This is a genomic window from Streptomyces sp. NPDC039424, from assembly GCF_055639495.1.
In genome coordinates, this window is the sequence record NZ_JBVKAI010000002.1 from 435,091 (window position 1) to 658,675 (window position 223,585).

207 protein-coding genes, 3 pseudogenes and 1 riboswitch (2 of these 211 running past the window's edge) are annotated in these 223,585 nt (G+C 71.6%); of the genes and pseudogenes, 68 read left to right on the top strand and 142 right to left on the bottom strand.

What is annotated here, in order from left to right; all coding sequences use genetic code 11:
* From ACZ7L0_RS06835 to ACZ7L0_RS06875, 9 genes and pseudogenes are all read right to left on the bottom strand, one after another.
* Positions 1-455, bottom strand: a pseudogene (locus ACZ7L0_RS06835) (Uma2 family endonuclease) (it extends 129 nt beyond the left edge of the window).
* A 95-nt stretch (positions 456-550) separates the two neighbouring features.
* Positions 551-1,834 (bottom strand): thymidine phosphorylase, encoded by a 1,284-nt coding sequence (locus ACZ7L0_RS06840; protein ID WP_471241354.1) that lies wholly within the window; start codon positions 1,832-1,834, stop codon positions 551-553.
* A gap of 64 nt (positions 1,835-1,898) precedes the next feature.
* Positions 1,899-2,300, bottom strand: a complete 402-nt coding sequence (locus ACZ7L0_RS06845) for a cytidine deaminase (protein WP_471241355.1) — start codon at positions 2,298-2,300, stop codon at positions 1,899-1,901.
* Entirely contained in the window at positions 2,297-3,559 is a 1,263-nt protein-coding gene (locus tag ACZ7L0_RS06850; protein WP_471241356.1) for an ABC transporter permease, read from the bottom strand. The genes ACZ7L0_RS06845 and ACZ7L0_RS06850 overlap by 4 nt, the downstream gene beginning before the upstream one ends.
* Complete coding sequence (locus ACZ7L0_RS06855; protein ID WP_471241357.1) at positions 3,559-4,677, bottom strand: ABC transporter permease; 1,119 nt, start codon at positions 4,675-4,677, stop codon at positions 3,559-3,561. The genes ACZ7L0_RS06850 and ACZ7L0_RS06855 overlap by 1 nt, the downstream gene beginning before the upstream one ends.
* Entirely contained in the window at positions 4,674-6,338 is a 1,665-nt protein-coding gene (locus tag ACZ7L0_RS06860) for an ABC transporter ATP-binding protein (RefSeq protein ID WP_471241605.1), read from the bottom strand. The genes ACZ7L0_RS06855 and ACZ7L0_RS06860 overlap by 4 nt, the downstream gene beginning before the upstream one ends.
* Before the next feature lie 235 nt (positions 6,339-6,573).
* Positions 6,574-7,623 (bottom strand): BMP family lipoprotein, encoded by a 1,050-nt coding sequence (locus ACZ7L0_RS06865; RefSeq protein WP_471241358.1) that lies wholly within the window; start codon positions 7,621-7,623, stop codon positions 6,574-6,576.
* Positions 7,624-7,913: 290 nt separating this feature from the next.
* Positions 7,914-8,942 (bottom strand): BMP family lipoprotein, encoded by a 1,029-nt coding sequence (locus tag ACZ7L0_RS06870; protein WP_471241359.1) that lies wholly within the window; start codon positions 8,940-8,942, stop codon positions 7,914-7,916.
* A gap of 271 nt (positions 8,943-9,213) precedes the next feature.
* On the bottom strand, positions 9,214-10,446 hold the full coding sequence (locus tag ACZ7L0_RS06875) for a M20 family metallopeptidase (protein ID WP_471241360.1): 1,233 nt from the start codon (positions 10,444-10,446) through the stop codon (positions 9,214-9,216).
* A gap of 299 nt (positions 10,447-10,745) precedes the next feature.
* On the opposite strand from ACZ7L0_RS06875, the gene ACZ7L0_RS06880 reads away from it, so the two are divergent.
* Complete coding sequence (locus ACZ7L0_RS06880; RefSeq protein ID WP_471241361.1) at positions 10,746-11,423, top strand: class I SAM-dependent DNA methyltransferase; 678 nt, start codon at positions 10,746-10,748, stop codon at positions 11,421-11,423.
* 10 nt (positions 11,424-11,433) lie between these two features.
* On the opposite strand, the gene ACZ7L0_RS06885 is transcribed toward ACZ7L0_RS06880, so the two are convergent.
* From ACZ7L0_RS06885 to ACZ7L0_RS06900, 4 genes are read right to left on the bottom strand one after another with little or no spacing between them, the layout of a single operon-like run.
* The gene (locus ACZ7L0_RS06885) at positions 11,434-12,597 is read right to left on the bottom strand and encodes a hypothetical protein (protein WP_471241362.1); all 1,164 of its coding nucleotides are present in this window, start codon (positions 12,595-12,597) and stop codon (positions 11,434-11,436) included.
* Between the two features lie 59 nt (positions 12,598-12,656).
* Positions 12,657-13,595, bottom strand: coding sequence for an N-acetylneuraminate synthase family protein (locus ACZ7L0_RS06890; RefSeq protein WP_471241363.1), 939 nt, complete (start codon positions 13,593-13,595; stop codon positions 12,657-12,659).
* A gap of 13 nt (positions 13,596-13,608) precedes the next feature.
* Positions 13,609-14,826: a cytidylyltransferase domain-containing protein gene (locus ACZ7L0_RS06895; protein WP_471241364.1), complete on the bottom strand. Its 1,218-nt coding sequence runs from the start codon at positions 14,824-14,826 to the stop codon at positions 13,609-13,611.
* A 20-nt stretch (positions 14,827-14,846) separates the two neighbouring features.
* Positions 14,847-16,193, bottom strand: a complete 1,347-nt coding sequence (locus tag ACZ7L0_RS06900) for a DUF6716 putative glycosyltransferase (protein WP_471241365.1) — start codon at positions 16,191-16,193, stop codon at positions 14,847-14,849.
* Positions 16,194-16,391: 198 nt separating this feature from the next.
* On the opposite strand from ACZ7L0_RS06900, the gene ACZ7L0_RS06905 reads away from it, so the two are divergent.
* The 5 genes from ACZ7L0_RS06905 (at position 16,392) to ACZ7L0_RS06925 (ending at position 21,586) form a co-directional block, all read left to right on the top strand.
* Positions 16,392-17,378 (top strand): glycosyltransferase family 2 protein, encoded by a 987-nt coding sequence (locus ACZ7L0_RS06905; RefSeq protein ID WP_471241366.1) that lies wholly within the window; start codon positions 16,392-16,394, stop codon positions 17,376-17,378.
* The gene (locus tag ACZ7L0_RS06910; RefSeq protein WP_471241367.1) at positions 17,378-18,712 is read left to right on the top strand and encodes an alpha-2,8-polysialyltransferase family protein; all 1,335 of its coding nucleotides are present in this window, start codon (positions 17,378-17,380) and stop codon (positions 18,710-18,712) included. The genes ACZ7L0_RS06905 and ACZ7L0_RS06910 overlap by 1 nt, the downstream gene beginning before the upstream one ends.
* A 159-nt stretch (positions 18,713-18,871) precedes the next feature.
* Complete coding sequence (locus ACZ7L0_RS06915) at positions 18,872-19,912, top strand: glycosyltransferase family 2 protein (RefSeq protein WP_471241368.1); 1,041 nt, start codon at positions 18,872-18,874, stop codon at positions 19,910-19,912.
* A complete protein-coding gene (locus ACZ7L0_RS06920; RefSeq protein ID WP_471241369.1) occupies positions 19,899-20,321 on the top strand; it encodes a GtrA family protein in 423 nt (140 codons plus the stop codon). Before ACZ7L0_RS06915 ends, ACZ7L0_RS06920 begins: the two co-directional genes overlap by 14 nt.
* Positions 20,318-21,586 carry an NAD(P)/FAD-dependent oxidoreductase gene (locus ACZ7L0_RS06925; protein WP_471241370.1) on the top strand — a complete coding sequence of 423 codons (1,269 nt, stop codon included), beginning with the start codon at positions 20,318-20,320 and terminating at the stop codon, positions 21,584-21,586. The genes ACZ7L0_RS06920 and ACZ7L0_RS06925 overlap by 4 nt, the downstream gene beginning before the upstream one ends.
* Positions 21,587-21,649: 63 nt before the next feature.
* Here the strand turns inward: ACZ7L0_RS06925 and ACZ7L0_RS06930 are convergent, their stop codons facing one another.
* From ACZ7L0_RS06930 to ACZ7L0_RS06940, 3 genes are read right to left on the bottom strand one after another with little or no spacing between them, the layout of a single operon-like run.
* Positions 21,650-23,371: a hypothetical protein gene (locus ACZ7L0_RS06930; protein WP_471241371.1), complete on the bottom strand. Its 1,722-nt coding sequence runs from the start codon at positions 23,369-23,371 to the stop codon at positions 21,650-21,652.
* Positions 23,372-23,374: 3 nt separating this feature from the next.
* Entirely contained in the window at positions 23,375-25,705 is a 2,331-nt protein-coding gene (locus ACZ7L0_RS06935; protein WP_471241372.1) for a glycosyltransferase, read from the bottom strand.
* Positions 25,702-27,165 (bottom strand): glycosyltransferase family 29 protein, encoded by a 1,464-nt coding sequence (locus tag ACZ7L0_RS06940; protein ID WP_471241373.1) that lies wholly within the window; start codon positions 27,163-27,165, stop codon positions 25,702-25,704. The genes ACZ7L0_RS06935 and ACZ7L0_RS06940 overlap by 4 nt, the downstream gene beginning before the upstream one ends.
* A gap of 221 nt (positions 27,166-27,386) precedes the next feature.
* On the opposite strand from ACZ7L0_RS06940, the gene ACZ7L0_RS06945 reads away from it, so the two are divergent.
* Both ACZ7L0_RS06945 and ACZ7L0_RS06950 read left to right on the top strand, forming a co-directional pair.
* Positions 27,387-28,505, top strand: coding sequence for an acyltransferase family protein (locus ACZ7L0_RS06945; protein WP_471241606.1), 1,119 nt, complete (start codon positions 27,387-27,389; stop codon positions 28,503-28,505).
* Positions 28,506-28,613: 108 nt separating this feature from the next.
* Entirely contained in the window at positions 28,614-29,525 is a 912-nt protein-coding gene (locus tag ACZ7L0_RS06950) for a class I SAM-dependent methyltransferase (RefSeq protein ID WP_471241374.1), read from the top strand.
* Positions 29,526-29,536: 11 nt separating this feature from the next.
* On the opposite strand, the gene ACZ7L0_RS06955 is transcribed toward ACZ7L0_RS06950, so the two are convergent.
* On the bottom strand, positions 29,537-30,187 hold the full coding sequence (locus tag ACZ7L0_RS06955; RefSeq protein WP_471241375.1) for a TetR/AcrR family transcriptional regulator C-terminal domain-containing protein: 651 nt from the start codon (positions 30,185-30,187) through the stop codon (positions 29,537-29,539).
* Between the two features lie 65 nt (positions 30,188-30,252).
* Between ACZ7L0_RS06955 and ACZ7L0_RS06960 the strand changes: the two genes are divergently transcribed.
* Positions 30,253-31,629, top strand: coding sequence for an FAD-dependent oxidoreductase (locus ACZ7L0_RS06960; RefSeq protein WP_471241607.1), 1,377 nt, complete (start codon positions 30,253-30,255; stop codon positions 31,627-31,629).
* A gap of 7 nt (positions 31,630-31,636) precedes the next feature.
* Here the strand turns inward: ACZ7L0_RS06960 and leuE are convergent, their stop codons facing one another.
* Both leuE and ACZ7L0_RS06970 read right to left on the bottom strand, forming a co-directional pair.
* Positions 31,637-32,284, bottom strand: a complete 648-nt coding sequence (gene leuE, locus ACZ7L0_RS06965; protein ID WP_471241376.1) for a leucine efflux protein LeuE — start codon at positions 32,282-32,284, stop codon at positions 31,637-31,639.
* A 34-nt stretch (positions 32,285-32,318) separates the two neighbouring features.
* Positions 32,319-33,899 carry an acyl-CoA mutase large subunit family protein gene (locus ACZ7L0_RS06970; RefSeq protein WP_471241377.1) on the bottom strand — a complete coding sequence of 527 codons (1,581 nt, stop codon included), beginning with the start codon at positions 33,897-33,899 and terminating at the stop codon, positions 32,319-32,321.
* 91 nt (positions 33,900-33,990) lie between these two features.
* Between ACZ7L0_RS06970 and ACZ7L0_RS06975 the strand changes: the two genes are divergently transcribed.
* The gene (locus ACZ7L0_RS06975) at positions 33,991-34,818 is read left to right on the top strand and encodes a L,D-transpeptidase family protein (protein ID WP_471241378.1); all 828 of its coding nucleotides are present in this window, start codon (positions 33,991-33,993) and stop codon (positions 34,816-34,818) included.
* A 194-nt stretch (positions 34,819-35,012) separates the two neighbouring features.
* On the opposite strand, the gene ACZ7L0_RS06980 is transcribed toward ACZ7L0_RS06975, so the two are convergent.
* The 5 genes from ACZ7L0_RS06980 to ACZ7L0_RS07000 all read right to left on the bottom strand — a co-directional run bounded on the left by ACZ7L0_RS06980 (position 35,013) and on the right by ACZ7L0_RS07000 (position 38,796).
* Positions 35,013-36,014 carry a coiled-coil domain-containing protein gene (locus ACZ7L0_RS06980; protein ID WP_471241379.1) on the bottom strand — a complete coding sequence of 334 codons (1,002 nt, stop codon included), beginning with the start codon at positions 36,012-36,014 and terminating at the stop codon, positions 35,013-35,015.
* Positions 36,014-36,676: an RNA polymerase sigma factor gene (locus ACZ7L0_RS06985; RefSeq protein WP_471241380.1), complete on the bottom strand. Its 663-nt coding sequence runs from the start codon at positions 36,674-36,676 to the stop codon at positions 36,014-36,016. The genes ACZ7L0_RS06980 and ACZ7L0_RS06985 overlap by 1 nt, the downstream gene beginning before the upstream one ends.
* Before the next feature lie 298 nt (positions 36,677-36,974).
* Positions 36,975-37,664: a hypothetical protein gene (locus ACZ7L0_RS06990; protein ID WP_471241381.1), complete on the bottom strand. Its 690-nt coding sequence runs from the start codon at positions 37,662-37,664 to the stop codon at positions 36,975-36,977.
* A 41-nt stretch (positions 37,665-37,705) separates the two neighbouring features.
* A complete protein-coding gene (locus ACZ7L0_RS06995; RefSeq protein WP_471241382.1) occupies positions 37,706-38,308 on the bottom strand; it encodes an RNA polymerase sigma factor in 603 nt (200 codons plus the stop codon).
* An 89-nt stretch (positions 38,309-38,397) separates the two neighbouring features.
* Positions 38,398-38,796: a hypothetical protein gene (locus ACZ7L0_RS07000; RefSeq protein ID WP_471241383.1), complete on the bottom strand. Its 399-nt coding sequence runs from the start codon at positions 38,794-38,796 to the stop codon at positions 38,398-38,400.
* A 184-nt stretch (positions 38,797-38,980) separates the two neighbouring features.
* On the opposite strand from ACZ7L0_RS07000, the gene ACZ7L0_RS07005 reads away from it, so the two are divergent.
* A complete protein-coding gene (locus tag ACZ7L0_RS07005) occupies positions 38,981-39,475 on the top strand; it encodes a DUF1877 family protein (protein WP_471241384.1) in 495 nt (164 codons plus the stop codon).
* Between the two features lie 13 nt (positions 39,476-39,488).
* On the opposite strand, the gene ACZ7L0_RS07010 is transcribed toward ACZ7L0_RS07005, so the two are convergent.
* The 3 genes from ACZ7L0_RS07010 to ACZ7L0_RS07020 all read right to left on the bottom strand — a co-directional run bounded on the left by ACZ7L0_RS07010 (position 39,489) and on the right by ACZ7L0_RS07020 (position 42,734).
* Entirely contained in the window at positions 39,489-40,034 is a 546-nt protein-coding gene (locus tag ACZ7L0_RS07010; RefSeq protein ID WP_471241385.1) for a hypothetical protein, read from the bottom strand.
* A gap of 155 nt (positions 40,035-40,189) precedes the next feature.
* Entirely contained in the window at positions 40,190-40,954 is a 765-nt protein-coding gene (locus ACZ7L0_RS07015) for a DUF4328 domain-containing protein (protein ID WP_471241386.1), read from the bottom strand.
* A 130-nt stretch (positions 40,955-41,084) separates the two neighbouring features.
* Complete coding sequence (locus ACZ7L0_RS07020; RefSeq protein ID WP_471241387.1) at positions 41,085-42,734, bottom strand: beta-N-acetylhexosaminidase; 1,650 nt, start codon at positions 42,732-42,734, stop codon at positions 41,085-41,087.
* A gap of 153 nt (positions 42,735-42,887) precedes the next feature.
* Between ACZ7L0_RS07020 and ACZ7L0_RS07025 the strand changes: the two genes are divergently transcribed.
* From ACZ7L0_RS07025 to ACZ7L0_RS07070, 10 genes are all read left to right on the top strand, one after another.
* Positions 42,888-43,448 (top strand): 2-oxo-4-hydroxy-4-carboxy-5-ureidoimidazoline decarboxylase, encoded by a 561-nt coding sequence (locus ACZ7L0_RS07025; RefSeq protein ID WP_471241388.1) that lies wholly within the window; start codon positions 42,888-42,890, stop codon positions 43,446-43,448.
* A gap of 262 nt (positions 43,449-43,710) precedes the next feature.
* Positions 43,711-44,091 (top strand): succinate dehydrogenase, cytochrome b556 subunit, encoded by a 381-nt coding sequence (gene sdhC, locus ACZ7L0_RS07030; RefSeq protein WP_471241389.1) that lies wholly within the window; start codon positions 43,711-43,713, stop codon positions 44,089-44,091.
* 5 nt (positions 44,092-44,096) lie between these two features.
* On the top strand, positions 44,097-44,579 hold the full coding sequence (locus ACZ7L0_RS07035; protein WP_471241390.1) for a succinate dehydrogenase hydrophobic membrane anchor subunit: 483 nt from the start codon (positions 44,097-44,099) through the stop codon (positions 44,577-44,579).
* 19 nt (positions 44,580-44,598) lie between these two features.
* Positions 44,599-46,353 (top strand): succinate dehydrogenase flavoprotein subunit, encoded by a 1,755-nt coding sequence (gene sdhA, locus ACZ7L0_RS07040; RefSeq protein WP_471241391.1) that lies wholly within the window; start codon positions 44,599-44,601, stop codon positions 46,351-46,353.
* A complete protein-coding gene (locus tag ACZ7L0_RS07045; protein ID WP_471241392.1) occupies positions 46,353-47,114 on the top strand; it encodes a succinate dehydrogenase iron-sulfur subunit in 762 nt (253 codons plus the stop codon). Before sdhA ends, ACZ7L0_RS07045 begins: the two co-directional genes overlap by 1 nt.
* 165 nt (positions 47,115-47,279) lie before the next feature.
* Positions 47,280-47,690 (top strand): VOC family protein, encoded by a 411-nt coding sequence (locus tag ACZ7L0_RS07050; protein ID WP_471241393.1) that lies wholly within the window; start codon positions 47,280-47,282, stop codon positions 47,688-47,690.
* 110 nt (positions 47,691-47,800) lie between these two features.
* Positions 47,801-48,208: a hypothetical protein gene (locus tag ACZ7L0_RS07055; RefSeq protein WP_471241394.1), complete on the top strand. Its 408-nt coding sequence runs from the start codon at positions 47,801-47,803 to the stop codon at positions 48,206-48,208.
* The gene (locus ACZ7L0_RS07060; protein ID WP_471241395.1) at positions 48,205-48,699 is read left to right on the top strand and encodes a thiol-disulfide oxidoreductase DCC family protein; all 495 of its coding nucleotides are present in this window, start codon (positions 48,205-48,207) and stop codon (positions 48,697-48,699) included. Before ACZ7L0_RS07055 ends, ACZ7L0_RS07060 begins: the two co-directional genes overlap by 4 nt.
* Positions 48,700-48,710: 11 nt before the next feature.
* Positions 48,711-49,433, top strand: a complete 723-nt coding sequence (locus ACZ7L0_RS07065; protein WP_471241396.1) for a TetR/AcrR family transcriptional regulator — start codon at positions 48,711-48,713, stop codon at positions 49,431-49,433.
* Between the two features lie 90 nt (positions 49,434-49,523).
* On the top strand, positions 49,524-50,132 hold the full coding sequence (locus ACZ7L0_RS07070) for a Uma2 family endonuclease (RefSeq protein WP_471241397.1): 609 nt from the start codon (positions 49,524-49,526) through the stop codon (positions 50,130-50,132).
* Here the strand turns inward: ACZ7L0_RS07070 and ACZ7L0_RS07075 are convergent.
* Entirely contained in the window at positions 50,125-52,542 is a 2,418-nt protein-coding gene (locus tag ACZ7L0_RS07075; RefSeq protein ID WP_471241398.1) for an MMPL family transporter, read from the bottom strand. The two genes, ACZ7L0_RS07070 and ACZ7L0_RS07075, sit on opposite strands and share 8 nt — an antisense overlap.
* 154 nt (positions 52,543-52,696) lie before the next feature.
* On the opposite strand from ACZ7L0_RS07075, the gene ACZ7L0_RS07080 reads away from it, so the two are divergent.
* Together ACZ7L0_RS07080 and ACZ7L0_RS07085 are read left to right on the top strand one after the other, a co-directional pair.
* Entirely contained in the window at positions 52,697-53,383 is a 687-nt protein-coding gene (locus ACZ7L0_RS07080) for a response regulator transcription factor (protein WP_471241399.1), read from the top strand.
* On the top strand, positions 53,380-54,825 hold the full coding sequence (locus ACZ7L0_RS07085; protein WP_471241400.1) for a sensor histidine kinase: 1,446 nt from the start codon (positions 53,380-53,382) through the stop codon (positions 54,823-54,825). The genes ACZ7L0_RS07080 and ACZ7L0_RS07085 overlap by 4 nt, the downstream gene beginning before the upstream one ends.
* A 26-nt stretch (positions 54,826-54,851) precedes the next feature.
* Here the strand turns inward: ACZ7L0_RS07085 and ACZ7L0_RS07090 are convergent, their stop codons facing one another.
* From ACZ7L0_RS07090 to ACZ7L0_RS07100, 3 genes are all read right to left on the bottom strand, one after another.
* Positions 54,852-56,396 carry an ABC transporter substrate-binding protein gene (locus ACZ7L0_RS07090; RefSeq protein WP_471241401.1) on the bottom strand — a complete coding sequence of 515 codons (1,545 nt, stop codon included), beginning with the start codon at positions 56,394-56,396 and terminating at the stop codon, positions 54,852-54,854.
* A 197-nt stretch (positions 56,397-56,593) separates the two neighbouring features.
* Positions 56,594-57,994 carry a metallophosphoesterase gene (locus ACZ7L0_RS07095; protein WP_471241402.1) on the bottom strand — a complete coding sequence of 467 codons (1,401 nt, stop codon included), beginning with the start codon at positions 57,992-57,994 and terminating at the stop codon, positions 56,594-56,596.
* 97 nt (positions 57,995-58,091) lie between these two features.
* On the bottom strand, positions 58,092-58,331 hold the full coding sequence (locus tag ACZ7L0_RS07100; protein WP_471241403.1) for an SCO4848 family membrane protein: 240 nt from the start codon (positions 58,329-58,331) through the stop codon (positions 58,092-58,094).
* A gap of 67 nt (positions 58,332-58,398) precedes the next feature.
* On the opposite strand from ACZ7L0_RS07100, the gene ACZ7L0_RS07105 reads away from it, so the two are divergent.
* Positions 58,399-59,646 carry a D-alanyl-D-alanine carboxypeptidase family protein gene (locus ACZ7L0_RS07105; RefSeq protein WP_471241404.1) on the top strand — a complete coding sequence of 416 codons (1,248 nt, stop codon included), beginning with the start codon at positions 58,399-58,401 and terminating at the stop codon, positions 59,644-59,646.
* Here ACZ7L0_RS07105 and ACZ7L0_RS07110 read toward each other — a convergent pair.
* The 4 genes from ACZ7L0_RS07110 to ACZ7L0_RS07125 are packed head-to-tail and all read right to left on the bottom strand — an operon-like array spanning position 59,594 to position 62,397.
* A complete protein-coding gene (locus ACZ7L0_RS07110; protein WP_471241405.1) occupies positions 59,594-60,502 on the bottom strand; it encodes a YihY/virulence factor BrkB family protein in 909 nt (302 codons plus the stop codon). The genes ACZ7L0_RS07105 and ACZ7L0_RS07110 overlap by 53 nt on opposite strands.
* Positions 60,490-60,945, bottom strand: coding sequence for a GtrA family protein (locus tag ACZ7L0_RS07115; protein WP_471241406.1), 456 nt, complete (start codon positions 60,943-60,945; stop codon positions 60,490-60,492). The genes ACZ7L0_RS07110 and ACZ7L0_RS07115 overlap by 13 nt, the downstream gene beginning before the upstream one ends.
* Positions 60,942-61,886, bottom strand: coding sequence for a decaprenyl-phosphate phosphoribosyltransferase (locus ACZ7L0_RS07120; RefSeq protein WP_471241407.1), 945 nt, complete (start codon positions 61,884-61,886; stop codon positions 60,942-60,944). The genes ACZ7L0_RS07115 and ACZ7L0_RS07120 overlap by 4 nt, the downstream gene beginning before the upstream one ends.
* Positions 61,879-62,397, bottom strand: a complete 519-nt coding sequence (locus tag ACZ7L0_RS07125) for a phosphatase PAP2 family protein (RefSeq protein ID WP_471241408.1) — start codon at positions 62,395-62,397, stop codon at positions 61,879-61,881. The genes ACZ7L0_RS07120 and ACZ7L0_RS07125 overlap by 8 nt, the downstream gene beginning before the upstream one ends.
* 133 nt (positions 62,398-62,530) lie before the next feature.
* On the opposite strand from ACZ7L0_RS07125, the gene ACZ7L0_RS07130 reads away from it, so the two are divergent.
* Both ACZ7L0_RS07130 and ACZ7L0_RS07135 read left to right on the top strand, forming a co-directional pair.
* A complete protein-coding gene (locus ACZ7L0_RS07130; RefSeq protein WP_471241409.1) occupies positions 62,531-63,886 on the top strand; it encodes an FAD-binding oxidoreductase in 1,356 nt (451 codons plus the stop codon).
* Between the two features lie 8 nt (positions 63,887-63,894).
* Positions 63,895-64,650: a decaprenylphospho-beta-D-erythro-pentofuranosid-2-ulose 2-reductase gene (locus tag ACZ7L0_RS07135; protein WP_471241410.1), complete on the top strand. Its 756-nt coding sequence runs from the start codon at positions 63,895-63,897 to the stop codon at positions 64,648-64,650.
* A gap of 18 nt (positions 64,651-64,668) precedes the next feature.
* Here ACZ7L0_RS07135 and ACZ7L0_RS07140 read toward each other — a convergent pair whose 3' ends face one another.
* The 3 genes from ACZ7L0_RS07140 to ACZ7L0_RS07150 all read right to left on the bottom strand — a co-directional run bounded on the left by ACZ7L0_RS07140 (position 64,669) and on the right by ACZ7L0_RS07150 (position 68,059).
* On the bottom strand, positions 64,669-65,250 hold the full coding sequence (locus ACZ7L0_RS07140; protein WP_471241411.1) for a 2'-5' RNA ligase family protein: 582 nt from the start codon (positions 65,248-65,250) through the stop codon (positions 64,669-64,671).
* 231 nt (positions 65,251-65,481) lie between these two features.
* The gene (trpS, locus tag ACZ7L0_RS07145) at positions 65,482-66,495 is read right to left on the bottom strand and encodes a tryptophan--tRNA ligase (RefSeq protein WP_471241412.1); all 1,014 of its coding nucleotides are present in this window, start codon (positions 66,493-66,495) and stop codon (positions 65,482-65,484) included.
* A gap of 118 nt (positions 66,496-66,613) precedes the next feature.
* Complete coding sequence (locus ACZ7L0_RS07150) at positions 66,614-68,059, bottom strand: glycine hydroxymethyltransferase (RefSeq protein WP_471241413.1); 1,446 nt, start codon at positions 68,057-68,059, stop codon at positions 66,614-66,616.
* Positions 68,060-68,092: 33 nt separating this feature from the next.
* A riboswitch (ZMP/ZTP riboswitch) is annotated at positions 68,093-68,182 on the bottom strand.
* Between the two features lie 113 nt (positions 68,183-68,295).
* Here ACZ7L0_RS07150 and rocD point away from each other — a divergent pair.
* Complete coding sequence (gene rocD / locus ACZ7L0_RS07155) at positions 68,296-69,501, top strand: ornithine--oxo-acid transaminase (RefSeq protein ID WP_471241414.1); 1,206 nt, start codon at positions 68,296-68,298, stop codon at positions 69,499-69,501.
* A gap of 14 nt (positions 69,502-69,515) precedes the next feature.
* Here the strand turns inward: rocD and ACZ7L0_RS07160 are convergent, their stop codons facing one another.
* Together ACZ7L0_RS07160 and ACZ7L0_RS07165 are read right to left on the bottom strand one after the other, a co-directional pair.
* Positions 69,516-70,697: a glutathionylspermidine synthase family protein gene (locus ACZ7L0_RS07160; protein WP_471241415.1), complete on the bottom strand. Its 1,182-nt coding sequence runs from the start codon at positions 70,695-70,697 to the stop codon at positions 69,516-69,518.
* A 26-nt stretch (positions 70,698-70,723) separates the two neighbouring features.
* Positions 70,724-71,080: a hypothetical protein gene (locus ACZ7L0_RS07165; RefSeq protein ID WP_471241416.1), complete on the bottom strand. Its 357-nt coding sequence runs from the start codon at positions 71,078-71,080 to the stop codon at positions 70,724-70,726.
* A gap of 125 nt (positions 71,081-71,205) precedes the next feature.
* On the opposite strand from ACZ7L0_RS07165, the gene ACZ7L0_RS07170 reads away from it, so the two are divergent.
* A complete protein-coding gene (locus ACZ7L0_RS07170) occupies positions 71,206-72,033 on the top strand; it encodes a DMT family transporter (protein WP_471241608.1) in 828 nt (275 codons plus the stop codon).
* Positions 72,034-72,122: 89 nt separating this feature from the next.
* On the opposite strand, the gene ACZ7L0_RS07175 is transcribed toward ACZ7L0_RS07170, so the two are convergent.
* On the bottom strand, positions 72,123-72,902 hold the full coding sequence (locus ACZ7L0_RS07175; RefSeq protein WP_471241417.1) for a DUF3050 domain-containing protein: 780 nt from the start codon (positions 72,900-72,902) through the stop codon (positions 72,123-72,125).
* A 208-nt stretch (positions 72,903-73,110) separates the two neighbouring features.
* Here ACZ7L0_RS07175 and ACZ7L0_RS07180 point away from each other — a divergent pair, with 208 nt between their 5' ends.
* The 6 genes from ACZ7L0_RS07180 to ACZ7L0_RS07205 are packed head-to-tail and all read left to right on the top strand — an operon-like array spanning position 73,111 to position 81,025.
* Positions 73,111-73,698: a hypothetical protein gene (locus ACZ7L0_RS07180; protein ID WP_471241418.1), complete on the top strand. Its 588-nt coding sequence runs from the start codon at positions 73,111-73,113 to the stop codon at positions 73,696-73,698.
* 30 nt (positions 73,699-73,728) lie between these two features.
* Complete coding sequence (gene pabB, locus ACZ7L0_RS07185; protein ID WP_471241419.1) at positions 73,729-75,882, top strand: aminodeoxychorismate synthase component I; 2,154 nt, start codon at positions 73,729-73,731, stop codon at positions 75,880-75,882.
* Positions 75,879-77,438 (top strand): benzoate-CoA ligase family protein, encoded by a 1,560-nt coding sequence (locus ACZ7L0_RS07190; RefSeq protein ID WP_471241420.1) that lies wholly within the window; start codon positions 75,879-75,881, stop codon positions 77,436-77,438. Before pabB ends, ACZ7L0_RS07190 begins: the two co-directional genes overlap by 4 nt.
* A gap of 41 nt (positions 77,439-77,479) precedes the next feature.
* A complete protein-coding gene (locus tag ACZ7L0_RS07195) occupies positions 77,480-79,045 on the top strand; it encodes a class I adenylate-forming enzyme family protein (protein WP_471241421.1) in 1,566 nt (521 codons plus the stop codon).
* On the top strand, positions 79,042-80,220 hold the full coding sequence (locus ACZ7L0_RS07200) for an FAD-dependent monooxygenase (RefSeq protein WP_471241422.1): 1,179 nt from the start codon (positions 79,042-79,044) through the stop codon (positions 80,218-80,220). The genes ACZ7L0_RS07195 and ACZ7L0_RS07200 overlap by 4 nt, the downstream gene beginning before the upstream one ends.
* 13 nt (positions 80,221-80,233) lie before the next feature.
* Positions 80,234-81,025, top strand: coding sequence for an aminotransferase class IV (locus ACZ7L0_RS07205; protein ID WP_471241423.1), 792 nt, complete (start codon positions 80,234-80,236; stop codon positions 81,023-81,025).
* A gap of 76 nt (positions 81,026-81,101) precedes the next feature.
* On the opposite strand, the gene ACZ7L0_RS07210 is transcribed toward ACZ7L0_RS07205, so the two are convergent.
* A complete protein-coding gene (locus ACZ7L0_RS07210; protein WP_471241424.1) occupies positions 81,102-81,590 on the bottom strand; it encodes a carboxymuconolactone decarboxylase family protein in 489 nt (162 codons plus the stop codon).
* Positions 81,591-81,649: 59 nt separating this feature from the next.
* Positions 81,650-83,041, bottom strand: a complete 1,392-nt coding sequence (gene pdxR / locus ACZ7L0_RS07215) for a MocR-like pyridoxine biosynthesis transcription factor PdxR (protein WP_471241425.1) — start codon at positions 83,039-83,041, stop codon at positions 81,650-81,652.
* A gap of 47 nt (positions 83,042-83,088) precedes the next feature.
* Between pdxR and ACZ7L0_RS07220 the strand changes: the two genes are divergently transcribed.
* Positions 83,089-83,586: a carboxymuconolactone decarboxylase family protein gene (locus ACZ7L0_RS07220; RefSeq protein ID WP_471241426.1), complete on the top strand. Its 498-nt coding sequence runs from the start codon at positions 83,089-83,091 to the stop codon at positions 83,584-83,586.
* An 88-nt stretch (positions 83,587-83,674) separates the two neighbouring features.
* The gene (locus ACZ7L0_RS07225; protein WP_471241427.1) at positions 83,675-84,394 is read left to right on the top strand and encodes an isocitrate lyase/PEP mutase family protein; all 720 of its coding nucleotides are present in this window, start codon (positions 83,675-83,677) and stop codon (positions 84,392-84,394) included.
* Between the two features lie 3 nt (positions 84,395-84,397).
* Here the strand turns inward: ACZ7L0_RS07225 and ACZ7L0_RS07230 are convergent, their stop codons facing one another.
* From ACZ7L0_RS07230 to ACZ7L0_RS07275, 10 genes are all read right to left on the bottom strand, one after another.
* Entirely contained in the window at positions 84,398-85,360 is a 963-nt protein-coding gene (locus ACZ7L0_RS07230) for an ABC transporter substrate-binding protein (RefSeq protein ID WP_471241428.1), read from the bottom strand.
* A 1-nt stretch (position 85,361) separates the two neighbouring features.
* Positions 85,362-87,299: an ABC transporter permease gene (locus ACZ7L0_RS07235; RefSeq protein WP_471241429.1), complete on the bottom strand. Its 1,938-nt coding sequence runs from the start codon at positions 87,297-87,299 to the stop codon at positions 85,362-85,364.
* Positions 87,299-88,471, bottom strand: coding sequence for a quaternary amine ABC transporter ATP-binding protein (locus ACZ7L0_RS07240; RefSeq protein ID WP_471241430.1), 1,173 nt, complete (start codon positions 88,469-88,471; stop codon positions 87,299-87,301). The genes ACZ7L0_RS07235 and ACZ7L0_RS07240 overlap by 1 nt, the downstream gene beginning before the upstream one ends.
* Complete coding sequence (locus ACZ7L0_RS07245; protein WP_471241431.1) at positions 88,468-90,000, bottom strand: GMC family oxidoreductase; 1,533 nt, start codon at positions 89,998-90,000, stop codon at positions 88,468-88,470. The genes ACZ7L0_RS07240 and ACZ7L0_RS07245 overlap by 4 nt, the downstream gene beginning before the upstream one ends.
* Before the next feature lie 84 nt (positions 90,001-90,084).
* The gene (locus tag ACZ7L0_RS07250) at positions 90,085-91,605 is read right to left on the bottom strand and encodes an aldehyde dehydrogenase family protein (protein WP_471241432.1); all 1,521 of its coding nucleotides are present in this window, start codon (positions 91,603-91,605) and stop codon (positions 90,085-90,087) included.
* A gap of 204 nt (positions 91,606-91,809) precedes the next feature.
* Positions 91,810-92,793 carry a hypothetical protein gene (locus ACZ7L0_RS07255; RefSeq protein WP_471241433.1) on the bottom strand — a complete coding sequence of 328 codons (984 nt, stop codon included), beginning with the start codon at positions 92,791-92,793 and terminating at the stop codon, positions 91,810-91,812.
* Positions 92,794-92,909: 116 nt separating this feature from the next.
* Positions 92,910-93,899 carry a malate dehydrogenase gene (locus ACZ7L0_RS07260; protein WP_471241434.1) on the bottom strand — a complete coding sequence of 330 codons (990 nt, stop codon included), beginning with the start codon at positions 93,897-93,899 and terminating at the stop codon, positions 92,910-92,912.
* 324 nt (positions 93,900-94,223) lie between these two features.
* Positions 94,224-95,399, bottom strand: a complete 1,176-nt coding sequence (locus ACZ7L0_RS07265) for a helix-turn-helix domain-containing protein (RefSeq protein WP_471241435.1) — start codon at positions 95,397-95,399, stop codon at positions 94,224-94,226.
* A 337-nt stretch (positions 95,400-95,736) separates the two neighbouring features.
* The gene (locus tag ACZ7L0_RS07270; RefSeq protein ID WP_471241436.1) at positions 95,737-96,234 is read right to left on the bottom strand and encodes a DUF3017 domain-containing protein; all 498 of its coding nucleotides are present in this window, start codon (positions 96,232-96,234) and stop codon (positions 95,737-95,739) included.
* Positions 96,224-97,078 carry a bifunctional methylenetetrahydrofolate dehydrogenase/methenyltetrahydrofolate cyclohydrolase gene (locus ACZ7L0_RS07275; RefSeq protein ID WP_471241437.1) on the bottom strand — a complete coding sequence of 285 codons (855 nt, stop codon included), beginning with the start codon at positions 97,076-97,078 and terminating at the stop codon, positions 96,224-96,226. The genes ACZ7L0_RS07270 and ACZ7L0_RS07275 overlap by 11 nt, the downstream gene beginning before the upstream one ends.
* A gap of 270 nt (positions 97,079-97,348) precedes the next feature.
* On the opposite strand from ACZ7L0_RS07275, the gene ACZ7L0_RS07280 reads away from it, so the two are divergent.
* The gene (locus ACZ7L0_RS07280) at positions 97,349-97,960 is read left to right on the top strand and encodes a hypothetical protein (protein ID WP_471241438.1); all 612 of its coding nucleotides are present in this window, start codon (positions 97,349-97,351) and stop codon (positions 97,958-97,960) included.
* Positions 97,961-98,050: 90 nt separating this feature from the next.
* Here ACZ7L0_RS07280 and purH read toward each other — a convergent pair whose 3' ends face one another.
* Together purH and purN are read right to left on the bottom strand one after the other, a co-directional pair.
* Positions 98,051-99,616 (bottom strand): bifunctional phosphoribosylaminoimidazolecarboxamide formyltransferase/IMP cyclohydrolase, encoded by a 1,566-nt coding sequence (purH, locus tag ACZ7L0_RS07285; protein ID WP_471241439.1) that lies wholly within the window; start codon positions 99,614-99,616, stop codon positions 98,051-98,053.
* The gene (purN, locus tag ACZ7L0_RS07290; RefSeq protein ID WP_471241440.1) at positions 99,613-100,242 is read right to left on the bottom strand and encodes a phosphoribosylglycinamide formyltransferase; all 630 of its coding nucleotides are present in this window, start codon (positions 100,240-100,242) and stop codon (positions 99,613-99,615) included. The genes purH and purN overlap by 4 nt, the downstream gene beginning before the upstream one ends.
* Positions 100,243-100,509: 267 nt before the next feature.
* Here purN and ACZ7L0_RS07295 point away from each other — a divergent pair, with 267 nt between their 5' ends.
* On the top strand, positions 100,510-101,295 hold the full coding sequence (locus ACZ7L0_RS07295) for a hypothetical protein (protein WP_471241441.1): 786 nt from the start codon (positions 100,510-100,512) through the stop codon (positions 101,293-101,295).
* 21 nt (positions 101,296-101,316) lie between these two features.
* On the opposite strand, the gene ACZ7L0_RS07300 is transcribed toward ACZ7L0_RS07295, so the two are convergent.
* Complete coding sequence (locus tag ACZ7L0_RS07300) at positions 101,317-102,795, bottom strand: cell division protein PerM (RefSeq protein ID WP_471241609.1); 1,479 nt, start codon at positions 102,793-102,795, stop codon at positions 101,317-101,319.
* A gap of 140 nt (positions 102,796-102,935) precedes the next feature.
* On the opposite strand from ACZ7L0_RS07300, the pseudogene ACZ7L0_RS07305 reads away from it, so the two are divergent.
* Positions 102,936-103,730, top strand: a pseudogene (locus ACZ7L0_RS07305) (RNA polymerase sigma factor); the annotation flags it as partial.
* 59 nt (positions 103,731-103,789) lie between these two features.
* On the opposite strand, the gene sucD reads toward ACZ7L0_RS07305, so the two are convergent.
* The 7 genes from sucD to ACZ7L0_RS07340 all read right to left on the bottom strand — a co-directional run bounded on the left by sucD (position 103,790) and on the right by ACZ7L0_RS07340 (position 113,378).
* The gene (sucD, locus tag ACZ7L0_RS07310; RefSeq protein WP_471241442.1) at positions 103,790-104,674 is read right to left on the bottom strand and encodes a succinate--CoA ligase subunit alpha; all 885 of its coding nucleotides are present in this window, start codon (positions 104,672-104,674) and stop codon (positions 103,790-103,792) included.
* 26 nt (positions 104,675-104,700) lie between these two features.
* Positions 104,701-105,879 carry an ADP-forming succinate--CoA ligase subunit beta gene (gene sucC / locus ACZ7L0_RS07315; protein ID WP_471241443.1) on the bottom strand — a complete coding sequence of 393 codons (1,179 nt, stop codon included), beginning with the start codon at positions 105,877-105,879 and terminating at the stop codon, positions 104,701-104,703.
* Positions 105,880-106,296: 417 nt separating this feature from the next.
* On the bottom strand, positions 106,297-107,589 hold the full coding sequence (locus tag ACZ7L0_RS07320; RefSeq protein ID WP_471241444.1) for a hypothetical protein: 1,293 nt from the start codon (positions 107,587-107,589) through the stop codon (positions 106,297-106,299).
* A gap of 153 nt (positions 107,590-107,742) precedes the next feature.
* A complete protein-coding gene (locus tag ACZ7L0_RS07325) occupies positions 107,743-108,543 on the bottom strand; it encodes a hypothetical protein (RefSeq protein WP_471241445.1) in 801 nt (266 codons plus the stop codon).
* Between the two features lie 139 nt (positions 108,544-108,682).
* Positions 108,683-109,855 (bottom strand): VWA domain-containing protein, encoded by a 1,173-nt coding sequence (locus ACZ7L0_RS07330; protein WP_471241446.1) that lies wholly within the window; start codon positions 109,853-109,855, stop codon positions 108,683-108,685.
* Complete coding sequence (locus tag ACZ7L0_RS07335) at positions 109,852-112,251, bottom strand: DUF5682 family protein (protein WP_471241447.1); 2,400 nt, start codon at positions 112,249-112,251, stop codon at positions 109,852-109,854. Before ACZ7L0_RS07335 ends, ACZ7L0_RS07330 begins: the two co-directional genes overlap by 4 nt.
* Complete coding sequence (locus tag ACZ7L0_RS07340; protein WP_471241448.1) at positions 112,248-113,378, bottom strand: ATP-binding protein; 1,131 nt, start codon at positions 113,376-113,378, stop codon at positions 112,248-112,250. The genes ACZ7L0_RS07335 and ACZ7L0_RS07340 overlap by 4 nt, the downstream gene beginning before the upstream one ends.
* Before the next feature lie 132 nt (positions 113,379-113,510).
* On the opposite strand from ACZ7L0_RS07340, the gene ACZ7L0_RS07345 reads away from it, so the two are divergent.
* Both ACZ7L0_RS07345 and ACZ7L0_RS07350 read left to right on the top strand, forming a co-directional pair.
* On the top strand, positions 113,511-114,866 hold the full coding sequence (locus ACZ7L0_RS07345) for an SWIM zinc finger family protein (protein ID WP_471241449.1): 1,356 nt from the start codon (positions 113,511-113,513) through the stop codon (positions 114,864-114,866).
* 139 nt (positions 114,867-115,005) lie between these two features.
* Complete coding sequence (locus tag ACZ7L0_RS07350; protein ID WP_471241450.1) at positions 115,006-116,649, top strand: DUF5691 domain-containing protein; 1,644 nt, start codon at positions 115,006-115,008, stop codon at positions 116,647-116,649.
* Here the strand turns inward: ACZ7L0_RS07350 and ACZ7L0_RS07355 are convergent.
* Positions 116,631-117,047, bottom strand: coding sequence for a cobalamin B12-binding domain-containing protein (locus tag ACZ7L0_RS07355; RefSeq protein WP_471241451.1), 417 nt, complete (start codon positions 117,045-117,047; stop codon positions 116,631-116,633). The two genes, ACZ7L0_RS07350 and ACZ7L0_RS07355, sit on opposite strands and share 19 nt — an antisense overlap.
* A gap of 296 nt (positions 117,048-117,343) precedes the next feature.
* Here ACZ7L0_RS07355 and ACZ7L0_RS07360 point away from each other — a divergent pair, with 296 nt between their 5' ends.
* Both ACZ7L0_RS07360 and ACZ7L0_RS07365 read left to right on the top strand, forming a co-directional pair.
* Entirely contained in the window at positions 117,344-118,213 is an 870-nt protein-coding gene (locus ACZ7L0_RS07360; protein ID WP_471241452.1) for an esterase/lipase family protein, read from the top strand.
* Positions 118,214-118,468: 255 nt separating this feature from the next.
* Positions 118,469-119,974, top strand: coding sequence for a M23 family metallopeptidase (locus ACZ7L0_RS07365; RefSeq protein WP_471241453.1), 1,506 nt, complete (start codon positions 118,469-118,471; stop codon positions 119,972-119,974).
* Positions 119,975-119,977: 3 nt separating this feature from the next.
* On the opposite strand, the gene pcrA is transcribed toward ACZ7L0_RS07365, so the two are convergent.
* Complete coding sequence (gene pcrA, locus ACZ7L0_RS07370) at positions 119,978-122,458, bottom strand: DNA helicase PcrA (RefSeq protein ID WP_471241454.1); 2,481 nt, start codon at positions 122,456-122,458, stop codon at positions 119,978-119,980.
* Positions 122,459-122,820: 362 nt separating this feature from the next.
* On the opposite strand from pcrA, the gene ACZ7L0_RS07375 reads away from it, so the two are divergent.
* Both ACZ7L0_RS07375 and ACZ7L0_RS07380 read left to right on the top strand, forming a co-directional pair.
* A complete protein-coding gene (locus ACZ7L0_RS07375; protein ID WP_471241455.1) occupies positions 122,821-123,843 on the top strand; it encodes a C40 family peptidase in 1,023 nt (340 codons plus the stop codon).
* A gap of 26 nt (positions 123,844-123,869) precedes the next feature.
* Entirely contained in the window at positions 123,870-124,826 is a 957-nt protein-coding gene (locus ACZ7L0_RS07380) for a tellurite resistance/C4-dicarboxylate transporter family protein (protein WP_471241456.1), read from the top strand.
* On the opposite strand, the gene ACZ7L0_RS07385 is transcribed toward ACZ7L0_RS07380, so the two are convergent.
* Entirely contained in the window at positions 124,804-125,157 is a 354-nt protein-coding gene (locus ACZ7L0_RS07385; RefSeq protein ID WP_471241457.1) for a hypothetical protein, read from the bottom strand. The genes ACZ7L0_RS07380 and ACZ7L0_RS07385 overlap by 23 nt on opposite strands.
* Before the next feature lie 406 nt (positions 125,158-125,563).
* On the opposite strand from ACZ7L0_RS07385, the gene ACZ7L0_RS07390 reads away from it, so the two are divergent.
* Positions 125,564-126,631 (top strand): C40 family peptidase, encoded by a 1,068-nt coding sequence (locus ACZ7L0_RS07390; RefSeq protein WP_471241458.1) that lies wholly within the window; start codon positions 125,564-125,566, stop codon positions 126,629-126,631.
* Positions 126,632-126,648: 17 nt separating this feature from the next.
* Here the strand turns inward: ACZ7L0_RS07390 and ACZ7L0_RS07395 are convergent.
* Both ACZ7L0_RS07395 and ACZ7L0_RS07400 read right to left on the bottom strand, forming a co-directional pair.
* Positions 126,649-126,876: pseudogene (locus ACZ7L0_RS07395) on the bottom strand (DUF397 domain-containing protein); the annotation flags it as partial.
* Positions 126,873-127,685: a helix-turn-helix domain-containing protein gene (locus ACZ7L0_RS07400; RefSeq protein ID WP_471241459.1), complete on the bottom strand. Its 813-nt coding sequence runs from the start codon at positions 127,683-127,685 to the stop codon at positions 126,873-126,875. The gene ACZ7L0_RS07400 and the pseudogene ACZ7L0_RS07395, both read right to left, overlap by 4 nt.
* Positions 127,686-127,816: 131 nt before the next feature.
* On the opposite strand from ACZ7L0_RS07400, the gene ACZ7L0_RS07405 reads away from it, so the two are divergent.
* Positions 127,817-128,257, top strand: a complete 441-nt coding sequence (locus tag ACZ7L0_RS07405; protein ID WP_471241460.1) for an ATP-binding protein — start codon at positions 127,817-127,819, stop codon at positions 128,255-128,257.
* Positions 128,258-128,264: 7 nt separating this feature from the next.
* On the opposite strand, the gene ACZ7L0_RS07410 is transcribed toward ACZ7L0_RS07405, so the two are convergent.
* Together ACZ7L0_RS07410 and ACZ7L0_RS07415 are read right to left on the bottom strand one after the other, a co-directional pair.
* A complete protein-coding gene (locus tag ACZ7L0_RS07410; protein WP_471241461.1) occupies positions 128,265-128,972 on the bottom strand; it encodes a LuxR C-terminal-related transcriptional regulator in 708 nt (235 codons plus the stop codon).
* On the bottom strand, positions 128,969-130,261 hold the full coding sequence (locus ACZ7L0_RS07415; protein WP_471241462.1) for a PspC domain-containing protein: 1,293 nt from the start codon (positions 130,259-130,261) through the stop codon (positions 128,969-128,971). The genes ACZ7L0_RS07410 and ACZ7L0_RS07415 overlap by 4 nt, the downstream gene beginning before the upstream one ends.
* 178 nt (positions 130,262-130,439) lie before the next feature.
* On the opposite strand from ACZ7L0_RS07415, the gene ACZ7L0_RS07420 reads away from it, so the two are divergent.
* A complete protein-coding gene (locus ACZ7L0_RS07420) occupies positions 130,440-131,816 on the top strand; it encodes a PspC domain-containing protein (RefSeq protein WP_471241463.1) in 1,377 nt (458 codons plus the stop codon).
* Positions 131,803-132,051: a hypothetical protein gene (locus ACZ7L0_RS07425; RefSeq protein ID WP_471241464.1), complete on the top strand. Its 249-nt coding sequence runs from the start codon at positions 131,803-131,805 to the stop codon at positions 132,049-132,051. Before ACZ7L0_RS07420 ends, ACZ7L0_RS07425 begins: the two co-directional genes overlap by 14 nt.
* 12 nt (positions 132,052-132,063) lie before the next feature.
* On the opposite strand, the gene ACZ7L0_RS07430 is transcribed toward ACZ7L0_RS07425, so the two are convergent.
* The 3 genes from ACZ7L0_RS07430 to ACZ7L0_RS07440 all read right to left on the bottom strand — a co-directional run bounded on the left by ACZ7L0_RS07430 (position 132,064) and on the right by ACZ7L0_RS07440 (position 134,521).
* Positions 132,064-132,618, bottom strand: coding sequence for a DoxX family membrane protein (locus ACZ7L0_RS07430; RefSeq protein WP_471241465.1), 555 nt, complete (start codon positions 132,616-132,618; stop codon positions 132,064-132,066).
* A 120-nt stretch (positions 132,619-132,738) separates the two neighbouring features.
* The gene (locus ACZ7L0_RS07435) at positions 132,739-133,203 is read right to left on the bottom strand and encodes a hypothetical protein (protein WP_471241466.1); all 465 of its coding nucleotides are present in this window, start codon (positions 133,201-133,203) and stop codon (positions 132,739-132,741) included.
* A gap of 40 nt (positions 133,204-133,243) precedes the next feature.
* Complete coding sequence (locus tag ACZ7L0_RS07440; RefSeq protein WP_471241467.1) at positions 133,244-134,521, bottom strand: hypothetical protein; 1,278 nt, start codon at positions 134,519-134,521, stop codon at positions 133,244-133,246.
* 187 nt (positions 134,522-134,708) lie between these two features.
* Here ACZ7L0_RS07440 and ACZ7L0_RS07445 point away from each other — a divergent pair, with 187 nt between their 5' ends.
* The gene (locus tag ACZ7L0_RS07445; RefSeq protein ID WP_471241468.1) at positions 134,709-135,599 is read left to right on the top strand and encodes a DUF4429 domain-containing protein; all 891 of its coding nucleotides are present in this window, start codon (positions 134,709-134,711) and stop codon (positions 135,597-135,599) included.
* Positions 135,600-135,610: 11 nt separating this feature from the next.
* On the opposite strand, the gene ACZ7L0_RS07450 is transcribed toward ACZ7L0_RS07445, so the two are convergent.
* Positions 135,611-136,405: a class II aldolase/adducin family protein gene (locus ACZ7L0_RS07450; protein ID WP_471241469.1), complete on the bottom strand. Its 795-nt coding sequence runs from the start codon at positions 136,403-136,405 to the stop codon at positions 135,611-135,613.
* 152 nt (positions 136,406-136,557) lie between these two features.
* On the opposite strand from ACZ7L0_RS07450, the gene ACZ7L0_RS07455 reads away from it, so the two are divergent.
* The gene (locus tag ACZ7L0_RS07455) at positions 136,558-137,025 is read left to right on the top strand and encodes a pyridoxamine 5'-phosphate oxidase family protein (protein ID WP_471241610.1); all 468 of its coding nucleotides are present in this window, start codon (positions 136,558-136,560) and stop codon (positions 137,023-137,025) included.
* Between the two features lie 18 nt (positions 137,026-137,043).
* Here ACZ7L0_RS07455 and guaA read toward each other — a convergent pair whose 3' ends face one another.
* Entirely contained in the window at positions 137,044-138,624 is a 1,581-nt protein-coding gene (guaA, locus tag ACZ7L0_RS07460) for a glutamine-hydrolyzing GMP synthase (RefSeq protein ID WP_471241470.1), read from the bottom strand.
* A 335-nt stretch (positions 138,625-138,959) separates the two neighbouring features.
* Here guaA and ACZ7L0_RS07465 point away from each other — a divergent pair, with 335 nt between their 5' ends.
* Positions 138,960-139,247, top strand: a complete 288-nt coding sequence (locus ACZ7L0_RS07465; protein ID WP_471241471.1) for a chorismate mutase — start codon at positions 138,960-138,962, stop codon at positions 139,245-139,247.
* Positions 139,248-139,817: 570 nt separating this feature from the next.
* Complete coding sequence (locus tag ACZ7L0_RS07470) at positions 139,818-140,783, top strand: LAETG motif-containing sortase-dependent surface protein (RefSeq protein WP_471241472.1); 966 nt, start codon at positions 139,818-139,820, stop codon at positions 140,781-140,783.
* A gap of 121 nt (positions 140,784-140,904) precedes the next feature.
* Here ACZ7L0_RS07470 and ACZ7L0_RS07475 read toward each other — a convergent pair whose 3' ends face one another.
* The 4 genes from ACZ7L0_RS07475 to ACZ7L0_RS07490 all read right to left on the bottom strand — a co-directional run bounded on the left by ACZ7L0_RS07475 (position 140,905) and on the right by ACZ7L0_RS07490 (position 146,260).
* Positions 140,905-142,719: a GMC family oxidoreductase N-terminal domain-containing protein gene (locus tag ACZ7L0_RS07475; RefSeq protein ID WP_471241473.1), complete on the bottom strand. Its 1,815-nt coding sequence runs from the start codon at positions 142,717-142,719 to the stop codon at positions 140,905-140,907.
* A 29-nt stretch (positions 142,720-142,748) separates the two neighbouring features.
* Positions 142,749-144,365, bottom strand: a complete 1,617-nt coding sequence (locus tag ACZ7L0_RS07480) for a succinic semialdehyde dehydrogenase (protein WP_471241474.1) — start codon at positions 144,363-144,365, stop codon at positions 142,749-142,751.
* Positions 144,366-144,469: 104 nt separating this feature from the next.
* Positions 144,470-145,309 (bottom strand): serine/threonine-protein kinase, encoded by an 840-nt coding sequence (locus ACZ7L0_RS07485; protein ID WP_471241475.1) that lies wholly within the window; start codon positions 145,307-145,309, stop codon positions 144,470-144,472.
* Positions 145,310-145,357: 48 nt separating this feature from the next.
* Positions 145,358-146,260: an MBL fold metallo-hydrolase gene (locus tag ACZ7L0_RS07490; RefSeq protein WP_471241476.1), complete on the bottom strand. Its 903-nt coding sequence runs from the start codon at positions 146,258-146,260 to the stop codon at positions 145,358-145,360.
* A gap of 88 nt (positions 146,261-146,348) precedes the next feature.
* Between ACZ7L0_RS07490 and ACZ7L0_RS07495 the strand changes: the two genes are divergently transcribed.
* Complete coding sequence (locus ACZ7L0_RS07495) at positions 146,349-147,266, top strand: AraC family transcriptional regulator (protein ID WP_471241477.1); 918 nt, start codon at positions 146,349-146,351, stop codon at positions 147,264-147,266.
* On the opposite strand, the gene ACZ7L0_RS07500 is transcribed toward ACZ7L0_RS07495, so the two are convergent.
* The 6 genes from ACZ7L0_RS07500 to ACZ7L0_RS07525 all read right to left on the bottom strand — a co-directional run bounded on the left by ACZ7L0_RS07500 (position 147,253) and on the right by ACZ7L0_RS07525 (position 159,036).
* Positions 147,253-148,818: a serine/threonine-protein kinase gene (locus ACZ7L0_RS07500; protein WP_471241478.1), complete on the bottom strand. Its 1,566-nt coding sequence runs from the start codon at positions 148,816-148,818 to the stop codon at positions 147,253-147,255. The genes ACZ7L0_RS07495 and ACZ7L0_RS07500 overlap by 14 nt on opposite strands.
* Positions 148,819-148,908: 90 nt before the next feature.
* Entirely contained in the window at positions 148,909-150,495 is a 1,587-nt protein-coding gene (locus ACZ7L0_RS07505) for a serine/threonine-protein kinase (RefSeq protein WP_471241479.1), read from the bottom strand.
* Between the two features lie 92 nt (positions 150,496-150,587).
* On the bottom strand, positions 150,588-152,288 hold the full coding sequence (locus ACZ7L0_RS07510; protein WP_471241480.1) for a serine/threonine-protein kinase: 1,701 nt from the start codon (positions 152,286-152,288) through the stop codon (positions 150,588-150,590).
* Positions 152,289-152,412: 124 nt separating this feature from the next.
* Positions 152,413-154,920 (bottom strand): protein kinase domain-containing protein, encoded by a 2,508-nt coding sequence (locus ACZ7L0_RS07515; RefSeq protein WP_471241481.1) that lies wholly within the window; start codon positions 154,918-154,920, stop codon positions 152,413-152,415.
* Between the two features lie 134 nt (positions 154,921-155,054).
* Positions 155,055-157,121, bottom strand: coding sequence for a serine/threonine-protein kinase (locus ACZ7L0_RS07520; RefSeq protein WP_471241611.1), 2,067 nt, complete (start codon positions 157,119-157,121; stop codon positions 155,055-155,057).
* Between the two features lie 208 nt (positions 157,122-157,329).
* A complete protein-coding gene (locus tag ACZ7L0_RS07525; protein WP_471241482.1) occupies positions 157,330-159,036 on the bottom strand; it encodes a glycerol-3-phosphate dehydrogenase/oxidase in 1,707 nt (568 codons plus the stop codon).
* Between the two features lie 292 nt (positions 159,037-159,328).
* Between ACZ7L0_RS07525 and ACZ7L0_RS07530 the strand changes: the two genes are divergently transcribed.
* Positions 159,329-160,537, top strand: coding sequence for a nucleotide sugar dehydrogenase (locus tag ACZ7L0_RS07530; protein WP_471241483.1), 1,209 nt, complete (start codon positions 159,329-159,331; stop codon positions 160,535-160,537).
* 123 nt (positions 160,538-160,660) lie between these two features.
* Positions 160,661-161,224, top strand: coding sequence for a hypothetical protein (locus ACZ7L0_RS07535; RefSeq protein WP_471241484.1), 564 nt, complete (start codon positions 160,661-160,663; stop codon positions 161,222-161,224).
* A 60-nt stretch (positions 161,225-161,284) separates the two neighbouring features.
* On the opposite strand, the gene ACZ7L0_RS07540 is transcribed toward ACZ7L0_RS07535, so the two are convergent.
* Positions 161,285-162,409, bottom strand: a complete 1,125-nt coding sequence (locus ACZ7L0_RS07540) for a GuaB3 family IMP dehydrogenase-related protein (protein WP_471241485.1) — start codon at positions 162,407-162,409, stop codon at positions 161,285-161,287.
* Between the two features lie 112 nt (positions 162,410-162,521).
* Between ACZ7L0_RS07540 and ACZ7L0_RS07545 the strand changes: the two genes are divergently transcribed.
* Positions 162,522-163,178: a hypothetical protein gene (locus ACZ7L0_RS07545; RefSeq protein ID WP_471241486.1), complete on the top strand. Its 657-nt coding sequence runs from the start codon at positions 162,522-162,524 to the stop codon at positions 163,176-163,178.
* A gap of 56 nt (positions 163,179-163,234) precedes the next feature.
* Here the strand turns inward: ACZ7L0_RS07545 and guaB are convergent, their stop codons facing one another.
* From guaB to ACZ7L0_RS07560, 3 genes are all read right to left on the bottom strand, one after another.
* Positions 163,235-164,743 (bottom strand): IMP dehydrogenase, encoded by a 1,509-nt coding sequence (gene guaB, locus ACZ7L0_RS07550; protein ID WP_471241487.1) that lies wholly within the window; start codon positions 164,741-164,743, stop codon positions 163,235-163,237.
* A 163-nt stretch (positions 164,744-164,906) separates the two neighbouring features.
* Entirely contained in the window at positions 164,907-165,494 is a 588-nt protein-coding gene (locus tag ACZ7L0_RS07555) for a sigma-70 family RNA polymerase sigma factor (RefSeq protein WP_030641278.1), read from the bottom strand.
* Between the two features lie 287 nt (positions 165,495-165,781).
* The gene (locus ACZ7L0_RS07560; RefSeq protein ID WP_003948568.1) at positions 165,782-166,393 is read right to left on the bottom strand and encodes a response regulator transcription factor; all 612 of its coding nucleotides are present in this window, start codon (positions 166,391-166,393) and stop codon (positions 165,782-165,784) included.
* A 381-nt stretch (positions 166,394-166,774) separates the two neighbouring features.
* On the opposite strand from ACZ7L0_RS07560, the gene ACZ7L0_RS07565 reads away from it, so the two are divergent.
* Positions 166,775-167,104 carry a WhiB family transcriptional regulator gene (locus tag ACZ7L0_RS07565; RefSeq protein ID WP_471241488.1) on the top strand — a complete coding sequence of 110 codons (330 nt, stop codon included), beginning with the start codon at positions 166,775-166,777 and terminating at the stop codon, positions 167,102-167,104.
* A 25-nt stretch (positions 167,105-167,129) separates the two neighbouring features.
* Here ACZ7L0_RS07565 and ACZ7L0_RS07570 read toward each other — a convergent pair whose 3' ends face one another.
* Positions 167,130-168,026: a LysR family transcriptional regulator gene (locus tag ACZ7L0_RS07570; RefSeq protein ID WP_471241489.1), complete on the bottom strand. Its 897-nt coding sequence runs from the start codon at positions 168,024-168,026 to the stop codon at positions 167,130-167,132.
* A gap of 80 nt (positions 168,027-168,106) precedes the next feature.
* Between ACZ7L0_RS07570 and ACZ7L0_RS07575 the strand changes: the two genes are divergently transcribed.
* The 3 genes from ACZ7L0_RS07575 to ACZ7L0_RS07585 all read left to right on the top strand — a co-directional run bounded on the left by ACZ7L0_RS07575 (position 168,107) and on the right by ACZ7L0_RS07585 (position 170,384).
* Entirely contained in the window at positions 168,107-168,775 is a 669-nt protein-coding gene (locus ACZ7L0_RS07575) for an MOSC domain-containing protein (RefSeq protein ID WP_471241490.1), read from the top strand.
* Between the two features lie 52 nt (positions 168,776-168,827).
* Positions 168,828-169,601, top strand: coding sequence for an SDR family NAD(P)-dependent oxidoreductase (locus tag ACZ7L0_RS07580; protein WP_471241491.1), 774 nt, complete (start codon positions 168,828-168,830; stop codon positions 169,599-169,601).
* 75 nt (positions 169,602-169,676) lie between these two features.
* The gene (locus ACZ7L0_RS07585; protein ID WP_471241492.1) at positions 169,677-170,384 is read left to right on the top strand and encodes an ester cyclase; all 708 of its coding nucleotides are present in this window, start codon (positions 169,677-169,679) and stop codon (positions 170,382-170,384) included.
* Between the two features lie 77 nt (positions 170,385-170,461).
* Here the strand turns inward: ACZ7L0_RS07585 and ACZ7L0_RS07590 are convergent, their stop codons facing one another.
* The 5 genes from ACZ7L0_RS07590 to ACZ7L0_RS07610 form a co-directional block, all read right to left on the bottom strand.
* A complete protein-coding gene (locus ACZ7L0_RS07590) occupies positions 170,462-171,016 on the bottom strand; it encodes a membrane lipoprotein (RefSeq protein ID WP_471241493.1) in 555 nt (184 codons plus the stop codon).
* A 95-nt stretch (positions 171,017-171,111) separates the two neighbouring features.
* Positions 171,112-172,737 carry a chaperonin GroEL gene (groL, locus tag ACZ7L0_RS07595; RefSeq protein WP_471241494.1) on the bottom strand — a complete coding sequence of 542 codons (1,626 nt, stop codon included), beginning with the start codon at positions 172,735-172,737 and terminating at the stop codon, positions 171,112-171,114.
* Between the two features lie 116 nt (positions 172,738-172,853).
* Positions 172,854-173,162 carry a co-chaperone GroES gene (groES, locus tag ACZ7L0_RS07600; protein ID WP_014178834.1) on the bottom strand — a complete coding sequence of 103 codons (309 nt, stop codon included), beginning with the start codon at positions 173,160-173,162 and terminating at the stop codon, positions 172,854-172,856.
* A gap of 272 nt (positions 173,163-173,434) precedes the next feature.
* Positions 173,435-174,277 (bottom strand): polysaccharide deacetylase family protein, encoded by an 843-nt coding sequence (locus ACZ7L0_RS07605; RefSeq protein WP_471241495.1) that lies wholly within the window; start codon positions 174,275-174,277, stop codon positions 173,435-173,437.
* The gene (locus tag ACZ7L0_RS07610; protein WP_471241496.1) at positions 174,274-175,206 is read right to left on the bottom strand and encodes a polysaccharide deacetylase family protein; all 933 of its coding nucleotides are present in this window, start codon (positions 175,204-175,206) and stop codon (positions 174,274-174,276) included. The genes ACZ7L0_RS07605 and ACZ7L0_RS07610 overlap by 4 nt, the downstream gene beginning before the upstream one ends.
* Positions 175,207-175,296: 90 nt before the next feature.
* Between ACZ7L0_RS07610 and ACZ7L0_RS07615 the strand changes: the two genes are divergently transcribed.
* Positions 175,297-176,478 carry a class I SAM-dependent methyltransferase gene (locus tag ACZ7L0_RS07615; protein WP_471241497.1) on the top strand — a complete coding sequence of 394 codons (1,182 nt, stop codon included), beginning with the start codon at positions 175,297-175,299 and terminating at the stop codon, positions 176,476-176,478.
* Positions 176,479-176,482: 4 nt separating this feature from the next.
* On the opposite strand, the gene ACZ7L0_RS07620 is transcribed toward ACZ7L0_RS07615, so the two are convergent.
* The 6 genes from ACZ7L0_RS07620 to ACZ7L0_RS07645 form a co-directional block, all read right to left on the bottom strand.
* Entirely contained in the window at positions 176,483-178,525 is a 2,043-nt protein-coding gene (locus ACZ7L0_RS07620) for a cell wall-binding repeat-containing protein (protein WP_471241498.1), read from the bottom strand.
* Between the two features lie 127 nt (positions 178,526-178,652).
* The gene (locus ACZ7L0_RS07625) at positions 178,653-179,951 is read right to left on the bottom strand and encodes an RNA polymerase sigma factor (RefSeq protein WP_471241499.1); all 1,299 of its coding nucleotides are present in this window, start codon (positions 179,949-179,951) and stop codon (positions 178,653-178,655) included.
* 54 nt (positions 179,952-180,005) lie between these two features.
* The gene (locus ACZ7L0_RS07630) at positions 180,006-180,362 is read right to left on the bottom strand and encodes a YciI family protein (protein ID WP_471241500.1); all 357 of its coding nucleotides are present in this window, start codon (positions 180,360-180,362) and stop codon (positions 180,006-180,008) included.
* A 128-nt stretch (positions 180,363-180,490) separates the two neighbouring features.
* Entirely contained in the window at positions 180,491-181,543 is a 1,053-nt protein-coding gene (locus tag ACZ7L0_RS07635) for an LCP family protein (protein WP_471241501.1), read from the bottom strand.
* A gap of 75 nt (positions 181,544-181,618) precedes the next feature.
* Positions 181,619-182,977 (bottom strand): glycoside hydrolase family 10 protein, encoded by a 1,359-nt coding sequence (locus ACZ7L0_RS07640; protein ID WP_471241502.1) that lies wholly within the window; start codon positions 182,975-182,977, stop codon positions 181,619-181,621.
* 98 nt (positions 182,978-183,075) lie between these two features.
* Positions 183,076-184,107: a LacI family DNA-binding transcriptional regulator gene (locus tag ACZ7L0_RS07645; RefSeq protein WP_471241503.1), complete on the bottom strand. Its 1,032-nt coding sequence runs from the start codon at positions 184,105-184,107 to the stop codon at positions 183,076-183,078.
* A gap of 131 nt (positions 184,108-184,238) precedes the next feature.
* Here ACZ7L0_RS07645 and ACZ7L0_RS07650 point away from each other — a divergent pair, with 131 nt between their 5' ends.
* Positions 184,239-186,545: a beta-xylosidase/alpha-l-arabinosidase gene (locus tag ACZ7L0_RS07650; protein WP_471241504.1), complete on the top strand. Its 2,307-nt coding sequence runs from the start codon at positions 184,239-184,241 to the stop codon at positions 186,543-186,545.
* Between the two features lie 7 nt (positions 186,546-186,552).
* Here the strand turns inward: ACZ7L0_RS07650 and ACZ7L0_RS07655 are convergent, their stop codons facing one another.
* Genes ACZ7L0_RS07655 through tsaB form a run of 4 tightly spaced genes read right to left on the bottom strand, consistent with a single transcriptional unit; the run spans position 186,553 to position 189,080 of the window.
* Positions 186,553-186,810 carry a hypothetical protein gene (locus ACZ7L0_RS07655; protein WP_471241505.1) on the bottom strand — a complete coding sequence of 86 codons (258 nt, stop codon included), beginning with the start codon at positions 186,808-186,810 and terminating at the stop codon, positions 186,553-186,555.
* On the bottom strand, positions 186,807-187,892 hold the full coding sequence (tsaD, locus tag ACZ7L0_RS07660) for a tRNA (adenosine(37)-N6)-threonylcarbamoyltransferase complex transferase subunit TsaD (RefSeq protein ID WP_471241506.1): 1,086 nt from the start codon (positions 187,890-187,892) through the stop codon (positions 186,807-186,809). The genes ACZ7L0_RS07655 and tsaD overlap by 4 nt, the downstream gene beginning before the upstream one ends.
* Entirely contained in the window at positions 187,885-188,427 is a 543-nt protein-coding gene (rimI, locus tag ACZ7L0_RS07665; protein WP_471241507.1) for a ribosomal protein S18-alanine N-acetyltransferase, read from the bottom strand. Before rimI ends, tsaD begins: the two co-directional genes overlap by 8 nt.
* Positions 188,424-189,080: a tRNA (adenosine(37)-N6)-threonylcarbamoyltransferase complex dimerization subunit type 1 TsaB gene (tsaB, locus tag ACZ7L0_RS07670; protein WP_471241508.1), complete on the bottom strand. Its 657-nt coding sequence runs from the start codon at positions 189,078-189,080 to the stop codon at positions 188,424-188,426. The genes rimI and tsaB overlap by 4 nt, the downstream gene beginning before the upstream one ends.
* A 129-nt stretch (positions 189,081-189,209) precedes the next feature.
* Between tsaB and ACZ7L0_RS07675 the strand changes: the two genes are divergently transcribed.
* Positions 189,210-189,758 (top strand): hypothetical protein, encoded by a 549-nt coding sequence (locus tag ACZ7L0_RS07675; protein WP_471241509.1) that lies wholly within the window; start codon positions 189,210-189,212, stop codon positions 189,756-189,758.
* A gap of 15 nt (positions 189,759-189,773) precedes the next feature.
* Here ACZ7L0_RS07675 and ACZ7L0_RS07680 read toward each other — a convergent pair whose 3' ends face one another.
* The 7 genes from ACZ7L0_RS07680 to ACZ7L0_RS07710 form a co-directional block, all read right to left on the bottom strand.
* Positions 189,774-189,947, bottom strand: coding sequence for a hypothetical protein (locus tag ACZ7L0_RS07680; RefSeq protein WP_471241510.1), 174 nt, complete (start codon positions 189,945-189,947; stop codon positions 189,774-189,776).
* A 141-nt stretch (positions 189,948-190,088) separates the two neighbouring features.
* Positions 190,089-190,601 (bottom strand): tRNA (adenosine(37)-N6)-threonylcarbamoyltransferase complex ATPase subunit type 1 TsaE, encoded by a 513-nt coding sequence (tsaE, locus tag ACZ7L0_RS07685; RefSeq protein ID WP_471241511.1) that lies wholly within the window; start codon positions 190,599-190,601, stop codon positions 190,089-190,091.
* Positions 190,567-191,835: an alpha/beta fold hydrolase gene (locus ACZ7L0_RS07690; RefSeq protein WP_471241512.1), complete on the bottom strand. Its 1,269-nt coding sequence runs from the start codon at positions 191,833-191,835 to the stop codon at positions 190,567-190,569. The genes tsaE and ACZ7L0_RS07690 overlap by 35 nt, the downstream gene beginning before the upstream one ends.
* Before the next feature lie 79 nt (positions 191,836-191,914).
* The gene (gene alr / locus ACZ7L0_RS07695) at positions 191,915-193,093 is read right to left on the bottom strand and encodes an alanine racemase (protein ID WP_471241513.1); all 1,179 of its coding nucleotides are present in this window, start codon (positions 193,091-193,093) and stop codon (positions 191,915-191,917) included.
* Between the two features lie 59 nt (positions 193,094-193,152).
* Positions 193,153-194,055, bottom strand: a complete 903-nt coding sequence (locus ACZ7L0_RS07700; RefSeq protein WP_471241514.1) for a L,D-transpeptidase family protein — start codon at positions 194,053-194,055, stop codon at positions 193,153-193,155.
* Between the two features lie 62 nt (positions 194,056-194,117).
* Positions 194,118-195,551, bottom strand: coding sequence for an NAD(P)H-hydrate dehydratase (locus ACZ7L0_RS07705; protein WP_471241515.1), 1,434 nt, complete (start codon positions 195,549-195,551; stop codon positions 194,118-194,120).
* Between the two features lie 31 nt (positions 195,552-195,582).
* The gene (locus ACZ7L0_RS07710) at positions 195,583-196,323 is read right to left on the bottom strand and encodes a helix-turn-helix domain-containing protein (RefSeq protein WP_471241516.1); all 741 of its coding nucleotides are present in this window, start codon (positions 196,321-196,323) and stop codon (positions 195,583-195,585) included.
* Between the two features lie 88 nt (positions 196,324-196,411).
* On the opposite strand from ACZ7L0_RS07710, the gene ACZ7L0_RS07715 reads away from it, so the two are divergent.
* Positions 196,412-197,368, top strand: coding sequence for an LLM class flavin-dependent oxidoreductase (locus ACZ7L0_RS07715; RefSeq protein ID WP_471241517.1), 957 nt, complete (start codon positions 196,412-196,414; stop codon positions 197,366-197,368).
* Positions 197,369-197,374: 6 nt separating this feature from the next.
* Here the strand turns inward: ACZ7L0_RS07715 and ACZ7L0_RS07720 are convergent, their stop codons facing one another.
* Together ACZ7L0_RS07720 and glmS are read right to left on the bottom strand one after the other, a co-directional pair.
* A complete protein-coding gene (locus ACZ7L0_RS07720; RefSeq protein WP_471241518.1) occupies positions 197,375-197,746 on the bottom strand; it encodes a holo-ACP synthase in 372 nt (123 codons plus the stop codon).
* 40 nt (positions 197,747-197,786) lie between these two features.
* Positions 197,787-199,634: a glutamine--fructose-6-phosphate transaminase (isomerizing) gene (gene glmS, locus ACZ7L0_RS07725; RefSeq protein ID WP_471241519.1), complete on the bottom strand. Its 1,848-nt coding sequence runs from the start codon at positions 199,632-199,634 to the stop codon at positions 197,787-197,789.
* A gap of 210 nt (positions 199,635-199,844) precedes the next feature.
* On the opposite strand from glmS, the gene coaA reads away from it, so the two are divergent.
* Positions 199,845-200,813 (top strand): type I pantothenate kinase, encoded by a 969-nt coding sequence (gene coaA / locus ACZ7L0_RS07730; RefSeq protein WP_471241612.1) that lies wholly within the window; start codon positions 199,845-199,847, stop codon positions 200,811-200,813.
* A gap of 70 nt (positions 200,814-200,883) precedes the next feature.
* Positions 200,884-201,825 (top strand): DUF389 domain-containing protein, encoded by a 942-nt coding sequence (locus ACZ7L0_RS07735; protein ID WP_471241520.1) that lies wholly within the window; start codon positions 200,884-200,886, stop codon positions 201,823-201,825.
* Here ACZ7L0_RS07735 and glmM read toward each other — a convergent pair.
* The 3 genes from glmM to rplM all read right to left on the bottom strand — a co-directional run bounded on the left by glmM (position 201,822) and on the right by rplM (position 204,347).
* Positions 201,822-203,180, bottom strand: a complete 1,359-nt coding sequence (glmM, locus tag ACZ7L0_RS07740) for a phosphoglucosamine mutase (protein WP_471241521.1) — start codon at positions 203,178-203,180, stop codon at positions 201,822-201,824. The two genes, ACZ7L0_RS07735 and glmM, sit on opposite strands and share 4 nt — an antisense overlap.
* Positions 203,181-203,348: 168 nt before the next feature.
* Positions 203,349-203,861 carry a 30S ribosomal protein S9 gene (rpsI, locus tag ACZ7L0_RS07745; RefSeq protein WP_103812805.1) on the bottom strand — a complete coding sequence of 171 codons (513 nt, stop codon included), beginning with the start codon at positions 203,859-203,861 and terminating at the stop codon, positions 203,349-203,351.
* A 42-nt stretch (positions 203,862-203,903) separates the two neighbouring features.
* Positions 203,904-204,347, bottom strand: a complete 444-nt coding sequence (gene rplM / locus ACZ7L0_RS07750; RefSeq protein ID WP_014674395.1) for a 50S ribosomal protein L13 — start codon at positions 204,345-204,347, stop codon at positions 203,904-203,906.
* Between the two features lie 758 nt (positions 204,348-205,105).
* Between rplM and ACZ7L0_RS07755 the strand changes: the two genes are divergently transcribed.
* A complete protein-coding gene (locus tag ACZ7L0_RS07755) occupies positions 205,106-205,993 on the top strand; it encodes a hypothetical protein (RefSeq protein WP_471241522.1) in 888 nt (295 codons plus the stop codon).
* On the opposite strand, the gene ACZ7L0_RS07760 is transcribed toward ACZ7L0_RS07755, so the two are convergent.
* From ACZ7L0_RS07760 to rpsQ, 25 genes are all read right to left on the bottom strand, one after another.
* Entirely contained in the window at positions 205,994-206,737 is a 744-nt protein-coding gene (locus ACZ7L0_RS07760; RefSeq protein WP_471241523.1) for a polyprenol monophosphomannose synthase, read from the bottom strand.
* A gap of 110 nt (positions 206,738-206,847) precedes the next feature.
* Positions 206,848-208,695, bottom strand: coding sequence for an ArnT family glycosyltransferase (locus tag ACZ7L0_RS07765; RefSeq protein ID WP_471241524.1), 1,848 nt, complete (start codon positions 208,693-208,695; stop codon positions 206,848-206,850).
* Positions 208,692-209,750, bottom strand: a complete 1,059-nt coding sequence (locus ACZ7L0_RS07770) for a glycoside hydrolase family 26 protein (protein ID WP_471241525.1) — start codon at positions 209,748-209,750, stop codon at positions 208,692-208,694. The genes ACZ7L0_RS07765 and ACZ7L0_RS07770 overlap by 4 nt, the downstream gene beginning before the upstream one ends.
* Positions 209,750-211,165, bottom strand: coding sequence for a glycosyltransferase family 2 protein (locus ACZ7L0_RS07775; protein WP_471241613.1), 1,416 nt, complete (start codon positions 211,163-211,165; stop codon positions 209,750-209,752). The genes ACZ7L0_RS07770 and ACZ7L0_RS07775 overlap by 1 nt, the downstream gene beginning before the upstream one ends.
* 384 nt (positions 211,166-211,549) lie before the next feature.
* A complete protein-coding gene (gene truA, locus ACZ7L0_RS07780) occupies positions 211,550-212,413 on the bottom strand; it encodes a tRNA pseudouridine(38-40) synthase TruA (RefSeq protein ID WP_471241526.1) in 864 nt (287 codons plus the stop codon).
* Positions 212,414-212,505: 92 nt separating this feature from the next.
* Positions 212,506-212,997, bottom strand: coding sequence for a 50S ribosomal protein L17 (rplQ, locus tag ACZ7L0_RS07785; RefSeq protein ID WP_471241527.1), 492 nt, complete (start codon positions 212,995-212,997; stop codon positions 212,506-212,508).
* A 123-nt stretch (positions 212,998-213,120) separates the two neighbouring features.
* Positions 213,121-214,143 (bottom strand): DNA-directed RNA polymerase subunit alpha, encoded by a 1,023-nt coding sequence (locus tag ACZ7L0_RS07790; RefSeq protein ID WP_003966937.1) that lies wholly within the window; start codon positions 214,141-214,143, stop codon positions 213,121-213,123.
* Positions 214,144-214,296: 153 nt separating this feature from the next.
* The gene (gene rpsK / locus ACZ7L0_RS07795; RefSeq protein ID WP_003956432.1) at positions 214,297-214,701 is read right to left on the bottom strand and encodes a 30S ribosomal protein S11; all 405 of its coding nucleotides are present in this window, start codon (positions 214,699-214,701) and stop codon (positions 214,297-214,299) included.
* Between the two features lie 64 nt (positions 214,702-214,765).
* Positions 214,766-215,146 carry a 30S ribosomal protein S13 gene (gene rpsM, locus ACZ7L0_RS07800; protein WP_004984507.1) on the bottom strand — a complete coding sequence of 127 codons (381 nt, stop codon included), beginning with the start codon at positions 215,144-215,146 and terminating at the stop codon, positions 214,766-214,768.
* A gap of 196 nt (positions 215,147-215,342) precedes the next feature.
* Positions 215,343-215,456, bottom strand: coding sequence for a 50S ribosomal protein L36 (gene rpmJ / locus ACZ7L0_RS07805; RefSeq protein ID WP_003998809.1), 114 nt, complete (start codon positions 215,454-215,456; stop codon positions 215,343-215,345).
* A 58-nt stretch (positions 215,457-215,514) separates the two neighbouring features.
* The gene (gene infA, locus ACZ7L0_RS07810) at positions 215,515-215,736 is read right to left on the bottom strand and encodes a translation initiation factor IF-1 (protein ID WP_003948620.1); all 222 of its coding nucleotides are present in this window, start codon (positions 215,734-215,736) and stop codon (positions 215,515-215,517) included.
* 165 nt (positions 215,737-215,901) lie between these two features.
* Positions 215,902-216,738 carry a type I methionyl aminopeptidase gene (gene map, locus ACZ7L0_RS07815; protein WP_471241528.1) on the bottom strand — a complete coding sequence of 279 codons (837 nt, stop codon included), beginning with the start codon at positions 216,736-216,738 and terminating at the stop codon, positions 215,902-215,904.
* A 124-nt stretch (positions 216,739-216,862) separates the two neighbouring features.
* A complete protein-coding gene (locus ACZ7L0_RS07820) occupies positions 216,863-217,525 on the bottom strand; it encodes an adenylate kinase (RefSeq protein WP_471241529.1) in 663 nt (220 codons plus the stop codon).
* Complete coding sequence (gene secY, locus ACZ7L0_RS07825; RefSeq protein ID WP_471241530.1) at positions 217,525-218,838, bottom strand: preprotein translocase subunit SecY; 1,314 nt, start codon at positions 218,836-218,838, stop codon at positions 217,525-217,527. The genes ACZ7L0_RS07820 and secY overlap by 1 nt, the downstream gene beginning before the upstream one ends.
* A 233-nt stretch (positions 218,839-219,071) precedes the next feature.
* A complete protein-coding gene (gene rplO, locus ACZ7L0_RS07830) occupies positions 219,072-219,527 on the bottom strand; it encodes a 50S ribosomal protein L15 (RefSeq protein ID WP_190189399.1) in 456 nt (151 codons plus the stop codon).
* Between the two features lie 2 nt (positions 219,528-219,529).
* Positions 219,530-219,712: a 50S ribosomal protein L30 gene (gene rpmD, locus ACZ7L0_RS07835; RefSeq protein WP_003974250.1), complete on the bottom strand. Its 183-nt coding sequence runs from the start codon at positions 219,710-219,712 to the stop codon at positions 219,530-219,532.
* 2 nt (positions 219,713-219,714) lie between these two features.
* Positions 219,715-220,320 carry a 30S ribosomal protein S5 gene (gene rpsE / locus ACZ7L0_RS07840; RefSeq protein ID WP_009190144.1) on the bottom strand — a complete coding sequence of 202 codons (606 nt, stop codon included), beginning with the start codon at positions 220,318-220,320 and terminating at the stop codon, positions 219,715-219,717.
* Positions 220,321-220,363: 43 nt separating this feature from the next.
* Positions 220,364-220,747 carry a 50S ribosomal protein L18 gene (gene rplR, locus ACZ7L0_RS07845; protein WP_019980869.1) on the bottom strand — a complete coding sequence of 128 codons (384 nt, stop codon included), beginning with the start codon at positions 220,745-220,747 and terminating at the stop codon, positions 220,364-220,366.
* A 3-nt stretch (positions 220,748-220,750) separates the two neighbouring features.
* Positions 220,751-221,290: a 50S ribosomal protein L6 gene (rplF, locus tag ACZ7L0_RS07850; protein WP_471241531.1), complete on the bottom strand. Its 540-nt coding sequence runs from the start codon at positions 221,288-221,290 to the stop codon at positions 220,751-220,753.
* Positions 221,291-221,314: 24 nt separating this feature from the next.
* Positions 221,315-221,713 carry a 30S ribosomal protein S8 gene (gene rpsH, locus ACZ7L0_RS07855; RefSeq protein WP_007494756.1) on the bottom strand — a complete coding sequence of 133 codons (399 nt, stop codon included), beginning with the start codon at positions 221,711-221,713 and terminating at the stop codon, positions 221,315-221,317.
* Between the two features lie 210 nt (positions 221,714-221,923).
* Entirely contained in the window at positions 221,924-222,109 is a 186-nt protein-coding gene (locus ACZ7L0_RS07860) for a type Z 30S ribosomal protein S14 (protein ID WP_003948630.1), read from the bottom strand.
* A 5-nt stretch (positions 222,110-222,114) separates the two neighbouring features.
* Entirely contained in the window at positions 222,115-222,672 is a 558-nt protein-coding gene (gene rplE / locus ACZ7L0_RS07865; RefSeq protein WP_007494758.1) for a 50S ribosomal protein L5, read from the bottom strand.
* Positions 222,672-222,995: a 50S ribosomal protein L24 gene (gene rplX / locus ACZ7L0_RS07870; protein ID WP_158923770.1), complete on the bottom strand. Its 324-nt coding sequence runs from the start codon at positions 222,993-222,995 to the stop codon at positions 222,672-222,674. Before rplX ends, rplE begins: the two co-directional genes overlap by 1 nt.
* A gap of 2 nt (positions 222,996-222,997) precedes the next feature.
* Positions 222,998-223,366, bottom strand: coding sequence for a 50S ribosomal protein L14 (gene rplN, locus ACZ7L0_RS07875; RefSeq protein ID WP_003998823.1), 369 nt, complete (start codon positions 223,364-223,366; stop codon positions 222,998-223,000).
* Positions 223,367-223,491: 125 nt separating this feature from the next.
* Positions 223,492-223,585, bottom strand: partial view of a 30S ribosomal protein S17 gene (gene rpsQ / locus ACZ7L0_RS07880; protein ID WP_471241532.1) — the final stretch only. 191 nt of this gene lie beyond the right edge of the window; the window shows 94 of its 285 coding nt (coding positions 192-285); the start codon falls outside the window, past its right edge; the stop codon is at positions 223,492-223,494.

Here is a 223,585-nt window from a genome sequence, read left to right on the forward strand (position 1 = left end):
GCTGAGGCCTTCGGGAGCCCAACGGTCGACGAGGAGGTACAGCGGAATGCCCGTGGTGGCGTAGGCGGCGGGCTTGCTGATGCGGTCGTGGCGGGCGTTGGACTTGGAGGTGACCTCGACGACGAGTTCGGCCAGGGCCGCCGGAATGCGGGGGTCCGCCTCAGTGTGCTCCCGCACCGGGGCCACCACGATGTCCGGGATGAGCATGCCCATGCGGGACGGCACGGCGATGGCCAGTGTCTGGAAGACCCCCCACTCTCGGGAATCACGGAGTAGAGGCGACGCTGGATGCGTTCCGCGATCACGTTGTGGCGGTACGCGGGAGCAGGTGACACGGTGATGATCCCCTCGATGATCTCCACCTTGCTGCCCTCGGGCCATTCCATCTCCTCCCAGAACCGGACGAGGTCGTCCCAGCTCTGCTCGGGGTCCTGGCTGACGGTGAGTGCGCTCATGGCGGTCTCCTATCGGGGCGTCACCGATCCCAGCATGCCGAACGGGATCGGCGCAGGTCCACCGATCCCGTTCACCCGAAGGGGAAATCGCCTGGTCAGGCGATACGTTCCAGCACCACCGGCGACGGCGTGAACTCCGTGCCCTCGGCCGCGATGTCGAACGAGCCGTCCACCGCCTGCAGCGCGTACTCGAAGCGCTCGGGGGTGTCCGTGTGGAGGGTGAGGAGGGGCTGGCCCTCGGTCACCGGCTCGCCGGGCTTGGCGTGGATCTCGACGCCCGCGCCCGCCTGCACCGGGTCCTCCTTGCGGGCGCGGCCCGCGCCGAGGCGCCAGGCGGCGATACCGATGCCGTAGGCGTCGAGGCGGCTGAGGACGCCGGAGGCCGGGGCCTTGACCACGTGCTGTTCCCTCGACGTGGGGAGCGGGGCGTCGGGGTCGCCGCCCTGGGCCGCGATCATGCGGCGCCAGACGTCCATCGCCGAGCCGTCGGCCAGGGCCTTCGCCGGGTCGGCGTCCTTCACGCCGGCCGCGTCGAGCATCTCGCGGGCCAGGGCGATGGTCAGCTCGACCACGTCCGCGGGGCCGCCGCCGGCGAGGACCTCGACCGACTCGCGGACCTCGAGGGCGTTGCCGGCCGTCAGGCCGAGGGGGGTCGACATGTCGGTCAGGAGCGCGACCGTCTTCACGCCGTGGTCCGTGCCCAGGCCCACCATCGTCGAGGCCAGCTCACGGGCGTCCTCGATGGTCTTCATGAACGCGCCGGTGCCGACCTTCACGTCCAGGACCAGCGAGCCCGTGCCCTCGGCGATCTTCTTCGACATGATCGAGGAGGCGATCAACGGGATCGCCTCGACCGTGCCGGTCACGTCGCGCAGCGCGTACAGCTTCTTGTCCGCCGGGGCCAGGCCGTCGCCCGCCGCGCAGATCACCGCGCCGGTGGTGTCGAGGACGTGCAGCATCTCCTCGTTGGAGAGCAGGGCGCGCCAGCCGGGGACCGACTCCAGCTTGTCCAGGGTGCCGCCGGTGTGGCCGAGGCCGCGGCCGGAGAGCTGGGGGACCGCCGCGCCGCAGGCCGCGACGAGGGGGGCCAGGGGCAGGGTGATCTTGTCGCCGACGCCGCCCGTGGAGTGCTTGTCGGCCGTCGGGCGGGACAGGGACGAGAAGTCCATGCGCTCGCCGGAGGCGATCATCGCGGCGGTCCAGCGGGCGATCTCGCGGCGGTTCATGCCGTTGAGCAGGATGGCCATCGCGAGTGCGGACATCTGCTCGTCGGCGACCTCGCCGCGTGTGTACGCGTCGATGACCCAGTCGATCTGCTCGTCGCTGAGCTCACCGCGGTCCCGCTTGGTGCGGATGACGGAGATGGCGTCCATGGCCATGGCGTTCCTTCCGGGATTGCGAAGACCGCGGCCCCTCGAACCTGGTCGGAGGGGCCGCGGGGAGTTACTTGGTGAGATGGTCCGGGCCGAAGGCCTGGGGCAGCATCTCCGACAGCGTCAGGACGCCCGCCGGGGTGTCGAGGAGCAGGTCCGGCCCGCCGAACTCGTACAGCAGCTGGCGGCACCGGCCGCACGGCACCAGCAGTCCGCCGGTGCCGTCCACGCACGTGAAGTGCGTCAGACGGCCGCCCCCGGTGCGCTGGAGCTGTGAGACCAGCCCGCACTCGGCGCACAGGCCGAGCCCGTAGGAGGCGTTCTCGACGTTGCAGCCGGTGACCGTGCGCCCGTCGTCGACCAGGGCCGCGACACCGACCGGGTAGCCCGAGTAGGGGGCGTAGGCGTGGGACATGGCCTCCCGCGCCTCGGCCCGCAGCGGCTCCCAGTCGAAGTCGGCGGGCGTGGTCACTTGCCCTGCCCCTTCCGGTACGGCAGGCCGTCCGCCTTCGGCATCCGCAGGGACTGCGCGGACAGCGAGAGGACGAGCAGCGTGACGATGTACGGGGTCGCCGTCACCAGCTGACGCGGGACCTCGTTCGTGGAGGTGTACCAGACGAACATCAGGGCCGCGGTCACGACCGTGGTGAGGGCGGGGACGTACTTCTTCTTCCAGGCGAGGTACGCCGCGCCGAACAGCAGCAGGATCGCCAGCAGCAGGATCAGCGCGTGGACGTTCACCGTGCCGCCGCGCAGGTTGAGGCTGTCGGTGTAGCCGAACAGGCCCGCGCCGAGGGCCAGGCCGCCCGGCATCCAGTTGCCGAAGATCATCGCCGCGAGGCCGATGTAGCCGCGGCCGGCGGTCTGGCCGTCCAGGTAGACGTTAGAGGCGACGATCGAAAGGAAGGCGCCGCCGAGTCCGGCGAAGCCACCGCTGATGATCACGGCGATGTACTTGTACTTGTACACGTTCACGCCGAGGGACTCCGCGGCCACCGGGTTCTCACCGCAGGAGCGCAGACGCAGACCGAAGGCGGTGCGCCACAGCACCCACCAGGTGAGCGGGACCAGGGCCACCGCGATCACGGTGAGCGGCGAGAGGTCGGTGACCAGGCCGCCGAGCAGGCCGCCGATGTCCGACACCAGGAACCAGTGCTTGCTGTTGAGGGTGTCCAGCCAGTCGGCCAGACCGGGGACGCTGAAGCTGCCCAGCGAGTCGATCGGCGGGGACTGCTTGGAGGAGCCCTGCGGGGCGTTCTCGAAGGTGAACTTCGACAGGTAGCGGGTGGTACCGAGGGCCAGGATGTTCAGGGCCACACCGGAGACGATGTGGTTGACGTTGAAGGTCACGGTGGCGATGGCGTGCAGCACGGCGCCGAGGGCACCGCCGACGATGCCGAAGACCACACCGGTCCACGGGCCCCACTGGTAACCCGCCCAGGCGCCGAACCAGGTGCCGAGAATCATCATGCCCTCGAGGCCGATGTTGACGACGCCCGCGCGCTCGGCCCACAGGCCGCCGAGACCGGCGAGGCCGATCGGCACCGCGAGCTCCAGCGCGGTGGACATCTGGCCGGTCGAGGTGATGCCGTCCGCGCCGGTGATCAGGCGGACGATCGAGGTCAGCACCAGCACACCCGCGATGACGAGCAGGAGTACCGGGAGCGACATACGGCGGCTGCGCTTGCCGGGCTGCTGCGCCTCAGGCTTCGCTACGGTCGCGGTGCTCATCAGGCCGCCACCTCCTTCTTGGTGTTCTGAGCGGCGGCGGCCAGCTCGGCGCCGACCTGGCGCTGCTGGCGGCGCAGACCCCACTGGCGTACGGCCTCGTACGAGATGACGACCGCGAAGACGATCAGGCCCTGCATGATCGTGGCGATCTCCTTCTCGTACGCCACCGGGGTCGCGTAGTCGAGGGCGGGCGAGGCCTTGTCGAGGAAGGCCCACAGCAGGGCGGCGAGGGCGATGCCGCCGGGGTTGTTGCGGCCGAGGAGGGCGATGCCGATGGCGGTGAAGCCGAGGCCCGCCGGGAAGCTCAGGCTGTAGGTGTGGGCGTCGCCGAGCAGCAGCGGCAGGCCGGACAGGCCCGCGATGGCGCCGGAGATCAGCATGGAGATCAGCACCATGCGCTTGGCGTCGACACCGGAGGCCGCGGCGGCGGTCTCGGAGGCGCCGGTGGCGCGCAGGTCGAAGCCGAAGCGGGTGCGGTTGAGGACGAGCCAGTAGCCGACGCCGAGCAGGACGGCGAGGAAGACCAGGCCGTAGATCTCGCCGACGTCCGAGCCCAGGTTGATGCCGGGGAACCAGCCGGACTTCTTCATGATGCCGGTCGTCGCGTTGTTGCCGACCTGCACGCCCCACACGTTGGTGAGGGTGACGTAGCCGATCACGCTGGTGGCGATGGCGTTCAGCATGATCGTCGCGACGACCTCGCTGACGCCCCGGGTGACCTTGAGGACGCCCGCGATGCCGGCCCAGAAGGCGCCGGTGCACATGGCGACCAGAAGCAGCAGCGGGATCTGCAGGAAGCTCGGGAGGGCCACGTTGGCGCCGACCACGGCGGTCATCACCGCGGCGAGGCGGTACTGGCCGTCGACGCCGATGTTGAACAGGTTCATACGGAAGCCGAGGGCGACCGCGATGGCGGCGATGTAGTACAGCGACGCCTGGTTGATGATCAGGACCTGGATGTCCGAGTACGGCAGCTGCTCCAGCATCAGCGCGTACGGCTCGATCGGGTTCTTGCCCGAGGCGAGCAGGACGATCGAGGTCAGCGCGATCGCCAGGACGAGCGCGATGACCGGGCCGGCCACCGCGAGGAGCACGCGCTCCTTGTCGAACTTCTTCATCGGGCCTCGTCCTCCGGACCGGCGTCTTCGTCGGTGGTTTCCACGTGCTCAAGGTGACCGGACGCGGCACCCGTCATGGCCGAGCCCAGCTCCTCCGGCGTGATGGTGGCGGGGTCGGCGTCCGCGACCAGCCTGCCGTTGTAGATCACGCGCAGGGTGTCCGACAGGCCGATCAGCTCGTCCAGGTCGGCGGAGATCAGCAGCACGGCCAGGCCCTCGCGGCGGGCCTCCCGGATGCGGTCCCAGATCTGCGCCTGGGCGCCGACGTCCACACCGCGGGTGGGGTGGGCGGCGATCAGGAACTTGGGGTTGTGGCTCATCTCGCGGCCGACGATCAGCTTCTGCTGGTTGCCGCCGGAGAGGGAGGCCGCGGTCACGTCGATACCCGGGGTGCGGACGTCGTACTCCTCGACGATCCGGCGGGTGTCCTTCTGGGCGCCCTTGGGGTCGAGCCAGAAGCCCTTGGCGTTGGGCTTCTCGGTGACGTGGCCGAGGATGCGGTTCTCCCAGAGCGGGGACTCCAGGAGCAGGCCCTGGCGGTGGCGGTCCTCGGGGATGTAGCCAACGCCCTGCTCGCGGCGCTTGCGGGTGGGCCAGGGGGTGATGTCCTCGCCGAGGAACACGATCCGGCCGGAGTCGGCGTGCTTGGTGCCGATCAGCGCGTCGATGAGCTCGGTCTGGCCGTTGCCCTCGACACCGGCGATGCCCATGACCTCGCCGGCGCGGATGCTGAAGCTGACGTCGTCGAGGACGCGCTTGGCCTCGCCGCCGCTCGCGAACTCGGTGAGGCCCTCGCCCGTGGGTTCGGCCTCCAGGCCGAGGGAGGCTCCGCCGCTGGCGTAGACGGTGAGGTCCTCGACCTCCAGGACGACCTTGTCGGTGACGGTCGACTCGGCGGTCTCGGGGGTGGGCAGCTCGCTGCCCACCATCATCTCGGCGAGCTGGCGCGGGGTGGTCGCGGAGGGGATCGCCGTGCCCACGGTCGTACCGCGCCGGATGACGGTGATGTCGTCCGCGACGGAGAGCACCTCGCCGAGCTTGTGCGAGATGAAGATGACGGAGAGGCCCTCGGACTTGAGCTCGCGCAGGTTGTCGAAGAGCGCGTCGACCTCCTGCGGGACGAGCACGGCGGTCGGCTCGTCGAGGATCAGGGTCTTGGCGCCGCGGAAGAGGACCTTGAGGATCTCCACGCGCTGGCGGTCGGCGACGCCGAGGTCCTCCACGAGGACGTCGGGGCGGACACCGAGGCCGTAGCGGTCGGAGATCTCCTTGATCTTCTTGCGGGCGCCGCCGCCGATGCCGTACAGCTTCTCGCTGCCGAGCACCACGTTCTCCAGCACGGTCAGGTTGTCGGCCAGCATGAAGTGCTGGTGGACCATGCCGATGCCGCGGGCGATGGCGTCGGCGGGGCTGTGGAAGGCCACCTGCTCGCCGTCGACGGTGATGGTGCCCTCGTCCGGCTTCTGCATGCCGTAGAGGATCTTCATCAGGGTCGACTTGCCGGCGCCGTTCTCGCCGACCAGGGCGTGCACGGTGCCCTTGCGGACGGTGAGGTGGATGTCGTGGTTGGCGACGACACCGGGGAATCGCTTGGTGATGCCCGCGAGCTCTACCGCGACTGTCGACTGAGCGGTGAGCGGAGGGCTGCTGGACGCGTCGATGGCGCACTCTCCTCGGGAAAGGGGCCGCTCTACGCGCGTAGCGCCCCTGCTTTAAATAGTGCCCGGACCTGATCGTTCTTGTTCAAGTACCCGATCCGTTCCGAGCATTCTGCCGCGCGAACGGGGCGCGGGCAGACATCGTGCCCGTGCCCCGTTCCGTGGCCGTAACGCTGCCATTACAGCGTTCTTTTGGCCATGCCCCCGACAGGCATACGACCGTACAGTCGCCGTTCGGTCAGGAGGTCTTCACCTTGATGGTGCCGTTCTTGATGCCCTCTTCGGCCTTCTTGAGGGCGGCCTGGATGTCGGCGTTGTTCTTGAAGGCCGGGTTGGACTGGGCGATGCCCACGCCACCCGACTTGAGGTCGCCGCGGATCTCGCCGGAGAGCGGCTTCTTGTCCTTGATCACGGACTTCGAGAGGTCGTAGACCGCGCCCTCGACGTTCTTCAGAGCCGAGGTCAGGATGTAGTCCTTGTACTTCGCCAGCGCGCTCTGCTTGTACTGGTCGGAGTCCACGCCGATGGCCCACACCTTGTGCGCGGCGGCGGACTTGATCACGCCCTGGCCGGAGAGGCCGGCGGCGGCGTAGATCACGTCGGCACCCGCGTCGATCTGGCCGTTGGCGGCGCTCTCACCCTTGTCGGGGCTGGAGAAGCCACCCTCCTGCGGCGTCTGGGTCAGGTACTGCGACTCGATCTTGATCTTCGGGTTCACCGACTTGGCGCCCTGGACGAAGCCCGCCTGGAACTTGTGGATCAACGGGATGTCCACACCGCCGATGAAGCCGACGTGGTTCTTCTTGGTGGCCTTCGCCGCGGCGACACCGGCCAGGTACGAGGACTGCTCCTCGTGGAAGACCATGTCGGCGACGTTCTTCGCCTTGTCGCTGTTGTCGTCGATGATGCCGAAGGTGACCTTCGGGTACTTCGCCGCCACCGTCTTGACGGCCGGCGCGTACACGAAGCCGACACCGATGATCGGGTTGTAACCCGCCTTGGCGAGCTGCTCCAGCCGCTGCACCTTGTCGGCGTTCGTCTCGTTGTCGTTCGGTTCGACGTCCCGTCCGCCGACCTTGAACTCCTGCTCGGCCTTCTGGAAACCGGCGAACGCGGCGTCGTTGAAGGACTGGTCGCCCTTGCCGCCGATGTCGTAGGCCAGACCGATGCCCTTGCTCTTGCCCTCCTTGGAGGAGGAACTGGTCGAGCTGCTACCACAAGCGGACATGGTGACGGCGAGGGCCGCGGTTGCGGCACCTGCGATCGCGATACGGGACACCCGGCGCATGGAACGAGACTCCTTTGTGCAAGCGCCCAAACCAGGCGCTGGTTCCGCCGCAGCGTAACGCGCGTAGACCTATTCGGAGAACCCCGCCTTACCAGAGTGTTATGCGACCGTTTCGAACTTTCGGTCACCGCTGCGGAACGGTGTCGCATACCAGGCCCTCACCGCACAAAGATACGCCCGGGGAATGATCTTTCCGCTGACGCCCATGTGCGAGGGCGGACGCCATGAGCGAGCCCCGTGCCGTATCGGCACGGGGCTTTCCCGTCAGCGGCCCGAGGCCGCAGGCAGGCTCACTGGGTCTTGACGGTGACCTTGCCGTCGATGATGTCCTGCTTGGCCTTGGCCACGGCGGCGACGACGTCCTTCATCGCCTGGTACTTCGGGTTGGAGTCCGCGAAGCCGACGCCACCGGACTTCAGGTCGCCGCGCACCTCGCCGCTCAGCGGCTTGCCGTTGACGACGGACTTGGCCAGGTCGTACACCGCGCCGCCGACGTTCTTCAGGGCGGAGCCGAGGATGTAGTCCTTGTACTTGGCCAGCGCGCTCTGCTTGTACTGGTCGGAGTCCACGCCGATGGCCCACACCTTGTGCGCGGCGGCGGACTTGATCACGCCCTGGCCGGAGAGGCCGGCGGCGGCGTAGATCACGTCGGCACCCGCGTCGATCTGGCCGTTGGCGGCGCTCTCACCCTTGTCGGGGCTGGAGAAGCCACCCTCCTGCGGCGTCTGGGTCAGGTACTGCGACTCGATCTTGATCTTCGGGTTCACCGACTTGGCGCCCTGGACGAAGCCCGCCTGGAACTTGTGGATCAGCGGGATGTCCACACCGCCGATGAAGCCGACGTGGTTCTTCTTGGTGGCCTTCGCCGCGGCGACACCGGCCAGGTACGAGGACTGCTCCTCGTGGAAGACCATGTCGGCGACGTTCTTCGCCTTGTCGCTGTTGTCGTCGATGATGCCGAAGGTGATCTTCGGGTACTTCGCCGCCACCGTCTTGACGGCCGGCGCGTACACGAAGCCGACACCGATGATCGGGTTGTAACCCGCCTTGGCGAGCTGCTCCAGCCGCTGCACCTTGTCGGCGTTCGTCTCGTTGTCGCTCGGCTCGACGTCCCGCCCGCCGATCTTGAACTCGTCATCCGCCTTCTGGAAACCGGAGAACGCGGCGTCGTTGAAGGACTGGTCGCCCTTGCCGCCGATGTCGTAGGCCAGACCGATGCCCTTGCCGCTGTACTTGCCGGACTCGGAACTCGAGCTGCTGGACTCCGTGCTGGACTTGCCGCACCCGGCGGCCGCGAGGGCGACGACCGCGACGGTCACCGCAGCTTGGGAGAACGTGGTCCTCCGAGAGATCAGACGCACAGCAAGCACCCTTCATCCCCACGGCACCGTCACCGGCCCGCTTCCCCATGTGCCGCCTCAGGTGGCGATTCCGGCGCACAGTAACGCGCGTAGAAGAGGAGGGGAACGGGGTTTTCCCGGGCCGTTATAGATTCGTGCCGCCCCCGGTTACAACGGCCCACCACGGGTTACCCCCGGGTGACACAAAGGGACGAAGGGGCACCGAACCGGCACCCCTCCCCCATCCCGTCTACTGCACGGCGTCCAGCAGCACGGCGGCGGTGAACAGCTCCACGCCCACCGTGATGGCACGCTCGTCCACGTCGAAGTCGCCCTGGTGCAGATCGCGCACGGTCCGCTCGCCCGGCGTCCGCACCCCGAGCCGCGCCATGGCCCCCGGCACCCGTTCGAGGTACCAGGAGAAGTCCTCGCCGCCCAGGCTCTGCTCGGTCCCCTCGACCGACTCGACGCCGCGCCGCGCGACCATGGCCTCCCGCAGGAGCTCGGTCACCTCGGGATCGTTGACGACCGGCGGCACACCGCGGACGTAGTTGATCTCCGACTTGGCCCGGTGCAGGGTGGCGACCTCGTCGATCGCCGCGTGCAGCATGTCGGGCGCCAGCCGCCAGGCGTCGATGTCCAGGCACCGCACGGTTCCGGAGAGCTCGGCGTGCTGCGGAATGACGTTCGGGGCGTGCCCCGACTCGATCCGCCCCCAGGTCACGGCGAGCCCGCTGCGGCTGTCCACCCGCCGCGCGACCAGCGCGGGAACGTCGGTGACGACCCGGGCCACCGCGGTCACCAGGTCGGTGGTCAGATGGGGGCGCGCGGTGTGCCCGCCGGGCCCGTTCAGCGCGATCTCCAGCCGGTCGCAGGCGCTGGTGATCGCCCCCTGGCGCAACCCGATCATCCCGGCGTCGACCCGGGGGTCACAGTGCACGGCGATGATCCGCCCCACCCCGTCCAGCGCCCCGCCCTCGATGGCGTCGGCGGCGCCCCCGGGCAGCACCTCCTCGGCAGGCTGGAAGATCAGCCGCACGGGCCGCGGCAGCAGGCCCCTCTCGTGCAGCTCGGCGAGCACCAGCCCCGCCCCCAGCACCACCGTCGTGTGCACGTCGTGCCCGCACGCATGCGCCCGGTCGGGCACGGTGGACCGGTACGCGCACTCGCTCTTCATGTCCGGAATGGGCAGCCCGTCGATGTCGGCCCGCAGGGCGAGGATGGGCGCCGCGCCGACCTCCTCCCCGGGGGCCACCCCGATGTCGCACACGAGCCCGGTCCCGGCGGTCAGGACCCGGGGCTTGAGCCCGGCCTTCTCCAGCCGCGCCTTGATGGCGGCGGTCGTACGGAACTCCTGGTTGCCCAGCTCGGGGTGCATGTGCAAGTCACGCCGGAACGCCACGAGTTCGGCGAACAGCGGCTCGCTCAGCAGACCGGGGAGCACGGCATCGCCGGGAAGGTCGGCCTCGGACTCTAGGGACATCAATTGGTTCACCCTCTGAAGGGTAGGACGCCGGACCGGTCGACTGACCCGCGATCAACAAAACTTCAACCCGTTAGGGGAAGAAAATCCGACCGCCCGACGCATAGCCATTGTCTGGTCTGGGTAAACTCGCGCGGCTCAGCCGCGTACAGCCACCCATCCCATCTTCTCCTCCTCCACGGATACCACGCAGCGCCAAAGCCACGCTGGAGCAGTCCAAGGACCGGACCACGCGCGCACGTGTCCGGCGTGCGTAAGAGGCGGGCGGCCCCCCGGCGAGCCCAGTAGTCTGCGCCCCCGTGACCCACCCGAACGCGGACTTCATACAGGCAACCAGCTCCTCCTACGACGCCATCGCCAAGGAGTACTCGGCCCGCTTCCCCGACAGCCTGGACACCAACCCCGTGGACCGAGCCCTGCTCACCGCCTTCTCCGAGCTGGTGAGGGGGAACACCCCGGCTCCGGTCGCCGACCTCGGCAGCGGCCCCGGTCACGTCACCGCCCGCCTGCGCGAGCTGGGCGTCCCGGTCTTCGGGGTGGACGTCTCACCCCGGATGGTGGCACTGGCCCGCGAGGCGCACCCGCACCTGAGGTTCCACGTGGGCTCGATGACGTCCCTCGACCTGCCGGACGGGACGCTGGGCGGCATCATGGCGCTCTACTCGGTCATCCACGTCCCGGACGACCACCTGCCGACGGCGTTCGCGGAGTTCCACCGCACCCTCGTCCCCGGCGGGCACGTGCTCCTGGCCTTCCAGTGGGACGACGACAAGGGCCATCTGCGCCTCACGGAACGCTTCGGCCACGAGATCGGCCTGGACTACTACTGGCGCAACCCGGAAGCCGTCTCCGCCGAGCTCACCCGGGCGGGCCTGGAACCGGTGGCCACCACCGTCCGCGCCCCCTTCGAGGACGAGCAGCGCCCCCGGGCCTTCCTCCTCGTACGCAAGCCCGGCAAGGCGAACCAGGCGCACTAGGCGGTCCGAGCTAGGCGAGGCCCACCGCCGCCAGCCGATGCACATCCCGTGCGGTCCCCGTCACCCCGGACAGGAAGCCCTGCGCCCGGGGGGACGCGTGCTCCGTCAGCCAGGCGGGGTCGATGTCGCACACGGCGACCCGCACTCCCGTGCCCACGAGGGCCAGGGGCAGGGTGTGGACGACCGTCGACGGGAAGCTGAGGATCGTCCGCCCGATCGGCCCGCGCCGCGCGATCAGCTCCAGCGGCAGATCGGGGCGGACGATCTCCAGCCCCGTCGCGACCGCGAGCCGGCGCAGCTTCTCGGCGCTCTCGCGGCGGTGGGCGAAGTAGCGGGTGGCCCCGTGGGCCTTGGCCAGGTTGCGGACGGCCTCCAGATACCGGTCCCCGTCGACGACGCCCGTCTCCACCAGTGACGTACCGACCATGTCGGCGCCCTTGGTGATGCGCGGGGGCCCGAAGCGGGCGCGGGTCCAGCGGAAGTCGTTGGCGGTGACGGTCACCCCGGGCGGCGTCTCCTGCATCGGCATGGAGGAGAAGACCTCCACCCGGCGGCCGGCGCTGGGCGTCAGCCGGCGGCGGGCGGACGAGGACACCGGCGGGAACAGCAGGTCCCGGGCTCCGGGGCGGCCCCCCTTGCGGTGCCAGCGCACCAGGCGCTCACCGCGGGCGAGCTGGGCGACGAACTCCATCGTGGCCGTGCCGTCGTCGACGACCACCAGGTCCTTGGCCCGGGTGATCGTCAGCAGCAGCTGTACGTAGCGGGAGAAGGGGTCGCCCATGACGATCCGGTCCGCCCGGCGCAGCTGCCCGGTGAGCCCGCCGATGGTGTGGAAGGGCGCGGCGGGACCGCCCCGCGCCTCCTCCCAGCGCACGCGGTAGCCCTCGTCCCGGGCCAGGTCGGCCATGCGGCGCAGCTGGCCCCGGGTCATGGGGTCGGTCGGGGACAGGACGACGACGGTGAGCTCCGCGCCGGCCGGCGGGGACACGCCGTCCACCGGCCGCCGCACCTGCGTGGGCACGGGGCCCGGTACGGGCAGCGCCGGCTCCGCGCCGGACGCGTCCGCCCTGCGCAGGGCGTGGACATGCGCCCACTCCAGCACGTTCAGCAACTGCACCGGACTCTCCACGAACGCGAGAGTGCGGGGACCGGTGTTCCCGGCGCGGGGGCTCATCGACGTACGACCGTCCCGTCGTAAGGCGCTCGAATCGGCGTGTGAATCGGCGCTCGGTCTCACACCGCGACCGGCTCGCCGGCCGCCGCCGCGATCTCCGCCTCGGCGACGACGCCGTTGACGCGGCGCAGCTTCTTCATCGGGCCGAGCTCGGAGTCGTAGACCTTCTTCACACCGTCGCCCAGCGAGGCCTCGATGGTGCGGATGTCGCGGACGAGGCGCTGCAGGCCCTGCGGCTCGACGGAGGCGGCCTGGTCGGAGCCCCACATGGCGCGGTCGAGGGTGATGTGGCGCTCGACGAAGGTGGCGCCGAGGGCGACCGCCGCGAGGGTGGTCTGCAGGCCGGTCTCGTGGCCGGAGTAGCCGATCGGGACGTTCGGGTACTCCCGCTCCAGGGTGTTGATGACCCGCAGGTTCAGCTCCTCGGCCTTCGCCGGGTAGGTGGAGGTGGCGTGGCAGAGCAGGATGTTGTCGCTGCCCAGGACCTCGACCGCGTGGCGGATCTGCTTCGGGGTGGACATGCCCGTGGACAGGATGACCGTGCGGCCGGTCCCGCGCAGGGCGCGCAGCAGCTCGTCGTCCGTCAGGGAGGCGGAGGCCACCTTGTGGGCGGGCACGTCGAACTTCTCCAGGAAGGCGACCGCCTCGGTGTCCCACGGGGACGCGAACCAGGCGATGCCCTTCTCCTTGCAGTACTCGTCGATCTGCCGGTACTCGTCCTCGCCGAACTCCACCCGGTGGCGGTAGTCGATGTAGGTCATCCGGCCCCAGGGGGTGTCGCGCTCGATGTCCCACTGGTCGCGCGGGGTGCAGATCTCCGGGGTGCGCTTCTGGAACTTCACGGCGTCGCAGCCCGCCTCGGCGGCCACGTCGATCAGCTTGAAGGCGTTCTCCAGCTCACCGTTGTGGTTGATGCCGATCTCGCCGCAGATGTAGACGGGGCGGCCGGGGCCGGCCTGGCGCGAACCGAACGTGCGGATACGGGAGTTGGTGCTCATGGCGGAGATGTCCTTACTTGGTGAGGGAATCGAGAGAGGGGCCGAGGATCCAGCTGGCGATCTCTCGGATCGCGCCGTCGCCACCGGGGACGGTGGTGACCGCGCGTGCGGCGCCGCGCACGACGTCGTGGGCGCTCGCGACCGCCACGGGCCAGCCGACGAGGGCGAAGCACGGGAGGTCATTGACGTCGTTGCCGACGTAGAGCACGCGCTCCGGCGCGATGCCCTGCTCCTCGCACCACTGCTTGAGGGCGAGGTCCTTGCGGTCGATGCCGTGCAGTACCGGGAGCTTCAGCTTCCGGGCGCGGGCGGCGACCACCGGGTTCTGTTCCGTGGACAGGATCAGCATCTGCAGGCCGGTCTTGCGCAGGGCCGCGATGCCGAGGCCGTCGCCGCGGTGCACGGAGACGAACTCCCGTCCTTCGGAGTCGATCAGCACCCGGTCGTCGGTCTGGGTGCCGTCGAAGTCGAGTACGACCGCGTCGATGTCGTCGGCGGTCGGGAGGGCGCCGGGCCGGTCCGCGTCGAAGAGCGGGGCCAGCGCCCGGGCGCGCGCCAGGTCGTGCGGGTCGTCGATCTCCAGCACCCGGGCGGGGTCGGTGCGCACGAGTTCCGTGCGGCCGAAGAAGCGGTGCTGGTGCTTGCGGAAGCCGGCCGCGTCCATCGCGTAGGCGGCGCCGGTCTCCAGGAAGTCCTGGGGGCGGTCCTGGCGGCGCGGGCGGAAGGACTTGTCGTGGTTGACACCGAGGCCGCCCTCGCCCGCCTCGTCGGAGTGGCGCCAGACGAAGCCGTGGAAGGGCGCGACGGTGACGGCGGTGTCCGCGCCCTGCTCGGCGACCGCCCCGGCGACGCCGTCGACGTCCTCGCGGACCAGGAAGGGGCTGGTGCACTGCACGAGCAGGACGACGTCGACGGGGGCGCCGTGCAGGGCCTCGTGGGCGTCCATCGCGTGCAGGACCGCCGCCTCGGATGTGGCGGTGTCCCCGGCGATGGCGGCCGGGCGCAGCACGACCTCGGCGCCCGCCTCGCGCGCCACGGCCGCGATGGCCTGGTCGTCGGTGGAGACGACCACGTCGGTGACGAGTCGGGTGGCCAGGCACTCGCGAACCGCTCGGGCGACGAGCGGAACGCCGCCGATGGGGGCCAGGTTCTTGGCGGGCACTCCCTTGGAGCCGCCTCGCGCGGGGATCACGGCGAGGACGCGGCGCACCCCGGCTGATGTGTCGGACACAGGCTTTTCTCCTTGAGGACTCACAGCTCCCCCATCCGCCGGATGACGGGCGCCACGCGCTGCACTCCGTGCCGGTAGGCGCCGCGCGCCGCCCGGCGGACGATCTGCCGGACCGGTCCGGGCTCCTTGTCGGCGGCGGGCGCGCCGGGCAGCGGGCTGCCGTCCGGGCCGAGGTGGTGGCGGGCGAGGATGCCGGGCAGGTAGCCGGGCGCGGTGGCGGGTGTGTAGTAGGGGGTCAGTGGCGGCAGGCCGCCGGGCTGGGCGAGCAGCTTGGTGATCCGCTGGCGTGCCGCGTCGAAGGCGGTGGCGTACGAGCCGTCCGCGGCGACGCCCTGCCGGGCCACCCACTCCTCGTCGGGGGCCGGGCGGTGGCCGGCGTCCAGCTGGTCCCAGGAGGCGAGGCAGCCGGAGCCGACGAAGTGGTGGTTGCCGAGGGTCTCGCGGACGCCGAGGTCGGTGAGGACGACGGTCGGGATACGGCGGTGCAGGGACTCCAGCGCGGCGGTGGAGCTGATCGTGACCAGCAGGTCGGTGCGGTCGAGGACCTCGCCCATGTTCCCGTACACCAGGCGGAAGTTGGCCGGTGGATCGAGCCGCTGGAGCAGCTTCTGGTAGGGCAGTTCCTCGATGTGGGTGGTGTGTTCGCCCGGCTTGGAGCGCAGCTTGAGCAGTACCTCTCGCTCGGGGTGCGTGCGGGCGTGCCGGACGAGGCGCTCCAGCAGGTAGGTACGGTCCTTGCGGCTGTCCGGGACGGACGGCTGGGCCGCGAACACGACCGTGTAGGGGTCGCGTTCACCTGCGTAGGCCGCTCCGCCGAGGAACGGCAGGGCCACCTCGGTCACCGCCGAGGCGTCGGCGCCCACTCCCTCGTACACGGCACGGAAACGCTCCGCGTCCTGACGGGAGTTGGCGAGGACGAGGTCCGCTCCGTGCCTGAGCAGCAGGCCGTCGGCGAGCTTCTCGTAGACGACGCCGACATAGCCGGTGACGACGACGGGCCGCTTCGTACGGCCTTCCCAGACCCGCTTGAGGCCGTGCAGCACCGCCTGTACGCCGCCGCCGACGAGGGCGAGCACGACGAGGTCGTACGGCTCCTCGGCCATGGCGCGCAGGAACTCCACCGCCGTGACCTCCTTGAGGGAGTCGGCGGTGACGCCCACCTCGGCCAGCTGGCGCGCGGTGGGGGTGGCCCGGCCGCGCAGCAGGAATCCGCTCAGCTCGGGGCCGGCTTGCGCGCCCTCGCGGGCTGCGGCTTCCATGGACGGGCCCGGCGCGATACGGGCCGCGGTCAACGCACCCCATTTCCAGCGGGTGTCGGAGTCCGCGAGTACCGCGATTCGCGTGGGCTTCGGTGTACTTGGTGGCACGACGAAGACGCTAGGAAGCAATTCCTAGGTAAAGCCGACGCGCATCTCAACAAAAAGTTAACAACACATCGCCGCAAGCCCAACTGGCCCGTGGCAGCGCGGGAAGTACATGGGATGCACCGTTCCGACACATCGAGTTCACCCTCCGTACGAATACCCGAAAGTTGCGCAGCCGGGCGGCCTCCTAGGCTTTCGCGAGTGCCAAAGCTTTCCGTGATCGTGCCGTTCTACAACGTTCGGCAATATGCCCCGGACACCCTCCGAAGCCTTCGCTTGAACGCCCGTTCAGATTTCGAGTTCGTACTGGTAGACGACCATTCGAAGGACGAAACACCGGCCATTCTCGAACGCGCGGCCGAAGATCTTTCCGATGTCGCCCTGGTGCGCTACATCCGTCATGAGAAGAACGGGGGACTCGCCACCGCGCGCAACACCGGCCTGGACGCGGCGCGCGGCGAGTACCTCACGTTCCTGGACGGTGACGACTGGCTGGCCCCGGGCTACTACACAAAACTGGTGGCCGCCATCGAGGAGCTGGGCTGTGACTTCGTCCGCACCGACCATGTGCAGGCGACGGCCCGCGCGCGGACGGTGCACCGAGTGCCGCACGGGCGGCGCCGGTACGTCATGAACCCGCGCGACGCGATCCTCCCGGCCGACCGGACGACCTCGGTGGACTACGCCTACGCCTGGGCCGGCGTCTACCACCGCCGGCTGCTGGAGAAGGGCCTGCTGCACTTCACCGACGGGCTGCGCACGGCCGAGGACCGGCCGTGGATCTGGAAGCTGCACCGCGAGGCGGAGTCGTTCGCCGTGGTCAGCCTGCTCGGCGTGTTCTACCGGCGCGGGGTCGCCTCCTCGCTGACCCAGATCGGCGACGTCCGCCAGCTCGACTTCATCCGCGCCTTCGACCAGGTCATCGAGGAGACGGCCGCGGACCCGGACGCCGGCCGGCTGCTGCCGAAGGCGGTGCGCACCTACTGCGCGATCATCGCCCACCACCTCTCGGACGAGAGCAAGTGGGAGCCGGCCGTGGCCAAGCAGCTGCGGTCGATGAGCGCCGCGGCCATCCAGCGCCTGCCGCAGGACGCGCTCGGTGACGTGCTCGACACCATGGACCTGGACCGCTCCTCCAAGCTGCGGCGGCTCAGGCGCCGGATCACCACAGCGAAGGCGGCTGCCTGATGTCCCGTACCACCCGGATCTTCTGCGTCTCCACCCTGTATGGCGCCGCCACCCTGGCCGCAGCCCTGGACTCCGACTGCTTCGAGGAGGAGGACCGCAGACTCCTGCTGGTCTTCAACAACTCCGCGACCCCGGAGACCACCCCGCCCGTCGACGCCATGCCGGGCTTCGAACCGCTGCGCGATCACTTCGACGCCGTGCTGTCCTGGAACGAGGCCATCCGCCCCTTCCACCCCGGCGCCTGGTCGCCGCGCCCGGACGACATCCCCCTCTTCGAGCGCTATCTGCGGCTGCTGTGGGAACTGGGCGACGACGACGTGGAGCTGGTCCTGGAGTCCCTCCAGGTCGCCCCCGCCCTGACCGTGGCCCAGCTGTTCACCGACGCCCCCGTCGACGTCTACGCCGACGGCCTGATGAGCTACGGCCCCACCCGCAATAAGCTCGACCCGCTGGTCGGCACCCGGGTGCGCCGGCTGCTCCACCTGGACCTGGTGCCGGGGCTGACGCCGCTGCTGCTCACCGAGTTCGACGTGCCGGCGGAGGTCGTGCCGACGGCCGCGTTCCTGAAGACCATGGGCGAACTGACCGCCGCGGTGACCGAGTTGCCGGAGCTGCCCGAGAACCCGGCGCTGCTGCTCGGCCAGTACCTGTCCGCGCTGAACATCCTCTCCCCCGAGGAGGAGGAGAACCTGCACGTGCGGATGCTGCGCGGGGCGGTCGAGCGCGGCCACCGGGCGATCGTCTTCAAGCCGCACCCCACCGCGCCGGCCCGCTACAGCCGCGCCCTGGAGTCCGAGGCCGCCGAGCTGGGCGTGGACCTCACCGTCCTGGACGTACCCGTGCTCGCCGAGGTGCTGTTCGAGAAGACCCCGCCCGCGCTGGTGGTCGGCTGCTTCTCGACCGCGCTGTTCACCGCGTCCGCGTTCTACGGGCTGCCCGTCGCCCGCGTCGGCACCGAGCAGCTCCTGGACCGGCTGACGCCCTACCAGAACAGCAACCGGGTCCCCACCGTCCTCGCCGACGCGCTGCTGCCGGACCTGGCGGACCGCAAGGGCGAGGACACCGTCGACGCCGGCACGCTGGGCGACCTGGTCACCGCGGTCGGCTTCACCATGCAGCCGCAGATCCACCCGGGGCTGCGCCCAGCGGCGGAACGCTATCTGTCCCGGCACTTCGGGCCGCGCACCCACCGCTACTTCAAACGCAAGCGGCTCACCTCCCTCGGCCTGCCCGGCGGCATCCCCGAGCGGCTGGCGTTCCTGCCCCGCAACGCCACGGCACGCCGGGTGGTACGACGGGCCAAGGCGCTGCGCAAGGCCGTACGAAGGCGCTGATCCGACCGGGGCGACCGGGGCGAAAGGGGCGAAGAGCAACGGGGAAGACGGCTTCTGGTCGGGGAGCGTTGGGGCGGGGTTAACGGAGCCTCCATAGCTTCCCCCAATGCTGCAGACAGCTTCCCCGTCCATACCGTTCGACTCGGCGGGCGGACCGCGATGACCCAGCAGGACATACGTCCGCCCGCCCAGGCCCCCGCTCCCGTGGTGCTCGCACCCGTGGAGCGGGCCCCGGCCCGGCGGACGCTCATCTCCTATGTGCTGCCCGTCTACAACGAGCGGGACGGCATCGCCGCCTTCCACACCGAACTGGCCGCCGCGCTCGACGGCCGCCCGGAGCTCGACTTCGAGCTGGTCTACGTCAACGACGGCTCCACCGACGGCTCGCTCGCCCTTCTGACGGACCTCGCGAAGAACGACAGCCGTGTCCGGGTGGTCGACCTCGCCCGCAACTTCGGGCACCAGATCGCCATCACCGCCGGCCTCGACCTCGCCCGGGGCGACGCGGTGATCGTCATGGACACCGACCTCCAGGACCCGCCCCGGGTCAGCCTGGAGCTGGTCGACGCCTGGCGCGAGGGCGCCGAGATCGTGCACGCCCGCCGCCGCACCCGGCAGGACACCGCCTTCAAACGGGCCACCGCGCACCTGTACTACCGCGTGCTGCGCTCCTGCGCCGAGGTGGACATCCCGCTGGACACCGGGGACTTCCGGCTGCTGGACCGCAGGGTCGCCGACGAACTGCGCAAGTACCGCGAGCGCAGCCGGTTCGTGCGCGGCATCGTCGCCTCGATGGGCTACCGGCAGGCCGAGGTGGCCTTCGACCGCGACGAGCGGTTCGCCGGTGAGACGAAGTACCCGCTGCGCAAGATGGCCCGGCTCGCCGTCGACGGCGTGACGAGCTTCTCCACGGTCCCGCTGAAGGTGATCACCCGGCTCGGCTTCGCGGTGCTCGCGCTGTCGCTGCTCGGCATCCTCTACGCGCTCGGCATGAAGTTCTTCCGGCCCGACATCACCGTCTCCGGCTGGACGATGCTGATGTGCGTCGTGCTGTTCCTGGGTGGCACGCAGATGCTGTCGCTGGGGGTCATCGGGACGTACATAGGGCGCATCTACAGCGAGGCCCAAGGGCGTCCGCTGTACCTGGTGCGCGAGGTCATCGGCTCGGACCGGGAGGGCGGGTCCGGTGTCGGCGACTGAGACCCCGGCCGCGGTACGGGTCGCCGAGGGCCGGGCCCGCACCGTCCGCCAACTGGTCCGCTACACCCTCATCGGCGGCACCGGCGTCACGCTCGACCTCGTGGTCTTCCTGCTGCTGCACAACGCCGCAGGGATGGGCGAGCAGTTCGCCAACGCCCTGAGCACCACGCTCGCCATCGCCGTCAACTTCGTCCTGAACGCCCGGTTCACCTTCGAGCGCCGGGACCGGATCGTCGTCCGCTTCCTGCGCTTCTACACGGTCGGGCTGACCGGGATCGCCCTGACGAACCTGCTCTTCCTCGCCTTCACCGACGGACTCGGAATCGACGCCGACCTCGTCAAGGCGGGTTCGCTGCCGCTGGTGCTGGCGCTCCAGTTCGTGCTCAACAGAAAGTGGAGCTTCGCATGAACCTCGGCATCATCGGCGCGGGTGCCACCGGCCTGACCGCCGCCTGGGACGCCGTACGCGCCGGCCACCAGGTCACCGTCCTGGAGGCGGCGGACGAACTCGGTGGACTGGCGGCCTCGTTGCGGGTGGGCGGCGTCCCGCTGGAGCGCTACTACCACCACATCTTCCGCAGCGACCGGGACATGATCGCCCTGATCGGGGAGCTGGGGCTCGGGGACGTCCTGCGCTTCCACCGGCCGACGACCGGCATCTACCGGGGCGGGCGGCTGATCGACTTCACCACGCCGTTCGACATGCTGCGCTTCCCGGAGTTCTCGCCCCTCGACGCGGTGCGCTTCGCCGGGTCGTCGGCGGTGCTGAAGGCGGTGCGCGGCGGTGAGCGGTTCAACGACCGTACGGCGCTCGCCTGGTTGCGCCGCTGGGCGGGGAAGAGGGCGACGGCGGCGATCTGGGAGCCGCTGCTGCGGGGCAAGTTCGGCGACCGCGCGGAGCAGGTGTCGATGGCCTGGCTGTGGGCCCGTGTCCACTGCCGGACCTTCGAACTGGGCTATGTGGACGGCGGGTTCGAGCGGGTGTACGCGGCGCTGCGGGACGGGGTCGAGGAGCGCGGCGGCAAGGTGGAGTTCGGCAAGGCCGTCGAGTCCATCCGGCAGGACGGGGACGCCGCGCCCGCCGTGGTGAGGTGCGCGGACGGCTCCACGTACGCGTTCGACCGGCTGATCGTGACGACCCCGCAGTCCGTCTTCGCCAGGGCGGCCGGGCTGCCCGCCGACAGCGCGGTGTGGAGGAACCAGTACCTGGGCGCGACCTGCTTCGTGCTGGAGCTGGACCGCAGCGTGATCCCGTACTACTGGCTCAACATCAACGAGCCGGACTTCCCGTTCCTCGCGGTGGTCGAGCACACCCGGATGATCGACCCGTCGGTGTACGGCGGGCGGCACGTCCTCTACGTGGGCAACTACGTGGAGCGCGACGACTGGCGGTTCACCACCGAGCCGGGTGAGCTGCTGACCAGGTTCGTGCCGTATCTGCGGCGGATCAACCCGGACTTCGACGCCTCCTGGATCAAGGACTGGCACTTCTCCAGGGCCGGGTTCGCCCAGCCGGTGGTGACACCCGGGTACCGCTCGCTGATCCCGGGCCATGAGACACCGATGAGCCGGGTGACGCTGGTGACGATGGCGCAGATCTACCCGCAGGACCGGGGGCAGAGCTACTCGGTGGCGCTGGCCCGCGAGGTCACCGCCTCGCTCGGGCTGCGCTGAGCGGAGGGCGGGAGAGCGGGGAGGCGGGGCCCCGGTGTGCCGGCCGGGGCCCCGGGCACCGGGTCAGCCGTGCTGCCCGGTGCCGCTCTTGCGCACGCACAGCACCATCCTGGTCCCGGCGCCACCGGTCGGGCAGGAGTACACGGCGGTGACACGCCGCCAGAGTTCCGGATCGACCAGTCCGGGCCGGAACCAGCGCCGCTCCAGCACCGCGTACGGGGCCGGGTCGTGGTCGACGCAGTCGGCGTTCTCCCGGTACGACCTCAGCTCGGCGACGTCCGGGAGGAAGCGGGTGCGCTGGAGGAAGGTGGCGATCGGGTAGCGGCACTGGGCGGGGTGGTCGACGTAGTACGTCGTGTCGCCGAAGGCCAGGTACAGCACCCGGGCGCCGTCCGGGATCTGTGCCCGCAGCCGGTCGGCCTCCCGCTCGGTGCGCCGCATCTCGGTCAGGTAGTCGGCGCCGGTCATCGTCACCCTGCCGTGCAGCACCAGGTGCGGGGAGCCGGGCCAGCCGCTCGCGGCCAGGCACACCACGCCGGTCAGGGCGACCAGCACGGCGGGCAGGACCCCGCGCGCGGGACGCCGTCTCGTCGGCAGGGCGTCCACGAGGGCCGCGATCAGCGCGACCAGGGCCGCCGTCCACACCACCCACGGCAGCTGCACGCCGTCGGGCGCCCTGGCGTACAGCACGGGCAGCACGCCGTACAGCAGCGACACCGCCCCGAAGCACCAGGGCGGTGAGCGGCGGGCCCCGCCCACGGCCAGGCCCCAGACCGCGGCGGCCAGGACCGGCAGCTGGGCCGCGTGGTACAGGAACCAGTTGCCCTGCACCACCACCACCGCCTGCGCGGCGAGGCCGGCCAGCAGGGCGACCAGGAGCAGCTCGGCCCGCCGCCCTCGCCCGCGCACCCGGGCCAGGACCAGGAGCAGCGCGCCGGGCAGGAGCAGCAGCACGGGGCTCGCCACGGCCCGGTCGGCCAGGAAGTCGACGCAGCGGTGAAGGATGAAGCCGGGGTGGACGCCGGTGCGGCTGAGCGCCGACTGGTTGATCCGCGGCATGTCCTCGGTCCACTGCCACTCGTGCGACCCGGCGAGGACGCTCAGCCCGAAGAGGGCGAGCGCGGCCGGTACCGCGACCAGGGTGAGGCGTACCGCCCGGCCCCGGTCGACGACGTACACGAGGAGGACGCCGATCGCGGCGGTGGCGGCGGTGGAGTACTTCATCATCACCGCGAGGCCCAGCGGCAGGGCCGCGAGCAGTGCCGCACGCCACGGCCCTTCGGGGCCGGTCGCGGCGGCGACGGCGAACACCGTCAGCACGACCGCCGCCCACTCCGGCTGGAGGAAGTCGTTGCGGGGCGCGAGGGCCAGGGCGAGGCCGGTGGCGCCCGCCGTGAGGGCGGCCTCGCGCCCGGTGAGCCGGCGCAGCAGGGCCGCGTACAGGGCGTACGCGGCGGCGCCGGCGAGCAGGACGCCCGCCGCGCCCATCAGGGCCTCGCGCACCGCCGTGTCCCCGAAGGTGAGCCGGTCGAGGCCGGCCACGAACCAGCGGTAGAAGAACGGCCGGTGGGTGAAGACCTCCGACGGCGCGTAGCCGGCCGCGCGGCCGGTGCGCAGGGCGGCGAGGACGTAGTGCAGGTCCCCGGTGAGCCGCCGGGTGAGCACGGTGTACACCACGGCCACCGCGGCCGGCAGGGCGACCGCCGCCCACCACAGGGGTGAGCGGCGGACGCCCGGACGCGACCGGGCGACGACCGGCGGATCGCCGGCCAGAGCGGTCGCCATGGCTCAGCCGCCCAGGATGATCCGCAGGTCGGCGGCGTTCGCCTCGGTGACCTTCCACAGCTCCTGCTGCCGGCCGTGCACGTCGGCGACCGTCTTCGCGTGGTCGGCGAGCAGGTCCTTGGAGCGCTCGACCAGCCGGGCGGCGAGGTGGCGGTCGTGCACGGAGACGCCCCACTCGGGCCGCTCGATGTCCCGCAGGAAGTACGCCATCTTCGGGTGCGAGATCAGGCTGATGATGGGCGTGCCGCAGCCGAACGGGATCATGCCCGCGTGGCCGCGCATGCCGATCACCAGCTTGGTGCGGGCGTACAGCTCGCGGATCTGGTCGTTCTCGAAGTCGTACATCGGGATGACGGGCAGTGAGATGCCGTGCTCGCGGCGCAGGTCGAAGGCGATCTTCTCGTCGTCCAGCGAGTGCGCCACGCACCGCACCTCGGCGAGCTCGCCCAGGTCCCGGACCGCCTCGGCCATCTGGGCCAGGAAGTAGCCGTAGTCGTGGCCGAAGCGCAGGCCCGCGCGGTCGTAGGCCGCGTTGATCAGGATCGTGTCGTCCCGTCGGGCCGGGTCCTGCCAGCCCGCGACCAGTTGGCGGGTGACCGTGGTGGGGCAGGGCTGGAAGCGCACCTTGTCGTGCAGGTGGGCCGGGAGCATGGCCCGGACCTTCTCGATCGAGCCGTGGTTGCGCAGCCCGAAGAAGGAGGAGCGCTCGACGAGCCCGCGCAGGGAGGAGCGGAAGCGCCCGGCGCGGTAGGACTGCCCGTCGAAGGCGTTGAAGCCGACGGCGTAGACGGCGATCGGCACGTCGATGCGGTTCAGCAGCCCGTCCGGGACGTTCCACTGCCAGGCGCTGTTGCCGTTGGGCATGGTGTCCGGGATGAACAGGCCGCCGCCGCCGATGACCAGGCCGCGGCGGGCGTTGACCCGCGTGAGGGCGGCCTCGTCGAAGAGGCGGTGGGCGTGCACGGGGTGCCAGCGGCGGGAGCCGGTGTCCGGGCCGAAGGCGAGCCGGACGGACTCCGGGAGCAGCTTGTCGCCCGCGTTGCCCTGCCGGTCCATGTAGAAGGCGACGTGCGCGAGCTGGTCCTCGGCGCTGCCCTGCTCCTGGGCCGGTACGGCGGCGGCGCGCTGCGCCCACAGGCGGCTGGAGCGGTGGGTGGGGTCGACGGAGATGCCGGCCGTGGCGTACCGCAGGGCCTGGGTGTTGTCGCCCTGCACCCAGGCCAGCTGGGCGAGGCGGGCGTAGGCGGTGGCGGCCCGGTTGGGGGCGGCGGTGGCCAGCAGCAGCTGGGCCTTGGCCTCGTCGTAGCGGGAGACGCTCATCAGGGCGTGGCCGAGGACCTCGTGCGGCCAGGCCTCGTCGAGCGGGATGCGGACGCCGCTCAGGATGTCCACGGCGTCCTGGTAGTCGCCGGCGCCGATGTGCGCGGCGGCGACCTTGCGGGCGGTCTCGACGTCGCCGGTGCGGGCGACGTGCGGGGTGCCGTAGTGGACGAGCAGGTCGTGGTGGAGGCCGCCGGAGGAGGCGAGGTAGGCGGCCTGGAAGTCGGCGTCGGACAGCTCGAACTCGCGCCAGCGGTCCTCGGCCTGGCTGTAGCCGGCCTCGCCGCCCTGCCAGGGCTTGTGGCGGCCGGTGAAGTGCAGGATCGCGGTGTCCTCGGGGACGGGCAGGTCGCCGGAGAGCCGCCGCTTGACGAAGTTGTAGCGGGCGTCGAGGCGGATGAAGTCGCCGTCCAGGACGGCGTTCAGGATGCCCTGGTCGTGCTTGTCGAGCTCGTAGTCGCCGCTGCGGCCGGTGGCGTCCAGCCTGGCGCAGAACTCGTCGCTGAGGTACTCGCGCTGGATGACCAGCAGGCCGGAGTTGAGCTTGTGCTGCCCGTAGAAGAACTGCGGGACGGCGGCCAGGCCCTCGCGGAGCTGGAGGAGTTCGCCCAGGTCGCCGAGGACGACCATGTCGGTGTCGAGGGTGATGACGGTGTCGTACTCGCGGATCCGGAACACGTCCAGGATGAAGTACGCCTTGCGGACCAGGTAGTTGTCCTGGTCGCCCTTCTTGTACGAGTCGTAGCGGCCGGCGTCGACGCGGCGCAGCACGATGCGCGGGTGCAGGGCGCGGATCTTCGCGATCGAGCCGGGGCGCAGGTCGTCGTAGAGGACGACGAAGTCCTCGCACACGCCCGGGTTGGACAGGGCGAGACTGCGCAGCAGGGCGAGGAAGCCGGGCAGGTAGTTCTCGTCGACGAAGCTGGCGAAGGCGATGCGCCGCTTGCCGGTGAGCGCGTGGGCGTCGGTCACGGGGGCCTGGGTGGCGGCCTTGGCCGGGGAGGTGGTCGTCATCGCAGGGATATCCTCATGTCGGTCGCGCTCTGGGCCCGCTGCATGACCCATTCCTTCTCGCTGGTGTACTCGTGCACGGACGTGATGGGCATCTTCATCGCCTCCTGCACGCGGTAGGCGCCGCTCTCGTAGAAGTCGAAGCCGATCAGGTCGAGCTTCGGGCTGACGTCGAGGAAGTCCAGCAGCCACAGCATGTTGAAGCCGGTGGTGGGGATGCCCGACCAGGCGTCCGCGCCGAGCTTGCCGATGTTGCGCACGGGCCAGCGCAGCGACTCGTCGCCGAGGTGGGTCTGGGCGCCGGGCACCAGGCGGTTGCGCAGCGAGTACTTCCAGTCGCCGGAGACGCCGCCGAAGACCAGCCGGGTGGTGACCTGCTTGTCCCAGTTGAAGCCGTGCTTGTGGATGGTGGCGTGGATGTCGGTGCGGCTGCCGGTGTGCCGGGGGTCGATCCGGTACGAGTTGAAGCGCACCACCAGGTCGTACGCGTCGATCTCGGCGCCCATGGAACTGGTGCCCACGCGGCCGGAGTTGGCGATCAGGCAGATGGACTTGCCGGCGATCTGGTTGCGGAACTCGCCGAGGCTGATCCACTGCACGCCGCCGATCGTCGGGTCGGCGACCGGGCCGCGCATCCGGGCGCGGCGCTGCTCGGCGTAGAGGGCGAGGGCCTCGGTGAGCGCGGCGAGGTCGACGCCCGGGGCGGTGGTGCGCAGGTCCAGGTACTGGCTGAGCAGTTCCTGCCGGTCGGCCACCGGGGCGTCCTCGGTGGCGAGCCGGAGGAGCGCTCCCACGAGCCGCGGCTCGGCCTCGTTCCAGTCGCCGACGGCGCGCGCGGCCAGGCCCTCGGCCCACACGTCGGTGGCGGGGCGGCGGGAGAACTCCTCGGAGCGCGGGGTCTGCCGTCCGAGCAGGCCGAGCAGTTCGCGCTCCTTCTCGCCGGCCACGCGCAGACCGGCGATCCGGGCGCGGACGCCGAAGCCGTCGTCGTCGGTGAGGTCGAGGTACTTCTCGTACGCCTGGAGCGCCTCGGTCTCGTCGCCGAGGGCCTCCAGGAGGCGGGCGCGCAGCCGCCAGCCGGCGCGGGAGTTCTTGCGCTGGGCCAGCACGGTGTCGCTGATCGTCAGGGCGAGGGTGAGCTCGTCGTCGTAGCCGCATTCGAGCGCCTTGTTGGCGACGGCGAGCAGGGCGTCGAGCAGTTCGCCCGCGATGCCGCCGGCCGGTGTCGCCGCTCCCTTGACGGCACGCTTGAGCAGCGCGGTCGCACCGGCCGGCGCGGGCGCGGCGGCGGTCGTGCCGGTCGTCCCCCAGACGACCAGCAGCTTGCGCAGCTGCTCGGCGAGTTCGATGCGGCGCCGGTCGACACTGCCGACCAGCTTGCCGCTGTGTGCCGCGCAGGCGCGCAGGCAGTCGTCCAGCTCCCCTCCACGCGCACGTGCACGCCTGTTCTGGACCGTCGTCATGGCACTCCTGGTTTTTTGCCAAGCCAAAGCTGTGATCAGGTGGGTTTACTGTTCCGTGGGGGGATTCTGGAGAAAGTAGAAAGCCAAAACGACTTTCAGGTGAACTCCCCGGGACGCGGCGGCTAATCGTTGGCCTGTCAACCAAGTCATCCCTGTGAATCGGACTAATGTCCCTTGGTGCACCCATAGGAGCGGCCGTCGAGGGGAATTTCGTGACCAGCATGACCGTCCGACCGGTGACCGAGGTTCCCCACCGGACGGAGCGGGCCGGCCCCCGGCCGGAGCCCCGGCTGCGGGCCCTGGACGGGCTCAGGCTGATCGCCGCGCTGATGGTGGCGGCGTATCACTACGGCGGCCGGGGTGGTGAGGTCACGGGCGCCTGGGGGCGTTCCGCGCAACATCAATTCCCCACCCTGCACACGTATTTCTCGTACGGGTGTCTCGGCGTCCAGATCTTTTTCGTGATCAGCGGCTTCGTGATCTGCATGAGCGGCTGGGGACGGCCCCTGAAGTCGTTCTTCGCCTCCCGCGCGTCACGGCTGCTGCCCGCCTACTGGGTGGCGATCGCGCTCGTCACGGCGGTGTTCGCGCTGCCCGCGGTCACCTTCAAGACGGTCTCGCCGAGCGACACGCTGGTGAACCTGACGATGCTGCAGCAGCCGCTCGGCGTGGACCGGGTGCTCGGTGTGTGCTGGACGCTGTGGGCGGAGGTCCGCTTCTACGCCCTGTTCGCGCTGCTGGTCGTGCTGCCCGGCGCGAGCCGCCGGCGCGTGATCTTCTTCTGCGCGGGCTGGACGCTGGCGGCGGCCCTCGCGCGGGGCGCGCACCAGCCGCTGCTCGACCTCGTGCTGATGCCGGAGTACGCGCCGTTCTTCATCGGCGGCGTCGGCCTCTACCTGGTCCACCGCGACCGGCGGGACGTCTACGCGTGGGGCATCGTGGCCGTGAGCTGGCTGATCGGGCAGCACTACGCGGTGCGCGGCCTGTGGAACGCCTCGGACCCGCACGCCTTCGCGCACCGCACCTCGTTCGGCATCGTCCTGGTGGTGACGCTGGGCTTCCTGGCGGTCGCGGCGATCGCGCTCGGCCTGCTGCAGTGGGCCAACTGGCGCTGGCTGACCGTGGCCGGGGCGCTGACCTATCCCTTCTACCTGGTCCACGAGCATCTGGGCTGGGTGGTCATCAAGGTGCTGCACCGCGACCTGCACATCCCCTCCTACGGCACCTTCCTGCTGACGATCACCGTCATGCTGGTCCTCGCCTGGCTGATGAACCGTTACGTCGAGAAGCCGCTGACCCCGCGGCTGCGGTCCGTGCTGTCGCGTCCTTCGGTCCGGTAACCGCGTCGGCGGCTGGAATTGGCCCGGAATTCATCCGCGGCCGCGAATGGAAATCCCTCTTCGGGCAGGCGCAAGTCAGTTCTCGGCCGAACCAGGGAGTGCCATCTCATGTCCGCCGTATCAGGCCCGATCCGACCGCCGCGTACGCTCGACGACGTCCCCGGCTGGTTCCCCGTTCTCGACCAGGTGCTCTTCGACTGGTTCCTCGGCCGGCAGGAGGATGCCGGGCTGCGGGGCGACCTGCTGGAGGTCGGGGTGTACCTGGGCAAGAGCGCGATCTTCGCCGGTCGCCATCTGCGCGAGGGCGAGCGGTACACCGTCTGCGACCTCTTCGAGGGCGACGCACCCGACGACGCCAACCGGGCGGAGTCGGCGAAGTCGTACGGCAGCCTCACCCGGCGGGCCTTCGAGGAGAACTACCTCGCCTTCCACGACGAGCTGCCGCGCGTCCTGCACGGCCCGAGCTCCCTGGTGCCGGCCGAGGTGGCGCCGGGCTCCTGCCGGTTCGTGCACGTGGACGCCTCGCACCTGTACGAGCACGTGTACGACGACATCGGCACCGCCCGCGACCTGCTGATGAGCGGCGGTCTCGTCGTCCTGGACGACTTCCGCTCCGAGCACACCCCGGGCGTCTCCATAGCCGCCTGGGAGGCCGTGCTCAACAGGGGGCTGCGCCCGATCTGCCTCAGCACCCAGAAGCTGTACGGCACCTGGGGCGACCCCGGCCCGCTGCAGGAGGAGCTGCTGGCCATGGCGCGGGCCCGCACGGACTGCCACCTCAGCGTGCAGGAGGCGGCCGGGCACCGCATCGTCCGGCTCAAGTCCAAGGGCATGCAGGCCCCGCCGTTCCCGCCGTCCCGGCACCACGTCGACGAGTCCGGCGCCGCCGCGATCCCCGCGCAGCCACGCCCCGTCACACCCCCCGCCCCGACCCACAGGCGCCACGCCCGCCGAATCGCTGCGGACCTGCTTCCCCCCGTCCTCACACGCGCACTGCGCGGCGCCCGGGGTGCCCGCTAGGAGCGCTCAGCTCAGCTCATCCCGTACCGCGCCTCGATCCCCGCGATCACCAGTTCCAGACCCTCCTCGAAGTGCTCGTCGTAGTCCTGGAAGATCTCCGCGCCCGCCCGGGCCGACAGCGGGAAGTCGGTCATCAGGCGGGCGCGTTCCTCGACGTCGTAGCCCTCGCGGCGTTCGCCGGGGAGGGGCTGGACGCCCTGTTCCTCGGTGACGAAGCCGAGGGTGTAGAGGTACGTGGTGGTGGTCGCGCGGACCGCCTGGGCGAGGGTGAAGCCGGCGGCCGTGAACAGGCGCAGGTTCTGCTCCATCTGGTCGGCGTGCTCGATGCCGGTGAAGCGTGAGCCGCTGAAGACCTTCGCGCCGTCCCGGTAGGCGAGCAGCGCGGTCCGCAGGGCGCGGTTGGAGGTCCGCAGCCGGTCCTGCCAGGTGTCGCCGGGGTCGAGGGGCGTGCCCGCGATCAGCCGGCGGTACATCTCGGTGGCCATCTCGTCCAGCAGCGCCTGTTTGTCCTTGAAGTGCCAGTACAGGGCGGGCGCCTTGACGTCCAGCTCCTTGGCGATGGCGCGCAGGGTCAGGCCGTCCAGACCCACCTCGTTCAGGAGCTTCAGGGCGGTGTCCGCGACCCGGGTGCGGTCGAGAGGCGCTCGGCGTTCCGTACTCACACTTGACAGCTTAACAGCGTTAAGGGCACGCTCGTCATCGACAGCACTTAACGGCGTTAAGGAGAATCGCGATGGATGTCCTGATCGTGGGGGCAGGGCCCACCGGACTGGCCCTGGGCGTCGACCTCGCCCGTCGTGGGGTGGACGCGCTGGTCGTGGAGCGGGCGGACGGGCTGTTCCCGGGATCGCGCGGCAAGGGGATCCAGCCGCGTACGCAGGAGGTCTTCGACGACCTCGGCGTGCTGGACGCGATCCGCGCGGCGGGCGGCTCCTACCCGCCGCAGATGATCTGGAAGGAAGGCGAACGCGTCGGCGCGCAGCCGATGTTCGATGTCGTGGAGGCGGAGGAGGGTGCGCCGTACACCGAGCCGTTGATGGTGCCGCAGTGGCGGACGCAGGAGATCCTGCACGCGCGGCTGGTGGAGCTGGGCGGACAGGTCGCCTTCGGACGCGAGGTGAGGGGTCTGGAGCAGGACGGCGAGGGCGTGGGCGTCCGGTTCGCCGACGGTACGGCCCTGCGTGCGCGGTATGTCGTCGCGGCCGACGGCGGGCGTTCGGCCGTACGGCGGGCGGTGGGCGTGGGGATGACCGGCGAGACGGTCGACCCGAGCCCGTTCCTGGTGGCGGACCTGCGGGTGAAGGGTCTCGACCGGGAGTACTGGCACGTCTTCCCCGGGTCCGACGGCACCGGCCTCACGCTGTGCCCGCTCGCCGGCACGGACGACTTCCAGCTGTCCGCGAAGCTGCCGGAGGGCACCGAGCCGAAGCTGACCCTGGACGGCGTCCGCGAGCTGGTCGCCGCGTACACGCACCTCGACGCAGAGGACGTCACCGAACTGCGCTGGGCCTCGGACTTCCGGCCCCGCGCGGCGCTGGCGGACCGCTTCCGGGTGGGCCGCGTGTTCCTCGCGGGCGACGCCGCGCACGTGCACTCACCGGCCGGCGGGCAGGGGCTGAACACCAGCGTCCAGGACGCGTACAACCTGGGCTGGAAGCTGGGCGCGGTGCTGCGGGACGGGGCGCCAAAGGAGCTGCTGGACACCTACGAGGAGGAGCGGCGCCCCAACGCCGCGGCCATGCTGGGCCTGTCGACCGGGGTGCACCGCGGAGAGGTGCGGCGCGGGAAGGCGACGGTGCAGCTCGGGCTGGGATACCCGCGGTCGTCCCTGAGCGAGGACCGGCGTGCCGTGCCGTCCGGTGTACGGGCGGGCGACCGGGCGCCGGACGGCACGGTGGACGGCGTGCGGCTCTTCGACGCCTTCCGGGGACCGCACTGGACGCTGCTGGGCGCGACCGCGTCCGTCGCGGGGGTACGGGCGCTCCCGGCCGCCCCGGAGTCGTACGGCCCGGGTGTGTTCCTGGTCCGGCCGGACGGTTACGTCGGCTGGGCGGGCGAGACGGCGACGGGCCTCGGGGAGTACCTCACCCGCGTGGGCCGGTGACGCGGGGCTAGGCGCTCGCCAGCGACAGCTTCACCGCGAACCCCAGGAACAGCGCGCCCGCCGCCGAGGTCGCCGTCGCCGACAGACGCCCGCGGCGGCGGAAGGCGGCGGCCAGCTTGGTGCCGCCGAATATCAGGGCGCTGAGGTAGAGGAAGCTGGCCAGCTGGGCGAAGGCGCCGAGGACGACGAAGGAGAGAGCCGGGTAGGCGTAGCCCGGGTCGACGAACTGCACGAAGAAGGCGACGAAGAACAGGATCGCCTTGGGGTTGAAGAGGCTGACGACGAGGGCCCGGCGATAGGGCCGCTCGTCGCTCGGGGTGGCGGCGGCCTCCGGGGCGGCCTCGGTGCCCCTGCCCCGCCACATGCCCCGCGCGGCCCGCAGCATCCCCACCGCCAGCCAGGTCAGATACCCGGCCCCCGCGTACTTCACGATCCCGAACAGCAGCGCGTTCGCCTGGAGCAGTGAGGCGACCCCGGCCGCCGACAGCGTCATCAGCACGGCGTCCCCGCACCAGACCCCGGCCGCGGCGGTGTATCCCGCGCGGATACCCCGGCGGGCGGCGACCGAGAGGACGTACAGGGAGTTGGGGCCGGGGAGCAGGACGATCAGGACGAGGCCTGCCAGGTAGGTGGGGAGATCGATGACGCCGAACATGGAAAGGAGTGTCGCACGGGGGTACGACAGTCGCTCAGAACGCGTCCGAGGGCACATAGCTCCCCCAGACCTCCCGGAGGGCGTTGCACACCTCCCCCACCGTCGCCCGGGCCCGCAGCGCCTCCTTCATCGGATACAGCACGTTGTCCTCCCCCTCCGCCGCCTTCTTCAGGGCGGCCAGCGCCGAGTCCACCGCGCCCTGATCGCGCTCCGCCCGCAGCCTGGCGAGCCGTCCCGCCTGCTGGGCCTCGATCGCCGGGTCCACGCGGAGCGGCTCGTACGGTTCCTCCTCGTCGTACCGGAAGCGGTTGACGCCGACGACGACCCGCTCCCCCGCGTCCGTCTCCTGGGCGATCCGGTAGGCGTTGCGCTCGATCTCCGCCTTCTGGAAGCCGTGCTCGATCGCCGCGACCGCCCCGCCGAGGTCCTCGACCCTGCGCATCAGGTCCATCGCCGCCGCCTCCACGTCGTCCGTCATCCGCTCGACGGCGTACGAGCCCGCGAAGGGGTCGACGGTCGCGGTCACGTCCGTCTCGTGGGCCAGTACCTGCTGGGTGCGCAGGGCCAGGCGGGCGGACTTGTCCGTGGGGAGCGCGATGGCCTCGTCGAAGGAGTTGGTGTGCAGGGACTGGGTGCCGCCGAGCACGGCCGCCAGGGCCTGCACGGCGACGCGGACGAGATTCACCTCGGGCTGCTGGGCCGTCAGCTGGACGCCCGCCGTCTGGGTGTGGAAGCGGAGCATCAGCGACTTGGGGTCCTTCGCGCCGAACTCCTCCCTCATCACCCGCGCCCAGATCCGGCGCGCGGCGCGGAACTTGGCGACCTCCTCCAGGATCGTCGTACGGGCGACGAAGAAGAAGGACAGCCGGGGTGCGAAGTCGTCGACGTCCATGCCGGCCGCGACCGCCGTACGGACGTACTCGATGCCGTCCGCGAGGGTGAAGGCGATCTCCTGCGCGGGGGAGGCACCCGCCTCGGCCATGTGGTAGCCGGAGATCGAGATGGTGTTCCACCTGGGGATCTCGGCCCCGCAGTACTTGAAGATGTCCGCGATCAGGCGGAGGGAGGGCTTCGGCGGGAAGATGTACGTGCCCCGCGCGATGTACTCCTTCAGGACGTCGTTCTGGATCGTGCCCGTCAGCCGGTCGGCCGGCACGCCCTGCTCCTCCGCGACGAGCTGGTAGAGGAGCAGCAGGAGAGCCGCCGGCGCGTTGATGGTCATCGACGTGGAGACCTTGTCCAGCGGGATCCCGCCGAACAGCACCCGCATGTCGTCGATCGAGTCGATGGCCACGCCGACCTTGCCGACCTCGCCGTGGGCGAGGGGCGCGTCGGAGTCGTGGCCCATCTGGGTGGGCAGGTCGAAGGCGACGGACAGGCCCGTCGTGCCGTGCTCGATCAGTTGCCGGTAGCGGGCGTTGGACTCGGTCGCCGTGCCGAAGCCGGCGTACTGGCGCATCGTCCAGGGGCGGCCGGTGTACATGCTGGGGTACACGCCCCGGGTGAAGGGGTACGCGCCCGGCTCGCCCAGCTTCTCCACAGGGTCCCAGCCGGTCAGGTCCCCCGGCCCGTAGACCGGCTCGATCGGCAGTCCGGACTCCGACTCACGCGCCATGGTGTGTGCCTCCGCAGTACGTGCAGGGACGATCGGTACTCCTCACCATGCCCCGTTGTTCGGCGCCGGTCACGCGGGGAAGCATCTCGGGATGAGCCGCATCGGACGCTCGACCGCCGCACTCCTCTCCGCCGCCGCGCTCGCCGTCCTCAGCGGCTGCACGGTGCGGGCCCCGGACGCGGACGGCAAGCACCGCTCGCCGGTGCGCATCGAGTTCCCCACCGGCCGGGCGTCCGCTCCGGCCGGTCCCGGTCCCGCGCCGAGCTCCGCCCCCGCCCGTGTGGCCGCCCGCGTCCTGTGGTCCCCCGGCGACAGCGGGACGGACGTGCGCGAGCTGCAGGCCCGGCTGCGGCAGGTGGAATGGCTCTACGACGGGCCGACGGGGACGTACGACGATCTGACGGAGAACGCCGTCAGGGGCTTCCAGCGCAAGCGCGGGCTGCCGCAGACCGGTGCGACCGACACCGTCACCTGGCAGCGGCTGCTGGGCATGACCCACGAGCCGGGCAAGTGGGAGCTGTACCTGATGGGCGGTCAGCCCGCCGCCGCGCCCGATCCGCGCTGCCTGACCGGACGGGTGCTGTGCATCAGCAAGACCAGCAGGACGCTGCGCTGGATGGTCGACGGGCGGACGGTGTCCACGATGGCGGTGCGCTTCGGCACGCAGTACACGCCCACGCGGGAGGGGGTCTTCCACGTGTACTGGAAGTCGCGGCACCACGTGTCGACGCTCTACGACTCGCCGATGCCCTACGCGATGTTCTTCAGCGGGGGCCAGGCGGTGCACTTCTCGTACGACTTCGCCGCGCGCGGTTACGCGGGCGGCTCGCACGGCTGTGTGAACGTGCGGGACGAGGCGGCGATCGCGGCTCTGTTCGCGCAGGTGAGGAACGGCGACAAGGTCGTCGTCTCCTGGTGACCACGCACTGCGGGGCGCGGGCGGGACCGGGGGAACGTGTCCCGCCCGCGCCAGGTGCACGAGCCGTGGGTACGGGGGGAACCCCGGCTCAGTGCGACGGCCGATGACCAGTCGGCTCACTCTCTACTGCGTACCGGCGGACGAAAGTGTTACGCGCTGCCGCGAAAAAGTTTCCCGGCCCACGAAAGCGCAGGTCAGAGCGCGGTGTACGTCGGGGTCGGCGACGGCGTCAGGGGGGTGGTCGCCGTATGCCGCGGGACCAGCGGGACGAAGGCCGAGGGGGTGGGTGTGACGAGGCCCCCGTCATGGTGGTGGTCATTGCCGCCCCGCCCTATGGGGCCGTCGTCGTCACCGCTCTGGTGGCCGCCCCTGCCGTTCTCGCCGTCGCCCTTGTGGTCGCCGGGGTGCCCGGACGTCTCCAGGACGCCCTCGCAGTACTTCCACACCCGCGCGGAGCCGCCCGCCAGCCCCTCCAGGGCGCGCTTGCGGCCGGCGCCGAGTTCCTTGCCGGCCCGGATCTCGCGGCAGGCCGAGGGCGCGCCGCTCCACCAGGTGCCGGTGCCGTGGGAGGGGCCGGGCGAGCCGGTGGCACCGCCCTCGGCCGGGCCCTGGGGGTCCGCGCCGGGCGAGGAGCCGTCGCCGGGGGTGCCGCTCGCGCCGCCGCTCGGCTGCCGCGGGCCGGCGGTGCCGCCCAGGGTGCCGTCCGGGGAGGGCGAGGTGAGCGGGCGCTCGGGGGTCACGGCGGCCGAGACCGAGGCGTCCGGCCCGGGGGTCTCGTCGTCGAACGGCGTCGGCAGCACTCCGGTCCCGGCGGCCACGGCGACCCCGCCCAGCGTGCCCATGGCCAGCGCGGCGGCGAGCGCGAGGCGCACCGGGCGGGCCCAGCGGGGGCGGCGCACGGCATGGGACCGGCCGCCGATGCGGACCAGCCCGGCGTCGTCCCCGCCGTTGGCGGTGACCTCGCCGGCCGCACCGGTCTCGCCGGACTCGCGGGCCTTGCGGAAGGCGGCCAGCGCTGCTTCCTCACCACGGAGTTCGGTGTCGGCCGAGGTGGCGTCGACGGACAGGGCGCCGAGGGTCTTGGCGAGCCGTTCGGCCTGATCACGGGCGGAGGCGTCGACGGCTTCGAGCGACTCACCGCGCAGCAGACGTTCCGCCGTTTCGCGGTTCAGCCACCTGTAGTGCTCGTCGGCCATCACATGTCCTTCTGCGTCCGCGCACGCGTATGCGTCACAGTGGCGGACGACACGGCGCGACCGCGGGGTTCTCGCTGGGGCGGCAGCGCGTCGAGGACGCCGGCCGCGTCGGGATCCTCGCCGAGCAGCTCCGCGAGCCGCTTCAGACCGCGGTGCGCGGCGGTGCGTACGGCACCCGCGCGCTTGCCGAGCGTCTCGGCGGCGGTCTTGGCGTCCAGGCCGACGACGACGCGCAGGACGACGGCCTCGGCCTGGTCCTGCGGGAGGCGCGCGATGAGGGAGAGGGTGCTGTCGGTGGCCAGGGCCTCGATGGCCTCGCCCGCGGTGTCGGACTCTGCGGCCCGGCCGGTCAGCTCGGTCTCGTCGCCGCCGATGGCGGGGCGGCGCCCGCGCATCCGTATGTGGTCGAGGGCGCGGTTGCGGGCGATCCGGGCGGCCCAGCCGCGGAAGCGGTCCGCGTCGCCGCTGAACCGCTCCAGGTCACGGGCGATCTGCAGCCAGGCCTCGGATGTGACGTCCTCGGCGTCCGGGTCGCCGACCAGCGTCCGCACGTACCCGAGCAGTCGCGGATGCACCGCGCGGTAGACCGTCCGGAACGCGGTCTCGTCCCCGGCCTGTGCCGCACGTACCGCGGCGGTCAACTCCGCGTCGTCCCCCAGCACCTGGTTCCTCAGTAGATGGTCGCGGCTCCGAGGCCGCCGTTAGTTGCAGCGATCATGCATTCGCGCTCGACGCGAAAGGCACGTTACGACCTGAAACCGCTCCTCGTCCATGTCCGTACAAGTTGCAACTAACTCGTGACGCGGTGGACCGTGGCGGGGTGTGACAGAAAACGCACTCATGGCGCTGTAGGAAGTACGGGCCGCCGCGCGGTCCGTGCCGCGCGACGGCCGGGGCCTCTCCTGTGGGGGGTGGCGGTCCCGGCCGTTGCCCTGGCGGCGATCGACGGGGTGAGCGGACTCACTTGTCCTTCTTGGCCTTTCCGGCCTTCTCCGCCTTGTTCGCGTTGTCCGCCTTGCTCGGGCTCTTGCTCTTGGCCGCCTTGTTCGTCTTCGTGGCCTTGGGCGCCCTGCCCGTCTCCGCCTCCGCCGCGAGCCGCTCGGCGCAGTAGGCGGCGACGTTCGCCTCGCCGCCGGCCGCCGTGACCAGCCGCTGCCAGGCCTTCGCGTCCAGCGCCTTGCCGTGGCCCTCGACCGCCTCGTAGGCCCGGCAGTGCGCCAGGGTGTCCTTGGCGGTCGCCGGGCGGCCGGAGGGCGCCCGGACGGACGACGGGGGCCGCGACGGGGACGGTGTCCGGGCGGTCGTCGCGCCGGCCGGGCCGTCCGAGCGGGTCCGGTCGCCGTGCGCCTCGCCCGAGGCGCCGACCGTGCCGATGGCGGCGACCGCCACCCCGCCCAGGGCCAGGCTCGCCAGCAGCATCACCGCCGTCGCCCGCGCCGAGCGCAGCACGCGCCGCCGCTCGCGGGGCCGCCAGTCGTCCCGGCTCCGGGTCCGCGCCCGCGGCGCCCCGGCGTCCCGCACCGCCAGGAACGCCTCGGCGGCCCGCCGCTCACGGCCGGCGTCGACACCGCCCGGGCGCAGCGCGGCCCCGAGCAGCTCTCCGACGTGCCGTCGGCCGGGTGGGCCGCCGCCGTCGTGGCCTTCACCCATGGGCGCATCCATTCCTGTGCGGCGGGGCGCCGCGTCGTCGGTCACTTCGACTCCCCCAGCGTGCGAGGGCCGTCGTCCGTCACACCGTCCGTCCCGTCCGCCACGCCCAGCATTCCGGCCAGCCGCTTCAGCCCCCGGTAGGCGGCGGTGCGCACCGCGCCGGGGCGTTTGCCGAGGACGCGGGCGGCGGCGGGGCCGTCGAGGCCCACGACCACCCGCAGCAGCACGGCCTCGGCCTGGTCGCGCGGCAGCCGGCGCAGCAGCGCCAGCGCCTCCTCGGTGGAGATGGACTCCAGGGCCTGCTCAGGGGTGCTGTGCCGGCCGGGGAGCTCCAGTACGTCCTGTTCCAGCGCCGTCGCCCGGGGCCGCACCCGCAGCCGGCGCAGATGGTCCAGGGCCCGGTGCCGGGCGATGGTCGCGCTCCAGCCGCGGAAGCCCGCCCCGTCGCCCTTGAACCGTCCGAGGTCCCGGGCGATCTCCAGCCAGGCGTCGGAGGCCACGTCCTCGGCGTCGTCCCCGACCAGGCCGCGCAGATAGCCGAGGAGACCGGGCTGCACCAGCCGGTACAGCACCGCGAAGGCCGCCTCGTCGCCCTCCTGGGCCCGCGCGACGGCCGCGCCCAGTTCCCCGTCGTACGCCTGCACGCGGCGGGTGTCCCCTCCCTGGCCCCGAGAACCGTCCTCGATCCCCCAAGGTCATCAGCGTCGGCGCCCAGCGAAGTGTCACAGCGCCCTCAGTGCCGTGACGTGGTCCCCTCCGTCGCGTCCCGGCACAGCAGCCGCAGGGAGCCGTGCCCGCCGAAGCAGCGCCGGGCCTCGTCGATGGGGTCCCACAGACGCCCGTCGGGCGTGCGGATCCAGTGGTCGCCGCCGGTCGCCCACCACTCGGCGCCGGTCTGCCGGACGATCACCTCACCGGCGTACGCCCCGAAGCCGCGCAGCACGCCCTGCACGGCGTCGTGCGGCGGCTCCTCGCGTCGTATCTCCTCGATCATCCGGTCGACGCGCCACAGGCTCTGCGCCGAGTAGTCGAGCCGGACCCGCGCGCCCTCGCGCATGGTCGCCACCGCGTCCGCCGCCCACCGCGCGGGCTTCGTGGCGGCGTGCGGCCTGGTCTCCTGATGTGGTGTCACGTACTGCGCTGTCACATAGGGAAAAGCGGGTCCGGCGGGCCTTTCGTCACGGCGATCCGGCCCGTTTCCGCAACCGGCGCAACACCGCCCCGGCTCCACCGCAGGACGGTCACAGGACCTGCGCGCCCTTCGGGGTTTGGGGCGGGAGTGATGTTCCGCGCCTCCCGTGCGCTGCTAACTGACGATGACTATGTGCTTCCACCTCCGCGCGGTGCCGCCCGGGGAGTTAACAGACGACGTGCCCTCGCTGGAGCGGCTGTTCCAGGACGACTGGGAGGCCGTCCGGGGACGGATCGGCCTGCGCCGGGAGGAGCTGCTGGACCAGCGCTATCTGGACCACGAGCTGCTGTACGCCGGTGCGCCCCCGCATCCCGCGGAGGACGGTCCGCGCGCCCGGGTCGTCCTCGGCGGCCGGCCGGTGTTCCACTCGGCGCTCGGGCTGCCCCCGTTCCTGCTGCTCACCGCGGCCGAGGCGGTCGCCGTCGCCGCCTTCCTCGCGTCGGCCGACTTCGAGGCGCTGTGGCGGGAGTCCCGCGACGACCTGCTCCCCCGGTACGGCGGACCGGCCGTCGAGCCCCAGACCCGCGGCGTCTTCGCGGCCGCGCACCGCGACCTCACGGAGTTCTACGCCCAGGCCGCGAAGGCCGGGGAGGCGGTGGTGAAGTGGCTGGTGCTGTGAGGCCGCGTACCGCTCACACCCGTCCCCGGGCCCGCCGGGACACCACCGCGCGCAGCACCCGGCGCCCCTCGGTCGACACCTCCAGGGCGCCGCGCAGGCCGGCCGGGCCGTGGCCGGCGAGGAGTTCCAGGACGGCGACCTGGCGGCGCAGCTCGGCGGCGACCAGGGGCGGCATGCCCTCCGTACGGCCCTCGCGGCGAGAGTCGACCGAGGAGGCGTCCTCGGCGGGGTCGAGGAGCCGGTGGATCTGGAGCGAGGCCACGGAGCAGGCGTCGGCCCACACCCGTACCTGGCTACCGGCGCGGGCGGCCGGGGCGGCGCCGAGCATCCGGCGGGCCAGACCCGCCGCCTCGCCCTCGGCCGGCTCGCCCGGGCCGAGCGCGGCGCGCGCCTTCTCCAGGCACTCCGTCCAGTCGCCACCGTCCGCGAGGCTTCCCCACAGCGGTCGCAGGACCTCGTCGTCACCGCCCAGCAGGGGCACGCACCGATCCAAACAAGCCAACCCGCTGGCGGCCAGTCCGCGCTCGTCGGCCTGAGCGATCAGCTCAACCAGGCTCATCCACGCCTCCCACTGGGGTCCACGCCAGGGCGCCGACCTTTACGAAGCCCGCATTTCCCCTTACTGCGTGCGACGGCTCGGGAGTGTCACAGGAGTTCCGCGGCGAGCCGGCCGATGAGGCGGAAGAAAGGGTTTTCGGCCACCGGGGTACCGGGTCAGACCGCGGCGGGCGCCTGCCCCGCGAGCGCCTTGCGGTGCTGCATGCCGGTCAGGCTCAGCACCACGGCGATGGCGAGGGCCGCCGCCGCGATGTCCATGGCGTCGGAGAACAGCATCAGGCGGGCGGCGTCGTGCAGCTCCTGCGCGCCCTCGGCCTTGCGGTACGAGGTGTACGCGGCCCGGTCGGCGACCATCGACACGAGCCACAGCGTCCACCAGGCGTTGACCAGCGCATGCGGCCGGGGCGCGCCCCAGGGAGCGCTGGCGTCCCAGATGTCGAGGGTGACCCGGCGCGGTATCCACAGGTTCGCGATCGGGGTGAACCAGCCGCCGATCGCCCAGCCGCGCTTCCTGCTGTGCCCGAAGGGGCTGAAGACCTCGGCGTTGACCCGGACCCGGTGGAACCAGCACAGGTAGACGATGATGCCGGCCAGCAGCGCGCTGAGCTGGGCGGTGCCGGAGGCCTCGTAGAGGGTGTCTGCGTGGTCGGCGCGGCGGCTGACGTCCGCGGCGTACGAGCCGTTCAGGAGGTCGCCCGAGACGTCGAACTGCAGGACGTCCGCGTAGATCGCGAACAGGTCGGTGGCGATGACGAGCCCGAGCACCGCCGCCGCGGCCCGGCCGAGCCCGACCGGCGAGCGCAGCCAGGCGACCGGCGCACCGGCGAACGGCGGGGCGGGCGGCTCCGGGGCGGCGGAGCACCTGGTGCACAGGGTGCCGCCGGGCGCGGCGGCGAAGTGGTGGCAGCGCGAACAGATCACGGTGGGTCCCCCGAGGTGTGGTCGAGACGCCGGGCGCCCGGCTCTCCCCCGAGGCGCCCGTGCGGCATGCGGAAGATACGGTTCGCGAGCGCCACTCGTCCACCGCGATACGCGGGCCGCCGGACAGGCCCTAGCCCACCCGGTCCGCCAGCTTCCGGAACTCCACCCAGGACAGGGCCGGTTTGCCCGGATCCCACAGCTTCTGCACGGTCGCGCGCAGTGGCATCCTGATCCCGGCGGCGACCTGGGCCTCGGTCTGGGCGTTCGGGAAGTCGCTCCACACGGCGAAGGAGCCGCCGAGGATCTGTCCGTCGTACCGTGCCGGGACGGCGGTGGTGCCGCGCAGTACGCGGGGGGTCCACTGCTCGTAGATCCGCTGTCCGGTCGGGTAGACGAAGGTCTGCGGCTGCCCGAGGACGTAGTACAGGAACTCGTCGTTGTAGTTGACGACCTTCCGCCCCGCGCTCAGGTACTCCACCGGCTGCCGGGCGCCGATCTCCTTACCCGTCCAGTAGGCGACCTCCAGGTCCTTCGCGGGCCGCACGGAGGTGCGGCGGAAGAAGCCGTCGTTCCACGCGCGCATCGAGCGGCCGTGGGCGCGGACGGTGTCGGCGCGGTCGTTCAGCCAGCCGGTGGCCAGGTCGGCGACGGTCCCGCCGGCGCCGTAGGCCTGCCGGGCGGCGGCGGCGAGCTGCGGGTAGGAGGTCTCGGGGCTGGCCACGGTCAGCGCCTGGTACTCGTCGCCGCCGAGGTTCCACCGGCCGCCGGGGAACAGGTCGGCGTACTCGTCGAGCAGGTCGTCCACGATGGCCGCGGCGCTGTCCTTGGAGATGTCGACCGCCCCGCGCGTCGGGACGCCCCGCGCGTTGCGCAGCTGGAGGTCGGGGTGGGCGGCGATGACGGCGCCGAGGTGCCCGGGCGAGTCGATCTCGGGCACGACGGTGATGTGCCGGCTGGCCGCGAGGTTCACGATGTCCTTGACCTGCGCCTTGGTCAGATGGTCCTGCGACACCACCTCGGGGTGGGTCGTGGACTCGATCCGGAAGCCCTGGTCGTCGGAGAAGTGCAGGCCCAGCTCGTTGAACTTCAGGTCCCCCAGCTCGCGCACCCGGTCCTCGATCCAGTTCGCGGTGTAGGGCTTGCGGGCGATGTCCAGCATGAACCCGCGCCGGGGCTTGGCGGGCTGGTCGCGCACGACGCCCTCCGGGGCGGTGCCGCCGCCGTGGACCTCCTGCTTGAGGGTGCGGGTGCCGTAGAAGACGCCCGCGTCGGCGGACCCGCTTATGCTCACCCGGCCGCCGCGCACGGTCATGGTGTACGACTCCGGGTTCGCGCCCTCGTCGTCGTTCAGCGACAGCCGTACGTCCCCGGCGCGCACGTCGTCCTTCTCTCCCGCGTACGACAGCCCCAGCTCACCGGCGACCAGCCGCCCCTCGTCGGCCAGGTCGGCGTCGCTCACCACCACGCGCTGACCGTGCGCCGGGCGCCAGCCGGGGCCGCGGGCGGGGGTGTGGGACCGTACGGCCGGGATCGTGCGGGGCGTTCGGGACAGCGGGTAGGACCGGGTGGGCGTCGGACTCGGTGTGCTCGACGTGGGATCGGCCGGGGTCGCCCTGCCGTCCGCGGACCGCTGGGCCGAGGCCGCCGACCCGCCGCTGTCCGCGGAGGCCCAGACCCCGAGCCCGGCTCCGAGCCCGATCGTGCCGACGAACGCCGCGACGGCGACGGCCCGCCTCCGCCTCACCTGCTGCGCCGACCCCCGGCGCCTGTGCTGGCTCACCTTTCCAACCTACGACTCCCGGCCCCGACCTTCGTCATCCACACATTCCGAAACTCTCCCGTCCGAGTGAAATTGGGGCATCCATCGGACACAGCGTGACCACTCTCGATAACGTGATGACACATCTCTCACACAACATCCCTAACACCACACGTGACGCGAGGACCCACGCTGCCTGCGCACCCGTACCCCTCAGGCCGAGTGGCCATACCGGCGCTCCCCGAGCAGACCCGCACCCCGCCGTCCGCCACCGCGCTGGAGGCGTTCAACGCCGCACCCGCCGACGAGGCCCACACCATCCTCCTGACCTGCCTCCACAGCCCCCGCTGGGCCACCCGCGTCGCCGACCACCGCCCCTACCCCGACCTGGACGCCCTCCTGGCCGCGGCGGACGAGGCGGCGTACGACCTGTCCCCGGCCGAGCTCTCGGAGGCCCTGGCGGGCGAGTCGCTGCCCGCCCTGCCGGAGGGCACGTACTCGGCGGCCCACACGGCCCTCAGCGCCGCGCACGCCGCTTACGAGGCCCGCTTCGGACACGCGTTCGTCATCAGCCTGGACGGCGTGGCCCCGGGCGAGGCCCTGGACCACATCCTGGAAGCCATCCGGTCACGATTGGCAAACGATCCGGACGACGAACGGGTGGTGACGGCAGAACAACTCCGCCGCCTGGCGAGAGGGCGTCTGGTCGACTCCGTGAGGGGCGCGGAACTGTGACGGTGCGCGGCTCCGCCGTGTGGCGCGACCGGCCCGAACGGCGCCGCACCCGGCGTTCAGGAGCACGTCCCGCCCCGTAAGCCGCCCGTTAATAGCCCGTCCGAGCACCTTTAGGTGCCATTTTGATCACACCGGCAGGCCCCCCGCTCAGCCCCGCCGCAGCACCTGGCTACGATGCTGGGGGCCGGTGGACCGTACCCGGCCGGGCCCGACCGACACCGAAGCCGGCAGGCCCTAGTCCCCGCTCCCGGAGGGTTCTTCCGTGCCGGCTGGAACGCTGTACCGCGGCCGGGAAGGAATGTGGTCCTGGGTGGCTCATCGAGTCACCGGCGTCCTCATCTTCTTCTTCCTGTTCGTTCACGTGCTGGACACCGCACTCGTCCGTGTCAGCCCCGAGGACTACGACAAGGTCGTAGCCACCTACAAGACGCCTGTCGTCGCGCTGCTGGAGTACGGCCTCGTCGCCGCCATCCTCTTCCACGCGCTCAACGGCCTGCGCGTCATCGCCGTCGACTTCTGGTCGAAGGGCCCGCGCTACCAGAAGCAGATGCTGTGGACCGTCGTCGGCGTCTGGGTCGTCCTGATGGCCGGCGCGATCTACCCCGTCCTGGGCCACGCCGCTCGTGTCCTCTGGGGGAGCTGACGCCGATGTCCACCACTGAAACCACCGCGTCCGGGATCGGCCCCGTCGAGGGCGGCTCGCTCTACAGCGTCGACAACCCGGCCCCCTTCATCGAGGCCCCGCGCAAGCGCACCCGCAAGACCCCCAAGTCCACCCGGGGCAACTTCGAGCTGGCCGCCTGGCTGTTCATGCGCCTGTCCGGCGTCGTGCTGGTCGTGCTGGTCATCGGCCACCTGCTGATCCAGCTCGTGCTGGACGGCGGCGTGTCGAAGATCGGCTTCGCCTTCGTGGCCGGCCGCTGGGCGTCCCCGTTCTGGCAGGTGTGGGACCTCCTGATGCTCTGGCTGGCGATGCTGCACGGCGCCAACGGCCTGCGCACGGTCATCAACGACTACGCGGAGCGCGCGAACACCCGGCTGTGGCTGAAGGGCCTGCTCTACACCGCCACGGTGTTCACCATCCTGCTGGGCACGCTGGTGATCTTCACCTTCGACCCGAACATCCGCTAGGCACGGGGCTGCGAGAATCATGAAGATCCACAAGTACGACACCGTCATCGTCGGCGCCGGTGGCGCCGGTATGCGCGCCGCCATCGAGTCGACGAAGCGCAGCCGCACCGCCGTGCTGACCAAGCTCTACCCCACCCGCTCCCACACGGGCGCCGCGCAGGGCGGCATGGCCGCCGCGCTGGCCAACGTGGAGGAGGACAACTGGGAGTGGCACACCTTCGACACGGTCAAGGGCGGTGACTACCTGGTCGACCAGGACGCCGCCGAGATCCTGGCGAAGGAGGCCATCGACTCCGTCCTCGACCTGGAGAAGATGGGCCTGCCGTTCAACCGCACCCCGAACGGCACGATCGACCAGCGCCGCTTCGGCGGTCACAGCCGCAACCACGGCGAGGCCCCGGTCCGCCGCTCCTGCTACGCGGCCGACCGCACCGGCCACATGATCCTCCAGACGCTGTACCAGAACTGCGTCAAGGAGGGCGTGGAGTTCTTCAACGAGTTCTACGTCCTCGACCAGCTGATCACCGAGGTCGACGGCGTCAAGAAGTCGGCCGGTGTGGTGGCGTACGAGCTCGCGACCGGCGAGATCCACGTCTTCCAGGCGAAGGCCGTGATCTACGCCTCCGGCGGCTGCGGCAAGTTCTTCAAGGTGACGTCGAACGCGCACACGCTGACCGGTGACGGCCAGGCGGCCGTCTACCGCCGGGGTCTGCCGCTGGAGGACATGGAGTTCTTCCAGTTCCACCCGACCGGCATCTGGCGCATGGGCATCCTGCTGACGGAGGGCGCCCGCGGTGAGGGCGGCATCCTCCGCAACAAGGACGGCGAGCGCTTCATGGAGAAGTACGCGCCGGTCATGAAGGACCTCGCGTCCCGTGACGTCGTCTCCCGCTCCATCTACACGGAGATCCGGGAAGGCCGCGGCTGCGGCCCGGAGGGCGACCACGTCTACCTGGACCTGACGCACCTTCCCCCGGAGCAGCTGGACGCCAAGCTGCCGGACATCACGGAGTTCGCGCGTACGTACCTCGGCATCGAGCCGTACACGGACCCGATCCCGATCCAGCCCACCGCGCACTACGCGATGGGTGGCATCCCGACGAACGTCGAGGGTGAGGTCCTGGTGGACAACACCACCGTCGTCCCCGGCCTGTACGCGGCCGGCGAGGTCGCCTGCGTCTCGGTGCACGGCGCCAACCGCCTGGGCACCAACTCCCTGCTGGACATCAACGTGTTCGGCAAGCGGGCCGGCATCGCGGCGGCGGAGTACAGCCAGAAGGCGGACTTCGTCGAGCTGCCGGAGAACCCGGAGTCCCTGGTCGTCGAGCAGATCGAGCGGCTGCGCACCTCCACCGGCAACGAGCGGGTGGCGGTCCTGCGTCGCGAGCTGCAGGAGACCATGGACGCCAACGTCATGGTGTTCCGCACCGAGCAGACGATCAAGACGGCGGTCGAGAAGATCGCCGAGCTCAGGGAGCGCTACCGGAACGTGGCGATCCAGGACAAGGGCAAGCGGTTCAACACGGACCTCCTCGAGGCCATCGAGCTGGGCAACCTGCTGGACCTGGCCGAGGTCATGGCCGTATCGGCCCTGGCCCGCAAGGAGTCGCGCGGCGGTCACTACCGCGAGGACTACCCCAACCGCGACGACGTCAACTTCATGCGCCACACCATGGCGTACCGCGAGGTCGGCGCCGACGGGTCCGAAACCGTCCGTCTCGACTACAAGCCGGTCGTCCAGACCCGCTACCAGCCGATGGAGCGTAAGTACTGATGGCAACCCCCGTTATGGACAAGGTGGAGGCCGATTCCGCCGCGTCCCCGTACATCACGGTCACCTTCCGGGTCCGCCGCTTCAACCCGGAGGTCTCGGCCGAGGCGACCTGGGACGACTTCCAGCTGGAGATCGACCCCAAGGAGCGCGTCCTCGACGGCCTCCACAAGATCAAGTGGGACGTCGACGGCACGCTGACCTTCCGCCGCTCCTGCGCGCACGGCATCTGCGGCTCGGACGCGATGCGGATCAACGGCAAGAACCGCCTCGCGTGCAAGACCCTGATCAAGGACATCAACCCCGAGAAGCCGATCACGATCGAGCCCATCAAGGGCCTGACGGTCCTGAAGGACCTGGTCGTGGACATGGAGCCGTTCTTCCAGGCGTACCGGGACGTGATGCCCTTCCTGATCACGAAGGACACCAACGAGCCGACGCGTGAGCGTCTGCAGTCGGCGGAGGACCGCGAGCGCTTCGACGACACGACGAAGTGCATCCTCTGCGCCGCCTGCACGTCCTCCTGCCCGGTCTTCTGGAACGACGGCCAGTACTTCGGCCCGGCCGCCATCGTCAACGCCCACCGCTTCATCTTCGACTCGCGTGACGAGGCGGGCGAGCAGCGACTGGAGATCCTGAACGACAAGGACGGCGTCTGGCGCTGCCGCACGACCTTCAACTGCACGGACGCCTGCCCGCGCGGTATCGAGGTCACCAAGGCGATCGCAGAGGTCAAGCGGGCCCTGATCACCCGCCGCTACTGACGTCCGCCGGTTTCCGTACACCGGCTCTGGTACGTCTTCGAAGGCCCCGTTCCCCGGCTGCTCGCCGGGGGCGGGGCCTTCCCCTTTCGACGGGCCTCGCCTCAACGGGTGATCACACTGCCTGCCCGCGCCCGGTCCGGGGCGGGGGCGACTTAATCTGATGGCATGTCAGATGACCAGTCCTACGAGCTGCTCGGGTTCGACAACGTGCTGCTGCCCGTCGGGGACCTCGACGAGGCCGTGGAGTTCTACGAGCGGGCCGGCTTCGCGGTGGGGTTCCGGTTCGACGAGGCCGGGATCGCGCTGCTGAAGGTCGGGGGCGAGACGCCCGGGATCCTGCTGCGGGTGGAGGAGGGACTGGGGCACCGGCCACCGCCCTGGGCCTCCCCCCGGATGTGGCTGGAGGTGCCGGACGCCCGCACGGCGGGCCGCAGGCTCGCCGACGCCGGGATCGCCGCGCTCGACCAGCCCTTCGCCGTGGCCACCGGGTGGAGCGTGGAGGTCGCGGACCCCTGGGGGAACGTCCTGGGCTTCGCGGACTACAGCAAGCGGCCGGAGCTCGGCCGGCGCCCCTGAACCGGGCCCGGCCCCGGGTCCACCCCCCCCCCATTGAGTTGAACACGTTCAAAAACAGGGCTACAGTCGTCACTGTCAGCTTTTTGAACGTGTTCAAGAAGGGTGGGGGCATGGACCGTACCGTCATCGCCTACGTCATCTACCTGGTCGTCAGCATCGCGCTGACCGTCTGGGTGGCCCGCACGCTCAGCCACAACGGGCGGGTGTTCCTCGCCGACGTGCTGCGCGGCAACGAGAAGCTCGCCGAAGCCGTCAACCACCTCCTGGTGGTCGGCTTCTACCTGGTCAACCTCGGCTTCGTGGCGCTGTTCCTGAGCAGCAGCGGGACCATCGACGACACCCGGGGCATCTTCGAGGCCCTGTCGGCCAAGCTGGGCGTCGTACTGCTGGTGCTCGGCGCGATGCACCTGGGCAACGTGTACGTGCTGAACCGGATCCGGCGGCGCGGCGCGATGGACCGGGAGCAACTGCCGCCCGTCGAACCGCAGGGCTGGGTCGCGCCCCCGGCCGGGGCGTGAGCGCGGTGCCGGCCACCGGGGACCGGGGCGCCACGCGCGTCCCGGTCCGCGGGCTGACCGTGCTGTACGACGCCGACTGCGCCCTGTGCGGCCACGTACGGGACTGGCTCGTACGGCAGCCGCAGTTGGTGCCGCTGGAACTGGTCCCGGCTGGGTCGGCAGAGGCGCGGGCGCGCTTTCCCGGGCTCGACCACCACGGCACCCTCGACGAGGTCACCGTGGTCGGGGACGCCGGACAGGTCTACCGGTCCGCCGCCGCCTGGGTCGTGGTGCTCTGGGCGCTGCGCGAGCACCGCCCGCTCGCCCACCGGCTGAGCACACCGGCCGGCGCCGCGCTGGCCAAGGGCGCGGTGCTGGCGGCGGCCCGGTGGCGGGGGGCGCAGTGGGGCGGGAAGGCGTACCGCCGGGCGGACGGGTGGTCGTACCACCCGAGCCAGGGGTGGTCCTACTCCCCGCCGGGCTGTGACGGCGGTGCCTGCGGCAGTCGTTAGGCTCTTGTCCCGTGTCCGCGAAGAACGAAGCCAGCAAGTCCGAGCAGACCCGCGCGCTGATCCTGGAGACGGCGATGCGGCTGTTCCAGGAGCGCGGCTACGACAAGACGACCATGCGGGCCATCGCCAAGGAGGCCGGGGTCTCCGTCGGCAACGCGTACTACTACTTCGAAGGCAAGGAGCACCTGATCCAGGGCTTCTACGACCGGATCGCCGCCGAGCACCAGGTGGCGGTCCGGGAGGTCCTGGACCGGGAGACCGACCTGGAGGCGCGGCTCGCGGGGGTGCTGCGGGCCTGGCTGGACATCGCCACTCCGTACCACGAGTTCGCGGTGCAGTTCTTCAAGAACGCCGCCGATCCCGACAGCCCGCTCAGCCCCTTCTCCCCCGAGTCCGAGCACGCGCGCGCGGCGGCCATCAGCATCCACCGGGAGGTGCTGGCGGGCACGAAGACCAAGGTGCCGGAGGAACTGCGGGACATCCTGCCCGAGCTGATGTGGCTCTCGCAGATGGGGCTCGTCCTGTACTGGATCTTCGACCGGACCGAGGGGCGCGAGCGCAGCTACCGGCTGGCCGAGCGGGGGGCACGGCTCACCGCGCGGGGCGTGTACCTGGCGCGGTTCCGGGTGCTGCGGCCGCTCGTGCGGGAGGTGCACGAGCTGTTCACGGACTTCCTGCCGGGGATGACGAGGGCGCTGCCGGATCCGGCGGGCCGTGGGCGGCAGGGCGAGTGATCACTTTCGGGTGAAGCGGTTCGAACGGGACACCTGGCACCCGGCCTGCCTACGATGATGCTCTCGACACCAGCCCACGGGAGGCACGTGATGTCCGCAGCATCCGTCGAGCGGCCCCATGGAGACCGTCCGCTGATTGCGGAGGCGAACCGACTCATGGACCGCCTTCCGGGCTACCGCGTCGAGATCATCGGAGGCCAGATCCTCGTGTCCCCGCCCCCCGACGGCCCGCACAGCGTAGCCCTGACCGACCTCATGCTGCCTTTTGTGAGTGCCGGCCTCCACGGGGCGGAGTCGAAAGTGGTCCAGGGCATCGGCCTGTGGCTGCCGACCGGCACCGAGGATTACGCAATCCCCGACCTCTCCCTGGTCGACGCCGACTTCCGGGACCACTACGCCGAGAACAACTGCTACGACCCCATCTGTTTCCGCCTGGTCCTGCAGGTGACCTCGAACAACTACCGGACCGACCTGCGCGACAAGGTGAAGGCGTACGCCAGCGCCAAGATCCCGATCTATGTGATCGTCGACCGCAAACACCAGCGCCTCCACGTACTCACCGGGCCTGCCGGGGACGACTACGAGAACCATCGCCCGCACTCCCCCGGCGAGATCGTCACCCTGCCCGCATCCATCGGCGCCCAGGTCACCCTCAACGTCAAGGAAGTCCTCAAAGCCGGGCAGACCGAGGTCAGTTGACCGCGTCCACCTCCCCCTCAGTCAACTCCACGTCGTACACCAACGGCCCGTCCCCCACGGCCACGTGCCGGGCACGGGAGCCGTACGGCCCCGCCGTGACCGCCAGCAGATACGAGCCCGGTCCCGGCACCGAGACGATGTACGAACCGTCGGCCAGGGACGTGACCCGGTCCAGCTGACGCCCGCCCTTGGTCAGCAGGGTGACGGAGGCGTCCTCCACCGGTTCGCCGTCGGGCGTGCGGACGAAGCCGTGGACCACCGACGCGGGGCCCTCCTCCTCGGCCGGGGGAAGCTCGGCCTCTTCCTTGGGCTCCACCGCCAGATGCGGCAGCCGCCTCTCCAGCCACTCCGGCAGCCACCAGTTCGCCCGGCCCAGCAGATGCATCGCGGCCGGCACCAGCGCCGTACGCAGGATGAAGGCGTCCAGAGCCACCGCCGCCGCCAGGCCCACGCCCGCCATGGCCGCGCCCGAGTCGCCGCTCAGTACGAAGGCCAGGAACACGCAGACCATGATCAGGGCCGCGGAGTTGATCACGCGGCTGGTCTCGGCCAGGCCGACCCGCACCGCCCGTGCGTTGTCCTTCGTGTGCACCCACTCCTCGTGCATACGGCTGACCAGGAACACCTGGTAGTCCATGGACAGGCCGAAGAGCAGGGACAGCATGATGACCGGCAGGAAGGCGTTGATCGGGCCCTCCTTGCCGAGACCGAGCAGGTCCAGGCCCCAGCCCCACTGGAAGATCGCCGTCAGGACGCCGAAGGAGGAGGCCGCCGCGATCAGGTTCATCACCGCGGCCGTCAGCGGCACCACCAGGGAGCGGAAGGCGATCAGGAGGAGCAGGAAGCCGAGCCCGATGATCGTGGCGATGAAGTACGGCAGGCGGTCGCCCGTGACCGACGCGAAGTCCTTCGAGACGGCGGTGACCCCGCCCACGTGGGCCCGTGCGTCCGCGCCCGGGATCACCTTGTCCCGGAGGGTGTCGATGAGGTCGTCCGTCTGCTTCGACTGGGGTGACGTGGTCGGGACGACCTGGATCACCGTCACGCCGTTGGCGGGCGGCAGGGCCGCCACCCGGGCCACCCCGGAGGTCGCCCCGATGTCCTTGGCCAGGGTCGCGGTGTCGCCGCTGGAGACCACCACCTGCAGCGGGCCGTTGAAGCCGGGGCCGAAGCCCTCCGCGAGCAGGTCGTAGGCCTTCCGGGTGGTCGTGGACGCGTCGTCGTTGCCCTGGTCCGTCGCGCCCAGGCGCAGGGACAGTACGGGCAGGGCGAGGACGGCCATGAGGACCAGGGCGAGCGCGGCGGTCGTACGGGGCCGCTTCTGGACGCCCGCCGACCAGCGGGCCGCGAGGCCGCTCGCCCGGTCCTGCTCCGGGCCGTGCTCGGCGAGGCGGCGGCGCTGGCGGCGGCTGAGCACGCGCGGGCCGAGGAAGCCGAGCAGGGCCGGGAGGAGGGTGGTCGCGGCCAGCACGCTCAGCACGACCGTGAGGGAGGTGCCGATGACCACGCCGTCCAGGAAGCGCAGGTTGGTCACCAGCATGCCGGCGAGGGCTATGCACACCGTGCCGCCCGCGAACAGCACCGCCCGGCCGGAGGTGTTGAGCGCGGTGACCGCCGAGTCCTCCGGCGCCATGCCCTTCAGGATGCCGCGCCGGTGCCGGGTGACGATGAACAGCGCGTAGTCGATGCCGACGCCCAGGCCGATCAGGGTGGCCAGCAGCGGCGCCAGGTCGGGGATGTCGGTGGCGTGGCTGAGCAGCTGGGTGGAGAACAGGCCGGTGCCGACGCCGAAGACGGCCACCCCGATCGGCAGCAGCATCGCGAAGAGCGAGCCGAACGCCAGGAAGAGCACGACCGCCGCCGCGAGGATGCCGACCATCTCCGCGAGACCCGTCGGCGGCTCCTGCACCCGCTGGATCGCCTGGCCGCCCAACTCCACTTCCAGGCCGCCGCGTTCGGCGCCCTGAGCGGTGTCGACGACGTCCTCGACCAGTTCCTTGGGGACGGCGTTCGCCTGGTCGGCGAAGGTGATCTGCGCATACGCGATACGCCCGTCACGACTGATCTGGGCCGCGCCCTGTGCGCCCGCGTAGGGGCTGGTGACGCCACCGACACCCTTCATCCCCGCGATCTTCTTCAGCGCGGGCTCCATCCGGGACCGCACGGCCGCGTCCCTGACCGTGCCGCCGTCCACCTTCCACACCACCGTGTCGGTGTCGCCCGCGCTGTTCGGGAAGGCCTTCTCCATGAGGTCGTACGCGCGCTTGGAATCCGTGTTCGGGAGGGAGAAGACGTTCGCGTAGTCCGTGCCCGCGGTCGAGCCCGCGAAGCCCAGACCGAACAGCGCCCCCACCCACAACAACAGGACCACCAGCCGGTGCCGGTAGCACCACCGTGCCCATGCCGTCACGTTCTCTGCTCCTCACATGATCGGTCGGTTCCCCCGGGTCCTGGCACCAGCATCGGCAACTCCACGCGCGCGGGGACACGGACTCGTCCGACTCTCAAGGAACTCCAAAGCTCGAACCGCCCCCGCCGTCGGCGGCCCCGCCGATACTGGGGGCATGACGGCTCCAGGCACCGTGCTCGTGGTGGAGGACGAACCGAGCATCGCGGACGTCCTCGCCATCGCCCTGCGCTACCACCGCTTCGAGGTGATGACCGCGGGCACCGTCCGCGAGGCCCTCGCGCTCACCGACCGCACCCGGCCCGACGCCGCCCTGCTCGACGTCATGCTGCCGGACGGCGACGGCCGCGCCCTGGGCCGCGAACTGCGCGCCCGGCAGCCCGGCCTGGCGCTGGTGTTCCTCACCGCGCGCGACGCGCCCGCCGAGATCGTCGGCGCGCTCGGCTTCGGCGACGACTACATCACCAAGCCGTTCGACATCGACGTGGTCGTCGCCCGGATCGGCGCGGTACTGCGCCGCACCCGCCAGACGGACGTCATACCCGAGCGCCCGCCCCTGCGCTACGGCGACCTCGAACTGGACGAGACGACGTACTCGGTGCACCGCGCGGGCCGCTCCGTCGAGCTGACCCCGACCGAGTACGCGCTGCTGCGCTTCCTGGTGCGCAACGGCGGCCGGATCGTGCCGAAGGAGCAACTGCTGCGCCACGTCTGGCAGTACGAGCACGTCCCGCCCGACTCGACCGTCGTGGAAACGTACATAAGTTATCTGCGGCGCAAGCTGGACACCCTGGGCCCACCCGTGATCACCACGCGCCGCGGCGTCGGATACGGGCTGGCATGAGGCCACACCGCAGGCGCGGGGCGCACTCCCTGCGCGTCAAGCTCACCCTGGCCAACGTCGGTCTGCTCGCCGTCGGCATCGTGGTGGCCACCGCGGTGAGCCTGATGGGGATGCGGCACTACCTGGTCGGCCAGATCGACACCGGACTGACCAAGATGCGGGACTCGCTGGGCAGTTCACGGCTCACGCTGCACGACGTGGACTCGCTCGGCGTACTGGGCGTCGTACGCGACCGCCTGACGCCCCCGTACGCGCAGGAGCAGAGCACACCGGACTCGATCTTCACCGCCGTCGACGGCCGGGGCAGGGCCCTCACCCTCCTCGACGTCCCGCCCACCGACGCCCAGCGCGCCCTCGCCGCCGCCGTCACCGACCCCCGGTCCCTCGCCGCGGATCCCGCCCCGCACGAGGTCACCGTGCACGGCGCCGCCTACCACGTGACCGCGACCCGTCTCGCCGACGGGCCGTACATCCTGCTCGCCGGCTCCACCGAGGCCCTGCACCAGGGCATAGCCAAGGCCCTCAAGCTCGACCTCGCCGTCGGCACGCTGCTGCTCTCGCTGCTGTGCTGCCTGACCATGGTCAGCGTCCGGCGCCGGCTCAGGCCCCTGGAGGACATGGTGGAGACCTCCTCGGCCATCGCCGAGGGCGACCTCACCCGGCGCGTGCCCTCCAGCCACCATCCGACACAGGAGGTCGAACAGCTGCGGCTGGCCCTCAACTCCATGCTCCACCAGGTGGAGTCGGCGTACCGCACGCGCGAGCACACCGCGGCCCAGCTGCGCCGCTTCGTCGCGGACGCCTCCCACGAGCTGCGCACCCCGCTGGCGGCGATACGCGGCTACCTCCAGCTGTACGACAAGGGGATGCTCAGCGAGCCCGCCGAGCGCAAGCGGGCCTGGGACCGGATGAACGGCGAGGCCGACCGGATGGGCCGGCTCGTCGACGAACTGCTCACCCTGGCCCGCCTCGACCAGCGGCCCGAACTGCGCCTGCGGAACGTCGATCTCAGCCGCCTGGTGCGCGAGGCGGCCGAGGACCTCAGGGTGCAGCAGCCGGACCGGCCGGTCACGGTGTCGGCCGACGGCGCCCTGCTGGTGCGCGCCGACGAGTCGGGCCTGCGGCAGGTGCTGGGCAATCTGCTGGCCAACGTCCGCACGCACACGCCCGCCGACGTGCCGGTGCGGCTGGGCGTGGAGCGCGCGGACGGGGTGGTGCGGCTGTGTGTCGCCGACGAGGGGCCCGGGCTGGCCGAGGAGGACGCCGCCCGCGTCTTCGACCGCTTCTTCCGGGCGGGCGGGGGCGCGGGCAGCGGGCTGGGCCTCGCCATCGTGCAGGGCGTGGTCGACGCGCACGGCGGCGAGGTGGCCGTGCGGACGGCGCCCGGCGAGGGACTGAGGGTGACGGTGACCCTGCCCGCGCGCACGCCCGTACGGTCCTGAACTCGCCTACCGCGTAGGCGGACGCGTCAGATCCACTCCAGGCGCCACAGCCGGAACACGCCGGTGCCGTCCGAGAGGTACTGGCCGCCGCCGACGTCCTCGCTGCTGACGACGTACTCCTTGCGCTGCCACAGCGGGATCAGCGGCACGTCCTCGGCGACGTCCTCCTGCACGGTGCGGAAGTCCTGCGTGACCCGGGTGCGGTCGGCGTACCGCTGGCTGTCGAGGATCAGGTTGTCGATGAGCTTGTTGCTGTAGCCGGTGCTCATCGTGGAGTCGGAGCCGACGAGCGGGGCGCCGAAGGTGTCCGGGTCGGGGTAGTCGGCGACCCAGCCGACCGCCCAGGCGTCCATCTTGCCGCTCGCCCAGCGCTTCTGGAAGTCGGTCCACTCGTAGCCCTTGACGTCCACCTTGAACAGGCCGCCGGCCTCCAGCTGCTGCTTCAGCTCGGCGGCCTCCTCGGCGCCCGCGCCGCGGCCCTTGCCGTAGCCGAAGGTGAAGCGCACCGGGGTCGAGACGCCGGCCTCGGTGAGCAGCTGCTTCGCCTTCTCGGTGCTCTGCTTGGGGTAGTCGTCGAAGAACGCCGTGTTGTGGCCCGTGATGCCGGTCGGGATCAGCGAGTACAGCGGGTCGACGGTGCCGTCGTACACCTTCGCGGCCAGCTTGTCGCGGTCGACCAGCCAGGCCATGGCCCGCCGGACGCGCACGTCGTGCAGCGGGGAGCCCTCGCGGGTGTTGAGGTAGAGGTTGCGGGTCTCGGAGCTGTCTGACTCCGTGACGCGCTGGTCCGGGTCGCTCGGGGACAGGCCGGACAGGACGCCGGGCGGCAGTGTGCGGGTGGCGACGTCGACCTGCTTGGCCTTCCAGGCGGCGTTCAGCTTCTCGGAGTCGCCGTAGTAGCGCAGCTCGACCGGGGCGCCGGTGCTCTTCAGGTCGCCCTTGTAGGAGGAGTTCGGCTCCAGGGTGGCCAGTTTGTCCTTCGTGTAGCCGGTGAGCCGGTACGGGCCGGTGCCGTCGGCGTCGCCGCCGGAACGCAGCTGGGCCGCCGGGTACTTGGTCCGGTCGACGATGGCACCGGCGCCGGTGGCCACCTTGAACGGGAAGGTGGCGTCCGGCGAGGAGAGGTGGAAGGTGACGGTGGTGTCGTTGTCGGCGGTCACCGTGGAGAGGGTGGAGAGCAGGGACGCCGGGCCGACATCGGAGTTGATCTTCTTGACCCGGTCGAAGGAGTACTTCACGTCCTGCGCGGTCATCGCCCGGCCGCTCGGGAAGGTGATGCCCTCCCGCAGCCGGCAGCGGTAGGTCGTCAGGCCCGCGCCCACGAAGTCGCAGGCTTCGGCCGCGTCCGGCACCGGCGTGACGCCGTCCGGCTCGAAGGTCAGCAGTGACTGGAAGACGTTGCTGAACAGCGCCCAGGAACCGGCGTCGTAGGCGCCGGCCGGGTCGATCGATGTGACGGCGTCCGTGGTGCCGACCGTGATGGTCCTGTCGTTGCCCTCCTCGGACGGCAAGAGTTTCCAGCCGCCGACTCCCACGGCCGCCAGGACGAGAAAAGTCGCGAGAATCCGCATGCGAACCGATCGCATGGTGGTGCCTCCCCAGGCCCTACCCGAGCCCTACCCAGGCCCTGCACACAAGCGCCACCCCCTAGTGGCGCGGCTCACCTAATCACACGTGTTTAACCCGGGGGAAGAGCAATCTGCCTAGATGAGAAAGAACTTACCCGGGGGTTGTTAACGCCGGGTTTCACATCACCTTCATGGTTTCTTCACAGCGGTGCGAGCTCGATCAGCGTGACGTCCGAGGGGGCGCCCACGCGCGTGGGCGGGCCCCAGGCGCCGGCGCCCCGGCTGACGTACAGCTGGGTGTCGCCGTAGCGTTCGAGACCGGCGACGGTCGGGTTGGCCGCCTCCGCGATGAAGTTGCCCGGCCAGAGCTGACCGCCGTGGGTGTGGCCGGAGAGCTGGAGGTCGACACCGTGGCGGACGGCCTCGTGGATCTGCACCGGCTGGTGGGCGAGCAGCACACACGCGCGTGCCGTGTCCCGGTCGCCGAGCGCCCGGCCGAAGTCCGGTCCCTGCCCCTCGCTCTCGCCCTGGAGGTCGTTGACTCCGGCCAGGTCGAAGTACGGCAGTTCGGTACGGGCGTTCTCCAGCGGGCGCATCCCCAGTTCCCGTACCTCCTCGACCCACTGCTCGGCGCCCGAGAAGTACTCGTGGTTCCCGGTGACGAAGTACGCCCCGTGCCGGGCCCGCAGCCCCGCCAGCGGCGCCGCCGCCGGGCCCAGGTCCTTGACGCTGCCGTCCACCAGGTCACCGACGACCGCGATCAGGTCGGGCTGCGTGCCGTTGACGGTGTCGACCACCTTCTGCGCGAAGCCCCTGCCGAGGACCGGGCCCAGGTGGATGTCACTGACCACGGCGATCCGGAACCCCCGCGCCGCCCGCGGCAGTTTCGCCAACGGCACGGTGACCCGCTTCACCCTCGGCCCCCGCAGAACGCCATAGGTCCCGTACCCGACGGTCCCCACCGCCGCGGCGGCGGCCACCCCACCGACCACCCGGGACACGAACAGGCGACGGGAGGGGTCCGCATGGGCGGCGGTCCCCGACGTGGATTCGGCGGCCTCCCCCGGGGATCCGGGGGCACGCGGCCCGGACGCGGGTGCCTGCGGCGCCTGCGGCGCCTCGGCCAGGGTCTGCGACGCGACCTCGACCGTCCCCCGCGCGGGTTCAGACACGTGCGCCGCGGGCTCGGGTGTCCCGGGCGAGGTCTCGGCGGTCCCGCGGCCGGGCTCGGCAGGGTCCGGGGTCCGGTCGGTCGGGGCGGGGGCTGCGGTGGCCGGGGGGCGGGTCTTGAGCAGTCGGTGGAGGAGGGGGCGGGCCGCCTCGCCGGCCAGGGTGGCCAGGAGGAGGTAGATGGACAGGGCCATCCAGAGGAAGCCGGGCCAGGCGAGGGTGCGCTGGAGCCAGAAGGGGGCGCCGGCGCGTTCGGCGATCAGGGCGGTGATCATCAGGAGGGGGCCGGCGACGAAGACCGCCGTGCCCGTGCGGCGCGCCGGGCCGGGGCCCGCGGTCGTGTCGCGGACCAGGCGCCGCCAGACGTACCGGTGCAGGCCCGCGACGACGGCCAGGACGGCCAGGGCGACGAGCGCGAAGACGATGATCACCCTGCTGTGTCCCCCGTGTTCCCGGTATTTCCCGTTTCCGTGTATCGCGCGTATGCCGCGTATTCCACGTATTCCACGTATTCCGCGTATTCCGGGGTTACGGCGTCCGGCGCAGTGCGCGCAGTCCGCGCAACCCGATGACCCCGATGACCGTCCCCAATACGAAGGAAACGACCGCCAGCGTCAGATGCACCCAGAAATAGGCCGTCGGGTGACCGTCGTCGAAGGCGAGACCGCTGCTGTCCTTGACGAGATTCTTGACGAAAGTGACCCAGATGACCCAGCTCCACACCCCGAAGGCGAGCAGGAACCAGGAGACCGGGCGGCTGAGCTTCATACCCTCAGTATCGCCAAGGGCCGTCCGGTGCCGCGCCCGGGGTGGGAGCCGGGGTACGTTTCCGACCGTGCCCGCACCCAAGAAGACCGCGAGGCGAGCCCTGCCGGTCACCTCCGCCGCGCTGCTGTCGCTCTCCCTCGCCGCGCCCGCCGCCGTCGCCGCACCCACCCCCTCGACCAGCCCGTCGGCCACTCCCCCCGTGCACATGTCGACGGTCGGCGGCACCCGCCTGGGCCTGGCCGGCACGCAGGTCAACCTCGGCACAGGCGTCCCCGTGCTGCCCAAGGACGTCACCGCGCGCTCCTGGATCGTGGCCGACGCCGAGTCCGGCGAGGTCCTCGCCGCGCACAACGCGCACTGGCGGCTGCCCCCGGCGAGCACCCTGAAGATGCTGTTCGCCGACACGGTCCTGCCGAGGTTCCCGAAGACCACCGAGCACAAGGTCGTGGCGGCCGACCTGGAGGGCATGGGCGCCGGCTCCAGCGTGGTCGGGATCAAGGAGAACAAGACCTATACCGTCCACGATCTGTGGCTCGGCGTCTTCCTGCGCTCCGGCAACGACGCCGTGCACGTGCTGTCGCAGATGAACGGCGGCATCGACCGCACCGTCGAGGACATGCAGGCGCACGCCGACGACCTCCAGGCCCTGGACACGCACGTGGTCAGCCCCGACGGCTACGACGCGCCGGAGCAGGTGTCGTCGGCGTACGACCTGACGCTGTTCGCCCGTTCGGGCCTGCAGAAGAAGGACTTCCGCGACTACTGCTCGACCGTGCGGGCGACCTTCGGCTCCGGCGAGATCCAGAACACCAACCGGCTGCTGAGCGGCGACACGGACGTCCCCGTCTACCAGGGCATCGCGGGCGTGAAGAACGGCAACACCACCAACGCGGGCGCCACCTTCACCGGCGTCGCCGAACGCGACGGCAGGGTCCTGCTGGTCACCGTCATGAAGCCGGAGAAGCGCGAGCACAACGAGGTCTACAAGGAGACCGCCCGGCTCCTCGACTGGGGCTTCGAGGCGGCCGGCAAGGTCCAGCCGGTGGGCGAGCTGGTGCCGCCGAAGAACGCCGTCCGGGCGACCGGGCAGCCCGGCGCGACGCCGTCGGCCGGACAGGCGGGAGGCGCCGGTACGGGGACCGGCGGGTCCTCGGCGAAGCCGGTGGCCGCCGCCTCCTCCGAGGGCGGGTCGAGCGGCGTCGGCATCGCCCTGGCGGTCGTCGGCGGGCTGCTGGCGCTGCTGGGCGGCGGGGCGTTCCTGGTCAACCGCCGGTGGCCGCTGCCGGATCTCGTGCGTCGCCGGACACGTCCCTGAGTTCGACCGCTTTGCTCTGCGTCGCCGTCCAGGAGGCGCAGAACAGCACCAGTTTCGCGGTGAAGTTGATCCACAGCAGCAGGGCCACCGGGACACCGAAGGCGCCGTACATGCTCTTCGAGGCGACTCCCTGGATGTAGCCGCTGAGCAGCAGCTTCAGCAGTTCGAAGCCGACCGCGCCGGTCAGCGCCGCGACGAACAGGCGGTGGCGGTGCGGTTCGACGCCGGGCAGCAGGGTCAGCACGTACAGCAGGACCAGGAAGTCGGCGAGTACGGCGACGGCGAACGCGGCGACGCGCAGCAGCACACTGCCCCAGCCGTGCTCGGCGAGGCCGAGCTGCCGGGACGACCAGCCGACCGCGGCGGAGGCGACGGTGGAGGCGGCGAGCGTGACCAGCAGCGCGCCGCCGAGACCGACCAGGATCCCGGCGTCCTTGCCCTTGCGCATGACCGGGTTCTCCTCGGTGTCGGGCAGCTCCCACACCGCGCGCAGGCAGTCGCGCACCTGGCCGACCCAGCCGATGCCGGTGAACAGCAGGACGGCGCCCGCGATGACGCCGACGGTGCCGGCGTTCTGGACCAGCGAGGTGAGGTCGAGCTGGTCGGAGAGGCCGGGGAACTGCCCGGCGATCTGGTTCTGGACGTTGTGCTGGCGGGACGGGCTGAGCGTGGCGGCGGCGATCGCGGCGGAGACGGTCAGCAGCGGGAACAGCGCGACGAAGCTGACGAAGGTCATGGCCGCGGCCAGCCGGGTCCACTTCACCCGGTCCAGACGCTCGTACGAACGCCATGCGTGCGTGGCCATCAGCCGCGTGACCAGCGGACCGATGCCCGGGAGTCTCTTCAGCCAGTCCATGATCCGTCTCTGCCCTCGTCCGTGCCCTCGACTTCTGTGCCCGCGACCCGGAACACCCATGTCCGGGTACCCCAGAACCGCAGGACCGTGGCCAGCGCCATGCCGACGCCGGCCCCCGAGACCGTGTCGGCGAGCTGGGAGGTGAGGCCGAGGCCGTAGTGGCTGACGGTGAGGCAGAACAGCTGGACGAGGGCGCCGGCGAGGTTCACGGCGACGAAGACGGCGTACGGGCGCAGGCCCTGGGGGCGCGTGTGCCGGTAGGTGCCGAGCGCGTTGCCGGCGTAGGCGACCGTGCAGCCCGCGGCGAAGGACAGGGTCTTGGCGGTGAGCGGGTCCAGGGCGGCGGGGCCGCGCAGGGCGGTGAAGAGGGCCAGGTCGACGGTGTAGGCGAGCAGGCCGACGGTGGCGAAGCCGACCAGTTCGGCGCGGTGCACCGGGGTCACCAATCGGCCACCGCCAGGCCGTACATGGCGAGCCAGGCCACGCCGATCAGGGCCAGCGCCCGGTCGCGCAGGACCACGTCCTCGGGCTCGCCCGCGGTGCCGCGGTCGGCGAAGACGGCGTACCGCAGGATCGCGAGGATGAAGGCGACCATGGACAGCTGCCGCCAGGGCAGCACGCCGGTGTGCGGCACGCCGCCCTCCTCAAGAGCCCACAGGCAGTAGGCGAGGACGGCGACGCCGGCCGCCAGCTGCCAGACGAAGCGCAGGTAGCCGGTGGTGTACTCGGTGAGCAACGCCCGCGTGGCGCCCGCCTGTCCGGCCAGCTGGACGGCCTCGGAGTAGCGCTTGGCGGAGACCATGAACAGCGCCCCGAAGCCGGTGGTGATGAGGAACCAGCGGGACAGCGGGATGCCGAGCGCGAGCCCGCCGATCATCGCCCGCATCAGGAAGCCGGTGGTGACGACGACGAGGTCGACGACCAGGACGTGCTTGAGGGTGACGCAGTACGCCAGTTGCATGCCGAGGTACGCCGTCAGCAGGGCGGCGACGGCCGGCGAGGCCAGCCAGGCCGCGGTGGCCGGGGCGAGGACGGCCAGCGCGCCTCCGGTGGCGTAGGCCACGGGTACGGGGACCTGACCGGCGGCCACCGGGCGGTGCCGCTTGGTGGGGTGGGCGCGGTCGGCCTCGGCGTCGCGGGCGTCGTTGATCAGGTAGACGGCGGCGGCGCAGGCGGTGAACAGGACGAAGACCAGGGCGACTTGGGTGAGGGCGTGCCGGGAGAAGAGCTGCCCGGCGGCGGCCGGGGCGGCGAGGACCAGGCTGTTCTTGACCCACTGCCGGGGCCGGGTGGTCCTGAGCAGGCCGCCCAGGAGGCCGCCTCCGCGCGAGGGCGGGGGCCGCTCGCTGGGCGTGCGCTGCCGCAGAAGCGCGATCTCAGTCATGGACGCCCCCTCTCATCCAGCGCGCGCCGAGGCAGGCCGTGAGCGCTCCGAGGGCCGCGCCCGCCGCCACGTCCGAGGGGTAGTGGACGCCCGCCACCAGGCGGGACAGGCACATGGCGGCGGCGAGCGGCGGCAGCCCCCGCACGCCCAGCGTTCTGAAGGCGACCGCGGCGGCCGTGGCGGAGGCGGCGTGGGAGCTGGGGAAGGAGTGCCGGCCGGCGGTGCGCACCAGGGGTGCGACGTGCGCGGGGCGCGCGCGGCGCACCACGCGTTTCACCCCCATGCTGGTGAGGTGCGCGCCCGCGACGAGCGCCGTACCACGGAGCCAGGAGCCGCGCCGTGAGCCGTCCACGGCGGCTCCGACGAGGCCCGCCGCGAGCCACAGCGCGCCGTGCTCACCGGCCAGGGACAGGCCGCGCGCGGCCGACGCGACGCGTGGATCGGCACCGCAGGCGTGGAGTGCCGAAAGGATCCGGTGGTCCATGTCGGCCATGTCGTCCATGTCGTCCATGTGGACTCACTGTTCACCTCGGCGCGGCCGGAACTACGGCAATATTGAGCGACATCCCATTAATCACCCATTTTGGGGAGGCATGGGATGTTTCAGAACTAATCGTCCACATGGGGGCGATACGGTCACCGGCATGCCTGGAGACACCGTCACCGTCACGGGTTGGGGCCGCACCGCCCCCACCGCCGCCCGGCTGATCCGCCCACGGACCTACGAGGAGGCCGCGACCGCCGTCCGCACCTGCGGGGCCCGCGGCGGCATCGCACGGGGCCTGGGGCGGGCGTACGGGGACGCGGCGCAGAACGCCGGCGGTGCCGTGCTCGACATGACCGGCCTGGACCGCGTCCACGCGATCGACGCCGACGGCGGCACCGTACTGTGCGACGCGGGCGTCTCCCTGCACCGGCTGATGGAGGTGCTGCTGCCGCTCGGCTGGTTCGTACCGGTGACGCCCGGCACCCGCCAGGTGACCGTCGGCGGGGCGATCGGCGCCGACATCCACGGCAAGAACCACCACGTCTCCGGCTCCTTCTCCCGCCATGTGCTGTCCCTGGAGCTGCTCACCGCCGACGGCGAGATCCGCACGGTGCGCCCGGGCACCCCGCTGTTCGACGCGACCGCCGGGGGCATGGGCCTGACCGGGGTGATCCTGACGGCCACCGTGCGGCTGCTGCCGGTCGAGACGTCGTACATGTCGGTCGACACCGAGCGGGCCGCCGACCTCGACGACCTGATGGCCCGGCTGACCGCCACCGACCACCGCTACCGCTACTCGGTGGCCTGGATCGACCTGCTCGCGCGCGGCGCCGCGACCGGCCGGGCGGTGCTCACCCGCGGCGACCACGCGCCCCTGGAGGCGCTCGGCGCGGACACGCGCGCGGGGCGGCGCCCGCTGTCCTTCCGCCCCCGGCAGCTCCCGGCCGCCCCCGCCTTCGTCCCCGAGGGGATCCTCGGCCGCGCCACCGTCGGAGTGTTCAACGAGATCTGGTACCGCAGGGCGCCCCGTGCGCGGACCGGCGAGCTGCAGCGCGTCTCGGCCTTCTTCCACCCCCTGGACGGCGTGCCGCACTGGAACCGGATCTACGGCCGGGCCGGGTTCGTGCAGTACCAGTTCGTCGTCGGCCACGGCCGGGAGGACGTCCTGCGCCGCATCGTGCACCGCATCTCCGCGCGCCGGTGCCCGTCCTTCCTCGCCGTCCTCAAACGCTTCGGGGACGCCGACCCGGGCTGGCTGTCCTTCCCCGTGCCCGGCTGGACGCTCGCCCTCGACATCCCGGCCGGGCTGCCGGGCCTCGCGGCCTTCCTCGACGAGCTGGACGAGGAGGTGGCCGCGGCCGGCGGGCGCGTCTACCTGGCCAAGGACTCCCGACTGCGTCCGGAGCTGCTCACCGCGATGTACCCACGGCTCGACGAGTTCCGGGCCCTGCGCGCGGAGCTGGACCCGAACGGGGTCTTCACGTCGGACCTCTCCCGTCGGCTCAACCTCTAGGAGTTGTCGTGAAGGACGCTTTCGGAATCCCCCAGTCCCTGCTCGTCCTCGGCGGTACGTCCGAGATCGCGCTGGCCACCGCGCGCCGGCTGATCGTCCGGCGCGCCCGCACGGTGTGGCTGGCGGGCCGCCCGTCCCCCGCCCTGGAGCAGGCGGCCGAAGGGCTGCGCGCCCTGGGCGCCGACGTGCGCACCGTCGCCTTCGACGCCCTCGACCCCGAGTCCCACGAGCCGGTGCTCGACAAGGTCTTCGCCGAGGGCGACATCGACATGGTGCTGCTCGCCTTCGGCATCCTCGGCGACCAGGCGATCGACGAGAGGGAGCCGGTCAACGCGGTCCGGGTCGCGCAGACGAACTACATCGGCGCGGTGTCGGCGGGCCTGGTCAGCGCCCGTGCGCTCCAGGCCCAGGGGCACGGCTCCCTGGTGGTGCTCTCCTCGGTGGCCGGCGAGCGGGCGCGCCGCTCGAACTTCATCTACGGCTCCAGCAAGGCCGGCCTGGACACCTTCGCCCAGGGACTGGGCGACGCGCTGCACGGCACCGGCGTGCACGTCATGGTCGTACGCCCCGGTTTCGTGCGTACGAGGATGACGGCCGGTCTCGACGAGGCCCCCCTCGCCACCACACCGGAGGCGGTCGCCACGGCCATCGAGCTCGGGCTGCGGCGGCGCTCGGAGACGGTGTGGGTGCCGGGGGCGCTGCGGCTGGTGATGGCGGCGCTGCGGCACGTACCGCGGACGCTGTTCAGGCGCCTGCCGATCTAGGGACTGATCGGTGTCCGGCTACCGGCTGGGGATCGTGCCCCGGTCCACGGGGGTCGCCTGCTGGGGCACCACGGTGCCGCCGCCGAAGGTGAAGTCCCGCAGCTTGCGCCACACGCCGTCGGCGCCCTGCTCGTGGAGTCCGAAGCCGGTGCAGTGCCACGCGGCCTCGTACTCGGCGAGTTCCTCGAAGGCGCGGTCCATCGCCGCGTCGTCGATGCCGTGGGCCACGGTGACATGCGGGTGGTACGGGAACTGCAGCTCGCGGGCGAGGGGGCCGGAGGCGTCACGGACCCGCTGCTGCAGCCGGGCGCAGTCCTCGGTGCCCTCGACGACCCGCACGTAGACCACCGGGGACAGGGGCCGGAAGGTGCCGGTGCCGGACAGCCGCATCCGGAACGGCCGGCCGGTCGCGGCCACCTCGGTCAGGTGCGCCTCGACGGCCGCCAGCCCGGTGTGGTCGACCTCCGTCGGCGGCAGCAGCGTGACATGGGTGGGGATACCAAGAGCCGCGGCGTCGCCGAAGCCCGCGCGCCGCTCCTGGAGCAGGCTGCCGTGGGGCTCCGGGACCGCGATCGACACGCCGATCGTTACGGTCCCCACGTCGTCTCCTGTCGTCGCTCTGTTTCGTTCTCGTCCGGTACGTGCACAGCCGTCCGGCTATCGACTGTACGGCCACGGGTGTGCTGTGGGCAGGCGCAAGCGAAGTGATGTGCAGCGCTCTGCCCGGTGGCACATGTGTGCGGTCGCACGCCTCAGTACTACCCGGCACGTCCCGGCGCGTGCAGCGCTTCTCGGCGCCTCTCGGCGCTCCTTGGCGCTTCGTGGCGCTTCTCAGTGCTTCGCGGGCAGGAAGCCGACCCGGTCGTACGCCTGCGCGAGGGTCTCCGCGGCCACGGCCCGTGCCTTCTCCGCGCCCTTGGCCAGGACCGAGTCCAGCGTCTCGGGGTCGTCCAGGTACTGCTGGGTGCGCTCCCGGAACGGCGTCACGAACTCGACCATGACCTCGGCGAGGTCCGTCTTGAGCGCGCCGTAGCCCTTGCCCTCGTACTTCTCTTCCAGTTCGGTGACACCCGCCCCGGTGAGCGTCGAGTAGATCGTGAGCAGATTGCTCACGCCCGGCTTGGTCGCGACGTCGTAGCGGATCACGGTGTCCGTGTCGGTGACGGCGCTCTTGACCTTCTTCGCGGTGGCCTTCGGCTCGTCCAGGAGGTTGATGAGGCCCTTCGGCGTGGACGCCGACTTGCTCATCTTGACCGTCGGGTCCTGAAGGTCGTAGATCTTCGCCGTCTCCTTGAGGATGTACGGCTTCGGGACGGTGAAGGTCTGGCCGAACCGGCCGTTGAAGCGCTCGGCGAGGTCACGGGTGAGCTCGACGTGCTGGCGCTGGTCCTCGCCGACCGGGACCTCGTTCGCCTGGTACAGCAGGATGTCGGCCACCTGAAGGACCGGGTACGTGAACAGGCCGACCGACGCCCGGTCCGCGCCCTGCTTGGCGGCCTTGTCCTTGAACTGCGTCATCCGGCTCGCCTCGCCGAAGCCGGTCAGGCAGTTCATGACCCAGGCGAGCTGGGCGTGCTCGGGCACATGGCTCTGCACGAAGAGCGTGCAACGCTCCGGGTCGAGCCCGGCCGCCAGCAGCTGAGCGGCGGCGAGCCGCGTGTTCGCCCGCAGCTCCGCCGGGTCCTGCGGAACCGTGATCGCGTGCAGGTCGACGACCATGTAGAACGCGTCGTGCGTCTCCTGCAACGCCACCCACTGACGGACGGCACCGAGGTAGTTGCCGAGGTGGAACGAGCCTGCGGTGGGCTGGATTCCGGAGAGCACGCGGGGTCGATCAGAGGCCATGCTCACCATTCTCTCATTGAGGGATGACCCCGCTGACGCGCCCGTCGCCGGCAGTGATGTCCCGGCCCCGCGGCAGCCCGGTGCGAAGCCGGGCTGCCGATGCGGGGAGCCCCGGGCGTCAGCCCAGGTCGACCTCCGGGTACAGCGGGAAGCCCGCCACCAGGTCCGTTGCCCGCTGGGCGATCTCCTCCGCCACCTTCGGGTCCAGGACGTGGGCGGCCTTGGAGGGGGCGCCCGACTTGGTGGTGCCGGGCTCCGTCGTCGTGAGGACACGGTCGATCAGGGCCGCCACCTCGTCCATCTCGGCGGTGCCCAGGCCGCGGGTGGTGAGGGCGGGGGTGCCGATGCGGATACCGGAGGTGTACCAGGCGCCGTTGGGGTCGGCGGGGATGGCGTTGCGGTTGGTGACGATGCCGGAGTCGAGGAGGGCCGCCTCGGCCTGGCGGCCGGTGAGGCCGTAGGAGGTGGCCACGTCGATGAGGTTGAGGTGGTTGTCCGTGCCGCCGGTGACGAGGGTGGCGCCTCGGCGGAGCAGGCCCTCGGCCAGGGCGCGGGAGTTGTCGACGATGCGCTGGGCGTAGTCGCGGAAGGATTCCTGGCGGGCCTCCGCGAGGGCCACCGCCTTGGCGGCCATGACGTGCGGGAGGGGGCCGCCGAGGACCATGGGGCAGCCGCGGTCGACCTGGTCCTTGAGGGAGTCGTCGCACAGGACCATGCCGCCGCGGGGGCCGCGCAGGGACTTGTGGGTGGTGGTGGTGACGATCTGGGCGTGCGGGACCGGGTCGAAGTCGCCGGTGAGGACCTTGCCCGCGACCAGGCCCGCGAAGTGGGCCATGTCGACCATGAGCGTGGCGCCGACCTCGTCGGCGATCTCCCGCATGACGCGGAAGTTCACCAGGCGGGGATAGGCGGAGTAGCCCGCGACGATGATCAGGGGCTTGAAGTCGCGGGCCGAGGCGCGCAGGGCCTCGTAGTCGATCAGGCCGGTCGCCGGATCGGTGCCGTAGGAGCGCTGGTCGAACATCTTGCCGGAGATGTTCGGGCGGAAGCCGTGCGTGAGGTGACCGCCGGCGTCCAGGGACATGCCGAGCATGCGCTGGTTGCCGAAGGCCTGGCGGAGTTCCGCCCAGTCGGCGTCGGAGAGGTCGTTGACCTGGCGGGCGCCGGTCTTCTCCAGGAAGGGGGCCTCGACGCGGTCGGCGAGTACGGCCCAGAAGGCGACCAGGTTGGCGTCGATGCCGGAGTGCGGCTGGACGTAGGCGTGGCGGGCGCCGAAGAGCTCGCGGGCGTGCTCGGCGGCGAGGGACTCGACCGTGTCGACGTTGCGGCAGCCGGCGTAGAAGCGGCGGCCGACGGTGCCCTCGGCGTACTTGTCGCTGAACCAGTTGCCCATGGCCAGCAGGGTGGCCGGGGAGGCGTAGTTCTCGGAGGCGATCAGCTTGAGCATCTCGCGCTGGTCGGCGACCTCCTGGCCGATGGCGTCGGCGACGCGCGGCTCGACGGCGCGGATCACGTCGAGGGCGGCGCGAAAGGCGGTGGACTCGGTGGACAACGACTCGGACACGGGGACCTCCGGACGGGCGGCGTCAAGCGTTCACGGTTCGGCCCAGGCGCACGGCACTCGCTGGTTCCCGGGCCGCTCCCTGATGGTCCGTCCCATCCCAGCGCGCCAGTCACGGCCCGCTGATCAGCCTACCGGGCAGGTCCCGGGGTGCCGTTCCCGCGTCCACCATGCGAGCGAGGAGAAGATGGGAGAGGGGGCTGACCTCAGGGGGGCGAACATCGGCCTCGGGAGCTGCCTTGACCGCCACGGAAGACCTCATCGCCGTCGCCGACGCGCACGGCGCGCACACCTACCACCCGCTGCCGGTGGTGATCGCCACGGCGGAGGGTGCCTGGATGACGGATGTCGAGGGGCGTCGGTACCTGGATCTGCTGGCCGGGTACTCCGCGCTGAACTTCGGGCACGGCAACCGGCGGCTGGTGGAGGCGGCGAAACGGCAGCTGGAGCGGGTGACGCTGACCTCGCGGGCGTTCCACCACGACCGGTTCGGGGCCTTCTGCGAGCAGCTGGCCGAGCTGTGCGGCATGGAGATGGTGCTGCCGATGAACACCGGCGTGGAGGCGGTGGAGACCGCGGTGAAGACGGCCCGGAAGTGGGGCTACCGGGTGAAGGGGGTGCCCGCGGAGATGGCGAAGATCGTCGTCGCGGGCGGCAACTTCCACGGCCGTACGACCACGGTGATCAGCTTCTCCACGGATCCGGAGGCGCGGGCGGACTTCGGGCCGTACACGCCGGGCTTCGAGATCGTGCCGTACGGGGACCTGACCGCGCTGCGGGCGGCGATGACCGAGAACACGGTGGCGGTGCTCCTCGAACCGATCCAGGGCGAGTCGGGGGTGATCGTGCCGCCCGCCGGTTATCTGCCGGCGGTGCGGGAGCTGACCCGGGAGCGGAACGTGTTGTTCGTGGCGGACGAGATCCAGTCGGGGCTGGGCCGGACCGGGCGGACGTTCGCCTGCGACCACGAGGGGGTCGTACCGGATGTGTACGTGCTGGGGAAGGCGCTGGGCGGCGGGATCGTGCCGGTGTCGGCGGTGGTGTCCAGCGCGGCGGTGCTCGGGGTGTTCCGGCCGGGTGAGCACGGGTCGACCTTCGGCGGGAATCCGCTGGCGTGTGCGGTGGCGCTGGAGGTGATCGCGATGCTGCGGTCGGGCGAGTACCAGGCGCGGGCGGCCGAGCTGGGCGAGCACCTGCTGCGTGAGCTGGGCGCGCTGGCCGGCACCGGCCGGGTGACGGCGGTGCGCGGGCGCGGGCTGTGGGCGGGCGTCGACGTCGCCCGGGCGGTCGGGACGGGGCGGGAGGTGTCGGAGAGGCTGATGGACCGGGGTGTGCTGGTGAAGGACACCCACGGGCCCACCATCCGGATCGCGCCCCCGCTGGTCATCGGCAAGGAGGACCTGGACTGGGGGCTGGACCGGCTCAGGGACGTGCTCGGTTCCTAGGCCGGATCAGGCGCCTAGAGGATCACATGCGGCAGGAAGCGGGCGTACTCGTCCGTGATCAGTCCGGAGGACTCGCGGATGCCGAGCCCGGCCGACTCGTCCTCGACCACCCAGGCGCCGAGGACGACGTGGTTGCCGTCGAAGGCGGGGAGGGGGGCCAACTGCTGGTAGCAGCAGGGTTCTTCGCGGATGGCGGCGGCACCGGGCTCGTGGACGGTGACGCCCTCGCCCTCCCGGCCCAGCAGGGGCTTGGCCACGTAGCCGCTCGTGGTCGCGAGCTCGCGCGGGCCGTCGAGGTAGGCGGGGAGGAGGTTGGGGTGGCCCGGGTACAGCTCCCAGAGGATCGCCAGGAGGGCCTTGTTGCTGAGGAGCATCTTCCAGGCGGGCTCGATCCACAGGGTGCTGCCGGTGCCGCCGCCGTTGTCGAGGGTGTCCAGGACGTGGCCGGCGAAGCGGTCGGTGGTCAGCCACTCCCACGGGTAGAGCTTGAAGACGCTGCGGATGAAGCGGAGGTCGTTGTCGACGAAGCGGCCGGAGAGGGTGTCCCAGCCGATCTCCTCCATGGAGATCCAGTCGGTGTCCAGGCCGGCCTGTTCGGCGGTCTCCTTCAGATAGGCGACCGTCATCAGGTCCTCGCCGAGTTCGTCGGCGGCGGAGTGCGCGAAGTGCAGGGGGCTTCCGGGCGGAAGGAGGGCGGCCTGTTTCCGCCAGGCGGCGACGAGGCGTTCGTGGAGGGAGTTCCACTGGTCGGCGCCGGGGAAGCGGTCCTCCATCCAGAACCACTGCGCTGAGGCGGCCTCGACCAGTGAGGTGGGGGTGTCGGCGTTGTACTCCAGGAGTTTCGCCGGGCCGGTGCCGTCGTAGCGGAGGTCGAAGCGGCCGTAGACGGAGGGGAGTTCGGCGCGGCGGTGCCAGGCCTCGGCGACCGCCTCGGCGACGCGCGGGTCGGTGATGCCGAGGTCGGTGAAGCGGCCCGCCGTGACGATGTGGCCGGCCGCCGCCAGGCACATGCGGTGGAGTTCCTCGACGACCTCCTCCAGGGCCTCCACCTCGTCGAGCGTGAAGACGTAGTGGGCGCTCTCGTCCCAGTAGGGGCGCAGGGAGCCGTCGGGGTGGCGGGTGAGGGGGTAGATCAGGCCCTGTTCCTCGACGGTCTGCTGCCAGCCGGGGCGGGGGTCGATCGTGCGGCGTTCCATGTCGTGTTGCCCGTCGCGCCCGCGGCTCAGCCGCCGGAGCTGCCCTTGCCGCCGCCGAAGCCGCCGCGGTGGACGCCGGTGCCGTGGCTGTCGTCGTCGTCCGACGAACCGCCGGAGCCCTTGCCGGACTTGGTGAAGGAGCCGCTGTCGACCCAGCCGTTCTTCTTCTTGCCACCGTAGTACCAGGCGCCGTTCACGGAAGCCTTGGTGGACTTGCAGTTCTTGTCCGAGACGACCTTGTAGCCCTTGGTGACGTTGTAGCTGTCCCGGTCCACGCAGCGCTTGTCGGGGTCGGAGGAGCAGGCGGTGAGGGCGGCGGCGAGGAGGCCCATACCACCGAGGACGACGGTGGTGGAGCGGAGTTGTCGTCGTGCGCTGGCCATGTTCGTGTCTCCCCCGTCGGCGTGGCCGGATGCTGCTGTCGGCCAGCCTAGAGACCGGTGAGAAGACCTGTGCAGGGGGGCCGGGGATCTTCCACTCCCCTAGAGTCGCTTTCGTGCTCTTTGGAATGGTGTGCGCCCTCGGCGCGGCGGTCTGCTTCGGTACGGCGACGGTGTTGCAGGCGATGGCCGCCCGGGCGGCGAGCACGGACGGGGGCGGGGGCGGGGACGCCGCGCTGCTGCTGCGGGCCGTGCGGCAGTGGCGGTATCTGGCGGGGCTGGCCCTGGACGGGCTGGGGTTCCTGTTGCAGGTGGCGGCGCTGCGGTCGGTGCCGATCTACGCGGTGGGCGCGGCGCTGGCCGCCAGTCTGGCGGTGACGGCGGTGGTCGCGGCGCGGTTGCTGCGGGTGCGGCTGACCGGGGCGGAGTGGGGCGCGGCGGCGGTGGTGTGCGGCGGGCTGGCGATGCTGGGGCTGGCCTCGGGGACGGAGGGCGACCGGGGCGGGTCGGCGGCACTGAGGTGGGTGATGCTCGGGACCGCGCTGGCGGTGTTGCTGCTGGGCGTGACCGGCGGGCGGCTGCCGGAGCGCGGGCGGGCGCTGCTGCTGGGGCTCGGGGCCGGGTTCGGATTCGGGGTGGTGGAGGTGGCGGTGCGGCTGATCGACTCCCTCCGGCCGTCCGTGTTGCTGGCCAACCCCGCCACGTACGCCCTGCTGCTCGGCGGGGGCGCCGCGTTCCTGCTGCTGACCTCGGCCCTTCAGCGGGGCTCGGTGACGGCGGCGACCGCCGGGATGGTGATCGGGGAGACGATCGGTCCGGCCGCGGTGGGCGTGGTGTGGCTCGGCGACCGCACCCGGGACGGGCTGGCCTGGCTGGCGGTGCTGGGTTTCGCGGTGGCGGTGGCGGGGGCACTGGGGCTGGCCCGCTTCGGAGAGGCACCGGCCGAGGCCTCGTGACGCCCGTACGCACGCCTGGACCGGTACGCGCCCTTGGGCCGGCAGGCGCGCACCGGCCCTCGCGGACGGTGTGACGGCGTGACGGTGCCTCACGCCATGGCGTCGGTGATGCCGTCCCACAGGCGGGTCCTGGCCTCCAGGGCGAGGTTCGCCGTCTCGACGGCCTCCCGCCAGCGCACGTCGTCGGTGCCGCAGAGGTCGGCCACCATCTGCATGGCCATGGGGGTGTGCTCCTCGCCGTCGACCTCGATGTGGCGGGCCAGATAGTCGCGGAAGAGCGGGAACCGGTCGGTGCCCTCCTTCTTGATCACCTGGTCGAACATGTCCGGGATGAGGTCCTCGCGGGAGAAGGCGAAGGCCGCGGCGCGGCAGTGCAGGGGCCGGTCGGCGATGATGCCGAAGGTCGTGCGTACGAACTCGGCGGCGGGCGCCGGGACTTGGGCGACGCGCAGCGCCGAGGGCACGTCGTGGCCCTCGGTGATCAGCCCGATGAAGGTGTCGATCCGGGTCGTGTCGGCCGCCGCCTCGGCCATGCCCGCGCGGTACAGCTCGAAGTGGCTGATGAAGCCGCCGTTCAGCTCGTCGCTCTCCTCGACCAGCACGATGTCGTTGATGAGCCGCCGGCTCACCTCCGAGCCGCGCGGCACCCAGGGCACGTCGACACAGGTGAGGTCCCGCTGCAGTGACTTGAGCAGGGACATGAAATCCCACACCGCGAACACATGGTGCGCCATGAACGTCGCGAGGTGCTCCCGGCTGTTTATTCGCTGGTAAATCGGGTGGGCGGTGACTTCTTTGCGCAGCGGTTCGATCTCCGCGCGAGCCCGGTCGATTCCGTCGCGGGTCAGATTCCAGTCGTACCTGGACATGAATCTCCTTCGGTCTCGGAGTGCGATCGTGCAACCTCCCCCTCTTCCCTGCAAGCGCTTCCATGAATTCAAATGAAATTACCCGGAAAATGGCTGGACAGATGGCGTTGAAGCAGTATGAATCGCGTCAAGGCGTCACTTTCCGGACAGTCGGAAAAAGGCTCGTTGAAGATTGAACACGCGCTCGGCCCTTTCCGTAATCGACAGCGTGACCAGTAATCCCGTCACCGTCACCGTGGCCTATCACGTGGTGCCGGGCCACGAGGCCGACTTCCACTCCTGGGGGTGGGCCATGCTGGGCGCCAGCGCGCAGCAGCCGGGCTTCATGGGGGGTGGCGTTCTTGTCGACCGAGAGGCGGAGTGGCATGTCGTCTATCGCTTCGCCAGCGAGGGCATGGCCCTGGCCTGGGATGACTCCACCGCCCGGAAGCAGTGGGACGCCGAGTTGGCGGGGTTCGCCCGGGAGACGGGCCGCCGGAGCGTACGGGGCGCGAAGGCATGGTTCGACTCCCAGACCGCCAAACCCGCGACGCCGGCCGCACCGGCCCCGCCGGCGAAATGGAAACTGTGGTTCGTGAACATGAGCGCGGTGTTTCCGCCGGTGCTCCTGTTCAATCTGATCGTGCTCCCCTATCTCGGCGGCCTCAACCCGTTCGTTCGTACGCTGCTGTTGTGCTTGTGCGTGACGGCGCTTGTCACCTGGATTCTCATGCCGCGCCTTCAGCGTTTCTTCAAGAAATGGCTGTATCCGCCGCTCCAGGCGCTCCGTGGGCGGCACAAACGACGGACGGCGTAGCACCGGGAACGACCAAAGGGAGGTGGGCGGGTGAAGACCCTGCTCATCGACAATTACGACTCGTACACGTACAACCTGTTCCAGCTGATCGCCGAGGTCAACGGCGAGGAGCCGGTGGTGATCCGCAATGACGCGCCCGCCGAACGAATTCCCGATCTGACGGAATTCGACAACGTGGTGGTGTCGCCGGGCCCGGGACACCCGGCGAAGGCGCGCGACTTCGGGATCAGCGCCCGGCTGCTCGCCGAGTCCCCTCTCCCCGTGCTCGGCGTCTGTCTGGGCCACCAGGGCATCGCGCTCGGGGAAGGCGCCCGGGTGCTGGCCGCCCCCGAGCCCCGGCACGGGCATCTGTCGACGGTCCGGCACGACGGTCGGGACCTGTTCCAGGGGCTGCCGCAGAACTTCACCGCGGTCCGCTACCACTCGCTGTCCGTGCACGAGCCGCTGCCCGAGACCCTGGAGGCCACCGCCTGGTCCGAGGACGGCGTGCTGATGGGGCTGCGGCACCGCAGCCGGCCCCTGTGGGGGGTGCAGTTCCACCCGGAGTCCGTGCTCACCGACCACGGCCACCGCATGCTGGTGAACTTCCGCAACCTCACGGCCGAACGGGCCCGCAAGCCGCGTACGAAGAACACCTCGGTCGACCCGATCCCCGGCCCCTCGCCGGTCGCGACCATCCCCCACCCCCGGCGCGCCGGCCGGCCCGTCCACCGCCTGCACACCCGCCGTATCGCCGGCGCGGTGGACGCGGAGGCCGCGTTCACCCGGATGTACGCCGCCTCGCCGCGGGCGTTCTGGCTGGACAGCTCCCTGGTCGAACAGGGGCTCTCCCGCTTCTCCTTCTTCGGCGACGACAGCGGTCCGCTCGCCGAGTTCGTGCGGTACGACGTGGCGTCCGGCCGCTGCGAGATCGAGCGGGCCGGGCGGCCCCCGCGCAAGGTCCGGGCCAGTGTCTTCGACTATCTGAAGCGGCAGTTGACGAACCGCCGGGTGGACGCCACCGGGCTGCCCTTCGACTTCACCGGCGGCTATGTCGGCTACTTCGGCTACGAGACCAAGGCCGACTGCGGTTCGCCGAACCGCCATCGCGCGGGGGCCCCGGACGCCTGCTGGCTGTTCGCCGACCGGCTGATCGCGGTGGACCACGAGGAGGGCTTCACCTACGCGGTCTGCCTGGCGGAGGACACCCCGCAGGCCACCCAGGAGGCCGCGGACTGGCTGGAGAGAGCGGTGGCCCAGCTGACCTTCGTGTCGGCGGACACGGACCGGCCGGCCCCGCCCGCTCCGGCCGAGCCGGACCTCGGCGCCGCCGAACCGTGGCTGCTGCGCGACCGGACGACGTACCTCGCGGACATCGAGGCCTGCAAGCGCGAACTGCGGGCGGGCACCAGTTACGAGATCTGCCTGACCAACGCCGCCCGGCTGCCCGCACCGGGGGACGCCTACGACTTCTACCGGGTCCTGCGCCGCGTCAACCCGGCGCCGTACGCGGCCTTCCTGCGGTTCGGCGACCTCGACGTGGCCGGCTCCTCCCCCGAGCGCTTCCTGCGGATCACCCGGGACGGCGTCGCCGAGGCCAAGCCCATCAAGGGCACCGCGCCGCGCGGCGCCACCCCGCAGGAGGACGCCCGGCTCCGGGACGCGCTCGCGGCGGACGCCAAGACGCGCGCCGAGAACCTGATGATCGTGGATCTGCTCCGCAACGACCTGGGCCAGGTCTGCCGGACCGGGACGGTGCGGGTCTCCCGGCTGATGGCCACCGAGTCCTACGCCACCGTGCACCAGCTCGTGTCCACCGTCGAGGGACGGCTGCGCGAGGACACGGACGCGGTGGACTGCGTCCGCGCCTGCTTCCCCGGCGGGTCGATGACCGGAGCGCCGAAACTCCGCACGCTGGAGATCATCGACTCCCTGGAGACCGAGGCCCGCGGCGTCTACTCCGGCGCCCTCGGCTATCTGGGGTGCGGCGGCGGCGCGGACCTGAACATCGTCATCCGTACCGCGGTCCTCGCCGACGGTCTGCTGCACCTGGGCGCCGGCGGCGCGATCGTCCTCGACTCGGATCCGGAGGCGGAGTACGACGAGATGCTGCTGAAGACCACGGCCCAGATGCGGGCCCTGCGCGAGCACGGGGCGGTGGGGACGAGAGCGCCCGGGGAGACGGTGGAGGAGCCCGCCCGATGAAGATCACGCAATCTCCCCCGGCTCCGCGCCCCACGGCCATCGCGCCTCGCACGCCTCCCCCGGCCGACGCCGGCGCTCCCGGCAACCTCGCGGCCCACCTCGCCGCGCTCACCGAGCGGCGCGGGTGGGGCCGGCGGACCGCCTTCCACCAGGGGCACCGGATCTGGACCCACGGTGAGGTGCACGACCTGGCGGCCCGCGCGGCCTCCGTCCTCGCGGAGCGGGGCGTGCGCCCCGGCGACCGGGTGCTGCTCGCGCTGCCCGACGGCATCACCTGGGTGACGGCGTTCCTCGCCATCGCCCGGCTGGGGGCCGTGGCCGTCCTGGTCAACCCCGAACTCCCCGCGAACGAGCACGCGTTCATGGCCGAGGACACCGACGCCGTGCTGTGCCTGACCGGTCCGGGCCTGGATGACCGGTTCACCGGCCGGGCCCGGCTGGGCGCCGACCAGCTGGCCGCGCTCGGCACGACCGCCGAGCCGGCCGCCGCGCACCCGGTCGACGCGCACACGCCCCTGTACATCCAGTACACCTCCGGCACCACGGGCCGGCCGAAGGGCGTCGTGCACGTCCACGGCGACCCGAAGACGTACCACGACCTCATCGGCCGGCGGCTGCTGCGGATCACCGAGGACGACGTCACCCTGTCGGTGTCGAAGCTGTACTTCGCCTACGGCTTCGGCAACGCCTTCGTCTTCCCGCTCTTCTCCGGCTCGTCCGCCGTGCTGGTGGACGGCCGCCCGACCCCGGCCGCCGTCGACGGACTGGTGGCCCGGCACCGGGTGACGCTGCTCTACTCGGTGCCGTCCGCGTACGCCGCGCTGGTCGCCGACCGGGGCAGCGGGCACGAGGCCTGCTTCGCCTCGGTGCGGGCCGCGGTGTCGGCCGGCGAGGGCCTGCCCGAGGGGCTCGGCCGGCAGGTGACCGAGCTGCTCGGCGCGCCGGTCCTGGAGCAGATCGGCTCCACCGAGGCCGGGCACGCCTTCTGCGCCAACAGCTTCGCCCACAACCACCCCGGCACCGTCGGCCGTCCCGTACCCGGCTTCGAGGTGGAGCTGCGCGACCGTGCCGGGCAGCCGGTGCCGGACGGCGCCGAGGGCGAGCTGTGGGTGCGCGGGCCGACGGTGACGCCCGGCTATCTGAACCGGCCCGAGGAGACGGAGCGCACCCTGGTGGGCGGCTGGCTGGCCACCCACGACCGGGCGCGCCGCGAACCGGACGGCACCTACCGGCACCTGGGCCGCACCGACGACATGGAGATGGTCGGCGGCATCACCGTCTCCCCGCTGGAGGTGGAGGCCGTGCTGCGGACCCATCCGGCGGTGCGGGAGGTCGCGGTCGTGGCCGTCACCGACGGTCTCGGCGTCAGCCGGCTGCGCGCCTTCGCCGTACCCGTCGCCCGGCCGCCGGCCGGTCTGGCGGACGAGCTGATCCGGCTGGCCCGGGAGCGCCTGGCCGCCTTCAAGGTCCCCCGGAGCGTCAGCTTCGTCCCCTCCCTCCCGCGCACCTCCACCGGAAAGCTCCGCCGCCACCTGGTCCGCCAGGGCGCGTGGTGAGCCCGGCAGACCCGACACCCCCGTCAGAAAGGAGCGGTCCCATGGCCCAGCAGCCTCTGCTCGCCGACCGCGGGTTCTATCTCGGCCCGGTGTTCCGGCAGGCGGCCGACCGTCACGGAGCCGTCTTCGTCACCCTGGACCGGCCGCTGGACGTCGCCCCCGGCCTAGGGACCGACCTCAGCTACGCGGCCCTGGCGGAGGTGGTCGAGGAGCTGTCCGGCCGGCTGTGGGAGGCCGGGGTACGGCCCTCGGAGCAGGTGGTCGTCCACAAGACGGACAACGTCGACATCGTGCTGCTCACCTGCGCCGTCTCCCGTATCGGCGCCGTCCCCGTGCTGCTCTCGCCGGGTCTGGCGGGTCCCGTCGTCGGACAGCTGCTCGAACGGCTGCGGCGACCCTGGCTGATCACCGACCGGGCGAAGCTGGACGGTCCGCTGCGGGACGTGGACCTGTCCGGGCTCGTACGGCGGACGCTGTCCGTGGACGACGCGCCGGGAGCCGAGCCGCTGGAGAAGTACGCCGGCGCCGAACCGCCCGCCCCCGTGCGGCTGCACCCCCGTGAACCCGCCCTCATCACCCACAGCTCGGGCACCACCGGCGTGCCCAAGCTCGCCGTGCACTGCGCGAACACCATGTGGAACCGGCTCGTACCGCAGAAGGCGATGGGCTGGCCCACCCGCGGGGAGACCGCGGCGCTGCACATGTCCTTCGTGCACTCGCGCTTCTACCATCTGCTCGGCGTGCTGCTGCACTTCGGCAGCCCGCTCGTGCTGATCACCGACCCGGATCCGGCGACGGTGGGACCGCTGCTGGCACGGCACCGGCCCGGCATCGTCGAGACCCACCCCAACACGTTCGTGCTGTGGGAGGAGCTGGCCGACGCGCCCGGCGCCCCGCTGTCCCGGGTCAAGTCGTACGGCTCCACGTTCGACGCCATCCATCCGCGCACGGTACGGCGGCTGCTGGGCGCCTCCGGACGGCGTACGCCCTGGCTGATCCAGCTGTACGGGCAGAGCGAGACGGGCCCGGTCGCCTTCCAGTGGTTCACCCGGCGCAGCGCCGCCCGGGCGGACGGCCGCCGGGTCGGCACCGGGATACCGGGCTTCACCCGGGTCCGCGTCACCGACGCCCACGGCAGGCGGGCCGCGCCCGGCACGCCCGGCCGGATCGAGGCCCGCACCAGGGGCCGCATCCTCACCTACCTCGGCGCCCGGGAGCAGTACGAGCGCCAGCTCGACGGCGGGTGGTGGCAGATGGGCGACATGGGGTACCGCAGCCGCCTGGGCGCGCTGCACCTGATCGACCGCGAGGTCGACCAGCTCGACGCCGTGCACAGCAATCTGGAGGTCGAGGACACCCTGATGGACCGTCTGGAGGAGCTGCGCGAGGTGGTCATCGTGGCCGGCGCGGACCGGGAGCCGGTGCCGGTGGTGTGCGTCCGGGACGAGCGGCCCCTGGACCCGGAGCGCTGGCGGGAGGCCACGGCCGATCTGCCCGCGATGGCCGAGCCCCGGCAGTGGCGGTTCGAGGAGCTGCCGATGACGGCCACGTGGAAGGTGAAGCGGGTGGAGATCACCCGCATGCTGGCCGAGGGCGCCCGCGCGTGAACCCGGTCGTGGTGGTGGGCGCCGGTCCCGTGGGCCTGTCGGCGGCGCTGGGGCTCAGGGCGCACGGGCTGCCGGTCGTCCTGCTGGAGGCGGACCCGCAGGACCGGGAACGGCCCGGCAGCCGGGCCCTGTTCGTGCACCGGGAGACCCTCGCCCTGCTCGACGCGATGCGACCGGGGCTCGCCGCCGAGATCACGGCGTACGGGCGGACCTGGCAGACGAAGCGGACCCTCTACCGGGGGCGTGAGGTGTACTCGCGCACCTTCCCGCCGCCCTCGGGACCGCCGCCCTTCACCAGCCTGCGCCAGGTGGACACCGAACGCTTCCTGCGGGCCGCCTGTGTGCGGGCCGGGGTGGAGTTCGTGTGGGACGCCCGGGTCGCCGGCGTGCGCGTCTCGGAGACCGGGGTCACCCTCACCGGTGAGGACGGGCGGGTGTGGACCGGCGGGTACGCCGTGGCCGCCGACGGCGCCCGCTCCGTCCTCAGGCGCGAACTGGGCATCGCCATGGAGGGCGTGCACGGCGAGGGCTTCCATGTCGTCGTGGACGTCGCCGACGTACCGGGCGCCGAGCTGCCGCTGGAGCGGGTCTTCCACTACGAGCATCCGGGGGTCGGCGGGCGCAGCGTGATGCGGGTGCCGTTCACCGGGGGCTTCCAGGTCGACCTGCAGTGCCGGGACGACGACGCGCGGGAGGAGTTCGGCACCGAGGAGGCCGTACGGCGGTGGCTGCCCGCGGTCGTCGGGGAGGGGTACGCCGAGCGGATCCTGTGGGTGTCGACGTACCGCTTCCTGCGCAAGGTCGCGGCCTCCTTCACGGATCCGCACCGGCGGGTGCTGCTCGTCGGCGAGGCGGCGCATCTCTTTCCGCCGTTCGGCGCGCGCGGCATGAACAGCGGTATCGCCGACGCGGCGGCGGCAGCGGCGGCCATCGCCGCGGGGACGGCTGAGGCGGTCGAGGACTTCGCCGAGGTCCGGCGGGCGGCGGGCCTGTTCAACAGTGCCGCCGCCGGGACCGCGCTGGACCATCTGCGGCCCCGACGCCGGATCGTGCGGGCCAAGCAGCGCGCGGCGGCGGTCCTGTCGCCCGTGCTGCCGTGGTGCGGATCCTGGCTGGAGCACGCACCCTACGGACCCCGCAACGGGGCGCCCGCCGTCGCGGGCCGCAAGTACTGAGGAAGGAGCGCCAGTGACACGACCGGCGATCGCGGAGGGCCTGTCGACCTGGACGTCCCGTCGTGGGCTGACGCCGGGTCCGGCGGCCGACGGGCGGCTGCTCGTCGCGGACTCCTGGCTGGTGCGCGACGGCCGGGTGCGCGGCCTCGGCCGGCACCGGGAGCGTTTCCTGCGGGCCTGCGGCGAGTGCGGCGGGCCGCCCCTGCGTCAGCTGCTGGACTTCTGGCGGGACATGACGGCCGCGCTGCCGCACACGGGCGAGTGGTTTCCCCGGGTGGAACTCGCGGCGGGCTCCGGGGAGTTGCGGCTGCTGGTGCGGCCCGCCCCGCCCCTCGGCAGCGAGATCCGGGTCTGGGCCGCGGGTCAGGCCGATCCGCGGACCGTCCCCCGCCGCAAGGGCCCGGACCTGGACACCCTGGCCCGGATCCGCCGGCGGGCGTCCGGCGAGGGCGCCGAGGAGGCGGTGCTGGTGACGCCGGCCGGTGTGGTGCTGGAGGCGGCCACCGCCAGCGTGCTGTGGTGGGAGGACGACACCCTGTGCCTGCCCTCGCCGCAGCTGCCCGTCCTGCCCGGGGTGACCGTCGGTCTGATCCAGGAACGGGCCCTGCGCTCCGGCATCCGGGTCGCCCACCGCGAGCGGACCGTGGCCGAGCTGGAGGGCCATGAGGTGTGGCTGGTCAACGCGCTGCACGGAATCCGGCCCGTGACGGGGTGGACGGGACGGCCGATGCGGGCGGCTCCGGCGGTGCGCGCGCCGGAATGGCGGCAGTGGCTGGACGACATCTTGGAGCCGCTTCCGGAGTAATGGAACCAGCCGTTGGAAAACGGCGCCGGATCGAATTTATTTCGACCCGGCGCCGTTTTCCGCTGCCCGAATTCAGTTAGTTCTTCTTGGCCGGCTGATAAGCCCCGGGAACCATCCGCGTGGCGATCGCGATCCGGTTGTAGGCGTTGATGACGGTGGCCGCCCAGATCAGCGCCGCGAGCTGCCCCTCGTCGAAGACCCCGGCGGCCTCGGCGTAGACCTCGTCCGGGACGTGGCCGTCGTCGACCAGGGTCACGGCCTCGGTCAACGCCAGTGCGGCGCGCTCGCGTTCGGTGAAGAACGGGGTCTCCCGCCAGGCGTTCAGGGCGTAGATCCGCTGCTCGGTCTCGCCCTGGGCGCGGGCGTCCTTGGTGTGCATGTCGAGGCAGAACGCGCAGCCGTTGATCTGCGAGGCGCGGATCCTGATCAGTTCCAGGAGTTCGGGCTCGACCTTGGCGTCCTGGGCCGCGGAAACGGCGGCGCCGTGCAGGGAACCCATGGCCGCGGACACGTCGGGGGTTATTTTCTTCAGGGCCACGCGGGCTATGGAATCGCTTGTGCTCATGGGGTGACTCTATCCCGCCGAAATGAAATACGGCGACGAGAGAACAGAAAAAGGCGCGATTATTCGGGCAGCGCCGCGCACAACGCGTCCAGCGCCCCCGCCCAAGCGTGGTCCGGCGGTGTCCCGTACCCCACGACCAGGGCGTCGCGCCGCTCGGCGGTCGACTCGGGGTGCCGGTAGCGGTGCAGGCCGTGCACCGCCAGCCCGTGCCAGGCCGCCGCCCGCAGCGCCGCCTGCTCGGTGCCCGGCGGGAGCCGCAGCACCACGTGCAGGCCCGCCGCGATGCCGGTGGCGTGCACCGACGGGGCCCTGCGCGCGAGCTCGGCCACCAGGGCGTCCCGGCGGCGCCGGTAGCGCAGCCGGGACGAGCGGACGTGGCGGTCGTAGGCGCCGGAGGTGAGGAACTCGGCGAGGGTCAGCTGGTCCAGTACCCCGCAGGTGTCGATGCGGCCCTTGGCCGCCGTGACCTCCGCCGCCAGCGCCGGCGGCAGCACCATCCAGGCCAGCCGGATGCCGGGCGCGAGGGACTTGCTGGCGGTACCCAGGTAGACGACGTGGTCGGGGTCGAGTCCCTGGAGGGCGCCGACCGGCTGGCGGTCGTAGCGGAACTCTCCGTCGTAGTCGTCCTCCAGGACCAGCCCGCCGGTGCGCCGCGCCCAGTCCACGACGGCCGCCCGCCGGTCGGGGTGCAGCGTCCCGCCCATCGGGAACTGGTGGGCGGGGGTGAGCAGCACGGCCCGGGCGGCGGACAACTCGCGGGTGTCGGTGCCCAGTTCGTCGTAGGGCAGGGGGCGGGTGGTCAGTCCCGCGTCGGTCAGCAGCTGCCAGTGGACGTCGAGCCCGTACGACTCCACCGCCACCGTCCGTACGCCGCGGGCCCGCAGCACCCTGCCGAGGATCCGCAGCCCGTGCGAGAAGCCGGCGCAGACGACGATGGCGTCGGGGTCGGCGCGTACGCCCCGGGAGCGGGAGAGGTAGCCGGCGAGGGCGGTGCGCAGCTCGGGGCGGCCCCGCGCGTCGCCGTAGTCGAGGGCGTGGCTGGGGGCGGCGGTCAGGGCGCGGCGGGCGGCCTTGAGCCACTCGGCGCGGGGGAAGGCGGCGAGGTCGGGGCTGCCGGGGATGAGGTTGTAGGCCGGCCGGCGGGGTTCTCGGCGGCGGGGTGCCGTCCCGGCCGGCGGGATCACCGCCCGCTCCCCGACCCGCGTGCCCGAGCCCTGCCGGGCGGTGAGCCAGCCCTCGGCGACCAGATCGGCGTAGGCCTCGGCGACCGTGTTGCGGGCGATGCCCAGGTCGGCGGCGAGGGTGCGGGAGGAGGGCAGCCGGGTGCCGGGGGCGAGGCGGCCGGTGCGGACGGCGTCCCGCAGGGCGTCGGTCAGGCCCCGGCGCAGTCCGCCCGAGCCGGTCGGTTCCAGGTGCAGGTCGACGCCCAAAGTGGCCCAGGTTTTCGCCATGGAAATGGACCATACCCCTGGGCTGCCTCGCTCCTAGGGTCGAGGACATGACCACAGAGGAAACCGTCGAGTACGCACCCGAAAAAGCCCCCCGCCTCAACTGGGCCCAGCAGGCCCCCGAGGTCTACAAGGCGATGCTCCGGCTGGAGACCGCCGCCAGGCGGGGCCTGGATCCCGCGCTGTACGAGCTGGTGAAGATCCGCGCCTCGCAGATCAACCACTGCGCGTTCTGCCTCGACATGCACACCAAGGACGCCCTCGCGGCCGGCGAGACCGTCGAGCGGATCGTGCAGCTCAGCGCGTGGGAGGAGTCGCGGCACTTCTACACGGAGAAGGAGCTGGCGGCGATCGAGCTGACCGAGGCGGTCACCGTCCTGACGGACGGCTTCGTGCCGGACGAGGTGTACGAGAAGGCCGCCAAGCACTTCGAGGAGGCCGAGCTGGCCCAGCTGATCGCCGCGATCACGGCGATCAACGCGTGGAACCGGTTCGGGGTGACCACCCGGATGGCCCCGGGGCACTACGAGCCGGGGCAATACAAGTGAGCGGTACGCCGGCGCTGACCGAGGCGGTGACCGTCCTGACGGAGGGATCCGTTCCCGGCCGTCGCGTCCCGCCGGGGGGTTACCAGCCGTGAGCAGGGTCGATGTCTTTCGCGCGCTGCATCTCAAGCGCGCCCAGGGTGACCCCCTCGTCCTGCCCGGCCCCTGGGACGCGGCGAGTGCGCGGGTGTTCGAGGAGGCCGGGTTTCCGGCGCTCGCCACGCCCAGCGCGGGGGTCGCCGCGTCCCTCGGGTACGCGGACGGGGAGGTCCCGGCCGACGAGATGTTCGCTGCGGTGGCGCGCATCGCGGGGTCGGTGGACGTACCGGTGTCGGCCGACGTCGAGGGCGGGTACGGGCTCGCGCCGAAGGAGCTGGTGGAGCGGCTGCTGGAGGCGGGCGTCGTGGGCTGCAACCTTGAGGACTCCGACGGGGGTGTCCTCAAGGATCCGCGTGAGCACGCCGACTGGCTGGCCGAGGTGCGCTCGGCCGCCGCGGACCGGCTGTTCGTGAACGCCCGCATCGACACCTTCGCGTGCGGGGTCACCGATCCCGGGCGGGCCATCGAGCGGGCCGCGCTGTACGTCGCCGCGGGCGCCGACTGCGTCTACCCGATCGGCGCCCCGGCCGCCCTGCTGCCGCTGCTGCGGTCCGGGATCCAGGGGCCGGTCAACATGGGGGCCCGGCTGGACGGCGAGGGCCCCTCGCCCGCCGAACTCGGCGAACTCGGGGCCACTCGGATCACCTTCGGGCCGGAACTCCAGCGGCGGTCCGCGCGGGCGCTGCGGGAGATCGCGGACGGGTTGCGGTAGGACTCAGGACAGCCACGCCTTCCAGGTGGACGCGTGGCTGTCCACCCACTTCTTCGCCGCCTCCTCGGGGGTCAGCTTCTGGTCGGCGATCATCAGGGAGACCTCGTTCTGGTCCTCGGTGGTCCACTTGAACTTCTTCAGGAAGGCCGCCGCCCGGCCGCCGGACTTGGAGAAGTCCGCGTTGAGGTACTTCTGCAGCGGGGTGTGCGGGTAGGCGCAGGCCACCTTGGCCGGGTCCGCGTCGCAGCCGTCCTTGTACGGCGGCAGCTTCACCTCCGTCATCGGGACCTTCTTGAACAGCCACTGGGGGGAGTACCAGTAGGTGAGGAAGGGCTTCTTCTCCTTGGCGAACTGCCTCATCTGGGTGATCTGGGCGGCCTCCGAACCGGCGAAGACCACCTGGTAGTCCAGCTTCAGGTTCTTCACCAGCGCCTTGTCGTTGGTGACGTACGACGGGGAGCCGTCGAGGAGCTGGCCCTTTCCGCCGCTCTCCGCGGTGCGGAAGAGGGAGGAGTACTTGTTGAGGTTCTTCCAGTTCGTGATGTCCGGGTGCTGCTTGGCGAGGTAGGTCGGCACGAACCAGCCGATGTGCCCGGTCACCCCGAGGTCGCCGCCGCGCACGATGGTCTTCTTGTCGTCGACGTACCGCTTCTCCTGGTCGGGGTGGCCCCAGTCCTCCAGGATCGCGTCGACCCGGCCCTGGCTGAGCGCGTCCCAGGCGGGGACCTCGTCGACCTGGACGGTGTCCACCCGGTAGCCGAGCTTGTGTTCCAGCAGGTACTGGGCGACGGCCTCGTTGGACTGGGCGCCGACCCAGGACTGGACGGACAGGGTGACCGTCTTCGAGCCTTGCGCGTTGGCGAACGGCGAGGCCTGTTTGGTCATGTCGGCGGCGCCGCAGCCGGTGAGCAGCGACAAGGCCGCGGCGGAGGAGGCGATCAGTGCCGTCCCGCGGTTGAGCTTCATGTCACGCTCCCTTCGTCGCGCGCCGTTCGGTGGGCTGGGTCACCCGGTCCAGGACCAGGCCGAGGCAGACGATCGCCGCGCCCGCCACCAGGCCGGTCGCCAGGTCGCCCTGGGCGAGGCCGAAGGTCACGTTGTAGCCGAGGGCGCCGCCGCCGACCAGTCCGCCGATGATGACGACGGCCAGGACCAGGACCACGCCCTGGTTGACGGCGAGCAGCAGCGACCGGCGGGCGAGCGGCAGCTGCACCTGCCAGAGCTGCTGGCGGCCGGTGGCGCCGAGCGAGCGGGCCGACTCCAGCGCGGCCGGGTCGACCTGGCGCAGGCCCTGCGCGGTGATCCGGACGACGGCCGGGAGGGCGTAGACGACGGCCGCGGCGACGGCGGGGGCGCGGCCGACGCCGAACAGGGCGACGACCGGGATCAGGTACACGAACTGCGGCATCGTCTGGAAGACGTCCAGGACCGGGCGCAGCGCCCGTTCGACGCGGTCGCTGCGGGCGGCGGCGATACCGGTCGCGAAGCCCAGTACGAGGGTGACGGCGACGGCCGCGAGCACCTGCGAGAGCGTGTCCAGGGACGGCTCCCACACCCCGAGCACGCCGATCGCGGCCATCGCGAGGACGGCGGTCAGGGCGGTGCGCCAGGTGCCGATCACCCAGGCCAGCGCGGCGACGATGAGCAGTACCGACCACCAGGGCAGCCACTGCAGGCCGTCGCGGAGCGGGTCGAGGACCCAGGTGGTGAAGTGCCCGGCCCAGTCGGCGGTGCCGCCGATGTAGGGGACGCCGGAGTAGAGGTGGGCGGTCATCCAGTCGACGGCGCGGTTGACCGGTTCGGCGATGTTCAGGGTCCAGGCGCCGGGCCAGTCGAGGCGGCCCAGGAGCCGGGCGGCCAGCGCGACGGCCACGGTGACGGCCAGCGCGTACGGAAAGCCGATGGTGCGGGGGTGGGAGGTGCCGTCCCCGGCCGCGCAGGTGACCCGGTCCAGGATGACGGCGAGCAGCACGATCGGGATGCCGGCCGCGAGGGCCGCGCCCACGTCGACGGAGGCGAGCGCCTGGTAGACGCGGTCGCCGAGGCCGCCGGCGCCGATGACGGAGGCGATGACCGCCATGGACAGCGCCATCATGATCGTCTGGTTGAGGCCGAGCAGGAGTTCCTTGCGGGCGAGCGGGATGCGGGCGGTCAGCAGGCGCTGGCGGGCCGTGGCGCCCAGCGACTCCACCGCCTCCAGCACCTCGGGGTCGGCGCCGCGCAGGCCGAGCGAGGTGAGGCGGGCCATGGGCGGGGCGGCGTAGACGACCGTGGCGAGGACGGCGGCCGGGACGCCGATGCCGAAGACCAGGACGACCGGGAGCAGGTAGGCGAAGGCCGGGAGCACCTGCATGGTGTCCAGGACCGGGCGCAGGGCGCGGTCCAGGCGGTCGGAGAGCCCGGCGCCCAGGCCGAGCAGGAAGCCGACCACCACGGAGGCCAGGACGGCGACCACCATCAGCGCGAGGGTCTGCATGGTGGGCACCCACATGCCGAGCAGGCCGCAGGCGAGGAACGCGGCGGCCGTGCCCAGGGCCAGACGGACCCCGGCGACCCGCCAGGCGACGAGCGCGCCGAACGCGGTGACACCCGCCCAGCCGGCGGCGAGCAGAGTGAGGTAGACGGCGCGTACGGAGAGCACGACCGCGTTGCTGATGTAGCCGAAGAAGTACAGGAACAGCGGGTGGCTGTCCCGGTTGTCGATGACCCAGTCGCTGGCGCTGCCGAGCGGCTTGGTCAGGTCGACGGTCAGTGCCTGCGGCCATGCGGCGCCCGGCCAGCGGGAGTTGGCCAGGGGGACGAGGACCGCCGCCACGAGGGCGAGCAGGAGGAGCTTGCGGGCGGCGCGGTTGTTGAGGACGCCGGGGAGGGCGAGACGGGGGGCGCTCGCGGTCACGGTGGCCATCACACGGCCTCCGCGTTCTTGGTACTCGCGGGCGGGGCCGCCTGCCGGCGCTGCGGGAGCGCCGCCTTCTTCGGGAGGGGGGTGGCTCCGTCGGCACGACCGCCGGTGGCCGTGTCGGCGCCGGCCACGACCCCGAGCAGCGTGTCCGAGTCCACGACGCCGACGCACCGCCCCTGGTCCACCACGCACGCCGCCCGGCCGGCCTCCGCCACGACCTTGATCGCGTCGGCGACGACCGCGTTCGGCGGGAGGGCGCCCGGGTGGTCGGGGCCGCCGCAGTCGCCGGGGCGCATGGCCGTACGGACCGTCATGACCTGCTCGCGCGGCACGTCCCGGACGAACTCGCGGACGTAGTCGTCGGCGGGGGAACCGACGATCTCCTCCGGGGTGCCGATCTGGACCACGCGGCCGTCGCGCATGAGGGCGATGCGGTCGCCGAGCTTGAGGGCCTCGGTGAGGTCGTGGGTGATGAAGACCATCGTGCGGCCCTCCTCGTGGTGCAGGCGGACCACCTCGTCCTGCATGTCCCGCCGGATCAGCGGGTCGAGGGCGCTGAACGGCTCGTCGAAGAGCAGCACCTCGGGGTCGACGGCGAGCGCGCGGGCGAGGCCGACGCGCTGGCGCTGGCCGCCGGAGAGCTGGCCGGGCCGACGCTTCTCCATGCCCTCCAGGCCGACCTTGGCGACGACCTCCTTGGCCCGCGCCCGGCGCTCGGACCGGCCGACGCCCTGGATCTCCAGGCCGTAGGCGACGTTGTCGAGGACCGTGCGGTGCGGGAGCAGGCCGAAGTGCTGGAAGACCATGGCGGCCCGGTGGCGGCGCAGTTCGCGCAGTCGGCCGCGGTCCATCGCGCGGACGTCCTCGCCGTCGATGGCGATGGTGCCCGCGGTGGGTTCGATCAGCCGGGTCAGGCAGCGCACCAGCGTGGACTTGCCGGAGCCGGACAGGCCCATGACGACGAAGACCTCGCCCTTGCGGACGTCGAAGGAGACATCGCGGACGGCGGCCGTACAGCCGGTGCGCGAGCGCAGCTCGGCGGCGGGGAGGCCGGTCAGCTCCGGGTCGGCCGGGACGCGGTCGGCCTTCGGGCCGAACACCTTCCACAGGCCGTCCACCGAGAAGACGGGGGCGTTGGTGGTGGGCGGTTTGCGCGTGGCGGGCGTGATGGTCATCGCGCACCACCTCCGATCAGGTCGACGGCTTTCTCACCGACCATCAGCACCCCGATCATGGGGTTGACGGCGGTCATGGTCGGGAACACGGACGCGTCCGCGATGCGGATGCCGTCCAGACCGCGGATCCTCAGCTCCGGGTCCACGACGGCGAGTTCGTCGTCGACGGCGCCCATGCGGCAGGTGCCCGCGGGGTGGTACACGGTGTGCGCGACCTTGCGCGCGTACTCGCTCAGTTCGTCGTCACCGACGACCTCCGGGCCCGGGCACACCTCGCGCTTGAGCCAGCCCGCCAGCGGTTCGGTCTTCGCGATCTCGCGGGCGGTGCGGATGCCGTCGACGAGGGTGCGGGCGTCGTAGTCCTCGTCGTCGGTGAAGTAGCGGAAGTCCAGGGCGGGCTTGACCGAGGGGTCGGCGCTGGTCAGGTACAGGCGCCCGCGGCTCTTCGGCTTGGGGATGTTGGGGGTCATCGAGACGCCGTACGGCGGGCGTTCGTAGCCCAGCCGCTCCGGGTTGTCCGTGAACGGGATCTGGTAGAAGTGGAACATCAGGTCGGGGCCCGGGTGTTCGGGGTCGCGGCGCACGAACAGGCCCGCGTCGGAGTCCATCGCGGAGTTCTCGGGGATCGGGCCGTGGGTCTCCCAGACGATCACCGACTCGGGGTGGTCCAGCAGGTTCTCGCCGACGCCGGGCAGGTCGCGGACGACCGGAATGCCGAGCCGCTCCAGGTCGGCCTTGGGGCCGATGCCGGAGTGCAGCAGCAGGCGGGGCGAGTCGACCGCGCCCGCGCACAGCAGGACCTCGGTGCGGGCCCGCACGAGGATCTCCTCGCCGTCCTTGGTGCGTACGTGCACGCCCTCGGCGCGGTTGCCGTCCAACTCCAGCTTGTACGCCCAGGTCTCCAGCAGGATCGTCAGGTTGGGGCGTTCGTCCATCACCGGGTGGAGGTAGGCCACCGAGGCGCTGGAGCGCTTGTTGTCCTCGGGGTGGTAGGCGAGGTCGAAGAAGCCGACGCCCTCGGTGAACGGCTTGCGATTGAAGCCCTCGACCCTGGGTACCCCGAGTGCGGACCGGGCGGCGTCGACGAAGTCGCGGGCGATGGCGTTCCGGTCCTTCTCGTCGACCGGGACGATGTTGTTGAGGAGGCGGGCGTAGTAGGCCTCCATGGGGACGGCGCCCCAGCCCTTGGCGCCGGCCGCCTCCCACTCGTCCCAGTCGGAGGGCAGGGGCTTGAAGGCGATGAGGGTGTTGTGGGAGGAGCAGCCGCCCAGGACGCGGGCGCGGCTGTGCCGGATGTGGGAGTTGCCGCGTGGCTGTTCGGTGGTGGGGTAGTCGTAGTCGAGGTCGCCGCCGAGCAGGCCCATCCAGCGGCGCAGGGTGAGGACGTCGTCGCGGCCGACGTCGCTCGGGCCGCCCTCGATGACGGCGACGGTGACGTCCGGGTTCTCGGTGAGGCGGGAGGCGATCACGGAGCCTGCCGTGCCGCCTCCGATGACGACATAGTCGTAGACGTGGGGACTCTCGGACATGGGGGGCTCACTCCAGGTGGGGGACGCTCGGGGAGTCGGGGAGGGAGGGGGAAGCGGCGCGGGCGGCCGTGACGGGCGGGGAGGTCAGCCGGCGAACCAGCGCACCGGCTTCGGCGCCAGGTTCTGGTAGAGGTGCTTGGTCTCGCGGTACTCGGCGAGCCCGGCGGGCCCGAGTTCGCGCCCCACACCGCTCTTGCCGAAGCCGCCCCACTCCGCCTGCGGCAGGTAGGGGTGGAAGTCGTTGATCCAGACGGTGCCGTGCCGCAGCCGTCCGGCGACGCGCCGGGCGCGGCCCGCGTCGCTGGTCCAGACACCGCCCGCGAGACCGTACTCGGTGTCGTTGGCGAGGAGGACCGCCTCGTCCTCCGTGCGGAAGGTCTCGACGGTGAGGACCGGCCCGAAGACCTCCTCGCGGACGACCCGCATCTCGCGGTGGCAGCGGTCGAGGACGGTCGGCTCGTAGAAGTAGCCGGACTCCGGCCGGACGTCGCTGGGCCGGGGGCGCTTGCCGCCGCAGCGCAGCACCGCGCCCTCCGAGAGGGCCGACTCGACGTACGCCTCCACCTTGGCGCGCTGCTGCTCGGAGACGAGCGGGCCGCACTCCACGCCGTCCTCGGTGCCCCGGCCGAGGCGGATCCGCTCGGCGCGGCGGGCCAGTTCGGCGACGAACCGGTCCCGGACGGATGCCTCGACGATGAGGCGGGCGCCCGCCGAGCAGACCTGGCCGCTGTGGATGAAGGCGGCGTTGAGGGCCTGGTCGACGGCGGTGTCGAAGCCCTCCTCGGTGGCGCAGGCGTCGGCGAAGACGACGTTGGGGTTCTTGCCGCCGAGTTCGAGGGCCACCTTCTTGACGGTCGGGGCGGCGGCCTGGGCGACCTTGGTGCCGCTGACCAGGCCGCCGGTGAAGGAGACCAGGTCGACATCGGGGTGCTCGGCGAGGCGGGCGCCGACCGTGTGGCCGGGGCCGGTGACGATGTTGGCCGCGCCGGCCGGGAGCCCGGCCTCGGCCAGCAGCTCGATCAGCGCGATGGTGGTCAGCGGGGTTATCTCGCTGGGCTTGACGACGAAGGTGTTGCCCGCCGCGAGCGCCGGGGCGATCTTCCAACTGGCCTGGAGGAGGGGGTAGTTCCAGGGGGTGATCAGCGCGCACACGCCGACGGGCTCGTGCACGACGACGCTGTGGATGTCGGGGGAGCCCGCGTCGACGACCCGGCCGGGGGCCTCGGCGGCCACGAGGTCGGCGAAGTAGCGGAAGGCGTCGGCGACGCACGTGATGTCGACGCGGCCCTCCTCGACGGTCTTGCCCGCGTCCCGGCTCTCCAGCAGCCCGAGCTTCTCCCGGTCGCGCACCAGGAGGTCGGCCGTCCGGCGCAGCACGGCCGCGCGTTCGGCGGCCGGCGTGCGCGGCCACTCGCCCGTGTCGAAGGCACGGCGGGCGGCGGCCACCGCCAGTTCCGCGTCCTTCTCGTCACCCTCCGCGACCACGGCGAAGGGCAGGGCGTCGGCGGGGTCGAGGATCTCGCGCGTCGCGCCGGAGACCGCTTCCAGCCACTCCCCTCCCGCGTGGATGGTCGCCTCTGCCGGTCGTACGGTTCTGTCCGCCATGATCGCCGTTGCCTTCCGTTCCTGTTCAGCTCCCGTGCGTCACACACGTGTCACTCTCGGGGACCGTGTCCGCCTGCCCCGGGCCTCCGATTGCATGCGCAATCGGTGGCCGAAAGTGCTCTGCATCACTGAGGATCCGGACAAAGAAGGACAAATCAGGGCACGTTTGGGCGCGGAACTCGACGGGCGGGGCGGGCGTGACCCCTACGAGCAGGAGGCGCCGGTCGGGCAGAAGGACGACACGGCCGTGTCGAGGGGCTCGCGGACCAGGTCGGGGGACAGGCTCTCCGGGCCGCTGGAGCGGATCGCGTACAGCGTGCCGTCGACGGCCTCGAAGCGGTGGTCGACGACCTGCCGGGCGCCCTTGTCCTCGTCGTCGTAGCGGTACGACAGCTCGGACCAGGTGTCCTGGGAAGTGCGGTCGTGGGCCTCGTAGCCCGGCTGGTGCGAGTAGCCGTAGACGGAGTCGTTCTCGGCCAGGCGCAGGGACTCGGCCGGGGTCGACTCCGACAGCTCGAAGATCTGCAGCTGGCGGCCGTCGGAGGGGGAGTCGTAGAAGACCACCACGGCCTTCTCGCCCTGCTTCTGCCTGCGCTGCCAGCCCTCGGGGACGTCCAGCGCGTAACCGGCCGGGTCGTGGGCGAGGCGGTAGCCCTTGGGCGCCGACGGGGACCGGAGGGTCGAGCCGGACCCGGTCGTCGAGGGCGGCGAGGACGTCGAGGGTGTCGAGTCTCCGGTGGCCGAGCCGGTGACGCTGGTGCCGGAGCCCGGGCCGGACGCCGTGCCGGGTCCGTCGTCGTGGTCGCGGCCGAGATACCAGACCGCCAGGAAGGAGCCCGTCGCGAGCAGGACCATCACGGCGACCAGGACGACCAGGCGGCCGGTGGTGCGGCGGGGGGCGGGTGGGGCGTACCCGGGTGGGGCGTACGCGGGCGGAGCCGGCGGGGGTGTCCAGGCCGGGGGCGGTGCCGGGTCGCCCGCGCGGCGGTCGGCGGACGGGGGCGGGGGGTCGCCGCGGCGGCGGTCGGCCGCCGCCCGGTCCGCCCACGGCGGGGGCGACTGCGCCGTCTGCGTCTGCGCCGAAGCCCACGGCGGTACGGAGTCCGGCTCGGCGGCGGCCCAGGGCGCCTGCCCTCTCTCCTCGCTCGGCTCCTGCTCGGGACCGTCCTGACTGCTGTGTCCGCTCATCGCGAGCCCCCCGAATCACCCTGCTCCGTACTGCTCTTGACGGTAGCGGCGAAAACGGGCGCGGGCCCCCTTACCGAAGAAATCGGAAAGGGGGCCCGTGCGGAGAGGCTCGCGGCTCAGATCAGGCCGAGGGAGCGGACCGCCTCGCGCTCCTCCTCGAGCTCCTTGACGGAGGCGTCGATACGGGCGCGGGAGAACTCGTTGATGTCCAGGCCCTGGACGATCTCGTACGTGCCGTCCTTGGTGGTGACCGGGAAGGAGGAGATCAGGCCCTCCGGGACGCCGTAGGAACCGTCCGACGGGATGCCCATGGAGGCCCAGTCGCCCTCGGCGGTGCCGTTGACCCAGGTGTACACGTGGTCGATGGCGGCGTTGGCGGCGGAGGCCGCGGAGGACGCGCCACGGGCCTCGATGATCGCGGCGCCGCGCTTGGCGACGGTCGGGATGAAGTCCTCGGCCAGCCACTTCTCGTCGTTCACGACCTCGGCGGCGTTCTTGCCGGCGACCGTGGCGTGGAAGATGTCGGGGTACTGGGTGGCGGAGTGGTTGCCCCAGATGGTCAGACGCTTGATGTCGGCGACCGTGGTGCCCGTCTTCTTCGCGAGCTGGGTCAGCGCGCGGTTGTGGTCGAGGCGGGTCATCGCGGTGAAGCGCTCCGCCGGTACGTCCGGGGCGGCGGCCTGGGCGATCAGCGCGTTGGTGTTGGCCGGGTTGCCGACGACCAGGACCTTGATGTCGTCCGCGGCGTGGTCGTTGATGGCCTTGCCCTGCGGCTTGAAGATGCCGCCGTTGGCCTCCAGGAGGTCACCGCGCTCCATGCCCTTGGTGCGCGGACGGGCGCCCACGAGAAGGGCGACGTTGGTGCCGTCGAAGGCCACGTTCGGGTCGTCCGTGATGTCGATGCCCTGAAGGAGCGGGAACGCGCAGTCGTCCAGCTCCATGGCCGTGCCCTCGGCGGCCTTCAGCGCCGGGGTGATCTCCAGCAGCCGCAGCTTGACCGGCACGTCCGCGCCGAGCAGCTGGCCGGAGGCGATGCGGAAGAGCAGGGCGTAACCGATCTGGCCGGCCGCGCCGGTGACGGTGACGTTCACGGGAGTGCGGGTCATGGCGTTCTCCGTATGACAGCTGGCGGTGGGCGTCCGGGTGGGACGTACAAATGATCGATCTCTTGGCATCAAGAGAGATCCAGCGGTCAGGCTATCGCGCATCCGGGATCCCGGATGGCCGGGGCTGTGTGGCCCAGCCCACAAGTCGCTGTCGCCGTACCCAACCGAAAAGGCGGCCGCCTGTCCGGGAGAGGAGGAACAGAGACGGCCGCCGATCGGGGGACCGTGGCCGGACTCCCGTGGGGGTAACGTTCGCGTGCCCAGGATTCCGGCGGCCATGCGTGACTCACCCGGAATGTTTTGGTCCGTTGATCCGGGGCGCTCCTAGTCGGTGCACCCCCGCTGCCCCGAGGCGAGCGTGGCGCACGCCTTCACCTCGGCGGCGTCCTTCACGGCCACCATCGGTGTGTAGGCGATCGTGTCCCCGGACTCCGTGACGGTCCCGGTCTCCTTCCGCTTCCCCGCGCTCACCCGCACCGCGTCCCCCGGCGCGGCCCCGGTGATCCGCCCCCAGGCCGCCCGGCAGGCCTTGCTGTAGCGGACCTCGACGACGGTCGTGCCGACGGTGGCGGTCTCGGTGGTGGTGACGAGATCGCCGGTGCACCCCATGCTCTCCGCGTCCTTGCCCGCGCAGTCGGCGCCGGCGCACTTCACGCCCGCGGGCAGGTCGCGGTGGGCGACGGACGGGGAGGCCGACTTGGCCGTGCCCTCGTTCTCCCCGGCACCGCCGTTGCCGGTGAGGAAGAAGACGGCGGCTATGACGACGAGTACACCGCCCGCGCCCGCCAGGAACATCGTCAGCCGCCGCCTGGCCTCGGAAGCGCCCCCGGGCCGTACACGCGGCGAATCCCCCGCATCACGCGGCTCCCGCGAGTCCCGCGAGTCCTGTGGCGGCTCCCCGTCCGCGGACGGCGCCCCCGGGCCCGCGGAGGCCCGTCCGCCGGGCCGCGAAGGGCCCTGGTAGCCGGACAGCCCCCAGGAGTTGCCGCCCGCCGCGCGACCCGCCCCGGCCCCTTCCCGCGCGTCCGCGTCCGGCGCCGTCGGCTGGGGCGGGATCGTGGGCGACACCCCCGCGGGACCCGCGACACCCGGGGTCACCGTCGTGCTGCCGCCGATGCGAGCCGTCCTGCTGTTGCCGCCCGCGCCCACCGCCGGCGCCCCGAACTCGCCGAGCGCGGCCCGCGCCTGCGAGATCCGCATCGCCTCCATGGTCCTGTCGTGGCGCATCTCCGAACGGCTCCACGCCCGTTCGGCCAGCTCCCACATGGTGGTCAAGTGAACGGGATTGGTGCCGGTGACCTCGGCGAGCGCGACGATCGCGCCCTTCGGCGCGAGGAGCCGGCCGCCCAGGTAACGCTCCCAGGACGTCTTGCTGTAACCCGTGCGGTCGGCCAGCGCCGCGATACTCAGCCCGCTGCGGTCCACGAGCCGCCGCAACTGCCCGGCGAACTCCTTGACCTGCGGATCGAGCTCGTCGGGCAAGGCTTTCCAACGAGGCATTGCTTCCCCCCTCATTCCCCCCCCGGTCCCCGGTGTGACTACCCAAAGGGATGCGCTGACCGAGGATCCCAGTTCCCGGCCTGGGGGCGCACGGGTGCATAGGCCCCCTGAGGCGCGCGCCTCACGCGCCCGCCGCCGTCGCCCGAAGGCCACGGCTCCGAGGAGGGCGACGAGGGGCAGGACGAGCAGGACCAGCACCACGGACAGCAGCAGGCGTCGGCACGGCCACCGGACGAGGCGGACCTCCCCCGTTCCGCCCAGGTGACGACCCCGGCCAAAGCAACGGTTCCCGCACCCACCGGAGCGGGTGCGGGAACCGTCGTACGCCGTTGTGCGGTCAGTCGGAGTTGGTCACCGTGAAGTGGAGCGTGTCCTTCAGGAACGGGATCTCCAGCCACGGCTTGGGCTGGGCCATCATCGCCAGCAGGACGATCGCCAGGCCGAGGGCGCCGTAGGTGACCATGTCGGTGAAGCGGGAGCGGACGGCGAGCATGCCGACGCCGGGCAGGACCCAGCGCAGCACGGCGCCCGCGAGCAGGGCGGAGCCGATCAGCAGCGTGCCGAGCCGGAACAGGTCGAACGCCGTCAGCACCAGGCCGAGCGCGACCAGGGACAGCACGACGAGCATCGGCCACTGCCGGGCGGGCGCCGGGGCGTCGCCGGAGGCGGCCCGGCCGCCGCCCTCGGGGCGCGCGGTGTCCCGGGTGAACAGCGGGAAGCGGCGCGTGACCCGCTTCGGGTGCCCCTCGGCGTCGGGCGCGCTGATCGCGTCGCGGACGGTCGGCTCCGCGCCGTCGTCGGTGTCGTGGATGTCGCGGGTTTCCTCAGCCGGCACTGCGCTCCGCCGCCTCGACCACGTTGACGAGCAGCTGGGCACGGGTCATCGGGCCCACGCCGCCCGGGTTCGGGGAGATCCAGCCGGCCACCTCGGTGACCCCGGGGTGCACATCGCCGACGATCCTCCCCTCGGCGTTGCGGGAGACGCCGACGTCGAGGACGGCCGCGCCCGGCTTGACGTCCTCGGGCCCGATCAGGTGGCCCACACCGGCGGCCGCGATGATGATGTCCGCCCGCTTCAGATGTGCCGACAGGTCGCGCGTGCCCGTGTGGCACTGGGTCACCGTGGCGTTCTCGCTGCGCCGGGTGAGCAGCAGCGGCATCGGGCGGCCGATGGTCACGCCCCGGCCGACGACCACGACCTCGGCACCCTTGATCTCCACGCCGTGGCGGCGCAGGAGGGTGAGGATGCCGTTGGGCGTGCAGGGCAGCGGGGCCGGCTCGTTGAGGACGAGGCGGCCGAGGTTCATCGGGTGCAGGCCGTCGGCGTCCTTGGCCGGGTCCATCAGCTCCAGGATGCGGTTCTCGTCGATGCCCTTGGGCAGCGGCAGCTGGACGATGTAGCCGGTGCACGCCGGGTCCTCGTTCAGCTCCCGTACGACCGCCTCGATCTCCTCCTGCGTGGCCGTGCCGGGCAGCTCACGCTGGATGGAGGCGATGCCCACCTGGGCGCAGTCGCGGTGCTTTCCGGCGACGTACTTCTGGCTGCCGGGGTCGTCCCCGACCAGGATCGTGCCGAGGCCGGGCGTGACGCCCTTCTCCTTCAGCGCCGCCACGCGGGCGGTCAGATCGGACTTGATCGCGGCTGCGGTGGCCTTGCCATCGAGAATCTGGGCGGTCATGTTCCCATCCTCGCGGATGACGGCCCCCCGGTTCCAATCAGGGGCCCCGGGGACCACTGCGGCCACCCGCCGCACATGTCCCACCATGATCGTTGATGTTGCACTTGCACAACACATCGCGAATGCGGCTGGACAAGTAAGAGGCTGCTAAAGAACGATGAGCAGACAGTGCCGCGGGCAGTACCGGGGGGACGGACCGCATCTGTAGAACTCTCCTCCGAACCGTGCCGCGCGTCGTCCCCGCACTTGAGCAACGGAGGAAAGACCGCCATGAGCTTCGGCGACCCGAACAACCCCTACGGCCCGCCCCAGGGCCAGCAGCCCGGATACCCGCCGCCGCCTCCTCCGCAGGGCCAGCCCGGCTACGGCTACCCGACCGCTCCCCAGGGCCAGCCCGGCTACGGCTACCCCGCCGCTCCGCCCGTCCAGCAGCCCTACGGCTACGGCATGCCGATGGAGATGCCGGGCCTGATCAAGACCGCCCGGGTACTGCTGTTCATCCTGGCCGGCTTCCAGTTCCTGGCCGGGCTGTTCATCGGCATAGCGGCCGGTGCCGTCCAGGACGGCTCCAACGTCATCGGCTCCGGGGACGACACCAGCACGGCCACCGGCGTCCTCATCGCGTTCGCCCTGCTGATGCTGGCGCTGGGCAGCCTGTCGATCTTCCTGGGCGTGAAGTTCAAGAACGGCGGCAGCGGCATCCGTATCACGACGATCGTGTACTCGTCCCTGCTGCTGCTCGGCAGCCTGGTCAACATCGTGAACGGCGGGGGCGGTTCGGGCACCTTCGGCGGCATCGTCTCGCTCGCCTTCGCCGGCATCATCCTCGCCTCGATGGTCAACGGCGCGGCCTCGACCTGGTTCAACCGCCCGAAGTACTGAGCCGGCGGAACCCCGTACACACCCAAGGGCCGTGTCCCACCCGGATGAGGGGGGACACGGCCCTGGTGCGTTGCGGGGGCGGGAGCGGGATCAGTGGAAGAAGTGGCGCGTGCCCGTGAAGTACATCGTCACGCCCGCCTTCTTCGCGGCCTCCACGACCAGCTCGTCACGGACCGAACCGCCGGGCTGGACGACCGCCTTGACGCCGGCCTCGACGAGGATCTCCAGGCCGTCGGGGAAGGGGAAGAACGCGTCCGAGGCGGCGTACGAGCCCTGCGCGCGCTCGGCGCCCGCCCGCTCGACCGCCAGCTTCGCGGAGTCGACCCGGTTGACCTGGCCCATGCCGACGCCGACCGAGGCGCCGTCCTTCGCGAGCAGGATGGCGTTGGACTTCACGGCTCGGCACGCCCGCCAGGCGAAGGCGAGTTCGGCGAGTTCGAACTCGGTGAGCGCCTCGCCGGTGGCCAGCGTCCAGTGGGCCGGGTCGTCGCCCTCGGCCTGCAGCCGGTCCGTCACCTGCAGCAGCGCGCCGCCGTCGACGGGCTTGACCTCGACCGGGGCGGTCGGGCCCTCGGGGCAGCGCAGCACCCGGATGTTCTTCTTCTTGGTGAGGGCCTCCAGGGCCCCCTCCTCGTAGTCGGGCGCGACGATGACCTCGGTGAAGATCTCCGCGACCTGCTCGGCCATCTCCCGGCTCACCGGCCGGTTGACGGCGATGACCCCGCCGAACGCGGACAGCGGGTCGCAGGCGTGTGCCTTGCGGTGCGCCTCGGCGACATCGGCGCCGACGGCGATGCCGCACGGGTTGGCGTGCTTGATGATCGCCACGCACGGCTCGGCGTGGTCGTACGCGGCACGGCGGGCGGCGTCCGTGTCCGTGTAGTTGTTGTACGACATCTCCTTGCCGTGCAGCTGCTCGGCGACCGCGAGGCCGCTGCCGCCGCCGTCGACGTACAGGGCGGCGGGCTGGTGCGGGTTCTCGCCGTAGCGCAGGGTGTGCGCGCGCTCCCAGGTGGCGCCGAGGAAGTCGGGGAACCGAGAGTCGTCGACGGGCGCGTAGGAGGAGGCGAACCAGGAGGCGACGGCGACGTCGTAGGCGGCCGTGTGCTGGAAGGCCTCCGCCGCCAGCCGCTTGCGGGTGGCGAGGTCGAAGCCGCCGGACCGCACGGCCGAAAGGACGTCGGCGTACCGCGCCGGGCTGGTGACCACGGCGACCGAGGGGTGGTTCTTGGCGGCGGCGCGGACCATCGACGGGCCGCCGATGTCGATCTGCTCGACGCACTCGTCGGGCGAGGCGCCCGAGGCGACGGTCTCGCGGAACGGGTAGAGGTTGACGACTACGAGGTCGAAGGGCTCCACGCCCAGCTCGGCCAGCTGCTCGCGGTGGCTGTCGAGGCGCAGGTCGGCGAGGATGCCCGCGTGCACCCTGGGGTGCAGGGTCTTGACCCGGCCGTCCAGGCACTCGGGGAAGCCGGTGAGTTCCTCGACCTTGGTGACGGGGACGCCGGCGCCGGCGATGCGCCCGGCGGTCGAGCCGGTGGAGACGAGCTCGACACCGGCCTCGTGCAGCCCGCGCGCGAGGTCCTCGAGCCCGGTCTTGTCGTAGACGCTGACGAGCGCCCGGCGAATCGGCCGCTTGTTGCTCTCGGCGGTCACTGGATAACTACCTTTCGTCCCTCAATGCGATAGCCGTTGCGGGCGATCCGCCCCACGACCTCGACGAGCAGTCTTCGCTCGACTTCCTTGATGCGCTCGTGCAGAGCGCTCTCGTCGTCCTCGTCCCGGACCTCCACCACGCCCTGAGCGATGATCGGTCCGGTGTCGACGCCGTCGTCGACGAAGTGGACGGTGCAGCCGGTGACCTTGGCGCCGTACGCGAGTGCGTCGCGCACGCCGTGGGCTCCGGGAAAGCTGGGCAGCAGCGCGGGATGGGTGTTCACGAACCGCCCGCCGAACCGCGCGAGGAACTCCTTGCCCACGATCTTCATGAACCCGGCGGAGACGACGAGGTCCGGCTCGTGGGCGGCGACGGCCTCGGTCAGGGCCACGTCCCACTCGTCCCTGGTGCCGTGGTCCTTGACCTTGCACACGAAGGTGGCGATCCCCGCCCGTTCGGCGCGGGCGAGCCCCTCGATGCCCTCGCGGTCCGCGCCGACGGCCACGACCTCGGCGCCGTAGGCCTCGGAGCCGACGCGGTCGATCTCGTCCAGCAGCGCCTGCAGATTGGTGCCGGATCCGGAGACCAGCACGACGAGGCGCTTGGCCACGGGCTTGGCGGCCACGGCGGGGCCCTTTCTCGGGGAAGCGGTTTGTACGGTCGTACGAATGCTTCGCGCCCCCGGATACGGGGAAGTCTACGAAGCGGCCGACCGCCAGCAACGATACCGGCACTCCGGACGGCCCCCACGGGACGGGGGCTTGGCCGGAAGGTAGCGTCTGGGGGGAGTGGGTCGGGAACGCGTCCGCCGCCCGGTGCGTTCCCGTCAATGACAGCTCACCACGGACAGCCGTGTTCATCACGTATGGATCTAGGGGAAGACGCTCACTTGATGCCGGACCGCAGTCTGCGACTCCTCACGTTCCCCCCGCAGCCGGAGCAGGGAAGGGAGCGCGGCGCGGTGCTGCTGCGGGAGCGGCCCGCCTCGCCGCCCGACGCGCCCTCGGGCCGGCCGGACGGCGACGGCCGGGACGGCGCGCCGACGGACGACAACCCCTTCGCGCCGCCGCCGGAGGGCACGCCGGACCGGCCGTGGCAGCCGCGGCGCCCGTCCGGTTCCCAGGGCTCCCCGGGCTCCGGGGACGAGGGCCATGCCCCGTGGGGCAACCAGTGGAGCGACCGTCAGCCCGGCCGCTCCCCCGGCAACTTCGGCGAGCGCCCCGGCGGCGGCCCCGAAGGCCCGGGCGGCGGCCCCGGCCCCGGCCCCGCTTCGCGCTGGGACCCCACCGACCCCGCCCAGCGCCGGGCGCGCTACGCCCTGCTGTGCGGGATGTGGGCCTTCTTCTTCGTCCTCTTCGGCTGGCCGTACGTGGCCCTGCTCCTCGGCGCCCTCGCCCTCCACTGGGGCATCAGCGCCCTGCGCGCCAAGCCCCGCACCCCCGACCCGAACACCCCGGCGGCCCCCGAGCCCACCGGCCGCCCCCAGACCACGGCGGCCGTCAGCGGCCTGGTCACCGGTTCCCTGGCCCTGGCCCTCGTCGCGGCCACCTTCACGGCCCAGCTCGTCTACAGCGACTACTACACGTGCGTGAACGACTCCCTCACCAACGAGGCCAAGCAGTCGTGCAAGCAGTTGCTGCCGCAGGAGCTGCGGGGGCTGCTGGGAGACAGCGGCTGAGACACCGCGCGTGAGCGGGGGTCACTCCGGAGGGGCGGGCGGCACGGGTGGCGCCGGGGGCTCGGCCGGGAGTACGTCGTAGGCGTCCAGGGCGCTGTCGTACACGGACGACTCGGGCACCGCCACCGGCGCTGTCTCCCGCGCCTCCTCCACCTTCGCTGTCCTCCCCGCGCCCAGTGGCTTCCCCGCGCCGGGAGTCTTCGCCTCCGGTTCCGCCTCCGCCCGACGACCCCGCCGGCGCCACCACCGCATCACCAACGCCACCGGCACCGCCACCGGCGCGACCCACGCCGGCACCGCGCCCCCGACCCGCCACCACACCGGCCCGAACCGGGCCAGCGCCGCCACCCCGAGCGGCCCGCCCGCCAGCTTGGCCAGGACCGCGAAGGCCGCCCCGCACAACACAGCCGCCAGCAGCGCCGTACCGGCGGTCCGGGCGAGGGACCAGCGCGCCCGCCGCTCCCCGGCCCGCGCCGCGAAGCAGCCGACCACCACCCCCGCCGCCACCGGCACCACCGCGGCGGCCCAGTGCGACGGCGTCGCCGGGCCGGGGTCCGGCACCGCGGCCAGCAGCGGGAACGGCGGCAGCAGTGGCGCGGGATCCGAGACGAACGGGTCCACCGCATGCCCGGCGCCGAGCGCGAAGCCGGGCCCGAGGGCGTACGCCACCGACCACACCGCCGCGTTCGGGACCAGCGCGACACACAGCAGCAGCACGGCGAACCGTCCCGTCCAGCCCTCCGTCAGCTGGAGGAAGGAAGCGCGGGCCGCCCCGCCGTGCCCCGCCAGCGACACCCCGAGCAGCAGCGCGCCGCCGCCGAAGAGCGCCGCCGTCCCGGCCGACGCCGCCCGCACCGCCGCCCCGAGCCCGGCCCGGCCGCCCGGCGCGAGGGCCCGGCGGCGCAGGCCCCCCGGCAGCAGCGCCAGCACCCTCAGCACCGGCTCGCGGGGACTGCCGTACGCCGTCCACACCCCTGCCGCCGCCCCGAGGGCCGCGACGAGCGGCAGGCACACCGCCACCCACTCCCACACGGGCCGCAGCGCGCCGCCGGAGGCGTACAGCGCGGCGCAGCCGCCGACGCCGAGGTAGCCGAGGACGACGCCCGTCCACGCCGTGCGCGCGGCGACCGGCGGCGGCCCGTCGTCGTCGGCCGGCGCGTCCGTCGCCTCCCGTCCCGCCCGGTACAGCAGCCAGACCGGCAGGACGAGGAGCAGCAGCGGGGTGACGCCGACGGGGGCGGGGACACCGGTCGGCGTGTCGGTGCGGACCAGTTCGACGCCGTGCGCCAGCAGCCACAGCCCGGCGGCGACGTGCAGCGCGCCGCCCGGTCCGCTGTCCGGGTACGGCGAGCTGACCCACAGCACCATCACGAGCACGGCGAAGCAGCCGAGGCCGAGCCCGGCCGCGACCGCGCCACCCAGCAGGCTCGCGGCCAGTCCGGGCGACCGGTCACGCATCCGGGTGAGCAAGAACGACAACGACGGTCGGCGAGCGGTCATCTGCGTCACGCCGCCATGCTCCCAACGACACGCGCTTTCCGGTCGTAACAGGCGAAGTACCGAAGTGTCGCTCAATATACGTTTATGTGTTTTTTCCTGAGGAGGGGTGAACTGTGACGGCCTGTCAGCCAGAGACTCACCTGACGCCCGCTCAGGCCTTCGACGCCCTGTACGCGTTCTGCGCCCCCGCCCTCGTACGGCAGACGTATCTGCTCACCGGGCGGCGGGAGCTGGCCCGCGACGCCGTGGAGCGGGCCTTCCAGCTCGCCTGGCAGCGCTGGCCCGAGGTGGCCCGGGACCGGGATCCGGCGGGCTGGGTGCGCGCGGTGGCGTACGAGTGCGCGCTCTCCCCCTGGCACCGCTTCCGCCCCCGATACCGCCACCCCGAACCGCCTCCGGCCGACGCCGCCGGCCGCGCCCTGCTGCACACCCTGCTGCGGCTCCCGGTGTCCTACCGCCGCACGCTCCTGCTGTACGACGGCGTCGGTCTCGACCTGCCGGAGACCGCGGCGGAGACGGAGGCGAGCACACCGGCGGCGGCACGGCGGCTGACGCACGCCCGCGCCGCCGTCGCCGCGCGGATCCCGGAACTGGCGGACCCCGCCCTGCTGCACCGGCGGCTGGCCGAACTGGCCTCCGCCGAGCACCTGCGGGCGGTCGAGCCGGTCACGGTGCGGTCGGGCGGCGAACGCGGGGCCCGCCGCTGGACCCGGGCCGCCATCGCCCTCACGGCCTCGGTCGTGGGCGCGACGACGCTCACCCTGCGCAGCGCCCCGACCCACTACGAGGCGCCCGTGGCCCCGGCCCAGGCGGTCCGGGGGGTGCCGCCGCGAGCGGCCCTGGGCCCGCTGTCGGCCAAGGAGCTGGAACTGCGGGCGAAGCTGCGGCGGGAGGAGGTGAACGGGCCGGAGAGGCTGGCGCCGACACCCCGGTGAAAAGCGGGTAGGCCCGCCCCCACCCGGGGAACGGGCCTACCGGCGCTCAGCGCCCTGACTCAGCCGGCCAGGATCTCGCGGGCGAGCTTCGCCGTCTCGGTCGGGGTCTTGCCGACCTTGACGCCCGCGGCCTCCAGGGCCTCCTTCTTCGCCTGGGCGGTGCCCGACGAACCGGAGACGATGGCACCCGCGTGGCCCATGGTCTTGCCCTCGGGCGCGGTGAAACCCGCGACGTAGCCGACGACCGGCTTGGTCACGTTCTCCTTGATGAAGGCCGCGGCCCGCTCCTCGGCGTCGCCGCCGATCTCACCGATCATCACGATCAGGTCGGTGTCGGGGTCGGCCTGGAACGCGGCGAGGGCGTCGATGTGCGTGGTGCCGATGATCGGGTCACCACCGATGCCGACGGCCGTCGAGAAGCCGATGTCCCGCAGCTCGTACATCATCTGGTACGTCAGCGTGCCGGACTTCGACACCAGGCCGATGCGGCCCGGCTTGGTGATGTCGCCCGGGATGATGCCGACGTTGGACTGGCCCGGGGTGATGATGCCGGGGCAGTTCGGGCCGATGATCCGGGTCTTGTTGCCCTTCTTGCCGGCGTACGCCCAGAAGGCGGCCGTGTCGTGCACGGCGATGCCCTCGGTGATCACGACGGCCAGCGGGATCTCGGCGTCGATGGCCTCGACGACCGCGTCCTTGGTGAACTTCTCCGGCACGAAGATGACGGAGACGTTGGCGCCGGTCTTCTCGATGGCCTCCTTGACGGTGCCGAAGACGGGTACCTCGGTGCCGTCGAAGTCCACGGTCTGACCCGCCTTGCGCGGGTTCACGCCGCCCACGACGTTGGTGCCGTCGCCGAGCATCAGCTTGGTGTGCTTCTGTCCGGTGGCGCCGGTCATGCCCTGGACGATGACCTTGCTGTCCTTGTTGAGCCAGATAGCCATGGTGTCTTGAGTCCTCGTCCTTGTGCTTACTTGGCGGCGGCCAGCTCGGCGGCCTTGTCGGCCGCGCCGTCCATGGTGTCGACGCGCTGCACCAGCGGGTGGTTGGCGTCGGTGAGGATCTTGCGGCCGAGCTCGGCGTTGTTGCCGTCGAGACGGACGACGAGCGGCTTCTCGACCTTCTCGCCGCGGTCCTCGAGGAGCTTCAGGGCCTGCACGATGCCGTTGGCGACCTCGTCGCAGGCGGTGATGCCACCGAAGACGTTCACGAAGACGGACTTGACGTCCGGGTCGCCCAGGATGATCTCCAGGCCGTTCGCCATCACCTGGGCGGAGGCGCCGCCGCCGATGTCCAGGAAGTTGGCGGGCTTGACGCCACCGTGGTTCTCACCGGCGTACGCGACGACGTCCAGGGTGCTCATGACGAGACCCGCGCCGTTGCCGATGATGCCGACCTCGCCCTCGAGCTTGACGTAGTTGAGGCCCTTCGCCTTGGCGGCCGCCTCCAGGGGGTTGGCGGCCTCCTTGTCGTGGAGCTCCTCGTACTCGGGGTGACGGAACTCGGCGTTCTCGTCCAGGGAGACCTTGCCGTCGAGGGCGAGGACGTCACCGGAGGCGACCTTCGCGAGCGGGTTGACCTCGACGAGGAGGGCGTCCGACTTGATGAAGGTGTCCCACAGCTTGACGAGGACGTTCACGACCTTGTCGGCGACCTCGGCCGGGAACTTGGCGGCCTCGACGATCTCGCGGGCCTTGGCCTCGTCCACACCGTCGATGGCGTCGATCGCGATCTTCGCGACGGCCTCCGGACGGGTGGCCGCCACCTCCTCGATCTCCATGCCGCCCTCGACGGAGGCGATGGAGAGGAAGGTGCGGTTGGCACGGTCGAGGAGGAAGGAGACGTAGTACTCCTCGACGATCTCCGGAGCGGTCTCGGCGATCATGACCTTGTGGACCGTGTGGCCCTTGATGTCCATGCCGAGGATGTCCGTCGCGCGGGCGACGGCCTCGTCCGCGGAGGCGGCCAGCTTGACGCCACCGGCCTTGCCGCGACCACCGACCTTCACCTGCGCCTTGACGACGGACTTGCCGCCCAGACGCTCGGTGATCTCGCGCGCCGCCTCAGGCGTGTCGATGACTTCACCGGCCAGCACCGGTACATCGTGCTTGGCGAAGAGGTCCCTCGCCTGGTACTCGAACAGGTCCACGCGCTTCCGTCCCTATCAGTGATCTCGCGGTTCGTTGGATGCGTGGGCGTGCCGCGAAGGGCAACGTGACGGTCCGCTGTGTCACAAGGGAAGCGCACACGGTGTCCGAGCGCGCGGCATGTCCGTCTCGCAGGTTATCTCTGCTTGCCGGAGGCCTCTAAATCGGCGGTCACACCTGAGCGGTGATACCTGTCACATGATGCCGGGTTCCACGGCACGGCGTGCCGCGACGGCGAGGCCTCACCGGGCTGGGGTTGACCCGGTGAGGCCTCCAAATGGCCCTCTGGGGGCCGTGGGCGGCTGATCCCCACCCCAATGGGGACCAACCGCCCCGGTCCGTGAGGTGCCGGGCGGACGGCCGACGGCTTTCGGCCGTCCGGGCCCCGCTGCCTCACGGAGTCGGTCGGGACGGGCGGCTCAGACGCCGTGGGTGAACCCGTCGTGCACGGTGTGCAGGTTGTGCGTGTACCCCGTGTTCGCCATGTCATGGACATATCCCGGAGTGACCGACTCGGTCACGCCCGCCACACCGCCGACCGCGTGCCCGGCGAGCGGGGCGGCTGTGGTGTGGAGGGTTCCGGTGAGGTCCCGCGCGAAGGGCGCCACCTGCCCGGTGACCTGCTGGGCGAACGGGTCGACCTGCCCGGCGACCCCGCCCGCGAACGGGGCGACGTCGCTCGTCACGCCGTAGGCCAGCGCCGTGGCGCTGCTCGCGACCGGCCGGACGGTCCTGACGGCCGTGTCGACGACCGGCTGGACGGCCCCGGTGACCCCGGCGGCGAACGGCGGCACCTCGCCCGCCACACCCTGCGCGAAGGGCCCCACCTGCCCGGCCACCCCGTGCGCGAGCGGCGGTACGGCGTCGGCGACGCCGCCCGCGAAGGGCCGGACGTCACCCGTGACGCCGTACGCGAGCGCCCCCGCGTCGGCGACGGCCTGCCCGGCGACCGGCACCACCCCGTGCACAGCGGTGTTGGCGACCGGCGGCAGCACGGCGTCCGTGGTGTCGTACGCGATCTGCCCGACGACCCCCGTGGCGTACGGCGGCACGTCGGCGACGGCGCCCGTGGCGACGCCCCGCACTCCCGCGACCGCGCCTGTGGCGACGGGCGTCACGCCGTGTACGGCGGTGTACGCGACCGATGTGACGCCGTCCGCCGCGCCGGTGGCGGTCGGCACGGCCCCGGCGACCGCGTGCCCGGCAACCGGCAGCGCGCCGTGCGCGGCGGTCGCGGCCACCGGCGGGACGGCGGCGGCGGCCGTCTCGTCGACGACCGGGGTGACGGTCCCGGTGACGTGGCCGGGGACGCCTGCGACGGTGGCCTGTGCGGCGGCCGGTGCCTCCTCCAGCTCGGGGGCGAAGGCGGAGAGGGGGCCGAAGAGGTAGTCGATCCGGTCCTCGGAAGCGGCCGTCGCCCCGGAGACGGCGTGGGCCGCCTGGGCGCCCGCCTTGGTCTCCACGTGGCGGCGGGCCTGGCCGGCGGTGTCGGCCTGGACCGACTGCCCGGCCTCGGCCGACGTGTCGGTGAGGGTGCTGGTGGTGTCGGTTGCCTTGTCGGCGACCGTGTCAGCAGCCGTGTCGGCGGCCGTGTCCGGCACGGAGAGGGCCGCGGAGGGCAGCTCGTCGGCGCTGGCGACGGCCGAGCCGAGCGCCCACGCGCCGGTGACACCGGCGGCGATGACGATGGAGCGGCGGATGTTCTTGTTCATGCGTGCGTCAGATCCTTAGGAGTTCCGGGACGTCTTGAATGGCTTCCGTCCGGAGAAGTGAGGGGTGGCCGGACGGGCGGGCAGACCTGTCTCGCCCCCGCGCGGCAGGTCCACGGCGGGTGAAGTGGCCGTTTCTGCCTCGGGGCGGGAGCCCTAGCCGGGGAAGACGGGGATGTCCCGGTACCTGTCCCGGGTCCCGGACGCGTCGACGCGCGCGAGGGCACCGGGCACGAGACGCAGCGGCGCCCGGTGGTCAGGGGTGACGGCGTGCGCGTCGAGATGGCGTGAGGTGCCGTTGTCGACCGCCGCGCGGTCGGTGAGCGCGCCGTCCGGGTCTCCGGTGGGCGCGGGCCGGGTGGGAGCGCCGGCCTGGGCCCCGGTGCGGTGGCCGTCGGCGTGCGTCCGCGCGGCCGGCGCGGTGACGTCGGATGAGAGGCGCGGGCCCTGGGGCACGGCCGCCGTCGTACGGGGTTCGGTACGGATCCGCGTACGGGACTCCGTACCGGCGTGACCGCCGAACGCGGCGGCCGGGGGCTGCGACACGCTCGGGCCGCCCGGCTGCTGCGGCTGCGGCTGCTGCGGCTGGGGCGCCTCGGGGACCGGCGCGGGCAGCGAGGGCTTTGCCGGAAGCTCCCGCGGGGCGGGCAGGGCGGGCGGCTTGGGCAACGACGGTGCCTTCGCCGTGGCTTGGTCCAGGCCCTGGGTCACCGCTCCGGCCAGATCACCGACCGGCCGGGCGGCATGGCCGGTGACGGACCGTACGGCCTCCTGGGAGGTCACCGAGACCGTCGAGGTCACCGGTGTCGTCCCCTCGGCCGCATGCGCCTGTTCGCCGCAGAGGAAGCCGAGCGCGAACAGACCGCCCACCAGAAGCGCCAGTTGCAGCGCACGCCGCCCGGCCGCCGTGCGCAACACGCGCACAGCGGCGACGGACAGGGCTGCTGGCCAGGTCAAGAGCGGAGGATCCTCCGTGCGACGGAACGACTGACGGGTCGACGGGATGCGCCGATGATCCTCGCACGCCCCGCCCGCGGTTGCGCAAGCCCCCCGTTACCGATGGGTAGTCATGTCCGTTTTCTGGCCTGCCGTCACCTCACACGGTGTCCGGTATCGGAAGCGGGCGCTTCTCGATCGCCGCCGCCATCACCTCCGGGAAGAGATCGGGCGTACAGGCGAACGCCGGTGCGCCGAGCGCGGCGAGCGCGGCCGCGTGCTCCCGGTCGTACGCGGGCGCCCCCTCGTCCGACAGCGCGAGCAGCGTCACGAACTGCACCCCGGACGCCTTCATCGCCGCGACCCGCTTGAGCATCTCGTCGCGTATGCCGCCCTCGTAGAGGTCGCTGATCAGCACGACCACCGTCTCCGCGGGCCGGGTGATGCGCGACTGGCAGTAGGCGAGCGCGCGGTTGATGTCCGTACCGCCGCCGAGCTGGGTGCCGAAGAGGACGTCGACCGGGTCGTCCAGCTGGTCGGTGAGATCGACGACGGCCGTGTCGAAGACGACGAGCCGGGTGCTGATCGACCGCATGGAGGCGAGCACCGCCCCGAACACGGAGGCGTAGACGACGGACGCCGCCATCGAACCGGACTGGTCGACGCAGAGGACGACCTCCTTCTTCACCGACTGCGACGCCCGCCCGTAACCGATGAGCCGCTCCGGCACGACCGTCCGGTACTCCGGCAGATAGTGCTTGAGGTTGGCCGCGATCGTGCGGTTCCAGTCGATGTCGTGGTGGCGCGGCCGGCTGACCCGCGCGCTGCGGTCGAGGGCGCCGGTGAGCGTGGCCCGGGTGCGGGTGGCGAGCCGCTTCTCCAGGTCCTCGACGACCTTGCGCACGACCGCCCGCGCCGTCTCCTTGGTCGTCTCCGGCATGGCCTTGTTGAGCGAGAGCAGGGTGCCGACGAGGTGCACGTCGGCCTCCACCGCCTGCAGCATCTCCGGCTCCAGCAGCAGCGTGGCCAGCCCGAGCCGGTCGATGGCGTCCCGCTGCATCACCTGGACGACGGAGGAGGGGAAGTACGTGCGGATGTCGCCGAGCCAGCGCGCCACCGACGGCGCCGAGGCCCCGAGCCCGGCCGCGCGGTCCCGGCCCGTCCGCGGCCGTTCCCCCTTTCCGTAGAGCGCGGTCAGCGCCCCGTCCATCGCCGCGTCCCGCCCGGACAGGGCGCATCCGGTGCCGTCGGCCGCGTCCGAGCCGAGGACCAGCCGCCAGCGCCGCAGCCGCTCCCGGGCCGGGTCGTCGGCGTACGTCGGCTCGATCGTCATGTGCCCACCCCCACCAGGTCGTCGTCTTGGGCGTACACGCCGTCTTCGTCCAGGCCCAGCAGCAGCCGCACCACCGGCAGCACGGCGTCCGCGCGGCCGGGGTCGAGGTCGTCCGCGAAGCCGGGTATGCCGGATCCGGCGCCCGCCGTGGTCCCCCGCTCCCCCGGCCCGCGCCGCACCAGCTCCCCGAGGGTCCTGCGCACCCCCGCCTCGTACGCCGAGAACGTGCGCCGCAGCAGCGGCAGTACGTCCGTGAACGCCTCCGCCGGCACCCCGGTCAGCCAGGCGTCGACCAGGCCGAGCAGCCGCTCGTCGTGCACCAGCAGCATCCCGCCCCCGCCGCCGACGAAGCCCTCGATCCACGCGGCGGCGTCGGCGGGCGGCGTGCCCGGCGACAGCACGAGGCCCATCAGCCGGGCCGCCGCGTCCTGCGCCAACTCCCCCTCGTCCAGCAGGAGGCGCACGGCCCGGCCCCGGATCACCCCGGGCACGGTGTCCCGCCCGAAGAGCGTCCGCAGCACCGCGCGCCAGCGTGGGCGCAGATCGCCGCGGCCGGGGACGGCCGCCTCCGCGAGCAGGCCCACCGCCCCGTGCACCGCGTCCACATGGCCGCGCATCTCGTCGGCCGCGTCGGCGTCCAGGGCGGCGCAGGCCGGGGGCAGGCCGACGAAGACCCGCTCGGCGAGGCCCGCGGCGACCTCGGCGAGGGCCCGGGTGTCGGTGCCGCGCACGTCGCCGTAGCGCAGGGAGCGGACCAGGGCGGGGAGGGCCTGCGCGAGGTGGCCGGCGTCCGTGTCCAGCGCGGCCCGGTCGGCGAGCACGCGCATCACCACGGGCAGCGCGTCCGGCAGTCCGGCGAGCAGACAGTGCTCGGCGAGGGCGGTGACCTCGCCGAGGGAGCGCGCGGCCAGGGCGTCCGCCTCGGCCTTGGCCGTCGCGGCGGCGGACACGGTCGTCCCCCACACCCCGGCCTCGGCGACCCGCACCGACAACTCCGGCTCCCAGCGCAGCCGCCACGTCTCCCGGAAGGTGCCCGTACTGCCCCGGGAGGCGGCCGGTTCGCCCCAGCCGACGCCCAGCAGCCGCAGCCGGTGCAGCAGTCCGCTGCGCCCGGCGTCGGTCTCCTTGCGCAGGTCGAGCTCCAGTTCCCGCTCCAGCGCCTCCGGCTTGAGCCGGAGGCGGCGCTGCTGCCGGTCCAGATCGCGCCGCAACGGCACCGCGGGCGCCCCCTCGGGCACCTCGCCCAGCACGTCCCCGACCACCAGCCGGTCGTGCACCAGGGCCAGCGGCACGTCCGAGCCCTCGCACATCACCGCGCGCACGGCGTCGGTGGTCTCGCTCAGTCCGGCCAGCGGACGGCCGCGCATCGCGGCGAGCGTCTCGGCCAGCCGCACCGCCTCGATGACATGGGCCGAGGAGACGATCCGGTCCTCCTCGCGCAACAGGCCCGCGACCCTGGTCAGCCATCGTTCGACGGGCCGGTCCCGCGCGCCGAACAGATGTGCGTACCAGCCCGGGGAGTCGATGCCCGCGCCGTACCCGCCGGCCCGGGCCAGTCTGCGGTGCGTCCACGGCACCCACGTCATCTCCACCTTGGCCTTGGGCAGCCCCTTCAGCAGCGCCCGGTCCGCGGCGACGGTGGCCCTCTCCCGCAGCGCGGGCACGTGCCACGCCCCGCACACCACGGCCACCGCGCCCCCGAACTCCCGCTGGGCCGACCGCACCTGGAGCCGCATGTACGCCTCCCGCACCAGGTCCCGGGTGTGCCCGCCGGTGCCGTACCGCTCCCGCAGCGCCGCCATGGCCTCCTCCAGCGCGGCGAACGGCGCGAACGGGTCCCGGTCGCCCACGCCCCGGTGCTCGACGACGTCCTCCCACCAGCGCTCGGGGTCGTCGTAACCACCGGCCTCGGCGAGGGCGGCGAGCGGGTCGAGGCGCACGTCCTGCACTGCGGCGGGCTCGGCGGCTTCTACCTCCCCTCTCTCTCCCCCTTCTCCCTCTCCCCCTTCTCCCTCTCCCTCGTCTCCCTCTCCCTCGTTTCTCCCCCACGCCAGCGTGTGTGTGGCGGGCAGGTCGATGAAGCGGGCCGGGATCCCGTGCTCCAGGGCCCAGCGGATCGCCACCCACTCGGGGGAGAACTCGGCCAGCGGCCAGAACGCCGAGCGGCCCGGCTCGTCCACGGCGTGGGCGAGGAGCGCGACCGGGGGCCGCATCCCGTCGTCGGCGGCCAGCGGGATCAGGGCGTCGGCCTCGGGCGGCCCCTCGATCAGCACCACGCCCGGCCGGGCGGCCTCCAGCGCGGCCCGCACCGCCCGCGCCGAGCCCGGCCCGTGGTGCCGCACGCCGAGCAGCAGCGGACCGGCGGCCGACGCCTCCGGCCGTCGGGAGTCGTTCACACGCTCACCTCCCGGCAGGCCCGGTAGAAGTCCTTCCAGCCGTCCCGCTCACGGACGACCGTCTCCAGGTACTCCTGCCAGATGACGCGGTCGGCGGCCGGGTCGCGGACGACGGCGCCGAGGATGCCCGCGGCCACGTCGCCCGGCCGCAGCACGCCGTCGCCGAAGTGGGCGGCCAGCGCCAGGCCGTTGGTGACGACGGAGATGGCCTCGGCGGTGGACAGGGTGCCGCTGGGCGACTTCAGCTTCGTACGACCGTCGGCGGTCAGTCCGTCGCGCAGCTCGCGGAAGACGGTCACGACGCGGCGGATCTCGTCGATGCCGTCGGGCACGGCCGGCAGGTCGAGGGAGCGGCCGATCTGGTCGACGCGCCGGGAGACGATGTCGACCTCGGCGTCGGCGCTCTCCGGCAGCGGCAGCACCACCGTGTTGAAGCGGCGGCGCAGGGCGCTGGAGAGGTCGTTGACCCCGCGGTCGCGGTCGTTGGCCGTGGCGATGAGGTTGAACCCGCGGACGGCCTGCACCTCTTGGCCCAGTTCCGGTATCGGCAGGGTCTTCTCGGACAGGATCGTGATCAGCGTGTCCTGCACATCGGCCGGTATGCGGGTCAGCTCCTCGACGCGGGCCGTCATGCCCTCCGCCATGGCCCGCATGACCGGGCTGGGCACCAGGGCGTCGCGACTGGGGCCGTGGGCGAGCAGCCGGGCGTAGTTCCAGCCGTAGCGGATCGCCTCCTCCGGGGTGCCCGCCGTGCCCTGCACCAGCAGGGTCGAGTCGCCGCTGACGGCCGCGGCCAGGTGCTCCGACACCCAGGTCTTGGCGGTGCCGGGCACGCCGAGCAGCAGCAGCGCCCGGTCGGTGGCGAGCGTGGTGACGGCGACCTCGACGATGCGGCGCGGGCCCACGTACTTCGGTGTGATCACCGTGCCGTCCGGCAGCGTGCCGCCGAGCAGGTACGTCGCGACCGCCCACGGCGACAGCTTCCAGCGGACCGGGCGCGGGCGGTCGTCCTGCGCGGCCAGCGCGGCGAGTTCGGCGGCGAAGGCGTCCTCGGCGTGCGGCCTGAGCGCCTCGGCCGGCTGCTTGCCGTCCGCCTGCACGGACGTCGGTTCCACGGACACAGACATGGCTGAGGCCCCCTCCAGCTCGGCCGGTTCGGATCTGTCACCAACCCTGCACCACGCCACTGACAATCGCTCTGACCTGCACAAACGGGCTCGCGAGGGTGATTGTCAGTGGTGGGATCTACCGTCGGTGGCATGACTGAGCAGGGGGTGCGCTGGACCGCGGAGCAGGTGCTGGCACTGGCGCCTGACGCCGCGTCACGCAAGGCGGGAAGCAAGCTCGGCGCGGCCGGGCCGTGGTCCGGGACGGGGAGTTCCGACGAGGGGACGGTGTGGGGACTGTGCAAGGGCAGTGGCGGCAAGCCGTATCAGACGGTCGTCGACATCGCGGACACGGGCGGGGCCGCGTACAAGTGCAGTTGCCCGAGCCGCAAGTTCCCGTGCAAGCACGCGCTCGGCCTGCTGTTGCTGTGGGCGGGCGAGGACGGCGCGGTGCCGACGGCCGAGCCGCCGGACTGGGCCGAGCAGTGGCTCACGGGCAGACGGAAGCGCGCGCAGGAGAAACGGACGGCGGGCGAGGGGGGTTCCCAGTCCGGCCCCGGTGATCCCGAGGCGGCGCGGCGCCGGACCCAGCGGCGCGCCGAGCGGGTCACCGCGGGGGCCACGGAGCTCGAGCAGCGGCTGGAGGACCTGCTGCGCGGCGGCCTCGCCTCGGCGGAGCAGGCGGGGTACGGGCTGTGGGAGGAGACCGCGGCCCGCATGGTCGACGCGCAGGCGCCGGGGCTGGCCGCCCGGGTGCGGGAGCTGGGGGCGATACCGGCGTCCGGTCCCGGCTGGCCGGTGCGGCTGCTGGAGGAGTGCGCGCTGCTGCACCTCCTCGACCAGGGCTGGCTGCGCCGCGAGCGGCTGCCGGACGGCCTGGCGGCGACGGTCCGCTCCCGCGTCGGCCTGCCCGCCGCGGCGGACGGCCCGCCGGTGCGCGACCGCTGGCTCGTCCTCGCCCAGCACGACACGTCCGACGCGAAACTGACCACGCGCCGGATATGGCTGCACGGCGCCGAGTCGGGCCGCACGGCTCTGCTGCTGTCGTACGGCGCGGCCGGCCGTGCCCCCGAGCTGGCGCTGCCGGTCGGCCTGGTCCTGGAGGCGGAGGTGTCCGTCTACCCGGGCGCCGGGCAGCTGCGGGCGGCCCTGGGCGAACAGTTCGCCCCGCCCGCGCCCGCGGCGATCCGGCCGCCCGGTCTGACCACGGCACAGGCCGCCGCGCGGTACGGCGAGGCGCTGCGCGAGGACCCGTGGCTGGACGCGGTCCCCGTGACGCTGGACCGGGTCGTCCCGGCCCCGGACGGCGACTCCTGGCAACTGGCGGACGCCGGCACCGACTCGGCGCTTCCGCTCTCCCCCGCCGCCCGCTCCCGCCCGGGCCTGTGGCGCCTCGTCGCCCTCTCCGGCGGCGCCCCCGTCACGGTGTTCGGCGAGTGCGGCCACCGGGGCTTCACCCCGCTGACGGCCTGGCCGGCGGGGCCGGGGGAAGCGGTGTCGCTGTGCTGACCGGGTGGTGTGCCCAGCCGTGCCGACCCGGCATTTCGCCCGAATGCAGCACTTACGGGAATGCCCGCTCCCCCACGGGACACCCGATGCAGATGACCGTTCAACCACTCCGCCGCACTCACTGACCGAGAGGCACCTCATGAACCGCACCCCCGCTCCGGCGGACGCGCCCGTGGCCGGCGCCTGGGAGGAGCTCGTCACCGCGGCCCTGCTCGGCACCGACCGGCGCCCGCCCGCGGGGAGCGCCCCCGGCCGGGAGGCGCCGGTGGCGCTGCTGGACGCGGCGGCCGTGGAGACCGTACGACGGCGGGCCGGGCTGCGTCCGGCGCCCGCGGCCCGGCGGCCCGAACCGGCCCCCGAGGACCCGCGTCCCGCCCTGCCCGCCCCGGCGGCGCGCAGGCTGGCGATGCTGCTGGCCGACCGTCCCGGCGTGGGCGGCGGGGGCCGCCGGGGCAGCTCGCCCGATCTCATGGAGCTGCTGCCGCAGTGGCTCGCGGCGGCGAACGCGCGCGGATTCGCCCCGCCACCACAGGTGTTGCCCGCGCTGCTGGACGCGGCCCGGGGACGTACGGACCTGCGCCCTGCCGTGCTGGCCTTCGCGGGGCCGCGGGCGCTGTGGCTGGCCCGGCTGAACGCCGATTGGCGGTTCGCCCTGCGGGCGGCGCCCGGCGGCGGCGCGGCGCTGCCGGACCCCGACGACACCGACGAGGTGCGACGGCTCTGGCAGGAGGGGCTGTTCGCCGAGCGGGTCGCGCTGCTCACGGCGATCCGGGCGCGCGGGCCCGCGGTCGCGCGGGAACTGCTCCAGGCCACCTGGGCGTCGGAGCGCGCGGAGGACCGGCTGATGTTCCTCGACTCGCTGCGCACGGGTCTCGCCGCGGAGGACGAGCCCTTCCTGGAGCAGGCGCTGGCCGACCGCAGCCGCAACGTACGGGCGACGGCGGCCGAGTTGCTGTCCGCGCTGCCCGGCTCGGCGCTGGCCGCGCGGATGGCGGTCCGGGCGGAGGCCTGCGTGGCCCTCGACCACACACGGGACGCGCCGACGATCGTGGTGGAAGCGCCCCTTGAGTGCGACACGAGGATGGAGAGAGACGGTGTAGTGCCCAAACCTCCTACCGGCAGAGGGGAACGGTCGTGGTGGCTGGGTCAGTTGGTGGAGGCCGCGCCGCTCGGGACCTGGTCGGGGCGGCTCGGCGGACGCATGCCCCAGGAGATCGTGGCACTGCCGGTCGCGGACGGCTGGCAGGGCGAACTGCACGCGGCCTGGTGCCGTGCGGCGGTGCGGCAGCGGGACGCCGAGTGGTCCCGGGCGCTGCTGGGTTCACCGTCGGCGCCCGAGGCGGGCGGTCCCGGGGCGGTCTCCCTGGCCGAGCGGGCGAAGCTGCTGGACACGCTGGACGCCGGGGAACGGGCCGCGTGGGTCGCCGGGTTCATCGCGACGCACGGGCTGTCGGAGGCGTTCCAGCTGCTCGGGGTGTGCGCGGTGCCGTGGGCCGCGCCGCTCGGGCGGGCGGTGGTGGACGCCCTCGACATCGCACGGGAGGCGGGGAGCTATCCATGGAGTTTCAGTGGCGTGATGGGCCTGGCCGAGCGGTGTCTGGATCCCTCGGAGGCCTCACGGCTGGACGGGCTGCTGGCGGTGCCGGACGAGCGGGAGGACGCGTCGCCGGGAGCCGGTGGGTACTGGGCGGAGGCGTTCCAACGGCTGATGACGACACTGCGTCTGCGCGCTGCGATGGCGGACGAGCTGGGTCCGGCCGGGGTTCACGCCTCCGCGGGCTGACGCGCGTTCTCCCGCACCCACTCCACGATGGAAGCCGTCGTCGCCCCGGGCGTGAAGATCTCCGCGACGCCCTTCTCCTTCAGGGGGGCGATGTCGGCCTCGGGGATGATGCCGCCGCCGAAGACCAGGATGTCCTCGGCGTCGCGCTCCTTGAGGAGGTCGATGACCGCCGCGAAGAGGGTGTTGTGGGCGCCGGAGAGGATGGACAGGCCGATCGCGTCGGCGTCCTCCTGGATCGCGGTGTCGACGATCTGCTCCGGAGTCTGGTGGAGGCCGGTGTAGATGACCTCCATGCCGGCGTCGCGCAGCGCCCGCGCGATCACCTTGGCGCCGCGGTCGTGGCCGTCGAGCCCCGGCTTGGCCACCACCACGCGGATCGGACCGGCTGCCACACCCATCACTGCCTCCATGAAGCGAGAAGTGAACGAACGTTATCTACAGCATCCCGCGACCGCCAGTTTCACTGCACTGACCGAGGGGGAAATCACACGGTGGGACACGTTCGGGAGCCGCGGCGTGGTCCACGGGGTCACGAAGGGCACGTAGGGAAGGCAGGGCGGGACGCCGCGCGCGCCGTATGCCTCACGCATCTCACGCGAGCCGCTCGCGCCCCGTCGGCCACACTCCTCGCGGCATCCCATGAGGGCACACGGGGGGCAGGGCCGTCCTCCGGGGTGTCGACAGGAGGTCGGCCATGAAGGTCACCGGGGCACTGGACTCCATATTCCCGCTCTGTCGCCGCCTCGTGCCGGACAGAATCGCGGGACTCTCCCTGGCGCTCCTGAAGGCCACCGCCCTGGAAGCCGCGATCCTCGCGGGACATCTGCTGCTCTATCCGACCGGGATCGTCCAGGAGCGCCGCTCCCCGGTCGTCAGGGTGCCCGCGCCGGACGGCGGCGCCAAGCTGCCGGTTCAGGACCGGCCCCCGGTCGTCCTGCTGCACGGTTTCATCGACAACCGCTCGGTCTTCCTGCTGCTGCGCCGCAATCTGCTGCAGCACGGCAGGCAGCGGGTCGAGTCGCTCAACTACTCGCCGCTGACCCGGGACATCCGTATCGCGGCGGAGCTGCTGGGCCGGCACATAGAGGAGGTGTGCGAGCGGACCGGCAGCCCCCAGGTCGACGTCGTGGGCCACAGCCTCGGCGGGCTGATAGCGCGTTACTACGTGCAGCGGCTCGGCGGTGACCGCCGGGTCCGTACGCTCGTGACGCTCGGCAGCCCGCACGGCGGCACCCGGGTCGTACCGCTGGCGGACGCGCACCCGATCGTGCGCCAGATGCGCCCCGGTTCGGAGCTGATCGAGGAGCTGGCCCGGCCCGCGGCCGGCTGCCGTACGTACTTCGTCAGCTTCTGGAGCGACCTCGACTCCCTGATGGACCCGCTGGAGACCGCCCGGATCGACCACCCCGACCTGATGGCGCTGAATGTGCCGGTGACCGGGGTCGGTCATCTCGCCCTGCCCGTGCACCCAGCGGTCGCGGCCGGGATACGGCAGGCGCTGGACGAGGAACAGCCGGCCCCGGGGGCCGCGAAACGCCGGGGCGGCCTCACGGTCGCTTCCTGATCCCGGCTCGCGATCGGAGGCGCCGGGCGGCGCAACACCCGCCCGGCGCGGCCCGTTTACCGGTCCCGGGCGCCCCCGTCATCGAACATTCTTCGAACACAAAGCCAAACCCGCGTCCATCGTCCCCCGAAACACGGCCGAATGCCCGTTTCCTGCGAGCGTGAAACCGGCCGAAGATTGTCGCGCCCGCGTACCGCCGGGTACAGTCGCCGCACTGCTCTGCCAGCCCCTGTTGTCGAGGCGAAAGAGAAGTTGGTGAACGACCGTCACCCGTCGGGGGCCATGACCACCCCGACTCCGGCTTCCGACGCCGCCTCCGCGCACTACGCGTCCTCCGGCGATCACGAAGCCCAGTACGGCGACTTCACCACGTACGGCGGGTACGGCGCCACCGGTTTCGACACCGGCGCCCACCCCACGGCCTTCGAGACCGACCCGCTCTTCGGCAGCCTCCCGGGCGAGGGCCACGCCACCGGCGCGTACGACACCACGCAGTGGACGACCGGCGGCCACCAGAGCACGCACTACGACCCGTACGCGGCCCAGCACCACACCGCCTACGACTCCGGTTACGACTCCGGCGCCTACGACACCACCGCCTGGACGACCGGCCACCAGCAGCTGGGCGGCATTCCGCACCAGGCCACGGCGCCCGACGTCAGCGGCCAGTGGGACGCCAGCGCCTGGCTCCAGCCCGACCAGGCCACCGCCGCCCAGACCCAGCAGTGGGAATGGGGCACGCAGGCCTTCGACACCGGCGCGTACGACGCCACGCAGTGGAACTCCGACGGCGCCGCGACCGCCACCGAGCCCGAGCAGCAGCAGCCCGAGCCCTTCGACCAGCAGGCGACCGCCACCTTCGAGCAGCTCCCGTACGAGGAAGCCGCCGAGGAACACCCGGTGGAAGACGGCGAGCAGGCGGCCACGGGTGAACTGCCCACCGTCGCTACCCTGCTCGACGACCAGGAAGAGGTCACCCCGGCCTCACCCCGCCCGGGCTCCCGCAGCGCGGCCCGCTCCCGCCGCCGTACGCCCCCCAAGCGCTCCGCGCTGCTGACCGTCGCCGTGCCCTCGGCGTGTGTGATGGGGGTCGCCGGCATCGCCGCCGCCTCCGTCGGCAGCCTGACCGACGGCGGCAAGGAGACCACCGCCTCCGCCGCCACCGCCACCGCGCAGACGAAGTCGGTGAAGCCGTCCGCCGCCAACAACAAGCTGGACACCCAGCTCGAAAGCCTCTCCGCCGGCGCCGACGACTTCGCCGACCGGGCCAGCCGTACGCAGGAGCGCATCGACCTCAAGGCCGAGCAGGAGGCCGAGAAGAAGAAGGCGGCGGCGGAGGCGGCCCGCAAGGAGCGGCTGCGCCCCAAGTACGTCCTTCCGGTCGCGCAGAAAGGGCTCAGCGCCTATTACGGCCAGGCGGGCGTGAACTGGATGTCCGTGCACACAGGCATCGACTTCCCCGTCTCGTACGGCACGACCGTGATGGCCGCGACCGACGGCACCGTACGGACGCAGTGGAACAGCGCCTACGGCAACATGCTGATCCTGACGGCGAAGGACGGCACGGAGACCTGGTACTGCCACCTCTCCAGTTACCGGGTTCCCTCCGGTACGACCGTCAAAGCCGGGCAGCCGATCGCGTACTCCGGGAATTCGGGCAACTCCACCGGACCCCACCTGCACTTCGAGGTGAGGCCCGCCGGTGGGTCGGCGATCGACCCGCTGCCGTGGCTGCGCAGCCACGGCCTCGACCCGACGTAGGACCTACAGCTTCTCCACCGGCGCGTACCGCAGCAGCAGCCGCTTCGGCTTGGTGTCGCCGAAGTCGATCGTCGCCTCGGCGTTCGCCCCCGTGCCCTTCACCGCGACGACCGTGCCGAGCCCGAACTGGTCGTGCGTCACCCGGTCCCCGACGGCCACGGCCACCACCGGCTTCTCCGAGGCCCGGCGTGTGGCGAAGCCGGAGGCACCCGACGCCGAGGAGCGCGAACGGGACGAGGACAGGGAGGCCGCCACCCCGGACGCCGGCCCCGAGGACACCGGTGCCGTCGCTCCCGTCCGCTTCCACTGCAGATGGGCGGCCGGGATCTCCTCCAGGAAGCGGGAGGGCGGGTTGTACGACGGCTGGCCCCAGGCGCTGCGCATCGCCGACCGGGTCAGATACAGCCGCTCCCGCGCTCGCGTGATGCCGACGTACGCCAGGCGGCGCTCCTCCTCCAGCTCCTTGGTCTGCCCGAGGGCGCGCATGTGCGGGAAGACCCCGTCCTCCATGCCGGTCAGGAAGACCACCGGGAACTCCAGGCCCTTGGCGGTGTGCAGGGTCATCAGCGTGATGACGCCGTCGCCGTCCTCCTCGTCGGGGATCTGGTCGGAGTCGGCGACCAGGGCGACCTGCTCCAGGAAGTCGGACAGCCCCACCGGCTCACCCTCGCCGCGCTCCTGCTCGAACTCCAGGGCCACGGACGCGAGTTCCTGGAGGTTCTCGATGCGGGTCTCGTCCTGCGGGTCGGTGGAGGCCTGCAACTCGGCCAGGTATCCGGTGCGTTCGAGGACGGCTTCCAGGACGGTCGCCGGGCCCGCGCCGGACTCGACGATCGTACGGAGCTCCTCCATCAGCACGTTGAACCGCCGGACCGCGTTCGTCGACCGCGCCGCCATGCCGTACGCCTCGTCGACGCGCTTCAGCGCCTGCGGGAAGCTGATCTTCTCGCGCTGGGAGAGGGCGTCGATCATCGCCTCGGCGCGCTCGCCGATGCCGCGCTTGGGCACGTTGAGGATGCGGCGCAGCGGCACCGAGTCCTCGGGGTTGGCCAGCACCCGCAGGTAGGCCAGGACGTCCCGGACCTCCTTGCGTTCGTAGAAGCGGACGCCGCCGACCACCTTGTAGGGCAGGCCGACGCGGATGAAGATCTCTTCGAAGACACGGGACTGGGCGTTGGTGCGGTAGAAGACGGCGACGTCGCCGGCCTTCGCCTCGCCCGCGTCGGTGAGACGGTCTATCTCGTCGGCGACGAACTGAGCCTCGTCGTGCTCGGTGTCGGCGACGTACCCGGTGATGTGGGCGCCCGCGCCCGCGTTGGTCCACAGGTTCTTCGGGCGGCGGGACTCGTTGCGCTCGATGACCGCGTTGGCGGCGGAGAGGATCGTCTGGGTGGAGCGGTAGTTCTGCTCCAGCAGGATCGTCGTCGCGTTCGGGTAGTCCTCCTCGAACTGGAGGATGTTGCGGATGGTCGCCCCGCGGAAGGCGTAGATCGACTGATCGGCGTCACCCACCACGCACAGCTCGGCGGGCTGGAGGTCGTCCTCGGCGGGCGGCACGTCCACCGGGTGCCCGGCGGTGCCGACGAGCTCGCGCACGAGGGCGTACTGGGCGTGGTTGGTGTCCTGGTACTCGTCGACCAGGACGTGGCGGAAGCGGCGGCGGTAGTGCTCGGCGACGTCCGGGAACGCGCGCAGCAGGTTGACCGTCGTCATGATCAGGTCGTCGAAGTCGAGGGCGTTGGCCTCGCGCAGCCGCGACTGGTAGAGGGCGTAGGCCTGGGCGAGGGTCTTCTCGAAGCCGTCCGCCGCCTGGGCGGCGAAGTCCTCCTCGTCGATCAGCTCGTTCTTCAGGTTGGAGATCTTGGCGCTGAAGGACTTCGGCGGGTAGCGCTTGGGGTCGAGGTCCAGGTCGCGGCAGACCAGGGCCATCAGGCGCTTGGAGTCGGCGGCGTCGTAGATCGAGAAGGAGGAGGTGAAGCCGAGCTTCTTCGACTCCCTGCGCAGGATGCGTACGCACGCGCTGTGGAAGGTCATCACCCACATCGCGTTGGCGCGCGGGCCGACGAGGTGCTCGACACGCTCCTTCATCTCGCCCGCGGCCTTGTTGGTGAAGGTGATCGCGAGGATCTGGCCCGGGTGGACGCCGCGTTCGCCCAGCAGGTGGGCGATGCGGTGGGTGAGCACGCGGGTCTTGCCGGAGCCTGCGCCGGCCACGATGAGCAGCGGGGAGCCGGAGTGGACGACGGCGGCGCGCTGGTTGTCGTTCAGCCCGTCCAGCAGCGCTGCCGGGTCCACGGCCGGGCGGGGGGCGCCGTCCCGGTAGTAGGAGTCCCGGTCCGGCGGCACGTCGAACTTCCCGCCGAACAGATCGTCCGGAACCGGCTCCGGAGCGTGATCGTCCTCGGGCGGCGGCGGAGGTTCCTCCTCGTGCCCGCGGGGGGCCTGGAGGTTCGCCAGGAAGCTGTCGTCAAAGAGGCTGCTCATCGCTCTCCGAGTCTAGGGCGCCCCACTGACATCCGGTCGCCGCCCCGGGAACATGACCGGATTCACCGCCGGACTTCCCGTTCACTCTGCGCAGCAGCGCTGTCACCTGGGAGAATCTCGGCCCGGCTCTCGATGACGTATCGGGCATATCTCCCATCAACCTTCACAGTAGCCACACGAGTTGGCTACCGTTCCGGGCGGGCCGCACGCCCCCCACCGGCGAACGTCGCCGGACCGCGCGGCCTCCGCCGAGTCCGGCACGCCCTCCGCGGCGGCGCAGGGCACCGCTGGGCACCGCTCCGAAGCACCCGCCCGAGCCCGCGGTCGGCCCGGCAGGCGGAACGTGGAAGGAGTCGCCCCCCTTGGCCTCGCACCACAAGTCGCGCCCCGCGGACACGCGCGTCCCCGGCGACCGGCCGAGCCCGGAAGAGGTCGAGAAGAAGCTCGACGACCTGTACCGACGGGCGGATCCGGCCACCGAGAAGAACGACGAGGCCAAGGAGACGGCCGGCAGGCAGCGCAGGCGCGTCGACACCCTCCTCGGCGAGGTGGCCCGGCGCACCGAGAAGCTCAACAAGGCGCGCGGGAAGCTGGGTTCCTTCGCCGCGGCCCAGTACCGGCCCGGGGCCGCCGCCCGCGACACCGACGCCTTCCTGCTCGCGGACACTCCGCAGGGCTACTTCGACCAGAACCAGTTGATGAGCCGGCTGACCGCGCGGCGGAAGGGCGCGGGCGACGACTCCGCCACGCAGCAGTCCGCGACCGTGAGGAGGCAGCAGGAGGCCACCGAGAGCCCCGAGCCGCCGGCCGAGTCGCAGAACGACCTGCGGACCGCCAAGGCCACCGTCCAGAGGAAGCTGGCCACCGCGCGCGAACTGCTGTCAACGCTGACGGCACAGGCACAGGCACAGACACAGGGGCAGGCGCAGAGGCAGGGGCAGGGGCGGTGGCGACGACGGGAAGGCGACGCCGCCGGCTCCTCCGTCCCGTCCGGTTCACTCGGTTCATCCGTTTCATCCGGCTCGTACGCCACCAAGGCCGAGAAAGCGATCGCCTTCGCCCGCGAACAGATCGGCAAGCCCTACGTCTGGGGCGCCACCGGCCCCGGCTCCTACGACTGCTCCGGCCTCACCCAGGCCGCCTGGAAGGCCGCCGGCGTCAGCCTGCCGCGCACCACCGACGACCAGGCCCACGCCGGCACCACCGTCTCCCTCGGTGACGCCCTCCCCGGTGACCTGGTCTTCTTCCACGACGACGTGAGCCACGTCGGCGTCTACACCGGCGACGGCATGATGATCCACGCCCCCAGGCCCGGCACCTACGTCCGCGAGGAGTCGGTCCACCACGACGAATCGATCATCCACAGCGTGGTGCGACCTGCCTGAGCCGCCGCGCCCCTAACATCGGGCGCATGCCCGGCCCCTCCTCCCCCCTCCACGTCTGGTGGGTGCGGCGTTCACCGGCGGGCGGCGCCGCCGTGATGGCGGCCGGGATCGTGTCGGTGGGGCTGTGGCTGGCGGGCTACGAGGTGGTGTCGCGGGTCGCCCTCGGGGTGGCCTGCGCCGCCTGGCTGGGGTTCGCGGCGGGCTTCGCCGTACGGCTGCTGCGGGAGCGGGAGCGGTGGTCGGCGGAGGCCGACACGCCGGGCGCGCTCACCGCCGTGGCCGCCACCGCGGTGCTGGGGACCGGTTTCTCGCTGCTGGGTGGACAGGTCGTGGCCGAGGCGCTGCTCGCGCTGGCGGCCGTGCTCTGGCCGGTGCTGCTGCTCCGTGTCGTACGGCACTGGGGGCGGCGCATGCCGGGGACGGTGTTCCTGGCCTGTGTGGCCACCCAGGGGATCGCCGTGCTGGGGGCCGTGCTGGCCGCGGCCACGGCGACGGCCTGGCTCGCGCACACGGCGCTCGTGCTGTTCTGGCTGGGGCTGGTGCTCTACGGGCTCGCGCTGGTCCGGTTCGATCCGCGGCAGGTGATCGAGGGGGCCGGGGACCACTGGATCGCGGGCGGCTCGCTCGCCGTCTCGGCGCTGGCCGGGGCGCGGCTGATCGCCGCCGACAGCCCGCGCCTGTACCTGTGGAACGACGACGACCGCAGCGTCCTGCGCACCGTGACCCTCGCCCTGCTCGTGCTGGACCTGGCCTGCTATGCCGCCCTGCTGGTCGCGGAGGCGGCCCGGCGCCGGCCGCGTTATGACGTACGGCGCTGGTCGACGGTGTTCCCGATGGGAATGACGGCGGCGTCCACGCTGTCCGTCGGCGCCGCCCTCGGGATCCCGTGGCTGCGGGGGCCGGGGGTCGTGCTGGTGTGGGTGTCGGTGGCGGTGTGGCTCGCGGTGGCCGTCGGGGCGGTCAGGTCCACAGCACGGCGATGAAGATGTTCGCCGTGGTCAGCAGGCCCACCAGGCCGAAGAGGCCCTTGTCCACCCGCTCGTCGTCCCGCTTCACGTAGACGAGCCCGAGGATCACGATCAGCAGGGCCAGCTTCACGCCGATCTTGATGTTGTTGACGTGGTGGTCGTCGGCCTGGTTGAGCCCGACCAGGATCACGCCGGTGACCAGCATGGTGAGCGCGCCGTGCAGCATCGCGGGGACGAAGCGGGCCTCGCCCCGTCCCATGGCCTTCAGCTGGGCGAGGAAGCCGCCGAGGAGCGCGGCGATGCCGACGATGTGCAGGCCGACGAAGAGATGGATGAGTACGTCCATGAGGCCGGAGCCTAATCAGGGACCCTGGAGCCTTCGGGCACCGGGCCCACACCTACACACGGCCCCTATAGCAGCCGACGGCCCCCGCATGCCCCCGAACGGCCGCATCGGTCAGCACACCGCGCGAAGTCGGCGGCTCCGGAACCGGATCCGGGTCATGTGCGGACACCTGCCGGTCCGGTCACGCCAGTTCCGTACATTGCGTTACAAATTCGTTGCTGTCGGGATTAGCGTCCTCCCCCAGGTGACCGGCTCCCCACCGCCGCCCGGGCCAGGGGCGGCAGTCGGACACCACCGCCGAGGAGGTCCGGCGGCGGCCCGCCACCCCTGTGCGGACCGCCGCCGGACGCGTAAACCGCCCTTCCGCTACGACGGAGCGGCCGTACGAAAGGACGTGACGGTCCAGGTGGCAGCGCACCGCAAGCCCCGACAGCGCTCGCTCAGCGGCAACACGGCCCGGACGGCGGTCACCATAGCCCTGGCAGGCGCGGCGACCGCGACGGGCTTCGACGGGACCGGGCACGCCGAGCCGCAGCTGACGCCGGCACAGGTCAAGGCCAAGGTGGACAAGCTGTACCAGGAGGCCGAGGTCGCCACCGAGAAGTACAACGGCGCGAAGGAGAAGGCGGAGGCGGCCCGGCAGCGGCTGAAGACGCTGCGGGACGAGGCGGCCCGCAAGGAGGAGAAGCTGAACTCGGCGCGGGAGGCGCTGGGGACGATCGCCACGGCGCAGTACCGCGGCGGCGGGCTCGATCCGGCACTGCAGCTCGTACTGTCCGACGACCCCGACCAGTACCTGGACGGCGCCGCGCTCGCCGAGCGGGCGGGCGACCGGCAGTCGCGGGCCGTCGCGCGGGTACGGAAGCGGCTGCGGGAGATCGAGCAGCTGCGGGGCGCCGCCCACATCGAACTGGCCTCGCTCAAGACCAGACAGGCCGAGCTGAAGCGGCAGAAGAAGACCGTCACCGGCAAGCTGGACGAGGCCCAGCGGCTGCTGTCCCGGCTGACCCCGCGGGAGCGCACGGCGGCCACGGCGGACGGCGGGGCCGCGGGGCACGCCTCGCGCTCGGCCACGGACGGTACGCGCGGCGCCCTCACCGCCCCCGGCTCCCTCGCGGCACCCGACTCCCGCGCGGCGGCGGCCGTCGCCTACGCCTACCAGAAGCTCGGCAGCCCCTATGTGTGGGGCGCGACCGGCCCGCACGCCTTCGACTGCTCGGGCCTCGCCCAGGCCGCCTACCGCTCCGCCGGCATCTCCCTGCCCCGCACGACGTACGCCCAGATCAACGCGGGCCGCCGCGTCTCACGGTCCGAACTCGCCCCCGGGGACCTGGTGTTCTTCTACTCCGGCATCAGCCACGTCGGCATCTACGTGGGCGACGGTCAGATGATCCACGCACCGAACCCGTCAGCGCCGGTGCGGCTGGCACCGCTGGACGCGATGCCGTTCGCGGGGGCGACGCGGGTGGTGTGAGACGCCGTACGGGCGTACGCGACGAACGCGGTCCAGGCGGCCCCGGCGACGGCGAAGCGGGGGCTCTGGGGGCCGAGCTTCGAGTCTCGGACGTGGATGGTGTGGGGGCAGGGGGCGACTTCTACGCAGGCGGCATCTTCGAAGTCGCTGTGGCTGGACTTGCGCCAGTCGAGGGCGACTTCGAGGCAGTTGCCGCCTTCGGTGCCGCTGTAGCTGGACTTGAACCATCGCAGGTCCTTGTTCATTGCTCCTCCGCCACCTTGACAATGAATCGCGCGGACTCCGAAAGGCTCAGCGCCTGCCGCAGGATCATTGCATGGCGCTGCGTGGCGATGCTGACGCGATCTGGGTCCGAGTAGAGCACTCCGGTCGTCTGCCCCTCTTCGTACCCAAGGTGCTCGTGCTCTGACGTCTCCAGCAAGACGAGTGGCCCGTTGAGGCCCGGATGCGCACCGACGATCGGCAGCACCTGCACAGTCACGTTCCGTTGCTCAGCCACTGCCAGCAGGTGCCGCAACTGACACGAGTGCGCTTCGGCTCCTCCGACCTTGTTCCGCAGCGCCGATTCGCCGATGACGAAACTGAAGGATCTGGTCTGCTTCGCCAGAAGATCCTGCCGCTTGAGCCGGGCCGTCACACGCTCTTCGACCGTTTCGTCATCCAAGGGCGGCCAGTGGGCTTTGAGCAGGGAGCGTGCGGTCCCCTCCGTCTGCAGGAGCCCCGGGATGAGCAGCGGCTCGTACGAGCTCAGTGAGATGGCCTCGGACTCGTACCGGATGAAGTCCTGCGAGAACGTCGGGAAAGGCTCTGGCTTCAAGTACTCCTGAGCCGCGACAAGCTTCCCGCCCGCCCCGCACACCTGGTCGGCGATCTGCAGTAACCGCAGCGTGGGCCGACGGCGACCGTTCTCCATCGACTTGACGTACTCGTAGTCATAACCGGCCTCCTTGGCCAGCGCATCGCGACCGACCCCCGCTTCCGTGCGCCACAGCTTGATCTGGCTGCCGCAGTACCGCCACGCGATCGGCGGCTGGGAGTTCACCTCGGTCGACACGCACACCTCCGCGGGGTCCACGACGGGTACAACCACCCGCTGTACCTACGCCGTTACTCGTGAGGCTACGCGCGACCCGAGACCGTGATCTGGCCAAACGCCAGAACTTCGACGCAAGGGATGAACAGCGCATGCAGACCCCGTGGCCCCCGCTCCCCACGACGGCCGCACCGAAGGACATCGAGTGGCGCCTGCCCCGTCACGCACGAAGCGTGGGCAGGGCACGCGTGCTGTTTCGCGAGCAGGCGGTGTCCTGGGGCCTGCCTCAGGAGGTGACGGACGCGGCGGAGCTCCTCCTGAGCGAACTGATGACGAACGCGTACCGCCACGCGCGGGTCCCGGCCGGCCGCGAGATCTGGGCCCGCTGCGTCGTCACGGTGGACCGAGTGCGTGTGACCGTGACCGACGCGGACGACACGCTCCCGACGCCGGGCGCTGCCTCCTGGGACGACGAGTCGGGCCGGGGCCTCGCGCTGGTGACGGCGCTGGCGGACGACTGGGGCGCGGAGAGAAGGGTGTGCGGCATCGGCAAAGAGGTGTGGTTCGAGCTGGACGTGCCTCAGCCCGCCTGAAGCACGGTCACACCAGCCGTCGGGCCGTCGCCCAGCGGGTCAGCTCGTGCCGGTTGGAGAGCTGGAGCTTGCGCAGGACGGCGGAGACGTGGGACTCGACCGTCTTGACGGAGATGAACAGCTGCTTGGCTATCTCCTTGTAGGCGTAGCCGCGGGCGATGAGGCGCAGCACCTCGCGTTCGCGCTGGGTGAGCCGGTCGAGATCCTCGTCGACCGGCGGGGCGTCGGTGGAGGCGAAGGCGTCGAGGACGAAGCCGGCCAGGCGCGGGGAGAAGACCGCGTCGCCCTCCTGGACACGGAAGACGGAGTCGACCAGGTCCGTGCCGGTGATCGTCTTGGTGACGTAACCGCGGGCACCGCCGCGGATCACGCCGATCACGTCCTCCGCGGCGTCCGAGACGGACAGGGCGAGGAAGCGGACCGGCTGCTCGGCGTCGGCCATCAACGGGGCGCAGCGGCGCAGGACTTCCACCCCGCCGCCACCGGGCAGATGGACGTCGAGGAGGACCACCTCGGGCCGGGTCGCGGTGATCACGGTGACCGCCTGGTCGACGTCGGCGGCCTCGCCGACGACCTCGACACCGGTCTCCTCGGTCCGGCCGATCTCGGCCTGGACGCCTGTACGGAACATGCGGTGGTCGTCGACGAGGACCACGCGCACCCGGCGCTCACCCGCCGCCCCCGCCGTGCCGTTCGCCTCGGTCGCGTCGCTCATGACGTCTTCTCCGCCCTCTCCATCTCCAGCTCGACCTCCGTGCCGCCGTCCGGCACCGCCCGCAGCCGGGCCGTGCCGCCGTGGCGCTCCATGCGGCCGATGATCGATTCTCTGACACCCATGCGGTCGGCGGGTATCGAGTCCAAATCGAAGCCCGGGCCACGGTCGCGGACGGACACGAAGACCGTCCTGCCCTCGACTTCGGCGTAGACCTGCACGGCGCCGCCCTCGCCACCGTACTTGGCGGCGTTCACCATCGCTTCGCGCGCGGCCTGCATCTGGGCCCCGATCCGTTCGTCGAGCGGGCAGTCGCCGACCACGACGACCTCGATCGGGACGCCGTGCTTGTCCTCCACCTCGGCGGCGTTGCGTTTCACCGCGTCGGCGAGGGTGGCCGGTTCGTCGGCCTCGTCCTTGCCGTTGCCCTCGGGTTTGTAGAGCCAGGCGCGCAGGTCGCGCTCCTGCGCGCGGGCGAGACGGCGCACCTCGCCCGCGTTCTCCGCGTTGCGCTGGATCAGGGTCAGGGTGTGCAGCACGGAGTCGTGGACGTGTGCGGCGACCTCGGCGCGCTCCTGGGCGCGGATGCGCATCAGGCGCTCCTCGGAGAGGTCCTGGGTCATACGGACCAGGTAGGGACCGGCGAGCAGCGTTATGCCGACGAGGACCGCGAGGGCGGCCTGGAGGACCGAGCCGAGGTGGGCGGCGGAGCCTTGCAGGACGAACATGCCGGAGACGCCGGCGGCGACGAGCAGGACGCCGGCGCCCGCCCGCAGGAGGGTGAGGGTGCGGCGGCGTCTGCCGACCTCGACCCAGCGGGCCCGGCGGGCGTTGTCCGCCTGGCGCCAGACGAGGGCGACGCCCGCGCCGACGAGGACGGCGGGTATGAGGTACGCCTTCGCCGCGTTGCCGAGGTTGACGCTGCCCACGAACACCATGGCCACGACGACCATGAGGAGCAGGGCGACGATCTGGCCCCGGTCCGGCCTGCGGGCGACCAGTCTGCGCCGGCCGTCCGGTGCGGTCTCGGTGCCGACCAGCGACGGTGACCTCTGGTCGCCCACGCCGCCGACGCCGAGCGGGACGAAGAACCAGAACGCCGCGTACAGCAGCGCGCCGAGGCCGTCGGCCAGGAGCAGGCTCACGAAGACGAGCCGCACCCAGATCACGGGCAGGCCGAGGTGCCCGGCGAGGCCCCGCGCCACGCCACCGAGCCAGCGGCCGTCGCTGCTGCGGTAGAGCTTGCGCAGGGGCCGCGGGTCGTCGAGTGGCACTGCTGCGGCTTCCGGCATGCCAACGATGTTCACACGGCCGGAGCAGTGGGGCATCAGGGTCCGTCCCCGAGACACCCCTGATCTTCGGAAAGACCGGATGTCGAACAGGTCCCCCGCACCGTCTCAGGGCGATCTCAGGGTTCCCCCAGGGTCATCCCGACTGCCGCCGAGGCGGCCCGGCCGTCACCATGGACGCATGAGCGATCACGACCACGCCGCGACGGGTCCGGGACCCGGCACCGGCCCGCGCCCCGGCGAGGGCGGCGGGCCGGCGGATGCCGCGCCCGCCGCGGCCGAGGCCCCCCGCAGGTTCCGGCGGGACCGGCCGCACAAGATGATCTCGGGGGTGTGCGCCGGGCTCGGGCGGCACACCGACATGGACCCCGTGATCTTCCGGATCACCCTCGCCGTGCTGGCCGTGTCCGGGGGGATCGGACTCATCTTCTACGGCTTCGCCTGGCTCTTCGTGCCGTACGAGGACGAGGAGGAGAACGAGGTCCGCAAGCTGCTGACCGGCCGCGTGGACGGTCAGGCGCTGGCGGCGGTGCTGTTCGCCCTGGTCGGGTGCGGGGTCTTCCTGACCATGCTGAAAAACGGCGGGGTGCTGACCTTCGCCGTGGTCCTCTCCCTGCTCCTCGCCGGCGCCGGGTACTGGTCGCGGCAGCGCGGCGCCCCCGACCCCGACCCGCTGGCCGCGCAGGCCGTCGCCGACGCCCCTCCGGAGGCCCAGGCACCGCCGGTCACCACCGGCTACCCGTCGTGGTGGCGCGACCCGATCGTCAAGGACGGAACGCACGTCGGCGGCACCGGCTATCTCTGGGGCCCCGACACCGCGCGCGACAGGGACATCGCGGCTGCCGTCAACATCGGTCTCGGCAACTCCTGGAGCGTCCGGGAGCACATACGCACCCCGCGTCCCGCGCCGCCGCGAAGACAGCGCGGTCCGCGCTGGATCGGCGCCTGGATCTTCCTCCTGGCCGTGGTGGCCGGCGGCCTGGGCACCGGCCTGACCTGGGACCGGCAGCCGCTGGGCACCAGTCTGCAGACCGGTCTGGCCTGCGCGCTGGTCGTCTTCGGACTCGGGATCGCGGTCAGCGCGTTCCTCGGGCGTACGGGGGCCGGGTCGGTGTTCCTGGCGGTCGTCACGGCGGCGCTGCTCGCCGGGGCGTCGGCCGTGCCGAAGAACATCAGCACGCACTGGACGGAGACGGACTGGCGGCCCGCCGCGGTGGCCGACGTGCGGGAGTCGTACAACGTCGGCACCGGCAAGGGCACGCTGGACCTGAGCCGGTTGCGCCTGGCCGAGGGGCAGAAGGTGACGGCCCGGGCCGAGGTGGGGGTGGGCCGGCTGCGGGTGATCGTGCCGCCGGGCGTGACCGTGAAGGTGAGCGTGGACGTGGGGGTCGGTGACATCCAGATGCCGGGTGACGACAAGAAGGACGTGGACGTGGAGCCGGGCAGGCACAAGCAGGTGACGCTGGCACCGGTGGCGGGCGCCAAGGACGCCGGCACGTTCGAACTGGATCTGCACGTGGGCGTCGGACAGGCGGAGGTCAGCCGTGCTGCGTCATGAGTTCCAGCCCGGGAGGCTGGTCGCCGGGGTCTTCCTCACCGCGGCGGGCGGCGCCTACGCCGGTGACGCGGGCGGTCTGTGGGAGACACCCTGGTTCGTCGTCGTCCCGCTCGTCGTGGGCGGCCTGTGCCTGGCGGGCGCGGTGGGCGCCCTGGCCCGGGGCATACGCAGACGGCGTGGCCCGGCGGACACCGCGAGCGCGGCCGAGACCGCCGGGACGGACGTGGCGGGCTGACGGGCCAGGGAGCTAGCGGGCCAGTGAGCCGGTGGTGGTGGAGAGGCCTCCCGCCCGCTGTCGTCGCCGGGCGCGCAGGGCGGCGTCCACGGAGAGGTAGGGGGCGCCGGCCAGGACGAGGGGCAGCCAGGCCATCAGGTAGGCGAGGTCGTTGCCGTAGTAGTAGGGGTCGTTGGCCCAGCTCACCGTCAGCCACAGGCTGAGCGAGATCAGCGCCCCGCCGAGTGCGGCGAGGCGGGTGAGCAGGCCGAGCAGGGTTCCGATGCCGACGGCCAGCTCCCCCAGGGCGATGGCGTAGCCGAAGCCGACGGGGTTGTTCAGGGCCAGGTCGACCAGGGCCGGGATGGCCGAGGAGTCCCGGACCGAGCGCATGGTGTCGCCGATCGAGCCGGAGCCGCCGGACTTCATGAAGGCGCTGTCGGTGAGTTTGTCCAGGCCGGCGTAGATGAAGGTGACGCCCAGGAAGATCCGTAGCGGAAGGAGGGCGTAGTGGGTGGCGGTGTCCCGCCAGTCCCGCCCGCCCTCGCGGTAGGAGGGGTGCGTGTCCGTTCGCATACCGTGAGTCATCGCTCCAGCCGCCTCTCGCCCGCCATGCCGAGACTCCTCAACAGACGATACGTACGGCGAATGGATCCGGCTCAATCCTGTCCCGCACATTTTTCCCAATTCCGCGGAGGGCCGGATGAGTCAGATGTGTGCCCGTATCTGCCGGACCGGGTGGCCGAGGGCGTTCGCCACGACGGTCAGTTCCGCGTCCGTGAACTCCTCGCGCACCGGGTTCCAGACGGCGATCTCGAAGCGGGCGAAGCCGCACGGCCAGTCGTAGTCCAACGTGTCCAGGGAGGTGGCGGTGGAGCAGCAGGGGACGGGGAAGACGAGGGCGTCGAAGCCGTCAGGGTGGGCGTCGATCAGGTTCTCGTACCACTCGCGGTCGATCGCGGCGCCGCAGTGCGGGCAGCCGATGCGCGAGAGGTTCGCGCCGCAGTCGACGAGGGTGAGGGAGTCGTACCAGTCGATGTCGATGTCGATGCCCAGGTCCTCGGGAAGGTCCGAGACCAGCTGGGTCACCAGTGCGGCCGCGTGTTCTCCCGCCGCCCGCTCGGGCTGCCAGTGCGGGTCGGTCGGGATCACGGAGAGGATGTCGTCGCTCATCCGCCCTGGCCTCCTGTCACTGAGCCTGTCATTCGGCCTGTCACTCGGTCACCTCGACCACGCACCGGTTGGTCGCCACTCCGGTCGCCGTGACCACCTGTACCTCCACGCACCCGGGCTCGACCTCCGCCGGCACGGGGACCGTCAGCACGGTGTCCGTGGGGTTGCTGAAGCCGCCGGCGACCGGGACGAGCGGGACGTGGACGTTCACCGCGCCGATACGCACGACCATACGGGAGAGGCGGTCGGCGCCCTGGGCGCCGGGCGGGACGAAGCCGGTGCCGCGGATCTCGATGTCGTCGCCGGTGCGGATCGGCCCGTCCAGGTCGCCCACCTCGCGGGCACGGACCACGGAGTGGATCACGGGCCGGCCGCCCTCCGCGTACTTCCCGGCCAGGTAGGTGCCCGCCGACACCAGCACCACCACCGCCAGCCCCCAGGGCAGGTCGGGCAGCTGGTCGGGGCGGCGGGCGAGCCGTACGGCGGCGAACACCAGGGCGACGGCGCTGATCACGACGTACTGGATGTCGGCGAAGGTGCCCCGGCCGGCGTCGTCGGTGAGCAGGTCGGCCGCCCTCGGCCGGTGGGCGCGCGTCTTCTGCAGCCGCTGCCCGGTGATGCGCGTCCCGACCACCCGCCGCACCAGTACCGCGATCCCGCACACCACGGCGAGCACGCTCACCACGCCCGCCCCGCGCACGAGGTCGAGGCCGGAGATCAGCGCGTCGCGTTCGGCGTGCCCGGAGGCGGCGGCCAGCCGGCCGGCCAGGACCAGCACCGCGTACGCCACGAACAGCACCCAGGCCGCCGCCACGGTACGGGAGGTGGACATCCGGTTGTCCTCACCGATGACCGGGGCCAGCGCCCCACCGCGCGCCCGGTGGAACCAGGACGCGGCGGTCAGCGCCCCGGCCGTCACCAGCGCGGCCAGCAGCCCCGCGGTGCGCGCGCTCGTCCAGCCCGTGCCGGTCGCGGTCAGCGACTGGGTCAGCAACAGCAGTACGACGGCCGCCCACACTGTGCACGCGGTGCGCAGCCACAGGCGCGCCAGCCAGGCCTCGCCCTCCACCCGGCCGCGCTCGGCGACCACCTCGGCGGACTGCGTCAACTCCTCGGAGACCCACTGCCGGGAGGCCGAGACGGAGTGGGCCACGGCCGTGGGCAGGCCCTGCCCGGACGCGAACTCGTCCCGTTTCAGCAGGAATTCCGCGACCGCCCGCCGGTGCCCCTCGCGCGCCCCGTGCGGACAGTCCCCGCAGGCGCAGCCGCCCCCGTGGACGCCCGAGTCCGCGCCCTGCCTCGCCTCCTGCACCGCCACGCCCGACGCCCGCCTTCCCACCATTCTCGGCGCGGCCGGCACCGCCCGCCGCGGGCCCGGCCGTCGCTGTGGAACTCCCCTGCGACGACAGCGAATTGTGCCCTACGCCACGCCTTCCGCGTCCGGCGGATGGTCACCGCGGGTGAAGCGCGGCCCGATATGTTGACCTGGCTGCGAGAATTCCCGTATGGCCGAGATCATCCAGCGCGACGGGACCTGGGCCTTCGACGGCAGCACGGTCCGGATCACGCCGGGACTCCACCGCTCCGTGCCGCTGTTCCGGCAGACGTGCGGGGAGATCACGGTGCCGCTCGAAGCCGTCGCGGGGGTGGTCTACGAGCCCGAGCGCAAACGCGGGCGGCTGCGCATGCGGCTGCGCGAGGGCGCCGACCCGCTGCTGCAGGCGACGGGCGGGCGGCTGCCGGACGCGGCCGACCCGTACCGGCTGACCGTGGACGTGGATCGCTCCGGGGTGGCCGAGTACGTCGCCGAGGAGATCCGGCACGCCCTGCTCCTCGACCAGATCCCCAAGGAGCCCACCAAGGCCTATCTGCTGGCAGGACCGCCGGTTCCGGTCTCGGTGCGCTCCTCCGACGGCACGGTCTCCTTCGACGGCGGCCAGATCCGCATCGACTGGGCCGACACCTCCGACCGGGTCAAGCGGGCCACCGGGCCGCGGATCATCGACGTCGGCGATCTGGCGCAGGTGGAGTGGCTGCCGAACTCGGGGTACGAGGACGGCTTCCTGCGGTTCGTCACCCACGAGACGGTGTTCTCCAAGCTGCCGCCCGAACGGGACCCCTACGCCCTCGACCTGTGGGGCAGCGTCCGCCGCGATCTGCTCACCGCGCTGGTCGCGGCCGCGGTCACCGCTCGGCTGCCGCACCCGTCCACCCGTACCGGCGCCGAGCACGCCGACCGGTCGTGGGCGGGCGCGGCCGTACCGCCGCCGGCCGACCACCACGACGTCCTCCTGCGCCGCCTCAGGGAGTTGGGCGAGCTGCACCGGGAGGGGGTGCTGACGGACGAGGAGTTCGCGATGACCAAGGCGGCGGTGCTGCGGGGTTTTCAGGGGTGACCGGAGAGGCTTCAGCCGAGGAAGTCGGGTTCGCCTCGGCTGATGTCCTGCCAGAGCGGCTGGTAGTTGATCCAGGCGACCAGGTCGCCGCCGAGCTGCTCGCGGGTGGCCACCGCGAGTTTGTGGTCGATGAGGAGCGGGCGGCCCGCCGCCTTCGCCATCAGCTGGACCTGGCAGGAGCGCTCCATGGACAGGAACCACCAGGCCGCCGCGTCCACCGAGTCGCCGACCGTCAGCAGTCCGTGGTTGCGCAGGACGAGCGCCTTGCGGCTGCCGAGCGCCGTCGCGATCCGGCGGCCCTCGTCGGCGTCCACGGCGACGCCCGTGTAGGAGTTGTACAGGGCGTGATCCTCGTAGAAGGCGCAGCTCTCCTGGGTGATCGGGTCGAGCAGGTCGCCGATCGCGGAGAGGGCCCGGCCGTGCACCGAGTGGCAGTGGGCGACCGCGACCACGTCCGGGCGGGCCGCGTGCACCTGGGCGTGCACGGTGAACGCGGCCTGGTTGACGTGGTAGCGGCCCTCGATCACCTGCCCGTCCTGGTTGGCCAGCACCAGGTCGCTGACGGTGACGTGCTTGAACGGCAGCCCGAAGGGGTTCACCCAGAAGCAGTCGGTGAACTCCGGGTCGCGTGCGGTGATGTGCCCCGAGACCCCGTCCTCGAAGCCGGACCGCCCGAAGATGCGGAGCGCGCCCGCGAGCCGTTCCTTGCGGTGCCGGCGTTCGTCCTCGACCGATTCGTGCATCGGCGGCATCGCGAATCGCAGCCGGTCGGTGGGCAGCGGCAGAGGCGGGGTGGGCCCGTGCATAGGTCCTCCAGCACTGGGTTTGCTTTACGGGCCGGAAGTTACCGTCGGTCAGCCCAAAACCCCAGACCTGTTCTGTAAAGATGACGTACGCAGCGAATACAAGACAGTAGCTGTCGGGTTTCGCCGGGAGACTGGCCCGTATGACCACCCGTATGAACTGGGCCGCCTTCACCGCCGCCGCACCCGGACTGGCGAAGATCACCGAGGAGCGCTTCGGCGCGTACCGGCACCATGTCCTCGCCACTCTGCGCAGGGACGGCTCCCCCCGCACCACCGGCCTGGAGGTCCGCTTCCTGGGCGGCGAGCTGTGGCTCGGCATGATGCCGAACTCCCTCAAGGCCCTCGACCTGCTCCGCGACCCGCGCTTCGCGCTCCAGGCGAATCCGGGCGACGGCACCGGCATGGGCGGCGGGGACGTCCGGGTCGGCGGACGGGCGTTCGAGGTCGTCGACCCGGAGGTGAAGGGGGCGTACGTGGAAGAGGTGGAACCGCCGCAGCCGTTCCACCTCTTCCGCACCGAGCTGACGGAGGTCGTACGGACCTACGTCGAGGACGACCGGTATCTGGTCGCCGAGGTCTGGAAGCCCGGAGAGCCGGTGCGCACTCTCAGGCGGACCTGAACCGTCCGTCGGGTGGGACTACTCCCACTCGATGGTGCCCGGCGGCTTCGAGGTCACGTCGAGGACGACGCGGTTGACGTCCCGGACCTCGTTGGTGATCCGGGTCGAGATACGGGCCAGCACCTCGTACGGCAGCCGCGACCAGTCGGCGGTCATGGCGTCCTCGGAGGAGACCGGGCGCAGGACGATCGGGTGGCCGTAGGTGCGGCCGTCGCCCTGGACGCCGACGCTGCGGACGTCCGCGAGCAGGACCACGGGGCACTGCCAGATGTCCCGGTCGAGGCCGGCCGCGGTCAGCTCCTCGCGGGCGATGGCGTCGGCGTCGCGCAGGAGGTCGAGACGCTCCTTCGTCACCTCGCCGACGATCCGGATGCCGAGGCCCGGGCCGGGGAACGGCTGGCGCTGGACGATCTCCTCCGGCAGGCCGAGCTCCTGGCCGACCATCCGGACCTCGTCCTTGAACAGCTTGCGGAGCGGCTCGATGAGCTTGAACTCCAGGTCCTCGGGGAGGCCGCCGACGTTGTGGTGCGACTTGATGTTGGCGGTGCCGGTGCCGCCGCCGGACTCGACCACGTCGGGGTACAGGGTGCCCTGGACGAGGAACTCCACCGCGGGACCCTCGTCCGCGATGATCTCCGCCTGGGCCTGCTCGAAGACGCGGATGAACTCGCGGCCGATGATCTTCCGCTTCTCCTCGGGGTCGGAGACCCCCTTGAGCGCGGTGAGGAAGCGCTCCTCGGCGTCGACGACCTTCAGCTGGACGCCGGTGGCCGCCACGAAGTCCTTCTCGACCTGCTCGGTCTCGCCCTTGCGCATCAGGCCGTGGTCGACGTACACGCAGGTCAGCTGGGAGCCGATGGCCTTCTGCACGAGGGCCGCGGCGACCGCGGAGTCCACGCCGCCGGACAGACCGCAGATCGCCCGCCTGTCGCCGACCTGCTCACGGATCGCGGCGACCTGCTCCTCGATCACGTTGCCGGTGGTCCAGTTCGGCTCCAGGCCCGCGCCGCGGTAGAGGAAGTGCTCCAGCACCTGCTGGCCGTGCGTGGAGTGCATGACCTCGGGGTGGTACTGGACGCCGTACAGCTTCTTGTCGTCGTTCTCGAACGCGGCGACCGGGACGACGTCCGTGGACGCGGTGACGGTGAAGCCCTCGGGGGCGGCGGAGCAGGCGTCGCCGTGCGACATCCACACCGCCTGCTCGGCCGGGGTGCCCTCGAAGAGGGTGGAGGAGACCTTGGAGACGTGCAGCTCCGTACGGCCGTACTCGCGGGCGCCGGTGTTGTCGACGGTGCCGCCGAGGGTCTGCGCCATCAGCTGGAAGCCGTAGCACATGCCGAAGACGGGGACGCCGGCCTCGAAGAGCTCGCGGTCGAGACGGGGAGCGCCCTCCTCGTACACCGACGAGGGGCCTCCGGAGAGGATGATCGCCGCGGGGTTCTTGGCGAGCATCTCCGCGACCGGCATGGTGCTCGGCACGATCTCGCTGTAGACCCGCGCCTCGCGGACGCGACGGGCGATGAGCTGGGCGTACTGCGCGCCGAAGTCGACGACCAGGACGGTGTCGGGGGTGGCGGCAGCGGTTGTCGCTGATGACACGGGGTGCCTTCCGGCGGTCGGGCGGGGGTCTGTGCTGTCGATTCTAACGGGGTGGGCGTGGGTCATCTCCCGCTGAGCGGCGTCGGGACCGAACCGGCCGCGTCTCAGCATGCGAACCGGGTTGGTGGCCCCCTGGGGGCCCGGCATACTGGGCCCATGCTCGCGCACCCGACCTTCCTGTTTACCTATGGCAACCGGCCCACCGGCTGCCATGGTCGTGCTGCTTGAGCAACTGACAAGCGACTTCCCAGGCGCCCCGGGCCGACAAGGTCCGGGGCGCCTGGCGTTTCCCGGCCTTGCCGCTCCGGGGCACCCACCCAGTGAGGAGCCCCGACATGACCGCCACCGCAGCGCACAGGACCGGCGCGCACACCGCCGACGCCGCCGACGTGATCACCGGCGCCCGTGAGCGCATCGACGCGCTCGACGACCGGATCATCGGCCTGATCCAGGAACGGATGGCGGTGTCGGCGGTGATCCAGGAGGCCCGGATCACCTCGGGCGGCCGGCGGGTGAACCTCTCCCGCGAGATGGAGATCCTCGGCCACTACCGGGACGCCCTGGGCAAGCCCGGTACGCCCCTGGCCATGACGCTGCTCGAACTGTGCCGGGGTCGGATCTGAGTTCGGCCGACCTCTCACCCGTCCGGCGCGTGACCGCCCGGCGCACCGCTTCGTTGGTCCGGGTGCCCGTGCCAGCCAGGGGCGGGCGGAAGAACCACGCGTGGCTCGCTGGAGCGATGAGGTGTTCGGATCACGCCGTGCGCCGTGGGACCTCGCTCCAGGGAAGTGACCGGACGGCAGGGGACAGCAGCCCGGTCACCCAGAGAACGGTCGGCTCCGGGGACGCCCGGGGCCGGCCGGCGGAAAACAGAGAAGTGCGCTGACGAGTGAGGGGCCCCGCGGATCCGTACCGCGGGGCCCTTCGCCATGCCGTGCCCATGCCGCGCCTGCGCCGTCTTCGTGCCCTCCCCACGGGCGGCCCACAGCTGTGACTCAGGACACATAAAAATTCTGTGAGTGGCGGTACAACCCTTCCCCCATCTCGCGGATCAAACCTGCCGAGCGAAACAACAGCAACACCAGCAGAACCAAGGGTCACTCCCGCGCCCCACACGCCGGAGCCCGCCGACACTCGTGCTGCCGCCGCAGCACACCGGACTCCCTGAGGTCTTCATGAAGCTTCGCCGTGCCATGGCCGCAGCGGCAGTGACGGCTGCCATAGCCCCGCTCGCCCTGCTGTCCGCACCTGCCGCGTTCGCGGAGGAGCCGACCACCCCGCCCCCCACCGAGACCGTGACGACGACCGAGACGCCGACCGGTACGCCCACCGACCCGACGTCGCCGGCCGAGACCGAGACCGGCACGCCCACCGCCACCACCACGCCGCCGACCCAGACGCCGCCCACCACCGCCCCGGCGACGAGCGGCACCCCGACGCAGACCGCCACGGCCACGCCCACCACGGGCGAGTCGGAGACTCCCGAGCCCGAGCCCTCCGTGTGCGAGGACACCAAGGTCGACGTGAGCATGACCGGCCTGCCGGGCAAGATCGCGGCGGGCAGCGGCTGGCACAAGTTCTCGCTGAACGTGCTCAACAACTCCGACTCCACGCTCCAGGACCTCGACTTCTTCGCCGGAGCCTCCTCCGACAAGGAGGGCGAGAACCTGTTCGAGAGCAAGCAGGTCCAGCTCCAGGCCTGGAACCCGGACGACAAGGTCTGGGAGGACCTCGACGAGTACGGCTACGCGGTCGGCTACGTCGGCTACACCGACGAGCTCCAGCCCGGCTACGAGGTCGACATCCCGCTCCGTATCAACGTGAAGTCGTCCGCCCCGGTCGGCGCCGGCTTCTCGCTCGGCGCGACCATCTACGGCGACGACGACGCCGAGTGCACCGGCTACGGCGACGTCGCGTACAAGTTCCAGATCGTCGCCTCCGGGACCGACACCGGCGGCACCAAGCCGCAGGAAGGCGGCAAGGCCCCGGTGACGGACGAGAAGCCGTCCAGCAACACGCCGCAGGTCACCGGCAGCCTCGCCGAGACCGGCTCCAGCTCCGCGCTGCCCGTCATCGGGCTCGTCGGCGGTGTCGCCGTCGTCGCCGGTGCGGGTGCGGTGTTCGCGGTGCGCCGGCGCAAGGCCGCGGCCGACGCGTGAGCCACGCGCCGTAAGGGCAGTTCGCCGTAAGGGCAACTGGCCGCGAGGACAAAAGAAGGACCTGCGCTCGGAGGGGGGCGCAGGTCCTTCTTTGCTTGTCCGGCGAACGGGCTCGTCCGGGCTACTTCTTCGGCGGCACCGCCGGCATCCCCAGGAACGGCAGCCGCAGGGCGCCGAAGGCGTCGGCCGGGACCGCCGGGTTGCGGGGTTCGACCGGTTTGAGGCGCTCGTACGCCGCCCCCTGCGCCGGACGCGGGTCCGCCTCGCCCTTGTTGGGCCAGTACGACATCGCCCGCTCGGCCTGCGCGGTGATGGTGAGGGACGGGTTGACGCCCAGGTTCGCGGAGACCGCCGCACCGTCGACCACCGAGATACCGGGGTGGCCGTAGAGCCGGTGGTACGGGTCGATCACGCCGGTTTCGCGCGAGGCGCCGATCGGGCAGCCGCCGAGGAAGTGGGCGGTGAGCGGGGTGCCCATCAACTCGCCCACGTTGCTGCCCGCGAAGCCGTTGATCTCGGCGGCGAGGGCGGAGGCGGCCTCGGAAGCGGCCCTGATCTGCTTGGGGTTGGGCGCGCCGTGGCCCTGGCGGGCGGTCAGCAGGCCCCTGCCGACGCCGTCCGGCTTCAGATACGTCGTCAGGGAGTTGTCCAGCGACTGCATCACCAGGCCGATGATGGTCCGCTCCGACCAGCGGCGGTTGGAGAGGGAGCGGGCGACCAGCAAGGGGTGCCGGGCCGCGTTGGCCAGCCAGGCCAGGGCGCGGGAGGAGCCCTCCGCGTACGGCACCTGGAGGATGGACAGACCGCCCATGGCGTTGGAGCCCCTGCCGTAGCGGACCGGCTCGATGTGCGTGTTCTCGTCCGGGTGGATGGAGGAGGTGATCGCCACGCCCCGCGTGAAGTCGGCCTTCGCGGTGCCGTGCGCCCTGCGGTAGCGCCGGTCGTCGGTCTGGGCGCCCACCAGGGCCTCGGAGTTGGTCCGGGTCAGCTCGCCCAGCCGGTCGGAGATGTAAGGCAGCTGGCCGCCCGTCTTCATCCGGTGCAGGAGTGTCTGCGTGCCGTAGGTGCCGGCGGCGATGACGACCCGGCGGGCCGTGAGGATGCGGCCCTTGCCCTTCCTCTTCTCGTCCGTGGGCAGGGTGGCCACCGCGTACCCGCCCCGGGAGTTCTCGGTGACCGACACGACGGTCGTCATGGGGTGCACGACCGCGCCCGCCTTCTCGGCGAGGTGGAGGTAGTTCTCGTTGAGGGTGTTCTTCGCGCCGTGCCGGCAGCCCGTCATGCACTCGCCGCACTCGGTGCAGGCCTTGCGGTCCGGGCCGGCCCCGCCGAAGTAGGGGTCCGCGACCCGCTCCCCCGGCCTGGCCTTCGCCGTCCCGTCGGCGTCCTCGCCGTCCCCGAAGAACACCCCGACCGGCGCCATGTGGAAGGTGTCGCCGACGCCCATCCGCTGCGCCGCCGCCTTCAGATGCACGTCCGACGGGGTCATGGTCGGGTTGAGCCGCACGCCGAGCATGCGCCGCGCCTGGTCGTAGTACGGCCCCAGCTCCTCCTGCCAGTCGGTGATGTCCCGCCACTGGGGGTCCTCGAAGAAGGGCTTCGGCGGTACGTAGAGGGTGTTGGCGTAGTTGAGCGAGCCGCCGCCGACGCCGGCGCCGGCCAGCACCATCACATTGCCCAGCAGGTGGATGCGCTGGATCCCGTACATGCCGAGTCTGGGGGCCCAGAGGTAGTTCCTCAGGTCCCAGGAGTTCTTGGGGAGCGACTCGCGGGTGAAGCGGCGGCCCGCCTCCAGGACCCCGACGCGATATCCCTTCTCGGTGAGGCGCAGGGCGGTCACACAACCGCCGAACCCCGACCCGACGACGATGACGTCATAGTCGTAACCGTCGTACCCGTCCTCGTCCCGGGTCTGGACAGACTTCTCCTGCGACACGTGCTCTCCTCGTTGAGAACGGGTGCTGTCTAGCGGAAGCGGAACGCCTTCATCAGCTTCAGGCTGGTGCTCATGAACGCCGCGTACTTCTCGTCGTCCATGCCCAGCGAGGGCGCCATGGGCAGCAGGCGCTGCTGGGCGATCGTCTGGGCCTCGGTGTACTTGAGGATGCCCTCGGAGCCGTGGCGGCGGCCGAGGCCGGAGTCCTTCATGCCGCCCATCGGGGACTGGACGCTGCCGTAGGCGGGGGCGTAGCCCTCGTTGACGTTGACGGTGCCGGTGCGCAGCCGGGCGGCGACCTCGCGGCCGCGGCGGGCGTCCTTCGTCCAGACCGACGAGTTCAGGCCGTACGGAGTGGAGTTGGCCACTTCGACCCCCTCCTCGTCCGTCTTGAAGCGGTAGACGGAGACGACCGGGCCGAAGGTCTCCTCCGCGCACACCGACATCGGCTCCGTCACGCCGTCGAGGATCGTCGGCTCGTAGAAGTACGGGCCGATGTCCGGGCGGGCGACCCCGCCGGCGACCACCTTCGCGCCCTTGGCGACGGCGTCCTCCACGTGCCGGGTGACGGCCTGGAGCTGCCGTTCGCCGACCAGTGAGCCCATGTCGGCGCCGTAGGCGAGGGACGTGCCCAGCCGCATGGCCTTGGTGCGGGTGGCGAAGCGCTCCAGGAAGGCGTCGGCGATCGACTCGTGGACGTACAACCGCTCGATGGAGATGCACAGTTGGCCGGCGGAGGAGAAGCAGGCGCGGACCGCGCCCGCGGCGGCCTTCTCGATGTCGGCGTCCTCCAGGACCAGCATGGCGTTCTTGCCGCCGAGTTCGAGGGAGACGCCGACCAGGCGGGCGGCGGCGCCCTGGGCGACCTCGCGGCCGGTGCGGGTGGAGCCGGTGAAGGAGACGTAGTCGGCGTGCCTGACGACCTCGGGTCCGACGACGGGCCCCTCGCCGAGGACGACCTGGAAGACGTCGGCGGGCAGGCCGGCCTCGATGAGCAGGTCGCGGGCCCACAGGGCGGTCAGGCAGGTCTCGGTGTCCGGCTTCATCACCACCGCGTTGCCCGCGACGAAGGCGGGGAGCGCGTCCCCGACCGACAGCTCCAGCGGGTAGTTCCAGGGGGCGATCTGGCCCACGACACCGCGCGGGTGACGCAGTTCGGTGACCTTCGTGAGGGTCGGTACGGCGCCGGCGTGCCGCTTCGGCCTCAGGTAGGCGGGGGCCTTGCGGCCGTAGTGCCGGGCCGCGACGGCGACGGCCTGGACCTCCTCGTGGGCGTGCAGGCGGGCCTTGCCGGTCTCCAGCTGGATCAGGTCCAGGACCTCGGCCTGGCGTTCGAGCACCAGGTCGTGGAAGCGGAGCAGCACGGCGGCGCGCTGCCGTACGGGGGTCTGGGCCCAGACGGCCTGGGCGGCACGGGCGCGGTCGTAGGCGGCGGCCACGTCCTCGGGGGTGGACTCGGGCAGGTCGGCCAGCTTGTCGCCGGTGAACGGCGTGTGGCTCTGGGTCTTGCCGGAGCCGGCGACGCCCTTGGTGAGCTGGGCGACCAGCTCCGGAGTGACCACGTCGGCGGCGGTACGGGCGCCCTCCGGGGCGGGGGCGAGGGGGTTGGTGCCGATGGCCTGGTTCGTGACCTGCGAGTCCGTCATGAGGCGCAGGGTATGCCGGAGCGGCGGCTTTGGGTACCCGTCGGTAACGGGGATTCACCGACCGCTCACACGACGCCAGTGACCACTGGCAGCGAATGCGCTGATCAGGGCGTTGTGGGCATGGCGGTCAGCGCCACAGGGGTTTTTCCGGGTCCGTCGGCCAGTGCCGCCAAAGCCGCCGCCACCTCCTGCGCCGACGGCCGCTCGGCCGGTTCCGGCGCCAGCATCCGGTCGAGCAGCGGGCCGAGGGGGGCGGCGGCCTCGTCCGGGTACGACTCGTCCGGGTCCGGCTCGTCCTCGACGGCGGCGCGGAGCAGCGCGCCGAGGGACCACAGGTCGGAGGCGGGTCCGGCGCCGGGTTCCGTCCACCGCTCGGGTGCGACGAAGGCGGTGTCGGCCGGGGAATCGGTGGCGTGGACGTGTCCGATGCCGAAGTCGGTGAGGACGACGCGGTCGGTGCCGGTTTCGAGGAGGACGTTGGCGGGTTTGACGTCGCGGTGGACGATGCCGACCGCGTGCGCCGCGCGCAGTGCGCCGAGGACGGCGAGGCCGACACGGGCGGCCTCGCCGGCGGACAGGGGCCCGCGTTCGAGGACCGCGCGGAGGGACTCCCCGGGGACCAACTCCATGACGATCCAGGGGAGTCCGTCCTCGAGGACCACGTCGTGGATGCGGACGGCGGCGGGGTGCTCGACGCGGGCGGCGGCGCGGGCCTCGCGGTGCAGCCGGTGGGCGGCCCGCCGGTGCTCCTCGTCCTCCGGGTCGCCCGGTGGCAGCGGCCGTTTGACGGCGACGTACCGCTCGGCCGGCTCGTCGAGTGCCCGCCATACGGTGGCCGCGCCCGTGCCGCCGGAGCCGATGCGCTCGATCAGCCGGTAGCGCCCGCCGAGCAGGCATCCGTCGGGCAGGTGTCCGTCGGGCGCGCGTTCGCCGTCTTGCCTCATGTCCCATGAGTACCGTGCGCACCGGGCCCTTGTCGACGTGGGCTTGAGTCAGGCGGCCCAACGTCCGAAAACGAAGCCTCCGGACTCCCGCCGCACCTCCACCGCGCCGCTCCCGCCGAAGTGCGCGGGAATCACCAACTCCCGCTCTTCGGCGGCGCGTTCGAGGACGCGCTGCCTGCTCTCGGCCGCCTGCCGGGGATCGAGGCAGAAGCAGCTGCTGCACTCCGGGTGGAGGATCTGCACCGGATTGTGGAGCAGGTCGCCGACGAAGACGGCGCGTTCGCCGCGCGAGGCGAGCCGCAGGACGGACGAACCGGGGGTGTGGCCGGGCGCGGGCTCCAGGGTGAGGTGCTCGTCGACGCGGCACTCCCCCTCCCAGCGGACGGCCAGCCCGGCCCGGTGCACGGGCGCGACGCTGTCCTCGTAGACGAGCCGGTCGTCGGCGCGCAGACCAGCGCCGTACCCGCCCTCCGGCCCGAAGTGCACGTCGTCGGCGGCCGGGAGGAGGTAGCGGGCGTTGGGAAAGGTCGGCACCCACTCGCCGTCCATGTCACGGGTGTTCCAGCCGACGTGGTCGGCGTGGATGTGCGTGGTGACGACGAGGTCCACGTCGTCCGTCCGCACCCCGGCCCGGGCGAGCCGCCCCGGCAGGTCGCCCTCCCGCCGGTGGTACAGCGGCATGCCCGGCCGCTCGCGCCCCTTCCCGACCCCGGTGTCCACCAGCACCGTGCGCCCGCCGCTGCGCACCACCCAGGTCTGCAGCGCGGCCACCGCCCGGTCGCTGCCGGGCTCCCAGTGGTCGGGGGCGAGTCGCTCCTCGTACTCCTTCCACAGCTCGGGTCCGACGCCCGGGACCAGGTCGGGTGCGGGCGCGAAGGGGCCCTGCCACTCGACGACCCGGAGGACCTCGACGTCACCGATCACGAAGCTCTGCACGCTGTCTTCAGCCATGGCATGGACACTAGGAGCGCGGGTGTGAGTGTTCCAATGCTCGCTGGGCTCATCCGGATACGCTCGTGTCTCACGAGGGAGGGTTCTCATGGACGTGGTGAGCGACGCGATCTCCGTCGTCCGTACCGGGCGGCCGTCCTCCAACCGGCTGCGGGTGAGCGGGCGGTGGTGCGTGCGGCTGGCCGCGTACGAGGGCGCGGGCTTCCATGTCGTCCTGGGCGGCGGCTGCTTCCTGCTGCCGGACGGGGGCGGTGAGCCGGTGGCGCTGGGCACGGGCGACGTGGTGCTGCTGCCGCACGGGGCGGGGCATGTGCTCGCGGACGGGCCGGTGTCACCCGAGGACGTGCGGCGGGCGGTGCCGTTCGAGGACGTGCGGGACACGGACGTACGGGGCCGGGGCGCCGGCGGCCGGGAGGTGGAGCTGCTGTGCGGCAAGTACCGCCTGGACCGGGCTCGGGTGCATCCGCTGATGGCGGAGCTGCCGGAGGTGGTGCACCTGCGCAACCGGGTCGGCGCCCACCCCGAACTCCGGGCGGCGCTGGACCTGTTGGCCCGCGAACTGACCGGCACCCGCCCCGGCGCCGCGCTCGCCCTGCCCAGCCTGCTGGATCTGCTGCTGGTCTACATGGTCCGGGCGTGGCTGGCCGAGGCCGAGACCGGCGCGTGGTCCAGGGTGCTGACCGACCCGGTCACCACGGCGGCCCTGCGCGCCCTGCACACCGACCCGTCCGCCCCCTGGACCAGCGCCCGCCTGGCCACCGAGGCGGGCGTCTCCCGCGCGACCCTGGCCCGCCGCTTCACCGCCCTGGTGGGCCGCCCGCCCATGGCCTACCTCACCTGGTGGCGTCTGACGCTGGCGGCGACCCGGCTCCGCCACACGGACGTGCCGTTGGCGACGGTGGCCCGGGAGACCGGGTACGGCAGCCCGTACGCCCTCTCGCACGCCTTCAGCCGGGAGTTCGGGGTGACGCCGGGGAGGTACCGGGCCGCCCTCAGAGCGTCTTGACGTCCAGGTTCGCGATCGCCGTCCTCGCCACCTCGCGGCCCCGTGCGGTGAAGTCGCCCTTGCCGGGGTAGCCGATGGCGAGCCGGTACATGTCGCCGGATCTGGTCTTGTAGTAGAAGAACTTCACTTCGCGGGGGCTGGGATCCTCGGTGTCGGTGGTGACGTACCTGACCGTGTTCTCGGCGGACTGCCTGCCGTGGTACTTCTTCGAGGCCTCGGGGCGCGTCTTCGGACCCTTGGGCATTTTCAGGTCGTAGTCGCCGGACTGCTTGAAGGTGCCGTTGTCGTCGTACATCTGGGCGTCGGCGGAGTCCTTGATGTCGTCACCGTCCTCGGACTTCTTGAAGAGGTCCAGGCTGATCCATATGCCGCCGCTCCAGTCGCTGTACGCCACCCAGTGGCCCTCGTCCTCCGACCGGTCCGGCGCCGACCTCTGGTAGTCGACGGGGACCGCGAGGGTCGCGGCGACATCCTTCTCGTAGTGGGTCTTCCAGCCGTCGGGCAGCGGGCCCGCGAAGGGGTTCGCGAGCGCCAGGTACGCCGCCACCGCGCCCGCGAGGACCGCCGCGCCCACACCGAACCAGACCTTGCGGCCGAGGCGCGAAGGTTTGCGGGGCGCTGCCTCCGCGAGCTGCACGACATGGGTGGGCACCGGGGCGGGCGGGTTCGCGGCGGCCTCCAGCAGGGCGCGGACCCGGGCCGCGTCCGGGCGGTGGGCCGGGTCCTTCCGCAGGAGGCCGGTGATGACCTCGGCCAGCGGGCCCTGAGCGGCGGCGGGCGGGGCGGGGGCCGCGTTGAGGACGGACTGGAGGGTGGCCGGGGTGTTGCTGCGGCGGAAGGGGGAGACACCCTCGGTCGCCGCGTACAGCACCACGCCCAGGGACCACAGGTCGCTCGCCGGGCCGGGGCGCTGGCCCAGCACCCGTTCCGGAGCGATGTACTCGGGCGATCCCACGAAACCGCCGGTGTCGGTCAGGCTCGTCTCGCCCTCGATCTGCGCGATGCCGAAGTCGGTGAGGACGACCCGGTCGTGGCTGCCGAGCAGCACGTTGTCCGGCTTGACGTCACGGTGCAGGATGCCCGCCGCGTGCGCGGCCTCCAGCGCCCCGAGCACCTGCAGACCGATCCGGGCCGCCTCCCGCGCGTCGAGCGTGCCCTCCTGCAGCACGCTGCCCAGGGTGCGGCCCCGCACCAGCTCCATCACGATCCACGGCCGGCCGTCGACCACCGCCACGTCGTGCACGTTCACCACCGCCGGATGGTCCAGGCGGGCCGCGGCGCGCGCCTCGCGGCGCATCCGCTCGAACGCGTTGGCACGTTCGCGTTCGGGAAGGCTGTCCGGTACGCGGGGCTCCTTGACGGCCACCTCGCGGTCCACCGTCTCGTCCTGGGCCCGCCAGACCGTACCCATGCCGCCGTGGCCGAGTCTGGCGAGCAGCCGGTACCGTCCGGCGACCAGGCGGGTCGTGTCCCGCGCGGGCGGGTTCGGCGGTCTCAGGACGAAGCTCGTCGTCTCGTCGGCCCCGTGGTGGGCTCCCCCGTTGTGGCTCATGCTCCATCCATATACGCCCGGCGGGGCCGTATCCAGCGAGAGTGCGGACCGGTCACAAACCCGTGACCCGGGTTGTCACTTATCTCCCGTTCAGCCGTGCACGAACGTGTCGACCGCCACGTCGAAGTACTCCCGCGCCTCCCGCGCCTTCCCGACCGGCGCCGACACCCACACGTCGTACAGCCGGCCGTCCTCCTCCCAGCACAGGTCGTAGGTGTGCCGGGGCCCCTCCGCCGCGTCGAAGCCCTCCCAGGTGAACTCCCAGAGCGCGGCGGGGTGTCCGTCGCGCGTGGTCGAGGTGACCCGGCCGTCCCGGTAACCGGGGTTCGTGCTCGGGCCCTTGGCCGCCGCCCGGCGCATCACCGCGAGCGGGCCGCCCGTTTCGGGGTCGGCGGACCTGATGCCGATGCGGAAGGTCTCCCACGGCGACATGTAGAAGACACGCGCGCCCTGCGGGTCGCGGGTGAAGCCCTTCGGTACCGCGAGGGAGAAACCGGCCGGGTCCCGGGTGAGCCGGTAACCGGAGGGTGCGATACGGGAGTTCGCCGCGGCGGGACTGGTGGCGGCGCTCCGGGTCACGGTGACCGTGGGAACCGGCGAGGCGGACGTACTCGCGGTGGTGCCCGGCGCCGGGCCGGTCGGCGCACCGCCCCCGTCCCCGCCGCCGTGCATCAGCAGCGCCGCCGCCGACACGCCCGCCCCGGCCATCGCGGCGACGAGCAGCGCCGCCACCAGCACGCCCCGCGTGGAGCGGCCGGCCGGAGCCGGCTCGGACGGTAGTGGCGGCGTGTGCCGGGGGACGTCCCGCTGGGTCGGCGTGTACGGCACCGGCGGCTGCGGCGTACGCCCCGTCTCCCGGAACACCCGCAGCATCCGCTCCGCCTCCGCCGCGTCCAGCCGCCGGTCCGGGTCGCGCTCCAGCAGGCCCCGTACGACGGGCATCAGGGGCTCGGCCTGGGCGGGCGGGCGGATCTCGGCGGAGACGACGGCGTGCAGGACACCGCCGAGCGAGTCGCGGCGGAACGGCGACTCGCCGCTGAGCACGGCGCACAGCAGCGCGCCCAGCGACCACAGATCGGACTCGGGCCCGGTCCGCACCCCGGACATCCGCTCGGGCGCGGTGTATTCGGGCGAGCCCACGAAGGAGCCGGTCTCGGTGAGCGTGGTGGCCCCGGCGACCTGCGCGATGCCGAAGTCGGTGAGGACGACGCGGTCGGTGCCGGACTCCACGAGCACGTTCGCGGGCTTGATGTCCCGGTGCAGGACGCCGGCCTCGTGCGCGGTGCGCAGCGCGCTCAGCAGGTCGATGCCGATACGGGCGGCCTCGGCGGGGTCGACCGGGCCGCGCGCCGCGATCCGCTCGGCGAGCGAGCCGCCGTCGATCAGCTCCATGACGATGAAGGGCCGTTCGCCGTCCTCCACCACGTCGTGCACGACGATGATGTGCGGATGGCTCAACTGGGCGACCGCGCGGGCCTCGCGCAGGGCGCGGTCGCGCTGCATGCGCCCCTCGTCGCCCGAGAGGTAGGCTTCCAGGGCGAGTTCCTTGACCGCCACCCGGCGGCCCAGCAACTGGTCGCTCGCCCGCCACACGACGCCCATACCGCCGCGCCCGAGCCGCGCCTCCAGGCGGTAACGGCCCGCGATCACACGGAAGTCGTCCCCCTCGGTCCCCATGGGCCCATCATGCCCCACCCGGACGCGAGGGCTCCGGGCCGTGCACCCGGCTGGCCGACAACCGATCCCCCGGGACGGTCAGCCGGCGGCGTTCAGGCCGCGGGCGGCTGCCAGCTCTGCAGCACCCACTTGAACTGCTTGCTGGTCTGCGCCCAGTCCTTCTCCGGCGTCGACATGTAGATCGCGTACTCGGTGCCCTCCCGGGAGAAGTACGTCTCCTCGATCGCGTGGCGCGGCCCGGCCACGTACGGCGGGTCCTTCGCCAGCGCGTTCCAGGTGTACTCCCACACGGAGCCCGCGCGGTCCCGGTAGGTGTTCTCCTTCATGGTCACCTGGTGGTAGCCGACCAGCCCCTGGAGCTGCTGTTCGAGGTCGACCTGGTGCTGGTAGGCGTTGGCGAAGTCCGAGGAGGTGTCGATGGCGATGCGGACGAAGTGCTTGCCGTGGTCGGGCGTGTAGTCGATCTGCTTGAGGTCGCCGTCGATGCCGAAGACCGTCCGCTTCCACTTCTTGGACGGCACGGAGATGCTGAAGCCCAGCGGGTCGTGGACGGTGACCCAGCTGTCGGGTATGGCGCCTTCCGGGCCCGGACTGGCGGTCGCCCGGTCCGCGGGGGCGGGTGCGGCTCCGGAGGCGCTGTCGTCCTGCCGCTGCCCGGAGTCCCACTTCTGCCAGGCCACCGCGCCACCGCCGCCGACGACGGCGGCGAAGGCGACCACGAGGGCGAGGGTACGCAGCCGGCGGCGCCGGGACCGGACGGGCGCCGGCGCCGCGGCGGCCGGGGGTGCCACGGCCGTCGGCGCGGTGACGGGACCGGGGCCGTGCGGCTGACCGTGCGGGGGTGTGGAGGTCTGCGACGGGTACTGCGTTCCGGTCCCGGCCGCGAACTGGGGCCCGGTTCCGGTGGAGTGCCCCGTCCCCGTCCGCGTGAACGAACCGCTGTGCTGGGTGGGGATGAACGCCTGCGCCGCACTCGGCCGCCGTCCCTCCGCCGCCTCGGCGAGCATCTGCTCCGCCTCGTCCGCGCCGGGCCGCTGCGCCGGATCCTTGCGCAGCAGCGCGGTGATGACGGGCCCGAGCGGACCGGCGTACCGCGCTTCGGTGGCCTCCTCCTCCACGACCGCCTGCATGGTGGTCAGCGGCGAGGTCCGGCGGAACGGCGAGCGGCCCTCGACCGCCGTGTACAGCGTGGCACCGAGCGCCCACAGGTCGGAGGACGGCCCCGGGTCGTGGCCGCGCACCCGCTCGGGGGCGAGATAGTCGACCGAGCCGACGACCTCTCCGGTACGGGTGATGGTGGTGTCGCCCTCGATCTGCGCGATGCCGAAGTCGGTGAGCAGCACCCGGCCGTCCTGGCCGATCAGCACGTTGCCCGGCTTGACGTCGCGGTGCAGCACACCGGCGGTGTGCGCGGCGCGCAGCGCCCGCAGCACCCACAGGCCGATGCGGGCCGCCTCCCGCGGCTCCAGGCGCCCGCGTTCCTTGACCGCGTCGGCCAGCGAGGCGCCCTCGACCAGCTCCATCACGATCCACGGACGGCCGTCGTGCTCCAGCACGTCGTGCACGGTGACGACGGCCGAGTGGTTGATGCGCGCGGCGGCGCGGGCCTCGGCCCGGGTACGGGCGAGCAGGACGGTCCGGTCGCTCTCGGACACGTAGAGCGCGGCGGTCAACTCCTTGACGGCGACCGTCCGGTGCAGCACCTCGTCGTGGGCGCGCCACACCCGCCCCATGCCGCCGCTGCCGATGGAGTCGGCGAGCCGGTAGCGGCCCGCGATGAGCAGGCCCTGCATCTGATTCACGTTGCCCCGCAATGCTCTTGACAGGGTCAGACTAAGGACCGGCCTGCCGCCAGGGAACAAGCGGGGTGTCCTGAAACCGCACTGTGACGGTTCTCGCCTCTCGGGGCCCGTGGGCTCAGGTCGCGTACTTGTAGGTGGCCGACGCCTGCTCGTACAGCCGGGTCACCTCGTCGCGCTGCGCCTCCGGCCCCCGGACCTGCACGATGTGGTAGCGGCCGTCGACGAGGATCGCGATATTGCGGACGAACAGGTCGCGCCCCTGGCCGTCGGTCCAGGTGAACTGTCCCTCGGCCATGGTCCGTCCGCCCACCTCGATGGTCCTCAGGCCGGTCGCGGTGGCCCAGCTGGAGTCGCGGTAGGGCTGGAGTTCGCCCTCCTTGTCCCGCTGGTACGTCATCGGGTCGCCGCCGTACTTCGACGCGCTGTCCCGCCCCGGTACGACGATGAGCTCGAAGTCGCCGTGCGTGTACACCACCTGGCCGCGCCCGTTCTTCGGTGTGCGGCTCCAGCCCTTGGCCACCGCGACCTGGAAGCCCTCGGGGTCCTTGCGCAGGGTGAAGCCGTCGGCGACGTCCGGGCCGGTGGTGCTCTGGGTCTCGGTGGAGGGCTCCGACTGGGAGGAACCGGTGTCCGTGCCGGGGGAGGAAGGGCCCCCGGACGAGGGCGCGCCGCTGGGCTCCCCCGTCCGGGTGGGCGCCTGGCTCGCCTGCCCGGCGGCTCCCGTGCGGTCGCCGCTCGCCGCGCCGCCGCTGTCCGTGTCCTTCGGCATGAACAGCATGGCGTACGCGACCGCGCCGGCCAGCAGAAGCAGTATCAGCAGGAGCAGGGTGCGGCCGAGGCTGCGGGGCGAACGCGCCTCCTGCTTGGCCCGCTTGTGCCGGCCGTGCGCGCTGGTCGCGGGCAGCCCGGCGCGCCGCCTGCGCACCAGCTCGCCGCGTCGCCGGACGATCGGCAGCCGCTTGGGGTCGGGGGGCGGGGCGGCGACGACGTGGGTGCCGGCCTCCGGTTCGGGCGCCGAGCGGACCAGCGAGCGCAGCCAGCCGCCCAGTTCCTCGAAGTCGAGCCGCTCGGTGGGGTCCTGCCGCAGCAGCGACTCCACCACCGGCCTGAGCGGCCCGCACTCCTCCGCGAAGGCGGGCGGCTCCGCGCACACCAGTTGCACCAGCTCGGCCGTCGACTCCTCCGGGTACGGCGCGTGCCCCTGTACGGCCCTGAACAGCAGCGCGCCGAGCGCCCACAGGTCGGTGGCCGGTCCGATGGGCGCCGCGAGCTGCCAGTTCTCGTGCACGGGCCCGGCCTGCTCCGGCGCCCATCGCTCGGTCACCGGCCCCACCACGGTCATCCGCACCTGCCGCGCCCGCTCGGCGGCGAGCGCGGTGCCGGGGGCGCGGGGGGCGGGGGTGCCGGGGGCGGGGCAGGGCGTGCCCGGGGTGGCTTCGAGGGGTGCGGTCCCGCTCGGGGGGAGGGCCATGCGTGGCCGGCCGTCGGGGACGGCCGGGGGCGTGCCGTCGGTGGCGCCGCGCGGGACGGCGCCGTGCCAGGGGGCGGCGTTCACTCCGTAGGGGTCGGCTATCCGGCCGGGGGGCGTGGTGCCGGTCCGGTGGTCGGTGCCCTGGCCGGTGTCGCCTTCGGCGGGTGTGCGGGCGCCGGGCAGGGCGGCCCGCCCGTTCTGCTGGGCCTCGTGCACCCGGGCCGCCGCCCGCGCGCCCGCGCGATACGCGGCGATCGCCCCGGCGCGCGCGGCCCGCACGTCCCCGCCGCTCTCCAACGCCCGCCCGGCCTGCGCACCCGGAGGCGGGGCGCCGCCCGTTCCCTCCGCGCCGGCCTCGGGCAGCCCTCCGGCCGCCCGCGCCTGGATCGCGGCCCGCCGGGCGGCCTCGGGGTCCGCCTCACCGGGAACCGCACCGCCGGAGCCCGTGCCGGGACCGACCGGATCACCGGGGCCGGGTCCACCCGGGCCGCCGAAGCCTTCGCCGCCGCTCCCGCCCGCCGGGAACCCCTCCTGGGCCGGTACCGGGTCGTACCCGCACAGGGCCTCCTCCGCCGCGCCGACCGCGAGGCCGGTGAGCATCACCCGCCCGTCGTCGCAGACGAGGACCGTGCGGGCGGTGATGTTGCGGTGGACCCAGCCGTGGGCGTGCAGCACCCGCAGCGCCATCAGCACGTCGGAGGCGACCTCCGCGGCCCGGTACGGCGTCAGCGGCCTCTCGGCCAGCAGCGCGGCCAGCGAACGCGCCGCCACCAACTCGCTCACTATCCACAGCGAACCGCCCTCGGCGAACACGTCGAAGACCTGGTCCAGCCGCGGATGGTCGGGGATGCGGGCCGCGGCCTGCGCGGCCTCGACGGCCCGCCGCACGGCCGGGTCGGCGGGCTGCCGGGTGGCGGTCCGGGCCGCCGGGGGCCGCCGTGTCTCGCGCCGGCGTGCCGTGAAGCCGTCGGGCAGCCCGTCCGCGTCGAGCACCTCGGCCTCGACGACCTCCGGCAACGGCACCTGCCGGACGAGGACTTCCTGCCCGCTGTAGGTGTCGAAGGCCCGGGACTCGGTGAGTTCGTACTCGTCCGAGGGCGGCAGCGGGAGGCGGTAGCGGTCGGCGAGTACCCGACCCGCATAGTCGTCCACGTTGCCTCCCCCGGCCTTCCGGTTGGTCAAATCCGCTCGTGTCACGGCCCGTTGTGCATCCGGACCTGGATGCGTACGGTCCGCAACCACTCACGATACGTGCCGGAGGCAACCTGCATTGAGGGGATGACAGATTACTTCTTCGGCCGGAAGGACCGCGTCAGCGTCTTCCAGGTGTCCTTGCGCAGCTCGCCGCCCCACTTGGCCGCCTTCGCGGTGTACATCAGCGCGTACCCCTGATGACTGTTGACGACGAACCCGCGGTCGATGGTCCGGTACTTCGTCCCGCCCTCGGCGTAGGTGAATTCCCAGTCGGCGGTGTTCCAGCCGCGGTAGTCGACCTGCTCTATGCGGATCCGCTTGTACTGCGAACGCACCATGTAGCGTTCCTGGTTCTTCCAGTCCGCCACCGGGTCGCCCTTGGGCGTGCTCGTCCAGGCGACCAGCAGCTTCTGCCCGTCGGGCCCGGTGAACCGGTCCCCCGCGGCACTGGCGGACTGGAACTTCCAGCCCTTGGGCAGCCCGATCGAGTACCCCTGACCGCCCTTGTGCGTCGACACCACCGGCGCGCTGCCGGAACCCGCCGACCCGCTGTCCACACTGTCCGCGCTGTCCCCGCTGCCCGACGCGCTCGCGCTCGCCGTCGTCCCCGACGCCGTGCCCGTGCCCGACCCCGCCGTGCCGGACGCGGAGTCGCCGCCGTCCGTACGGGTGCCGCCGTCCTCGTCCTTCTTGGTGCGGGGGCTCGGACTCGCACTGGCCACGGTCTTGCCGCCGCTGCCGTTCTTCGCGCCCTCGTCGTCGCCGTCGCCACCGCCGAGGGTCAGGGCCAGCACCGTGCCGAGCACGGCGAGCGCCACGACGACCGCGATGATCACCAGGGTCCGCTTGGGCACCACGTCGGTGAGCGGCGCCCTGGGCACGGGCCTGGGCGGCAGATCCAGGTCCGGCGGCGGCACCACGGGCCACCCCGAACTCGACTTCTTGGCGGGCTCGCCCGACCGCTGCCCGGGGGCCGACGCGGACGCCGACGACGCCCCGCCCGCGGAGGACGCCCCGGCGGTCGCGCCGCCACCGGCGCTCTTCCCGGCGGCGCCGCTGCTCCCGCTGTTCCCGTTGCCGTCCTTCGTCCGGGACTCGGTCCCCGAAGTGGCCGTTCCCGCCGCCACGGCCTTGCGCACGGAACGCAGCGCCCCGCGCAGCTTGTCCGCGGCCTCCTCGCCCCGCTTGGCGCCGCCGCCCGCCGAACCGCCGTCGCCCGCACCGGCCTTGCCGTCGGCCGCGCCGGGCTGCACCGGCAGCGGGACGACCCTGGTGGCGTCCATCGCCTCGCGCTCGGGCGCGTGGACGACCGCGTTGAGCATGGCCCGCGCGCCGGCGTCGTCGAGCCGCTTGGCGGCGTCCTTGGTGAGCAGCCCGTAGATGACGTCCCGGAGCGGGCCGGCGTTCTTCGGCTCCTCCAGCGGTTCGGTCATCACCGCGGTGAGCGTGGCGATGGCCGACCCCTTGTCGTACGGCGGGGCGCCCTCGACCGCCGCGTACAGCAGGCCGCCGAGCGACCACAGGTCGGCCGCGGGGCCCGGTTTGTGGCCGCGGGCGCGCTCCGGCGAGATGTAGGAGGGCGCGCCGACCAGCATGCCGGTGGAGGTGATGGACGGGTCGCCCTCGACCTGTGCGATGCCGAAGTCGGTGAGCACGACCCGGCCGTCCTCGGAGATGAGCACGTTGGACGGCTTCACGTCCCGGTGCAGGATGCCCTCGCGGTGCGCCGAACGCAGCACGTCGAGGATGGCCAGTCCGACCTCGGCCGCGCGCCGGGGCGTCAGCAGGCCGTCCTCACGGATGGCCTCGGCGAGGGACTTGCCCTCGACCAGCTCCATCACGATCCACGGCCGGTCGTCCTCCTCGACCACGTCGAAGACCGTCACCGCGCTGTTGTTGCGGATCCGCGCGATCGCCTTGGCCTCGCGCAGGGTGCGCGTGATCAGGCGCCGCTTCTCCTCTTCGTCGATGTTCGTCGGGAACCGCAGCTCCTTGACGGCGACCGTGCGGCCGAGGGTCTCGTCCTCGGCACGCCACACCGTGCCCATGCCGCCTCGGCCGAGCACGTCCCCCAGCCGGTACCGACCGGCGAGAAGACGCTCGCTCTTGTCCTGACGAGTCTCCTGACGAGATGTCCCCGCCCGCTCCGCCTCCGACATGCGTCCCCTCATGCAACCCGCCCTGACAGAGCCTCCATTGTCCCTCACCCGACAAGTGCTCAGCGCCCAGGGTGGCCGTCACCCCGCACCGGGCCCCGCGGAGCCGGGGGCCGGGTGAGGTGCGTGTTCCGCATTTCGGGATGATGCGCCCCGACAAGCGCCCGGCCGGGGCGCGGCCTGGCGATCCGTCAGGTCACCGGTCGTCGGCCTACAACGGCACGATGTCGGGCGCTCCCAGCCGCGCCGCGTCCGCCGTCAGGTCGTCAGGCTGCCGCTGCGACTCCCGTTCGGCCTCGACCCGCTTCTCGTAGTGCTCGACCTCGCGCTCGATCTGGTCCTTGTCCCAGCCGAGCACCGGCGCCATCAGCTCGGCGGCCTCACGGGCGCTGCGGGCGCCCCGGTCGAAGGTCTCGATGGAGATGCGGGTGCGGCGGGTGAGCACGTCGTCCAGGTGCCGGGCACCCTCGTGCGAGGCGGCGTACACGACCTCGGCGCGCAGATAGTCGTCGGCGGCCTGCAGCGGCGCGCCGAGCGAGGGGTCGGCGGTGATGAGGTCCAGGACCTCCTCGGCGTTCGACCCGAACCGGTTCAGCAGGTGCTCCACCCGGACCACGTGCAACCCGGTGCGCGCGGCTATCCGGGCGCGGGCGTTCCACATCGCCCGGTAGCCCTCCGCGCCCAGCAGCGGGACGTCCTCGGTGACGCACTCGGCGACCCGCATGTCGAGCCCGTGCACCGCCTCGTCGACGGCGTCCTTCGCCATCACCCGGTACGTCGTGTACTTGCCGCCCGCGACGACCACCAGCCCCGGCACCGGATGCGCCACGGTGTGCTCGCGCGACAGCTTGCTGGTGGCGTCGGACTCACCGGCCAGCAGCGGACGCAGTCCCGCGTACACGCCCTGGACGTCGTCGCGGCTCAGGGGCACCGCGAGGACGGAGTTGACGTGTTCCAGCAGGTAGTCGATGTCGGCACTGGAGGCGGCCGGGTGGGCCTTGTCGAGGTCCCAGCCGGTGTCGGTGGTGCCGACGATCCAGTGCCGGCCCCACGGGATGACGAAGAGGACGGACTTCTCGGTGCGCAGGATCAGGCCGGTCGTGGAGTGGATGCGGTCCTTGGGCACGACCAGGTGGATGCCCTTGGAGGCGCGGACGTGGAACTGTCCCCGCTCCCCCACCATCCCCTGGGTGTCGTCGGTCCACACACCGGTGGCGTTGACCACCTGCTTGGCCCGGATCTCGTACTCGCCGCCGCCCTCCACGTCCTGCACCCGGGCGCCCACGACCCGTTCGCCCTCGCGCAGGAACCCGGTCACGCGGGCGCGGTTGGCGGCGTGCGCGCCGTACGACACCGCCGTGCGGACGAGGGTCGCCACGAAGCGGGCGTCGTCCATCTGCGCGTCGTAGTACTGCAGGGCGCCGACCAGCGCGTCCCTGCGCAGGGCGGGGGCCACGCGCAGGGCGTGACGGCGGCTCAGGTGACGGTGCAGGGGCAGGCCCCGGCCATGGCCGCGGGCCATCGACATGGCGTCGTAGAGGGCGACGCCCGACCCCGCGTACAGGCGCTCCCAGCCCTTGTGCTGGAGCGGGTACAGGAACGGCACCGGCTTGACCAGGTGCGGGGCGAGCCGCTCCAGCAGCAGGCCGCGTTCCTTCAGTGCCTCGCGGACGAGGGCGAAGTCGAGCATCTCCAGATAGCGCAGGCCACCGTGTATGAGCTTGCTGGACCTGCTGGAGGTGCCCGACGCCCAGTCGCGGGCCTCGACCAGTCCCGTGGACAGGCCGCGGGTCACGGCGTCCAGCGCGGTACCCGCGCCGACCACTCCACCGCCGACGACCAGCACGTCCAGCTCACGCTCGGCCATGGCCGCCAGTGACTCGGCGCGCTGCGCCGGCCCCAGTGTCGCTGTCCTCACCGCTGCCTCCCGCTCTCCCACTTATCGGTCGCGTAGGCCGCACCCGGTGGGCGAAGCCCGGTTCCTCTCCCCCATGCCCAAAATTCTGACCGGCTTGCCCCGCTTCGGCCACCACTCGCTCCCAGCCTGTGGACAACGGGCACGTGACCAGCGGAAGACGCGCAAGACACAAGAACACAATCCCGCATCAAGGTCATATTTACTCCTAGTCTGACATTGCGCGCGTCCATCCCGTCCACCGGGCTTGCGCACCTGTCCCGCTTCGGCTATTGGGAAGGACGGCTCACGCCCCATGCCCGCAGACCTCGCCGTCATCGGACTCGGCCCCTACGGCCTGCCCCTGGCCCAGGCCGCCGTCGCGGCCGGCATCGCCACGCTCGGCTACACCACGGGCCCCGAGTCCCGCTCCCTCAGCCCCGCCGAACTGCGCCGGATGCTCTCGGGGGGCTTCCGGCCCACCGACGATCCGGCCGAGCTGGGCCGGGTGCGCACCGCCGTGATCTGCGCGCCGACCCCGCGCGGCGCGGACGGCGGCCCCGACCTCGGCCAGGTCGAGACGGCCGCCCGCACCCTGGCCGAGCGGCTGCGCCCGCACACCACGGTGATCCTGGAGTCTCCCGTGCACCCCGGCACGACCGAGGAGTTCCTCCGCCCGCTGCTGGAGGAGGTCTCGGGGCTGCGCGCGGGCCGCGACTTCCACCTCGCCTACTCGCCCAGCCGCGTCGACCCCGGCAACCGCGACTTCACCCCGGCCAACACCCCCAAGGTCATCGGCGGCCTCACCCCGGCCTGCACCGAGTCCGCCGCCGCCTTCTACGGGCGGCTCACCGACAAAGTGGTACGCGCCCGTGGACCGCGCGAAGCGGAGACCGTGCAGCTGCTGGAGACCAACTACCGGCACGTGAACATCGCGCTCGTCAACGAGATGGCCGAGCTCTGCCACGACCTGGGCGTCGACCTGTGGGACGTCATCCGCTGCGCGGAGACCAAGCCGTTCGGCTTCCAGGCCTTCCGGCCGGGCCCCGGGGTCGGCGGCCACGGCCTCGCACAGGACCTGACCGGCCACACCGGCCGCAACCTGCGCATGGTGGAACTGGCCCAGCAGGTCAACGGCCGGATGCCCCGGTACGTCGTCCAGCGCGCCGCCGCCCTGCTGAACGAGCACGGCAAGTCGGCCCGCGGTGCGCGCGTGCTGCTGCTGGGCGTCACCTACAAGGCGGACCTCTGCGATCAGCAGGGCACGCCCGCCCAGGAGATCGCCGTACGGCTGATGGAGCTGGGCGCCTCCGTCAGCTACCACGACCCGCTCGTGGCCTCCTGGAGCGTCCTGGACCGCCCGGTCCCGCGCGCGGACTCGCTCTACGAGGCCGCCGCCGACGCCGACCTCACGATTCTGCTCCAGCAGCACCGGACGTACGACCTCCAGGGTCTGTCGGTGAAGGCCCAGCTGCTGCTGGACACCCGCGGGGCGACCCCGACGGGGGCCGCGCACCGGCTCTGAGACGGAAAACGCCCCCGGCGTTGTCGGCGGCGCCTGCTAATCTCCCCCGGTCTCGTCGCGCACACGTGCGCGCACCGCTCAGCCGCGCCATCAGCCGTACCGTCCCGTGGGGGGATTCCTGTCATGAGCCAGTCAGTTCCACCGTCGCCGTCCGAGCAGCAGCCCCAGCCGTCCGACGCCAACCCGTACGCCCAGCAGCAGCCGGCCGCAGCGCCGTACGCCCCGCAGCCGGGCGCCGTCCCGCCGGGTGCCGTGCCCCCGCCGCCGATGCCGCCCGCGCCCCGGAAGGACAACGTCGGCCTCGGCCTGGTGGCCGCCGTCGGCGCCGCCGTGGTCGCCGCCGCCCTCTACGGCGTCGTCATCGGCCTCACCAAGCACGAGATCGGCTGGGCGGCGGTCGGTGTCGGCTTCGTCATCGGCCTCGCGGCGGGCAAGGCCGGCGGCCGCAACCCCGTCCTCGCGGTCGTCAGTGCCGCGCTCGCGCTGGGCGCGGTCTACATGGGCCAGCTGGTGGGCGAGGCCATGATCGGCGCGGACGCCGTCGGGGCGAGCTTCTCCGAGGTGTTCTTCGACAACTTCAGCCTCGTGCAGAAGGCCTGGAAGGAAGACGCGGACCCGCTGACCTTCGTCTTCTTCGCGATCGCCGCGTTCGCCGCGTTCTCGGGCGCCAAGAAGGCCGCTGAGTGACAGCCGCACATGCGAAGGGCCCGTCCACCCCGGGTGGACGGGCCCTTCGCGTCGTATGGACTAGCGCTTGTGCTGGCTGTCCGCCACGGTCACCTCGACCCGCTGGAACTCCTTGAGCTCGCTGTAGCCGGTCGTGGCCATGGCGCGGCGCAGGGCGCCGAAGAAGTTCATCGAGCCGTCGGGGAAGTGGGACGGGCCGGTGAGGATCTCCTCGATGGTGCCGACCGTGCCGAGGTCGACCTTCTTGCCGCGCGGCAGCTCCTCGTTGACGGCCTCCATGCCCCAGTGGTGGCCCTTGCCGGGCGCGTCCGTGGCGCGGGCCAGCGGAGACCCCATCATCACCGAGTCGGCGCCGCAGGCGATCGCCTTGGGCAGGTCGCCGGACCAGCCGACGCCGCCGTCCGCGATCACATGCACGTACCGGCCGCCGGACTCGTCCATGTAGTCGCGGCGGGCGGCGGCCACGTCGGCCACGGCGGTGGCCATCGGGACCTGGATGCCCAGCACGTTGCGCGTGGTGTGCGCGGCACCGCCGCCGAAGCCGACCAGGACGCCGGCCGCGCCGGTGCGCATCAGGTGCAGGGCGGCGGTGTAGGTGGCGCAGCCGCCGACGATCACCGGGACGTCGAGCTCGTAGATGAACTGCTTCAGGTTCAGCGGCTCGTGCGAGGACGAGACGTGCTCCGCCGACACCGTCGTGCCCCGGATGACGAAGATGTCCACACCCGCGTCCACGACCGCCTTGGAGAACTGGGCGGTGCGCTGCGGGGAGAGCGCGGCGGCGGTGACCACACCGGAGTCGCGCACCTCCTTGATGCGCGCGCCGATCAGCTCTTCCTTGATGGGAGCGGCGTAGATCTCCTGGAGGCGGCGGGTCGCGGCCTCGTCGGGCAGCTCGGCGATCTCGTCGAGCAGCGGCTGCGGGTCCTCGTACCGCGTCCACAGGCCCTCGAGGTTCAGCACGCCCAGGCCGCCCAGCTCACCGATGCGGATCGCGGTGGCCGGGGAGACGACGGAGTCCATGGGGGCCGCCAGGAAGGGCAGCTCGAAGCGGTAGGCGTCGATCTGCCAGGCGATCGAGACCTCCTTCGGGTCCCGCGTACGGCGGCTGGGGACGACGGCGATGTCGTCGAAGGCGTACGCCCGGCGGCCGCGCTTGCCGCGCCCGATCTCGATCTCAGTCACGTCTGTGGCCTTTCCACGAATGCGTTGCAGCGCCTTCCAGTATCGCCGACGTGCACGACAGGGGCGGCCCCGGCATAGACTCCCGCAGCGATCCGACGGGGAGAGGGAGAGCGTGGCACAGGGGCGAGTGACGTACGAGGTGAAGCGCGGGGTGTCGCCGCAGGCCGTCGTCGGCGGAGGCGGGCCCGGTCAGGGCCTCTCCGTCCGGCTGTGCCGGGCGGCCGGCGCCGTGCCGGGAGACCGGTACGGCTCGGGGCGCGACTTCCATCTCGTCGCCGAGGACGGTACGGCGTTCGCGCGCGTGGTCACGGAGCAGCCCCTGGGTTCCCGTTGGAGTGGGACCCCCGCCGTCTTCCGGGTCGAGGACCCGTACGGCGCGCCGCTCGGGCGGATCACCGCGGGGCGCCGTCGCGCGTTCCGGATCGGCCGGTCGTGGTGGACGGTGGAACCGGTGCGCGGCCCCGCTCTGCGGGGGTATCGCGGACGGCTGGTGTGGTGGGCGCTGTGGTGGCCGGTGGGCCTGCCGGTCAGCCTGGTGTGGCTGATCACCTCGATACTCGGTGAGGGCGACGGCGGCTTCGGTCCCCCTCGCCGCGTCATCTGGCGCGACGCCTCGGGCGTCGCCCACGTCGTCTTCCGCGGGCTGGCCGAGGACTACCGGGTGCGCACTCCGGGCCTCGATCCCCGGCTGGTCACCGCGCTCATAGGGCTGCACGACTCGTTCGACCCCTCCCGTGAGAAGCAGGGGCTCGGCTGGTACGAGGCGTAGGGCGGACGAAGAGCCCGGGCACGGCCCGGGCTCTCCTCGCTTTCGCGGCTCCTCGCCTACCTCTTGCTGCTGTAGTTCGGCGCCTCGACCGTCATCTGGATGTCGTGCGGGTGGCTCTCCTTCAGACCCGCCGAGGTGATCCGGACGAAGCGGCCGTTGTCCTGGAGGTCCGCAACCGTCCGGCCGCCGACGTAGAACATCGACTGGCGCAGACCGCCGACCAGCTGGTGGACGACCGAGGACAGCGGGCCGCGGTAGGGGACCTGGCCCTCGATGCCCTCGGGGATCAGCTGCTCGTCGGAGGCGACGCCCTCCTGGAAGTAGCGGTCCTTGGAGAACGACCTGCGGTCGCCGCGGGTCTGCATGGCACCCAGCGAGCCCATGCCGCGGTACGACTTGAACTGCTTGCCGTTGATGAACAGCAGCTCGCCCGGCGACTCCTCGCAGCCCGCGAGCAGCGAGCCCAGCATCACCGTGTCGGCGCCGGCGACCAGGGCCTTGGCGATGTCGCCGGAGTACTGCAGACCGCCGTCGCCGATGACCGGGACACCGGCCGCCTTGGCGGCGAGCGCGGCCTCGTAGATGGCGGTGACCTGCGGGACGCCGACGCCGGCGACCACGCGGGTGGTACAGATCGAGCCCGGGCCGACACCGACCTTGATGCCGTCGGCGCCCGCGTCGACGAGGGCCTGGGCACCGTCGCGCGTGGCGATGTTGCCGCCGATGACGTCGACGCCGGAGGAGTTGGACTTGATCTTGGCGATCATGTCGCCGACCAGCCGGGAGTGGCCGTGCGCGGTGTCGACGACGATGAAGTCGACCCCGGCCTCGATCAGGGCCTGGGCGCGCTCGAAGGAGTCCCCGGCGACACCGACCGCGGCGCCGACGAGCAGCCGGCCCTCGGCGTCCTTCGCGGCGTTCGGGTACTTCTCCGCCTTGACGAAGTCCTTGACCGTGATCAGGCCCTTGAGGATGCCCTCGTCGTCGACCAGCGGCAGCTTCTCGATCTTGTGCTTGCGCAGCAGCTCCATGGCCTCGACGCCGGAGATGCCGACCTTGCCGGTGACCAGCGGCATCGGCGTCATGACCTCGCGGACCCGGCGGGAGCGGTCCGTCTCGAAGGCCATGTCACGGTTGGTGACGATGCCGAGCAGCTTCTTGCCCGGGTCGGTGACCGGCACGCCGCTGATGCGGAACTTGGCGCACAGCGCGTCGGCCTCGGCGAGGGTGGCGTCCGGGTGCACCGTGATCGGGTCGGCGACCATGCCGGACTCCGAGCGCTTCACCAGGTCGACCTGGTTGGCCTGGTCCTCGATGGAGAGGTTGCGGTGCAGGACGCCGACGCCGCCCTGGCGGGCCATCGCGATCGCCATGCGCGACTCGGTGACCTTGTCCATGGCGGCGGACAGCAGCGGGATGTTGACCCGCACGTTCTTGGAGACGTACGAGGCGGTGTCGATCTCGTCGGGTGCCATGTCCGACGGGCCCGGCAGCAGCAGCACGTCGTCGTAGGTCAGCCCGAGTGTCGCGAATTTACCGGGCACTCCGTCGACGTTGGCAGTCATGACACCTTCCCCAAATGGCCTTGATCGGTGCGGATGTCCATGCTAACGGGAAGCGCGGGCATCGAATTCCACGATTCCGGGCGGCTGCGGGCTTCGTATGTTCGTACGGAATTCAGCAGCCGCCTGTTCAAAGCAGAGGCGCACCACACGGATTGCCGCCGGACTACTGCTCGGCCAGCGCCCGCAGCCTGCTCAGGGCCCGGTGCTGGGCCACCCGCACCGCCCCGGGTGACATTCCCAACATCTGGCCCGTCTCCTCCGCGGTCAACCCCACCGCGATGCGCAGCAGGAGCAGCTCCCGCTGGTTCTCGGGCAGGTTGGCCAGCAGTTTCTTCGCCCACTCGGCGTCGCTGCTGAGCAGGGCGCGCTCCTCGGGGCCGAGGGAGTCGTCCGGGCGCTCCGGCATCTCGTCCGAGGGGACGGCGGTGGAACCGGGGTGGCGCATCGCGGCGCGCTGGAGGTCGGCGACCTTGTGCGAGGCGATGGCGAAGACGAAGGCCTCGAAGGGCCGGCCGGTGTCCCGGTAGCGCGGCAGGGCGAGGAGGACGGCGACGCAGACCTCCTGCGCGAGGTCCTCGACGAAGTGGCGCGCGTCGCCCGGGAGCCGGGACAGCCGGGTACGGCAGTAGCGCAGCGCCAGGGGGTGGACATGGGCGAGCAGGTCGTGCGTGGCCTGCTCGTCCCCGTCGACGGCGCGATGCACGAGCGCACCGATCGCCCCGTGGGCCGTGCCCGCCTCGTCGTCGCGCATCGGTCCATGGTGCCTTGCGGCCGTCCGGTCCGTCGCATCGTGTCCGTGGTTGTGCACCGAAGCGTTATGAGCAGGTGCGCCGGCACTCATCCCTTGCGCCCTCCCCTTCCGCTCGACCGACTCGTCCCCGAGAGACTCCACATCTCAAGGATGCGGCATCCGCGGCGAAACGAGCAGCGGGCGCTCGACGAGCCGCTTCGCCGGGCGGCCGGGGGGCCGCTCGGCCCCGCCCGCGCTGTGGCGGGCGGGGAGCCCGGGACCGCCCGCACCCCCTGGGGTCCACCGTCCTACCGGACCAGTCCCCACCGGAAGCCGAGCGCCACCGCGTGCGCCCGGTCCGAGGCGCCGAGCTTCTTGAACAGGCGCCGGGCGTGGGTCTTGACGGTGTCCTCGGAGAGGAACAGCTCACGGCCGATCTCGGCGTTGGAGCGGCCGTGGCTCATGCCCTCCAGGACCTGGATCTCGCGCGCGGTGAGGGTGGGCGCGGCGCCCATCTCGGCGGAGCGCAGCCGGCGCGGGGCCAGTCGCCAGGTCGGGTCGGCGAGGGCCTGCGTCACCGTGGCGCGCAACTCCGCGCGGGAGGCGTCCTTGTGCAGGTAGCCCCGGGCGCCGGCGGCGACGGCCAGGGCCACGCCGTCGAGGTCCTCGGCGACGGTGAGCATGATGATGCGTGCGCCCGGGTCGGCGGACAGCAGCCGGCGCACCGTCTCGACGCCGCCCAGTCCGGGCATGCGTACGTCCATCAGAATGAGGTCCGAGCGGTCCGCGCCCCAGCGGCGGAGGACTTCCTCGCCGTTGGCCGCGGTCGTCACGCGCTCGACGCCGGGCACGGTCGCGACCGCGCGGCGCAGCGCCTCTCGGGCAAGCGGGGAGTCGTCGCAGACGAGGACGGATGTCATGGCCGCCCTCCGCAGCTGATGCGCGTCACCTTGAGCCTCCAGGCTGGTACGAAATCGTCACCTGTGCGGTCGACCGTCTCGGACGCCTGCCCGAGCGCTTGTGTTTTCAACCGCCTCCGCACTCTCAACGATGGTCACTCGAAAGAGTTACGGGGCTGCGTGCCATCTTCGGCACTCTACGTGAGGGCGTCGACACGGTGGAGACATGCCCGGCGGACCCTCAACTTTTCATCACAACCCATGCCCCATTTAGCCCTTTTTCTTCCCGTTTTTCGGTGTCTGGAGCTAGATTCGCAATGAGTCATATTTTCATCTCCTTAGACCGGAGATGTACGGTCGTTGGCACCGTATCCGCCCAGAACGGCTACAAGGGGTCACGCAATGGCAGATTTCTCCCGCCTTCCCGGACCGAACGCGGACCTGTGGGACTGGCAGCTCCTGGCTGCGTGCCGCGGGGTGGACAGCTCGCTCTTCTTCCATCCGGAGGGTGAGCGCGGGGCGGCTCGGAGCGCTCGAGAGAACTCGGCCAAGGAGGTCTGCATGAGGTGCCCGGTCCGCGCGCAGTGCGCGGCACACGCCCTGGCGGTACGAGAGCCGTACGGAGTGTGGGGCGGCTTGACCGAGGACGAGCGCGAAGAGCTCATGGGGCGGGCCCGCAACCGGCTGGTGTCGGCATCGTCGACCAGCGGGGACACCGCTTCAAATACCTGAAAGAACGTTTCTGCAATCCATCTCGTCAGCGTCGCGCCGCGCGGGCCAGCTGCTCCAGCGTGGCCGCCACCGCCGGCACCTGGGCCAGGTCGGGCAGGGTGAGGGCGACGATCTCCCGGCGCACCGCCGGTTCCAGGGCGACGGCGCGGGCACCCCTGGGCCGTACGGACTCGATCGCCAGCTGGGGCAGGACGGCGACGCCGAGCCCCGCGCCCACCAGGCCGACCACCGCCGGGTAGTCGTCGGTGGCGAAGTCGATGCGGGGCGTGAAGCCCGCACTCTCACAGACCTCCACCAGCTGACCCCGGCAGCGCGGGCAGCCCGCGATCCACGGCTCCCCGGCCAGCTCGCCGATGGCGACCGACTCCGCGCGCGCGAGGCGGTGCCGTTCGGGCACCAGGCCGACCAGGCGGTCCGTCAGCAGCGGCCGTACGACGAGGTCGTCCCACTCCTCGGCGCCCGTGGCCCCCTCGTACCGGAACGCGAGCGCCACGTCGCAGTCGCCCTCGCGCAGCAGTTCGACGGACTTCGGGGGCTCGGCCTCCTCCAGGGACACCCGGGTGCCGGGGTGGGCGGCGCGCAGGGCGGCGAGGGCGGTGGGGACCAGGGTGGAGCTGCCGCTGGGAAAGGAGACCAGCCGGACCCGGCCCGCCCGCAGCCCGGCGATCGCGGCGACCTCCTCCTCGGCCGCGGTGAGCCCGGCGAGGATCCCGGACGCGTGCCGGACCAGTGCCTCGCCGGCCTGGGTCAGCCGCATCTCGCGGCCGCTGCGGATCAGCAGCGGGGTGCCGACCGAGGACTCCAGGGCCTTCATCTGCTGGCTGACGGCGGGCTGGGTGCAGCCCAGTTCACGCCCCGCCGCCGAGAAGGAACCCGTGGTGGCGACGGCGCGCAGGACGCGGAGATGACGAGCCTCGATCACCCTTAGATCATAAGCCCGCCTTGGGGCCGTCGCCCGATAATGCGTCGACGCTTTGGGGTGCGGTCCCTTACCGTGCGGGCATGAAGCTTCTTTCGGTGAACCTGGGCCGGCCGCGGCCGGTGCCGTACACGGGCCACCCGGACGGTGTGACGGGCATCGACAAACGGCCGGCCGACGGGCCGGTGCGGGTGGCGGCTCCCGGGCCCAAGGGGGTCGGCGGGAGCGGGCTCGCCGGGGACACGGTGTGCGAACTGCGCCACCACGGCGGGAACGACCAGGCGGTGTACGCGTACGCACGCGAGGACCTCGACGCGTGGGAGCGCGAACTGGGGCGGCCGTTGCCGAGCGGCTGCTTCGGCGAGAACCTCACGACCGACGGTCTGGACGTCTCCGGGGCGCTGATCGGCGAGCGCTGGCGGATCGGTTCCCAGCTGATTCTGGAGGTGACCTCGGGCCGGATCCCGTGCCAGACGTTCCAGGGCCACCTGGGCGAACGGGGCTGGGTGAAGAGGTTCACCCGGAAGGGCGCGACGGGTGCCTACCTGCGGGTGATCGAACCGGGTGAGATACGGGCGGGCGATCCGATCGCGATCGTGCACCGGCCGGACCACGAGGTGACGGCGGCGATGCAGTTCCGCGCGGTCACCACGGAGCGGGAACTGCTGCCCCGGTTGCTCGTCGCGGGTGAGGCGCTGCATTCGGAGACGCTGGCGGCGGCCCGCAAGTACGTCGCCGGGCAGAGCCACTGAGGTCCCGTCACGGTCTGCGGACGCCGTCAGTCCGGGTAACTACCCTTGGGCCATGACAACGGCTCTGATTACGGGATCGACCGCGGGCATCGGCGCCGCGTTCGCGCGGCGGCTGGCGGCGGACGGCCATGACCTCGTCCTGGTGGCGCGGGACACCGAACGGCTGCGCGAGCAGGCGACCGAGCTGCACGACCGGCACGGCATCGAGGCGGAGGTGCTCACCGCCGACCTGGCGACGGACTACGGCATCGAGGCGGTGGCCGCCCGGCTGGCCGACCGCAAGAACCCGGTCGACCTGCTGGTCAACAACGCCGGCTTCGGCAACAAGGGCCGCTATCTCGACGTGTCGATGGCCGATGAGCTGAGGATGCTCAAGGTGCACTGCGAGGCGGTGCTGCGGCTGACGTCGGCGGCGGCCGGGGCGATGCGGGAGCGCGGGCGCGGCGGGGTGGTCAACGTGGCCTCGGTGGCGGCCTTCGTGCCGCGCGGCACGTACGGCGCGTCCAAGGCGTGGGTCGTGCAGTTCACGCAGGGCGCGGCGCGGGACCTGGCGGGCAGCGGCGTACGGCTGATGGCGCTGTGCCCCGGTTTCGTGCGCACCGAGTTCCACGAGCGGGCCGGGATGGGCACGGACAACATCCCGAAGTGGATGTGGCTGGACGCGGACAAGCTGGTCGCGGCGGCGCTGGCGGATCTGGCGCGCGGGAAGTCGCTGTCCGTCCCGGATCCGCGCTACAAGGCGCTGATGGGACTGGTGAAGGTGGCGCCGCGCGGGCTGCTGGGCGGAGTCACCTCGAAGACCGGGCGCAAGTACGGGCCCCAGTAGCGGACGGGTGACGCCGCCGTTCCAGTGGGAAAATGGGTGTGACCAGACCGGACCAGGGGGGCCGGAGGCGGCGTCATGACCTTCGTACAGCTCATCGAGTGCAGGACCAGCCGGTTGGACGAGATGAACCGGCTCATGGACGACTGGGTCGAGCAGACCAAGGGCAAGCGGACCGCGACGCACGCGGTGGTCGGCAAGGACCGCTCGGACGCGTCACACATCGTCGAAGTCGTGGAGTTCCCCTCGTACGAGGAGGCGATGCGCAACTCGAACCTCCCGGAGACCGACCGGATCTTCCGGGACATGGTCGCCCTGTGCGACGAGATGCCGACGTTCACCGATCTGGACGTGGTGCGGGACGAGCAGTTGTCGGTGGACATGGTGCGCCGGTTCCTCCAGGCGCTCGCGACCCCGGGCGACCTGCCGCCGCTCAACGACCTGCTCGACGAGGACATCCACAGCCACGATCCCATCAACCCGCAGGACACGATCGGGCTGGACTCCGCCCGGAGCGAGTACCGGATGTGGCGCGGCGCCTTCGACTTCACCTTCACGGTCGAGGACGTGATCGCCCAGGGCGACCAGGCCTGTGCCCGCTGGACGTGGAACGCCACGCACAAGGGTGACTTCCTGGGGATCGCGCCGACGGGTGAGCAGGTCACCATGACAGGGATGACGCTGTTCCGGTTCGGCGACAACGGGAAGATCGCGGAAACCTGGTGGCAGCACGACCAGCTCGGGCTGTTGCAGCAGCTGGGTGCGCTGGACGCGCTGGAGCGGTAGCCCCCGTACGGGCCCGGAGGGGGATCCCTCGGCAGCCCGGACGCGCGGGTGGTCGCGGGTGGCCACCCGCGCGGCCTCTAGCCGCCCTCCCCCACGCTGTTGTCGGGCGCCCCGTCCCCGTACGAGGGAAGGTCGCCGCGGCGTACCGGCTCGGTCGGTGTCGGCGCCGGTGATGGCAGCAGCGCGGCGAGCTCCGCGGCGGAGGGGCGGTGAACGTTGCGGGCCGCCTCGCGCAGGACCTTGCGGGTGACCTTCTCGCCGCTGATGTGCACCATCTGATCCTTCTGCGGCCTCACGCACTCCTCCTGCTTCGGGCAGGCGGCGGTGGTCACCGCGCCCCGGTCGACGTAGAGGTGGAGGATGCCGCCGTCCTTCGACCAGTAGGAGACGGAGAAGCCGTCGTCCCCGTTCACGCCGACGGACTGCTGGGCGGGCGTGAAGCCGGACACCTCGGTGACATAGACGAGTTCGGGCGCGACCCCCAACGCCCGGACGCGGGCGTCGAGTTCGGACGTGTCGGGGGTGGGAGACGGGGAGTCCCCGGCTCCGGTGGCCGCCTTCTCGGTGCCGCAGCCGGTGAGCAGCGCGGGGAGGAGGAGCAACAGCGGCAGGACTCGCGCGGTACGCATCATGCGCCCATCCTGGCGCACAGATGTTCCACAGGGACGCGAAAACCCGGCACCCCCTCAGAGGTGCCGGGCCTTCACTCAGCGCTTACCGACGTACGTCAGTGGGCGTGGCCGTGGCCGTGGCCACCGGCGGCCGGCTCCTCCTCTTCCTTCTTCTCGACGACCAGGGTCTCGGTCGTGAGGAGGAGGGAGGCGATGGAGGCGGCGTTCTCCAGGGCGGAGCGGGTGACCTTCACCGGGTCGATGACGCCGGCCTTGACCAGGTCGCCGTACTCGCCGGTGGCGGCGTTGTAGCCGTTGCCCTTCTCGAGCTCGGCCACCTTGGAGACGATGACGTAGCCCTCGAGGCCGGCGTTCTCGGCGATCCAGCGCAGCGGCTCGACGGCGGCCTTGCGGACGACCGACACACCGGTGGCCTCGTCGCCGGTCTTGTCGAGGTTGCCCTCGAGGACCTTGACGGCGTGGACCAGAGCGGAGCCACCACCGGAGACGATGCCCTCCTCGACCGCGGCGCGGGTCGCGGAGATGGCGTCCTCCAGACGGTGCTTCTTCTCCTTCAGCTCCACCTCGGTGGCGGCGCCGACCTTGATCACGCACACGCCGCCGGCCAGCTTCGCGAGGCGCTCCTGGAGCTTCTCGCGGTCCCAGTCGGAGTCGGTGTTCTCGATCTCGGCCTTGATCTGGGCGACGCGGCCCGTCACGTCTTCCTTGTTGCCGGCGCCGTCGACGATCGTGGTGTCGTCCTTGGTGACGGTGATGCGGCGGGCGGAGCCGAGCACGTCCAGGCCGACCTGGTCGAGCTTGAGGCCGACCTCCTCGGAGATGACGGTGGCGCCGGTGAGGACCGCCATGTCCTGCAGCATCGCCTTGCGGCGGTCGCCGAAACCGGGGGCCTTGACGGCGACGGCGTTGAAGGTGCCGCGGATCTTGTTGACGACCAGGGTCGACAGGGCCTCGCCCTCGACGTCCTCGGCGATGATCAGCAGCGGCCGGGAGGAGTTCGCCTGGATGATCTTCTCGAGCAGCGGGAGCAGCTCGGCGATCGAGGCGATCTTGCCCTGGTTGATGAGGATGTAGGGGTCCTCCAGGACGGCCTCCATGCGCTCCTGGTCCGTCACGAAGTACGGCGACAGGTAGCCCTTGTCGAAGGCCATGCCCTCGGTGAAGTCCAGCTCCAGACCGAAGGTGTTGGACTCCTCGACGGTGATGACACCGTCCTTGCCGACCTTGTCCATCGCCTCGGCGATGAGCTCGCCGACCTGCTGGTCCTGGGCGGACAGCGCGGCGACGGCGGCGATGTCGGACTTCTCGTCGATCGGCCGGGCCGAGGCGAGCAGGTCGTCGGAGACGGCCTTGACCGCGGCGTCGATGCCCTTCTTCAGGGCGGCCGGGGAGGCACCGGCGGCGACGTTCTTCAGGCCCTCGCGTACCAGCGCCTGAGCGAGCACGGTGGCGGTGGTCGTACCGTCACCCGCGATGTCGTTGGTCTTGGTCGCCACCTCCTTCACCAGCTGGGCACCGAGGTTCTCGTACGGGTCCTCGACCTCGACCTCGCGGGCGATGGTGACGCCGTCGTTGGTGATGGTCGGAGCACCGAACTTCTTGTCGATGACGACGTTGCGGCCCTTGGGGCCGATCGTCACCTTGACCGTGTCGGCGAGCTTGTTGACGCCGCGCTCGAGGGCGCGACGGGCGTCCTCGTCGAACTTCAGGATCTTCGCCATGGCAGCGGGAGCCCTCTCGGAAATCTAGGTGAAAAAGAGACTGCGCCCCGGGCGCCCGGCTTGTTATTGGTCGCGGGGGCCAGGGGCGCAGCTCTACAGCAGATGCTTCGGGTGAACTACTTCTCGATGATCGCGAGCACGTCGCGAGCCGAGAGGACGAGGTACTCCTCGCCGTTGTACTTCACCTCGGTGCCGCCGTACTTGCTGTACAGCACGACGTCGCCGACGGAGACGTCGAGCGGAAGACGGTTACCGTCCTCGAAGCGGCCCGGGCCCACGGCCAGGACGACGCCCTCCTGGGGCTTCTCCTTGGCGGTGTCCGGGATGACCAGGCCAGAGGCCGTGGTCTGCTCGGCGTCCAGCGGCTGGACCACGATGCGGTCCTCGAGCGGCTTGATGGCAACCTTGGAGCTGGCGGTCGTCACGATCCGACCTCCCCCTTCGGAGATCTCACGGGGTTAACTGTCTGAGGTGGCGACCAGGTCGATCCGTCGTCGCGGGTGCCGGACCTGCCCGTCGCTTTGTTGGCACTCTCCAGGGGGGAGTGCCAGACCCGAGACTATGACCGCGATTAGCACTCGGTCAAGCGGAGTGCCAATTGCCGTGCGGCGCGTCCGCGGTAATGGTGGTTTTGTCGTGCGTGTGTGCGACGTGCGCGGGGTGCCGGCCGATGCGGACCGGCGCTTGCGAAGTGCCCTCAGAGGTAGTCCTCCAGACGGCCCACCGTCAGCCCCTGGGCCTGAACCCTGCGCAGGAGGCGGGCCGTGCGTTCCTTCAGGGTGGGGCCGGTGGACTCGTCGGCGCCCACCTGGATGATGTCGCCGGGGCGGAGGTGGTGGTCGCCCTCGGTGTAGGTGAGGTCGTCGGCCGTCATGGACACCCGCCACAGGACGACCGCCGAGACCCCGCAGTCGGCGGCGGCGCGCAGCGTGGTGGTGTCGTACGTGCCGTAGGGCGGGCGGAAGAGGCGGGGGCGCACGCCGAAGCGGGACCTGAGCCTCTCCTGCTGGCCGCAGATCTCGGCGCGTTGGCCGGCGTAGGGCAGTCCGGCCATGGCGGGGTGGTCGAGGGTGTGGTTGTGGACGCCGGCGCCGGCGGACCGGAGGCGGGCGAAGTGGCCGTAGCCGGGGCCGGCGACGCTGTCGGTGAGGAACATGCTGACCGGGAGGCGCAGTTCGCGGACCATGTCGACGAAGCGGGGGTCCTTCTCGGCGCCGTCGTCGTAGGTGAGGAAGACGACCTTGTCGCGGGTGGCCACGCGGTCCACGACGGGGGGCAGGGGCGGCCCCTCCGCACGGGGTGCCCGGCGGCGGGCCGGGAGGCGGGCCGGGGGTTTCGGGGCCGGGGCGAGCGGGGCCCGCAGGCCCCAGTGGCGGTAGGCCATGTCACGGGCGGGCGCCTGGTGCCGTACCCGCTGGGCCGCCTTCTCGCCCAGGCGTTCGATGGGGTCGACGGACTGGGCGCAGCCGGTGAGGAGGAGCGCGGTCCCGGTGAGTGCGGCGGCGGTCAGGGCCCGGCGTGGCCGCCCCCGCCGCCTCACAGGTAGTCCTCCAGGCGGGCCACCGCGTATCCCTCGCGGGTGATCTTGTTCAGGAACCGGCGGACCATGTCGGGCATCGTGCCCTGCCAGTCGTCCCGTCCCCGGAAGTGGGAGAGCACGATGTCGCCGGGGCGCAGCCTCTGGTCGTCCTCCCGGTACTCCCAGTGGTCGACGAAGACCTCCTCGTTCCAGATCGGCGCGTATGCGATGCCGCAGGACTTCGCGGCCCGCAGGGTGTCCCCGTTGTAGTTGCCGTAGGGCGGGCGGAAGACGGACGGGCGCTTGCCGAACTGCTCGCGCATGACCCGCTGCATGCCGCAGATCTCGTCCTTCTGCTCCTCGTAGGACAGACCCGGCAGGTAGGGGTGGGTCAGGGTGTGGTTGTTGAGGGTGACGCCCTTGGCCTGCATCCTTCGGAAGTAGCCGTAGTCGTCCTTCACCAGGTAGTTGCTGAGGAAGGCGGTGTACGGGATCTTCAGGTCGCTCATCATGCGCAGGAAGGCCGGGTCCTTCTCGGCGCCGTCGTCGATGGTGAGGAAGACGACCTTCTGTTTGGTCGGGATCGTGGTGAAGACCGGGGGCAGACGCAGTTCCTCCTGCCCGTCGACCTCGAACCCGTCGCGGGGGGTGATCCTCGGCTTGTGGGCGGGCGGCGCCGGGGGTGTGAGCGGCACGCTCTCCAGGCCCCAGCGCCGGGCGGCGGCGACCAGGGCGGCGCGGGAGGCGCCCAGCCGGGAGGCGTAGTTGTCCAGGGCCTCGGCTGGGGTCCGCTGGTGCTGCTGGCCCGGGGCGGGCCGGGCGCCCGGCTCCGGGCCCGGCACCGTACAGCCGGAGACGAGGGCGGTCACGGCGAGTGAGGCGAGGCCGCCCCGGACGGCCGCTCTTCTCCAGCGCGCACCATTTTTGTCATTTTGTACTACTACTCGCATGGTGCCGGATCCTCGCAGAGCCCCGGACCCGACCGGGCCCGACACCGCCACCGGAGGCGAACCATCCACCGACTGGCCCACAATGAGCCGGTGAACGACCAGCTCCCCTTCCACTCCCTGCTCACCCCCGAGGGCCGCGCCCTGCTCGACGCGGTTCGCGGCACCGCCCCGGCCGACGAACTCGCCGTCGCCACCCGGCTGCGCCGCGACCACCCCGCCGACCTGGTCTCGGCCGCCCTCGGCCAGGCCCGGCTGCGGCAGCGGGCGGCGGCGAAGTTCGGGGCCGAGGACGCGGAACGGATGTTCTTCACACCCCACGGGGTCGAGCAGTCGACGCGGACCAGCGTGGCCACGTACCGGGCGGGGCGGCTGAAGGACCTGGGGGTGACGTCCGTGGCCGATCTGTGCTGCGGGATCGGCGGCGACGCGATCGCCCTCGCCCGCGCCGGGATCCGCGTCCTCGCCGTCGACCGCGACCCGCTGACGGCGGCGGTGGCGCGGGCCAACGCGGAGGAGCTGGGGCTGGGCGAGCTGATCGAGGTGCGGGAGGCGGACGTGACGGAGGTGGACACCTCCTCGTACGACGCCGTGTTCGTGGACCCCGCCAGGCGAGGCGGGCGGGGCCGGATCTTCGATCCGGAGGCGTACTCGCCGCCGTTGTCGTGGGCGGTGGGAGCGGCGACCGGGGCCCGGTGCGCCGCGTTGAAGATCGCGCCCGGTATTCCCCACGAGGCGATCCCGGACGAGGCCGAGGCCGAGTGGATCTCCGACGCCGGCGATGTGAAAGAGGCCGTGCTGTGGTTCGGGACCGGGGCCCGGCCGGGCGCCGTACGGGCCACGCTGCTGCCGGGGCCGCGGTCTCTTCAGGGCCGAGGGCTCCCCGATCCCGGAGTACGCGCCGTCGGACGGTACTTGTACGAACCCGACGGCGCCGTCATCCGGGCGCATCTGGTCGCCGAGGTCGCCGAGTCGCTCGACGGCGGGCTCGTCGACGAGACCATCGCGTACATCACGGCGGACGGGCTGCGGCCGACGCCGTACGCGACCGCGTACGAGATCACCGACCGACTCCCCTTCAACGTGAAGAGGTTGAAGGCGCTGCTGCGGGAGCGGGAGGTCGGGATCCTGACCGTGAAGAAGCGGGGGTCGGCGGTGGAGCCGGAGGAGTTGCGGCGCAAGGTCAAGCCGCAGGGGCCCAACTCGGCGACCGTGTTCCTCACACGCGTCGCGGGTGCCCCGACGATGCTGCTCGGGGCACCCGCGAACGGCTGAGCGCCTACTGCGTGGCCGTGGCCCGCAGCGCGGACAGGTCCGGCTCCGTGGCCGCCGGGCCCTTCGGGGCCGCGGCACCGGACGCGGGCCGCGTCGCGTACGAACTCGCGGCGGGCGCCAGGCCGTTGTAGTACGGCGTGTACGTCCACTGGCCGCTGCTCGCGCTGATCGCCGTGCCCGCCGAGTCCAGCGCCGTGGCCGACACCGAGCCGGTGCCGCCGAAGACGGCCAGACCGTTGACGTTCGCGGCCTCCTTGACCAGGTACGACTTGGTGTCGGAGGAGAGGGTGTCGCTGTCGGTCCACAGCAGCGGGGCGAAGACGTTCATCGCCGCGGCGGCCGAGGTGCCGCCGCGCCAGCTGTCCACGTCGGCCAGGGCGGCATTGCTCGGACCGCCCCACCAGAAGCGTGCGAGGGCCGCGGCGGTGCCCTCGTTGGTGCTCGCCGTGATCGGGTAGTAGGTGTACTTCGACGGCCAGTGGGAGAACGACGTGTGCGTCAGCGCGTACTTCGCCGAGCCGCCGACCGGGATCATGTACGTGTCGCGCGGGTCGAGGCCGTTGAGGTACGACTTCACCGACGAGGTCAGCGTGTTGCCGTCGTTGAGCACGACGACCGCCTTGCCGCTGGTCCCGTCCGCGCCCGCGGCCGACGCGGCGGCGAGCGCCGAGTGGTAGTCGTTGCCGGTGGCGAGGAAGACGTAGTCCGGCGCGCTGGTGATCGACTTGGCGACGGCGACCGAGGTCGAGTAGCGGGAGGTGCCGGCCAGCCGCTTCGGGGTGAAGCCGAGCGAGGAGACCTTCGAGGCGACGGCGCTGCTCAGGATCGACGTACCGCCGATGAGATAGACGCTCGCGCCGGGCTTGAGGACCCGCCTGAGCTCGGTCTGCACGGCGGCCGACAGCGAGCTGCCCGAGGTCATCAGGACCGGGCCGTGCTTCTTGCCCGCGAGGGCGGGGGACGTCAGCGCGTACGCCTCGCTGTCCTTGGAGACCAGCACCGCGGACGAGGCGTTCATCAGGCCCGGCTCGCTCTGGCCGACGGTGTTCCAGGTCCAGCGGGACGCGGCGATGTTGGTGCCGTAGACGTCGGCGCCCCAGACCCGGCCGACGGCGTTCTTGCGCAGCGGCTGCCAGGCGGGCGAACGGCCGCCGTACGGGAACGGGCTGCCCGCGGTCACGGAGTCCGCGGTGACCGTCAGCACCTCCAGGGCGTCCATGCAGCAGTGGTCGTCGCCCACGGGCCCGGTGTAGTGCCCGGTGTAGTGGACGACCAGCCGGTCGCTCGCGGGCGCCCACGAGGGGGACGCGTAGTCGCCGGTGCTGTCGGTGAGGCGGCGCTCTCCGGTGCCGTCGGTGTTGACGGAGAACAGCTGGGCGTGGCCGTCGACGGTGCGGACGAAGGCGACCTTGGTGCCGTCCGGCGAGAGCGCGGGGGCGCCGCCGTCGGCGGTCAGCGTCTTCTGCGTGCCCGTGGCGGCGTCGTAGAGGACGACGGACGGCGTCTTGACGCTGCACGACCCGCCGTTGCGCTGGAAGGCCACGAGCCGGCCGACCGCGGCGGCGCTCGGCAGGGTGTCGCAGCCGCCCCCGGTGGAGAACACGGCGGTGGCCGTACCGCCGTCGGAGGGGACGGAGTAGAGCTTCTTGACCGCGGAGAAGACGATCCCGGCACCGGTGTTCCAGTACGTCGGGTGCGACGGCGAGCGGCCGTTGTAGACACCGTCGTAGACCGTGGTCGGGCTGCCGCCCGTGACGCTCACGGTGCGCAGGAGCCCGGCCTCCTCGAAGGCCACCCGGCTGCCGTCGGGCGACCACGCGGGGGTCTCCGCGTCGGAGCCGCCGTAGACGTACTTGCCGCCCGCCCCGGTGGAGTCGACCAGGGTGATGCCGTCGTTGATGACGGCGATACCGCCGTCCGTGGCCGGCCAGCCGCTGACGTCGGCCGACGCCGTCGGGGCCAGCGCGGTCGCGGTGCCGGCGGCGAGGGCGGTGGCGGCGGTGAGCGCGACGAGTCTGCGACGCGCGGCAGATCTGGCAGATGGCAAGGAAGTACCCCCCACGGGTGGAAAAAAAGGATGTGCCGCCGGGCCGTGCGCACGCCAGGGGGCGCCGGGGCGGAGACAAGATGCCCCGCCCATGCACAGCAGCGGCGCAACTGTAAGCCCTCCCTGGTCAGGAAGGGAATGGAGGGCGGCAGGGAGGGTCGAGCTCGCGCACCCGGGTGGCCAGCAGCTGCCGCTCCCGCGCGTTGCGGGTGAGCGCGGCGGCCCGTACGAACTCCGCGCGCGCCTCCGCCCCGCGCCCGAGGCGGGCCAGCAGGTCGCCGCGGACGCTGGGCAGCAGGTGGTAGTCGCGCAGGGCGGGCTCGGCCGCGAGGGCGTCGACGATCGCGAGGGCGGGCCCCGGGCCCTCGGCCATGGAGACGGCGACCGCGCGGTTGAGTTCGACGACCGGGGACGGGGCGCGGACGGCGAGCAGGCCGTAGAGGGTCGCGATGGCCGCCCAGTCGGTCTCCTCGTAGGCGTACGCGTGGGCGTGGCAGGCGGCGATCGCGGCCTGGAGGGCGTACGGGCCGGGGGCGCCGGTCGAGGTGGCCTCGGCGCGGCCGAGGGCCGTGATGCCGCGGGCGATGAGCATGCGGTTCCAGCGGCGGCGGTTCTGGTCCTTGAGGCGGACGGGCGCGCCGTCGGGGCCGGTGCGGGCGGCGGCCCGGGAGGTCTGGAACTCCAGGAGGGCGGTCAGCGCGTGCACCTCGGGTTCCTTGGGCATCAGCGCGGACAGCACGCGGGCCAGCCGCAGGGCGTCCTCGCACAGGGCGGGGCGCAGCCAGTCGTCCCCGGCCGTGGCCGCGTAACCCTCGTTGTAGACCAGGTAGATGACGTCGAGGACGGAGCCGAGGCGGGCCTCGCGGTCGGGGCCGTACGGGACCTCGAAGGCGACGTTCCGCTTCGCCAGGGTCCGCTTGGCGCGGACGATCCGCTGGGCGATCGTCGGCTCCGGCACGAGGAACGCGCGGGCGATCTCCGCCGTGGTCAGGCCGCCCAGCAGACGCAGTGTGAGCGCGGTGCGGGCCTCGGGGGACAGCACCGGGTGACAGGCGGTGAAGACCAGGCGGAGCAGGTCGTCGTCGATGTCGTCGGGGTCGGCCGGTTCCGGCGGCGGGGCCGTGGTCTCCAGGTCGCGGCCGATCTCCGCGAGCTTGCGGGCGTACCGCTCCCGGCGGCGGACCAGGTCGACGGCGCGGTGCCGGGCGGTGGCCGTGAGCCAGGCGCCCGGGTTGTCCGGCACACCGTCCCGGGGCCACCGTTCCAAGGCCGCGACCAGCGCGTCCTGGGCCAGTTCCTCGGCGATGCCGACGTCCCGGACGATCCGGGCGACACCGGCGATGACGCGGGGGAACTCCAGGCGGAAGACGGTCTCGATGGCCTGTGCGGCGGCGCCGGAGGATGCCGCGGTGGGCTGCTGTTCCACAACCCACCATGCAACACCCCTGTCCGGCGCCCGCCAAACGGAGGCGGGGAAGGCTCAGCTCTCCGCGATCTCCCGCACCTCGCAGGCCACCGTCCAGTGCTCCTCGTGGGTCTTCAGGAACCGCTTGGTCCACTCCACGGCCTCGGCCATGTCCTTGCACTGCATGAGCGCGTAGCCGCCGACGACCTCCTTGGACTCGGTGAACGGCCCGTCCGTGACGGAGATCTTCCCGCCCTCCCAGCGGACCGTGGTGCCCTGCGCGGAGGGCAGCAGCCCGGCGGTGTCGAGCATCACGCCGGCCTTGGTGATCTCCTCGATCAGCTCGCCCATCCGCTGCATCAGCTCCGGGCTGGGGCCCTCGGCGGGGGCGGTGGCCTCGTCGATCCGTACGAGCGACAGGTAGCGGGGCATGGTGACTCCTTCGGCCGGACGGCGGGGGCTCTCCCCGCCTTCTCACCCATGCGTCGAACGGGAGACACCCGCATCGACACGCTCCCCGGAATTCCCCGAAGTTTTTTCCGGGGGCGCGAAAGTTGCCGTCAGCGCAGCGACTTCCACAGCGTGCTCGCCGCCGGTTCCTCGGCGACGACCCGGTTGGGGTCGGACGGGGCCGTCACCACCGGCATGGTCACCGTCTGCACACGGTCGGAGGACAGGCTCTTCAGGCTCTGGCCCAGGCGCATCAGCTCGCCGAGGGAGTCGAGGCCGGTGTCGGTGGTCAGGCTGCCGGTGACGGCGTCGGCGACCTGGTAGAGCTTGGTGGGGTCGGTCAGGAGGTCCGTGGAGGCGACCTGCTCCAGCAGGGCCTTCACCAGTTTCTGCTGGAGGCCTATGCGGCCGAGGTCGCTGCCGTCGCCTATGCCGTGCCGGGTGCGGGCCAGGGCCAGGGCTCGCGTGCCGTTCAGGTGGTGGGTGCCGGCCTCGAGGTGGAGGTGGCTCTTGTCGTCGTCGATGTCCTCGTCGGTGGTGACGGTGACCCCGCCGAGGGCGTTCACCAGCTTCGCGAAGCCGGAGAAGTCGATCTCGATGTAGTGGTCCATGCGGACGCCGGTGACCGACTCGACCGTCTTCACCGCGCACACCGGCCCGCCCACCGAGTACGCGCTGTTGAACATGGCGTTGTACGCCACCGCCGTCGAGCCGCCCGAGGACAGCGGGCAGGACGGGCGCGTGACCAGCGTGTCGCGCGGGATGCTGACGACGGTGGCCTCGGTGCGGCCCGCGTCGATGTGCACGACCATCGCCGTGTCGGAACGGGCGCCGGAGCTGTCGCCGCCGCCGAGCTCCTTGTTCGCCTTGCCGCTGCGCGAGTCGGAGCCGAGGACGAGGATGTTCAGGGCCTCGGTCGGCAGCGGGGACGCGGACGCCGAGGCGGCGGACGGGGTGGTGACCGCCTTGGCCGGGCGGTCGTCGCCGAGCGCGCTGTTGATGTCGACGCTTCGGATGTTGTTGTTCAGGTGCCGGTACGCCCAGCCCGCCGCCGCGCCACCCAGTACCAGCGCGCCCGCGAGGCTGAGGCCGGCGGCCTTCATCACTGTCGACCGTCGGCCGACGCGTCTGCCCTCGTCGCCGTTCTCGTCATGTCCCGTCACGGGCAGGAAACGTAAGTGCGAATTATTAGGAGACTGTTAGCGGAAGCCGTGAGAGCCGTTTTTCTTGGGAGATTCTCATCCCAGCGTCACCGTGGGCACCGGGTTGCTCCCGCTCCAGGACGCGTTGAACCCGAAGGTCACCGAGCCGCCGTCCGGAACCGACCCGTTGTACGAGGCGTTCGCGCATGTCACCGCCGCGCCCGACTGGGTGCAGCCGGCGTTCCAGGCCTGTGTGATCCGCTGGCCCGCGCCGTAGGTCCAGCTCGCCTTCCAGGAGGACAGCGAGGCGCCGGAGCAGACGATCTTCACCTGCCCGGTGAAGCCGGTGCTCCACTGGCTGGTGACGCTGTACGTCGCCGTGCAGGCGCCCGTCGGCGGCGGGGTGCCCGTACCGCCGCCGAGCGCCTCGGCGATGGAGTAGTAGGCGGGCTTGGGGCCGTAGTTCTCGTCGTACGGCGTCGCCGCCCCGTAGCCCGGGAAGGTGCTCGGCACCCAGGAGTCGGAGTCGGCGAAGCCCCAGACGGTGACGTTGACGCAGCGGGTGACCGCCGCGCAGGCGGCGACGACCGACTTGAAGTCGGCGGCCTGCTGGGCGAGTTTCGCGCTGTCGGCGGGCAGCGCCATCCGTACGTCCAGTTCGGTGATCGCCACGTCCACGCCCAGGTCGGCGAAGCGCTGGATGTTCTGCTGGAGGGTGGACGGGACCTGGCCGAGGATCAGGTGGGCCTGGAGACCGACGCCGTCGATCGGGACACCCTGCTGCTTCAGGGACTTGACCAGGTTGTACAGGGCGGTGGACTTCGCGTTGACGCCCTCGACGTTGTAGTCGTTGATGTACAGCTTGGCGTTCGGGTCGGCCGCGCGCGCCCAGGTCAGGGCATTGGCGATATAGCCGGAGCCGAGGCCGTTGTACCAGAGGGTGGAGCGGTAGCTGCCGTCCTCGTTGAAGGGCTCGTTGACCACGTCCCAGGCCGCGATCTTGCCCTTGTACCGGCCCACCTCGGTGCTGATGTGGTTCTGCAGCAGGCTGCTGAGCTGGGCGGACGTCCAGCTGCCGTTCGTCAGCCAGCTCGGGTTCTGGCTGTGCCAGACCAGCGTGTGGCCCCGCACCTGCTGGTTGTGGGCCTGCGCGAAAGCCACGATCTGGTCGGCCTCGGTCCAGTTGAAGCCGCCCTGGGTGGGCTCGACCGAGCCCCACTTCATGGCGTTGCCCGGGGTGAGCGAGTTGAACTGCGACCCCGCGATGTCGCCGTACGTGCCGGTGAGCTTGGAGCCGGTGACCGCGGTACCGATGACCTTGCCCTTGGCCGCCGCGAGGTCCCGCAACGGGGTGTCAGCGGCGTGCGCGGCGGGTGCCGCGGCCAGCAGGGCGCCGAGCGTCGCGACGCCCGTCAGGAACGACGCGAGGGACAAGCCTTTTCTCAGAGATCGCATGCGGGTGCCTCCGAAAGTTTCGGTTGAACAACCGATTGGCTTCGGAGCAGTGTGGGGGCCCACGGAATCCCCGTCAATACAGGACCGCCACCACCCCACTAAACCGCCGAAGGTGCCGCCGTACTGCTGCGCACCACCAGGCTGGTCGCCAGCTCCACCCGGGTCGCCGCCGTACCGGCGTCCTCGCGCCCCAGGTCCAGCACCAGCTTGGCCGCGGCCTCGGCCATCTCGGTCAGCGGCTGCCGTACGGTCGTCAGCGGCGGCCCCACCCAGCGGGCCACCGGCAGATCGTCGAAGCCGACCACGCTGAGGTCCTCCGGGATGCGCAGCCCCAGCTCACGGGCGGCCTCGTACAGTCCGAGCGCCTGGAGGTCGTTGCCCGCGAAGACGGCGGTGGGCCGGTCGGGGCGGCGCAGCAGCTCCAGGCCCAGCCGGTAGCCGGCCTCGTGGTGGAAGTCCCCGGCCTTGATCAGCTGCTGGTCGACCGGCACTCCCGCGGTCTCCAGGGCGGCCCGGTAGCCGTCGACGCGGGCGCGGCTGCACATCATCCGGGAGGGGCCGCTGATCGCGCCGATGCGGGTGTGGCCCAGCTCGACGAGGTGGCGGGTGGCGGCGAGGCCGCCCTGCCAGTTGGTGGCGCCGATCGAGGGCACGTCGGCGCCCGGGTCGCCGGCCGGGTCCATCACCACGAACGGGATGGATCTGCTGGTCAGCAGCGCGCGCTGGGACTCGTCCAGCCCGGAGAGCACCAGGATCACGCCGTGCGGGCGGCGGGCGGCGACCTGGTCGGCCCAGGTCCGGCCGGGGGTGAGCCGTCCCGCGCTCTCGCTCAGCACCACGCTCAGGCCCGCGTCCCGGGCCACGTTCTCCACGCCCCGGATGACCTCCATCGCCCAGGCGCTCTCCAGCTCGTGGAAGACCAGGTCGATCAGGGGGGAACGGGAGGCCTCGGCGCGGCGGCGGCGGTAGCCGTAGGCGCGCAGGAGTTCCTCGACACGGGTGCGGGTGGCGGGGGCGACGTCGGCGCGGCCGTTGAGCACCTTCGAAACAGTCGGAGCGGAGACGCCGGCCTGACGAGCGATTTCGGCGAGGGTGGCGGTCTGCGTTCCTGCGGGCTTCGGAGGCTTCATGCCGGCGATCGTAATCCCTGCGCGCCCCCTTGACGAAGACCTTCGCCCGCCATAGGTTCCCGGAACATTCGGCATTATCTTCGAAACATTCGTGAACACCGTGAAGCTCCGTGAGCAGAGACGGGAGTTATATGACAACCGCTCCTTGGCGCGACTCCGCCCTGCCCGCCGCCGCCCGCGTCGACGACCTGCTCGCGAGGATGACCCTGGAGGAAAAGGCCGCCCAGCTCTACGGGGTGTGGGTGGGCGCCGCCACGGACGGCGAGGGCGTCGCCCCGCTCCAGCGCGAGATGACCGCCGACTACGACTGGGACGAGCTGATCACGCTCGGCCTCGGCCAGCTGACCCGCTCCTTCGGCACCGCCCCCGTGGACCCGGCGCTCGGCGCGCAGGCCCTGGCCCGCGCCCAGCGCCGGATCGCCGGGGCGGGCCGCTTCGGCATCCCGGCGGTCGCCCACGAGGAGTGCCTGGCGGGCTTCACCGCCTGGGGTGCGACGGCGTACCCGGTCCCGCTGGCCTGGGGCGCCACCTTCGACCCGGCGCTGGTCGAGGAGCTGGGCCGGCGCATCGGCCGCGACCTGCGCTCGGCCGGCGTCCACCAGGGCCTCGCCCCCGTGCTGGACGTCGTACGGGATCCGCGCTGGGGCCGGGTGGAGGAGACGATCGGCGAGGACCCCTACCTGGTCGGCACGATCGGCACGGCGTACGTACGGGGCCTGGAGTCGGCCGGGGTCATCGCCACGCTCAAGCACTTCGCCGGGTACGCGTCCTCGGCGGGCGCGCGGAACCAGGCCCCCGTCCGGGCGGGCGTCCGGGAGCTCGCGGACGTCACCCTCCCGCCCTTCGAGATGGCGCTGCGCGAGGGCGGGGCACGCTCGGTGATGGCGGCGTACACCGAGATGGACGGCGTCCCCGCGTCGGCGGACCCGGGGCTGCTGACCGAACTCCTGCGCGAGGAGTGGGGGTTCACGGGGACGGTGGTCGCCGACTACTTCGGCATCGGCTTCCTGCAGACCCTGCACCGGGTCGCGGAGTCCGAGGCCCGGGCGGCGCACCTGGCCCTGGAGGCGGGCATCGACGTCGAACTGCCGACCCTGAAGTGCTACGGGAAACCGCTGGTGGCGGCGGTACGGGAGGGCAGCATCCCGGAGTCGCTGGTGGACCGGGCCGCCCGCCGCGTCCTCCTCCAGAAGTGCGAACTGGGTCTGCTCGACGCGGACTGGCAGCCGGAGCCGTCCGGCCCGATCGACCTGGACTCGGCCGCGAACCGGGCGCTGGCCCGCCGTCTGGCCCAGGAGTCGGTGGTGCTGCTGGACAACCCCGAGGGGCTGCTGCCGCTGGCCCCCGACACCCGGATCGCGGTGGTCGGCCCGCGCGCGGCCGACGCGCTGGCGATGCTCGGCTGCTACTCCTTCCCGTCCCATGTCCTCACCCACCACCCCGAGGTGCCGCTCGGGGTGGAGATCCCGGCCGTGCTGGAGGCCCTGCGCGCCGAACTGCCGGACGCGAAGGTGACCTTCGCCGAGGGCTGCGGGGTGTCCGACCCCGACTCGTCCGGCTTCGAGGAGGCGGTGGCCAGGGCGGCGGAGGCGGACGTCTGCGTCGCGGTGCTCGGCGACCGGGCCGGGCTGTTCGGCCGGGGCACCTCGGGCGAGGGCTGCGACGTGACGGACCTCGAACTGCCCGGTGTCCAGGGCGAGTTGCTCGACACCCTGCTGAGTACGGGTGTCCCGGTAATCCTGGTGCTGCTCACCGGCCGCCCGTACGCGCTGGGGCGCTGGCACGGCCGGCTCGGGGCGGTGGTGCAGACCTTCTTCCCGGGCGAGGAGGGCGGTCCGGCGGTGGCGGGCGTGCTGTCGGGCCGGGTGAACCCGTCCGGCCGCCTCCCGGTGAGCGTCCCGAGGGTCCCCGGCGGCCAGCCGTGGACGTACCTCCAGCCGCCGCTGGGTCTGGCGGGCGATGTCAGCAACCTCGACCCGACGCCGTTGTACCCCTTCGGGCACGGGCGCTCGTACACGACGTTCGCCTGGGAGGACTTCGAAGGACCGGAGGCGGAGATCCCGACGGACGGCTCGTACGACCTCTCGGTGACCGTCCGCAACACCGGCGACCGGGAGGGCGCGGAGGTCGTACAGCTGTACCTGCACGACCCGGTGGCGAGCGTGACCCGCCCGGACGTCCGGCTGATCGGCTACCGGCGCCTGGAGCTGGCCCCCGGTGAGGCCCGCCGCGTCACCTTCCGCTTCCACGCCGACCTGTCGGCTTTCACCGGCCGTTCGGGCGCACGGGTGGTCGAGCCGGGCATGCTGGAACTACGGCTGGCCACATCCAGCGCCGAGGCCCGGCACACCGCGCGGCTGACACTGACGGGGCCGGTACGGCCCGTGGGCGCGGACCGGCGGCTGCGGTGCGAGACGGAGGTGTCGGGGGCGGGGTGAGCCTCCGTCAGTCCTCCCCCACCGACTCGAACCGCCACCGATGCACCGGCCGGCTGACCAAGTCCGCGTCCGGTTCAGGCAGTTCCGGCAGCTCGGCGTCGTACTCGGCGTCCCACCACGTGATGACGAGGACGCGGTCCTGCGGGGCGCGGAGGGCCTCCCGGCGCAGGGGCCGACGCGGCAGCTCCTGCGCCCGTGCCCAGGCGAGCAGCTCCTCGCCGCGCCCCGCCACCGCCCGGGCCTCCCACATCAGGGCGACCGTCACGGGTACAGGTTCTCCTCGCCGACCTCGTGCACATGGTCGTGACCGGGGACATGCGGGTCGGTCACCGGCAGGGAGGAGTCCGCCGACAGGTCCCAGCTGGAGGCGGCCCGCCCCCGGGCCACCATCTCGGCGCCCAGGGCGGCGACCATCGCGCCGTTGTCCGTGCACAGCTTGGGGCGCGGGACGCGCAGCCGGATGCCGGCCGCCTCGCAGCGCTCCTGGGCCAGGGCGCGCAGACGGGAGTTGGCGGCCACGCCGCCGCCGATCATCAGGTGGTCGACGCCCTCGTCCTTGCAGGCCCGTACGGCCTTGCGGGTCAGGACGTCCACCACGGCCTCCTGGAAGGAGGCGGCGACGTCCCGCACCGGGACCTCCTCGCCCGCCGCGCGCTTGGCCTCGATCCAGCGGGCCACGGCGGTCTTGAGGCCGGAGAAGGAGAAGTCGTACGCGGGGTCGCGCGGGCCGGTCAGGCCGCGCGGGAAGGCGATGGCCTGCGGGTCGCCCTCCTTGGCGTACCGGTCGATGACCGGGCCGCCCGGGAAGCCCAGGTTCAGCACGCGGGCGATCTTGTCGAAGGCCTCGCCCGCCGCGTCGTCGATGGTCGAGCCCATCGGGCGCACGTCCGAGGTGATGTCCGCGGACAGCAGCAGCGACGAGTGGCCGCCGGAGACCAGCAGCGCCATCGTCGGCTCCGGCAGCGGGCCGTGCTCCAGCTGGTCCACGCAGATGTGGGAGGCGAGGTGGTTGACCCCGTACAGCGGCTTGCCGAGGGCGAAGGCGTACGCCTTCGCCGCCGAGACGCCGACCAGCAGGGCGCCCGCGAGCCCCGGGCCCGCCGTCACCGCGACGCCGTCCAGGTCCCGGGCGGAGACGCCCGCGTCCTTCAGCGCGCGGTCGATGGTGGGCACCATCGCCTCCAGGTGGGCCCGGGAGGCGACCTCCGGCACGACCCCGCCGAAGCGGGCGTGCTCGTCCACGCTGGAGGCGATGGCGTCGGCCAGCAGGGTGGTGCCACGGACGATGCCGACGCCGGTCTCGTCGCAGGAGGTCTCGATCCCCAGGACCAGGGGTTCGTCAGCCATTGCTCTCTGTTCCTTGTTCGGAGCCTTGTTCGGAGGTGGAACCCGCGGCGGAGCCGCTGTCGGACTGCGTGGTCAGGCGCATGACCAGGGCGTCCACGTTGCCGGGCTGGTAGTAGCCCCGCCGGAAGCCGATGGCTTCGAATCCGAAGCGCTCGTAGAGCTTCTGCGCGCGGACGTTGTCCACCCGGCACTCCAGCATGACCTCGGCGCACTCGAAGGCGGTGGCCGCGCTCAGCAGCTCGGCCAGCAGCCGGCCACCGAGCCCGGTGCCCTGGTGGTCGCGGGCGACCGCGATGGTCTGGATGTCGGCGAGGTCCCCCTGCGCGGCCAGGCCCGCGTAGCCGGCGATCCGGTCGCCCTCCTCGGCCACGACGTACCGCCGCGTCGCCTCGGGGCCCCGGGAGTGGGCCAGCTCCGACCAGAACATGCCCCGCGACCAGGCGTCCTCGGGGAAGAGGTCCTTCTCCAGCTCCAGCACGGGATCGATGTCCCACCAGCGCATCTCGCGCAGTCGGGGGGTTGCGGGTTCGGTCACTTGGGGGTGACCACCTTGTAGTTCTTGGGGACCTGGGCGTCGGGCCGGCGCAGATACAGCGGCCGGGGCGCCGGGAGTTCCTCGCCCGTGGCCAGCTTCTCGGCGGCCAGCGAGGCGAGGGCGGCGGCGGAGACGTGCTCGGGTTCGTGCGCCTGCGGGAAGGTGCCGGGGTAGAGCAGCGCGCCCGCGCCGACGGCCGGGAGCCCGTCCACCTGCTCGGCGATGTCGGCGGGCCGGTCGACGGCGGGGCCGGTCAGCCGGGTGCGGGAGTCGGCGTACGTCGCCCAGTAGACCTCCTTGCGGCGGGCGTCGGTCGCCACGACGAAGGGGCCCTTCTCGATGTCGGCGGCGTAGGCGAGGGCGTCGAGCGTGCACACGCCGTGCACGGGCACGCCGAGCACGAGGCCGAAGGTGTCGGCGGTCATCAGGCCGACACGCAGGCCGGTGTAGGGACCGGGCCCGATGCCGACGACGATCCCGGTGACGGCGTCGAGCTTCAGCCCGGCCTCGGCGAGCACGCGGTCGACGGCCGGCAGCAGCAGCTCGCCGTGCCGGCGCGCGTCCACCTGGCTCGAGGAGGCGATGACGTCCGTGCCGTCGTGCAGCGCGACGGTGACGGCGGGGGTGGCGGTATCCAGAGCGAGCAAGAGCACGCGAACAGCCTACGGCTCCAGCGCGTGCCGGGCGGCCGTCCCGATCGGATGGTCACTGACTGCTACCGTCTGCACTAAATGCGACAAATGCGATGAAAAAGAAATGACATGAAACAGAGGTGGGCGCACGTGGCAGTGACCAGCTCGTCGATCGTGGCCGGGCTCACCGCGGCGGCGGTCGGAACGGTCGGCTTTCTCGCCTACCAGGCCTCGGCGACCGTCCCCGCCGACCTCGGCAAGCCCCGCGCGAGCGCGTCGCCGACGCCCAAGGCGGCCCGCGACCGGACGAACCCCACCGCGCTGCCCGGCATCTCCGGAGCGGGTGAACGGGTGGTGTACTCGGTGAGCGACGACCGGGTCTGGCTGGTCAGCGAGCGCAACAGGGTGCTGCGCACCTTCACGGTGCGGCCCGGCAGCGTGGACCCGCTCCCGGGCGCCTATCTCGTCACGTCCCGCTCGAACCTGACCACCGGCACGGACGGCCTGCCCATCGAACACGTCGTGCGCTTCACCAGCCGGGACGGGGTCGCCATCGGCTTCAGCGCCGCGGTGAACACCGGCACGGCCACGACGCCCGACCCGGCGTTGCGCACGGGCGGTATCCGGGAGACACGGGCGGACGGCAACGCGATGTGGGGGTTCGCGACGATCGGGGTGCCGGTCATCGTGGTCCGGTGACCCCGGGGACGGCCCTCAGGCGGCGTGCGGGCGCACATCCCCGGCGGCCCGCCGCGGCGCCCGCGGGTCGGGGTCGCGCGGCGGCCGGGAGATCGCCTCCGCCGCCGCACAGGACGCCAGCAGATCGCGCATGGAGACCGCGGCGGACGCCGGCGGCCGCGAGGGCACCGTGGGCTGAGAAGCGGGCATGGTCGCCTCCTGATGTGCGGGGGCGGGCGTACCTAGGCAGAACTTAGGCTGACCTAACTACGGGCTGGGTACCATGTCATCACGGCTGCCCGGTCCGGCGCAATATCTTGCCGACGGCTTGTCGGAAAGGGCCGGCGCCCCTCAGGCCGCCAGCACCTGCAGGTCCACGGCCGTCCACCGCTCCCCCAGCCCGGTCACCGTCACCTGCCGCACCTCGTCGGTGGTGTCACCCACCGCCCGGTGGATCACGACCTGCAGCCGCTCCTCGGTCAGCTCCTCGACCTTGCCCTCGCCCCACTCCACGACGATCACCGAGTCGGGCAGCGACACGTCCAGATCGAGGTCCTCCATCTCGTCCAGACCGCCGGACAGCCGGTAGGCGTCGACATGGACGAGCGGCGGACCGTCCCCCAGCGAGGGGTGGACGCGGGCGATCACGAAGGTCGGCGAGGTGACCGCCCCGCGCACGCCGAGGCCCTCGCCGAGACCGCGGGTGAGCGTCGTCTTGCCCGCGCCGAGCTCGCCGGTGAGCATCACCAGGTCGCCCGCGCGCAGCAGCTTGGCCAGGCGGCGGCCCAGTTCCCGCATCTGCTCCGGGGAGGTGACGGTCAGCTCGGTCTCAGCGTGGTTGTGCGGTGCTGCTGGTGCTTCCATAGCCACTTACCGTAGCCCCTGCGGGCACGGCACCCGCGCGGGTGAGCAGGTCGGCGAGGCGGTCGGTGACCACCTCCGGGTGTTCCAGCATGACCAGGTGCCCGGCGTCCGGCACGAGGACCAGTTCGGCCTCGGGGAGCAGGTCGGCGATGGCCTCGCTGTGCTCGCTGGGCGTGACGAGGTCCTGGACCCCGGCCAGTACGAGCACCGGCATGTCGGTGAAGCAGGCGAGGGCCTCGGTCTTGTCGTGGTCGGTGAAGGCCGGGTAGAACTCGGCGACCACGTCGATCGGCGTGGACTCGATCATCCGCTCCGCGAACCGCGCGATCGCCGGGTCGACGTCCCGGCCCGCGAACGAGTACCGCTTGATGATCCCGGCGAACAGGTCGGCGGTGGCCCGCCGCCCCTTCTCCACCAGCGCCGCCTGCTGCCCCAGCGCCTTCAGCACCCCGGGGAGCACCCGGCGCACCGCGTTGACACCGGCCACGGGCAGCCCGAAGTTGACCTCGCCGAGCCGCCCCGAGGAGGTGCCGACGAAGGCGGTGGCGACCACCCGGTCCCGGATCAGCTCCGGGTACTGCGCCGCCAGGGCCATCACCGTCATCCCGCCCATGGAGTGCCCGACCAGCACGATCGGCCCGTCGGGCGCCGCCGCGTCGATGACCGCCTTCAGGTCGCGGCCCAGCTGGTCGATGGTGAGGGGCACCTCGTCCTGGACCTGGGCCACGCCCCGCCCGGACCGCCCGTGGCTGCGCTGGTCCCAGTGCACCGTGCGGACGACGCCGCGCAGGGCCGCCCGCTGGAAGTGCCAGGAGTCCTGGCTGAGGCAGTAGCCGTGGCTGAAGACGACGGTGACCGGGGCGGGCGCCTTGCGGCCGAACAGGCGGCGCCGGCGCGGGGAGAGGTTCGGGCCGCCGGCGTCCGGCTCCACGTCGTCGACCTCGAAGTACAGCTCGGTGCCGTCGTCGGCGTGCGCCTTGGCCGGGGTGCCGCGCAGAGCCCCGTACGGTCCCGTCGAGTCCAGCGCCAGCCGGGCCTTGCGGCGCATCCCCCGGCCGACGGTCATCCGTTCGATGGCGACGCCGGCCGCCGCACCGGCGGCGAGGACGCCTATCGCGGCACCGGCGAGGCCGGTCGCCCTGCGCCAGCTTCCGGCCGCCGTCGCGGCGGAGGCGACGACGGCCGAGGCGACGTCCGCCACCTCGGCCACGACCTCCGCACTGCTCTCGCTCACGTACCGCTCCTCATCACGACTGCTGCTGCCGTCACAGGTGTCACCGGGACCGCGCCCCGGCCGGGCTCCTCAGTGCCGCTTACCCGTCCTGCCGGTCTTGTTCCCCGTTCACATAGACGCGAGGAACGCGCGTTCCGATCCGCGTGACGATTTCGTACGCGATCGTGCCCGAGGCCTGCGCCCAGTCCTCGGCGGTGGGCTCGCCCCGGTCGCCGGGTCCGAAGAGCACGGCCTGCGCGCCGGCCTCGGGTTCGTCTCCGCCGAGGTCGACCACGAACTGGTCCATCGCGACGCGCCCGGCGACCGTGCGCCACTTGCCGCCGACCAGGACCGGGCCGCTGCCGGAGGCGTGCCGGGGAATGCCGTCCGCGTACCCGACCGGCACCAGGCCGAGGGTGGTCTCGCCGGGTGTGACGTAGTGATGCCCGTAACTGACGCCGTGCCCGCCCGGGACGTGCTTCACCAGCGCGAGCGAGGCCGACAGGGTCATCACCGGGCGCAGCCCGAAGTCGGCCGGGCCGCCCAGCTCGATGCTGGGTGAGATCCCGTACAGGGCGATCCCGGTGCGGACCAGGTCGAAGTGGGTCTCCGGCAGGGTGAGCGTGGCCGGGGAGTTGGCGATGTGCCGCACCTCGGGGCGTACGCCCCGCTCCTCGGCGTACGCCAGCATCTCCCGGAAGCGGACGAGCTGGGCCTCGATGGAGGGATGCCCCGGCTCGTCGGCGCAGGCGAGGTGCGACCACAGACCGGTGACCCGCAACAGCCCCTCGCGCTCGGCGCGCAGGGCCTCGGCGACGAGTTCGGCCCAGTCCGGCCCCGGCTGGCAGCCGTTGCGCCCGAGCCCGGTGTCGGCCTTGAGCTGCACGCGCGCGGGCCGGCCGGCCCGCCGGGACGCCTCGACCACCTCCCGCAGGGCCCACATCGCGCTGACCGACACGTCGATGTCGGCCTCGATCGCCTCCCGCCACGGCCCGCCCGGCGTCCACAGCCAGCACAGGATCCGCCCCGGCAGCCCCGCCGCGCGCAGCGCGAGGGCCTCCTCGGGCGTGGCGGTGCCGAGCCAGCTCGCGCCGGCCTCGACGGCCGCGCGGGCACAAGGCACCGCCCCGTGGCCGTACCCGTCGGACTTCACCACGGCCATCAGGGCCGCCTTGGGCGCACGGGCGCGCAGGGCCCGCACGTTGGCCCGCAGGGCCGCCAGGTCGATCTCGGCGCGGGCGCGCAGGGGCGCGGTCGGCACAGGTGGTCTTTCAGTCATCGCGCCCCCAGTGTCTCAGAGGCCTCCGGCAGCCCCCGGGCGCAGGCCCCTCGCACGGCCTAGGAACCGGGCCTGCGACCCCACACGAATACCCGGTCGCCCTTCTTCAACACGCCCCACAGCTTGCGCGCGTCGGCCAGCTTCAGGTTCACGCAGCCCCAGGAGCCGACGGTGGTGTAGATGCTGCCGTAGACGGCGTGGAAGGCCTGGCCGCCGTCGAAGAACTGGGCGTACGGCATGGGCTGGTTGTACAGCGTCGACCAGTGGTTCTTGTGCCGCCAGTAGACCGTGTGCCATCCGGCCCGGGTCGCGTAGCCCTTGCGCCCGCTGCGCATCGGCACCGGCCCGAAGACCACCTTGCCGCCCTTCTGCACCCAGGTGACCTGCCGGTCGAGGTCCACACAGGCGACCCGGTAGGTCCGCACCGGACACTTCTTGGCCGCGTTGGGATTCTTCCTGGCCGAGATGAGCATCATCTGCGCCCAGGTGACGGGCCCGGCGAACCCGATGGCCGGCTTGATCTTGTGCTTCTTCTGGAAGTTCCTGATGGCCTTGCAGTCCGCCGCCGACTGCTTGCCGTCCACCTTCAGCTTCAGCCACCGCTCGACCTGCCGCTGGTACGGCCCGGCCTGCTTGCTGCACGTCACCTTCCCGACGGCGTCGGCGATCGGCACGTACTCGATGAGGTCGTACGTCCCCGGCGCCGCGTCCGGCGGCTCCACGGCGTCCTCCCGGGCGCTGGGTGTGTACACCTTCGGCGGCAGCATCTGGTCGGGTGTGTCGATCTGCCAGGGCTGGTGGGGGCCGGGGGCGACGCCGGGGACCAGCTCGGCGGGCGGGCCGGCGGCCGGGGGTGCGGGGGTGGCGGCCCAGGTGGGTGCGGCGGCGGGGAGGAGGGTGGCGGCGGCGAGAAGCGCGGTACCGAGGCGTCTACTGATCACACGGTCAGACAAACCCGGCATCCGCCCGAATCCCGACAGCCGCGCGGGCAGATCACCCGAGGGGTGGACGCGCCACCCGCGCTTCAGCCCCGTACGTCCCGCCACACCTCCGGAATCGCCGCCGCCACGTCATGCGCGCCCACCGGCGCCCCGTCCGCCGCGAACCGCCCGGCGAGGCCGTGCACATACGCCCCGACACTCCCCGCGTCCAGCGCCGACAGCCCCGCCGCCAGCAGGGACCCCGCCAGCCCCGACAGGACGTCCCCGCTCCCGGCCGTGGCAAGCCAGGGCGTCCCCGTCGGGTTGACCCGCACCGGCCCGCCGTCCGGCCCGGCGACCAGGGTGGTCGAGCCCTTGAGCAGGACGGCCGCGCCGTAGCGGGCGGCGAGTTCGCGGGCGGAGGACAGGCGCGCGCCCTCGACCTCCTCACGGGCCACACCGAGCAGGGCGGCGGCCTCTCCGGCGTGCGGGGTCATCAGGGTGGGGGCGGTACGGGCCCGTACGGCCTCCCGGTCGGCCAGACGCAGCCCGTCCGCGTCGATGAGCACGGGCACGTCCGTCGCCAGCACCTCCGCCACGGTGGCGGCGTCGTCCCCGGCCCCCGGCCCGACCACCCAGGCCTGCACCCGCCCCGCCTTGTGCGGCCCCCGGTCCGAGACGAGGGTCTCGGGAAAGCGGGCGATGACGGCGTCCCCGGCGGGCCCCACGTACCGCACGGCCCCGGCGCCGCCCCGCAGCGCGCCCGACACCGCGAGGACGGCGGCACCCGGATACCGCGCCGATCCGGCGGCGATGCCGACGACCCCGCGCCGGTACTTGTCGCTCTCGGCGGCGGGCACCGGCAGCAACCCGGCCACGTCGGCGTGCTGCAGGGCCTCCAGTTCGGCCTCGGACGGCAGCTCCAGCCCGATGTCCACGAGGCGGACGGTCCCGGCGTACTCCCGGGCGGGGTCGATGAGCAGGCCGGGCTTGTGCGTGCCGAAGGTGACGGTGAGGTCGGCGCGGATCGCGGCGCCGCGCACCTCGCCGGTGTCCGCCTCGACGCCGCTCGGCAGATCCACGGCGACCAGGGCGGCCCCGGAGGCGCGGGCGGCCTCCGCGAGCGGTACGGCGTCGGCACGCAGGCCGCCCTTCCCGCCGATCCCGACGATGCCGTCGACGACGAGGTCGGCGCGGGCGATGAGGTCCTCGGCGCTGCCACCGGTCCGCGCGACGCCGCCACCCGCCCGGCGCAGCGCCGCGAGGCCACCGGGGTGGGTGCGGTCGGGGTTGAGCAGTACGGCCACCACCCCGGCCCCCCGCCGGGCCAGGCGGGCACCGGCGTACAGGGCGTCACCGCCGTTGTCGCCACTGCCGACGAGCAGCACGACCCGGCTGCCGTACACCCGGCCGAGCAAGTCCGCGCAGGCGGCGGCGAGTCCGGCGGCGGCCCGCTGCATCAGGGCCCCCTCGGGGAGCCGCGCCATGAGCTCGCGCTCGGCTGTCCTGACCGTTTCCACGCTGTAGGCGGTACGCATGCGATCGAGTCTGCCCCGAGTGGGCCCCGGGTCACACCCCGAGCCCCGCCGAGAGGATCTCGGCCGTCGCCGCGTCGGCGGGCAGGAAGGCCTCCAGCTTCAGTTCGGAGAGGGTCACGTCGACGGCGGTGGCGAAGGTCGTCACGGTCGTCATCAGACGCAGTTCACCGTACGGGGACCGCAGGCGGAGCGGGACCGCGAAGCCGAGCAGCTCGTCGGACGGCTCCAGCTCCGGGAGGTACCCGGCGAGTTCGGCACGCAGCTCAGGCAGGTGGCCCAGCCGGAGCATGATGTGACGCGCCCACTCCCCCCGATTGAGGATGCGGGGGGCCAGGCCCTCGGGGTGCAGGGCCAGCCGGTAGACGTTCGCCCCCGGGCCGACCAGCTCGGCCGCCGCACCCTCGGTGATCAGGCCGAACGCGTCGTTCGCGGCGACCAGACCACCACCCCGGTCCACCACCACCGCCGGGTAGGGCAGATGGCCCCGCAGGATGTGGTGGATCGCCGTGCGTACGGGGGCCAGCGCCGGGTCGTCGAGCGAGCTCTCGGCATAGGCGGGCGCGAACCCGGCGGCCAGCAGCAACTCGTTCCGCTCCCGCAGCGGAAGCTCCAGCGACTCGGCCAGTCGCACGACCATGTTCCGGCCGGGCACGGACCGGCCCGACTCGATGAAGCTCACATGCCGCTGGGTGGTGCCCGCCCGCAGCGCCAGCTCCAACTGGCTGACACGACGGCGGGTACGACGGTCACGCAACGCACGGGGAAAGTCCACGCCGCCCGTTGTAGCGGCGGCACGGGAGTCCCGGCCATTCCCCCGAGGGAATTGCCGCCGCCCCGCCCGCGTCGCCAGCATCGCCGGCATGGACATCGGTGTACTGCTTCCGACCGGAACCGCCCAGTGGGACGCGGGCGACGACCCCCGAGAGCTGGTCGCCTTCGGCCGCCGGGCCGAAGACGCGGGCCTCTCCTCCCTCTTCGTCAACGACTCCCTGGTCACCCCGCGCGTCGAGGCCCTGACGATGCTGGCCGCGCTCGCCCCCACCACGCGGACCGTGACCCTGGGGACGGCCGCGCTGCTGCCGTTCCTGCGCCGCCCGGTACAGGCCGCCCAGTCCCTGGCCTCGGTCGACCTCCTCTGCGGCGGCCGTCTCACCGTGACCGTCGGCGCCGGCTTCCCGGGTCGTTTCGGCCGCCCCCTCTACGCCCTCTCCGAACTCCCGTGGGAGCGCCGCTTCACCCGCCTGGACGAGACGGTGGCCCTGTGGCGGGCCGTGTGGGGCGGCGCCGACGCGTACCGGGGCGACATCCTCCGGTTCACCGACATACCGCCCGCGACCAGACCGTTCCGCCCCGAGGGCCCACCCATCTGGCTCGGCGGCGCCACCCCCGCCGCCCTGACCCGCACCGGCCGCCTGTACGACGGCTGGCTGCCCTACCCGCCCGACCCCGCCGACTACGCCACCGGCCTGCGGAGCGTCCACAGGGCGGCGGCCGAGGCGGGCCGGGCGGCCGGGGACATCACTCCCGCCCTGTTCGTCTCGGTACGCGTGGACGAGGACGCCGAGACCGGCCGCCGGGCACTGGACGAGTACGCGCACGCCACCTACGGCATGCCGCTGACGGACCTGGAGAAGATCCAGGCCGTCGTCACCGGCTCCCCGGAACAGGTCGTCGCGGGACTGCGGGCCTATGTCACCGCCGGTGCGCGGCACCTGGTGGCCCGCCTGGGGGCCGTGGGCCTGAGCGCCCAGTACGACCAGTTGGAACGCCTCGCCGCCCTGCTCCCGGCGATACGCGCGACACCGGACGCGGTCTGAGGGCCGTCACCCTTCCGCGATCACCACGGCCGACGCGACACCGGCGTCGTGACTGAGCGACACATGCCAGGACCTGACCCCCAGTTCGGCCGCGCGCGCCGCCACCGTCCCCTTCACCCGCAGTCGCGGCTGCCCGCTGTCCTCGACGAACACCTCCGCGTCCGTCCAGTGCAACCCCGGCGGCGCCCCCAACGCCTTGGCCAGCGCCTCCTTCGCCGCGAAACGAACGGCGAGGGAAGCGATACCCCGGCGCTCCCCACTGGGCAACAACAACTCGCTCTCGACGAAGAGCCGATCCGCCAGCCCGGGCGTACGGTCCAATGACGCCCGGAACCGGTCGATCTCGGCCACGTCGATTCCGACCCCGATGATGCTCATGCGCGGCAGCCTATGGTGCGCACACCACGCCGGCCCCGCCTCACTCCACCGTCACCGACTTCGCCAGGTTCCGGGGCTGGTCCACCTCGTTGCCCCGGGCGGTGGCCAGCTCGCAGGCGAAGACCTGCAACGGGACCGTCGCCACCAGTGGTTGCAGCAGCGTCGGGGTCGCCGGGATGCGGATCAGGTGGTCCGCGTACGGAGCCACCGTCTCGTCCCCCTCCTCCGCGATCACGATCGTGCGCGCGCCCCTGGCCCGGATCTCCTGGATGTTGGACACGATCTTGTCGTGGAGGACGGACCGCCCACGCGGTGACGGCACGACGACCACCACCGGCAGGTCTTCCTCGATCAGCGCGATGGGCCCGTGCTTCAGCTCACCCGCCGCGAACCCCTCGGCGTGCATGTAGGCGAGCTCCTTCAGTTTGAGCGCACCCTCCAGCGCGACGGGATATCCCACGTGCCGCCCGAGGAACAGCACCGTGTTCTTGTCGGCCAGGGACCGGGCGAGGGCCCGTACCGGCTCCATGGTCTCCAGGACCCGCTCGACCTCGCCGGAGATCTGTGACAGGTCCCGGATCACGGCGCCGATCTCGTCGCCCCACTTGGTCCCCCGCACCTGGCCCAGATAGAGCGCGACCAGGTAGCAGGCGACCAGTTGCGTCAGGAACGCCTTCGTGGAGGCGACGGCGACCTCCGGTCCCGCGTGCGTGTACAGGACCGCGTCCGACTCCCGGGGAATCGTCGAGCCGTTGGTGTTGCAGATGGCCAGCACCTTGGAGCCCTGCTCGCGGGCGTGCCGCAGCGCCATCAGGGTGTCCATGGTCTCGCCGGACTGGGAGATGGCGATCATCAGGGTCTGCGCGTCCAGGATGGGGTCCCGGTAGCGGAACTCGCTGGCCAGCTCGACCTCGCAGGGGATGCGGGTCCAGTGCTCGATGGCGTACTTGGCGATCATCCCCGCGTGGAAGGCCGTACCGCAGGCGATGATGACGACCTTGTCCACCTCGCGCAGTTCGGAGGCGGCGATGCGCACCTCGTCCAGGGTCAGTGAGCCGGCCGCGTCGATACGGCCCAGGAGCGTGTCGGCGACCGCCTTGGGCTGCTCGGCGATCTCCTTGAGCATGAAGTAGTCATAGCCCCCCTTTTCGGCGGCCGACGCGTCCCAGTCGATGTGGTACGAGCGGACGTCCGCGGGACGGCCGTCGAAGCCGGTCACCGTCACACCGTCGCGGCGCAGCTCCACCACCTGGTCCTGGCCCAGCTCGATCGCCGACCGCGTGTGGGCGATGAACGCGGCGACGTCCGAGGCGAGAAAGGCCTCGCCCTCTCCGACGCCCACCACGAGCGGGGAGTTCCGGCGGGCGCCGACCACGACGTCCGGCTCGTCCGCGTGCGCCGCGACCAGGGTGAAGGCGCCCTCCAGGCGCCGGCACACCAGTCGCATGGCCTCCGCCAGGTCGGCGCAGGAGGAGAACTCCTCGGCGAGCAGGTGGGCGACCACCTCGGTGTCGGTCTCCGACCCCAGCTCATGCCCTCGCTCGGCGAGATCCGCCCGCAGTGTCGCGAAGTTCTCGATGATGCCGTTGTGGACGACGGCCACCCGGCCCGCGTTGTCCAGGTGCGGGTGCGCGTTGGCGTCCGTCGGGCCGCCGTGTGTGGCCCAGCGTGTGTGGCCGATGCCCGTCGAACCCGTCGGGAGCGGCCGGTCGACCAGCTCCTTCTCCAGGTTGACCAGCTTCCCGGCCTTCTTCGCGGCGGCCAGGCCGCCGTCCGCCAGCACGGCGACGCCCGCCGAGTCGTATCCCCGGTACTCAAGTCGCTTCAGCCCGGCCATCACAACCTCGAGTGCCGACTGCGACCCCACGTATCCCACGATTCCGCACATGCGCCGCAGCCTACGGGCCGAAGAGCGTCAGATTCGGGCTCTGCGTGCCCGAATTCGGAAATTCTCGGTGCTGTTCCCACCGTCGTACGAGCTTTTTCACTCGTCCACGATCTCGGCCCTCGCTAAAGCAGCGGCTGGGCGTGACGGACCCCACCCGCCACGCCGTTCAAACTCCGTTAACAATGGGATGTGATCTCTCCGGTCTCCTCGATGCCCCGGAGCGCCCACCGGCACAGGCCGGAGGCGACTCCCTACGTCGACCTCACCCGTGCCGAGTGGAGCGCGCTGCGCGACAAGACGCCGCTGCCGCTCACCGCCGAGGAGGTCGAGAAGCTGCGCGGCCTCGGCGATGTCATCGACCTCGACGAGGTACGGGACATCTACCTGCCGCTGTCCCGGCTCCTCAACCTCTACATCGGCGCCACCGACGGCCTCAGAGGCGCCCTGAACACCTTCCTCGGCGAGCAGGGCTCCCAGTCGGGCACCCCCTTCGTCATAGGGGTCGCGGGCTCGGTCGCCGTCGGCAAGTCCACCGTGGCCCGACTGCTCCAGGCCCTGCTCTCCCGCTGGCCGGAACATCCGCGCGTGGAGCTGGTGACGACCGACGGCTTCCTGCTGCCCACCCGGGAGCTCCAGGCCCGGGGCCTGATGTCGCGCAAGGGGTTCCCGGAGTCGTACGACCGCCGGGCGCTCACCCGCTTCGTCGCCGACATCAAGGCGGGCAAGGACGAGGTGACGGCGCCGGTCTACTCCCACCTCATCTACGACATCGTGCCGGGCCAGAAGCTCACCGTCCGGCGGCCCGACATCCTGATCGTCGAGGGGCTCAACGTCCTGCAGCCCGCGCTGCCCGGCAAGGACGGCCGCACCCGGGTCGGTCTCGCCGACTACTTCGACTTCAGCGTGTACGTCGACGCGCGCCTGGAGGACATCGAGCGCTGGTACCTCAACCGGTTCCGCAAGCTGCGCGCGACCGCCTTCCAGAACCCGTCCTCGTACTTCCGCAAGTACACCCAGGTCTCGGAGGAGGAGGCGCTCGACTACGCCCGCACGATGTGGCGCACGATCAACAAGCCCAACCTGGTGGAGAACATCGCGCCCACCCGTGGCCGTGCCACCCTGGTCGTGCGCAAGGGCCAGGACCACAAGGTGCAGCGGCTGAGCCTGCGCAAGCTGTGACCACTGCGCGGACCGTGACCACCGCGGACGCTGTGACCTCCGCGCAAACTCGGACGTCTACGCTTCCGGCATGCTGCATCTGCGTCTGATCACACCGGCCGACCGGACGGACGACGTCGTGCGTCTGATCGAGAAGACGGTCGGAACCACGCACCTGGTCGTGCTGCCGGGAGCCGCCCGCAACCCCGCCGGGGACGTGGTGCTGTGCGACGTGGCGCGCGAGGCGGGTGACGAACTACTCACCCGGCTGCAGGAGCTGGACATCGACACCACCGGCTCCATCGCAGTGGAGAACATCGACCTGTCCCTGTCCAAACGGGCCGACAAGGCCGAGGCGGAGGCGCCGGGCGAGGGCGCGGACGCGGTGCTGTGGGAGCACCTGACCGACGCGACGCACGAGGAGTCGACGCTGTCGGTCACCTACGTCGCCTTCATCACCCTCGCCACGATGATCGCGGCCTGCGGTGTGGTGCTCGACAACGCGATCCTGATCGTGGGCGCGATGGCGGTGGGGCCGGAGTTCGGGCCGCTGGCCGGCATCTGCACCTCGGTGGTGCGGCGGGCGCCGCGGCTGGCGCTGCGCTCGGCGGTCGCGCTGCTGGTGGGCTTCGCGGCGGCCATGCTGCTGACCTCGGCGTTCAGCCTCTTCATGGACGCCGTCGGCCTGTTCAGCAAGGCCCAGCTGGAGGCCGACCGGCCCAACACGGCGTTCATCTACGCCCCGGACTGGTTCTCGTTCGTGGTGGCGGTCCTCGCCGGGGCCGCCGGCACGCTGTCGCTGACCTCGGCGAAGTCCGGCGCCCTGGTCGGGGTCGCCATCTCCGTGACGACCGTGCCCGCCGCCGCCAACGCGGCCGTGGCGCTGATCTACGGCGACGGCGATCAGGCCGCGCGCTCCTCGGAGCAGCTGCTGCTGAACCTGCTCGGCATCGTCCTCGCCGGGACGCTCACGCTGCTCGCCCAGAAGTGGTTCTGGGGCATGCAGCGCGAGCGCTCACGGGCGGTCGGCTAGCCGAGGGCCGACTTCACGGCGTCGGCCAGCCGACCGGCGACCGATCGTGCCTGGTCGATGTCGGCGGCCTCGACCATCACGCGTACCAGCGGCTCGGTACCCGAGGGCCGGAGCAGCACCCGGCCCGTCGACCCCAGTTCCCGCTCGGCCTCGGTGACCGCGGCGGCCAGGTCGGCGGAGGTCTTGACCCGGGACCTGTCGACGTCCGGCACGTTGATCAGTACCTGCGGCAGCCGCTCCATGACGGAGGCGAGGTCCCGCAGCGTACGGCCGCTCTGGGCGACGCGGGCGGCGAGCAGCAGGCCGGTCAGCGTGCCGTCGCCGGTGGTGGCGTGGTCGAGGATGATGACGTGGCCGGACTGCTCGCCGCCGAGGGCGTAGTCGTGCTCCTTCATCTCCTCCAGGACGTACCGGTCGCCGACGGCGGTCTGCACGAGGTGGATGCCCTCGCGCTCCATGGCCAGCTTGAAGCCCAGATTCGACATCACGGTCGCGACGACGGTGTCGGAGCGCAGTGCGGAACGCTCCCGCATCGCCAGCGCGAGCACGGCCAGGATCTGGTCCCCGTCGACTTCCTCGCCGGTGTGGTCCACGGCCAGGCAGCGGTCGGCGTCGCCGTCGTGCGCGATACCGAGGGCGGCGCCGTGCTCCACGACGGCGGCCTTCAGTTTGCCGAGGTGGGTGGAGCCGCAGCCGTCGTTGATGTTGAGGCCGTCCGGCTCGGCGCCGATGGTGACGACCTCGGCCCCGGCCCGGGAGAAGGCCTCGGGCGAGACCCCGGCGGCGGCGCCGTGCGCCTCGTCCAGGACGATCTTCAGCCCGTCGAGCCGGTTCGGGAGCACGCCGAGCAGATGGCCGACGTACTGCTCGAAGCCCTCCTCGTACGACCGCACGCGCCCGACCCCGGCGCCCGTCGGCCGCTCCCAGGGCTCGCCGTGGCGGTGCGACTCGTACACGGCCTCGATCCTGTCCTCCAGCTCGTCGGCGAGCTTGTGGCCGCCGCGGGCGAAGAACTTGATGCCGTTGTCGGGCATGGCGTTGTGGCTGGCCGACAGCATCACACCGAGGTCGGCGCCGAGGGCGCCGGTGAGGAACGCCACCGCGGGCGTCGGCAGCACACCGACGCGCAGCACGTCCACGCCCGCGCTCGCGAGTCCCGCGACCACGGCGGCCTCCAGGAACTCCCCGGACGCGCGCGGGTCTCTTCCGACCACCGCCGTCGGCCTGTGGCCCTCGAAAGTGCCCGCCTCGGCCAGCACGTGCGCCGCCGCGACGGAGAGACCGAGCGCCATCTCGGCCGTCAGATCCGCGTTGGCGACACCGCGCACGCCATCCGTGCCGAAGAGTCGTCCCACTTGTCCTCCTGAGGAAGCGTCAGTTTCGAAGGCGCCTTAGCAATCCGATCACACAAGCCTTTGAGCGTCTTGTGTCGTTATACGCCTTTGCGCTGGGATAAACGAACGCCCCGGCGGCACAGTGGCGTGCCGCCGGGGCGTTCGGAGTACGAGCAGAGGCAGCGGTGATTAGCGCTTGCTGTACTGCGGGGCCTTGCGGGCCTTCTTCAGACCGGCCTTCTTGCGCTCGACCGCACGGTCGTCGCGCTTGAGGAAGCCGGCCTTCTTCAGCGGGCCGCGGTTGTTGTCCACGTCCGCCTCGTTCAGCGCGCGGGCGACACCGAGACGGAGCGCACCGGCCTGACCGGAGACACCGCCACCGGCGATGCGGGCGATGACGTCGTAACGGCCCTCGAGCTCGAGCACCTTGAAGGGCTCGTTGACTTCCTGCTGGTGCACCTTGTTCGGGAAGTAGTCCTCGAGGGTGCGGCCGTTGATCTTCCACTTGCCGGTGCCCGGGACGATCCGGACGCGGGCGATGGCGTTCTTGCGGCGGCCCAGGCCGGCGGCCGGCTGGGGCTCGCCGAAGCGGGAGGCCAGGGACTCCGAGGTGTACTCGCCCTCGACGGGGACCTCGGACTCGGTGGTGTAGCTGTCGATGTCAAGCTCTTCGAGCGGCTGCTCGGCAGTGGTCTCGGCCACGATTCTCCTCAGATTCTCTTCAGGCTTAGGGGGTGGCCGGACTTACTGCGCGACCTGGGTGATCTCGAACGGCACCGGCTGCTGGGCAGCGTGCGGGTGCTGGTCACCCTTGTAGACCTTCAGCTTCGAGAGCATCTGACGGCCCAGGGAGTTCTTGGGGAGCATGCCCTTGACGGCCTTCTCGATGGCCTTCTCCGGGTTCTTGTCCAGCAGCTCGTCGTAGCGGACGGAGCGCAGACCACCCGGGTAGCCGGAGTGGCGGTACGCCATCTTCTGGGTCCGCTTGTTGCCGGACAGGTGCACCTTGTCGGCGTTGATGATGATGACGAAGTCACCAGCGTCGACGTGCGGCGCGTAGATCGGCTTGTGCTTGCCCCGGAGAAGGGTCGCTGCGGTGGTGGCGAGACGGCCCAGGACAACGTCCTGAGCGTCGATGACGTGCCACTGGCGCGTCACATCGCCGGGCTTGGGGCTGTACGTACGCACGGTTCGTAGCCTTCGCTTCGAGTGAATGGTCCTGAACAGGTCACCGAAACGATCACGACAGCCTGGACCGCACGGCGGCGACGCATACCGCGTACGTGGGGTCGCTGGTCATCGGCCCGGTGGACCGGTGTAAGGGCCCGTCCCGTGAGAATGAGCAAGCCAATACACAACGAACAGGCAGGATACCCGCGGCGCCACGCCCGGGTCAAAACGGGTGCGACCGCCGCTGCGCTCCGCCGGTTCCGCACCCCCATTTTACCCACCGCCCCCTGGGGGCTGCCGCCCCCAGACCCCCGCATCGTCCCGAACGGCCTCGTCCTCAAACGCCGGACGGGCTGGATGATGCGGGCCGGGGCTGAGAGACGGGGGCACGGACCCCCGGCCAGGCCTGGGGCGGAGCCCCGCGAGGGGCGCAGGGGACGCAGTCCCCGCCGGGGCGCAAGGGCGGAGCCCCGCGAGGGGCGCAGGGGACGCAGTCCCCGCCGGGGCGCAAGGGCGGAGCCCCGCGAGGGGCGCAGGGGACGCAGTCCCCGCCAGGTCTGGGGCGGAGCCCCAGGGCGGGGCGACCTCTTGACCCACCGAGTCGGGTGGGTGGGTGGGAAACGGGGTCCAGGGGCGCAGCCCCTGGCGGGGTCTGGGGCGGAGCCCCAGGGCGGGGCGGCTGGACCGGGATGTGCCCGGCCTTGCGGGGAATGGTCCGCTATCGGTGGTAGTAGAGGCGCACCCGCACCCCCCGCCCCCCGTCTAAGATGCGCCCCATGAGCTATGGGCAGGGGGGACCCCAGTCCCAGTGGGATCCCTGGAAACCGAACTCGCAGCAGCCCTGGAACAGCAGCGGCGGCGGCGACGACCAGACTCCGGACTGGGCCGCACTCGCGGAGGCCTCGGAGACGCGGAACAAGCGGCGCAGGGTGCTGTTCATCGGCGGCGGTGTACTCGCCACGGTGGGCATCGGCGCCGCCGTCGCCATGGCCGTCGTGTCGGCGAACGGGGACAACGAGGCCTCGGGCCAGCCGTCCAACCTGCCCGCGAGCGCCTCCCTGCCCAGCGACTCCGCCGCGCCGGCGCCGTCCTTCGAGCCCACCAGCGCGCCGCCGCCGCTGGACCCGAAGGACTTCATATCCAGCGCGAAGAAGGACACGGCCAAGCTCAGCGCGGAGACGCTCTTCCCGGGCACCCAGCTGACCATGGGCGAGACCGTGTACAAGAAGGGGCCCACGGCCGACACGACGAACTGCGCCTCGGCCGCCGGCGGCACCCTCCCCAAGATCCTCACCGCCGACGGCTGCACCCGCCTGCTGCGGGTGACGTACGTCAAGGACGGGGTCGCGGTGACCGTGGGCGTCGCCGTCTTCGACACCGAGGCGAAGGCCACCAAGGCCAAGGGCGAGGCCGACAAGAAGAGCATCGTGAAGTCGCTGGCCGGCAAGGGGATCAAGGCGTTCTGCGACGCCGCGGTCTGCCGCTCGACCACCAACTCCTACGGCCGCTACGCCTACTTCACGATCGCCGGCTTCACCAGCGGCAAGGACGTGACCACCAAGGACACCAAGGTCTTCTCCACCGGCGACGACCTGGCCGAGTTCACCTTCCGGCAGATCCGCCGCCGGGGCGAGGCACAGGCTTCCGCAGCCGCCAACCAGTAGCTAGCGGCCCCTCAGGCGCAGCCGGATCGGCAGCACCGCCGACTCCAGCTGCGTACGCAGGGTCATCTTCGAGACACCGTCCGTGCGCTCCTCGAAACGGATCGGGATCTCGACGGCGGTGTGCCCGGCGCGTACGGCCTTGTACTTCAGCTCCACCTGGAAGCTGTAGCCCGCGCTGTCCAGCGAGGAGAGGTCCACGTCCCGAAGGGTGCCGGCCGACCACAGGTTGTAGCCGGCGGTGATGTCGTGGATGTCGGTGCCGAGGATCGTACGCGCGTACTGGTTGGCGAAGCGGGACAGCAGCACGCGGTGCGCGCCCCAGTCCTCGTCCAGCGAGCCGCCCTCGACGTACCGGCTGCCGACGACCAGACCCGCGCCGGAGGTCAGAGCCGCGTCCAGCATCCGCGGTACCGCCTCCACCGGGTGGCTGCCGTCGGCGTCCATCTGGACGACGTACTCGGCGCCCTCCTCCAGCGCGGCGGTCATGCCCGCGGTGTACGCCCGGCCCAGCCCGTCCTTCTCGGTACGGTGCAGCACGCTCATCCGGCGCCGGTCGCTCCCGCCGGCGTTGTACTTCTCCGCCAGTTCCTCGGCGATCCGCCCGGTGCCGTCGGGGCTGGAGTCGTCGACGATCTTCAGGTGCAGCCCGGACAGCGGCAGCGCGAGCACCGCCTCGGCCATCCGCGGCAGGTTCGCCGCCTCGTTGTACGTCGGCATCACCACGGTGACAAGTGGTGCGCTCATGCCTGCTCCCCTCACGGCGCGGGTCGCCCCCGGCGCCCGGAAACCGAGGCCACTCGGTCAGGTGCAGGACGATATCGGTCCCGCACCACGCCTCCTCGGCCGACCCGACCTCAGGATGTCTTCGCCCAGATCCGGTACGTACCGGTGCCGCCCGAGCTGAGCCGGAACGGGATCTTGCCGACGAGCCGGTAGTGGCCGCTCTCGGTGACCTGCCGCTCGATGTACGCGTCGAGGCCCGGGGTCGCGACCCCGTCCAGGACGACGAGGTCGAAGTGGCCGTCCTTCAGGGCGAGGCGGTAGCCCTCCTCGCCGTGGTGGACGACGCCCTTCTTGTCCGGGTAGCCGATGCCGTAGGTGGAGGTCCACTGGGAGTGGTCCGTCTTGTCCCGCAGGTAGTAGACGGGCACCTCGTAGGTCTCGCCGAGGTAGTGGCTCTTGGGCTTCATGTACGGCTCGATCGCCTTGACCAGGGCGGTCGAGTCGGGCCACAGCCCGAACCGCCACTCGGACTGCGAGACGCCCAGGCACAGCGCGCTGACCCAGATCATGATGCCCAGCTGCGGGTAGCGGAAGTGCTTGCCGACCAGCCGGATCACGCCGATGCCCGCCATGGGGGCGGCGAAGAGCAGGCCGAAGTCGAGGTGCTTGTAGAGCGAGACGGCGGTGTGCAGGTGGATCTGGTACGCCGGTGCGAGCAGCGCGGTCCCGGCCAGCGTCACGCCGAGCAGGGCGCGCCAGCGCCGGCCGGGGCCGTGCAGACCGTGCGAGCGGGGCGACTCGTTCATCCGGCCGCGCAGCGCGTAGGCGACGGCGCCCGCGACGGCGGTGGCGAACATCAGGCCGCCCCACTCGGCGGACTTCTGCAGCAGTGCCGAGGTGGCGTCGGTGCCGTGGGCGCGGTTGGTGGTGGTCTGCCGGACACCGGCGAGCACGTCGGTGTACAGCAGGCCGACTCCGGCGAGGACGGCGGTGCCGGCGCCCAGCAGGAGCGCGCGCGGGACGCAGCGCCAGCCGCGGTGGTGCCAGGCGGTGAGCGCGGCGAGGACGACCAGCGTGGGCACGTACAGCGCGGAGGCGTACTTCACCGCGACCGCCAGCACCATGACCGGCGCCGCCAGCAGCACGGCGAGCACGGGCGCGCGGTTGGTGCGGACGATGATCCACGCGGACAGCGCCAGCAGGAAGATCGCCGGGGCGTCGTAGGTGGCGAACCAGCCCAGCACGATCGTCGGCTGGGTGACCGCGAACAGCGCGGCGGCCACCAGCGCGACCCGTTCGTTGAACAGGCGCCGGGTGAAGGAGTACAGCAGCGCGGTGGCGCCCAGCATGCACAGCAGACTGAGCGCGCGGGCCCCGGACAGGCCGAACCGGCCGTCGACGAACGCCGCCGCCACCGGGTAGAGCATCGGCGAGCCGGAGAAGTACGACTCGTAACCGCTGTGCAGCGGGGTGCCGCTCGCCCAGTGGTCCATGATGTTGTGGCCCGCCGCCAGGTACAGCGCCTCGTCCTGGAACGCGGTGTTGGACAGCCGCAGCGACAGCACCGCCTGCACCACCAGGAGGATGGCGAGGACCCCGCGGCTGACCCAGGCCCGGCGCCCGCTCGGGGTGTCGTCCCAGCCGGCCTCCGGGGTCTCGGGGATGTGGTAGCCCGGCTGCGCCGGTGCCGGCTCCGCCACCGTGCGCAGCGCGAACGTCGGCTGGTCGTCCTGCTGCTGGTACGGGTAGACCCGCGGGTCGTAGTCGTAGCCCTGGGGGGTCTCGTAGGCCTGGGGGGTCTCGTAGACCTGGGTGGCCTCGTAGACCTGGGTGGCCTCGTGGCCCGGGTAGCTCTCCTGGACCCCGTGATCCGGCTGCCGCGGGATGTACCCGTCGGAGTTGAACCACGTGCCGGACGCGTCGTCGTCGGCGTACGGGTCGTAGGGCTGGGGCGTGTAGTACTCGGGTCGGGAGGTCATGACGGCTTCCGTACGTCGAAGCCGAAACGGTCGTCGGCGGCCAGGCGCTTGAACTCCTTCAGCGCCAGCGGGCTCGCCTCCAGCCGCCAGTCGGCGCGCTTTTTGTGGTTGAACCAGATGAAGCCGACCATGTCGTCGTCGGCCTCGACGCCGGCGAACAGGTTGCGGATGTCGGCTCGGCGCCGCTCGCCGGGTACGGCGGCGGTCTCCAGCAGGAGCATCGGTTTCTCGGTGAAGGTGCGGACCTGGTCCCGGGTGGGTCCGAAGACGCTGTCGAAGGCGTTGTCCGTGTTCGTCGTGAAGTAGCCGATCAGCCCGACCCAGTCGACGTAGGCGTCGCCCGGGTAGTACGGCTCCAGCTTCACGTCCGGCACCGGGTTGACGATGTTCGGCGACCAGGCCCAGATGACGTTGGTGGCGTCGGCGTCGAGGAACGCCTTGTGGATGTGGCGCCAGGCGGCCACATACTGCTTCGGGGTCACGTGGTCCGTGCCCCACTTCTCCCAGTGGCCGTTGAACTCGTCCGCGAAGTCGATCACCACGGGCAGGTTCAGCTTGCGCACCGCCGTCGCGTACTCCTCGATGTACGCGTCCGACTTCCCGGCCGCGATGTCGGCGATCGAGGTGTCGAAGGGCTCCCAGGACATCAGTGTCAGGGCGCCCTCGGCCCAGGCCCTGCGCACCCCGCTGGCGTCGAAGCCGTCGCCCCAGCCCGCGTAGTACTCGATCAGGTTCGGCTGCTTGCCGACCATGCTCGTGTAGGCGTCCACGCCCTTCATGGAGGTCGGTGCGCCCGCGACGGCGGCCCCGAAGTACTTCTTCGCGGGCTTCAGCAGGGGTACGACGTCGTACGGGACGTCCGAGCCGGAGCTCGCGGAGGGGTCCGCCCCGGCGGCCCTGCCCTGCCCGGTCTGCGACGAGTCGTGGTCGCCGAGGAGGGAGCAGCCGCTGAGCGCGACGAGTACGGCGAGCAGGCAGACGGCGAGGAGGGCCCGCGCCCGCGCACCCGCCCGCGCACCCGCCCGCACAGTGGAGAAACGATTCACCTGATGCATCAGGAAGCCGCCTCGGACCGCGGCTGCACCAGGACCCGGCCCACCACCAGGGCGTAGAACAGCCCGGAGGACAGGATCAGGGCGAAGTCCGGGGCGTTCATGGTGAACGTCCGGTACACCGCCGCGGTCACCCAGACCAGGGCCGTGCCGCCGCTCCACACCCACATACCGATCCAGAAGCGCCGGGTCTTGTTCTTCTTGGCGCCGGAGGAGCCGGTCGGCTGCCAGCCCATGCGGTTCTTGCGCAGGATGTCCCAGATGGCGAAGACATGCGCCCAGCCGTACATCATGCGGGCCGCCCAGGCCTCCAGGCGGTAGGGCGCCTTGTGCCACATCGGGAAGATGATCGTGGTGTAGAGGATGCTGGGCAGCACCAGGAGCAGATGCTCGACCTTGAGCTTCTCCGGCATCATCAGCAGCAGCACGATCGGGATCACCGGCGCCGCGAAGGTGAACAGCGCCGTGTGGATGTAGTAGAAGAAGCCGGACATGTAGCACAGGCGGCTGGAGAGCCTGATCCTGCGCTGCCAGAACTTGCGGCTGCCGAGCAGGCTCATCGAGCCGGAGCACCAGCGGTACTGCTGGTTGAAGAAGGCGCCCGCGGTGTCCGGGCACACGCCCGTGGAGACGGCGACCGGCACATAGCGCAGGTCCCAGCCGAGGCCGCGCAGGTCGAAGCCGGTATGCACGTCCTCGGAGTGCTCGATCAGCGTCGTACCGCCGTTGGTGTCCAGGGCCGCGCGCCGGTAGATGGCGCAGCTGCCGACGCAGATCGCGCCGTCGCTGCCCTGCCGGGAGACCTGAACGGACCGGTAGAACAGCTCCTGCACCGCGCCCGCGCCGCGCTCGATCCAGTTCTGCGAGTCCAGCACACGGAAGTACTGCGGGGACTGGACGATGCCGATGTTCGGGTCGTCCTGCATGTACGGCAGGAGTTCCTCGAGCAGATCGGCGCGCGGGGTGAAGTCGGCGTCCAGGATGAGGATGAACTCGCCGTCGGACTGGCCGAAGCCGAAGTGCAGGTTGCCGGCCTTCTTGAACCAGCCGCGGTTCTCCCGGGTGCCGTAGCGGAACCCGAAGTCGCGGGCCATCGCCTCCAGTTCGGGACTGGCGCCGTCGTCGAGCACGAACGGCACGCAGACGCCCGGGTAGCGGTCGGCCATCGCCCGCACATGCCGCCAGGTGTTGTGCAGCACCTCGATGGGCTCGCCGCACACCGGCAGGAACACATCGACCGTGGGGTACACCTCGGGCCGCCAGTTCTGCACCAGGCGGCGGTGGTACGCGATGTCGAAGTCCCGGGTGAAGCCGTTCACCCGCAGCGACACCAGGTAGTAGACGACCGTGAAGACCAGCAGCGGGGTGTAGATCCACAGCACCGGGGTGGACTGCGCCAGCTTGAACTGGCTCACCACCAGGCAGCAGAAGCTGACCAGCGAACTGATCGTCAGGATCCACAGCCGCCGGCGCGCGTAGGAGTACTTCTCCTTGTCCGTCGGCGGCAGCGGCAGCAGCCCCAGCGACGCGCTCTCAGCCCGTCCGGCCCGCCGCCGCCCACTGCTCTGGCGCGCGGCACGACGCCCCCCGGCCCGCACGGGACCCACTGCACTCATCCGGATGTCCAACCCCTGGCCGAAAACGACCTGTCGACCCCCCAGCCAACTCTGGCCACCCCCATTCGAACTGGCGGCCAGGACGGGCAACTTTATCCGAGAGGTACGAAACGCGTAAGTGACGGCAAGGGACTTACGCCCAGTAAGTCCCGACATGGGGCATAACTGCGGCCAAATGCGGTGTAACTAACAAGTTTCACAACCGGGCGATCCGGGCAGCGACCGCTTGTTACGCGCCTCCTTGTTACGCGCGGCCAGCAACTCGTCGGCGGGATAACCGACCTCCTCCAGCGTCAGCCCGTGCGGCCGTACGACATGCACCGCCGAGTCCCGCACCCGGGCCGCGAGCACCTTCGCCGGCCAGTCCGGCGGCCGGTGCCCGTCCCCCACGAAGAGCAGCGCCCCGATGAGCGAGCGCACCATGTTGTGGCAGAAGGCGTCCGCGCGGACGGTGGCGGTGATGATCCCGTCGGCGCCCTTTTCCAGCCACAGCTCCTGGAGCGTACGGATGGTGGTCGCGCCCTCGCGCTTCTTGCAGTAGGCGGCGAAGTCGTGCTCGCCGAGCAGACCCCGGGCCGCCTCGTTCATGGCGTCTACGTCGAGCGGCCAGTCGTGCCACAGGACGTGGCCGCGCAGCAGCGGGTCCACACCGCCGGGGTTGTCGGTGACGCGGTAGGCGTAGCGGCGCCAGACGGCGGAGAAGCGGGCGTTGAAACCGCTGGGCGCCTCCCTGAGGGCCCAGACCCGTACGTCCCTGGGCAGGCGCCCGGCGAGCCGCTTGAGCAGCTTCCCGTGATGTTCGACCCAGACCTCCCTCGGCAGATCGACATGGGCGACCTGGCCGCGCGCGTGCACCCCGGCATCCGTCCGCCCGGCCACGGTCAGCTCGTACGTCTGACCGGACCGCGTGACGGTCCGCAGGGCGTCCTCGATCTCGCCCTGTACGGTCCGCCGGCCCCCGGCCTGCTTGGCCCAGCCGGAGAACTCGCTCCCGTCGTAGGACAGGTCGAGGCGGACACGGACGTAACCGGGCTGTACTTCGTCACTCACTCCTGGATCCTCTCAGGAACGGGGCTCCTCCCAGGTACGCGAAAGCGGGCCCGCCCCGAAGGGCGAACCCGCTTCCGACGTCAGGCAGAGCCTCAGGCGTCCTTGGACTCCTCGGCGGCCTCCTCGGCCGGAGCCTCGGTGGTCTCCTCCGCCTTGGCCTCCTCGGACTCCTTGACCGCACGCTTGGTGGCGGCCTCGGCCTCACCGGTCGCCTGCTGCGCCACCGTCAGCGCCTCGACCAGCTCGATGACGGCCATGGGCGCGTTGTCGCCACGGCGGTTACCGATCTTGGTGATGCGGGTGTAGCCACCCGGACGGTTCTCGTAGCGCGGGCCGATCTCGGTGAAGAGCGTGTGCACGATGCTCTTGTCCGTGATGACCTGGAGCACCTGACGGCGGTTGTGAAGGTCGCCCTTCTTCGCCTTGGTGACCAGACGCTCGGCGTACGGACGCAGCTTGCGCGCCTTCGCCTCGGTGGTGGTGATACGGCCGTGCTCGAACAGCGCCTTCGCGAGGTTCGCGAGGAGCAGCTTCTCGTGCGCGGCGCTGCCGCCCAGACGGGCACCCTTGGTGGGCTTCGGCATTGTCTCTCCTAGGTGTCTGCCCCGGCCGTATCAGGTACCGGGGTCAGTATCCGAGCAGGCGGTCGCCTGTCGGAGATCCGGGGCCCTTTCGGGCCCCGGAGGTGGATCACGCTCAGTACCGGATCAGTACTGCTCGGTCTCCACGAAACCCGCGTCCGCGTCGTCGTCGGCGCCGAAGGCGTCGGCTGCGGCCGTGGGGTCGAATCCGGGCGGGCTGTCCTTGAGGGCCAGGCCCATGCCGGCCAGCTTCGCCTTGACCTCGTCGATGGACTTCGCACCGAAGTTGCGGATGTCCAGCAGGTCGGCCTCGGAGCGGGCGACGAGCTCACCCACGGAGTGGATGCCCTCGCGCTTGAGGCAGTTGTAGGAGCGGACCGTGAGCTCCAGCTCCTCGATCGGCAGCGCCAGGTCGGCGGCAAGGGCGGCGTCCGTGGGGGACGGGCCCATGTCGATGCCCTCGGCGTCGATGTTGAGCTCGCGGGCCAGACCGAACAGCTCGACCAGGGTCTTACCGGCCGACGCCATGGCGTCGCGGGGACGCATGGCCTGCTTGGTCTCGACGTCGACGATCAGCTTGTCGAAGTCGGTGCGCTGCTCGACACGCGTGGCCTCGACCTTGTACGTGACCTTCAGCACGGGGCTGTAGATGGAGTCGACCGGGATACGGCCGATCTCCTGGCCCACCTGCTTGTTCTGCACGGCGGAGACGTAACCACGGCCACGCTCGACCGTGAGCTCCATCTCCAGCTTGCCCTTGCCGTTGAGCGTGGCGAGGACGAGGTCGGGGTTGTGCACCTCGACACCGGCCGGGGGCGCGATGTCGGCGGCGGTGACCAGACCCGGGCCCTGCTTGCGCAGGTACATCACGACCGGCTCGTCGTGCTCCGAGGAGACGACCAGCTGCTTGATGTTGAGGATCAGGTCGGTGACGTCCTCCTTGACGCCCGGCACGGTGGTGAACTCGTGCAGGACGCCGTCGATGCGGATGCTGGTGACAGCGGCACCGGGGATCGACGACAGGAGGGTGCGGCGGAGGGAGTTGCCGAGGGTGTAGCCGAAGCCCGGCTCCAGCGGCTCGATCACGAACCGGGAGCGGAACTCGTCGACGACCTCTTCGGTCAACGAGGGACGCTGAGCGATCAGCATGTGTGGATCAGATCCTTCTTTCGTGGACGCCCGCTATTTGACGTCCGACGGAAACCGCACCTGTGAGAAGTGCGGGTACTGCAAGGGTACGGGCGATACGGCCCTTTTACGGATGCCGTACCGCCCGAATCCAAAGCCCGTGAGGCCGACGCGTCAGACGCGGCGACGCTTCGGCGGACGGCAGCCGTTGTGCGGGGTCGGGGTGACGTCCTGGATGGAGCCGACCTCGAGGCCCGTGGCCTGCAGGGAGCGGATCGCGGTCTCACGACCGGAACCCGGGCCCTTCACGAACACGTCGACCTTGCGCATGCCGTGCTCCTGGGCGCGGCGGGCAGCCGACTCGGCGGCCATCTGCGCGGCGAACGGCGTGGACTTCCGGGAGCCCTTGAAGCCGACGTGGCCGGCGGAGGCCCAGGAGATCACGTTGCCGGACGGGTCCGTGATCGAGACGATCGTGTTGTTGAACGTGCTCTTGATGTGCGCGTGGCCGTGAGCGACGTTCTTCTTTTCCTTGCGGCGCACCTTCTTGGCAGCGCCCTGACGTCCCTTGGGGGGCATCTCTTACTCCTACGGGAGGTGGTCGGTCCTACAGCGAAGACCGTGGACAGGCGTCCGCTGCGGACTACTTCTTGCCCGGCTTCTTCTTGCCGGCGATGGCGCGACGCGGGCCCTTGCGGGTGCGGGCGTTGGTGCTGGTGCGCTGACCGCGGACGGGCAGACCGCGGCGGTGACGCAGACCCTGGTACGTGCCGATCTCGACCTTGCGGCGGATGTCGGCCTGGATCTCGCGACGGAGGTCACCCTCGGTCTTGATGTTGTTGTCGACGTACTCGCGGATCGCGACGAGCTGCTCCTCGGAGAGGTCGCGAACGCGGGTGTTCGGGTCGACGCCGGTGGCTGCCAGCGTCTGCTGCGAAAGGGTCCGGCCGATGCCGAACACGTAGGTGAGGGCGATCTCCACACGCTTTTCGCGCGGGATGTCAACACCGGAAACGCGTGCCATTCAATGGCTCCAGTTTGATCTTCGGAGGTCTTCCACAGGACCGGCTCCCAGCCGCCGTACTAGGTACGAACTGGGTCCCCGGCCTCCGAACCGGGGGTGTCAGACGGACGTGCTCGTCCGCCTGGGCCCTGCGTATGAACTATTCAGCTTGCGTCGCGCGAATCTCTGCGAATCGAGCAGAGGGATCGGTCGTGCGTCAGCCCTGGCGCTGCTTGTGGCGCGGGTTCTCGCAGATGACCATGACCCGGCCGTGACGGCGGATCACCCTGCACTTGTCGCAGATCTTCTTGACGCTCGGCTTGACCTTCATTGGTGAGGTTCTCCGGGTCAGTGCCATCACCCCGGGAGGCCCGGGGCGCGGGCAAGATCTACTTGTACCGGTAGACGATCCGGCCACGCGTCAGGTCGTACGGAGACAGCTCCACCACGACCCGGTCGTCAGGGAGGATGCGGATGTAGTGCATACGCATCTTGCCGCTGATGTGTGCCAGGACCTGGTGGCCGTTCTGGAGCTCGACCTTGAACATGGCGTTCGGCAGAGACTCGACGACAGTGCCCTCGATCTCGATGGCACCTTGCTTCTTGGCCACGCTTCGCCCTTCGAATCGACTACCTTGATCGACTCTCGAGCTTTTCCCTTACGGGTGCATGCGGACATGCGGGTGCACGAGAGCCGACGAGTCAGTCTACGTCAGCGCACCCGGAAACACGAATCGGGGTAGCTTGCCCCGCACCCAAGATCATCATGCGGACCGTTATGCGAGGGGATCGGGGGCGGCCGTGATCCCGTACTCCGCCAGCTTCGCCTTGCCGCCGTCCGGAGCCGTCAGGACCAGCGGGCCCTCCTCCGTCAGGGCGACGGAGTGCTCCCAGTGGGAGGACCAGGTGCCGTCGGTGGTGATGACCGTCCAGTCGTCCTGGAGGACCTCGGTCCGCGGGGTGCCCAGGGACACCATCGGCTCGATGGCCAGGCAGAAGCCGGGGACCAGCTTGGGGCCCTTGCCGCGGCGCCGGTCGACGTAGTTCAGCAGGTGGGGGTCCATGTGCATCTCGGTGCCGATGCCGTGGCCGCCGTAGTCCTCGATGATCCCGTACTTGCCGCCGCCCGGCTTGGGCTGGCGGCGGATGTACGTCTCGATCGCCCGGGAGATGTCGACGAGCCGGTTGCCCTGCTTCATCGCGGCGATGCCGGCCCACATGGACTCTTCGGTCACCCGGGACAGCTCGACCAGCTCCGGGGCGTGACCGGAACCCACGAAGGCGGTGTAGGCCGCGTCACCGTGCCAGCCGTCGATGATCGCGCCGCAGTCGATGGAGATGATGTCCCCGTCCTTGAGGACGACCTCGTCGGAGGGGATGCCGTGCACCACGACCTCGTTCACGGAGGTGCAGATGGTCGCGGGGAAGCCGCCGTAGCCGAGGAAGTTCGGCTTGGCGTTGTGCTCCGCCAGGACCTTGCGCGCGACCTCGTCCAGGTCCTTGGTGGTCGCCCCGGGCACCGCGGCCTCCCGGGTGGCCGCGTGGATCGCGGCGACGACAAGGCCCGCCGCACGCATCTTGGCGATCTGCTCGGGGGTCTTGATCTGCACCATGGGGACTACGGCCTTTCTCGACCGGGAAGGACGGACGCATTCAACGATACGGGGGCCCGCACCCGCCCCCCACAGCGCAGCCGCGGTCCCTGGGAAGGAACCGCGGCTGCAGCGGACGTAAAGACTACTTGTCCCCGGCCTCGCGCTTCAGCGCCTCGAGCGCCCGCGTGGTGACCTCGCCCACCGGACCCAGCGCCGAGATCGTCTGGACCAGGCCCTGCGACTTGTAGTAGTCGATGATCGGCTCGGTCTGCGTGTGGTAGACCTCCAGCCGCTTGCGGACGGTCTCCTCGGAGTCGTCGTCGCGCTGGTAGAGCTCACCGCCGCAGACGTCGCAGACGCCCTCCTGCTTCGGCGGGGTGTAGGTCACGTGGAACACGTGCGAGGAGTCCTTGCGGCAGATCCGCCGGCCGGCGATCCGCTTCACGACCTCTTCCTCGGGTACCTCGAGGTCGAGAACCGCGTCGAGCGTGATGCCCTCGGTCTGGAGCAGCTCGTCCAGCGCCTCGGCCTGCGAGACGTTGCGCGGGAAGCCGTCCAGCAGGAAACCGTTCTGGGCGTCCGGCTGCTCCATACGGTCCTTGGCCATCGCGATGGTGACCTCGTCCGGGACGAGGTTGCCGGCGTCCATGTAGGACTTCGCGAGTTTCCCGAGCTCCGTCTGCTGGCTGATGTTGGCGCGGAACAGGTCACCCGTGGAGATGTGCGGGATGCGCAGCTTCTCGGCGAGGCGAACGGCTTGCGTTCCCTTACCGGCACCCGGCGGCCCGACGAGGACGATACGCATCAGCGGAGGAACCCTTCGTAATTGCGCTGCTGGAGCTGGCTCTCGATCTGCTTCACCGTCTCAAGACCCACACCCACGATGATCAGGATGCTGGTCCCGCCGAACGGGAAGTTCTGGTTTGCGTCGAAACCGACCAACGCCATTGTCGGTACGAGAGCGATCAGACCCAGATACAGCGAACCCGGCCAGGTGATCCGGTTGAGCACGTAGCTGAGGTACTCAGCGGTCGGTCGGCCAGCCCGGATGCCCGGGATGAAGCCACCATACTTCTTCATGTTGTCGGCGACTTCCTCGGGGTTGAAGGAGATCGCCACGTAGAAGAACGCGAAGAAAACGATGAGCAAGAAGTACGAAGTGATGTAAATCGGGTGGTTGCCCTTGCTCAGATTCTGCTCGACCCACTGCTTCCAGCCCGAATTGCCACCGGAGAACTGCGCCACCAGTGCCGGAATGTAGAGCAGCGACGAGGCGAAGATGACAGGAATCACACCCGCCTGGTTCACCTTCAACGGGATGTAAGTGGACGTACCGCCGTAGGACCGGCGTCCGATCATCCGCTTGGCGTACTGCACGGGGATGCGGCGCTGGGCCTGCTCGACGAAGACCACCAGGCCGACCATGACCAGGCCGACGAGGATGACCGTGCCGAACTCGATCCAGCCGTCGGCCAGGGTGCCCTGCTTCTTGATGGCCCACAGCGCGGACGGGAAGGTCGCGGCGATCGAGATGAACATCAGGATCGACATGCCGTTGCCGATGCCGCGGTCGGTGATGAGCTCACCGAGCCACATGACCACGGCCGTACCGGCGGTCATGCAGACGACCATGGTGATGGTGGAGAAGATCGCCCGGTCCGGGACGATGCTCGTGGCGGCCGAGCAGCCGGAGAACAGGGCGCCGCTGCGGGCGGTGGCCACCAGGCCGGTGCCCTGCAAGATCGCGAGCGCCACGGTCAGGTAGCGGGTGTACTGCGTGATCTTCGCCGTACCCGCCTGGCCCTCCTTCTTCAGGGCCTCCAGGCGCGGGATGACCACGGTCAGCAGCTGAAGGATGATGCTCGCCGTGATGTACGGCATGATCCCGAGCGCGAAGATCGTGATCTGGAGCAGCGCGCCACCGCTGAACATGTTGACCAGACCGAACAGCCCCTGGTTGCCGGATGCCTCGGTCACACACCTCTGGACGGCCTGGTAGTTGACGCCGGGGATCGGAACGTGGGTACCGACGCGGTAGACCACGATGATGGCCAGCGTGAAGAGCAGTTTCTTGCGCAGGTCGGGCGTCCTGAACGCCCGGGCGAACGCGGTGAGCACGGTGCCTCCTGCGACCCCCGCGCAACTGCGTCAAGGGTGACGGTCTGAGGATTCGACAAATACGTAACGGTCAACTGCCGCTCAGAGTGCCCGATGTGAGCACCCAGTGAAAGTGGGCAGTGCAGGCCACCTTACCGGCGAGACCGCCCCCGCTGGAACGACCAACCGGGGATACCCCATTTGTGGGGTATCCCCGGTCGGGATCGCTCACGTCATCGAGGCGCCTGAATGGATCAGACGAGCTCGGTGACCGTACCGCCGGCGGCGGTGATCTTCTCCTTGGCGGAGCCGGAGACGGCGTCGACCGTCACCTGCAGCGCCACGGAGAGCTCGCCCTGGCCGAGGACCTTGACGAGGCTGTTCTTGCGAACGGCCCCCTTGGCCACCAGACCCTCGACGGTGACCTCGCCACCCTCGGGGTAGAGCGCGGCCAGCTTGTCGAGGTTCACGACCTGGTACTCGGTCTTGAACGGGTTCTTGAAGCCCTTCAGCTTCGGGAGGCGCATGTGGAGGGGCATCTGCCCACCCTCGAAGCGCTCCGGAACCTGGTAGCGGGCCTTGGTGCCCTTGGTACCACGACCGGCCGTCTTACCCTTCGACGCCTCACCACGACCGACACGGGTCTTGGCGGTCTTGGCGCCCGGGGCGGGACGGAGGTTGTGGATCTTGAGCGGGTTCTGCTCCGCCATGATCAGTCGACCTCCTCGACCGTCACGAGGTGGCGGACGGTGTGCACCATGCCGCGGAACTCGGGGCGGTCCTCCTTGACGACCTGCGTGTTGATGCCCTTGAGACCAAGGGAGCGCAGGGTGTCACGGTGGTTCTGCTTGCTGCCGATGTAGGACTTGACCTGCGTAATCTTGAGCTGCGCCATGATTACGCACCCGCCCCGGCACGCGCACGGAGAAGCGCCGCGGGAGCGACGTCCTCGAGCGGCAGACCACGGCGGGCCGCGATCTCCTCGGGACGCTGCAGACCCTTCAGGGCCTCCACGGTCGCGTGCACGATGTTGATCGCGTTGTCGGAGCCGAGCGACTTCGACAGCACGTCGTGGATACCGGCGCACTCGAGCACGGCACGCACCGGACCACCGGCGATAACACCGGTACCGGGGGACGCGGGCTTGAGCAGCACGACGCCGGCAGCCTTCTCACCCTGGATGGGGTGCGGGATGGTGCCCTGGATACGGGGGACCTTGAAGAAGTGCTTCTTGGCCTCCTCAACGCCCTTGGCGATGGCGGCCGGCACCTCCTTGGCCTTGCCGTATCCGACACCCACGGTGCCGTCACCGTCGCCCACCACGACCAGCGCGGTGAAGCTGAAGCGACGACCACCCTTCACAACCTTGGCGACGCGGTTGATCGCGACGACGCGCTCAACGTACGCGGTCTTCTCGGCGGCAGCTGCGCCGCCGTCACGGCCCTTCCGGTCCCGCCGCTCGCCGCCACCGGCACCGCCACCGCGGCGCTGGGGTCCAGCCATTGGAATTACCTCTCTCTGTCTCCGCTAGCTACGGAACCAGGACTCAGAACTTGAGTCCGGCCTCGCGGGCGGCGTCCGCCAGGGCGGCGATGCGCCCGGCGTACTGGTTACCACCACGGTCGAACACGACGGCCTCGACACCGGCGGCCTTGGCACGCTCGGCGACCAGGGCGCCGACCTGCTTGGCCTGCGCGGACTTGTCGCCCTCGCCACCGCGGATCGACGTGTCCAGAGTGGACGCCGAAGCCAGGGTGTGGCCCTTCAGGTCGTCGATCACCTGCGCCACGATGTGGCGGTTGGAGCGGGTCACGACCAGACGGGGGCGCTCCGCCGTACCGGAGATCCGCTTGCGGATCCGGATGTGACGGCGCTTGATCGCGGCGCGCTTGTAGGCGTCGCCCTTCAGGATCTTCTGCCCGTATGCCATGGCTTACTTACCCGCCTTTCCGACCTTGCGGCGGATGACTTCGCCCTCGTACTTGACGCCCTTGGCCTTGTACGGGTCGGGCTTGCGCAGCTTGCGGATGTTGGCCGCAACCTCGCCGACCTTCTGCTTGTCGATGCCCTCGACCTGGAAGCGGGTCGGGGTCTCCACCTTGAAGGTGATGCCCTCGGGCGCCTCGACGGTGATCGGGTGGCTGTAGCCGAGCGCGAACTCGAGGTTCGCACCCTTGGCGGTCACGCGGTAACCGACACCGCTGATTTCGAGCTTCTTCACGTAACCCTGGGTCACGCCGGTGATCATGTTCGCCACCAGCGTGCGGGACAGGCCGTGCAGGGCCTTGTTCTGACGCTCGTCGTTGGGGCGGGTGACGTTCAGAACGCCGTCCTCACCCTTGGCGATCTCGATCGGCGCCACGACGGTGTGGGTCAGCGAGCCCTTGGGGCCCTTGACCGAGACCGTACGGCCGTCGATGGTGACGTCCACGCCGGCGGGAACCGTGATGGGGAGCTTGCCAATGCGCGACATAGCTGTTTCCTCCGTTCCCTTCCGCTACCAGACGTAGGCGAGGACTTCCCCACCCACGCCCTTCTTGCCGGCCTGCTTGTCGGTGAGGAGACCGTGCGACGTGGAGATGATCGCCACGCCCAGGCCGCCGAGCACCTTCGGCAGGTTGGTGGACTTCGCGTAAACCCGGAGACCGGGCTTGGAGATCCGCTTGATGCCCGCGATGGAGCGCTCACGGTTCGGGCCGAACTTCAGCTCGAGAACGAGGTTCTTGCCGACCTCGGCGTCCTCGATCTTCCAACCCGTGATGAAGCCCTCCTGCTGGAGGATCTCCGCGATGTGAGACTTGATCTTCGATGCCGGCATCGTCACGGAGTCGTGGTACGCCGAGTTCGCGTTCCGCAGACGCGTAAGCATGTCTGCGATCGGATCAGTCATGGTCATGAAGTGGCCTTCGGCCTCTCTCGCCGGGGTTTCCTGGTGCGCCATCCCTCTCCCCGATCCGAGACGGGACGGGTGCGGCGCGGTGGACCTACGGCGTAGTAAGTCGTACGGGCGGCAGACGCCCAACCCCACAAGCCTAAGGCATGCGGAGATGGGCCCCTGCCGACCCAGATGCTTACCGAGAGCTTCCGGAATCCCTAAATAAGGGGATTACCAGGAGCTCTTGGTCACGCCCGGCAGCTCGCCACGGTGAGCCATCTCACGAAGGCACACGCGGCACAGGCCGAACTTGCGGTACACGGAGTGGGGACGGCCGCAACGCTGGCAGCGCGTGTAGCCACGCACGCCGAACTTGGGCTTGCGAGCAGCCTTCGCGATCAGAGCCTTCTTCGCCATCTCGCTCACGCCTCCTTGAAGGGGAAGCCGAGGTGACGAAGGAGCGCGCGGCCCTCAGCGTCGTTGGTCGCCGTGGTGACCACGGTGATGTCCATACCCCGGACGCGGTCGATCTTGTCCTGGTCGATCTCGTGGAACATGACCTGCTCCGTGAGACCGAAGGTGTAGTTGCCACGGCCGTCGAACTGCTTGGGGGACAGGCCGCGGAAGTCGCGGATGCGCGGCAGCGCGAGCGACAGGGTGCGGTCCAGGAACTCCCACATGCGGTCGCCACGGAGCGTGACGTGGGCACCGATCGGCTGGCCCTCACGCAGCTTGAACTGCGCGATGGACTTGCGGGCCTTGGTGACGGCCGGCTTCTGACCGGTGATCGTGGTGAGGTCGCGGATGGCGCCCTCGATCAGCTTGGAGTCGCGGGCGGCGTCGCCCACACCCATGTTGACCACGATCTTGACGAGGCCGGGGATCTGCATGACGTTCTCGTACTTGAACTCGTCACGCAGCTTGCCCGCGATCTCCTCGCGGTACTTCGTCTTCAGACGCGGAGTGGTGGTGGTAGCCATCAGATGTCCTCACCCGTCCGCTTGGCAACGCGGATCTTGTTGCCCTCGTCGTCGAAGCGGTAACCGACACGCGTGACGACCTTGTTGCCGTCCTTCTCCACGACCAGCTGAACGTTGGACACGTGGATCGGGGCCTCGGTGGTCACGATGCCGCCGGCCTGGGAGCCCTTGGCGGTCGGACCGGCCTTCGTGTGCTTCTTGACCCGGTTGACACCCTCGACCAGGACGCGGTCCTCGCGCGGGTAAGCGGCAATGACCTTGCCCTGCTTGCCCTTGTCCTTGCCGGTGATGACCTGGACCAGGTCGCCCTTCTTGATCTTCATGCTTACAGCACCTCCGGAGCCAGCGAGATGATCTTCATGAACTTCTTCTCGCGCAGCTCACGCCCGACCGGGCCGAAGATGCGGGTGCCGCGAGGGTCGCCGTCGTTCTTCAGAATGACGGCGGCGTTCTCGTCGAAGCGGATGTACGAGCCGTCCGGACGGCGGCGCTCCTTGACGGTGCGAACGATGACCGCCTTGACGACGTCACCCTTCTTCACGTTGCCACCGGGGATCGCGTCCTTGACGGTGGCGACGATGACGTCACCGATGCCCGCGTAGCGGCGACCGGAGCCACCGAGCACACGGATGCAAAGGATTTCCTTCGCACCAGTGTTGTCGGCGACGCGCAGTCGCGACTCCTGCTGGATCACGTCTATCTCCTGATCGTCTGCCGGTTCCCCGGGGGCCGCTCGTGAGCGGTCCCCCGGAGCCTGGCGGAACTGTCCTGCGGGTTACCCCGCAGGCGTTAACTTTGGAATTCCCTGGCGGGAATTACCTACTTGGCCTTCTCGAGGATCTCGACGACGCGCCAGCGCTTCGTCGCGGACAGCGGCCGGGTCTCCGCGAGGAGGACACGGTCGCCGACACCC

Excerpts from the sequence above, each read along its gene's own strand:
- ACZ7L0_RS07380 (WP_471241456.1), top strand. The coding sequence starts at position 123,870 with ATGCCCGGCCCCTCCTCCCCCCTCCACGTCTGGTGGGTGCGGCGTTCA.
- ACZ7L0_RS07705 (WP_471241515.1), bottom strand. The coding sequence starts at position 195,551 with ATGCGTACCGCCTACAGCGTGGAAACGGTCAGGACAGCCGAGCGCGAG.
- ACZ7L0_RS06915 (WP_471241368.1), top strand. The coding sequence starts at position 18,872 with ATGACCCAGCAGGACATACGTCCGCCCGCCCAGGCCCCCGCTCCCGTG.
- ACZ7L0_RS07500 (WP_471241478.1), bottom strand. The coding sequence starts at position 148,818 with ATGAGCCACAACGGGGGAGCCCACCACGGGGCCGACGAGACGACGAGC.
- ACZ7L0_RS07470 (WP_471241472.1), top strand. The coding sequence starts at position 139,818 with ATGGCCGCAGCGGCAGTGACGGCTGCCATAGCCCCGCTCGCCCTGCTG.
- ACZ7L0_RS07045 (WP_471241392.1), top strand. The coding sequence starts at position 46,353 with ATGGCAACCCCCGTTATGGACAAGGTGGAGGCCGATTCCGCCGCGTCC.
- ACZ7L0_RS06980 (WP_471241379.1), bottom strand. The coding sequence starts at position 36,014 with ATGGCCGACGAGCACTACAGGTGGCTGAACCGCGAAACGGCGGAACGT.
- rplR (WP_019980869.1), bottom strand. The coding sequence starts at position 220,747 with ATGGCATACGGGCAGAAGATCCTGAAGGGCGACGCCTACAAGCGCGCC.
- ACZ7L0_RS07125 (WP_471241408.1), bottom strand. The coding sequence starts at position 62,397 with ATGGACGACATGGACGACATGGCCGACATGGACCACCGGATCCTTTCG.
- ACZ7L0_RS07435 (WP_471241466.1), bottom strand. The coding sequence starts at position 133,203 with ATGAGCGACGACATCCTCTCCGTGATCCCGACCGACCCGCACTGGCAG.
- ACZ7L0_RS07580 (WP_471241491.1), top strand. The coding sequence starts at position 168,828 with ATGACAACGGCTCTGATTACGGGATCGACCGCGGGCATCGGCGCCGCG.
- ACZ7L0_RS06865 (WP_471241358.1), bottom strand. The coding sequence starts at position 7,623 with ATGCGCCGGGTGTCCCGTATCGCGATCGCAGGTGCCGCAACCGCGGCC.
- ACZ7L0_RS06840 (WP_471241354.1), bottom strand. The coding sequence starts at position 1,834 with ATGGCCATGGACGCCATCTCCGTCATCCGCACCAAGCGGGACCGCGGT.
- ACZ7L0_RS07070 (WP_471241397.1), top strand. The coding sequence starts at position 49,524 with ATGTCCGCAGCATCCGTCGAGCGGCCCCATGGAGACCGTCCGCTGATT.
- ACZ7L0_RS07110 (WP_471241405.1), bottom strand. The coding sequence starts at position 60,502 with ATGGACTGGCTGAAGAGACTCCCGGGCATCGGTCCGCTGGTCACGCGG.
- ACZ7L0_RS07090 (WP_471241401.1), bottom strand. The coding sequence starts at position 56,396 with ATGCGGATTCTCGCGACTTTTCTCGTCCTGGCGGCCGTGGGAGTCGGC.
- ACZ7L0_RS06850 (WP_471241356.1), bottom strand. The coding sequence starts at position 3,559 with ATGAGCACCGCGACCGTAGCGAAGCCTGAGGCGCAGCAGCCCGGCAAG.
- ACZ7L0_RS07355 (WP_471241451.1), bottom strand. The coding sequence starts at position 117,047 with ATGGGTGTGGCAGCCGGTCCGATCCGCGTGGTGGTGGCCAAGCCGGGG.
- ACZ7L0_RS07415 (WP_471241462.1), bottom strand. The coding sequence starts at position 130,261 with ATGCCGGAAGCCGCAGCAGTGCCACTCGACGACCCGCGGCCCCTGCGC.
- ACZ7L0_RS07260 (WP_471241434.1), bottom strand. The coding sequence starts at position 93,899 with ATGACCCGCACTCCCGTGAACGTCACCGTCACCGGCGCGGCCGGCCAG.
- guaB (WP_471241487.1), bottom strand. The coding sequence starts at position 164,743 with ATGACTGCCAACGTCGACGGAGTGCCCGGTAAATTCGCGACACTCGGG.
- ACZ7L0_RS06910 (WP_471241367.1), top strand. The coding sequence starts at position 17,378 with ATGTCCCGTACCACCCGGATCTTCTGCGTCTCCACCCTGTATGGCGCC.
- glmS (WP_471241519.1), bottom strand. The coding sequence starts at position 199,634 with ATGTGCGGAATCGTGGGATACGTGGGGTCGCAGTCGGCACTCGAGGTT.
- tsaE (WP_471241511.1), bottom strand. The coding sequence starts at position 190,601 with ATGGAAGCACCAGCAGCACCGCACAACCACGCTGAGACCGAGCTGACC.
- ACZ7L0_RS07170 (WP_471241608.1), top strand. The coding sequence starts at position 71,206 with ATGGTGTGCGCCCTCGGCGCGGCGGTCTGCTTCGGTACGGCGACGGTG.
- ACZ7L0_RS07445 (WP_471241468.1), top strand. The coding sequence starts at position 134,709 with ATGGCCGAGATCATCCAGCGCGACGGGACCTGGGCCTTCGACGGCAGC.
- sucD (WP_471241442.1), bottom strand. The coding sequence starts at position 104,674 with ATGGCTATCTGGCTCAACAAGGACAGCAAGGTCATCGTCCAGGGCATG.
- ACZ7L0_RS07245 (WP_471241431.1), bottom strand. The coding sequence starts at position 90,000 with ATGTCCGAGAGTCCCCACGTCTACGACTATGTCGTCATCGGAGGCGGC.
- ACZ7L0_RS07465 (WP_471241471.1), top strand. The coding sequence starts at position 138,960 with ATGACCGCCACCGCAGCGCACAGGACCGGCGCGCACACCGCCGACGCC.
- ACZ7L0_RS06970 (WP_471241377.1), bottom strand. The coding sequence starts at position 33,899 with ATGGCGCGTGAGTCGGAGTCCGGACTGCCGATCGAGCCGGTCTACGGG.
- ACZ7L0_RS07555 (WP_030641278.1), bottom strand. The coding sequence starts at position 165,494 with ATGCGCGACGACGAGGCGGGCACGGCCCACGGGGCGATCGGTGCGCTC.
- ACZ7L0_RS07530 (WP_471241483.1), top strand. The coding sequence starts at position 159,329 with ATGCCCGCAGACCTCGCCGTCATCGGACTCGGCCCCTACGGCCTGCCC.
- coaA (WP_471241612.1), top strand. The coding sequence starts at position 199,845 with ATGCCCCGGAGCGCCCACCGGCACAGGCCGGAGGCGACTCCCTACGTC.
- ACZ7L0_RS07050 (WP_471241393.1), top strand. The coding sequence starts at position 47,280 with ATGTCAGATGACCAGTCCTACGAGCTGCTCGGGTTCGACAACGTGCTG.
- tsaD (WP_471241506.1), bottom strand. The coding sequence starts at position 187,892 with ATGGCTGACGAACCCCTGGTCCTGGGGATCGAGACCTCCTGCGACGAG.
- ACZ7L0_RS06940 (WP_471241373.1), bottom strand. The coding sequence starts at position 27,165 with ATGACGACGGTCCAGAACAGGCGTGCACGTGCGCGTGGAGGGGAGCTG.
- ACZ7L0_RS07735 (WP_471241520.1), top strand. The coding sequence starts at position 200,884 with ATGCTGCATCTGCGTCTGATCACACCGGCCGACCGGACGGACGACGTC.
- ACZ7L0_RS07265 (WP_471241435.1), bottom strand. The coding sequence starts at position 95,399 with ATGCCTCGTTGGAAAGCCTTGCCCGACGAGCTCGATCCGCAGGTCAAG.
- ACZ7L0_RS07275 (WP_471241437.1), bottom strand. The coding sequence starts at position 97,078 with ATGACCGCCCAGATTCTCGATGGCAAGGCCACCGCAGCCGCGATCAAG.
- ACZ7L0_RS07860 (WP_003948630.1), bottom strand. The coding sequence starts at position 222,109 with ATGGCGAAGAAGGCTCTGATCGCGAAGGCTGCTCGCAAGCCCAAGTTC.
- ACZ7L0_RS06930 (WP_471241371.1), bottom strand. The coding sequence starts at position 23,371 with ATGGCGACCGCTCTGGCCGGCGATCCGCCGGTCGTCGCCCGGTCGCGT.
- ACZ7L0_RS07055 (WP_471241394.1), top strand. The coding sequence starts at position 47,801 with ATGGACCGTACCGTCATCGCCTACGTCATCTACCTGGTCGTCAGCATC.
- ACZ7L0_RS07320 (WP_471241444.1), bottom strand. The coding sequence starts at position 107,589 with ATGAACAAGAACATCCGCCGCTCCATCGTCATCGCCGCCGGTGTCACC.
- ACZ7L0_RS07640 (WP_471241502.1), bottom strand. The coding sequence starts at position 182,977 with ATGCGATCTCTGAGAAAAGGCTTGTCCCTCGCGTCGTTCCTGACGGGC.
- ACZ7L0_RS07715 (WP_471241517.1), top strand. The coding sequence starts at position 196,412 with ATGGACATCGGTGTACTGCTTCCGACCGGAACCGCCCAGTGGGACGCG.
- rpsK (WP_003956432.1), bottom strand. The coding sequence starts at position 214,701 with ATGCCCCCCAAGGGACGTCAGGGCGCTGCCAAGAAGGTGCGCCGCAAG.
- ACZ7L0_RS07330 (WP_471241446.1), bottom strand. The coding sequence starts at position 109,855 with ATGACGATCGAGCCGACGTACGCCGACGACCCGGCCCGGGAGCGGCTG.
- ACZ7L0_RS06945 (WP_471241606.1), top strand. The coding sequence starts at position 27,387 with ATGACCGTCCGACCGGTGACCGAGGTTCCCCACCGGACGGAGCGGGCC.
- ACZ7L0_RS07195 (WP_471241421.1), top strand. The coding sequence starts at position 77,480 with ATGGCCCAGCAGCCTCTGCTCGCCGACCGCGGGTTCTATCTCGGCCCG.
- ACZ7L0_RS07680 (WP_471241510.1), bottom strand. The coding sequence starts at position 189,947 with ATGCCCGCTTCTCAGCCCACGGTGCCCTCGCGGCCGCCGGCGTCCGCC.
- ACZ7L0_RS07210 (WP_471241424.1), bottom strand. The coding sequence starts at position 81,590 with ATGAGCACAAGCGATTCCATAGCCCGCGTGGCCCTGAAGAAAATAACC.
- ACZ7L0_RS07650 (WP_471241504.1), top strand. The coding sequence starts at position 184,239 with ATGACAACCGCTCCTTGGCGCGACTCCGCCCTGCCCGCCGCCGCCCGC.
- ACZ7L0_RS07765 (WP_471241524.1), bottom strand. The coding sequence starts at position 208,695 with ATGACCTCCCGACCCGAGTACTACACGCCCCAGCCCTACGACCCGTAC.
- ACZ7L0_RS07295 (WP_471241441.1), top strand. The coding sequence starts at position 100,510 with ATGCCGGACCGCAGTCTGCGACTCCTCACGTTCCCCCCGCAGCCGGAG.
- ACZ7L0_RS07490 (WP_471241476.1), bottom strand. The coding sequence starts at position 146,260 with ATGGCTGAAGACAGCGTGCAGAGCTTCGTGATCGGTGACGTCGAGGTC.
- ACZ7L0_RS07420 (WP_471241463.1), top strand. The coding sequence starts at position 130,440 with ATGAGCGATCACGACCACGCCGCGACGGGTCCGGGACCCGGCACCGGC.
- rpmD (WP_003974250.1), bottom strand. The coding sequence starts at position 219,712 with ATGGCGCAGCTCAAGATTACGCAGGTCAAGTCCTACATCGGCAGCAAG.
- ACZ7L0_RS06990 (WP_471241381.1), bottom strand. The coding sequence starts at position 37,664 with ATGGGTGAAGGCCACGACGGCGGCGGCCCACCCGGCCGACGGCACGTC.
- ACZ7L0_RS07120 (WP_471241407.1), bottom strand. The coding sequence starts at position 61,886 with ATGACTGAGATCGCGCTTCTGCGGCAGCGCACGCCCAGCGAGCGGCCC.
- ACZ7L0_RS07485 (WP_471241475.1), bottom strand. The coding sequence starts at position 145,309 with ATGAGGCAAGACGGCGAACGCGCGCCCGACGGACACCTGCCCGACGGA.
- ACZ7L0_RS07190 (WP_471241420.1), top strand. The coding sequence starts at position 75,879 with ATGAAGATCACGCAATCTCCCCCGGCTCCGCGCCCCACGGCCATCGCG.
- ACZ7L0_RS06950 (WP_471241374.1), top strand. The coding sequence starts at position 28,614 with ATGTCCGCCGTATCAGGCCCGATCCGACCGCCGCGTACGCTCGACGAC.
- rpmJ (WP_003998809.1), bottom strand. The coding sequence starts at position 215,456 with ATGAAGGTCAAGCCGAGCGTCAAGAAGATCTGCGACAAGTGCAGGGTG.
- ACZ7L0_RS07565 (WP_471241488.1), top strand. The coding sequence starts at position 166,775 with ATGGCAGATTTCTCCCGCCTTCCCGGACCGAACGCGGACCTGTGGGAC.
- ACZ7L0_RS07160 (WP_471241415.1), bottom strand. The coding sequence starts at position 70,697 with ATGGAACGCCGCACGATCGACCCCCGCCCCGGCTGGCAGCAGACCGTC.
- ACZ7L0_RS07450 (WP_471241469.1), bottom strand. The coding sequence starts at position 136,405 with ATGCACGGGCCCACCCCGCCTCTGCCGCTGCCCACCGACCGGCTGCGA.
- ACZ7L0_RS07495 (WP_471241477.1), top strand. The coding sequence starts at position 146,349 with ATGGACGTGGTGAGCGACGCGATCTCCGTCGTCCGTACCGGGCGGCCG.
- ACZ7L0_RS06855 (WP_471241357.1), bottom strand. The coding sequence starts at position 4,677 with ATGAAGAAGTTCGACAAGGAGCGCGTGCTCCTCGCGGTGGCCGGCCCG.
- ACZ7L0_RS07240 (WP_471241430.1), bottom strand. The coding sequence starts at position 88,471 with ATGACCATCACGCCCGCCACGCGCAAACCGCCCACCACCAACGCCCCC.
- ACZ7L0_RS07410 (WP_471241461.1), bottom strand. The coding sequence starts at position 128,972 with ATGAGCGACGCGACCGAGGCGAACGGCACGGCGGGGGCGGCGGGTGAG.
- ACZ7L0_RS06975 (WP_471241378.1), top strand. The coding sequence starts at position 33,991 with ATGAGCCGCATCGGACGCTCGACCGCCGCACTCCTCTCCGCCGCCGCG.
- ACZ7L0_RS07455 (WP_471241610.1), top strand. The coding sequence starts at position 136,558 with ATGAACTGGGCCGCCTTCACCGCCGCCGCACCCGGACTGGCGAAGATC.
- rpsH (WP_007494756.1), bottom strand. The coding sequence starts at position 221,713 with ATGACCATGACTGATCCGATCGCAGACATGCTTACGCGTCTGCGGAAC.
- ACZ7L0_RS07770 (WP_471241525.1), bottom strand. The coding sequence starts at position 209,750 with ATGCATCAGGTGAATCGTTTCTCCACTGTGCGGGCGGGTGCGCGGGCG.
- leuE (WP_471241376.1), bottom strand. The coding sequence starts at position 32,284 with ATGTTCGGCGTCATCGATCTCCCCACCTACCTGGCAGGCCTCGTCCTG.
- ACZ7L0_RS07360 (WP_471241452.1), top strand. The coding sequence starts at position 117,344 with ATGAAGGTCACCGGGGCACTGGACTCCATATTCCCGCTCTGTCGCCGC.
- ACZ7L0_RS07385 (WP_471241457.1), bottom strand. The coding sequence starts at position 125,157 with ATGGACGTACTCATCCATCTCTTCGTCGGCCTGCACATCGTCGGCATC.
- ACZ7L0_RS07505 (WP_471241479.1), bottom strand. The coding sequence starts at position 150,495 with ATGGGGACCGAGGGGGACGACTTCCGTGTGATCGCGGGCCGTTACCGC.
- ACZ7L0_RS07480 (WP_471241474.1), bottom strand. The coding sequence starts at position 144,365 with ATGACGGACTCGCAGGTCACGAACCAGGCCATCGGCACCAACCCCCTC.
- map (WP_471241528.1), bottom strand. The coding sequence starts at position 216,738 with ATGGTGCAGATCAAGACCCCCGAGCAGATCGCCAAGATGCGTGCGGCG.
- ACZ7L0_RS07255 (WP_471241433.1), bottom strand. The coding sequence starts at position 92,793 with ATGAGCGGACACAGCAGTCAGGACGGTCCCGAGCAGGAGCCGAGCGAG.
- ACZ7L0_RS07005 (WP_471241384.1), top strand. The coding sequence starts at position 38,981 with ATGACTATGTGCTTCCACCTCCGCGCGGTGCCGCCCGGGGAGTTAACA.
- ACZ7L0_RS07220 (WP_471241426.1), top strand. The coding sequence starts at position 83,089 with ATGACCACAGAGGAAACCGTCGAGTACGCACCCGAAAAAGCCCCCCGC.
- ACZ7L0_RS07235 (WP_471241429.1), bottom strand. The coding sequence starts at position 87,299 with ATGGCCACCGTGACCGCGAGCGCCCCCCGTCTCGCCCTCCCCGGCGTC.
- ACZ7L0_RS07080 (WP_471241399.1), top strand. The coding sequence starts at position 52,697 with ATGACGGCTCCAGGCACCGTGCTCGTGGTGGAGGACGAACCGAGCATC.
- ACZ7L0_RS07300 (WP_471241609.1), bottom strand. The coding sequence starts at position 102,795 with ATGACCGCTCGCCGACCGTCGTTGTCGTTCTTGCTCACCCGGATGCGT.
- ACZ7L0_RS07340 (WP_471241448.1), bottom strand. The coding sequence starts at position 113,378 with ATGTCTGTGTCCGTGGAACCGACGTCCGTGCAGGCGGACGGCAAGCAG.
- ACZ7L0_RS06890 (WP_471241363.1), bottom strand. The coding sequence starts at position 13,595 with ATGAGCACCAACTCCCGTATCCGCACGTTCGGTTCGCGCCAGGCCGGC.
- alr (WP_471241513.1), bottom strand. The coding sequence starts at position 193,093 with ATGACTGAAAGACCACCTGTGCCGACCGCGCCCCTGCGCGCCCGCGCC.
- trpS (WP_471241412.1), bottom strand. The coding sequence starts at position 66,495 with ATGGCCTCTGATCGACCCCGCGTGCTCTCCGGAATCCAGCCCACCGCA.
- rplX (WP_158923770.1), bottom strand. The coding sequence starts at position 222,995 with ATGAAGATCAAGAAGGGCGACCTGGTCCAGGTCATCACCGGCAAGGAC.
- ACZ7L0_RS07280 (WP_471241438.1), top strand. The coding sequence starts at position 97,349 with ATGAGCTTCGGCGACCCGAACAACCCCTACGGCCCGCCCCAGGGCCAG.
- ACZ7L0_RS07010 (WP_471241385.1), bottom strand. The coding sequence starts at position 40,034 with ATGAGCCTGGTTGAGCTGATCGCTCAGGCCGACGAGCGCGGACTGGCC.
- ACZ7L0_RS07165 (WP_471241416.1), bottom strand. The coding sequence starts at position 71,080 with ATGGCCAGCGCACGACGACAACTCCGCTCCACCACCGTCGTCCTCGGT.
- ACZ7L0_RS07630 (WP_471241500.1), bottom strand. The coding sequence starts at position 180,362 with ATGCCCCGCTACCTGTCGCTCGTACGGATCGACGAGGCCACCGCCCCC.
- pdxR (WP_471241425.1), bottom strand. The coding sequence starts at position 83,041 with ATGGCGAAAACCTGGGCCACTTTGGGCGTCGACCTGCACCTGGAACCG.
- ACZ7L0_RS07755 (WP_471241522.1), top strand. The coding sequence starts at position 205,106 with ATGAGCTATGGGCAGGGGGGACCCCAGTCCCAGTGGGATCCCTGGAAA.
- ACZ7L0_RS07345 (WP_471241449.1), top strand. The coding sequence starts at position 113,511 with ATGACTGAGCAGGGGGTGCGCTGGACCGCGGAGCAGGTGCTGGCACTG.
- ACZ7L0_RS07790 (WP_003966937.1), bottom strand. The coding sequence starts at position 214,143 with ATGCTGATCGCTCAGCGTCCCTCGTTGACCGAAGAGGTCGTCGACGAG.
- ACZ7L0_RS07575 (WP_471241490.1), top strand. The coding sequence starts at position 168,107 with ATGAAGCTTCTTTCGGTGAACCTGGGCCGGCCGCGGCCGGTGCCGTAC.
- ACZ7L0_RS07035 (WP_471241390.1), top strand. The coding sequence starts at position 44,097 with ATGTCCACCACTGAAACCACCGCGTCCGGGATCGGCCCCGTCGAGGGC.
- ACZ7L0_RS07585 (WP_471241492.1), top strand. The coding sequence starts at position 169,677 with ATGACCTTCGTACAGCTCATCGAGTGCAGGACCAGCCGGTTGGACGAG.
- rplF (WP_471241531.1), bottom strand. The coding sequence starts at position 221,290 with ATGTCGCGCATTGGCAAGCTCCCCATCACGGTTCCCGCCGGCGTGGAC.
- ACZ7L0_RS07820 (WP_471241529.1), bottom strand. The coding sequence starts at position 217,525 with ATGCGTATCGTCCTCGTCGGGCCGCCGGGTGCCGGTAAGGGAACGCAA.
- rplQ (WP_471241527.1), bottom strand. The coding sequence starts at position 212,997 with ATGCCGAAGCCCACCAAGGGTGCCCGTCTGGGCGGCAGCGCCGCGCAC.
- ACZ7L0_RS06875 (WP_471241360.1), bottom strand. The coding sequence starts at position 10,446 with ATGTCCCTAGAGTCCGAGGCCGACCTTCCCGGCGATGCCGTGCTCCCC.
- rpsM (WP_004984507.1), bottom strand. The coding sequence starts at position 215,146 with ATGGCACGCGTTTCCGGTGTTGACATCCCGCGCGAAAAGCGTGTGGAG.
- pcrA (WP_471241454.1), bottom strand. The coding sequence starts at position 122,458 with ATGAGCAGCCTCTTTGACGACAGCTTCCTGGCGAACCTCCAGGCCCCC.
- ACZ7L0_RS07175 (WP_471241417.1), bottom strand. The coding sequence starts at position 72,902 with ATGTCCAGGTACGACTGGAATCTGACCCGCGACGGAATCGACCGGGCT.
- ACZ7L0_RS07610 (WP_471241496.1), bottom strand. The coding sequence starts at position 175,206 with ATGCGAGTAGTAGTACAAAATGACAAAAATGGTGCGCGCTGGAGAAGA.
- ACZ7L0_RS07230 (WP_471241428.1), bottom strand. The coding sequence starts at position 85,360 with ATGAAGCTCAACCGCGGGACGGCACTGATCGCCTCCTCCGCCGCGGCC.
- ACZ7L0_RS07130 (WP_471241409.1), top strand. The coding sequence starts at position 62,531 with ATGCCTGGAGACACCGTCACCGTCACGGGTTGGGGCCGCACCGCCCCC.
- ACZ7L0_RS07350 (WP_471241450.1), top strand. The coding sequence starts at position 115,006 with ATGAACCGCACCCCCGCTCCGGCGGACGCGCCCGTGGCCGGCGCCTGG.
- ACZ7L0_RS07760 (WP_471241523.1), bottom strand. The coding sequence starts at position 206,737 with ATGAGCGCACCACTTGTCACCGTGGTGATGCCGACGTACAACGAGGCG.
- ACZ7L0_RS07430 (WP_471241465.1), bottom strand. The coding sequence starts at position 132,618 with ATGACTCACGGTATGCGAACGGACACGCACCCCTCCTACCGCGAGGGC.
- sdhA (WP_471241391.1), top strand. The coding sequence starts at position 44,599 with ATGAAGATCCACAAGTACGACACCGTCATCGTCGGCGCCGGTGGCGCC.
- ACZ7L0_RS07700 (WP_471241514.1), bottom strand. The coding sequence starts at position 194,055 with ATGCCGGGTTTGTCTGACCGTGTGATCAGTAGACGCCTCGGTACCGCG.
- rplE (WP_007494758.1), bottom strand. The coding sequence starts at position 222,672 with ATGGCTACCACCACCACTCCGCGTCTGAAGACGAAGTACCGCGAGGAG.
- ACZ7L0_RS06935 (WP_471241372.1), bottom strand. The coding sequence starts at position 25,705 with ATGACGACCACCTCCCCGGCCAAGGCCGCCACCCAGGCCCCCGTGACC.
- ACZ7L0_RS07510 (WP_471241480.1), bottom strand. The coding sequence starts at position 152,288 with ATGCAGGGCCTGCTCATCGCGGGCCGCTACCGGCTCGCCGACTCCATC.
- ACZ7L0_RS06885 (WP_471241362.1), bottom strand. The coding sequence starts at position 12,597 with ATGAGCCCCCGCGCCGGGAACACCGGTCCCCGCACTCTCGCGTTCGTG.
- ACZ7L0_RS07085 (WP_471241400.1), top strand. The coding sequence starts at position 53,380 with ATGAGGCCACACCGCAGGCGCGGGGCGCACTCCCTGCGCGTCAAGCTC.
- ACZ7L0_RS07590 (WP_471241493.1), bottom strand. The coding sequence starts at position 171,016 with ATGATGCGTACCGCGCGAGTCCTGCCGCTGTTGCTCCTCCTCCCCGCG.
- ACZ7L0_RS07720 (WP_471241518.1), bottom strand. The coding sequence starts at position 197,746 with ATGAGCATCATCGGGGTCGGAATCGACGTGGCCGAGATCGACCGGTTC.
- groL (WP_471241494.1), bottom strand. The coding sequence starts at position 172,737 with ATGGCGAAGATCCTGAAGTTCGACGAGGACGCCCGTCGCGCCCTCGAG.
- ACZ7L0_RS07520 (WP_471241611.1), bottom strand. The coding sequence starts at position 157,121 with ATGTCGGAGGCGGAGCGGGCGGGGACATCTCGTCAGGAGACTCGTCAG.
- ACZ7L0_RS07100 (WP_471241403.1), bottom strand. The coding sequence starts at position 58,331 with ATGAAGCTCAGCCGCCCGGTCTCCTGGTTCCTGCTCGCCTTCGGGGTG.
- ACZ7L0_RS07645 (WP_471241503.1), bottom strand. The coding sequence starts at position 184,107 with ATGAAGCCTCCGAAGCCCGCAGGAACGCAGACCGCCACCCTCGCCGAA.
- rplO (WP_190189399.1), bottom strand. The coding sequence starts at position 219,527 with ATGGCGGAGCAGAACCCGCTCAAGATCCACAACCTCCGTCCCGCCCCG.
- ACZ7L0_RS07560 (WP_003948568.1), bottom strand. The coding sequence starts at position 166,393 with ATGACATCCGTCCTCGTCTGCGACGACTCCCCGCTTGCCCGAGAGGCG.
- rpsE (WP_009190144.1), bottom strand. The coding sequence starts at position 220,320 with ATGGCTGGACCCCAGCGCCGCGGTGGCGGTGCCGGTGGCGGCGAGCGG.
- ACZ7L0_RS06925 (WP_471241370.1), top strand. The coding sequence starts at position 20,318 with ATGAACCTCGGCATCATCGGCGCGGGTGCCACCGGCCTGACCGCCGCC.
- ACZ7L0_RS07405 (WP_471241460.1), top strand. The coding sequence starts at position 127,817 with ATGCAGACCCCGTGGCCCCCGCTCCCCACGACGGCCGCACCGAAGGAC.
- ACZ7L0_RS07250 (WP_471241432.1), bottom strand. The coding sequence starts at position 91,605 with ATGGCGGACAGAACCGTACGACCGGCAGAGGCGACCATCCACGCGGGA.
- ACZ7L0_RS07535 (WP_471241484.1), top strand. The coding sequence starts at position 160,661 with ATGAGCCAGTCAGTTCCACCGTCGCCGTCCGAGCAGCAGCCCCAGCCG.